This window comes from Neorhizobium sp. T6_25 (assembly GCF_002968555.1).
In the GTDB taxonomy this organism is placed as follows: Bacteria; Pseudomonadota; Alphaproteobacteria; order Rhizobiales; family Rhizobiaceae; genus Neorhizobium.
The window spans coordinates 1-224613 of record NZ_PVBL01000007.1 but is presented as its reverse complement, the minus strand read 5'-3'; the positions used below and the strand labels follow the sequence as shown (position 1 = coordinate 224613).

Annotated in this window: 218 protein-coding genes, 8 tRNA genes and 2 pseudogenes (1 of these 228 only partly in view); 74 read left to right on the top strand and 154 right to left on the bottom strand. The window is 62.0% G+C overall.

Features of this window, described 5'->3' with window-relative positions:
- Positions 1–360, top strand: partial view of a hypothetical protein gene (locus C5L10_RS12320; RefSeq protein WP_105429888.1) — the 3' portion only. Its footprint begins 81 nt before the window's first position; the window shows 360 of its 441 coding nt (coding positions 82–441); its start codon lies off the left edge, out of view; it ends in the stop codon at positions 358–360.
- A gap of 199 nt (positions 361–559) precedes the next feature.
- On the opposite strand, the gene C5L10_RS12315 is transcribed toward C5L10_RS12320, so the two are convergent.
- From C5L10_RS12315 to cysG, 5 genes are all read right to left on the bottom strand, one after another.
- On the bottom strand, positions 560–1387 hold the full coding sequence (locus C5L10_RS12315; RefSeq protein WP_105429951.1) for a ferredoxin--NADP reductase: 828 nt from the start codon (positions 1385–1387) through the stop codon (positions 560–562).
- 147 nt (positions 1388–1534) lie between these two features.
- Positions 1535–2044: a DUF934 domain-containing protein gene (locus tag C5L10_RS12310; protein ID WP_105429950.1), complete on the bottom strand. Its 510-nt coding sequence runs from the start codon at positions 2042–2044 to the stop codon at positions 1535–1537.
- Positions 2045–2052: 8 nt separating this feature from the next.
- Entirely contained in the window at positions 2053–3726 is a 1674-nt protein-coding gene (locus C5L10_RS12305) for a nitrite/sulfite reductase (protein ID WP_105429887.1), read from the bottom strand.
- 7 nt (positions 3727–3733) lie between these two features.
- Positions 3734–4048 carry a DUF2849 domain-containing protein gene (locus tag C5L10_RS12300; protein ID WP_105401274.1) on the bottom strand — a complete coding sequence of 105 codons (315 nt, stop codon included), beginning with the start codon at positions 4046–4048 and terminating at the stop codon, positions 3734–3736.
- Positions 4045–5499 (bottom strand): siroheme synthase CysG, encoded by a 1455-nt coding sequence (gene cysG / locus C5L10_RS12295; RefSeq protein ID WP_105429949.1) that lies wholly within the window; start codon positions 5497–5499, stop codon positions 4045–4047. Before cysG ends, C5L10_RS12300 begins: the two co-directional genes overlap by 4 nt.
- Positions 5500–5734: 235 nt before the next feature.
- On the opposite strand from cysG, the gene C5L10_RS12290 reads away from it, so the two are divergent.
- Both C5L10_RS12290 and mazG read left to right on the top strand, forming a co-directional pair.
- Positions 5735–6313 (top strand): nucleoside deaminase, encoded by a 579-nt coding sequence (locus C5L10_RS12290; protein ID WP_105429886.1) that lies wholly within the window; start codon positions 5735–5737, stop codon positions 6311–6313.
- Between the two features lie 24 nt (positions 6314–6337).
- Positions 6338–7171 (top strand): nucleoside triphosphate pyrophosphohydrolase, encoded by an 834-nt coding sequence (mazG, locus tag C5L10_RS12285; RefSeq protein ID WP_105429948.1) that lies wholly within the window; start codon positions 6338–6340, stop codon positions 7169–7171.
- Between the two features lie 84 nt (positions 7172–7255).
- Here the strand turns inward: mazG and C5L10_RS12280 are convergent, their stop codons facing one another.
- From C5L10_RS12280 to dusB, 10 genes are all read right to left on the bottom strand, one after another.
- On the bottom strand, positions 7256–8275 hold the full coding sequence (locus C5L10_RS12280) for an acyltransferase (RefSeq protein WP_105429885.1): 1020 nt from the start codon (positions 8273–8275) through the stop codon (positions 7256–7258).
- 139 nt (positions 8276–8414) lie between these two features.
- Positions 8415–9788 carry a GTPase HflX gene (gene hflX, locus C5L10_RS12275; protein ID WP_205837044.1) on the bottom strand — a complete coding sequence of 458 codons (1374 nt, stop codon included), beginning with the start codon at positions 9786–9788 and terminating at the stop codon, positions 8415–8417.
- A 43-nt stretch (positions 9789–9831) separates the two neighbouring features.
- Positions 9832–10074: an RNA chaperone Hfq gene (gene hfq, locus C5L10_RS12270; RefSeq protein WP_007757453.1), complete on the bottom strand. Its 243-nt coding sequence runs from the start codon at positions 10072–10074 to the stop codon at positions 9832–9834.
- Between the two features lie 106 nt (positions 10075–10180).
- Positions 10181–11044 carry a D-amino-acid transaminase gene (locus C5L10_RS12265; protein ID WP_105429884.1) on the bottom strand — a complete coding sequence of 288 codons (864 nt, stop codon included), beginning with the start codon at positions 11042–11044 and terminating at the stop codon, positions 10181–10183.
- Positions 11045–11075: 31 nt separating this feature from the next.
- Entirely contained in the window at positions 11076–12452 is a 1377-nt protein-coding gene (gene trkA / locus C5L10_RS12260; RefSeq protein WP_105429883.1) for a Trk system potassium transporter TrkA, read from the bottom strand.
- A gap of 3 nt (positions 12453–12455) precedes the next feature.
- Complete coding sequence (locus C5L10_RS12255) at positions 12456–13820, bottom strand: sigma-54 dependent transcriptional regulator (RefSeq protein ID WP_046630559.1); 1365 nt, start codon at positions 13818–13820, stop codon at positions 12456–12458.
- Entirely contained in the window at positions 13810–16083 is a 2274-nt protein-coding gene (locus C5L10_RS12250) for a PAS domain-containing sensor histidine kinase (protein ID WP_105429882.1), read from the bottom strand. The genes C5L10_RS12255 and C5L10_RS12250 overlap by 11 nt, the downstream gene beginning before the upstream one ends.
- A gap of 221 nt (positions 16084–16304) precedes the next feature.
- Positions 16305–17756 carry a nitrogen regulation protein NR(I) gene (gene ntrC / locus C5L10_RS12245; protein WP_037087225.1) on the bottom strand — a complete coding sequence of 484 codons (1452 nt, stop codon included), beginning with the start codon at positions 17754–17756 and terminating at the stop codon, positions 16305–16307.
- Positions 17753–18901 carry a nitrogen regulation protein NR(II) gene (locus C5L10_RS12240; RefSeq protein WP_046669310.1) on the bottom strand — a complete coding sequence of 383 codons (1149 nt, stop codon included), beginning with the start codon at positions 18899–18901 and terminating at the stop codon, positions 17753–17755. The genes ntrC and C5L10_RS12240 overlap by 4 nt, the downstream gene beginning before the upstream one ends.
- Complete coding sequence (dusB, locus tag C5L10_RS12235; protein ID WP_105429881.1) at positions 18898–19917, bottom strand: tRNA dihydrouridine synthase DusB; 1020 nt, start codon at positions 19915–19917, stop codon at positions 18898–18900. Before dusB ends, C5L10_RS12240 begins: the two co-directional genes overlap by 4 nt.
- 158 nt (positions 19918–20075) lie before the next feature.
- Here dusB and C5L10_RS12230 point away from each other — a divergent pair, with 158 nt between their 5' ends.
- Both C5L10_RS12230 and C5L10_RS12225 read left to right on the top strand, forming a co-directional pair.
- Positions 20076–21296 (top strand): bifunctional 2-C-methyl-D-erythritol 4-phosphate cytidylyltransferase/2-C-methyl-D-erythritol 2,4-cyclodiphosphate synthase, encoded by a 1221-nt coding sequence (locus C5L10_RS12230; protein WP_105429880.1) that lies wholly within the window; start codon positions 20076–20078, stop codon positions 21294–21296.
- Complete coding sequence (locus tag C5L10_RS12225; RefSeq protein WP_105429879.1) at positions 21293–21796, top strand: CinA family protein; 504 nt, start codon at positions 21293–21295, stop codon at positions 21794–21796. Before C5L10_RS12230 ends, C5L10_RS12225 begins: the two co-directional genes overlap by 4 nt.
- On the opposite strand, the gene C5L10_RS12220 is transcribed toward C5L10_RS12225, so the two are convergent.
- Complete coding sequence (locus C5L10_RS12220) at positions 21787–22254, bottom strand: type II toxin-antitoxin system RatA family toxin (protein WP_105429878.1); 468 nt, start codon at positions 22252–22254, stop codon at positions 21787–21789. The genes C5L10_RS12225 and C5L10_RS12220 overlap by 10 nt on opposite strands.
- 9 nt (positions 22255–22263) lie before the next feature.
- Entirely contained in the window at positions 22264–22857 is a 594-nt protein-coding gene (locus tag C5L10_RS12215) for an AAA family ATPase (RefSeq protein WP_245447983.1), read from the bottom strand.
- Between the two features lie 299 nt (positions 22858–23156).
- Between C5L10_RS12215 and C5L10_RS12210 the strand changes: the two genes are divergently transcribed.
- Positions 23157–23342, top strand: coding sequence for a hypothetical protein (locus C5L10_RS12210; RefSeq protein WP_037087239.1), 186 nt, complete (start codon positions 23157–23159; stop codon positions 23340–23342).
- Positions 23343–23364: 22 nt separating this feature from the next.
- On the opposite strand, the gene lipA is transcribed toward C5L10_RS12210, so the two are convergent.
- From lipA to C5L10_RS12150, 12 genes are all read right to left on the bottom strand, one after another.
- A complete protein-coding gene (gene lipA / locus C5L10_RS12205) occupies positions 23365–24339 on the bottom strand; it encodes a lipoyl synthase (RefSeq protein WP_037087242.1) in 975 nt (324 codons plus the stop codon).
- A gap of 37 nt (positions 24340–24376) precedes the next feature.
- On the bottom strand, positions 24377–24622 hold the full coding sequence (locus C5L10_RS12200) for a GlsB/YeaQ/YmgE family stress response membrane protein (protein WP_037087244.1): 246 nt from the start codon (positions 24620–24622) through the stop codon (positions 24377–24379).
- Positions 24623–24696: 74 nt separating this feature from the next.
- Complete coding sequence (gene lpdA / locus C5L10_RS12195; RefSeq protein WP_105429876.1) at positions 24697–26142, bottom strand: dihydrolipoyl dehydrogenase; 1446 nt, start codon at positions 26140–26142, stop codon at positions 24697–24699.
- Between the two features lie 61 nt (positions 26143–26203).
- Positions 26204–26842 (bottom strand): SGNH/GDSL hydrolase family protein, encoded by a 639-nt coding sequence (locus C5L10_RS12190; RefSeq protein WP_105429875.1) that lies wholly within the window; start codon positions 26840–26842, stop codon positions 26204–26206.
- A gap of 60 nt (positions 26843–26902) precedes the next feature.
- Positions 26903–28246 (bottom strand): pyruvate dehydrogenase complex dihydrolipoamide acetyltransferase, encoded by a 1344-nt coding sequence (locus C5L10_RS12185; RefSeq protein WP_105429874.1) that lies wholly within the window; start codon positions 28244–28246, stop codon positions 26903–26905.
- A gap of 1 nt (position 28247) precedes the next feature.
- Positions 28248–28541: a hypothetical protein gene (locus C5L10_RS12180; protein ID WP_046608908.1), complete on the bottom strand. Its 294-nt coding sequence runs from the start codon at positions 28539–28541 to the stop codon at positions 28248–28250.
- 12 nt (positions 28542–28553) lie between these two features.
- Positions 28554–29972 (bottom strand): pyruvate dehydrogenase complex E1 component subunit beta, encoded by a 1419-nt coding sequence (locus tag C5L10_RS12175; protein ID WP_105429873.1) that lies wholly within the window; start codon positions 29970–29972, stop codon positions 28554–28556.
- A gap of 18 nt (positions 29973–29990) precedes the next feature.
- Positions 29991–31061, bottom strand: a complete 1071-nt coding sequence (gene pdhA / locus C5L10_RS12170) for a pyruvate dehydrogenase (acetyl-transferring) E1 component subunit alpha (RefSeq protein ID WP_105429872.1) — start codon at positions 31059–31061, stop codon at positions 29991–29993.
- A gap of 194 nt (positions 31062–31255) precedes the next feature.
- Positions 31256–31573 carry a septum formation initiator family protein gene (locus C5L10_RS12165; RefSeq protein ID WP_046669298.1) on the bottom strand — a complete coding sequence of 106 codons (318 nt, stop codon included), beginning with the start codon at positions 31571–31573 and terminating at the stop codon, positions 31256–31258.
- Positions 31574–31735: 162 nt separating this feature from the next.
- The gene (gene eno / locus C5L10_RS12160; protein WP_105429871.1) at positions 31736–33010 is read right to left on the bottom strand and encodes a phosphopyruvate hydratase; all 1275 of its coding nucleotides are present in this window, start codon (positions 33008–33010) and stop codon (positions 31736–31738) included.
- 110 nt (positions 33011–33120) lie between these two features.
- Positions 33121–33969, bottom strand: a complete 849-nt coding sequence (kdsA, locus tag C5L10_RS12155; protein ID WP_105429870.1) for a 3-deoxy-8-phosphooctulonate synthase — start codon at positions 33967–33969, stop codon at positions 33121–33123.
- 4 nt (positions 33970–33973) lie between these two features.
- The gene (locus C5L10_RS12150) at positions 33974–34846 is read right to left on the bottom strand and encodes a VOC family protein (RefSeq protein WP_105429869.1); all 873 of its coding nucleotides are present in this window, start codon (positions 34844–34846) and stop codon (positions 33974–33976) included.
- A 200-nt stretch (positions 34847–35046) separates the two neighbouring features.
- Between C5L10_RS12150 and lexA the strand changes: the two genes are divergently transcribed.
- Positions 35047–35766 carry a transcriptional repressor LexA gene (gene lexA / locus C5L10_RS12145; RefSeq protein ID WP_105401256.1) on the top strand — a complete coding sequence of 240 codons (720 nt, stop codon included), beginning with the start codon at positions 35047–35049 and terminating at the stop codon, positions 35764–35766.
- Here the strand turns inward: lexA and C5L10_RS12140 are convergent.
- A complete protein-coding gene (locus tag C5L10_RS12140) occupies positions 35747–38050 on the bottom strand; it encodes a ComEC/Rec2 family competence protein (RefSeq protein WP_245447982.1) in 2304 nt (767 codons plus the stop codon). The two genes, lexA and C5L10_RS12140, sit on opposite strands and share 20 nt — an antisense overlap.
- Positions 38051–38541: 491 nt before the next feature.
- Between C5L10_RS12140 and gltA the strand changes: the two genes are divergently transcribed.
- Positions 38542–39831, top strand: coding sequence for a citrate synthase (gltA, locus tag C5L10_RS12135; protein WP_046637704.1), 1290 nt, complete (start codon positions 38542–38544; stop codon positions 39829–39831).
- Positions 39832–39861: 30 nt separating this feature from the next.
- Here gltA and lpxB read toward each other — a convergent pair whose 3' ends face one another.
- From lpxB to C5L10_RS12060, 14 genes are all read right to left on the bottom strand, one after another.
- Positions 39862–41040, bottom strand: coding sequence for a lipid-A-disaccharide synthase (gene lpxB, locus C5L10_RS12130; RefSeq protein WP_105429867.1), 1179 nt, complete (start codon positions 41038–41040; stop codon positions 39862–39864).
- Complete coding sequence (locus tag C5L10_RS12125) at positions 41040–41921, bottom strand: LpxI family protein (protein WP_105429866.1); 882 nt, start codon at positions 41919–41921, stop codon at positions 41040–41042. Before C5L10_RS12125 ends, lpxB begins: the two co-directional genes overlap by 1 nt.
- 6 nt (positions 41922–41927) lie before the next feature.
- Positions 41928–42743, bottom strand: a complete 816-nt coding sequence (lpxA, locus tag C5L10_RS12120) for an acyl-ACP--UDP-N-acetylglucosamine O-acyltransferase (RefSeq protein WP_105429865.1) — start codon at positions 42741–42743, stop codon at positions 41928–41930.
- A complete protein-coding gene (gene fabZ / locus C5L10_RS12115; RefSeq protein WP_046637708.1) occupies positions 42740–43207 on the bottom strand; it encodes a 3-hydroxyacyl-ACP dehydratase FabZ in 468 nt (155 codons plus the stop codon). The genes lpxA and fabZ overlap by 4 nt, the downstream gene beginning before the upstream one ends.
- Positions 43200–44267 carry a UDP-3-O-(3-hydroxymyristoyl)glucosamine N-acyltransferase gene (lpxD, locus tag C5L10_RS12110; RefSeq protein ID WP_105429864.1) on the bottom strand — a complete coding sequence of 356 codons (1068 nt, stop codon included), beginning with the start codon at positions 44265–44267 and terminating at the stop codon, positions 43200–43202. Before lpxD ends, fabZ begins: the two co-directional genes overlap by 8 nt.
- Positions 44268–44318: 51 nt before the next feature.
- The gene (gene bamA / locus C5L10_RS12105) at positions 44319–46682 is read right to left on the bottom strand and encodes an outer membrane protein assembly factor BamA (protein WP_105429863.1); all 2364 of its coding nucleotides are present in this window, start codon (positions 46680–46682) and stop codon (positions 44319–44321) included.
- 197 nt (positions 46683–46879) lie between these two features.
- On the bottom strand, positions 46880–48001 hold the full coding sequence (gene rseP / locus C5L10_RS12100) for an RIP metalloprotease RseP (RefSeq protein ID WP_105429862.1): 1122 nt from the start codon (positions 47999–48001) through the stop codon (positions 46880–46882).
- A 39-nt stretch (positions 48002–48040) separates the two neighbouring features.
- Complete coding sequence (locus C5L10_RS12095; RefSeq protein WP_105429861.1) at positions 48041–48874, bottom strand: phosphatidate cytidylyltransferase; 834 nt, start codon at positions 48872–48874, stop codon at positions 48041–48043.
- The gene (locus C5L10_RS12090) at positions 48874–49617 is read right to left on the bottom strand and encodes an isoprenyl transferase (protein ID WP_105429860.1); all 744 of its coding nucleotides are present in this window, start codon (positions 49615–49617) and stop codon (positions 48874–48876) included. The genes C5L10_RS12095 and C5L10_RS12090 overlap by 1 nt, the downstream gene beginning before the upstream one ends.
- Positions 49618–49669: 52 nt before the next feature.
- On the bottom strand, positions 49670–50227 hold the full coding sequence (frr, locus tag C5L10_RS12085; protein ID WP_046606279.1) for a ribosome recycling factor: 558 nt from the start codon (positions 50225–50227) through the stop codon (positions 49670–49672).
- A gap of 45 nt (positions 50228–50272) precedes the next feature.
- Complete coding sequence (gene pyrH / locus C5L10_RS12080; RefSeq protein WP_046669286.1) at positions 50273–50995, bottom strand: UMP kinase; 723 nt, start codon at positions 50993–50995, stop codon at positions 50273–50275.
- Between the two features lie 115 nt (positions 50996–51110).
- The gene (gene tsf, locus C5L10_RS12075; RefSeq protein WP_037087306.1) at positions 51111–52037 is read right to left on the bottom strand and encodes a translation elongation factor Ts; all 927 of its coding nucleotides are present in this window, start codon (positions 52035–52037) and stop codon (positions 51111–51113) included.
- Positions 52038–52268: 231 nt separating this feature from the next.
- Positions 52269–53048 (bottom strand): 30S ribosomal protein S2, encoded by a 780-nt coding sequence (gene rpsB, locus C5L10_RS12070; RefSeq protein ID WP_046669285.1) that lies wholly within the window; start codon positions 53046–53048, stop codon positions 52269–52271.
- 213 nt (positions 53049–53261) lie between these two features.
- Positions 53262–54110 (bottom strand): cell envelope integrity EipB family protein, encoded by an 849-nt coding sequence (locus tag C5L10_RS12060; RefSeq protein WP_105429859.1) that lies wholly within the window; start codon positions 54108–54110, stop codon positions 53262–53264.
- Between the two features lie 110 nt (positions 54111–54220).
- Here C5L10_RS12060 and C5L10_RS12055 point away from each other — a divergent pair, with 110 nt between their 5' ends.
- Genes C5L10_RS12055 through C5L10_RS12040 form a run of 4 tightly spaced genes read left to right on the top strand, consistent with a single transcriptional unit; the run spans position 54221 to position 57107 of the window.
- Positions 54221–54691 carry a RidA family protein gene (locus C5L10_RS12055; RefSeq protein WP_105429858.1) on the top strand — a complete coding sequence of 157 codons (471 nt, stop codon included), beginning with the start codon at positions 54221–54223 and terminating at the stop codon, positions 54689–54691.
- Entirely contained in the window at positions 54688–55425 is a 738-nt protein-coding gene (locus C5L10_RS12050) for a glycerophosphodiester phosphodiesterase (RefSeq protein ID WP_172717003.1), read from the top strand. Before C5L10_RS12055 ends, C5L10_RS12050 begins: the two co-directional genes overlap by 4 nt.
- Before the next feature lie 8 nt (positions 55426–55433).
- Entirely contained in the window at positions 55434–56630 is a 1197-nt protein-coding gene (locus tag C5L10_RS12045; RefSeq protein ID WP_105429857.1) for a GNAT family N-acetyltransferase, read from the top strand.
- Positions 56631–56675: 45 nt separating this feature from the next.
- Complete coding sequence (locus C5L10_RS12040) at positions 56676–57107, top strand: HIT family protein (protein ID WP_105429856.1); 432 nt, start codon at positions 56676–56678, stop codon at positions 57105–57107.
- Between the two features lie 3 nt (positions 57108–57110).
- Here C5L10_RS12040 and C5L10_RS12035 read toward each other — a convergent pair whose 3' ends face one another.
- From C5L10_RS12035 to C5L10_RS12000, 8 genes are all read right to left on the bottom strand, one after another.
- Positions 57111–57449: an AzlD domain-containing protein gene (locus tag C5L10_RS12035; RefSeq protein WP_105429855.1), complete on the bottom strand. Its 339-nt coding sequence runs from the start codon at positions 57447–57449 to the stop codon at positions 57111–57113.
- Positions 57446–58195: an AzlC family ABC transporter permease gene (locus tag C5L10_RS12030; RefSeq protein WP_105401443.1), complete on the bottom strand. Its 750-nt coding sequence runs from the start codon at positions 58193–58195 to the stop codon at positions 57446–57448. Before C5L10_RS12030 ends, C5L10_RS12035 begins: the two co-directional genes overlap by 4 nt.
- Before the next feature lie 89 nt (positions 58196–58284).
- A complete protein-coding gene (gene clpA, locus C5L10_RS12025; protein ID WP_046669275.1) occupies positions 58285–60816 on the bottom strand; it encodes an ATP-dependent Clp protease ATP-binding subunit ClpA in 2532 nt (843 codons plus the stop codon).
- A 10-nt stretch (positions 60817–60826) separates the two neighbouring features.
- On the bottom strand, positions 60827–61180 hold the full coding sequence (gene clpS, locus C5L10_RS12020; RefSeq protein WP_007758328.1) for an ATP-dependent Clp protease adapter ClpS: 354 nt from the start codon (positions 61178–61180) through the stop codon (positions 60827–60829).
- A gap of 255 nt (positions 61181–61435) precedes the next feature.
- On the bottom strand, positions 61436–61786 hold the full coding sequence (locus tag C5L10_RS12015) for a phasin family protein (protein WP_105416371.1): 351 nt from the start codon (positions 61784–61786) through the stop codon (positions 61436–61438).
- 272 nt (positions 61787–62058) lie between these two features.
- A complete protein-coding gene (locus tag C5L10_RS12010) occupies positions 62059–62262 on the bottom strand; it encodes a DUF3126 family protein (RefSeq protein ID WP_037088580.1) in 204 nt (67 codons plus the stop codon).
- 161 nt (positions 62263–62423) lie between these two features.
- The gene (cysE, locus tag C5L10_RS12005; protein WP_046637726.1) at positions 62424–63245 is read right to left on the bottom strand and encodes a serine O-acetyltransferase; all 822 of its coding nucleotides are present in this window, start codon (positions 63243–63245) and stop codon (positions 62424–62426) included.
- A gap of 116 nt (positions 63246–63361) precedes the next feature.
- Positions 63362–64150 (bottom strand): alpha/beta fold hydrolase, encoded by a 789-nt coding sequence (locus C5L10_RS12000; protein ID WP_105429854.1) that lies wholly within the window; start codon positions 64148–64150, stop codon positions 63362–63364.
- Positions 64151–64322: 172 nt separating this feature from the next.
- Here C5L10_RS12000 and C5L10_RS11995 point away from each other — a divergent pair, with 172 nt between their 5' ends.
- The gene (locus tag C5L10_RS11995; protein ID WP_007758304.1) at positions 64323–64568 is read left to right on the top strand and encodes a zinc-finger domain-containing protein; all 246 of its coding nucleotides are present in this window, start codon (positions 64323–64325) and stop codon (positions 64566–64568) included.
- Positions 64569–64580: 12 nt separating this feature from the next.
- Positions 64581–65744, top strand: coding sequence for an FAD-dependent monooxygenase (locus C5L10_RS11990; RefSeq protein ID WP_105429853.1), 1164 nt, complete (start codon positions 64581–64583; stop codon positions 65742–65744).
- Here the strand turns inward: C5L10_RS11990 and C5L10_RS11985 are convergent, their stop codons facing one another.
- Positions 65745–66935 (bottom strand): cystathionine beta-lyase, encoded by a 1191-nt coding sequence (locus C5L10_RS11985; protein ID WP_105429852.1) that lies wholly within the window; start codon positions 66933–66935, stop codon positions 65745–65747.
- Positions 66936–67299: 364 nt separating this feature from the next.
- Here C5L10_RS11985 and C5L10_RS11980 point away from each other — a divergent pair, with 364 nt between their 5' ends.
- The 4 genes from C5L10_RS11980 to C5L10_RS11965 all read left to right on the top strand — a co-directional run bounded on the left by C5L10_RS11980 (position 67300) and on the right by C5L10_RS11965 (position 71616).
- Complete coding sequence (locus C5L10_RS11980; RefSeq protein WP_105429851.1) at positions 67300–68325, top strand: amino acid ABC transporter substrate-binding protein; 1026 nt, start codon at positions 67300–67302, stop codon at positions 68323–68325.
- Between the two features lie 113 nt (positions 68326–68438).
- Complete coding sequence (locus C5L10_RS11975; protein ID WP_105429850.1) at positions 68439–69632, top strand: amino acid ABC transporter permease; 1194 nt, start codon at positions 68439–68441, stop codon at positions 69630–69632.
- A gap of 4 nt (positions 69633–69636) precedes the next feature.
- Positions 69637–70794 carry an amino acid ABC transporter permease gene (locus tag C5L10_RS11970; protein WP_105429849.1) on the top strand — a complete coding sequence of 386 codons (1158 nt, stop codon included), beginning with the start codon at positions 69637–69639 and terminating at the stop codon, positions 70792–70794.
- Positions 70795–70842: 48 nt separating this feature from the next.
- Positions 70843–71616, top strand: a complete 774-nt coding sequence (locus tag C5L10_RS11965; RefSeq protein ID WP_046637733.1) for an amino acid ABC transporter ATP-binding protein — start codon at positions 70843–70845, stop codon at positions 71614–71616.
- A gap of 67 nt (positions 71617–71683) precedes the next feature.
- On the opposite strand, the gene C5L10_RS11960 is transcribed toward C5L10_RS11965, so the two are convergent.
- Entirely contained in the window at positions 71684–72340 is a 657-nt protein-coding gene (locus C5L10_RS11960; protein WP_172717002.1) for a hypothetical protein, read from the bottom strand.
- A gap of 257 nt (positions 72341–72597) precedes the next feature.
- On the bottom strand, positions 72598–72915 hold the full coding sequence (locus C5L10_RS11955) for a putative quinol monooxygenase (protein ID WP_105429847.1): 318 nt from the start codon (positions 72913–72915) through the stop codon (positions 72598–72600).
- A 140-nt stretch (positions 72916–73055) separates the two neighbouring features.
- Between C5L10_RS11955 and C5L10_RS11950 the strand changes: the two genes are divergently transcribed.
- A complete protein-coding gene (locus C5L10_RS11950; RefSeq protein ID WP_105429846.1) occupies positions 73056–73358 on the top strand; it encodes a hypothetical protein in 303 nt (100 codons plus the stop codon).
- Between the two features lie 41 nt (positions 73359–73399).
- Here C5L10_RS11950 and C5L10_RS11945 read toward each other — a convergent pair.
- The 5 genes from C5L10_RS11945 to C5L10_RS11925 form a co-directional block, all read right to left on the bottom strand.
- Positions 73400–73476, bottom strand: a tRNA-Arg gene (locus C5L10_RS11945).
- 43 nt (positions 73477–73519) lie between these two features.
- On the bottom strand, positions 73520–73825 hold the full coding sequence (locus C5L10_RS11940) for an ETC complex I subunit (RefSeq protein ID WP_046669660.1): 306 nt from the start codon (positions 73823–73825) through the stop codon (positions 73520–73522).
- 51 nt (positions 73826–73876) lie between these two features.
- Positions 73877–73953 (bottom strand) — tRNA-Pro (locus C5L10_RS11935).
- Between the two features lie 116 nt (positions 73954–74069).
- Positions 74070–74549 (bottom strand): DUF192 domain-containing protein, encoded by a 480-nt coding sequence (locus tag C5L10_RS11930; RefSeq protein ID WP_105429845.1) that lies wholly within the window; start codon positions 74547–74549, stop codon positions 74070–74072.
- Complete coding sequence (locus C5L10_RS11925; RefSeq protein WP_037084473.1) at positions 74549–75127, bottom strand: cold-shock protein; 579 nt, start codon at positions 75125–75127, stop codon at positions 74549–74551. The genes C5L10_RS11930 and C5L10_RS11925 overlap by 1 nt, the downstream gene beginning before the upstream one ends.
- Positions 75128–75349: 222 nt before the next feature.
- Here C5L10_RS11925 and gloA point away from each other — a divergent pair, with 222 nt between their 5' ends.
- The 4 genes from gloA to C5L10_RS11905 all read left to right on the top strand — a co-directional run bounded on the left by gloA (position 75350) and on the right by C5L10_RS11905 (position 76954).
- On the top strand, positions 75350–75790 hold the full coding sequence (gloA, locus tag C5L10_RS11920) for a lactoylglutathione lyase (RefSeq protein ID WP_105429844.1): 441 nt from the start codon (positions 75350–75352) through the stop codon (positions 75788–75790).
- 221 nt (positions 75791–76011) lie between these two features.
- Positions 76012–76524 (top strand): hypothetical protein, encoded by a 513-nt coding sequence (locus C5L10_RS11915; protein ID WP_172717001.1) that lies wholly within the window; start codon positions 76012–76014, stop codon positions 76522–76524.
- 121 nt (positions 76525–76645) lie between these two features.
- Positions 76646–76720 (top strand) — tRNA-Glu (locus C5L10_RS11910).
- 159 nt (positions 76721–76879) lie between these two features.
- Positions 76880–76954: transfer RNA gene (locus tag C5L10_RS11905), tRNA-Glu, on the top strand.
- 50 nt (positions 76955–77004) lie between these two features.
- On the opposite strand, the gene recJ is transcribed toward C5L10_RS11905, so the two are convergent.
- The 5 genes from recJ to C5L10_RS11880 all read right to left on the bottom strand — a co-directional run bounded on the left by recJ (position 77005) and on the right by C5L10_RS11880 (position 82487).
- Positions 77005–78837, bottom strand: coding sequence for a single-stranded-DNA-specific exonuclease RecJ (recJ, locus tag C5L10_RS11900; RefSeq protein WP_105429842.1), 1833 nt, complete (start codon positions 78835–78837; stop codon positions 77005–77007).
- A gap of 88 nt (positions 78838–78925) precedes the next feature.
- Positions 78926–79162, bottom strand: a complete 237-nt coding sequence (locus C5L10_RS11895) for a hypothetical protein (RefSeq protein WP_105429841.1) — start codon at positions 79160–79162, stop codon at positions 78926–78928.
- Between the two features lie 174 nt (positions 79163–79336).
- The gene (locus C5L10_RS11890; protein WP_105429840.1) at positions 79337–80659 is read right to left on the bottom strand and encodes a homoserine dehydrogenase; all 1323 of its coding nucleotides are present in this window, start codon (positions 80657–80659) and stop codon (positions 79337–79339) included.
- Between the two features lie 63 nt (positions 80660–80722).
- Positions 80723–81940, bottom strand: a complete 1218-nt coding sequence (locus C5L10_RS11885; RefSeq protein ID WP_038542482.1) for an LL-diaminopimelate aminotransferase — start codon at positions 81938–81940, stop codon at positions 80723–80725.
- A gap of 145 nt (positions 81941–82085) precedes the next feature.
- A complete protein-coding gene (locus tag C5L10_RS11880) occupies positions 82086–82487 on the bottom strand; it encodes a hypothetical protein (RefSeq protein ID WP_105429839.1) in 402 nt (133 codons plus the stop codon).
- A gap of 123 nt (positions 82488–82610) precedes the next feature.
- On the opposite strand from C5L10_RS11880, the gene C5L10_RS11875 reads away from it, so the two are divergent.
- Positions 82611–84458: an alpha/beta hydrolase gene (locus C5L10_RS11875; protein ID WP_105429838.1), complete on the top strand. Its 1848-nt coding sequence runs from the start codon at positions 82611–82613 to the stop codon at positions 84456–84458.
- Between the two features lie 12 nt (positions 84459–84470).
- Positions 84471–85199, top strand: coding sequence for a DNA/RNA nuclease SfsA (gene sfsA, locus C5L10_RS11870; protein WP_105429837.1), 729 nt, complete (start codon positions 84471–84473; stop codon positions 85197–85199).
- Here sfsA and C5L10_RS11865 read toward each other — a convergent pair.
- Both C5L10_RS11865 and C5L10_RS11860 read right to left on the bottom strand, forming a co-directional pair.
- Positions 85175–85456 carry a type II toxin-antitoxin system RelE/ParE family toxin gene (locus C5L10_RS11865; RefSeq protein ID WP_105429836.1) on the bottom strand — a complete coding sequence of 94 codons (282 nt, stop codon included), beginning with the start codon at positions 85454–85456 and terminating at the stop codon, positions 85175–85177. The two genes, sfsA and C5L10_RS11865, sit on opposite strands and share 25 nt — an antisense overlap.
- Positions 85446–85694 carry a type II toxin-antitoxin system Phd/YefM family antitoxin gene (locus C5L10_RS11860; RefSeq protein WP_105429835.1) on the bottom strand — a complete coding sequence of 83 codons (249 nt, stop codon included), beginning with the start codon at positions 85692–85694 and terminating at the stop codon, positions 85446–85448. Before C5L10_RS11860 ends, C5L10_RS11865 begins: the two co-directional genes overlap by 11 nt.
- 176 nt (positions 85695–85870) lie before the next feature.
- On the opposite strand from C5L10_RS11860, the gene map reads away from it, so the two are divergent.
- Together map and radC are read left to right on the top strand one after the other, a co-directional pair.
- Complete coding sequence (gene map / locus C5L10_RS11855) at positions 85871–86707, top strand: type I methionyl aminopeptidase (RefSeq protein ID WP_046667929.1); 837 nt, start codon at positions 85871–85873, stop codon at positions 86705–86707.
- Between the two features lie 54 nt (positions 86708–86761).
- Positions 86762–87513: pseudogene (gene radC / locus C5L10_RS11850) on the top strand (DNA repair protein RadC); the annotation flags it as partial.
- 11 nt (positions 87514–87524) lie between these two features.
- Here radC and C5L10_RS11845 read toward each other — a convergent pair.
- Positions 87525–88412 (bottom strand): SDR family oxidoreductase, encoded by an 888-nt coding sequence (locus tag C5L10_RS11845; RefSeq protein WP_105429834.1) that lies wholly within the window; start codon positions 88410–88412, stop codon positions 87525–87527.
- A 98-nt stretch (positions 88413–88510) separates the two neighbouring features.
- Between C5L10_RS11845 and C5L10_RS11840 the strand changes: the two genes are divergently transcribed.
- Entirely contained in the window at positions 88511–89350 is an 840-nt protein-coding gene (locus C5L10_RS11840; RefSeq protein WP_105429833.1) for a helix-turn-helix transcriptional regulator, read from the top strand.
- Between the two features lie 10 nt (positions 89351–89360).
- Here C5L10_RS11840 and C5L10_RS11835 read toward each other — a convergent pair whose 3' ends face one another.
- The 7 genes from C5L10_RS11835 to C5L10_RS11805 form a co-directional block, all read right to left on the bottom strand.
- Entirely contained in the window at positions 89361–91172 is a 1812-nt protein-coding gene (locus tag C5L10_RS11835) for an ABC transporter ATP-binding protein (protein ID WP_105429946.1), read from the bottom strand.
- 26 nt (positions 91173–91198) lie between these two features.
- Positions 91199–91963: a DUF1028 domain-containing protein gene (locus C5L10_RS11830; RefSeq protein WP_105401205.1), complete on the bottom strand. Its 765-nt coding sequence runs from the start codon at positions 91961–91963 to the stop codon at positions 91199–91201.
- A 2-nt stretch (positions 91964–91965) separates the two neighbouring features.
- Complete coding sequence (locus tag C5L10_RS11825) at positions 91966–93750, bottom strand: gamma-glutamyltransferase family protein (RefSeq protein WP_105429832.1); 1785 nt, start codon at positions 93748–93750, stop codon at positions 91966–91968.
- A 36-nt stretch (positions 93751–93786) separates the two neighbouring features.
- Complete coding sequence (locus C5L10_RS11820) at positions 93787–94662, bottom strand: ABC transporter permease (RefSeq protein WP_046636852.1); 876 nt, start codon at positions 94660–94662, stop codon at positions 93787–93789.
- On the bottom strand, positions 94659–95606 hold the full coding sequence (locus tag C5L10_RS11815; RefSeq protein ID WP_105429831.1) for an ABC transporter permease: 948 nt from the start codon (positions 95604–95606) through the stop codon (positions 94659–94661). The genes C5L10_RS11820 and C5L10_RS11815 overlap by 4 nt, the downstream gene beginning before the upstream one ends.
- An 81-nt stretch (positions 95607–95687) precedes the next feature.
- The gene (locus C5L10_RS11810; protein ID WP_105429945.1) at positions 95688–97193 is read right to left on the bottom strand and encodes an ABC transporter substrate-binding protein; all 1506 of its coding nucleotides are present in this window, start codon (positions 97191–97193) and stop codon (positions 95688–95690) included.
- An 89-nt stretch (positions 97194–97282) separates the two neighbouring features.
- Positions 97283–98023, bottom strand: coding sequence for a FadR/GntR family transcriptional regulator (locus C5L10_RS11805; protein WP_105429830.1), 741 nt, complete (start codon positions 98021–98023; stop codon positions 97283–97285).
- Positions 98024–98240: 217 nt separating this feature from the next.
- Between C5L10_RS11805 and sthA the strand changes: the two genes are divergently transcribed.
- Positions 98241–99728 (top strand): Si-specific NAD(P)(+) transhydrogenase, encoded by a 1488-nt coding sequence (gene sthA / locus C5L10_RS11800; RefSeq protein WP_172717000.1) that lies wholly within the window; start codon positions 98241–98243, stop codon positions 99726–99728.
- A gap of 98 nt (positions 99729–99826) precedes the next feature.
- Here the strand turns inward: sthA and rpsD are convergent, their stop codons facing one another.
- Entirely contained in the window at positions 99827–100444 is a 618-nt protein-coding gene (gene rpsD, locus C5L10_RS11795) for a 30S ribosomal protein S4 (protein ID WP_046608973.1), read from the bottom strand.
- A gap of 297 nt (positions 100445–100741) precedes the next feature.
- On the opposite strand from rpsD, the gene C5L10_RS33615 reads away from it, so the two are divergent.
- Positions 100742–100987: a DUF982 domain-containing protein gene (locus C5L10_RS33615; RefSeq protein WP_046667938.1), complete on the top strand. Its 246-nt coding sequence runs from the start codon at positions 100742–100744 to the stop codon at positions 100985–100987.
- 22 nt (positions 100988–101009) lie between these two features.
- Here C5L10_RS33615 and C5L10_RS11785 read toward each other — a convergent pair whose 3' ends face one another.
- The 10 genes from C5L10_RS11785 to C5L10_RS11740 all read right to left on the bottom strand — a co-directional run bounded on the left by C5L10_RS11785 (position 101010) and on the right by C5L10_RS11740 (position 109885).
- Entirely contained in the window at positions 101010–102524 is a 1515-nt protein-coding gene (locus tag C5L10_RS11785; protein ID WP_105429829.1) for an ATP-binding protein, read from the bottom strand.
- 125 nt (positions 102525–102649) lie between these two features.
- Positions 102650–103282 carry a LysE family translocator gene (locus tag C5L10_RS11780; RefSeq protein WP_105429828.1) on the bottom strand — a complete coding sequence of 211 codons (633 nt, stop codon included), beginning with the start codon at positions 103280–103282 and terminating at the stop codon, positions 102650–102652.
- A gap of 10 nt (positions 103283–103292) precedes the next feature.
- Positions 103293–103664 (bottom strand): GFA family protein, encoded by a 372-nt coding sequence (locus C5L10_RS11775; RefSeq protein WP_105429827.1) that lies wholly within the window; start codon positions 103662–103664, stop codon positions 103293–103295.
- Positions 103665–103687: 23 nt separating this feature from the next.
- Positions 103688–104326: a LysE family translocator gene (locus C5L10_RS11770; protein WP_105429826.1), complete on the bottom strand. Its 639-nt coding sequence runs from the start codon at positions 104324–104326 to the stop codon at positions 103688–103690.
- Between the two features lie 63 nt (positions 104327–104389).
- Complete coding sequence (locus tag C5L10_RS11765) at positions 104390–104860, bottom strand: GNAT family N-acetyltransferase (protein ID WP_105429825.1); 471 nt, start codon at positions 104858–104860, stop codon at positions 104390–104392.
- Between the two features lie 56 nt (positions 104861–104916).
- Complete coding sequence (locus C5L10_RS11760) at positions 104917–105153, bottom strand: DUF1127 domain-containing protein (RefSeq protein WP_105429824.1); 237 nt, start codon at positions 105151–105153, stop codon at positions 104917–104919.
- 383 nt (positions 105154–105536) lie between these two features.
- Complete coding sequence (murI, locus tag C5L10_RS11755; RefSeq protein WP_105419254.1) at positions 105537–106334, bottom strand: glutamate racemase; 798 nt, start codon at positions 106332–106334, stop codon at positions 105537–105539.
- Entirely contained in the window at positions 106318–107169 is an 852-nt protein-coding gene (locus C5L10_RS11750; RefSeq protein ID WP_105429823.1) for an RNA methyltransferase, read from the bottom strand. The genes murI and C5L10_RS11750 overlap by 17 nt, the downstream gene beginning before the upstream one ends.
- Positions 107170–107230: 61 nt before the next feature.
- Positions 107231–109222, bottom strand: coding sequence for an FUSC family protein (locus C5L10_RS11745; RefSeq protein WP_105429822.1), 1992 nt, complete (start codon positions 109220–109222; stop codon positions 107231–107233).
- A 132-nt stretch (positions 109223–109354) separates the two neighbouring features.
- Complete coding sequence (locus C5L10_RS11740) at positions 109355–109885, bottom strand: hypothetical protein (protein WP_046667949.1); 531 nt, start codon at positions 109883–109885, stop codon at positions 109355–109357.
- Positions 109886–110112: 227 nt separating this feature from the next.
- On the opposite strand from C5L10_RS11740, the gene C5L10_RS11735 reads away from it, so the two are divergent.
- From C5L10_RS11735 to C5L10_RS11725, 3 genes are all read left to right on the top strand, one after another.
- Positions 110113–111327 carry an NADP-dependent isocitrate dehydrogenase gene (locus tag C5L10_RS11735; RefSeq protein ID WP_105419633.1) on the top strand — a complete coding sequence of 405 codons (1215 nt, stop codon included), beginning with the start codon at positions 110113–110115 and terminating at the stop codon, positions 111325–111327.
- A 73-nt stretch (positions 111328–111400) separates the two neighbouring features.
- Complete coding sequence (locus C5L10_RS11730; protein ID WP_105429821.1) at positions 111401–111862, top strand: GNAT family N-acetyltransferase; 462 nt, start codon at positions 111401–111403, stop codon at positions 111860–111862.
- A 68-nt stretch (positions 111863–111930) separates the two neighbouring features.
- Entirely contained in the window at positions 111931–112560 is a 630-nt protein-coding gene (locus C5L10_RS11725) for a glutathione S-transferase family protein (protein ID WP_105429820.1), read from the top strand.
- A gap of 10 nt (positions 112561–112570) precedes the next feature.
- Here the strand turns inward: C5L10_RS11725 and C5L10_RS11720 are convergent, their stop codons facing one another.
- The 4 genes from C5L10_RS11720 to C5L10_RS11705 form a co-directional block, all read right to left on the bottom strand.
- The gene (locus tag C5L10_RS11720; RefSeq protein ID WP_245447981.1) at positions 112571–113461 is read right to left on the bottom strand and encodes a cell wall hydrolase; all 891 of its coding nucleotides are present in this window, start codon (positions 113459–113461) and stop codon (positions 112571–112573) included.
- A gap of 326 nt (positions 113462–113787) precedes the next feature.
- A complete protein-coding gene (locus tag C5L10_RS11715) occupies positions 113788–115410 on the bottom strand; it encodes an ABC-F family ATP-binding cassette domain-containing protein (protein WP_105429819.1) in 1623 nt (540 codons plus the stop codon).
- A gap of 82 nt (positions 115411–115492) precedes the next feature.
- Positions 115493–116986, bottom strand: a complete 1494-nt coding sequence (gene tig, locus C5L10_RS11710; RefSeq protein ID WP_105429943.1) for a trigger factor — start codon at positions 116984–116986, stop codon at positions 115493–115495.
- A 162-nt stretch (positions 116987–117148) separates the two neighbouring features.
- Positions 117149–117233, bottom strand: a tRNA-Leu gene (locus tag C5L10_RS11705).
- 726 nt (positions 117234–117959) lie between these two features.
- On the opposite strand from C5L10_RS11705, the gene C5L10_RS11700 reads away from it, so the two are divergent.
- The 3 genes from C5L10_RS11700 to trmFO all read left to right on the top strand — a co-directional run bounded on the left by C5L10_RS11700 (position 117960) and on the right by trmFO (position 120075).
- On the top strand, positions 117960–118106 hold the full coding sequence (locus C5L10_RS11700) for a DUF1127 domain-containing protein (protein ID WP_080951229.1): 147 nt from the start codon (positions 117960–117962) through the stop codon (positions 118104–118106).
- 252 nt (positions 118107–118358) lie between these two features.
- Entirely contained in the window at positions 118359–118502 is a 144-nt protein-coding gene (locus C5L10_RS11695) for a DUF1127 domain-containing protein (RefSeq protein WP_007762204.1), read from the top strand.
- Positions 118503–118650: 148 nt separating this feature from the next.
- A complete protein-coding gene (gene trmFO / locus C5L10_RS11690; RefSeq protein WP_105429818.1) occupies positions 118651–120075 on the top strand; it encodes a methylenetetrahydrofolate--tRNA-(uracil(54)-C(5))-methyltransferase (FADH(2)-oxidizing) TrmFO in 1425 nt (474 codons plus the stop codon).
- Here trmFO and C5L10_RS11685 read toward each other — a convergent pair.
- The 4 genes from C5L10_RS11685 to yajC form a co-directional block, all read right to left on the bottom strand.
- On the bottom strand, positions 120053–120547 hold the full coding sequence (locus C5L10_RS11685) for a hypothetical protein (protein ID WP_311766185.1): 495 nt from the start codon (positions 120545–120547) through the stop codon (positions 120053–120055). The genes trmFO and C5L10_RS11685 overlap by 23 nt on opposite strands.
- Positions 120548–120622: 75 nt before the next feature.
- Complete coding sequence (locus C5L10_RS11680) at positions 120623–121477, bottom strand: phytoene/squalene synthase family protein (protein WP_105429817.1); 855 nt, start codon at positions 121475–121477, stop codon at positions 120623–120625.
- Between the two features lie 3 nt (positions 121478–121480).
- Positions 121481–121867 (bottom strand): Mth938-like domain-containing protein, encoded by a 387-nt coding sequence (locus C5L10_RS11675; protein ID WP_046636876.1) that lies wholly within the window; start codon positions 121865–121867, stop codon positions 121481–121483.
- 99 nt (positions 121868–121966) lie between these two features.
- Positions 121967–122335, bottom strand: a complete 369-nt coding sequence (yajC, locus tag C5L10_RS11670; RefSeq protein WP_105401185.1) for a preprotein translocase subunit YajC — start codon at positions 122333–122335, stop codon at positions 121967–121969.
- A gap of 196 nt (positions 122336–122531) precedes the next feature.
- On the opposite strand from yajC, the gene C5L10_RS11665 reads away from it, so the two are divergent.
- Entirely contained in the window at positions 122532–123404 is an 873-nt protein-coding gene (locus tag C5L10_RS11665; RefSeq protein ID WP_105429816.1) for an ATP-binding protein, read from the top strand.
- 73 nt (positions 123405–123477) lie between these two features.
- Here C5L10_RS11665 and C5L10_RS11660 read toward each other — a convergent pair whose 3' ends face one another.
- The 13 genes from C5L10_RS11660 to C5L10_RS11600 all read right to left on the bottom strand — a co-directional run bounded on the left by C5L10_RS11660 (position 123478) and on the right by C5L10_RS11600 (position 139221).
- Positions 123478–125097, bottom strand: coding sequence for a peptidoglycan DD-metalloendopeptidase family protein (locus C5L10_RS11660; RefSeq protein ID WP_105429815.1), 1620 nt, complete (start codon positions 125095–125097; stop codon positions 123478–123480).
- A gap of 147 nt (positions 125098–125244) precedes the next feature.
- Positions 125245–125883 carry a protein-L-isoaspartate(D-aspartate) O-methyltransferase gene (locus tag C5L10_RS11655; protein ID WP_371411935.1) on the bottom strand — a complete coding sequence of 213 codons (639 nt, stop codon included), beginning with the start codon at positions 125881–125883 and terminating at the stop codon, positions 125245–125247.
- 8 nt (positions 125884–125891) lie between these two features.
- Positions 125892–126662, bottom strand: coding sequence for a 5'/3'-nucleotidase SurE (gene surE / locus C5L10_RS11650; protein ID WP_105429813.1), 771 nt, complete (start codon positions 126660–126662; stop codon positions 125892–125894).
- On the bottom strand, positions 126662–127945 hold the full coding sequence (serS, locus tag C5L10_RS11645; protein ID WP_105429812.1) for a serine--tRNA ligase: 1284 nt from the start codon (positions 127943–127945) through the stop codon (positions 126662–126664). Before serS ends, surE begins: the two co-directional genes overlap by 1 nt.
- Before the next feature lie 55 nt (positions 127946–128000).
- Positions 128001–128825, bottom strand: coding sequence for a twin-arginine translocase subunit TatC (tatC, locus tag C5L10_RS11640; protein ID WP_046608994.1), 825 nt, complete (start codon positions 128823–128825; stop codon positions 128001–128003).
- Entirely contained in the window at positions 128822–129544 is a 723-nt protein-coding gene (gene tatB, locus C5L10_RS11635; RefSeq protein ID WP_105429811.1) for a Sec-independent protein translocase protein TatB, read from the bottom strand. Before tatB ends, tatC begins: the two co-directional genes overlap by 4 nt.
- Positions 129545–129577: 33 nt before the next feature.
- On the bottom strand, positions 129578–129802 hold the full coding sequence (locus C5L10_RS11630; protein WP_046630759.1) for a twin-arginine translocase TatA/TatE family subunit: 225 nt from the start codon (positions 129800–129802) through the stop codon (positions 129578–129580).
- A 455-nt stretch (positions 129803–130257) separates the two neighbouring features.
- A complete protein-coding gene (gene scpB / locus C5L10_RS11625; RefSeq protein ID WP_245447989.1) occupies positions 130258–130950 on the bottom strand; it encodes an SMC-Scp complex subunit ScpB in 693 nt (230 codons plus the stop codon).
- 20 nt (positions 130951–130970) lie between these two features.
- Positions 130971–131789, bottom strand: a complete 819-nt coding sequence (locus C5L10_RS11620; protein ID WP_205836954.1) for a ScpA family protein — start codon at positions 131787–131789, stop codon at positions 130971–130973.
- 60 nt (positions 131790–131849) lie between these two features.
- Entirely contained in the window at positions 131850–132866 is a 1017-nt protein-coding gene (gene nagZ, locus C5L10_RS11615) for a beta-N-acetylhexosaminidase (protein WP_105429809.1), read from the bottom strand.
- Positions 132867–132946: 80 nt separating this feature from the next.
- Entirely contained in the window at positions 132947–136117 is a 3171-nt protein-coding gene (locus C5L10_RS11610; protein ID WP_105429808.1) for an SPOR domain-containing protein, read from the bottom strand.
- 66 nt (positions 136118–136183) lie between these two features.
- Positions 136184–137941 (bottom strand): arginine--tRNA ligase, encoded by a 1758-nt coding sequence (gene argS, locus C5L10_RS11605; RefSeq protein ID WP_105429807.1) that lies wholly within the window; start codon positions 137939–137941, stop codon positions 136184–136186.
- 62 nt (positions 137942–138003) lie between these two features.
- Entirely contained in the window at positions 138004–139221 is a 1218-nt protein-coding gene (locus tag C5L10_RS11600) for a deoxyguanosinetriphosphate triphosphohydrolase (RefSeq protein WP_105429806.1), read from the bottom strand.
- Positions 139222–139357: 136 nt separating this feature from the next.
- On the opposite strand from C5L10_RS11600, the gene erpA reads away from it, so the two are divergent.
- Together erpA and xth are read left to right on the top strand one after the other, a co-directional pair.
- Positions 139358–139687: an iron-sulfur cluster insertion protein ErpA gene (erpA, locus tag C5L10_RS11595; RefSeq protein ID WP_046636887.1), complete on the top strand. Its 330-nt coding sequence runs from the start codon at positions 139358–139360 to the stop codon at positions 139685–139687.
- An 82-nt stretch (positions 139688–139769) separates the two neighbouring features.
- Complete coding sequence (gene xth, locus C5L10_RS11590; protein ID WP_105429805.1) at positions 139770–140573, top strand: exodeoxyribonuclease III; 804 nt, start codon at positions 139770–139772, stop codon at positions 140571–140573.
- A gap of 27 nt (positions 140574–140600) precedes the next feature.
- Here xth and exoR read toward each other — a convergent pair whose 3' ends face one another.
- The 7 genes from exoR to C5L10_RS11555 form a co-directional block, all read right to left on the bottom strand.
- The gene (gene exoR / locus C5L10_RS11585; protein WP_105429804.1) at positions 140601–141395 is read right to left on the bottom strand and encodes an exopolysaccharide production regulator ExoR; all 795 of its coding nucleotides are present in this window, start codon (positions 141393–141395) and stop codon (positions 140601–140603) included.
- 478 nt (positions 141396–141873) lie between these two features.
- A complete protein-coding gene (locus tag C5L10_RS11580; protein ID WP_105429803.1) occupies positions 141874–143121 on the bottom strand; it encodes an OmpP1/FadL family transporter in 1248 nt (415 codons plus the stop codon).
- 365 nt (positions 143122–143486) lie between these two features.
- Positions 143487–146318 (bottom strand): valine--tRNA ligase, encoded by a 2832-nt coding sequence (locus C5L10_RS11575; RefSeq protein ID WP_105429802.1) that lies wholly within the window; start codon positions 146316–146318, stop codon positions 143487–143489.
- 141 nt (positions 146319–146459) lie between these two features.
- Positions 146460–147374 (bottom strand): PopZ family protein, encoded by a 915-nt coding sequence (locus C5L10_RS11570; protein ID WP_105429801.1) that lies wholly within the window; start codon positions 147372–147374, stop codon positions 146460–146462.
- Positions 147375–147643: 269 nt separating this feature from the next.
- Positions 147644–148297 carry a protein-L-isoaspartate O-methyltransferase gene (locus tag C5L10_RS11565; protein ID WP_105429800.1) on the bottom strand — a complete coding sequence of 218 codons (654 nt, stop codon included), beginning with the start codon at positions 148295–148297 and terminating at the stop codon, positions 147644–147646.
- Between the two features lie 153 nt (positions 148298–148450).
- Complete coding sequence (locus C5L10_RS11560) at positions 148451–148648, bottom strand: hypothetical protein (protein ID WP_046630783.1); 198 nt, start codon at positions 148646–148648, stop codon at positions 148451–148453.
- A gap of 173 nt (positions 148649–148821) precedes the next feature.
- Positions 148822–148895, bottom strand: a tRNA-Cys gene (locus C5L10_RS11555).
- Between the two features lie 264 nt (positions 148896–149159).
- Between C5L10_RS11555 and C5L10_RS11550 the strand changes: the two genes are divergently transcribed.
- The gene (locus C5L10_RS11550; RefSeq protein WP_172716999.1) at positions 149160–149420 is read left to right on the top strand and encodes a DUF982 domain-containing protein; all 261 of its coding nucleotides are present in this window, start codon (positions 149160–149162) and stop codon (positions 149418–149420) included.
- A 309-nt stretch (positions 149421–149729) separates the two neighbouring features.
- On the opposite strand, the gene C5L10_RS11545 is transcribed toward C5L10_RS11550, so the two are convergent.
- Positions 149730–150014 carry a hypothetical protein gene (locus tag C5L10_RS11545; RefSeq protein WP_105429799.1) on the bottom strand — a complete coding sequence of 95 codons (285 nt, stop codon included), beginning with the start codon at positions 150012–150014 and terminating at the stop codon, positions 149730–149732.
- Positions 150015–150440: 426 nt separating this feature from the next.
- On the opposite strand from C5L10_RS11545, the gene C5L10_RS11540 reads away from it, so the two are divergent.
- Positions 150441–151082, top strand: a complete 642-nt coding sequence (locus C5L10_RS11540; RefSeq protein WP_245447980.1) for an exopolysaccharide biosynthesis protein — start codon at positions 150441–150443, stop codon at positions 151080–151082.
- A gap of 10 nt (positions 151083–151092) precedes the next feature.
- Here C5L10_RS11540 and C5L10_RS11535 read toward each other — a convergent pair whose 3' ends face one another.
- A complete protein-coding gene (locus tag C5L10_RS11535; protein ID WP_245447988.1) occupies positions 151093–151347 on the bottom strand; it encodes a hypothetical protein in 255 nt (84 codons plus the stop codon).
- 192 nt (positions 151348–151539) lie between these two features.
- Between C5L10_RS11535 and C5L10_RS11530 the strand changes: the two genes are divergently transcribed.
- The 3 genes from C5L10_RS11530 (at position 151540) to C5L10_RS34285 (ending at position 153466) form a co-directional block, all read left to right on the top strand.
- A tRNA-Asn gene (locus C5L10_RS11530) sits at positions 151540–151614 on the top strand.
- Between the two features lie 195 nt (positions 151615–151809).
- Complete coding sequence (locus C5L10_RS11525; RefSeq protein ID WP_105429797.1) at positions 151810–152958, top strand: hypothetical protein; 1149 nt, start codon at positions 151810–151812, stop codon at positions 152956–152958.
- Positions 152959–153238: 280 nt separating this feature from the next.
- Positions 153239–153466 carry a hypothetical protein gene (locus C5L10_RS34285; RefSeq protein WP_105401167.1) on the top strand — a complete coding sequence of 76 codons (228 nt, stop codon included), beginning with the start codon at positions 153239–153241 and terminating at the stop codon, positions 153464–153466.
- 470 nt (positions 153467–153936) lie between these two features.
- Here the strand turns inward: C5L10_RS34285 and C5L10_RS11505 are convergent, their stop codons facing one another.
- The 3 genes from C5L10_RS11505 to C5L10_RS11495 are packed head-to-tail and all read right to left on the bottom strand — an operon-like array spanning position 153937 to position 157800.
- Positions 153937–155040 (bottom strand): amidohydrolase family protein, encoded by a 1104-nt coding sequence (locus C5L10_RS11505; RefSeq protein ID WP_105429795.1) that lies wholly within the window; start codon positions 155038–155040, stop codon positions 153937–153939.
- 5 nt (positions 155041–155045) lie between these two features.
- The gene (locus C5L10_RS11500; RefSeq protein WP_105429941.1) at positions 155046–156119 is read right to left on the bottom strand and encodes an amidohydrolase family protein; all 1074 of its coding nucleotides are present in this window, start codon (positions 156117–156119) and stop codon (positions 155046–155048) included.
- Between the two features lie 34 nt (positions 156120–156153).
- Positions 156154–157800: a GMC family oxidoreductase gene (locus C5L10_RS11495; RefSeq protein WP_105429794.1), complete on the bottom strand. Its 1647-nt coding sequence runs from the start codon at positions 157798–157800 to the stop codon at positions 156154–156156.
- A 326-nt stretch (positions 157801–158126) separates the two neighbouring features.
- On the opposite strand from C5L10_RS11495, the gene C5L10_RS11490 reads away from it, so the two are divergent.
- Positions 158127–159716 (top strand): ABC transporter substrate-binding protein, encoded by a 1590-nt coding sequence (locus C5L10_RS11490; RefSeq protein WP_105429793.1) that lies wholly within the window; start codon positions 158127–158129, stop codon positions 159714–159716.
- 115 nt (positions 159717–159831) lie between these two features.
- Here the strand turns inward: C5L10_RS11490 and C5L10_RS11485 are convergent, their stop codons facing one another.
- On the bottom strand, positions 159832–160398 hold the full coding sequence (locus C5L10_RS11485; RefSeq protein WP_172716998.1) for a TetR/AcrR family transcriptional regulator: 567 nt from the start codon (positions 160396–160398) through the stop codon (positions 159832–159834).
- Between the two features lie 162 nt (positions 160399–160560).
- On the opposite strand from C5L10_RS11485, the gene C5L10_RS11480 reads away from it, so the two are divergent.
- Positions 160561–161079, top strand: coding sequence for a hypothetical protein (locus C5L10_RS11480; protein ID WP_105429791.1), 519 nt, complete (start codon positions 160561–160563; stop codon positions 161077–161079).
- Between the two features lie 74 nt (positions 161080–161153).
- Here the strand turns inward: C5L10_RS11480 and C5L10_RS11475 are convergent, their stop codons facing one another.
- The 11 genes and pseudogenes from C5L10_RS11475 to C5L10_RS11425 form a co-directional block, all read right to left on the bottom strand.
- Positions 161154–162065, bottom strand: a complete 912-nt coding sequence (locus C5L10_RS11475) for an ABC transporter permease (protein ID WP_105429790.1) — start codon at positions 162063–162065, stop codon at positions 161154–161156.
- Positions 162062–163021, bottom strand: coding sequence for an ABC transporter permease (locus tag C5L10_RS11470; protein WP_105429789.1), 960 nt, complete (start codon positions 163019–163021; stop codon positions 162062–162064). Before C5L10_RS11470 ends, C5L10_RS11475 begins: the two co-directional genes overlap by 4 nt.
- A gap of 175 nt (positions 163022–163196) precedes the next feature.
- Positions 163197–164762: an ABC transporter substrate-binding protein gene (locus C5L10_RS11465; protein WP_105429788.1), complete on the bottom strand. Its 1566-nt coding sequence runs from the start codon at positions 164760–164762 to the stop codon at positions 163197–163199.
- A 51-nt stretch (positions 164763–164813) separates the two neighbouring features.
- Positions 164814–165884 (bottom strand): ABC transporter ATP-binding protein, encoded by a 1071-nt coding sequence (locus C5L10_RS11460; protein ID WP_245447979.1) that lies wholly within the window; start codon positions 165882–165884, stop codon positions 164814–164816.
- Positions 165881–166912 (bottom strand): ABC transporter ATP-binding protein, encoded by a 1032-nt coding sequence (locus C5L10_RS11455; protein ID WP_105429787.1) that lies wholly within the window; start codon positions 166910–166912, stop codon positions 165881–165883. The genes C5L10_RS11460 and C5L10_RS11455 overlap by 4 nt, the downstream gene beginning before the upstream one ends.
- Before the next feature lie 210 nt (positions 166913–167122).
- Positions 167123–167947, bottom strand: coding sequence for an inositol monophosphatase (locus tag C5L10_RS11450; protein WP_105429786.1), 825 nt, complete (start codon positions 167945–167947; stop codon positions 167123–167125).
- Positions 167944–168771 (bottom strand): glycerophosphodiester phosphodiesterase family protein, encoded by an 828-nt coding sequence (locus tag C5L10_RS11445; RefSeq protein ID WP_105429940.1) that lies wholly within the window; start codon positions 168769–168771, stop codon positions 167944–167946. Before C5L10_RS11445 ends, C5L10_RS11450 begins: the two co-directional genes overlap by 4 nt.
- 38 nt (positions 168772–168809) lie before the next feature.
- Positions 168810–169916: an ABC transporter ATP-binding protein gene (locus tag C5L10_RS11440; RefSeq protein WP_105429785.1), complete on the bottom strand. Its 1107-nt coding sequence runs from the start codon at positions 169914–169916 to the stop codon at positions 168810–168812.
- Positions 169917–169918: 2 nt separating this feature from the next.
- The gene (locus C5L10_RS11435; RefSeq protein ID WP_105401153.1) at positions 169919–170836 is read right to left on the bottom strand and encodes an ABC transporter permease subunit; all 918 of its coding nucleotides are present in this window, start codon (positions 170834–170836) and stop codon (positions 169919–169921) included.
- A 3-nt stretch (positions 170837–170839) separates the two neighbouring features.
- Positions 170840–171730: a carbohydrate ABC transporter permease gene (locus C5L10_RS11430; RefSeq protein WP_105429784.1), complete on the bottom strand. Its 891-nt coding sequence runs from the start codon at positions 171728–171730 to the stop codon at positions 170840–170842.
- Between the two features lie 69 nt (positions 171731–171799).
- Positions 171800–173106: pseudogene (locus C5L10_RS11425) on the bottom strand (extracellular solute-binding protein).
- 211 nt (positions 173107–173317) lie between these two features.
- Here C5L10_RS11425 and C5L10_RS11420 point away from each other — a divergent pair.
- Positions 173318–174472, top strand: a complete 1155-nt coding sequence (locus C5L10_RS11420) for an ROK family transcriptional regulator (RefSeq protein WP_105429783.1) — start codon at positions 173318–173320, stop codon at positions 174470–174472.
- A gap of 14 nt (positions 174473–174486) precedes the next feature.
- Here C5L10_RS11420 and recQ read toward each other — a convergent pair whose 3' ends face one another.
- Positions 174487–176346, bottom strand: a complete 1860-nt coding sequence (gene recQ, locus C5L10_RS11415; RefSeq protein WP_105429782.1) for a DNA helicase RecQ — start codon at positions 176344–176346, stop codon at positions 174487–174489.
- A gap of 211 nt (positions 176347–176557) precedes the next feature.
- Between recQ and C5L10_RS11410 the strand changes: the two genes are divergently transcribed.
- Positions 176558–177703, top strand: a complete 1146-nt coding sequence (locus C5L10_RS11410; RefSeq protein WP_245447978.1) for an NAD(P)-binding domain-containing protein — start codon at positions 176558–176560, stop codon at positions 177701–177703.
- A 6-nt stretch (positions 177704–177709) separates the two neighbouring features.
- Here C5L10_RS11410 and C5L10_RS11405 read toward each other — a convergent pair whose 3' ends face one another.
- The 8 genes from C5L10_RS11405 to C5L10_RS11370 all read right to left on the bottom strand — a co-directional run bounded on the left by C5L10_RS11405 (position 177710) and on the right by C5L10_RS11370 (position 185812).
- Positions 177710–178093, bottom strand: a complete 384-nt coding sequence (locus C5L10_RS11405) for a DUF983 domain-containing protein (RefSeq protein ID WP_105429938.1) — start codon at positions 178091–178093, stop codon at positions 177710–177712.
- Positions 178094–178221: 128 nt separating this feature from the next.
- Entirely contained in the window at positions 178222–179625 is a 1404-nt protein-coding gene (locus tag C5L10_RS11400; protein ID WP_105429781.1) for a PLP-dependent aminotransferase family protein, read from the bottom strand.
- Positions 179626–179772: 147 nt separating this feature from the next.
- Positions 179773–180174: a monovalent cation/H(+) antiporter subunit G gene (gene mnhG / locus C5L10_RS11395; protein WP_205837042.1), complete on the bottom strand. Its 402-nt coding sequence runs from the start codon at positions 180172–180174 to the stop codon at positions 179773–179775.
- Positions 180171–180452, bottom strand: coding sequence for a K+/H+ antiporter subunit F (locus C5L10_RS11390; protein ID WP_105429780.1), 282 nt, complete (start codon positions 180450–180452; stop codon positions 180171–180173). The genes mnhG and C5L10_RS11390 overlap by 4 nt, the downstream gene beginning before the upstream one ends.
- A complete protein-coding gene (locus C5L10_RS11385; protein WP_105429779.1) occupies positions 180449–180925 on the bottom strand; it encodes a Na+/H+ antiporter subunit E in 477 nt (158 codons plus the stop codon). The genes C5L10_RS11390 and C5L10_RS11385 overlap by 4 nt, the downstream gene beginning before the upstream one ends.
- A complete protein-coding gene (locus C5L10_RS11380; protein WP_105429778.1) occupies positions 180925–182556 on the bottom strand; it encodes a monovalent cation/H+ antiporter subunit D in 1632 nt (543 codons plus the stop codon). Before C5L10_RS11380 ends, C5L10_RS11385 begins: the two co-directional genes overlap by 1 nt.
- Positions 182553–182891 (bottom strand): Na+/H+ antiporter subunit C, encoded by a 339-nt coding sequence (locus tag C5L10_RS11375; RefSeq protein WP_105429777.1) that lies wholly within the window; start codon positions 182889–182891, stop codon positions 182553–182555. Before C5L10_RS11375 ends, C5L10_RS11380 begins: the two co-directional genes overlap by 4 nt.
- A complete protein-coding gene (locus tag C5L10_RS11370) occupies positions 182891–185812 on the bottom strand; it encodes a monovalent cation/H+ antiporter subunit A (RefSeq protein ID WP_105429936.1) in 2922 nt (973 codons plus the stop codon). The genes C5L10_RS11375 and C5L10_RS11370 overlap by 1 nt, the downstream gene beginning before the upstream one ends.
- Before the next feature lie 91 nt (positions 185813–185903).
- Between C5L10_RS11370 and C5L10_RS11365 the strand changes: the two genes are divergently transcribed.
- Complete coding sequence (locus C5L10_RS11365) at positions 185904–186215, top strand: helix-turn-helix domain-containing protein (protein WP_105429776.1); 312 nt, start codon at positions 185904–185906, stop codon at positions 186213–186215.
- 62 nt (positions 186216–186277) lie between these two features.
- On the opposite strand, the gene C5L10_RS11360 is transcribed toward C5L10_RS11365, so the two are convergent.
- Complete coding sequence (locus C5L10_RS11360; RefSeq protein WP_105429775.1) at positions 186278–188173, bottom strand: bifunctional sugar phosphate isomerase/epimerase/4-hydroxyphenylpyruvate dioxygenase family protein; 1896 nt, start codon at positions 188171–188173, stop codon at positions 186278–186280.
- Positions 188174–188383: 210 nt separating this feature from the next.
- Positions 188384–189025, bottom strand: coding sequence for an alpha/beta fold hydrolase (locus C5L10_RS11355; RefSeq protein ID WP_105429774.1), 642 nt, complete (start codon positions 189023–189025; stop codon positions 188384–188386).
- 164 nt (positions 189026–189189) lie between these two features.
- On the opposite strand from C5L10_RS11355, the gene C5L10_RS11350 reads away from it, so the two are divergent.
- From C5L10_RS11350 to C5L10_RS11340, 3 genes are all read left to right on the top strand, one after another.
- Positions 189190–189891, top strand: a complete 702-nt coding sequence (locus C5L10_RS11350; protein ID WP_105429773.1) for a DUF899 family protein — start codon at positions 189190–189192, stop codon at positions 189889–189891.
- 85 nt (positions 189892–189976) lie between these two features.
- A complete protein-coding gene (locus C5L10_RS11345) occupies positions 189977–190366 on the top strand; it encodes a DUF1236 domain-containing protein (protein WP_046667998.1) in 390 nt (129 codons plus the stop codon).
- A gap of 153 nt (positions 190367–190519) precedes the next feature.
- The gene (locus C5L10_RS11340; RefSeq protein ID WP_007772754.1) at positions 190520–190762 is read left to right on the top strand and encodes a DUF982 domain-containing protein; all 243 of its coding nucleotides are present in this window, start codon (positions 190520–190522) and stop codon (positions 190760–190762) included.
- A 32-nt stretch (positions 190763–190794) separates the two neighbouring features.
- On the opposite strand, the gene C5L10_RS11335 is transcribed toward C5L10_RS11340, so the two are convergent.
- A complete protein-coding gene (locus C5L10_RS11335) occupies positions 190795–191436 on the bottom strand; it encodes a ChrR family anti-sigma-E factor (RefSeq protein WP_105429772.1) in 642 nt (213 codons plus the stop codon).
- Between the two features lie 342 nt (positions 191437–191778).
- Here C5L10_RS11335 and C5L10_RS11330 point away from each other — a divergent pair, with 342 nt between their 5' ends.
- From C5L10_RS11330 to C5L10_RS11300, 7 genes are all read left to right on the top strand, one after another.
- Positions 191779–192816 carry a cysteine synthase A gene (locus C5L10_RS11330; protein ID WP_105429935.1) on the top strand — a complete coding sequence of 346 codons (1038 nt, stop codon included), beginning with the start codon at positions 191779–191781 and terminating at the stop codon, positions 192814–192816.
- 25 nt (positions 192817–192841) lie between these two features.
- A complete protein-coding gene (locus C5L10_RS11325; protein WP_105429771.1) occupies positions 192842–193579 on the top strand; it encodes an alanyl-tRNA editing protein in 738 nt (245 codons plus the stop codon).
- Positions 193580–193604: 25 nt separating this feature from the next.
- Complete coding sequence (sseA, locus tag C5L10_RS11320) at positions 193605–194471, top strand: 3-mercaptopyruvate sulfurtransferase (protein ID WP_105429770.1); 867 nt, start codon at positions 193605–193607, stop codon at positions 194469–194471.
- Positions 194472–194476: 5 nt separating this feature from the next.
- On the top strand, positions 194477–195034 hold the full coding sequence (locus C5L10_RS11315; protein ID WP_105429934.1) for a GNAT family N-acetyltransferase: 558 nt from the start codon (positions 194477–194479) through the stop codon (positions 195032–195034).
- A gap of 23 nt (positions 195035–195057) precedes the next feature.
- Positions 195058–195501: a hypothetical protein gene (locus tag C5L10_RS11310; RefSeq protein ID WP_172716997.1), complete on the top strand. Its 444-nt coding sequence runs from the start codon at positions 195058–195060 to the stop codon at positions 195499–195501.
- Between the two features lie 111 nt (positions 195502–195612).
- A complete protein-coding gene (locus C5L10_RS11305) occupies positions 195613–196116 on the top strand; it encodes a DUF1203 domain-containing protein (protein ID WP_105429768.1) in 504 nt (167 codons plus the stop codon).
- A 12-nt stretch (positions 196117–196128) separates the two neighbouring features.
- Positions 196129–196548 carry a nuclear transport factor 2 family protein gene (locus C5L10_RS11300; RefSeq protein WP_105429767.1) on the top strand — a complete coding sequence of 140 codons (420 nt, stop codon included), beginning with the start codon at positions 196129–196131 and terminating at the stop codon, positions 196546–196548.
- Between the two features lie 104 nt (positions 196549–196652).
- Here the strand turns inward: C5L10_RS11300 and C5L10_RS11295 are convergent, their stop codons facing one another.
- Entirely contained in the window at positions 196653–197318 is a 666-nt protein-coding gene (locus C5L10_RS11295) for a PadR family transcriptional regulator (protein ID WP_105429766.1), read from the bottom strand.
- 180 nt (positions 197319–197498) lie between these two features.
- On the bottom strand, positions 197499–198617 hold the full coding sequence (gene ald / locus C5L10_RS11290; protein ID WP_105429765.1) for an alanine dehydrogenase: 1119 nt from the start codon (positions 198615–198617) through the stop codon (positions 197499–197501).
- Positions 198618–198770: 153 nt separating this feature from the next.
- Here ald and C5L10_RS11285 point away from each other — a divergent pair, with 153 nt between their 5' ends.
- The 6 genes from C5L10_RS11285 to C5L10_RS11260 all read left to right on the top strand — a co-directional run bounded on the left by C5L10_RS11285 (position 198771) and on the right by C5L10_RS11260 (position 205005).
- Positions 198771–199232 (top strand): Lrp/AsnC family transcriptional regulator, encoded by a 462-nt coding sequence (locus C5L10_RS11285; RefSeq protein WP_105429933.1) that lies wholly within the window; start codon positions 198771–198773, stop codon positions 199230–199232.
- A gap of 92 nt (positions 199233–199324) precedes the next feature.
- Positions 199325–199654: a PilZ domain-containing protein gene (locus C5L10_RS11280; protein WP_105429764.1), complete on the top strand. Its 330-nt coding sequence runs from the start codon at positions 199325–199327 to the stop codon at positions 199652–199654.
- Between the two features lie 302 nt (positions 199655–199956).
- A complete protein-coding gene (locus C5L10_RS11275) occupies positions 199957–201576 on the top strand; it encodes a sensor histidine kinase (RefSeq protein WP_105429763.1) in 1620 nt (539 codons plus the stop codon).
- The gene (locus C5L10_RS11270; protein ID WP_105429762.1) at positions 201573–201941 is read left to right on the top strand and encodes a response regulator; all 369 of its coding nucleotides are present in this window, start codon (positions 201573–201575) and stop codon (positions 201939–201941) included. Before C5L10_RS11275 ends, C5L10_RS11270 begins: the two co-directional genes overlap by 4 nt.
- A gap of 159 nt (positions 201942–202100) precedes the next feature.
- A complete protein-coding gene (locus tag C5L10_RS11265; protein WP_105429761.1) occupies positions 202101–204089 on the top strand; it encodes a bifunctional 2',3'-cyclic-nucleotide 2'-phosphodiesterase/3'-nucleotidase in 1989 nt (662 codons plus the stop codon).
- Positions 204090–204168: 79 nt separating this feature from the next.
- On the top strand, positions 204169–205005 hold the full coding sequence (locus C5L10_RS11260) for a PhzF family phenazine biosynthesis protein (protein WP_105429760.1): 837 nt from the start codon (positions 204169–204171) through the stop codon (positions 205003–205005).
- 88 nt (positions 205006–205093) lie between these two features.
- Here the strand turns inward: C5L10_RS11260 and C5L10_RS11250 are convergent, their stop codons facing one another.
- The gene (locus tag C5L10_RS11250) at positions 205094–205654 is read right to left on the bottom strand and encodes a DUF2087 domain-containing protein (RefSeq protein WP_105429759.1); all 561 of its coding nucleotides are present in this window, start codon (positions 205652–205654) and stop codon (positions 205094–205096) included.
- Between the two features lie 300 nt (positions 205655–205954).
- Here C5L10_RS11250 and C5L10_RS11245 point away from each other — a divergent pair, with 300 nt between their 5' ends.
- Positions 205955–206983 (top strand): CorA family divalent cation transporter, encoded by a 1029-nt coding sequence (locus C5L10_RS11245; protein WP_105429758.1) that lies wholly within the window; start codon positions 205955–205957, stop codon positions 206981–206983.
- A 36-nt stretch (positions 206984–207019) separates the two neighbouring features.
- Here C5L10_RS11245 and C5L10_RS11240 read toward each other — a convergent pair whose 3' ends face one another.
- Complete coding sequence (locus C5L10_RS11240; protein WP_105429757.1) at positions 207020–207988, bottom strand: LysR family transcriptional regulator; 969 nt, start codon at positions 207986–207988, stop codon at positions 207020–207022.
- Between the two features lie 160 nt (positions 207989–208148).
- On the opposite strand from C5L10_RS11240, the gene C5L10_RS11235 reads away from it, so the two are divergent.
- The gene (locus tag C5L10_RS11235) at positions 208149–208766 is read left to right on the top strand and encodes an FMN-dependent NADH-azoreductase (RefSeq protein WP_105429756.1); all 618 of its coding nucleotides are present in this window, start codon (positions 208149–208151) and stop codon (positions 208764–208766) included.
- On the opposite strand, the gene C5L10_RS11230 is transcribed toward C5L10_RS11235, so the two are convergent.
- From C5L10_RS11230 to C5L10_RS11220, 3 genes are all read right to left on the bottom strand, one after another.
- Positions 208763–210046, bottom strand: coding sequence for a diguanylate cyclase (locus C5L10_RS11230; RefSeq protein ID WP_105429755.1), 1284 nt, complete (start codon positions 210044–210046; stop codon positions 208763–208765). The genes C5L10_RS11235 and C5L10_RS11230 overlap by 4 nt on opposite strands.
- Before the next feature lie 84 nt (positions 210047–210130).
- Positions 210131–213319 carry an ammonium transporter gene (gene amt / locus C5L10_RS11225; protein WP_105429754.1) on the bottom strand — a complete coding sequence of 1063 codons (3189 nt, stop codon included), beginning with the start codon at positions 213317–213319 and terminating at the stop codon, positions 210131–210133.
- Positions 213320–213451: 132 nt separating this feature from the next.
- On the bottom strand, positions 213452–213775 hold the full coding sequence (locus tag C5L10_RS11220) for an HlyU family transcriptional regulator (RefSeq protein ID WP_037084625.1): 324 nt from the start codon (positions 213773–213775) through the stop codon (positions 213452–213454).
- A gap of 105 nt (positions 213776–213880) precedes the next feature.
- Between C5L10_RS11220 and C5L10_RS11215 the strand changes: the two genes are divergently transcribed.
- Both C5L10_RS11215 and C5L10_RS11210 read left to right on the top strand, forming a co-directional pair.
- Positions 213881–214897 (top strand): glycerophosphodiester phosphodiesterase family protein, encoded by a 1017-nt coding sequence (locus tag C5L10_RS11215; protein ID WP_105429753.1) that lies wholly within the window; start codon positions 213881–213883, stop codon positions 214895–214897.
- A gap of 72 nt (positions 214898–214969) precedes the next feature.
- Positions 214970–215947 carry a carboxylesterase gene (locus C5L10_RS11210; RefSeq protein ID WP_245447977.1) on the top strand — a complete coding sequence of 326 codons (978 nt, stop codon included), beginning with the start codon at positions 214970–214972 and terminating at the stop codon, positions 215945–215947.
- Here C5L10_RS11210 and ilvA read toward each other — a convergent pair.
- Entirely contained in the window at positions 215940–217154 is a 1215-nt protein-coding gene (ilvA, locus tag C5L10_RS11205) for a threonine ammonia-lyase (protein ID WP_371411936.1), read from the bottom strand. The genes C5L10_RS11210 and ilvA overlap by 8 nt on opposite strands.
- Before the next feature lie 183 nt (positions 217155–217337).
- On the opposite strand from ilvA, the gene C5L10_RS11200 reads away from it, so the two are divergent.
- Positions 217338–218792 (top strand): TrkH family potassium uptake protein, encoded by a 1455-nt coding sequence (locus C5L10_RS11200; protein ID WP_105429751.1) that lies wholly within the window; start codon positions 217338–217340, stop codon positions 218790–218792.
- On the opposite strand, the gene C5L10_RS11195 is transcribed toward C5L10_RS11200, so the two are convergent.
- Positions 218789–219436, bottom strand: coding sequence for a metallophosphoesterase family protein (locus C5L10_RS11195; RefSeq protein WP_105429750.1), 648 nt, complete (start codon positions 219434–219436; stop codon positions 218789–218791). The two genes, C5L10_RS11200 and C5L10_RS11195, sit on opposite strands and share 4 nt — an antisense overlap.
- A gap of 445 nt (positions 219437–219881) precedes the next feature.
- On the opposite strand from C5L10_RS11195, the gene C5L10_RS11190 reads away from it, so the two are divergent.
- Positions 219882–220835: a DUF4238 domain-containing protein gene (locus C5L10_RS11190; protein ID WP_172716996.1), complete on the top strand. Its 954-nt coding sequence runs from the start codon at positions 219882–219884 to the stop codon at positions 220833–220835.
- Positions 220836–221066: 231 nt separating this feature from the next.
- On the opposite strand, the gene C5L10_RS11185 is transcribed toward C5L10_RS11190, so the two are convergent.
- Together C5L10_RS11185 and wrbA are read right to left on the bottom strand one after the other, a co-directional pair.
- Positions 221067–221152: transfer RNA gene (locus C5L10_RS11185), tRNA-Leu, on the bottom strand.
- A 159-nt stretch (positions 221153–221311) separates the two neighbouring features.
- Positions 221312–221911 carry an NAD(P)H:quinone oxidoreductase type IV gene (gene wrbA / locus C5L10_RS11180; RefSeq protein WP_105429748.1) on the bottom strand — a complete coding sequence of 200 codons (600 nt, stop codon included), beginning with the start codon at positions 221909–221911 and terminating at the stop codon, positions 221312–221314.
- Positions 221912–222159: 248 nt separating this feature from the next.
- Here wrbA and C5L10_RS11175 point away from each other — a divergent pair, with 248 nt between their 5' ends.
- The 3 genes from C5L10_RS11175 (at position 222160) to gpt (ending at position 224485) form a co-directional block, all read left to right on the top strand.
- Positions 222160–222945: a competence/damage-inducible protein A gene (locus C5L10_RS11175; RefSeq protein WP_105429747.1), complete on the top strand. Its 786-nt coding sequence runs from the start codon at positions 222160–222162 to the stop codon at positions 222943–222945.
- 124 nt (positions 222946–223069) lie between these two features.
- Positions 223070–223909 carry a universal stress protein gene (locus tag C5L10_RS11170; RefSeq protein ID WP_105429746.1) on the top strand — a complete coding sequence of 280 codons (840 nt, stop codon included), beginning with the start codon at positions 223070–223072 and terminating at the stop codon, positions 223907–223909.
- A 78-nt stretch (positions 223910–223987) separates the two neighbouring features.
- Complete coding sequence (gene gpt, locus C5L10_RS11165; protein ID WP_046668073.1) at positions 223988–224485, top strand: xanthine phosphoribosyltransferase; 498 nt, start codon at positions 223988–223990, stop codon at positions 224483–224485.
- Positions 224486–224613: the final 128 nt, after the last annotated feature.

Here is a 224613-nt window from a genome sequence, read left to right as displayed (position 1 = left end):
CCGCAGGCGCTAATCAAATCGCTTTATGCCGACACGATCGACCCAGCCGAGGACGATGCGCCCTCGCCCTATTCCGCCTATTTTTCCGAAGCGCTCAACGAGAGCCTGACGGCGAATGGCGAGGCGGTGGATTTCGATCCGATCCTTGCCGGGCAGGATGGCGTCGCCAGCAATATCCAGCTTTCCCCGCCGATCGTCTTCGGCGACACGGCCGAGCTGGAAGTGTCCTTCCGCAACGGCAAGCGCTCGGCGACGCTCTTCTATACGCTGGTGCGCGAAAACGGCGGCTGGAAGGTGAACGACATCGCCGACCAGTCCGGCGACGAACCCTGGAGCCTTCGCGACCTGCTGGGGCAGTAGGGGCGCGGTTTTTACGCCGCGGCGGGGGCAGCCACACGTCCCCTCATTCCCGTCCTTGTGACAGGAATCCAGCAGCGCCGCGCCGGTGGTGCAGGGGCCGCGTATGCCGCACCGTATCCCGGCCCTTCGCTTTAGCTCAGGGCGTTCGAGGCTCAAAACGCTCCACTGGAGCGTTTTGCCGGCCGCAGGCCGTCGCCTCTCACCCCACAAATGCCCGTTCGATGACGAACTCGCCGGGCTTGTTGTTGGAGCCTTCGACCAGACCGGCCTTTTCGAGCAGGTCCTTGGTGTCCTTCAGCATCGCGGTCGAGCCGCAGATCATGCCGCGGTCGACGGCTGGGTCGAGCGCCGGGACGCCGAGATCGGTAAACAGCTTGCCGGACTCGATCAGGTCGGTGATGCGGCCGCGATATTGGAAATCCTCGCGGGTCACGGTCGGGTAGTGCTTGAGCTTGTCCCCGACGATCTCGTGCAGGAATTCGTGGTTGTTGATCTCGTGCACCAGGTCGAAACCGTATTTCAGCTCGGCGATGTCGCGGCAGGTATGGGTGAGGATGACCTCGTCGAATTTTTCGTAGGTTTCGGGGTCGCGGATGAGGCTCGCGAAGGGGGCGATGCCGGTGCCGGTCGAGAACATGTAGAGCCGCTTGCCGGGCGTCAGCGCATCGAGCACCAGCGTGCCGGTCGGCTTCTTGCGCATCAGCACCGTGTCGCCCGGCTTGATCGCCTGCAGGTGCGAGGTCAGCGGACCGTCCGGCACCTTGATCGAGAAAAATTCCAGCTCCTCGTCCCAGGCCGGGCTGGCGATCGAATAGGCGCGGTAGACCGGCTTGTCGCCGACCATCAGGCCGATCATCGCGAACTCGCCCGAACGGAAGCGGAAACCGGCCGGTCGGGTCATGCGGAAGCGGAACAGGCGGTCGGTGTAATGTTCGACGGCGAGCACCGTCTCGGCATAAACGCCATCCGGGATCTTTGCCTGAACCTGGGCCACTGCGAATTCTTCCGTCTTTGCTGGAGCGTTCATGCCTATCGGTCTCTTCGTCTCGTCGTTCTTCGCAAAAGCGAAATATACCATCTGGTCCCGCATTTGAAGGCATCCGCGTGCCTTTGTCGCGGGCCTTTCAGAAAATGTGTGCGGGAAATTCACCTTCCGGCCGGTCGTTCCCCGGCCTCAGGCCGTCACGGTGCGACGCCGCCAGCTGTAGCCCTCGCCCTTTTCGGCGTGACGGGCCGTCGGCTGGTAGTGCTCGGCGATGCCCGGCAGCCGGCCCTCCTCGAGCCGCTTCAGCGCCGTGGCATTCTTCACCGAAAAGCTGTCGATGCCACAGCGCAGCATCAGAGGCACCTGGTCGATCAGCACGTCGCCGACCGCGCGCAGCTCGTTCTTGTAGGCCAGCCGGTCGCGCAGCAGCGAGGCATGCGAAAAGGCGCGGCCGTCGTTGAAGGCCGGAAAATCCACCGCGACGATCTCGATGCGGTAGAGATAGGGTTCGAGCTTGCGCACGTCGTCCGCCGGGCGGATCAGCACGCCGAGGCCGACATCGTTGCTCTCCTCGGCCCGCGCGATCATCTCGTCGAGCGGCAGCAGCACCTTCTGGTCCTCGGTCGCCTTCACCTCCTCGGTCTCGATCACCCAGGGGTCGTTTTCGACGAAGCCGGTTTCTCTCCAGATTCTTGGCACTTGGGTCATCATGCCGCCTCCGCCTTGGTATCGCCATAGAGCGCTTCCTTGAAAGGCTGCGGCCCGACACGGCGATAGGCTTCGAGGAAGGTCTCCTCCTTTGCGAGGCGAAGGCCGAGATAGGTATCGACGATGGTTTCCACCGCATCGGTCACCTTGTTCGGCTCGAAGCCGCGGCCGATGATCTCGCCGATCGAGGTGTTCTCGTCGCCGGAACCGCCAAGCGTGATCTGGTAGAGCTCGGCGCCCTTCTTCTCGACGCCCAGGAGGCCGATATGCCCGACATGGTGATGGCCGCAGGCATTGATGCAGCCGGAAATTTTTATCTTGAGCTCGCCGATCTCGGCCTGGCGCTCCGGAGAACCGAAGCGGGTGGAGATTTCCTGCGACAGCGGGATCGAACGGGCGTTCGCCAGCGCGCAATAGTCCAAGCCAGGACAGGCGATGATGTCGGTGATCAGCCCGGCATTGGCGGTCGCGAGATTATGGGCGACCAGCGCGCGGTAGAGCGGCTCGAGATCGGCCAACGCCACATGCGGCAGGATGACGTTCTGCTCGTGGCTGATGCGGATCTCGTCGAAGGCGAACTCTTCCGCCAGATCGGCGATGGCATCCATCTGCACGTCGGAAGCGTCGCCCGGAATGCCGCCGATGGGTTTAAGCGATATCGTCACCATGCCGTAGTCGGGATGTTTGTGCGGCTTGACGTTCTGGTCGACCCAGCGGGCGAAATTCTCGTCGGTCTTTTTCCAGCCGGCAAGCTGCGGCCAGCCTTCGGCGCGGTCGACCAGGGCCGGCGGCGCGAAATAGGCGGCGATCGCCTGGATGTCCTTCTCCGGCAGCTTCAGCTCGGTGCCCTGCAGATGGGAGAACTCCTCCTCCACCTGGCGGGCCAGTTCCTCGGCACCGGTCTCGTGGACGAGGATCTTGATGCGCGCCTTGTACTTGTTGTCGCGGCGGCCGTGCAGATTGTACACGCGCATGATCGCGGTCGTGTAGGAGAGGAGGTCCTCCTCGGGGAGGAAATCCTTGATCTTCTTGGCGATCATCGGGGTACGGCCCTGCCCGCCGCCGACATAGACGGCAAAACCGATCTGGCCATCCTCGTTCTTTTTCAGGTGCAGGCCGATGTCGTGCACCTGGATCGCGGCGCGGTCGCGCTCGGCGCCGGTGACGCCGATCTTGAACTTGCGCGGCAGATACGAGAATTCCGGGTGGACCGACGACCACTGGCGCAGGATCTCGGCGTAAGGCCTGGGATCGGCGACTTCGTCGGCGGCAGCACCGGCGAAATGGTCGGCGGTGACGTTGCGAATGCAGTTGCCCGAGGTCTGCAGCGCATGCATCTCGACGCTTGCCAACTCAGCCAGGATATCCGGCGTGTCGGAGAGTTTCGGCCAGTTGTACTGGATGTTCTGGCGTGTGGTGAAATGCCCGTAGCCGCGGTCGTATTTGCGGGCGATATGGGCGAGCATCCGCATCTGCCTGGCATTCAGCGTCCCGTAGGGGATCGCGACGCGTAGCATGTAGGCGTGAAGCTGGAGGTAGACCCCGTTCATCAGGCGCAGGGGCTTGAACGCGTCCTCGGCCAGTTCACCGGCGAGGCGGCGGCCGACCTGATCGCGGAACTGCTCCACGCGGCTCGAAACAAAAGCGTGGTCGAATTCGTCGTAACGGTACATGACTTCCTCAAACTGCGATGAAGGCCGGATCGGCAGGGCGATATCCGGCAGCATATTCCATGGTCGGGCCCTGGGCACGAATACGTTCGCGAAGACGCAGCGGCCAGAGCTTGCCGTCCTGCTCCTGCACGTCGATGACAGCGACGTCAACAACCAGGTTCTGCGCAAAATCGCGCTTGCCGATCGCTTCCAACGAAGCCACGGCCTCGGGATGGCGGGCGACGATCGCGTCCTGCAGGTTTTCCACCCACTGGCCGTTCGCATCGAGCCAGACGGCGATGCCGTCGGAAAGGCGGTTGGCGGTCAAAACCTTGTCGGTCATCTTGTCTGTTCCATTTTCTCGCGAACCGGCATCTTACCATGGGAAAGCGGTTCGGACTTTTCGAAATTCGCACCGGCGACGGCTTCGCCGATGATCACCATGACCGGGCCGGAGAGATCCTCGCGCGCTTCCAGGTCCGGCAGCTCGCGAAGAACGCCGTGGAAGAGCCGGCGGTCGGCGCGGCTGGCATTTTCGATCACGGCGACGGTGGTTTCCGGGGCAAGGCCGGCGCCCATCAGGCGTTCGGCGACGGAGGCGGCAACCGTTCGGCCCATATAGACGGAAATCGTCGCGCCGGAAATCGCAAGACTTGCCCAGTCGGGCAGAACGTCGCCGGTCAGGTCGTGGCCGGTGGTGAAGATCAGCGACGAGGCGACGCCGCGCAGCGTCAGCGGCAGTTCGAAATCGGCGGCTGCCGCAAAGGCGGACGTGATGCCCGGTACGATCTCGTAAGTGACCCCGGCGTCGCGCAGTGCCGCCATTTCCTCGCCAGCGCGGCCATAGATCAGGGGATCGCCGGACTTGAGACGCACGACGCGCTTGCCTTCGCGGCCGAGCCTGACCAGCAGCCTGTTGATCTCGTCTTGGGATTTCGAATGGCAGTTCTTGCGCTTGCCGACCGACAGGCGCTCGGCATCACGGCGGCCCATGTCGACGATCGCCTGCGGCACCAGCGCGTCAAAGACGATCGCGTCGGCCTCCATCAGCACGCGCTGGGCACGCAGTGTTAAAAGGTCCTCGGCACCCGGGCCGGCCCCGACCAGCCAGACATGGCCCGCGGCGCGACCGGTGGTCGACAGCAGCGCATTGGCCGAGCGGCGGGCGGTGGCGATATCGTTGGCATCGACGGCGCTCGCGACGTCGCCCGAGAAAAACCGGCGCCAGAAGATCCGGCGTGATACGCCGCGCGGCACCAGCCGTTCGGCGGCATCGCGATATTCGGCGGCGAGACGGGCGAGAACGCCTAGTGACGGCGACAGCATCTGGTCGATGCGGGCGCGGATCATCTGGGCGAGCACCGGGCCGGCACCTTCCGTGCCGATGGCGATGGCGACCGGTGCGCGGTTGACGAGGGCCGGCGTGTAGAAATCGCAGAAATCCGGCTGATCGACCGCATTGGCGGGCACCTTTTCGGCGCGGGCGGCAGTGACGATCGCACGATCCAGGGCGGCGTCGCCGGTTGCGGCGAACACCAGCACCGCGCCCTTGACCTGATCTGCGAGCTGATCCGGCGAAAAATCCGAATGAACGGTGTCAATGCCCTGAGCGGCCAGCCAGCCGGAATAGTCCGCATCAGGTGCGGAGACGTAAGCAACGATCTCCGCATCGGTGTTGCGCAGCAGCCGGGCCTTGGCATAGGCTTCGTCGCCATTGCCGAACACGACAACGCTCCGTCCGCAGACGCGGAAGAAAGCCGGAAAGACCGACAGGCGTTGTTGGCTTGGAGACATGCGGGTATCCTGAATCATATGACAGCAATATCCACAATAAGACGGCGGAATTGAAGGAATGGATATGCGAAGTGGATTGTGAGCCGGTATTTCTGTTTTACGATCAACCGGTTCTTGAGCAAAAGCCACCGCAGACGATATTTCTCCAGTATTTCTGTAGACTATAGTGTTTCTTGCCCCGATCCTCTCGTTCCGCGCCATAAACTGCCTAGACACCTTGCGATAAAGAGTTCCCATGACAATCGCCGCCCGCCTTCTCGACGTCATCGAAAACGACATCCTGCCCCTGACGGAAAAGGGCGTCGCCACCGGCAACAAGGTTTTCGGCGCGGCGATCCTCAAGAAATCGGACCTGTCTCTGGTGATAGCAGAGACCAATAACGAGCTCGAAAATCCGCTCTGGCATGGCGAAGTGCACACGCTGAAGCGTTTCTATGAAACTACACGAGATCTTCCCACCAAGGACCTGATTTTCCTCTCGACTCACGAACCATGCACGATGTGCATGTCGGCAGTCACCTGGGCCGGTTTCGACAATTTCTATTATTTTTTCAGCCACGAGGATTCGCGCGACGCCTTCGCCATCCCGCATGACCTGAAGATCCTCAAGGAGGTTTTCGGCCTGGAGCCCGGCGGTTACCGGCACAACAACGCCTTCTGGCATTCCTACGCAATTGCCGACCTGGTCGAGAGCGAAGGCGAGCCGCTCCGTGCCGGCCTCAAGACCCAGACCAGCCGGATCAAAGCCCGATATGACGGGCTTTCCGGCATCTACCAGTCCGGCAAGGACAAAAACACCATTCCGCTCGCCTGACATCCGGCATTGAAGGACAAGATGATGGAAGCATCGAAGGATATTTCGCGGCTGATCGAGATCATGGCGGCGCTCAGGACGCCCGTCACCGGCTGCCCCTGGGACCTCGAACAGAATTTTTCGACCATCAAGCCCTATACGATCGAGGAGGCCTATGAGGTCGCCGATGCGATCGAGCGCAACGACATGGACGATCTCTGCGAGGAGCTGGGCGACTTGCTGCTGCAGGTGGTCTTCCACGCCCGCATGGCCGAGGAAGCCGGAGAATTTTCCTTCGGCGATGTCGTTGAGGCGATCACAAAAAAGATGATCCGCCGGCATCCGCATGTCTTCGCCGTCTCCGATGCGGCGACGCCGGACGCGGTGAAGCTGCAGTGGGACGACATCAAGACGGAAGAGAAGCGCAAGCGGGCCGAGCGGCGGGCGCGGCGCGGCATTACCGAGGATTTCAAGCTCGGATACCTCGGAAGCGTCCATCGAGCCCAGCCAGCGCTGACCGAGGCGCTGAAGCTGCAGCAGCGGGCGGCAAAGGTCGGCTTCGATTGGTCGGCGGCCGAACCGATCCTCGACAAGATCGAGGAGGAGATCGGGGAACTGCGCGAAGCTCTGCGCGACGGAAACCAGGACAAGGTTACCGACGAACTCGGCGATCTCATCTTCGCGCTGGTCAATATCGGCCGGCATGTGAAAGCCGATCCGGAAGAGGCGCTTCGCGGCATGAATACAAAATTCAGGCGACGGTTCAATTATATAGAAACATCTCTTCAACAATCGAATGAGACGCTGGAGGCTGCCACGCTGGAACGCATGGAAGAACTCTGGCAGGCCGCCAAGGCGATCGAACGGAAGCTCGGCTGACGGATACTTTGGCCAGCCAAGCCATCAAGACATGATCGCCTCCTGATCCGCAAAGCACTGCCGCGATGGAAGGCGATCGCAACTCTATGCTGTTCGGCCGGCGGTGACGACCTTCTCCATGCGGTTCTGGAAGAGGCGATTGAGCGCCGTTCGAGAGGGTTTTTCCACCAGGTAGAAGCTGGCGAGTGCGGCCAGCACGGCGGCGAGTATCAGCAACGGGGTCGGCGCCGCGCCCTCGCGGTAAAGCTTGTAGAAGGGCTGCTGCCACAGATAGAGCGAATAGGACCACAGTCCGGCATAGGTGAGCACCTTCGCCGACAGCACCTTGCGGAAGACCGGCGCCGCGCTGTCGATCGTGGTGATCGATAGTGCCAGCATAGCGGTCGACAGACCGAAGGAGAGGACGTGAAACGGCATCCCCTTCGCCACGACCGCAATCAGCAGCGCCAGCGGCGAGACCCACCAGGGGGCTTGGCGGTTGCGCAGGAACAGCCAAAGACCGCCGGCGATGAATATGCCGGCCACGGAGACGTCGCTGCGCCAGTGGGTATAGAGAACGCTCGCGCCGAGTTCCGTGCGGATGACGCCGTTCAGCATGGCCGCAGCGCCGAGTGCGACGATCAGAGCCCCGACAGGAAACAGTCTGCGGCGCGACAGGAATGCGACGCCCGCCAGAAGAATATAGGCATGTTCTTCGACGCATAGCGACCACAGGTGATCAAGCAACGCCACCGGATGGGTATAGACCATCGCGTAATTGATCGTGAACGTCAGCGCCAGCAGTGCCGCGACAGGGCCGTGCGAAATTTCGGTGCCCTGGAAGGCAAGGGTCGTGATGACGACGAACGCGAAGAGGGCCGGATAAATTCGTGAGAAACGCCTGAAAAAGAAGGTCGGCAGTTCCGCCCGCTTGACGAACAGAATTTCCGACATCAGCCGCCCGGACAGAACGAAAAACAGGTCCACCCCGAATGTACTGACGCCGGGCCAGAAATCATCGATCCAGAAATGGCCCACTATCACGAAGAGTACCGCAATACCTCTCCACCCATCCAGGTAGTCCAGGTGTGCTCCGGTCTCTTCCTTCGGTGGATTTTGTATCATCGCGAAACCCGTTTTTGCTGGCCCGCGGATGATAATACCGCAAGAATCGTGGCCGTCTTCGTCGGCTCATGTTGCACCGCAAAAAACCGGCAACATCATGACGCTGCCGGCGGTTGCCGAGATTGCGCGCAGCGCGCTCCTATCGTTCCCAGTCTTCCTTGTCCGGTTTCAGGCCATTGCCGAGCTTGCGCTCCAGTTCGGCGGCTTCGGCCTCGGACATGCGGACATCCAGGGTGACGGAACCGTCCTCGTTGTCCTCGCGGCCGTCGACGACGGAATTGCTGTAGACCCAGGAGACGAGGCCGAGCTTTTCCGGCGGGATGGTGATCGAGGTTTCGGTCAGCACGCCGGAGAGACGTTTCGAGATCTCGTCCATCAGGGGCTCGACGCCCTCGCCCGTGATCGCCGAGACCGCCATGACGTTCTCGCGGCCGACGGCGCGTTCGGCGATCGCCTCGTGGGCTTCCGGGTCGAGCCGGTCGATCTTGTTCCAGACCTCGATGATGCGGGCTGCCGCTTCCTTCTCGTCGATGCCGAGATCAGCAAGGATGCGCATCACGTCGCCGGCCTGGGCGGCATTGTCCGGGTCGGACATGTCGCGCACATGTAGGACGAGATCGGCTTCCAGAACCTCTTCCAGCGTGGCGCGGAAGGCCGCGACCAGATGGGTCGGCAGGTCGGAGATGAAGCCGACGGTGTCGGAGAGGATCACCGTGCGGCCATGCGGCAGCTTCATGCGTCGCAGCGTCGGATCGAGCGTCGCAAACAGCATGTCCTCGGCAAGCACTCCGGCGCCGGTGATGCGGTTGAACAGCGTCGATTTGCCCGCATTGGTATAACCGACCAGCGCCACGATCGGGTGCGGCACCTTGCGGCGCTTGGCGCGGTGAAGCTGGCGGGTACGGACCACCTGTTCGAGCTCGCGCTCCAGCTTGACGATGCGTTCCTGAAGCAGCCGGCGGTCGGCCTCGATCTGAGTTTCGCCGGGGCCACCCATGAAGCCGGCGCCACCGCGCTGGCGTTCAAGGTGGGTCCAGCTGCGGACCAGGCGGCCCTTCTGGTAATTGAGATGCGCCAGATCGACCTGCAGCGTGCCTTCCTTGGTGGAAGCGCGGCGGCCGAAGATCTCGAGGATCAGGCCGGTCCGGTCGATGACCTTGGCCTGCCATTCCTTTTCGAGATTGCGCTGCTGTACCGGGGTCAGCGGATGATCCACGATGACGAGGCCGGCGTCGTGCTCGTCGAGCAGCGCCTTGATTTCCTCTATCTTGCCGCTGCCCATCAGCGTTCCCGGGCGCGGCTGGCTGATCGGTACGATCAGCCCCTGCACGATCTCCAGGTCGATCGCTCGTGCAAGGCCGATCGCCTCTTCGAGGCGGGCTTCGTTGGAGCGCTGCGGTGCGGGTGCTTGGCTAGAGTCGCCCTGCCCCGCCTTCGACCGTGCCTGCTTGAGGACCGGCACGATGACGAGCGCGCGCATATCGTCCCGGCGCTTTTCAGCCTCCGGGACCATGGATTCTTTAGACGTATCGCGATTTGAAATCTGCTCTGTCCTGTTAGGCCGCATTCTCTTCGGTTTCGAACATCTGCATGGGCTGGCCCGGCATGATGGTCGAGATCGCGTGCTTATACACGAGCTGAGAGTGGCCGTCACGGCGAAGCAGGACGCAGAAATTGTCGAAAGAGGTCACGACACCTGTCAGCTTGACCCCGTTGATCAGGAAAATCGTCAGGGAAATCTTCTGCTTGCGAACGGTATTAAGAAATAAATCCTGCAGGTTCTGAGAACGTTCCGCCATAGCGCCGCTTCTTTCTTTTTTGCCGGCCCGGAGCCGGATCATGATCAAGCTTGATAAAAGACGACCGGAAAGCGCCCCGTGCTTTCCTTTCCCCGATGTTTGACTATCAAATCGCCGTCTTTTCCGCAACGTCGAAAAAGGTGTCGCGAATACTTGACGATACCGTGCCCGGATGGCCGTTGGCCACCGGCTTGTTGTCGATTTCGACGATCGGGACGCAGATCCCGGTGGCGGAGGTGAAAAACACCTCGCGCGCCGCCAGCATCTCTTCCGCCTTGAACTCGCGCTCGACCACCTTGAGCCCGAGCTTTTTCGCGACATCGATGAGGGTCGTGCGGGTGATTCCCTTGAGGATGCCGTGTTCAGCCGGCCGGGTGACCAGCTCGCCATCCCGCGTAACGATCCAGACGTTCGAAGAGGCACCTTCCATGACGATGCCGGACCGGTCGATGAAGATGGCGTCCTGAGCACCGGCCTCCTTCGCCTGCTGCTTGGCAAGCACGTTGGGCAGCAGGCCCACCGTCTTGATGTCGACGCGGTCCCAGCGGTTCTCAGGCAGGGTGATGACCTTGATGCCGCTCGCATATTTCCTGGCGGCGGCCGAGGGATCGGTGCTCTTGGCGGTAATCGTGATGGTCGGCGGCGTGCCCTCGGCCGGGAAGTAGTGGTCGCGGCGGGCGGCGCCGCGGGTTACCTGCAGATAGAAGATGCCGTTCTTCACCCGGTTGCGGCGGAGAACTTCGCGGATGACGAACGTGAGCGCCGCGCGGCCCATCGGCGCGGCCATCCTCAGTTCGCTCAGCGACCGGTCGAGGCGGTTGAGGTGGCGGGTCAGATCGACGATCATGCCGTGACGCACTTCGCAGACCTCGTAGACGCCGTCTGCGAACTGGAAGCCGCGATCCTCCACATGCACCGCGGCGTCGGAATGGCGAACATATTGTCCGTTCACATAGGCAATTCTCGACATCGATGTCCCCGGCTCTTTTCGGAAATGCTGGTCAGAAATACTGGATGGAAACGCGGAAAAGCTGCTCCACATGGCGCACGGCTTCGGCGGTGGCGAAGAGCACGACCCGGTCGCGCGCCTTGATCTTGGTATCGCCGTTGGGGCGGATGACGGCCTCGCCGCGGTAGATCGCGCCGACACGGATGCCGTCCGGAAGGTCGAGCTCGCGGAACGGCCGGCCGACCAGCGGCGAGGTTTCGAGCGCCTCGGCCTCGATAATCTCGGCAGCGCCGTTCTGCACCGCATAGACGGAACGGATGCGGCCCTTGCGGACATGCTGGAGCACGCGCGAGATCGTCACCGCACGCGGGTTGATCTGCGCGTCGATGCCGAGCGCGTCGGTGACCTGATGGAACGAGGTGGAGTTGATCAGCACCAGGTTCGACTTGCAGCCGAGCGATTTCGCCAGGACCGCGCCGAGGATGTTGATCTGGTCGCTGTTGGTGAGGGTTATCATCAGGTCGGTATCCTGGATATCGGCCTGGGTGAGGATGTTCTGGTCGAGCGCCGAACCGTGCAGCACGATTGTATTGCGCAGCTGCTCGGAGACGATCAGCGCCCGCTCGCGGTCGCTTTCGATGATCTTCAACCGCGTCCTCGGCTGGTGTTCCTCAATAGTGCGGGCGACGTAATATCCGATATTGCCGCCGCCGGCGATGACGATGCGGCGAGCCTCCTGCTCCTCGTGGCCGAACAGGCCGAGCGTGCGGCGGATGTGTTCGCGCTGGCAGATGACATAGGCGAGATCGCCGACTTCGAGCTCATCGGCGGAGCGGGCGACGGTCAGGACGCCGCCCCGGACGATGCCGACCACGGTTGCCATCAGGTCCGGAAAGAGATCGGAGAGCTGGTGCAGGGGCGTGGCGACGACCGGGCAGTCCTCCATGCACTCGATCGCCACCATGGTGATGTGATCGTCGGCGAACTTTACGACATCGGTGGCGCCGGGAAAGGAAATCCGCCGCAGCACCATCTTGCCGACCTCGATTTCCGGCGAGATCGTCACGTCGATCGACATGTTTTGGCGGCTGAAGAGGTCGGCATATTCCGGCTTCAGATAGTTCTGGGCGCGGATGCGGGCGATTTTGGTGGGCACGGAAAACAGGGCATGCGCGACTTCGCAGGCAACGATGTTGACCTCGTCATAGAGCGTCACCGCGATAATCATGTCGGCGTCTTCGGCGCCCGCCTTTTCCAGCACGTCCGGATGAGCGCCGTGGCCGACATAACCCTTGACGTCGAGCGTCTCGGTGATCGCAGCAATCAGCGTCGCCGAGGTATCGATGACGGAGACGTCATTGTCCTCCTGAGCGAGCCGCTCGGCAATGCCGTAGCCCACCTGTCCCGCGCCGCAGATGATCACCTTCATATGTCAAACACCAAGCGATTTGAGCTTGCGGTGGAGTGCCGAGCGCTCCATGCCGACGAATTCCGCGGTGCGGGAAATGTTGCCTCCGAAACGGTTGATCTGGGCGATCAGGTAGTCGCGCTCGAACATTTCGCGGGCCTCGCGCAGCGGCAGCGTCATGATGTGGTAGTCGCCTTTGGCCGAAACCTTAGGCAGCATGTCGCCGAGATCTGTCGGCAGCATGTCGGCGGAAATCGGCGAATCCGGACCGTCGGAACGGGCGAGGATCATCAACCGTTCGATATTGTTGCGCAGCTGACGGATATTGCCCGGCCAGTCGTGGGCCTGGAGGACGGCCATGGCGTCCTCGCCGATCTTGCGGGGGCGGATGCCGGCCTGTTCGGAGATCTGGCGCATGAACATGTCGACCAGGAAAGGAATGTCCTCGCGACGCTCGGCCAGCGCCGGCACCTTGACCGGCACGACGGCGAGACGATGGTACAGATCCTCGCGGAACGAACCGTCGGCGATCAGGCTTTCGAGATTGTAGGCGGTCGACGAGATGATGCGAACATCGACCTTGACGCGCTTCGAACCGCCGACGCGCTCGAACTGTTGATCCACAAGCACGCGAAGGATCTTGTTCTGCGTCTCGCGCGGCATTTCGCCGACTTCGTCGAGATAGAGGATGCCGCGATGGGCCTCTTCCAGTGCGCCGATCTTGCGCGCCTGGCCCGGAGCCCCTTCCGTGCCGAACAGTGCCATCTCCATGCGATCGGGCGTGATCGTCGCGGCGTTCAGCGCCACGAACGGACCGGTCACGCGAGACGACCGCTTGTGGATCATCCGTGCCACCAGTTCCTTGCCGGAACCGGAGGGGCCGAGGATCATCACGCGGCTGTTGGTGGGAGCGACCTTCTCGATCGTCTGGCGAAGCTGCGAGACGGCAACCGACGTGCCGACCAGTTCGGCGGCGTCGCCGGTGCGCTTCTTAAGCTCGGTCACCTCGCGCTTCAGCTTGGAGTTTTCGAGCGCCCGCTCGGCGATCAGGATCAGCCGATCGGCCTTGAACGGTTTTTCGATGAAGTCGAAGGCGCCGCGCTTGATCGCCGAAACAGCGGTCTCGACATTGCCGTGACCGGAGATCATCACGACGGGCAAATCGGGATGCCGGCTCTTGACCTCGTCGAGCAGCGCCAGGCCGTCGAGCTTGGAGCCCTGCATCCAGATATCCAGGAAAACCAGCCGCGGCACGCGATCGGATATCGCTGCCAGCGCGCTGTCGCTGTCGTGGGCCGTGCGGGTTTCATGGCCCTCATCGGACAAAATACCTGAAACGATATCGCGGATATCCGCCTCGTCATCTACGACCAGAATATCAGACGCCATAAGCCAATTCCTTGTTATTATCCGTTCCCGGCACCGCCACCTGTTCCAGATGCGGCAGCAGCACCCTGATCATGGCGCCCTTGCCATGATCGAAATCGGCGGGGGCATCGTGCAGTTCGAGCTGCCCGCCGTGTTCTTCAATGATCTTCTTGACGATGGCGAGCCCCAGACCCGTGCCCTTGTCGCGCATGGTCATGTAAGGCTCGAGGATGCGGTGCCGGTTTTCGGTCGGCAGGCCGCTGCCGTTGTCGATGATATCGACGACATATGTGTCGCGCTCCGCGTCGTAGACCGAGCGGACCTTGACCTTGCGGCCGTCGCGCTCCTGATCGCTCGAGACCGCCTCGATCGCCTCGACGGCGTTCTTGATGAGGTTGCCGAAGGCCTGGCCGAGCATGCGCGCATCGAACATGCCCTTCAGCGGCTCGTCGCCAAGTTCGCGGATGAAATCCACATGGGTCGTGCCCATCTCGCGCAAAAAGATCGCGTCGCGCAGGATATCGCGCAGATCGGCCTCTTCCTTGGCGGGTTTCGGCATGCGGGCAAAGGAAGAGAATTCATCGACCATGCGGCCGATATCGCCGACCTGGCGCACGATCGTATCGGTGCACTGGTCGAAGACGGCGCGGTCGTCCTCGGCGATCTGCTTGCCGTAGCGACGCTTGAGGCGTTCGGCCGAAAGCTGAATCGGGGTGAGCGGGTTCTTGATCTCGTGGGCGATGCGGCGGGCAACGTCCGCCCAAGCGGTCGAACGCTGGGCGATGACGAGATCAGTGATATCGTCGAGCGTCACCACATAGCTGTCGTGTGCGGCGCGCTGCTCCTCGCGGGTGACCTGAACCGACAGCGTCCGCTCCTTGCCGCCGCGGATCAGGTTCACCTGCTTGCGGAATTCGCCGCGCGCTCTGGTGCGCGCCTCGGTCAGGACGTGGTCGATCTCGGGCGCGACATCCTCAAGCTTCTCGCCCATCAGCTGTTCGGCGGGAACGCCGAGGAAATGCTCCGCCGACGGATTGACGATGGTAATGCGGCGGTCTTCCTCGACGCCGATGACGGCGGCGGTGACGCCGGACAGCACCGCCTCGATGAACCGGCGACGGTCGTCGACTTCATCCTTGGCCTCGAGGATCTCGTCGCGCTGGCTGCGGATCTCCGAAATCATCTTGTTGAACGTGCGCGACAGGCTGCCGACGTCGCCGTCGGCGGCGCGCACCGGCACGACGACGTTGAGATTGCCGGTCGCCACGCTGTCGGCGGCACTGATCAGCAGACGGATCGGCCGAACGATGCGGTCGGCGACCGCGATCGCCGTCCAGATCGCCGCGAGCAGCACGATCAGCGCGAAGCCGAGATAGAGCACCGCAAAGGCGATCTGCAGCGACGTGCGGCCGGCTTCCATCGCCTGGTATTCGGCGGTGTTCTCCTCCATCAGCCGCATCGCCGAGATGACCTTCGGATCGACGGCGCGGATCGTATAGAGATAGGAGCCCGGAATGGCGTCGAGCTTGATGACGGCGCCGACGAGGTTGGTGACGCCTGGCGGGATCAGCGTCGGCTGGCCGGCCGCCGCCGTCTTCAGCGCATCCTCCGGGATCGCCGGCAGCGGCTTTTCCGTCTTGATGTCGGCCTGGACGATCGCCTGCCCGTCTTCGCGCACCAGGAAGGCTCCGAGCATTCCGCGACCCCGCGCCTGGCGGGTCATCAGGTCCACGAACCCCGTACGGTCGAGATAGAACATCGGCCGGTTGCGCTCGAGGTCGTTCGACATCGATACGGTCTGGCCCTGAAGATAGCTGGCATTCTCGAGCATATAGGCCCGTGCTACGTCCTGGGACGACTGCACGATCGACTGCGTCCGCAGCGAGAACCAGCGGTCAAGGCCGACATTGAGCGTGAGGCTCGCGAAGATCGCCACCAGGACCGCCGGCGTAATCGCCACGATCGAGAACAGTACGACGATGCGGACATGCAGGCGGGCGGCGGCACGGCCGCGGTTACGGGCCTTCACCAGTCGGACGATCTCGCGGCCGATCAGATACATCAGGCCGAGGATGAAAAGCGAATTCAGTGCAGCCGAGGCGATCACGACATTGGTGGTCGGGGCGATCGGCGTCAGGCCGAGCAGGATGAAAAGCGTCACCGACGCGCAGATCAAGGCTCCGCCGGCGAGCAGAAGGCCGGGGAGCGCAAACGACGCGCGCCGATCCTGCACTGACACCGCTGGCTCGTCTTCGGCCATCGGCGCTGTTACGCCTTCCGTCATCGAATCCACTCCGATCCCCAAAACCCTCGCGGGAGATCGATCCGACCCGGTCAGACCGGGCGAAGCGACAGCCACTTTCCAGAAAAGGGCTGGCCTACCCCCATCGACGTCCGCCACTCCGTCGAGCCTTCACCAAACCCTGCGTGACCTTTAAGCAACGCAATGTGGCGAAAATGCAACGATGAGCGGAAGCTGTCAAGCAGTCGGGAACAAACTAACCATCAAGCGCCGCGAGAGCTGCGATAGACCGAGACGCCCAGTTCCCGGATCTTCTTGCGAAGCGTGTTGCGGTTGAGGCCGAGCAGATCGGCCGCCTTGATCTGGTTGCCGCGGGTGGCCGTCAGCGCCGCCAGGATGAGCGGATATTCCAGCTCCGTCAGGACGCGATCGTAGAGACCCGGCGGCGGCAGGTTTTCCCCGAAGCTCGCGAAATAGCTGCGCATGTTTTCTTCCACGGCCTGGGCGATGGTGAGCGAACCGCTGCGGGTGCCCATCTTGTCGATCGGGCTGTCGGGAACATCCGAGCGCAGCTCCGATTCGATGATCTCGCGGCTGATGACCTCCTGCGGATAAAGCGCCATCAGGCGGCGAACGAGGTTTTCCAGCTCGCGCACGTTGCCCGGCCAGGCATAGGCCTTCATCAGATCCAGCGCCTCGCTGTCGAAACGCTTGGCATCAAGTCCTTCCTTCTCGGCCATCTGCATGAAGTGGCGAACGAGGTCCGGAATGTCCTCGGCACGATCACGCAAGGGTGGCAGGCGCAACGGCACGACGTTGAGGCGGTAATAGAGGTCCTCGCGGAAGAGGCCCTGGTTGATCAGGTGCTTCAAATCCTTGTTGGTGGCCGCGACGATTCGGACGTCGGTGCGGATGGGCGTACGGCCGCCGACGGTCGTGTATTCGCCCTGCTGCAGAACGCGCAGAAGCCGCGTCTGGGCGTCCATCGGCATATCGCCGATCTCGTCGAGGAAAAGGGTTCCGCCCTCGGCCTGCTCGAAACGGCCGGTGGAGCGGTTCTGGGCGCCGGTGAACGCGCCCTTCTCATGGCCGAAAAGTTCCGATTCGATCAGGTCACGCGGGATGGCGGCCATGTTGATCGCCACAAACGGACCGTTGCGCCGCTTGCCATAGTCATGGAGCGCGCGGGCGACGAGTTCCTTGCCGGTGCCGGACTCACCGGTGATCATCAGCGTCAGGTCGGTCTGCATCAGACGGGCAAGGACCCGGTAGATTTCCTGCATGGCGGCGGAACGGCCGACGAGCGGCATGCCATCCTGCATGTCGTCGTCGAGGCGGGCGGGCTTGCGCTTCGGTTCGGCCAGCGCCCGGCCGATGATGGCGATCAGCTCGGTCAGGTCGAACGGTTTCGGCAGGTAGTCGTAGGCCCCCTTTTCCGAGGCCTTGATGGCCGTCATGAAGGTATTCTGGGCGCTCATGACGAGCACCGGCAACTCGGGCCGCGCCTTCTTGATGCGCGGCAGAAGGTCGAAGGCGTTCTCGTCCGGCATGATCACGTCGGTGACGACGAGATCCCCCTCGCCAGCCGAAATCCAGCGCCACAGGGTGGCGGCATTGGAGGTGATGCGCACTTCGTAGCCCGCCCTGGTCAAGGCCTGGTTCAGAACGGTGCGGATGGCCGCGTCGTCGTCGGCGACAAGGATCGTGGCAGTCATTTTACGTTTCCTGTGGAGTTCAAGGCGCGGCCGTCCATGGCCTCTTCCTTGTGCATGGGCATCAGAACACGGAATATCGTCCGGCGCGCCTGGCTGTCGCATTCGACGATGCCGCCATGGCCGCCGATGATCTTGGCGACCAGCGCCAAGCCCAGGCCGGAGCCGTTCGTCTTCGTGGTGATGAAGGGATCGAAAAGATGCGGCACGAGGTCGGTCGGAACGCCCGGTCCGTTGTCGATGACGCAGAATTCGAGCGGCAGGGAGATCTTGTCCCGGGTGCCGGCGACCGAAAGCTTGATGCCGGGGCGATAGGCGGTGGTCAGCATGATTTCGCCGTCCGGCTGGTCGCCGACGGCTTCGGCCGCATTCTTGATGAGGTTGAGGAAGACCTGCACCAGCTGGTCGCGGTTGGCAAAGACCGGCGGCAGCGACGGGTCGTACATTTCGGAAATCTTGATCTTGCGGGCAAAGCCGGCCTTGGCGACCGCCTTCACGTGATCGAGCACCGAATGGATGTTGAGGGCTATGCGATCGACCGGCCGTTCGTCGGAAAAGACTTCCATGCGATCGACCAGCGAGACGATGCGGTCGGTCTCGTCGCAGATCAGCTGGGTCAGCGCCCGGTCGTCGTCGGGAACGACGCTTTCCAGAAGCTGGGCGGCGCCACGGATGCCCGAGAGCGGGTTCTTGATCTCGTGGGCGAGCATGGAGGCCAGACCCGTCACTGAACGCGCGGCGGCGCGATGGGTGAGCTGGCGGTCGATCTTGTCCGCCATGGACCGCTCCTGGAAGACGACGACCACCGAGCCCGGTTCGCTGACCACGGGCGCGACATAGAGATCGACCAGCTTGTCCTGGCCCAGGCGCGGCGAAGACAGATCGACGCGGTATTCGTTGACGGGCGCCTTACGCTCGCGCACCTGGTCGATCAGGGCGAGAAGCGGGCTGCCGAACGGGATGAAGGTGGAGATCTTGTTCTTGGCGAGATGGGGAGCGCTGGCGCCGAAGAAGGCCTCCGCCTCCCAGTTCGCGAACGCGACCTTGCCTCCCGCATCGACCAATATCACCGGGTTCTGCACCGAGTTGAGGACAGCCATGGCGAGCGCGTTGCCAATCGTGGCATCCTGCGCCGGGGACTTGCTCATGCGGCCTCCTTCTGAGCGTCGACGGGTTGGCCGCCGAGCGCTGCAATCATCCGGCGCGAAACATCGGCCGGGTCTTTCGAAATCATGATGGCGGCCTTTTCTTGGGCGGGCAGGTCGCCCGCGAAGCGGTCGAGATACCAGCCGAGCTGTTTTCGCGCGTGGCGGAGGCCGGCCTCGCGGCCGTAGAGTTCCAGCATCGCCTCGTAATGTTCGATGACCAGATCGGCAATCTCGGCCTGCGACGGCGCGGCGTGGCCGGCAAGCCAGCCGACATGCCAGGGCCGTCCCTGGGCGCCGCGGCCGACCATGACCGCATCGGCACCGGAGCGCGCCAGGATATCCTGGGCATCCTCGGGCGATTCGACGTCACCATTGGCGATCAGCGGGATGGAGATCGCGTCGCGCACCTGGCGGATCGCATCCCAGTCCGCCCTGCCCTCGTAGAACTGCATGCGGGTGCGGCCGTGGATGGTCACCAATTGGATGCCCGCCTGTTCCGCACGGCGGGCGATCTCGGGCGCATTGATGGAATTTTCGTCCCAGCCGAGCCGCATCTTCAGCGTCACCGGCACGCTGACGGCGTTGACCGTCGCTTCGATCATAGAAAGCGCGTGATCCGGATCGCGCATCAGGGCCGAGCCCGAATAACCGCCCGTCACCTTCTTGGCGGGACACCCCATGTTGATGTCGATGATATCGGCGCCGTTATCGGCAGCGATTTTCGCGGCGACCGCCATCGGCTGCGCCTCGCGGCCGGCGAGCTGTACCATGTGCGGCGAAATCCCGGCGCCCTTGAGCCGCGCCCATGATTCGCCGCGGTTGAGAATGAGTTCACCGCTGGCGACCATTTCCGTCACGACGAGCCCGGCGCCATAGCGCCAGGCAAGCCGCCGGAACGGCAGATCGGTGACGCCGGACATCGGCGCCAGGACGACGCGATTGCGAATGGCGACAGGCCCGATCTGAAAAGGCTTGGCAAGATCTTGGAAACTCAAATGATGATCTTTCGGGCACATGAGATTGTTGCACTATTTTTATTCAGGTCTCGGGCGTTTGCCAAGAGCAATTCCGGAACTGCGTTATTTTTGAGCGCCATGCTGGAATTCAGGCTTTTGGTCCTATAGTTCTGCGCCTGTCAATCCAAAACGAATTACGGGTCGGGGACGACAAAGCCATGACAATCGGTCCCAAGACAATCGGTATCGTCATCGTCGCCGCGGGCCGCGGGGAACGTGCCGGTTCCCCTGAGGACGGCCCCAAACAGTATCGGCGGATCGGAAGCAAGCCGGTCATCGCCCATACGCTGGAGCGGTTTCTGACCTGGCCCCGCAGCGGCCCGATCGTCGTCGTCATCCATCCGGACGACGAGGCGCTGTTCGCTGCGGCAACCGTCGGCGTCAAGGGAGCGGCCGGGCTGATCACCACGTTCGGCGGGGAAACACGGCAACGCTCGGTCTATGAAGGCCTGCGCGCCCTTTCCGGCACCGCGGCGACCCACGTGATGATCCACGATGCGGCGCGGCCCTTTATCGACCACGGCGTGCTCGAGCGGGTGGCGCGGGCGCTCGACGAGGGGCAGGACGGCGTGCTGCCGGCCGTTCCGGTCAGCGACACGCTGAAGCGCGGCGGTTCCGACGGACTGGTGCACGAAACCGTACCGCGCGCCGGGCTTTATGCCGCGCAGACGCCGCAGAGCTTTGTTCTCTCTGAAATCCGCACGGCGCATGAAAAGGCGGCGGCACTGCGCCGCGAGGATTTCACCGACGACGCCTCGATCGCCGAATGGGCCGGCCTGCCGGTGACGCTGGTGGAAGGATCGATCGACAATATCAAACTCACCGTGAAGCGGGATATCGCCATGGCCGACGAAAAGCTCTCGCAGACCCGGTCTTCGACCACCCTCCCCGATGTTCGCACCGGCAACGGTTACGACGTGCACCAGCTGGAGCCCGGCGACGGCGTGACGCTCTGCGGCGTGTTCATTCCACACGACCAGAAGCTCAGCGGCCATTCGGATGCGGATGTCGCGCTGCATGCCTTGACCGATGCGCTGCTCGCGACCTGCGGCGCCGGCGATATCGGCGACCATTTTCCGCCGTCCGACATGCAGTGGCGCGGTGCGCCGTCAAAGATCTTCCTCGACCATGCGGCGAAGATCGTCCGCGAGCATGGCGGCACGATCATGAACGCCGACATCTCGTTGATCGCAGAAGCGCCGAAGATCGCCCCGCACCGCCAGGCGATGCGCAAAACCCTCTCCGCGATTCTCGGCATTTCGATCGACCGCTGCTCTGTCAAGGCGACCACCAACGAGAAGATCGGCTTCATCGGCCGCCGCGAAGGCATCGCCGCGATCGCCACGGCGACCGTCGTTTACCGCGGAGACGCCGCGTGAGCCTGTTTCCCGCCGATATCGAGGACCAGGCCAGGCGGATCATTTTAGACTTCACCGCACGCGGAAAAATGGTCGCGACCGCCGAATCCTGCACGGGCGGGCTGATCGCCGGGGCGCTGACGGAGATTTCCGGCTCGTCCGCCGTCGTCGACCGCGGTTTCGTCACCTATACGAACCAGGCGAAGGTGGACATGCTCGGCGTGGCGGACGCGACGCTCACGACGCATGGCGCGGTGTCGAAGGAAACCGCGCTACAGATGGTGCATGGGGCGCTCTACCGCTCGCAGGCGAGCGTCGCGGTGGCGGTGACCGGCATCGCCGGTCCCGGCGGCGGATCAGCGGAAAAGCCGGTCGGCCTGGTGCATCTCGCTGCGAAAAGCCGCTCGGGAAAAATCCTGCACCGGGAAATGCGGTACGGCGATATCGGCCGCACGGAGGTCAGGCTTGCGACGGTGCGCACTGCGCTCGCGATGCTGGCCGAGGTGGCCGCTCAGGCGTAGATCTTGTCGGCCCGGGTCTCGAAGGCTTCGGCGAACATGCGGAAGGCGCGATCGAACATCGAGCCCATCAGGGCGCCGAGGATCATGCTCTTGAACTCGTAATCGATGTAGAAATGCACGACGCACCCCTCTGGGCCGGCATTCGGGGAACCGCCCGCTACCGGCTCGAAGCTCCAGCGGTTGTCGAGGTATTTAAACGGCCCCTCGATATATTTCACGTCGATGATCCGCTCCGCCGGGTTGAGCAGCACCTGGGTGGTGAAGGTTTCCCGGATCGCCTTGTAGCCGACCGTCATGTCGGCCACGAGAAGCGTCTTGCCGTCGCGCTCCTTGGAGGAACGTACGGTCAGCGCTTCGCAGAGCGGCAGGAATTGCGGATATTTTTCGACATCGGCAACGAGCGCGTACATCTTTTCGGCGCTGTGCTTGACGGGACGGCGGATTTCGAACTTTGGCATGATCCCGAGTTAAGCGTCCGCTCCGATAAGATCAAGAAGCTCGCGCATCTCGGACCTCGATTTCAACATCAGAACCGGCTTTCCGGCCGCGTGCGCTGCCAACCCCGCAAGCACGCGCGGGCCATAGACCTTCTCCCAGGTCCACACGAAGCGGAGGAAATTGAGATCGATCTTTTCTGGGCAGCCGGGCGCCATTTTCGGACGAGTGCCTCCCCTGTTCGTGATCCAGCGGCTCAAAATTCCCCAGACGCACAGCCAGCGCGGCATGCGCACCCAGATGACAAGGTCACTGCGCGGCACCCGAATTTCGAAAGTGGATGTATTGGTGCCGTCCATGATCCAGCGTTCACCGGCAGTCAACTCGGCGATTATGCGGTGCTGTGCGGGCTTGTCCCGCTGCACCCAGCCCGGCAGCCAGAGCACGTCCCGGTCGATCGAGATATAGGCAAGTCCGAAGCGGCGGGCGATCTTCTGCGACAGCGTCGATTTACCGCCGCCGGAACAGCCGATGACCAGAATTCGATCGGCCCCGAGGATCTTGTCTGCCGCCTCGGCAATTCCCACGTAACGGATCGCATTCACGCCAGATTCCATATCCATCATGCTCTCCCGTGAGTGAGTCTCTCGGTATCGTGACTGGCCGTAAACGCCGATGACGACAGGAGGATTTCAATGTCAAACAGACGGCGCTATAGAGATCGCCGAATGCGATTGTGACAGAGCTTTGACAGGGACGTCGGAGGGACCGGCACAACCGCCGTCCATTTGTCGATGTCAGATGGCATTCGGATTAATAAGATTAATGTAGCATCCATCCGGTTGCAGTGATCCAGAGTCGCAAGCGTGCGTACATTTGGTATAGTCAATCGACAGCAGACCGGGCGCAGCCGAAAGAGGCATCCATGGACGATTTCTCGCAGATGATAAAGCTGCTCGAATCCGCAAAGCAGCTTGCAGACATGAACCAGCTCCCCATGCTCGTCTATCTCATTGAAATGGCTAAGGCCGAAGCGCGCGGCCACAGGTTCACGCTGCGAGAAAGAAGACGCGGCCAGGACAAGAGCGAAAAGATCCAGGCAGCCGAATAAGAGCCTGGAACCGGCTGCCGCCCTACTCGGCGGCGGCCAGGACTTTCCTCTCGCGCGCAGCCTTGAGGCGAGCGAAATCGTCGCCGGCATGATGCGAAGACCGGGTCAGCGGGCTGGACGACACCATCAGGAAACCCTTGGAATAGGCCACGGTCTCGTAGGACTTGAACTCCTCCGGCGTGACGAAGCTTTCTACCTTGTGGTGCTTTCGGGTCGGCTGCAGATACTGGCCGATCGTCAGGAAATCGACGTCGGCAGTGCGCAGATCGTCCATCAGCTGCAGCACTTCGTTGCGCTCCTCGCCGAGCCCCACCATGATGCCCGACTTGGTGAACATGGTCGGATCCAGCTCCTTCACCCGCTGCAGCAGCCGGACGGAGTGGAAATAGCGGGCGCCGGGGCGCACCGTCAGATAGTTGCCCGGCACGGTTTCCATATTGTGGTTGAACACATCCGGCTTGGCGGCGACGACGCGCTCCAGCGCACCGGGCTTTTTCAGAAAGTCGGGCGTCAGGATCTCGATCGTCGTTGCCGGCGACGCGGCGCGGATCGCCCAGATCACCTTCTCGAAATGCTCGGCGCCGCCGTCTGCGAGGTCATCGCGGTCGACGGAGGTGATGACCACATGGGACAGGCCCATCTGCTTGACGGCCTTGGCGACGTTTTCGGGCTCTTCCATATCGAGGGCGTTCGGCTTGCCGGTCGCCACGTTGCAGAAGGCGCAGGCGCGGGTGCAGATCTCGCCCATGATCATGAAGGTGGCGTGCTTCTTGTCCCAGCACTCGCCGATATTGGGGCAGCCCGCTTCCTCGCAGACCGTCACCAGCTTGTTTTCCTTCACGATCGCGCGGGTTTCCTGATAACCCTTGGAAACCGGGGCACGAACGCGGATCCATTCCGGCTTGCGCATGATCTCGGTATCGGGACGATGCGCCTTTTCCGGATGACGGACGCGCTTTTCATCGCCGGATGCGATCGTGTCGAGAATGGTGACCATAGATACCTGCTTTCAACCGCTTGGAGCGCGGCTACCGTCAGCGCCTGACGAGTTTGGCGATAAATAGCAAAATGCAGGAGCCGATGAAACCCGCAACCAGGTAACCCAGCCATCCGTCTGCAACATGGATGTTGAACCTGTTGAAGATGCCGTTGGCGAGCACCGCGCCGACAATGCCGATGACGATGTTCATGAAAATGCCAAAGCGGACATCCATCAGCTTGCCGGCGAGCCAACCCGCCAGGCCGCCGATGATGATCGCCGCAATCCAACCTACCTGCATGTTACGCTCCCGTTCCAGACACACTCATATGGGCGATGCCCTGCCATGGAACAATCCCCGGCAGAGCGATCTCGTCAGGCATTCAGCGCCCGGCCATAGGCGTCAAGAACACTTTCCTTCATCGTTTCGGAAATGGTCGGATGCGGGAAGATCGTGTGCATCAGCTCCTCTTCCGTCGTCTCCAGGTTCATGGCGACGACGAAGCCCTGGATCAGTTCGGTGACTTCGGCACCGACCATGTGGGCGCCGATCAGTTCGCCGGTTTGTCTGTCGAAGATGGTCTTGACGAGGCCCTGGTCCTCGCCGAGCGCGATCGCCTTGCCGTTGGCGACGAACGGGAAACGGCCAACGCGGATGTCGCGGCCCTGCTCTTTCGCCTTGGCTTCAGTGAGGCCGACAGAGGCGACCTGCGGATGGCAATAGGTGCAGCCCGGGATTTTCAGCTTGTCCATCGGGTGAACGTTGGGCAGGCCGGCGATCTTCTCGACGCAGATGACCGCTTCGTGTTCGGCCTTGTGGGCGAGCAGCGGCGGGCCGGCGACGTCGCCAATCGCATAGAGGCCGGGCACGTTGGTCTTGCCGTAACCGTCGATGACAATGAAGCCGCGGTCGGTCTTCACGCCCAAGATTTCGAGGCCGATGCCTTCGATATTGGCCTGGACACCGACAGCCGAGATCATCCGGTCGGCGGTGATCTCCTGCGTCTTGCCGTCCTTGAGCTCGATCGTCGCGGTCACCGAGTTGGCACCCTTCACGACCTTGGCGACCTTGGCTTCGAGCAGGATCTTCATGCCCTGGCGCTCGAACTGCTTCTTGGCAAGCGCGGAGATCTCCGCGTCCTCCACCGGCATGACCTGGCTCATGATCTCGACGACGGTGACCTCGACGCCCATGGTGCGGTAGAAGCTGGCGAACTCGATGCCGATCGCGCCTGACCCCATGACCAGCAGAGACTTCGGCATCTCTTCCGGCTTCATCGCCTCGAAATAGGTCCAGATCAGCTTGCCGTCCGGCTCGATGCCCGGAAGCGCGCGCGGGCGGGCACCTGTCGCAATGATGATGTGCTTGGCGTTATAGGTGCCCTCGCCCAGCGTATTCTTCGGGATTGGGCCCTGCGGCTGGACAACCGGTTTGGTCGACTTACCGACAACGATTTCACCGGGCTTGGTGATCCTCGCCTCGCCCCAGATGATATCGACCTTGTTCTTCTTGAACAGGAAACCGACGCCGTTGTTCATGCGGTGCGCGATGCCGCGCGAACGGTCGACGATCGCCTTGACGTCCGGCTTGATCGTGCCTTCCAGCGTCAGGCCGTAGTCCTTCGCATGGCTCGCGGTGTGCATGACGTCGGCCGAGCGAAGCAGCGCCTTGGTCGGAATGCAGCCCCAGTTGGAGCAGATGCCGGCGAGGTGCTCGCGCTCGACGACGGCGACCTTCAACCCGAGCTGGGATGCCCGGATGGCGGCGATATAACCGCCGGGACCGGAACCGATAACGATGACGTCGTAGGATTGAGCCATTGCTTTCCTGCCTTCTCATTGGGGGGCCAGCTCCAAGCGGCCCGCCTCGGGAAATCTTGTTCTACAGCCCCAGCATCATCCGGACGACGGGCTCGAGACCGCGTCCGATGGCTCGGGTATTTTCTGCGTCGAGATGCACGCCGTCGATCGGCGTCGTTCTGGCGACCGAACCCGCATCGAAGAAACCGCAGCCGAGGTCGTCGGCGAGGTCGCGGTAAAGCGAGGCGAGCATGGAAGACTGCTCGACGCCACCCTTGAAGATCGCCGAAAAAATCGGATCGGCGGTCTCGCAGAGCGGCGGCGGCGAAACGATCAGGATATCCGGCGCATCGTAGTCGAACGAATATTCGTGGTGGCGGATCAGCCCCACGAGACGCTGAATGCCGGCACGCGCCGCATGGGCGGCGCCGGCGATCATCGGCTTCATGTCGTTGGTTCCGAGCATGATGATCACCAGATCGAGCGGCATGTGAGTATGCAGCACGGTCGGGAGGTTCTTGACGCCGTTGCGGTCGCAGTCGGCAAGATGATCGTCATAACCCGTCGTGCGGCCGTTCAGGCCCTCGGCGATGACCGTCACGCCGGGACCGAGCGCAGCAGCGAGGACGCTCGACCACCGGTCCTCGAACGCATGCCGGCCGGGTCCTTCCGGGTCGAAACCCCAGGTGAGCGAGTCGCCGAAGCACAGAACGGTTTTCATGGATATGTCTCCGCTTCCCCTCCCTTGCGGATACCTCTCCGCAAGGGCGAGAGAAAACCGTTACACCAGCATCGCCATCGGGTTTTCGATGTAGCGCTTGAAGGCGGACGCGAGTTCCGCACCGAGCGCGCCGTCGATGACGCGGTGGTCGAAGGCGAAGGTTGCCGTCATCACCGTGCCGACCTTGATCTCACCGTTCTTGACGATCGGCTTCTCGACGCCTGCGCCGATCGAGACGATCGAAGCCTGCGGCAGGTTGACGATCGAGGTGAAGTTGGAGACGCCGAACATGCCGAGGTTGGACACGGATGTCGTGCCGCCCTGGTATTCCTCCGGCTTCAGCTTCTTGTCGCGGGCGCGCCTGGCGAGATCCTTCACCTCGTTGGAGATGGAGGACAGCGTCTTCGTTTCAGCCTTGCGGACGATCGGGGTGATCAGCCCGTCCGGGATGGATACGGCCACGCCGACGTCTGCATGCTTGTGCAGCACGCGGGCCGTCGAGGTCCAGGAAGCATTCGCCATCGGGACATCGCGCAGCGCGAGCGCCATCGCCTTGATGATGAAGTCGTTGACCGACAGCTTGAAGGCCGGAACCTCGCCCTTGTCGGTCTTCTTCATCGGCGAAGACTTGTTGATCTCGGCGCGCAGCTTCATCAGCGCGTCGAGCTCGCAATCCATCGAGACGAAATAGGACGGAACCGTCTGGCTCGACTCGGTGAGGCGCGAGGCGATCGTCTTGCGCATGCCATCATGCGGCAGAAGCTCGTACGAACCCTCGGGGAAAAGCTTGAGGACGGTATCGTCTGCCGGCCCCTTGGCGATCGCCGGTGCGGCAGCAGCCTGTGCAGCGGCGGCCGGTGCAGGCTTGGCACCACCGGAAGCGACAGCTTTTTCGATATCGGCCTTGACGACGCGTCCATGCGGGCCGGAACCCGACACGGCCGAAAGATCGAGGCCGGCTTCCTTGGCAAGGCGACGAGCGAGCGGCGAAGAAAAGGGCCTTGCACCACCCGAAGACGCCGGAGCCGGCGCTGCGGCTGCAGGAGCCGGTTCGGACGCCTTTTGAGCCGGAGCGGCTTCCGCCTTCGGGGCGGGAGCAGCCTCGGCCTTCGGAGCCGGAGAAGCGCCACCACCCGAAGAGGCGGCAGCCGAGACATCCTCGCCGTCGGCGGCAAGAATGGCGATCACGGCATTGACCTTGACGCCTTCGGTACCGGCCGCAACGACGAGCCTGGCAACGGTGCCCTCATCGACGGATTCGACTTCCATGGTCGCCTTGTCGGTCTCGATCTCGGCGAGCACGTCGCCAGATTTGACCTTGTCGCCTTCCTTGACCAGCCACTTGGAAAGATTACCCTCTTCCATGGTCGGAGACAGGGCAGGCATGGTGATGTTGATCGGCATTTTAATCCTCCGCCCACACAAGTTCATACTGCGCAAGTTCTTCAGGATGTTCCATTATTCGGGTGACGTCCTCGGACGTCACCTCGATGTATCCAGCAACGTCTTCGAGCCAACCGTCTACCGCACCGATCACACCGATCTCTTCTCGCGGAACGCCGACGATCACTTCGGTGTCCTCAGTCTTGAGCAAGGCCCAAAACACGACTTTTTCCATAACCGGATTGTCTCGCGTTCCAATCACTCGGAACCACGAACCCGAAACAGGCATGATCTGCTTCACAGAAGCTTTCGGCATCAGCCGGACCCCTTATCTGTAGCAGACGGTTTTCACCGCCTGGACGACTTCGCCGACATTCGGCAGCGCCAGCTTTTCGAGATTGGCCGCATAAGGCATCGGAACGTCCTTGCCGGCGATCGTCAGGATCGGCGCATCGAGATAATCGAAGGCCTGCTGCATGACGCGGGTGGCGATTTCGGTGCCGATCGAGTTCTGCGGATAACCTTCCTCGACGGTGACGAGGCGGCCGGTCTTCTTGACCGACTCGATGACGGTCGGCAGGTCCATCGGGCGCAGCGTGCGAAGATCGATCAGCTCGACGTCGATGCCTTCCTTTTCCAGTTCGGCGACCGCCTTCACGGCATAGGTCATGCCGATGCCGAAGGAAACGATGGTGACGTCGTTACCCTTGCGGTGGATGCGCGCCTTGCCGATCGGCAGGACGAAATCGTCGAGCTTCGGCACTTCGAACTGGTGACCGTAGAGGATTTCGTTTTCCAGGAAGACGACCGGGTTCGGATCGCGGATGGCGGCCTTCAGCAGGCCCTTGGCGTCGGCAGCCGTGTAGGGCATGACGACCTTGAGGCCCGGGATCTGGCTGTACCAGGTGGCATAGTCCTGGCTGTGCTGCGCGCCGACGCGGGCGGCGGCACCGTTCGGGCCACGGAACACGATCGGCGCACCCATCTGACCGCCGGACATGTAAAGCGTCTTGGCCGCCGAATTGATGATCTGGTCGATCGCCTGCATGGCGAAGTTGAAGGTCATGAATTCGACGATCGGCTTCAGGCCCGCCATGGCGGCACCGACGCCGACGCCGGCAAAGCCGTGTTCGGTGATCGGGGTATCGACCACGCGGCGGGGTCCGAATTCCTGCAGCAACCCTTGCGTGATCTTGTAGGCGCCCTGGTATTCCGCGACTTCCTCACCCATGACGAAGACGTTCTCGTCGCGGCGCATTTCTTCGGCCATCGCGTCGCGAAGCGCTTCGCGAACGGTGGTCATGACCATTTCGGTGCCGGCCGGGATATCCGGATCGGCGGCCGCCTCGGCCCTGGGCTGGGCCGGGACCTTGGCCGCGGCAGGCGTCTCCTCACTTGCTTCGCGGGCCTTGCCGCCTGCGGCGTCGGACGTTGCAGCCGGCGTATCCGCGTCAGCCTTGGCAGGTGCCGCCGGCTTTTCCGCGCTCATCGCATCGGCGCTTTCGCCATCTTGCAGGAGCACGGCGATCTTGGTGTTGACCTTGACGTTTTCGGTGCCGGCGGCGATCAGCAGCTTGCCGATCACGCCTTCATCGACGGCTTCCACTTCCATGGTCGCCTTGTCGGTCTCAATTTCAGCGATGACATCGCCGGACGTGACCTTGTCGCCTTCTTGCTTCAGCCATTTCGAAAGCGTGCCTTCCTCCATGGTCGGAGAAAGCGCGGGCATCAGGATATCGATTGGCATTGGGTTCCCTCCCCGCGATCAGAGCAGAATGTCGGTGTAGAGCTCGGACGGATCCGGCTCCGGATCGGCCTGGGCGAAATCGGCGCTATCCGAAACGACGTCGCGGATATCCTTGTCGATCGCCTTCAGCTCGTCCTCGGTGGCCCAGCCCTTTTCGATGAGGCGCAGGCGCACCTGCTCGATCGGGTCGTGCTCAGAGCGCATCTTCTGCACTTCGTCCTTGGAGCGATATTTCGCCGGGTCGGACATGGAGTGGCCGCGATAACGGTAGGTGAGCATTTCGAGAATGATCGGGCCCTTGCCGGAGCGGCAGTGCTCGAGCGCCTCGTCGCCGGCGGCCTTCACGGCACGAACGTCCATGCCGTCGACCTGGATGCCGGGGATGCCGAAGCCGGAACCACGCAGCGAGTAGTTCGACTGCGCCGTCGCACGGGCCGTCGAAGTGCCCATCGCATAACGGTTGTTCTCGACGATATAGACGATCGGCAGCTTCCAGAGGGCCGCCATGTTGAAGCTCTCGTAGACCTGGCCCTGGTTGGCCGCGCCATCGCCGAAATAGGCGACCGAGACGCTGTCATTACCACGATACCTGTTGGCGAAGGCGAGACCGGTTCCGAGCGAAACCTGGGCGCCGACGATGCCGTGGCCGCCGTAGAAATGCTTCTCCTTGGAGAACATGTGCATCGAGCCGCCCTTCCCTCGGGAATAGCCGCCCTTGCGCCCGGTGAGTTCGGCCATGACGCCACGCGCGCTCATGCCGGTTGCCAGCATATGTCCATGGTCGCGATAGGCGGTGATAACCTGGTCACCCTCCTGCTGCGCCATCTGCATGCCGACGACGACAGCTTCCTGACCGATATAGAGGTGACAGAAACCACCGATGAAACCCATGCCGTAGAGCTGGCCGGCCTTTTCCTCGAAACGGCGGATCAACAGCATTTCACGATAGGCGTGAAGATCCTGATCCTTGCCGAAATCCGGGGTGTTCTTGCCCGTAAACTCCTTGGCGGAGGCTTTCGAGGCCGATTTGATTGCAGACTTTGCCGCTGGTTTGCGGCCGGATACAGACGCGGTCTTGGTCGGCGCCATTCATCCCTCCCTTTGAGTTCTGCGTTGAGAGCGAGATTACGCCCTGACGGGTATCGCCAGATTCCCACTCTGGTGTCGGGGCGTACCATAGGCAAGAAAAGCTGCCCCAGCAATGCCATAAATGCATGGCTCACATTCCGCGCAACCTATTGAATAGGTTACAGAAATGTAAAATTAACCGAAATCGGGTTAATTTAGAAGTAGTTGTTGAAGATGACGATTTCGTCGCCGCGGGAAATATTCAGCTGATAGCGGGCGATCTCGTCCAGCATGTCCTTGTCGAGCGAACCATCGCTCATCAGCTGAACCTGCCGCTCCAGCGTTTCGCGCCGGGCGGTCAGCTTGGCCAGTTCGCCTGCACGCGCCTGCCGCTGACGCTCGAATTCCTCCGTGGCGATCAGACCGAGATCGCCGTGGATGGAATGATAGCCGAAATAGGACAAAAACGCGACTGTGATGGCGGGAAGGACAAAACGGCCGAATTTTCTTTTCTTATGATGCTTTGTCCACATGCCGCTCTAACGCCTTGCCACGCCTACGGGATCTCAAATCAGATCCGAAACAGAGCTTCAAATTCGCAGAACTTGCTTAAGCAATCGTTGACCAGAATCATGACGCGAAAAAGCCCGCGCTTTTGGCGCGGGCTTTCACGGCAAATTTCGGATCGAAAAGCCTTAGGCTTTCAGGATGCCGCGGCCGGCATAAACGGCCTGCGGACCCAGCATTTCCTCGATGCGGATGAGCTGATTGTATTTGGCAAGCCGGTCGGAACGCGACAGCGAGCCGGTCTTGATCTGTCCGCAATTGGTGGCGACGGCAAGATCGGCGATGGTCGAATCTTCCGTTTCGCCCGAGCGGTGCGACATCACGGCGGTATAGCTCGCCTTGTGTGCCGTCTCGACCGCATCGAGCGTTTCCGACAGCGAGCCGATCTGGTTGACCTTGACGAGGATGGAGTTGGCAACGCCTTGTCTGATGCCGTCGCGCAGGCGGGCCGAATTGGTGACGAACAGGTCGTCGCCGACCAGCTGGCACTTGGCGCCGATCTTGTCGGTCAGGTACTTCCAGCCGGCCCAATCGTCTTCAGCCATGCCGTCTTCGATCGAAATGATCGGGTACTTGGCTGCAAGCTCGGCGAGGTAATCGGCCATGGCTTCCGGCTCGAGCGTGCGGCCCTCGCCTTCCATTTCGTACTTGCCGTTCTTGAAGAATTCGGTCGAGGCGCAATCGAGCGCCAGGCAGACGTCGTCACCAGGCGTGTAACCGGCCTTCTCGACCGATTTCATGATGAAGTCGAGGGCTTCCGACGCGCTCTTGAGGCCCGGTGCGAAACCGCCTTCGTCGCCGACATTGGTGTTATGGCCCTGGGCCGCAAGTTCCTTCTTGAGCACATGGAAGATCTCCGAGCCCATGCGCACGGCGTCCTTCAGCGTATCGGCGCCGACCGGCATGACCATGAATTCCTGGAAGTCGATCGGGTTGTCGGCATGGGCGCCGCCGTTGATGATGTTCATCATCGGCACCGGCAGGACATGGGCGTTAGGGCCGCCGACATAACGGTAGAGCGGCAGGCCGGACGTTTCGGCAGCAGCCTTGGCGACGGCGAGCGAGACGCCGAGGATTGCATTGGCGCCGAGGCGCGACTTGTTCGGCGTGCCGTCGAGCGCGATCATCGTCTTGTCGATATGGATCTGGCTTTCGGCATCGAAACCGCCGATCGCATCGAAGATCTCGGTGTTGACGGCCTCGACCGCCTTTTCGACGCCCTTGCCGTGATAACGCTTGCCGCCGTCACGCAGCTCGACGGCTTCATGCGCGCCGGTGGAGGCGCCCGACGGAACGGCCGCACGGCCCATCGAACCGTCTTCCAGATAGACATCTACCTCGACGGTCGGATTGCCGCGGCTGTCGAGAATTTCGCGGGCGATGATATCGGTGATGGCGGTCAAGGGTCTCTCCCTGGGTTTGGACTTGACGTCACGAGGTCATTGAAAATGTCTCATAATCAATGACACGAAAATTACAATCGAAGCAGTTTGCGCGCTTTTTGTGGGCCGGCTCAAGCCGCCTTGGCGATGGCATCGAGCGCGAGCAGCTTTTCGAGCAGCCGCGGCATGTCCTTCAGATGTACCATGTTGGGGCCGTCCGAGGGCGCGTTGTCCGGGTCCTCGTGGGTTTCCAGAAAGACGCCGGCGACACCGACCGCGACGGCTGCGCGCGCCAGCACCGGCACCATCGTGCGGTCGCCGCCGGTCGAAGCGCCCTGCCCGCCCGGCTGCTGCACCGAATGCGTCGCGTCAAAGATGACCGGAGCGCCGAGCGACGCCATGATCGGCAGCGAGCGCATGTCGGAGACCAGCGTGTTGTAGCCGAAGGAAGCACCGCGCTCGCAGAGCAGCACGTTCGGATTGCCGCTCTGGGTGAACTTGGCAAGCACGTTCTTCATGTCCCAGGGCGCCAGGAACTGGCCCTTCTTGACGTTGATGACGCGGCCGGTCTTGGCGGCTGCGACAAGCAGGTCCGTCTGGCGGGAGAGGAAAGCCGGGATCTGCAGGATGTCGACCGTTTCCGCCACGACGGCGCATTGCTCTTCCGTGTGAATGTCGGTCAGGACCGGAAAGCCGAATTCCTTCTTGAGGTCGGCGAAGATTTCCATGGCGGTTTCGAGCCCGATGCCGCGCTTGCCGGAAATCGACGTGCGGTTGGCCTTGTCGTAGGAGGATTTGTAGACGAGACCTATGCCGAGCTTGCCGCAGAGTTCCTTCAGCACGCCTGCCATCATGAAGGCGTGGTCGCGGCTCTCCATCTGGCAGGGGCCGGCGATCAGCGACAGTTTTGCGTCCTGCGCGAAAACCACCTTGCCGTCTCCCTCGCCGACGGAGACGCTGGAATTTGCGGTAACTTCCATGAACCTATTCCTCGAAGCCGAACAAAACACCCTGGCCGGGCGCCGCCGAGACGAGAACACGGCCCTCCCGGCGGACGAATGCGACGTCATTAGCAGCAAGGGTGATCTCTGTCACGGCAAGATCGGCCGTCTTGAAGATGATCACCCGGCCGTGCAGCCCCTCGGCATCCGGGGTCGACGGCAGGGCGAATTCCGCTTCGAGTTCGTGATCCTGCAGGATGCGAATGCGGGCATTGGCCGCGGCAAGCTCGAGCGATGCAGCCTCCGGCTTGGCCTTTGTCATCAGCACCTGCTCGGCCAGGGGCGCGAAATCGGAGGGCGCCGATGCCGACAGGATGATCTCGCTCAGCCCCATGACCGCATTGGAATGATGCTCCAGTTCGCCGCGATCGGCCGGCAGGGGATTGATCCGCTGGCAGGAAAACATCAGGAAGTCGGGCGCCCGGTCATCACCCGCAAAAGCCAGCCGGAAGCTCGCCTGGGTTTCGGAACCGTCGGCCAAGGTCATCGCGCGGGAGAATTCCAGCACGTCGCCTGCCGAGACGCCACGCATCTTGAAACGCGCGTGATCGGCCATCGCGTCGCGCGTGGCGGCAACGAGCGCAGAGAAGCCCTGCCTGTCGCGTCCCTTGCGGAAAGCCAGATCGCGTGCGGTAAAAACGTTGCCGCGTTTGGCGGCTGCGCTCGCATGACGGCGATTGGCAAGAGCCAGCGGCTCCAGATAGCTGCCATCCGAGAAGAACACACAAGCATTAGCCGTGCCGAAAGGATGAAAAGCATCGGGCGCAACTGTAAAACCAAGCTTCGTGAGCCGGGAACGCGCAGCGGTAAGTCCCGCCACCGGCAGCACGAGATGATCGATTGGTCTTGCGTTCACGCGAGGGCCCCCGGAATTGGAATCGCAAAGCTACTTTGGCAGCGGGCTCGCGCCGCGCAAGTGGTGTGGCTCGAGATATCTGGCACGCATCTATGAAGAAAAAATCATCATACTTCACAGAAATTTAGGGACTTGCAGAACACATATGGAACATATAGTGTCCGTTCTGGATTTGTTTCCGACTCTGAGGATGCCAAAAGATGCTCACGCGCAAACAACAGGAATTGCTTCTGTTCATTCACGAACGCATGAAGGAATCCGGCATCCCGCCGTCATTCGATGAAATGAAGGACGCTCTCGACCTCGCGTCCAAGTCCGGCATTCACCGCCTGATCACCGCGCTCGAGGAGCGCGGCTTCATCCGCCGCTTGCCGAACCGGGCCCGGGCGCTCGAAGTCATCAAGCTGCCGGAAGCCTACTCGCCGAGCATGCAGCCACGGCGCGGTTTTTCGCCGAGCGTCATCGAGGGAAGCCTCGGCAAGCCGCAGCCGGTAGCAGCCCCTCAGAAACCCGCCGCCAACGACGATTCACCGAACGCCACGACCGTTCCGGTCATGGGCCGCATCGCTGCCGGCGTGCCGATCTCGGCGATCCAGAACAACACGCATGACATCGCCGTGCCGGCCGAGATGCTCGGTTCCGGCGAGCACTATGCGCTCGAGGTCAAGGGCGATTCGATGATCGAGGCCGGCATTCTCGACGGCGATACCGTGATCATCCGCAACAGCAATACGGCCAATCCGGGCGATATCGTCGTGGCGCTGGTGGACGATGAGGAAGCGACGCTGAAGCGTTTCCGCCGCCGCGGCGCCTCCATCGCCCTCGAAGCCGCCAACCCAGCCTATGAAACCCGCATCTTTGGGCCGGACCGGGTGAAGATCCAGGGCAAGCTCGTCGGCCTCATCCGCCGGTATCACTGATCATCTGCCGGAGCGGTTCCGGCAATGAGCTATCGAAACCTTGGCTTCGCCAATCATAGTGGCGGTGCCGGCTCCAGGGCCGATCTCCGCCCGCCATGGCGGCACGGATCTGCCAGCGCCGAATGTCGGTCGCGCCGTTGATGGAAATCTCCAGGGCGCCGGTCTTGCGAAGCGTGGCACTATTGATCATCAGGGCGCCGGACCGGCATTGGTCGAAGCGGGCACGCGGCGCAATGACAAGACTGGCGGCGTCGCAGGCGGCACCCGCATAACGGCCGTCCTCGACTGCGATAACGATGCCCTTGCCCGTGCTTGCCGCACACCAGGCCGTCGGCTCGCAGGTGAAGCGGCCGGCAGGCGCCTGTTTTATCTTCGACTTTGCCGTTTCGAATTGCTGCGGGGTCAGTTCAGGGCGCTCGTTGATTTTCTCGCCGGGCCGCTTGTCGTCGGGTGGCTTGTCCCTGAATGGCGACATTTCAGGCTTGGTCGGATCGCCGAGCAGAAGCGCCCTCTTCCATTGTCCGTAGACGAAGTCGGGCGGGCGGGCGCGATTGGTGACGACCCCTTCCCCGTCTACAAGTGCGACCATCGTCCCGTCTTCCGAGATCAGGATATCCGGCAGCGGCATCGACCGCTCATGCCAGGAAAGCAGCAGAGCGGTCACCATCAACGGCAAGCCTATCAATCTCAGTCTCGTCCTCATGAGCGTCAGCAGCAGAAAACCTGCCGTCGACACGGTCAGGAACCAGGGATGCTGTCGCCCTATGCCGACATCGCCGCCCCAGGCGGCGACGTGTTTGGCGATGGCGATCACCCACCCCAGGCCGATGCCCATGAGCTTCATGAAGGGCGCATCGAGGCCGAACGGCATCAGCAACATGCCGACCAGCCCTGCCGGCATGACCACGAAGGAGATGATCGGCATGGCGGCGAGGTTGGCGGCAAGGCCGTAGGTGGCGATGCGGTGGAAATGCTCGACTGAGAACATGGCGGTCGAGATGCCGCCGATCAGCGAGGTCACGAAGATGCCGGCCGCGAAATTCCAGGATGCCAGCACCGGCGTCACCACAGGGTGACGGAACGGCAGAGGTTCGGGGTCGCGGCGTTGCGCCCTGTGTTTCCAGAGTGCGTAGCCGGCGACCAGGGCTGCGGTGGCGGCAAACGACATCTGGAAGCTCGGCCCCAGTATTTCCGAGGGCGACATGGCGATGATGACCAGGGCGGACAGCGCGACATTGCGCAGGCTGATCGATGGCCGATCGAAAAGCACCGCGACCAGCATGATCGCCATCATGATATAGGCTCGCTCGGCGGAAACGCCGAAACCGGAGATCAGGTAATAGGCCGTCGCCATCATCAGCGCCCCGAGTGCGGCGATCTTCTTGACCGGATAGGCCTGGGCGAAGCCCGTGAAGACGGAAAGCACGGTGCGCACGCCGACAAAGAAGATGCCGGCGGCGAGCGCCATGTTCAGCCCGGAAATGGCGACGATATGGGCGAGGCCCGACAGTCGCAGCGCCTCGGTGGTGTCTTCGGAAATTGCCCGGCGCTCGTCCGTGACGATCGCCGCGGCAAAGGCGCCGGGATCTCCGGGCACGGTCTCCCGGATACGGGTCGCGATGGCGCTGCGCAGATCGAAAAGTTGGATTTCGACGTCCTTTATCCAGCTCCGGGTTGAAGGGGGAGCAGCCTGCTTTTTCGGCGCTCCATAGAAAAATCCGACTGCGCCGATGCCGTCGAAATAGGAAGAAAAGGCGAAGTCGTTGAGGCCCGGCAAGGCGGGTCCCGACGGGGGCGAAATGCGGGCGCGGCCGCTAATCGTCTCGCCGGTTTGGGCAGGCTCATGGCGGGACCTTGCCAGCAGAGATACACGCTGCGGTGGGCGCCTGACTTTCGGATGGGAGGTCCGCTCGATGCGGACGATATAACGCCAACGGCCCTGAGCGTCGCTCTCCCTGCGCTCGACCACACCAGTGAGCTCGGTCGTCACCGGCGTATCGAGAATGACGGTGGCCCGCCTCCAGGTCTCCAACTGCGCCAGCATCATGCCTGCGAGGAAGAGTGCGAGAGCGAGCGGCAACAGGTGCGTGGCACCGGACCGGTAGCGCGAGACGATTACAAAGATCGCGCAGACGCAAAAAAGGAGGAAATACGGCCAGAAAGCCGGGGTCTGCGGCAGCGCAAACCAGCAGGCGGCCCCTGCCCCGACGACAACAGGCAGAAAAAGGAAACCATGGCCATAGATCGCCTCCTCCTCCAGCATGACCGGGAGACGGCGCCGCAACCGGTCAAGACGTCGGATTGTCGAGCGGCGAACTGACCCTCCTGACGTATGAACGGGCGGGCGGCGTTCGATCGCGGGAAAAAGCTCGGCCAGGTCCCGGACCTTGACCGAGTCGGATGCTCCTCCGTTTATGCGGAGATCCGGCGGCCGGGATATCAGCTTCCCTGCCTCGACATGCGTCGGAAATGCATCTTCCTCCGGCATGAAACGCTCTGTTCGCCCAACCGCCAGACATGCGGCAATGCAACCTGCGCGCTTCCTCCCCGGTCGTCAACCGACGGTTAAATATCGGGAATTCCGAGGCGCGAAAAAGGCTTGCAACAGGAAGTTGGACATCCAAGCAAACGCCGCTGCCCAATAATTTTTCGCGCTGCACAAAATGCCGTCACGACAGCTTGGCATCAGCTTTCGGATCATATAGCTAAACTGTGGACGCTTAATTCTTGTGGCGCTTTTTGGGCGCCATGCCGCCAAAAGGTTGGAGGATCAGCATGACGGATACAAGCGCAAATCTGGTAATCGGTGACAGAAAAGTCGATCTGCCGGTCAAGTCGGGCACCATCGGTCCGGACGTGGTCGATATCGGCGCTCTTTACAAACACACCGGCACCTTCACCTACGACCCGGGCTTCACCTCGACCGCGTCTTGCGAATCCAAGATCACCTATATCGATGGCGACGCGGGCATCCTGCTGCATCGCGGTTATCCGATCGAACAGCTGGCCGAGCATGGCGACTTCTTGGAAACCTGCTATCTGCTGCTTTACGGGGAACTGCCGACCGCCGCGCAGAAGAAGGACTTCGACTATCGCGTGACCCATCACACGATGGTGCACGAGCAGATGAGCCGCTTCTTCACCGGCTTCCGCCGCGACGCCCATCCGATGGCCGTCATGTGCGGCTGCGTCGGGGCCCTGTCCGCCTTCTATCACGACTCGACCGACATCACCGATCCGCACCAGCGCATGGTCGCTTCGCTGCGCATGATCGCCAAGATGCCGACGCTTGCCGCGATGGCCTATAAGTATCACATCGGCCAGCCTTTCGTTTATCCGCAGAACAATTTGGACTATGCGTCGAACTTCCTGCGCATGTGCTTTGCCGTTCCGTGCGAAGAGTATGTGGTCAACCCGGTGCTCTCGCGCGCCATGGATCGCATCTTCATCCTGCATGCCGACCACGAGCAGAACGCTTCGACCTCGACGGTCCGGCTTGCCGGTTCCTCGGGCGCCAACCCGTTCGCCTGCATCGCGGCCGGCATTGCCTGCCTCTGGGGCCCGGCCCACGGCGGCGCCAACGAAGCAGCTCTCAACATGCTGACGGAAATCGGTTCGGTCGACAAAATCCCGGAATACATCGCCCGCGCCAAGGACAAGAACGATCCGTTCCGCCTGATGGGCTTCGGTCACCGCGTCTACAAGAACTACGATCCGCGCGCCAAGATCATGCAGAAGACCACGCATGAAGTGCTCGGCGAGCTCGGCCACAAGGACGATCCGCTCCTGCAGGTAGCGATGGAACTCGAGCGCATCGCGCTCACCGACGAGTATTTCATCGAGAAGAAGCTCTACCCGAATATCGACTTTTATTCGGGCATCACGCTGAAGGCGATGGGCTTCCCCACCACCATGTTCACCGTGCTCTTCGCTCTCGCCCGCACCGTCGGCTGGATCGCCCAGTGGGCCGAAATGATCGAAGATCCGCAGCAGCGCATCGGCCGCCCGCGTCAGCTCTATACCGGCGAAGCGCAGCGGGACTACATCCCGGTTTCCAAGCGTTAACCGACAAGCGACACCCAACAAAAAACCCGGTCAGAGACGACCGGGTTTTTTTGTGTCCAGAACCTGGAGAACGATGCCGGCGGCCGCTTCGCCCGGCGGCACGGGCACTTGCAGGCGCTCCCAGGTAAGATCGAAACCTTCGAGCATGGCGCGACGCTGCATCGTGTCGGAGGACAAGCGCTCGGCCCAGCGGCACAGGCTTGCCGGCCGCACCACCTCGTTGACGTATTCCGGCACCACCGCATAATCGGCGATCAGGTTCGGCAGGGCGCCGGACCAGGTCTTGATGCGTTTTGCGAGCATGGTGATCAGCCAGTCGGTCTTGTAGGCCGAGACCACCGGGATCCCGGCCAAGCCGAGTTCGAGGATCACTGTCCCGGAGGCCGCAAGCGATGCATCAGCATCAGCAAAGGCCGCCCATTTCCCGTCCGCATCGGCGGTGATCTCCGGCTTAACCTCGAAACCGGCGGCGATCTCGCGCACCAGCTTTTCCCGGCGTGGAACCGTCGGCAGCACAAAGCGGGCCGGCCCGTTGCGCGCAACGAACTCGCGGGCCGCCTCGCCGAAGATCGGCAGCAGCGCCTTGATCTCAGCCGAACGGGACCCCGGCAGAAGCATGATCGTCTTTTCCTCCCCCGGCTCCTTCACCGGGCGCCCGGCCCGGATACCGCGGACCTTGAGGAGCGACGGATCGGCTGTCAGACGATGGCCGACGAAGGTGGTTTCCGGCCCGCCGAGACGCTTCATGGCCTCAGGCTCGAACGGCAGCACAGCCAAGACATGATCGACATAACCGAGCATCGCCTTGGCGCGATATTCCTTCCAGGCCCAGACGCTCGGGCAGACATAATCGACGATCGGCAGGTCCGGCAAAGCGGCGCGCACTTTCCTGGCGACGCGATGGGTGAAATCGGGGCTGTCTATGATGATCAGCACGTCAGGCTTGGCGGCAACGATCGCGGCCGCCGTCTGGTTGATCCGCTTGATCAGGTTCGGCAGGCGGGCGATCACCTGGGTCAGCCCCATGATCGACAGTTCGGAAAATTCGAAGAGCGAATTGAGGCCTTGTGCCTCCAACGCTTCGCCACCGACGCCGACGAGTTCGACCGGGCCGTCATGGGCTGCCTTCAAGGCCACGATCAGATCGCCGCCGAGCAGATCGCCGGATACTTCGCCGGCTATGACGCCGACCTTCAAGGTCTTGACCATCACAATCCTCCTTGCGGCAGGCCGGGATCGATGCCGCAGACGAAAATACCGGCAGCATCGGCCGCGGCAATCATCTTCGCTTCTTCCAGTACCAAAGCGCGTCCCGCCTCCACGGCGATGCCGGCGAGACCGGCCTTGATGGCGTTTTCGATGGTCGACGGGCCGATCGTCGGCAGATCGGCGCGCATATCCTGCTGCGGTTTGCAGAGCTTGACGAGTACGCCCTTGCGGCGGGCGGAGATGCGGCCCTCGGCGCGCAATGCCGTCACCCGCTCCAGCATCCGGTCCGTGCCCTCGACGCCTTCCAAGGCCACGACACGTCCGCCGACGCTGACCGCGCCCTGGCCTATATCAAGCTCGCCGAGACGCTTGGCGGCTTCGGACGCCCGATCGATATCGCGGCGATCGTCCTCGGACGGCGCATGGGCGCCGAGCGGTCCGATCTTCGCAAGCAGGCCGGGAACGATGTCGTGGGCGCCCAGCACTTCGCAGCCCATCGCCTCAATGAGCTTGATGACCATCTGCAGCACCGAATCGTCGCCGCCGGAAAGAAGCGTGCGGACAACCGAGGGGACTTTCAGGATCGTACGGAAGGTCGGATGGATGTCGCGCCAATCGGGCCTTCGGGCAACGCCGCCCGACAGGATGACACGGGTGATGCCCTTTTCGCGAAACAGGCGTTCGATCGCCGAAAGATCGCCGACGCCGACGGAGACCGCCTCGAAACCATCGAAGCCCTTATCGGATTCGTTTGCGAGCGCTACGATCAGAGGCGTTTCACCGGCCGCCTGTGCGGCTTTTGCCACATAGAGAGGCAAGAAGCCCTTCCCGGCGATGATTGCCAGCCGGCCCTTCGGCGCAAGGCTCGGTAGGCCGGCCATATGGGATCAGCCCTTGCCGCGGAAGGTCGAGGAAATGGCACGATCGCTCTCGACCGCGATGAAATCGAGGATTTCCATCGCTTCCTTGCAATCGGCGTAGTCGTTGCGGATCGCCGCTGCGTTGGTGCGGATGTTGCTCTCGCCCTCGAAGATCTGCTTGAAGGCGCGGCGGACGGTATGGATCGTCGCACGCTCGATGCCGGCCCGGGTCATGCCGACCACGTTCAGGCCGCCGAGGACGCCCGGATTGCCGTTCAGCATGCCATAGGGGATGACGTCGTAATTGACGGCCGAAAGTCCGCCGATAAAAGCCTGGCGGCCGATGCGGGTAAACTGATGCACAGCGCAGCCGCCGCCCAAGATCGCCCGGTCCGCCACGTGGACGTGGCCGGCCAGCATGACGTTGTTCGACATGATGATGTCGTTGCCGAGCTGACAGTCATGCGCAACGTGCGAATTGGCGAGGAACAGGCAGTTGTTGCCGACCACCGTCTTGCCGCCGCCGCCGACCGTGCCGCAGTTCATCGTCACGCCTTCGCGCATGACGCAATTGTCGCCGACCGTCAGCGTCGAATCCTCGCCCGCCTCATGAAGGCTCTGAGAAACGCCACCGATGATCGCCATCGGAAAGATACGGCAGTTGCGGCCGATCTCGGTGCGACCGCTCACCACGGCATGCGACAGCAGCTCGACGCCATCCTTCAGCACAACGCGCGGGCCGACATGCGAAAACGGGCCGACGACGACGTTCTCGCCGATGACGGCGCCGTCCTCGACCAATGCTAACGGATGGATACGCGCGCTGGCTGCAATGCTGCTCATTCTTCTTCCTTGCGCCGGATCATTGCGCCGATATCGGCTTCGGCAACAAGTACGCCGTCCACCTTCGCGTCACAATGGAATTTCCAGATATTTCCGCGCTGCTTCTGCTTGGTGACGTGGAATTCGACCCGGTCGCCCGGCACAACCGGCTTGCGGAAGCGGGCATTGTCGATGGTCATGAAGTAGACGAGATTGCCGCCCTCGCCTTCTTTCCTGGCGCAGATGGCGCCGGCAGTCTGCGCCATGCCCTCGACCAGAAGCACGCCCGGCATGATCGGCTTCTCCGGGAAATGCCCGGTGAAATGCGGTTCATTGGCGGTGACGTTCTTGATGCCGATCGCGGAATTGTCGCCGTCGATCTCGACGATCTTATCGACCAAGAGAAAAGGATAGCGGTGCGGCAGCAGCTTCATGATTTCCTGAATATCGGCCGCGCCGAGCACCGGCTTGGTCTCATCAGTCATTCTTCTTCTCTCCTCTGCGTTTCGCCCGCTCATCCGAACGCATCAAGACTTCCGCGGTATCGCGGAGGAAATCCGGCATCGGGCGGGCGGGAATACCGCCATAACGCGCCCCGGCGGGAATATCTCCCACCACACCGCTCATCGCGGCGATCTGCACGCCGTCTCCAATCGAGATGTGTCCATTAATACCGGATGCGCCGCCGATCAATACACCGTCGCCGATCCGCGTCGAACCGGCTATGCCAGCGCCGCTCGCGATGCCGCAATGGCGGCCGATGCGCACGTTGTGGGCAACCTGGACCTGGTTGTCGATCTTGGTGCCTTCACCGATGACCGTGTCGTCCATGGCGCCGCGATCGACCGTCGTGTTGGCGCCGATCTCGACATTGTCCTGGATGATGACGCGGCCGATCTGGACGATCTTCAGCATGCCGCGCGGACCCGGCGCAAACCCGAAGCCGTCCTGGCCGATACGGACGCCATTGTGAATGATTACGCCGTTGCCGATGAGAGCCGCGATCACGCTCGCCCCTGCGGCGATCGTGCAATCCCGGCCGATCTTGACGTCGGCGCCGATGATGGTTCCGGCGCCGATGCGGGTGCCGGTGCCGATCTCCGCCCGCGCGCCGATCACGGCCATGGGCTCGATCTCGACGCCGGGTTCGATCCTGGCGGTCGGATCAACGAACGCGGCGGGCGAAATGCCCGGGGGAAACGAAGTGATCGGAGACGGCCGCATCGCGACCGGATGCAGGATGGCACCGGCCTGGGCAAACGCCGTGTGTGGAGTCTTGGTCAGCAGAACCGGGATATAGGCCGGAATGATCGAACGGATCGCGGTATCACAGATAATCGCGGAAGCCTTGCAGCTTTCCAGTTCGTGACGGCTTTTCCGGGACAGGATATAACAGATCTCGCCCTCGCCTGCCCGCGCAACGGGTGCAACGGAACGGATCAACCGATCGCCGGCGCTGCCATCAAGCAGTTCAGCCCCAAGAAGGGCGGCCAACTCGCGCAGGCTCACGCCATCATGCGGCGGAAAGAATTCATTGTGGTCCATAAAGCTAAAGCTCCAGAACAGATTTCCGCCCGCAACCGCGAGCGGAAATGATCAGAACTGGTTCGCCATGCTGAACCGGAATTCCTGGGTTTCGTCGAAGTCTTCCTTCATGACCGGATGCGCATAGTCGAAGCGGATGTTGCCGAACGGCGACGCCCACATGATACCCGCACCGACCGACGCGCGCCAGTTCATGCTGGTGCCCTGCGCAGCGCTGGTGCCGAGCGGGACATCATTGCCGTAAAGGGTACCGGCATCGGCGAAGACGGCAGCACGCAGGCCGAAGTCTTCCGGAACAGCCGGCATCGGCATTGTCATTTCGGCGGAGGCCGTAAAGTAGGTCGTGCCGCCGAGCGCATCGCCGTGATCGGTCGTACGCGGACCGATACCGTCGTTCTCGAAGCCGCGGATCTGACGACCGCCGATCGTGAACTGGTCGAAGACATGCAGATTGTCGCCAGTGGAGACCACATGGCCGGCCCCGACTGCGATGGAGCCGATCAGGTCAGCTTCGGTCGACAGAAGCTGGAAATAACGGGCGCGACCGGAGATCTTGTAGAAGTCGGAGTCGCCGCCAAGACCGGCATATTCATGCGTGATCGTCGCGTAGATACCTTCGCGCGGCAACGTCTGGCTGTCGAGCGTGTTGTAGGTCAGCGTCTGCGAAATCGACGACTGAACGAACTTGCCCTGGTCGATCATCGAGATGTAGGGCGACGAAAGGTTATCGTCCGCGGTGCCAGGGACGCCGTCGGTACCGAAGGCACCGTCGTTGTCGTACTGGATTTCCTTGTAGGTGTAGCGGAATGTGGTCGCCAGATCTTCGGTGATCGGCGCCGTTACGCGCAGGGTGACGCCCTGCTCATCGTAGTCGTAATACTCGTTCGAAGAGGTCTTGCTCTTGAACAGGTCGAAACCGGCCGCCAGACGATAACCGAGGAAATAGGGCTCGGTGAACGAAAGGTTGTAGCTGCGGGCTTCGTCGAGACCACCGCCGACTGCGACGCGGATGAACTGGCCGCGGCCGAGGAAGTTCTTTTCTTCGATCGAAGCTTCGAGCAGGAAGCCGTCGCCGCCTGCGGAGTAACCGGCGCCGATACCGAACGAACCGGTCGGCTGGTCCTCGACATCGACAACGATGACGACGCGGTCAGGCGAAGTGCCCTGCGAGGTCGAGATATTGACGGTCGTGAAATAACCGAGCGCCTCAAGGCGACGCTTGGCGCGCGAGATCATTTCCTGGTTGAAGGCATCGCCTTCGCTGAAATCGAACTCGCGGCGGATGACATAGTCACGCGTACGGGTATTGCCGCGGATCTCGATGCGCTCGACATAGGCGCGCTCGCCCTGGTCGACGAGGTAGGAAACACCGATCGTGTGGTTTTCCATGTTGCGGTCGCCGCGCGGCGTGACGCGAGCGAACGGATAACCGGCCGCGGCGACGCGCTTGGAGATCGCTTCCATCGACTTCTGGATTTCGCGGGCATTATAGACGTTGCCGGAGCGGGTCTCGACCAGACCTTCGAGGTCCTGGCCGCTGATGCCCTCGACCGTGGATTCCACCGAGACGTTACCGTACTGGTAACGCTGGCCTTCCTCGACCGTGAAGTTGATATTGTACTTGTTGCTCGATTCATCGAGCACTGCTTCCGACGAGATGACGCGGAAGTCAGGATAACCGTGGTTATAATAGAACTGGCGCAGCGCTTCCTCGTCGGCGCGCAGCTTGTCCTCGCTGTAGACGTCCTTGCGGGTCAGGAAGGACAGCGGACCAGATTCCTTGGTGATCAGCACCGACTTCAGGCGGCCATCGCCATAAGCCTGGTTGCCGGCGAAGCTGATGTCGGCGATCTTGGTGCGGTCACCTTCGTTGATGACGAAGGCAAGGTTCACACGTCCCTGGCCGACATCGGCGGTCTGGGTGGTGATCTGAACGTCGCTACGGCCGATCGCGCGATAGGCTTCGCTCAGACGCTGGATATCGGCGTCGATCAATGCCTGATTGTACGGGCCAAGCGGCTGGGTCTGAACGACTGCCTGAAGCTTGTCGTCCGTGATCTTGCGGTTGCCGTTGAACACGACCTGGTTGATGAGCTGATTCTCGCTCACCGACACGACCAGCGTGCTGCCGGAAACACTGATTTTGACATCCGAGAAATAGCCGGTCGAATAAAGCTTGCGGACCGATTCATCGATGTCGTTGTTGGAGAAGTTGACACCCGGGCGGATGGTCAGGTTGGAACGGACAGCCTCCTCGCCGGCGCGCTGTGCGCCGCGGACCTGAACGCTCCGGATAACCGCCGCTTCGGCAGAAAGTGCGGAAGCAAGTACCAGTACACCTGCGCCCGATGCAACAACACTAGCAGACAGCGCAAACGCCGACACTGCGTTCAAAAACTTTGAACCAGCCTTCATTTCAATTCTTACCTTTTCCCGTTGTCCCTCGGCGGGTGGTGCCCGACTCCGGCCACGTGTGTCGTTTTACCTTCTTTTGACCTACAAGCAAGGCATCGCGTTAATTTCTGTTTACTTACTTCCCTTGCGTGACCCAATGGCCACGCAACTGTTGTAAACATGGTGAATAAACGGTTTCTTTTACGATTTGAAGGACATCAACCGATCAGATTGCTGATGTCGTTGAAGGTCGCGAAGACCATGAGGCTCAAAACCATCGCAAGCCCGATGCGGAAGGCGATCTCCTGAGCACCCGCGCCCAGCGGTCGGCCACGGATGGCCTCGATCGCGTAGAAGACGAGATGACCGCCGTCCAGAATTGGCACAGGCATGAGGTTCAAGAGCCCGATCGAGACGGAAAGAACAGCTGCGAGCTGAACCACCGCCGCAAAGCCGAGCGTCGCCATCTGGCCCGATGCCTGAGCGACCCTGACCGGCCCGCCGAGCTGGTCAGCCTTCATCCGCCCGGTCACCAGGTTTCCGATATAGCGGAAGGTGCCGGTGACGATATGGCCGGTCTCGGTGACACCTTCGGCGACAGCCTGCAGCGGCGTGAACCTCTCGACGCGGAAATTGCCGCGCTGTTCGTTGGTGACGATGCCAATCAGGCCGAGCTCGACCTTGTTGCCGAACTGGTCTGTGACCTCGGAGCGCTTCGGCACCATCGGCAGATCGAGGTCCTTGCCGTTCCGCTCGACCGTCACGATGATCGGGGTGTCCGGCCTGATGCTGACATAACGCCGTACGTCGTCGAAAGTCCGGATGCGCGAGCCGTCGAGCGCCACCAGCCGATCGCCGGGCTCAACGCCGGCCGCAAGGGCGGCACTTCCCGGCTGGACCTCGGCGACCACGGGATCGGCGACGACCTTGCCGTAGACGCTGAAGAGCACGGCGAAAATGGCAATCGCCAGGATGAAATTGGCGATCGGACCGGCCGCGACGGTGGCGGCCCTCTTCCAGAGCTTGGCACCGGCCAGCGTCTGAGCCTTTTCTTCCTCGCTCATGCCCGCAAGGCCGCTCGCATCCGGCAGGCTCGCGGCGTCGTCGTCGCCGAAGAACTTGACGTAGCCGCCAAGCGGGATCGCCGAGAGCTTCCAGCGGGTGCCATGACTGTCGGTGAAGCCGAGAAGTTCCGGTCCGAAGCCGACCGAGAAGGCGGTGACCCGGATGCCGCACCAGCGTCCGATAAGATAGTGGCCCATCTCATGCACGAAGACGAGCAGGGACAGGACCAGCACGAAGGGGATGATATAGCCGGTAAGGAAGCTGAGGATGGCCATCAAAATTTCCGTTTCAACATTGTACCGGCCGCCCAGACCTCAAAACCCGAAGAGGAAGCCTGCAACCGACACATCAAGATGGCCCGTCATGGCCGTATAAACAAGCGTCAGCAGAAACGCCGCGAAACAGGCGAAAACGAGGCCGTCGACGCGATCCATGACGCCGCCATGCCCCGGAATGAGGTGGCTGGAATCCTTCACGCCGAACCGACGCTTGATGAAGGATTCGAACAGGTCGCCGATCTGGCTGGCAACGGAAAGCAGAAATGCGATCGCCACCGTCCAGATCGACAGCCGGGAAAAGACGCCGAGTGTCAGGGCGGAGCTTGCGATCACGCCAGAAACCGTGCCGCCGATCGCACCGGACCAGGTCTTGCCGGGCGAAATGCGCGGTGCAAGTTTCGGCCCCTTGAGCGCGCGGCCGACGAAATAGGCGAGGATATCGGTCGCCCAGACGACCGCGAAGATGAAGAGTGTCGCCACGAACCCCGCCTGGTCTTCGGCACGGATCGCCGCCAGCGAGATCCCGCTCAAGCCCGCGTAGAAGATGCCGCCCGGCAGCCACCAGCTGCCCTTGCGCAGCAGCACGAGAAGAAGGGCGGTGACTACAGCGCCGCCGAGAATCGGCACGGAAAGCTCACCTTCGTCGACCACCAGGTCGATGGCGATCAGAAAAATCGCAACCCAGCCGAAGGCGTTCGCACGAAAATCGCGCTCGGCGGCCCGCGTGATCGTCGACCATTCGTAATAGATCAGGACCGCCATGGCGGCAGCCAGTATGCGGAACGCCAGGCCGCCATACCAAGTGGCCGTCAGGACAACGGCCGCCAGAACCACCGCGGATGCGATGCGGCGCTTCAGTTCAGTGCTCATCAACCGCCCACCGCTATCGTCTTGTTCGACAGTCCGCCGAAGCGCCGGTCGCGGGAGGCATAGATCTTCAGGGCGTCGAAGAAGAGTTTCCGATCGAAGTCGGGCCAGTAGTCCGGCAGGAAGACAAGTTCGGAATAGGCCGCCTGCCAGAGCAGAAAATTCGAAAGCCGCTCCTCGCCGCTGGTGCGGATGATGAGGTCCGGATCGGGAATGCCGGCGGTATCCAGCTTTGCGCTGATCTTGTCCGCGTCGATCTCGGAAGCCTTGAGGACACCGGCTTCGACGTCCCGGGCGAGCATGGCGACCGCACGGGCGATCTCGTCGCGCGCACCGTAGTTGAAGGCAATGACCAGCGTCAGTGCCGTGTTGAACCTCGTCGTTTCCTCGGCTTCGAGAAGAAGCGGAAGAATGTCGCTGCGCAGCTTCTCGCGTTCACCGATCACCCGAATGCGGACATTCTCGCGGTGCAATTCGGCCAGATCCTGGCGGATGAAGCGCCGGAGGAGACCGAGGAGATCCCTCACCTCGGTTTCGGGCCTGCTCCAGTTCTCCGAAGAAAACGCAAAGAGCGTCAGATATTTGACGCCCGCATCGCCGGCAGCCCGCACCGTCTCGCGAACCGCTTCGACGCCCTTGCTGTGTCCGACCGTACGAGGAAGCCCGCGCTTGTTGGCCCAGCGTCCATTGCCATCCATGATAATGGCAACGTGTTGAGGGATGATCTCAAGCTCGGGATTCACCATATTCTAAACGGCTCCTTTGGCCGCCGGAATATGGCGGCAAACCAGGCCTAAGTTAGACCTGCATGATTTCCTTTTCCTTATCCGCAAGCAAGCGGTCGACTTCGGAAATCGTATCATCCGTCATCTTCTGCACTTTTTCCGACTGCGAGCGGCTCTCGTCCTGGCCGATGTCGCCGTCCTTTTCGGCCTTTTTCAGGCCGTCCATGCCATCGCGGCGGACGTGACGGACAGCAACCTTCGCCTTTTCCGCATAATCATGCGCAACCTTGACCAACGACTTGCGGCGCTCCTCGTTGAGCTCGGGAAGCGGGATGCGCAGGTTCTGGCCATCGACGATCGGATTGAGGCCGAGATGTGATTCGCGGATCGCCCGGTCGACGGCGTTGACCATCGACTTGTCCCAGATGGATACGCCCAGCATACGCGCTTCCGGCACGGTGATGTTGGCCACCTGGTTGAGCGGCACGCGCGAACCATAGGCTTCGACCATCACCGGATCGAGAATATTGGCCGAGGCGCGGCCGGTGCGCAGCGACGCGATATCGCTTTTGAACGCGTTGATCGCGCCTTCCATGCGGCGCTTGATGTCGTTGAGGTCGATTCCACTCATCCGTCTACTCCCGTATGTTATCTGGGCGGCCCGCGATGCCGCGCCTCAATTGTCCGCTACGATGGTCTTGCGGCCGCCGCCGGTCAAGATTTGGGCGAAGCCGCCCTTCTCATGGATCGAAAAAACAATGATCGGGATGGAGTTTTCGCGAGCGAGCGCCACCGCCGCCACGTCCATCACCGCCAGACCCTTTTCGAGCACTTCGCCGTGCGTCAGCGTCTCGAACCGGGTCGCCGTCGGGTCCTTCTTGGGGTCGGCCGAATAGATGCCGTCCACCTGGGTGCCCTTGAAGATCGCTTCCGCACCGATTTCAGCCGCGCGTAGCGCTGCCGCCGAATCGGTCGTGAAGAACGGATTGCCGGTGCCGCCGGCGAAGATCACCACCCTGCCCTGTGCCATGTGGTGCACCGCCTGGCGCTGCGAGAAGCTCTCGCAGATCTCCGGCATCGAGATCGCCGACAGAACCACCGTGTCGACGTTCAGCTTGCGCAGCGAAGTGGCAAGCGCCAGCGCGTTGATCACGGTGCCGAGCATCCCCATGTGGTCGCCGGTCACCCGGTCGCCGCCCTTGGAAGCCACGGCAACGCCGCGAAAGATGTTGCCGCCGCCGACGACCACGCCGACATCGACGCCCATGGCGCGCGCTTCGGCGATATCGGAGGCGACCCGATCGGCAACCGCAACATCGATGCCGAAACCCTGGCTGCCCATCAGAGCTTCACCGGAGGCCTTGAGCAAGACACGCTTGTAGAGGGGCTGAGGCGACATGGAGGCTCCTTGAAATCGAAATGCAATGCGGAGGGTCAAACGGGTTGCGGATACACGAAGGGCACCGGTTTGTCACCGGTGCCCTTGCGCTTTCGACAGCTTTAGCTAACGAATATCAGCCTTTGGCGACCGCTGCTACTTCAGCGGCAAAATCCGATTCTTCCTTTTCGACGCCTTCGCCGAGCAGAAGACGGGCCATGCCGGTGACTTCGATCGAAGCGCCAGCGAGCTTTTCAGCATCCTTGACGGCTTGGCCGACGGTCACGTCCGGGTTGATGACGAAGGCCTGCGACAGAAGGGCAACTTCCTCGAAGAACTTGCGCATGCGGCCGTCGACCATCTTTTCGATGATCGCTTCCGGCTTACCGGAAGCGCGCGACTGCTCGATGAACACGTTGCGCTCGCGCTCGGCCACAGTCGCGTCGACTTCTTCGGCGCGGATGGCGAGCGGGTTGGTGGCAGCGATGTGCATGGCAACCTGACGGCCGAGCGAGGTCAGGACTTCCTTGTCGCCGACCGACTTCAGGGCGACCAGGACGCCGAGCTTGCCGATGCCGTCGCCGGCAGCGTTATGGACGTAGGTCGCGACGACGCCGTGCTCGACCTGCAGCAGGGCGGAGCGACGCAGCGTCATGTTCTCGCCGATCGTGGCGATAGCGTCCTTGATCGTGTCGGCAACCGGCTTGCCGGAAGCGGGATAGGTGGCAGCCGAGATCGCCTCGACGGAGCCGTCGGTCGCCAGCGCGACGCTGGCGATGCCGCGGACGAGGTCCTGGAAGGCATCGTTGCGGGCAACGAAGTCGGTTTCCGAGTTGAGTTCGATGACGACGGCCCTGTGGCCGGCGCTGGCGATGCCGATCAGGCCTTCGGCTGCGGTGCGGCCGGACTTCTTGTCGGCCTTGGAGATGCCCTTGGCGCGCAGCCAGTCGATCGCCGCTTCGATGTCGCCGTTCGTTTCAGTCAGCGCCTTCTTGCAGTCCATCATGCCTGCGCCGGACTTTTCGCGCAGTTCCTTTACCAGTGCAGCGGTGATTTCAGCCATTGTTTTGCCTCTTGTCGGTTCAAGTGCTTCTCGCCGGAAAAACGTCGGCGGACTCAAAAGTTTTGGGACGAATGTACCCGGAAGTGTGACAGCGTGATGAAGACATCACGAAAGCGATCGCCTCGACGACCAAGCGGTGGCGGCTCGCCTTGAAACGACCAAGGCCAGGGATCGCTATCTCTGGCCTCGATCGAATTTCACAAAGGAGGAGCGGCAGGCCGCTCCGTCCCCTTAAGCCTGAGCTTCTGCTTCAGCTTCGCCTTCGAGCGCCGGCTCGATCGGAGCTTCGGCAGAACCGCCGATGTCGCGACCCGAAGCGCCCTGCTGGCGCGCGATGCCGTCGATGGCAGCGCGGGCGATCAGGTCGGTGTAGAGAGCGATGGCGCGCGAGGCGTCGTCATTGCCCGGGATCGGATAGTCGATGAGGTCCGGATCGCAGTTCGAATCGATGATGGCGACGACCGGGATGCCCAGGCGCTTGGCTTCGTCGATAGCGATCTTTTCCTTGTTCGTGTCGATGATGAACATCAGGTCCGGAGTGCCGCCCATGTCGCGGATACCGCCGAGAGCCTTGTCCAGCTTTTCGCGTTCGCGCTCGAGGTTCAGGCGTTCCTTCTTGGAGTAGCCGGAAGCTTCCGAATTCAGGATTTCGTCGAGCTTGCGCAGGCGCTGGATCGAGTTCGAAATGGTCTTCCAGTTGGTCATCATGCCGCCGAGCCAGCGGGAGTTGACGTAATACTGGGCCGAACGCTTGGCCGAGTCGGCGATCAGTTCAGACGCCTGGCGCTTGGTGCCGACGAACAGAACGCGGCCGCCACGGGCGACGGTGTCGGACACGACCTGAAGGGCGCGCGACAGCATCGGAACGGTCTGGGCCAGATCAATGATGTGGATGTTGTTACGGTCGCCGAAGATATACGGCTTCATCTTCGGGTTCCAGCGGTGAGTCTGGTGGCCGAAGTGGACGCCTGCTTCGAGAAGCTGGCGCATAGAGAAATCGGGCAATGCCATGCCTTGTTATCCTTTTCCGGTTGAACCTCCGCAAGGCGAACAGCACCCTCTTCGAGAATGCCACCGGGCGGAACGGTCCGGATTTCTCCCGGACAATCCCATGCCTTACGTGTGGAATGCGGCTGGCCATACATTCGATTTGCCGCAAAAGCAAGAGCTTTGCCGAAATCACCTCGGCGTGCCGGCATGTGAGCGGCAGTCAGCGACGGACGGCTATTTCGCCGGCGCCGGGCATGGGTCCTGCTGCGGCTTCAGGAGCTCCAGCTTGGCGAGGCTGCCCGACAGCACGAAGTCACCGTAGTCCATGGTGAGATCGCGGGTGATGCCGTTTTCGTAGAGCTTGAACGACATGTTGTAGACCGGGGTCGGGTCGCCGACCGCATTCTCGTTGAAATAGGCGATCGTCACCGGCCAGAAGGAAGACTTTGCAAACTCGCCGGCCTTGTCGGCATCGACATCGTCCTTCTGCGCGGTCTGCGACTTGCCGATCACCGTCGTGGTCAGCAGCGCCTGGTCGCCGTTTTCCGAGCCGTCGAAGACCCGCGCCTCGAAGAAACTCTTGCCCTGCTTGGCATTCGCGATGACGTCGAGCATATGGCTGGTCGGAAAATCGCTCGACGGCAACTCGATCTCACGGCCGTCGGGCTGGGTGATTTCCACCTTGATGCCCTTGTCGACGATCGACGCGTCGCCGCTCAGCTGCTTGTCGAGCTGCTCGTCGGTGAAGGACTTGGTCTCGAAATGGAACTGGTTTGCGGCCATGTCCTCGAAGGTGGTGGTCTGCTGATCGCTGAGGCGCGTCTCCTCGCCCGTGCTGATCTTGGTGACCAGTCGGAAATTGGTGGAAAAACCGGTGCAGGCCGAGCCGGTGAATTCATAGACCATGCGGCCGAACATGCCTTCGATGCCGGAACGTTCGGAGGCATTCTTGAGCTTCAGGTCGTAAATGGCGCGATGCGGGACGAGCAGCCGGGCAGCAGCGTCGGTATTCGCGTCCGCGGAGGTGGCAGCCACAAGGCTCAGACCGCCGGCAAGGATCACCCCGAGGCTCATTCGCAACATTCACATTCTCCTGTTGGACTCAGTTGGTGATGTTATAAGAACGCCATCTGACCAAGCTAAGGCCTTGATGCAGGATTTTTGAAGAATTTACAACAAAACGGGAGTCGAAAATGACCGAAGCCATCGAAGGCCGCCTGCAAGAATTGGGGATCGAACTCCCCGTCGCGGCAGCACCCGCCGCCAATTACGTGCCATATACGATCAGCGGCAATACCCTTTATCTTTCCGGCCAATTGCCGATCGAAGGGGGCAAGGTCGCGGTAACCGGTCTTGTCGGACGCGATGTGGATTTGCCGGCAGCGCAACGGGCAGCGGAACTCTGCGCCATCAACATCCTCGCCCAGGCGAAGGCTGCACTCGGGGGCGATCTCGGCAGGATCCGACGCATCTTGAAGCTCAACGGCTTCGTCGCTTCGACACCTGATTTCGTCGAGCAGCACCTCGTCATCAACGGCGCCTCCAACCTGATCGCCAACGTGCTCGGCGACGCCGGCAAACATGCCCGCGCCGCCGTCGGCATGGCCTGCCTGCCCCTCAACGCCTCCGTCGAAATCGACGCCATCATCGAGATCGAAGCATGACCTCCGCATCCTGGATCAAGGACCTCCCGGTCGCCCATCGCGGCTTTCACGACATGAACCACCAGGTCTGGGAAAACACGCTGTCTGCCTTTTCCCGCGCGGTGGAAGCCGGCTTTGCGATCGAATGCGACGTGCAGCTTGCCGCCGACAGCGTTCCGGTGGTCTTTCACGATCACGACCTCGAGCGGCTCTGCGGCATCAAGGGCGATATCCGCGAAAAGACCTCGGCCGAACTCGGCATGCTCGCGGTCGGGGCTACCCAGGACAAGGTCCCGACCCTGAAGCAGATGCTCGCGCTCGTCGCCGGCAAGGTGCCTCTGGTCATCGAGATCAAGGGGCGCGAAGGCGACGGCGAGGACGACGGGTTCGCCGAGGCGGTGCTCGAAGTTCTCGAAGGTTATCAGGGCAAGGTGGCGCTGATGAGCTTCGACTATCACATTCTGCGCGATCTCAAGACGGCCGGTTCGCCCTACCCGCTCGGCCTGACGGCGATGGGCGACAAGCCGGAGGAATTTTTCGAACACGACGAGGCCATGCAACTGGGCCTCGACTTCATTTCCTACCACTACCCCCACCTGCCGAACACGTTCGTCACAGCCCAGAGAGCGACTGGAATTCCGGTCATTACCTGGACCGTGAGGGATGCAAACGGCCGCGAACATACCTATAAATATGCGGACCAGATGACCTTCGAAGGTTTTGATCCGCGGGAGGCAACCTCCCCCTCCCTGTAAAGCAGAGTATGACCGGTAATCTTACCATCCGCATCGAAAAGTCCTTCTGCGCGATCAGGCCGGCAAGCTGGTCGCGCCTTTCGGGCACCTCCAAGTCGTCCTCTTCGGACGTGCCCTACAATCCGTTCCTGTCGCACGCCTTTCTCTCGGCGCTGGAGGAATCGGGCTCGGCCACCGCCAAGACCGGCTGGCTCGGCCACCATCTGCTTCTCGAAGACGACAAGGGCACGCTGATCGGCGCGGTCCCCGGTTATCTGAAAAGCCACAGCCAGGGCGAATATGTCTTCGACCACGGCTGGGCCGACGCTTTCGAGCGCGCCGGCGGGCGTTATTATCCGAAGCTGCAATGCACCGTGCCGTTCACGCCGGCGAGCGGACCGCGGCTGCTGGTTTCCGAAGGTTACGACCGGGTTTCGACGGAGCTGACGCTCGCCGCAGGTCTCCAGGAGGTGACACGCCAGCTCGGCATCTCGTCCGCGCACGTGACCTTCGTGGCGGAAGACCAGGTCGCAGCCTTCGAGGAGGCCGATTACCTGCACCGCACCGACAAGCAGTTCCATTTCATCAACGAGGGTTATGCGAACCACGACGCGTTCCTCGAAACGCTCGCGTCCCGTAAGCGCAAGGCGCTGAAGAAGGAACGGCGTTCAGCCCTGGAAAACGGCATTACGATCGACTGGCTGACCGGCAAGGACCTTACAGAGGACATCTGGGACCAGTTCTTCACCTTCTACATGGATACCGGCGGCCGCAAATGGGGCCGTCCCTATCTCACCCGGGCGTTCTATTCGCTGATCGGCGAGCGCATGCCCGAGGACATCCTGCTGGTGATGGCCAAACGCGAGGGAAAATACGTCGCCGGCGCGATCAACTTCATCGGCGGGGACGCGCTTTATGGCCGCCACTGGGGCTGTATCGAGGACCACCCCTTCCTGCATTTCGAGGTCTGCTACCACCAGGCGATCGATTTCGCGCTCGCCAAGGGCTTGAAGCGGGTCGAAGCGGGCGCGCAAGGGGAACACAAGCTGGCGCGCGGTTACCTGCCTGTCACCACCCATTCGATGCACTATATCGCCCATGCGGGACTGAGGCGCGCGATCGCCGACTATCTGGAGCACGAGCGCGAAGACGTGGAGCAGATGACGGAATATCTCGCCGAGCACAGCCCTTTCCGCAAGGGCGAGCGCCAGCAGGAACAGGACTAGAGCTCGGAAAGATCGGGCCGGCAAAACTAAGGAGAGGACATCACGATGAGCGGACAGGCTTACGACAGCAACAACATCTTCGGAAAAATCCTGCGCGGCGAGATCCCGTGCCACCGGGTCTACGAGGACGACGATACCCTTGCCTTCATGGATGTCATGCCGCAATCGCACGGTCACCTTCTGGTGGTCCCGAAAGCCCCATCGCGCAACATCCTCGATGCCGATCCTGCTGTGCTTTCGAAGGTGATCCCGGTGGTGCAGAAGCTCGCCAGGGCCGCTAAAGAGGCTTTCGAAGCGGACGGAATCACGGTCATCCAATTCAACGAACCCGCCGCCGGACAGACGGTTTACCATCTGCATTTCCACGTCGTCCCGCGTTACGAGGGACAGCCGTTGAAACCCCATTCGGGCCAGATGGAGAATAACGACGTGCTGGCGGCAAATGCCGAAAAGATCATCGGCGAATTGGGCAACTGACCATTAGAACCCGATCCACCAGAGACCGGCGACCAAAAGCACCATGGGCACCGCCACACCGATGCCGACCTTGCGGCCGGTCGCCAGGAACACGGCAAAGCCGATGCCGGCGGCCCCGACCCTCAGCCAGAGCGGCGTGCCGGCGAGCGTGCCGTTCGGGAAGACGATCAGCTTCGCGGTGACGGCCATGACGAGCGAGGTCGCCACCGCCCTCACCCAATACAGCGCCTCGGAATCCTCGTTCAGCCGGTTGCCGGTGAAAACCCCGAGCCAGCGCCAGATATCGGTCGCCAGGAAACCGGCGACCGCGATGACGATGAAGGTCCAGTATTCGGCAATCATCGCCTGGCCTCCTGCCCGACGCGCTTTCTCTTCCGGCGCGCCCTGTCGATCAGATAGGCCACAGTTCCGCCACCGACGCCGGCGCAAAGCACGTCGAATTGCGGGGTCACCAGCGCCAGCGTCGGGCCGAGGATCATCCCCATCACGAAGGCGATCTTGACCACCGGCTGGTGCGCACTCACCCAGATGGAAGCGTTGAAATAGACCGGCGTCAGGAAGAACAGTATGCCCGCGACGACCGGCGGAAAGCCCGAAACGATGTCGTAGAAGACCCCGACGACAAGGGTGCCCGTCAAGGTCAAAGTCACCCCAAAGCCGGCGAAATAGATCGCCCGGTATTCGCGCGGCACGTTGCGCAGCGTGGTGATCGCGAACACCCAGGACGTGATGGCGATGAAATGCGAGAGGATCAGCAGCAGCCAGATCGGCGTGCGCCTCGTGCGCATTTCCGGGACGACCGAGGCGACCATCGGCATCATGCGGATCGAGGAAAGCGTGACTGCGAGGAAACAGGCTGCGATGTTGGCGCCGCCCGCCATGCTGCCGACCAGAATGACCTGCGCCGGAAGCGCCCAGATCGCCAGCGACATGAAGACCGCCTCGGCGCGCGTCAGCCCCGATTCGAGCGCAAAGGCGCTGAAACCGACGATCGAGGTCAGGAGAATGAGGGCCGGAAGCGAGAGCAGACCCCGCATGCCGGTAAAGAACCAGGATAGGGCGTTGCGGTCGTCACTGTCTGGAGACATCGGCATTCCGGCGGATATGGGAAAAGGCTCGTCATCAAAACGACGATGCCGGGACAAGCCCGGCATCGCAGGAGTTCCATGCGAAACTGTTATTTGCTCTTCGGCACGCGCGGCACCGTGGTGCTCTTGCGCGGCGGCGTCTTCGGCGCATCTTCCGAAGCGATCACATCCGCGTCGACCATGGCGCGAGCCCGGGCCGAGCCGCCGTCCTTGTCCTTCGACGCCGACTTCTTCGGCGCCTTGGGCTTGGTGACCTTGGCCTCGGCTTCCTCGGCGGCCTCTTTCACCTCGGCCTCCGGCTTCGGCTTCACGGGCGTCGCTTCGGAAATCGAGTCGAGGATGAGCTTGTCCTTGCCATCCTCGCCCTTGCCGACGGTAACGCGAACCACGCCACCCTTACGCAGCTTGCCGAACAGGATCTCGTTGGCGAGCGGCTTCTTGATGTATTCCTGGATGACGCGCGAGAGCGGGCGGGCACCCATCTTCTCGTCATAACCCTTTTCCGCCAGCCAGGCGATCGCGTCCTGATGCAGGTCGAATGTGACGTTGCGTTCCGAGAGCTGCGTCTCGAGCTGCATGACGAACTTCTGCACGACCTGATGGATGACCTCCGTCGGCAGCGGTGCGAACGGGATGATCGCATCGAGACGGTTGCGGAATTCCGGCGTGAACAGACGGTTGATCGCCTCTTCGTCCTCGCCGGTGCGCTTGGACGAACCGAAGCCGATGGCGGCCTTGGCCATTTCCGACGCGCCCGCATTGGTCGTCATGATCAGGATCACGTTGCGGAAGTCGATCTTCTTGCCGTTGTGGTCGGTCAGCGAACCGTGGTCCATGACCTGCAGCAGGATATTGTAGATATCCGGATGCGCCTTCTCGATTTCGTCGAGCAGGACCACCGAGTGCGGATGCTGATCGACGCCATCGGTCAGGAGACCGCCCTGGTCGAAGCCGACATAACCGGGAGGTGCGCCGAGCAGCCGCGAGACCGTGTGGCGTTCCATGTATTCCGACATGTCGAAGCGCAGTATCTCGACACCGAGCGAGGCGGCCAGCTGTTTGGCGACTTCCGTCTTGCCGACGCCTGTCGGGCCGGAGAAGACGTAGGAGCCGATCGGCTTGTTCGGCTCGCGAAGGCCGGCACGGGCGAGCTTGATCGCCGTCGACAGCGCTTCGATCGCCGCATCCTGGCCGTAGACGACCGAACGCAGTTCCTTTTCCAGGTTGGCGAGAACCATCTCGTCATCCTTGGAGACGGTCTTTGCCGGAATCCGCGCCATGGTGGCGATCGTTGCTTCGATCTCCTTCTCGGTGATCAGCTTGCGGCGCTTGGAGGCCGGCAGCAGCATCTGGGCCGCACCGGTCTCGTCGATCACGTCGATCGCCTTGTCCGGAAGCTTGCGGTCGGAGATGTAGCGGGCCGACAGTTCGACGGCCGACTTGATCGCTTCGTTGGTGTAACGCAGCTTGTGATAGTCCTCGAAATAAGGCTTCAGGCCCTTCATAATCTCGATCGCATCCTCGATCGACGGCTCGTTGACGTCGATCTTCTGGAAGCGGCGAACCAGAGCCCGGTCCTTTTCAAAGAACTGGCGGTATTCCTTGTAGGTGGTCGAACCGATGCAGCGGATCGAGCCCGAAGACAGAGCCGGCTTCAACAGGTTCGAGGCATCCATCGCGCCGCCGGAGGTGGCCCCGGCGCCGATGACGGTGTGGATCTCGTCGATGAACAGAACCGCACCCGGATACTCTTCGAGTTCCTTGACGACCTGCTTCAGGCGTTCCTCGAAATCGCCGCGATAACGGGTGCCAGCCAAGAGCGTGCCCATGTCGAGCGAGAAGATGGTGGCGTCGGCGAGCGCCTCCGGCACCTTGCCTTCGATGATCCGCTTGGCGAGGCCTTCGGCGATCGCCGTCTTGCCGACGCCCGGATCACCCACGTAGAGCGGGTTGTTCTTGGAACGGCGGCACAGGATCTGGATCGTGCGGTTGACTTCGGCATGGCGGCCGATCAGCGGGTCGATCCGGCCATCGCGGGCCTTTTCGTTCAGGTTGACGCAATAGGCCTTGAGGGCATCCTGCGGTTTCTTGGCGGAACCTTCCTCCTGGTCGCGGGCGGAGGGCTTGGCTTCCGGCTCGCTGTCCTCGGCGCCGCGCGGCGTGCGGGTCTGGGAGGTGCCCGCGCGCTTGCCGATGCCGTGAGAAATGTAGTTGACCGCGTCGTAGCGGGTCATTTCCTGCTCCTGCAGGAAAAACGCCGCATGGCTTTCCCGTTCCGCGAAGATCGCGACGAGAACGTTGGCGCCAGTCACTTCCTCGCGGCCCGAGGACTGGACGTGGATGACGGCGCGCTGGATGACGCGCTGGAAGCCGGAGGTCGGCTTGGAATCCTCGTCGTAACCGGTGATCAGGTTGGCAAGTTCATTATCGACATAGTCGGTGACGGTCTTGCGCAGCGTTTCCAAATTGACGTTACAAGCGCCCATGACCGCGGCTGCGTCGGCATCGTCGATCAACGCCAAAAGCAGGTGCTCGAGCGTGGCATATTCGTGATGCCGCTCGTTGGCAAAGGTCAGTGCCTGATGCAGCGCCTTTTCTAGACTAGGCGAAAATGTTGGCACGTCGGGTTCCTCACTTCTTTTCCATGACACATTGCAGCGGATGCTGGTGTTGCCGGGCGAAGTCCATGACCTGGGACACTTTGGTTTCCGCTACTTCGTATGTAAATATTCCGCATTCCCCCACGCCGTGATTGTGGACGTGGAGCATGATACGCGTCGCTGCCTCCCTGTCCTTCTGAAAGAAACGTTCCAGAATGTGGATGACGAACTCCATCGGCGTATAATCGTCATTCAGCAGCAGTACGCGGTAGAGGTTGGGCTTCTTTGTTTTCGGCTTCGTGCGCGTGATGACCGAGGTACCGCGATTTGCGTTGTCTCCGTCGCCACCCTTTTCAGCTTGCATCAAGATCGGCAGTGCGATCATCTTCATTCATTCCCCAGTCATCCGGCGGGTTCGTCCGAATGGCCGAACGGCCGGACTTTAGTCTTCCTAACTTAGTTCATTGAACGCGGATTTTAAGCCCCCTTTGCGGCCACGCAATCACTATTCCGCTAAAGAGACGATGGAACATGCCGAAAGTCGCGTATTTCCGCATTGGCATGAATCAAAAAGGCCGGCAGCGCTGAACGCCGCCGGCCTTCTATGGTGAAGGCGTCGCTTTGGGGGCCGCTATGCGCGTTACGCGGCGTTTGCGGTCACCACGGCGGTCGACTTGGCGACCGGCGCTTCGTAGGGCTTGTAGGCCGTCTTGGCGAGATCGGCATACATGTCGGTAATCTTGGTCGACTCGGCAATGAAGCTCTCGTAAGCCGACTTTACATAATTGGTCTGGAGTTCGAACGCCGCTTCGACGCTGCGGGTGGAAGCGAGCGCCTCCACGAAACCCGTCATGTCCTGGAAGGACTTCTTGGAATAGTCGGTCGCTTCGGTGGCAATCGCCTGATAACCCTTGGCGATCTCGGAATAGCTCTTCAGCATTCCGTCCATCGCTTCCTTGCTCTTCTTGTTGGCCTCATCGAAATTGAACATCGCCGGTCCCTTTGTTCTATTCGGATGCGCTGATAGAAAGCGGCGAGCCGATAAAAGTCAAGGCTGATTTGTGCGCCGCAAAATCACCTTTGGTTGCAGCCGCATCCATGCGATTGCATAGACCGATTCACCTTCCTGATTTTGTGAAGATATATCAGCGGATCGCAACTAGCCGTGCAAAAACGCCGCAGCCATTTTCTTTCCCGGCGGTCGCTCCGCACGAATCAAAAAAGCGGGCCTGTCAGCCCGCCTTGAAGTCGCGGCCGGTTCGATCAGAGATCGACTTCCAGGATCGCCATGGAAAAATTGTAGGAGCGGTCGCCATCCTCGTCATCGATATAGACGACGCCAAGAAACTCGTCTCCGAGGTAGACTTCGGCCGAGTCGTCCTTGCGCGGACGCGCCTTGACGATCGCCTGCGGATTGATCACGCGCTTGAAATAGGCGTCGAGTTTTTTGATTTCGTCCGGTTTCACGTTTCTCTCCGTCAGCGGTTCTCGGTTGCGGCGCTTTTGGCATGGGACAAAGGCGAAAGTAAAGCCGCCAGAAGTAGCCTTTGCCGCTCTTTTGCGATGTTCCATGGGGCCGATGTTCAGCGAACCCAAAACATCGGCAGCGGCGGGCAAACGCAGACGAATCAGTCGTCGGCACCGAGAAGCTGGTCCATCAGGCGCGACGGTTCCGAACACCCAGCGCTCCCGACCACCTTTGCCGGCACGCCGGCGACGGTCGACTTCGGCGGTACGGCCTTCAGGACCACCGAGCCCGCGGCGACGCGCGAGCATGACCCGACCTCGATATTGCCGAGGATCTTGGCGCCGGCACCAATGAGGACGCCGTTGGCGATCTTCGGATGGCGGTCGGCGCCTTCCTTGCCGGTGCCGCCGAGCGTCACCCCATGCAGGATCGAGACATTGTCGCCGATGACGGCAGTCTCGCCGACCACGAGGCCGGTGGCGTGGTCGAGGAAGATGCCCTTGCCGATGCGGGCTGCCGGGTTGATGTCCGTCTGGAAGACGCTGGAGGAGCGACTCTGCAGATAGAGCGCAAAATCGCGGCGGCCGCGGTTGAACAGCCAATGCGCCAGCCGGTGCGCCTGGATCGCGTGGAACCCCTTGAAATAGAGGACCGGCTCCATGAAACGCAGGCAGGCAGGATCGCGGTCGTAGACGGCCTGGATGTCGACGCGCATGATCGCGCCCCATTCCGGCCAGTCGGCCAGCATTTCCATGAAGGTCTGGCGCAGAAGGACGTCCGGAATATCCGCATGAGCGAGGCGCTCGCAGATGCGGTGCACGACGCATTCCTCGAGCGAGCGATGGTTGAGCACGGCAGAATACAGAAATGCAGCGAGCAGCGGGTCCTGCTCGGTTGCCGCGCGCGCCTCCTGGCGCAACGTATCCCAGATGGGATCCATCGTTGCGACCTGCTCCTGGCGGATTTCAGTTCTTGCGGCCATCGCCGTCTCCTCGTTTGCCGTATGGCAGAGCTTTCCAAGGCCAGTATATAGAATAAGTTTACGCCGAGACCAATGGGCGCAAAATCGCATTCCGTTGATCGTTAGAATGAAGAAACCTACGGCCTTGCGGAGAGTTCCGCGTAGAAGTCGACAACCGCCTTCTTGAACACCCGGTCGCCGACTGCGAGCATGTGGTCGCGTCCGGGAATATCGAGGGCAATCGCGTGCGGCATCAAGGCGGCAAGCTCCTGCGCGGAACCGGCGATGTCGTCGGTGGTTCCGACCCCGATCAAGGTCGGCGCGTCGATCCTCCCCATGTCTGCGCGGGTCACCAGATCCCTCGAACCGCGAATACAGGCGGCCAGAGCCTCCCTGTCGCTCTTCGTCTGGTCGGCAAAGGCGCGGAACATGCGGCCGCGGGCATGGCTGACGTCGTCGAGCGAAGGGGCGAGCAAGGCGTCTGCGATCGGGTCCCAATCCCCTACCCCGTCGGTCATGCCGATGCCGAGACCTCCCAGAACCAGGGAACGTACCCGATGCGGATGGGCGAGTGCGGAAAAGACCGAAATGCGTGCGCCCATCGAATAACCGAAGACATGCGCTTCCGGGATCCTCAAGTGATCGAGGAGCGCCATCGAATCCTCGGCCATCACCCATGGCCGATAGGCTTCCGGATCGCGCGGCTTGTCGCTTGCCCCATGCCCGCGATTGTCCATGGCAATCACCCTGTAACCCGCGTCGCCGAGCGTCTTCAGCCAACCCGGATGCACCCAGTTGACCAGCGCGCTCGAGGCAAACCCGTGGATGAGCAGCACCGGATCGCCCGACGGATCGCCTTCGTCGAAATAGGCAAGATCGAGACCCTCGTGGGAAAACTTGGAGAAGGCAGGCGCGTTGAGATTCATCGGGGCAGTCCTCATTGACGCCGGGAACATAAGGGATGAACAGCGACGTTTGAACCCGTGCCCGACACGAAATCGACGCGCCTGCGGCGGTTTTCCCACTACACAATCGCCAAGCGGGCGGCTAATGTCCGGCGCAAATCAGACACGCCGCATTCAAGTATCGGAGACCATCATGGCCGGGCACAGCATTCCCCACTTCCAGAACGACGGCGGGCATCGCTTGATCCAGATCGGCGTCAAGGAATTCATGTGCACCGGCGCTTCGGTTCCCTTCGACCATCCGCATATCTTCATCGACATGGGCGACGACAACGAGAAGGTCTGCTCCTACTGCTCTACCCTCTACCGCTACAATCCGTCGCTGAAGGCCGAACAGACCGACCCGCCGGGCTGCGTCTTCCACGTCAAGGCCGCCTGATCGGCATCTGATATGTCCATCGAAAGAGTAGCGATCATTGGTGCCGGCATGGCCGGGCTGACGGCCGCACTCGCCTTCGCCCGCCACGGCATAGCCTGCGACATTTTCGAGGAGGCGGCTGCCCTGATCGAGGTCGGCGCCGGTCTGCAGATATCGCCGAACGCTTCGCGCGTACTCTCCGAACTCGGCGTCCTACCCGCGCTCGAAGCCGTCTGGACCGAGCCGGAGCGGATTGCGCTCGTCTCGGGGACGTCGCTCAGACCGCTTGCGCACGTGCCGGCCGGGCATTTTGCCCGCGAGCGCTGGGGTGCGCCTTACGGCGTCCTGCACCGCGCCACGCTTCAACAGGCATTGCTTGCCGCGGTCGAACAGAACCCGCTCTGTGGCATCCACCTAGATACGCCTGTCCGCAAGAATCCGCACGGGACGCTGGCGGGAATCACCGGCAGAACCTATCCCCTGATCGCCGGCGCCGACGGCGTCTGGTCCAATCTGCGCGCCGGAATACCGGACAGCCCGGAGCCGGACTTTTCGCGCAATGTCGCCTGGCGCTTCACGATTCCCGGCAGCGCCAGACCCGATTGGCTGGAGGCGGGCCAGGTCACCGCCTTTCTCGGGCCCTCGACCCATGCGGTTGCCTACCCGCTCAAAGAGATCGACGGGTTCAATATCGTCGCAATCGCCTCCGGCATCAGCCCCGGCAAGACGTGGGATGCGCAAGCCGGCGATGCGCAGCGGCGCATGCTGCTCGGCCAGTTCCATCGCTGGGACCGGCGCATCGTTCAACTGATCGAAAGGGCCGAACAGCCAACCTTCTGGCCTCTTTACCAGGTGAGTGCCGGGCGCTGGCACAACGGTCGCGACATGGTGCTGATCGGCGATGCGGCGCATGCGATGATGCCGTTCGCGGCCCAGGGCGCATCGATGGCGATCGAGGACGCGTTCGTGCTCGCAAACCGGGTAGCCGGTCCCCTGCCCCTTGCGCAGGCGCTGGCAGATTTCGAGAGCGAACGTATGGGGCGGATCGCCAAGGTTCGCGCCCGCGGCCTGTTCAACCGCTTCGCCTATCACGCGCGCGGTCCGATCCGGCTCGGCCGCGATATCGTCCTGTCGCTGCGTCCGCCGCAATCGCTCGCGGCGGATTTCGACTGGCTTTACGGCTTCAAGGCGCGGTGATCAGATCTCGGCCGCGGCCGCGAAGCCGATTGCCAGGTCCTTCTTGAGGTCGGCCACGTCTTCGAGGCCGATCTGCAGGCGAATGACCGGACCTTCCAGCGGCGCCTTGGCGATGGTACGGTCCGACAGGTTGACCGGCACCGCGAGGCTTTCGTAACCGCCCCAGGAGTAACCGAGGCCGAAGAAGGTCAGCGCATCCAGGAAAGCGTGCGCCTTGGCTTTCGCCCTGTCGCCCTGCGCCTTCAGCACGAAAGAGAAGACGCCGCTGGCGCCCTTGAAATCGCGCTTCCAGATCGCGTGGCCGGGGAAGCTCGGCAGCGCCGGGTGCAGGACGCGTGCGACATCGTCGCGGCTCTCCAGCCATGTGGCGATATCGAGCGCGCTCTTCTGATGATGTTCGAGACGCACGCCCATGGTGCGCAGGCCGCGCAGGATCTGGTAGGAATCATCCGGTGAGCCGCAGATCCCGAGCGCAAGGCGGGCGTCCTCGAGCTTCGGCCAGTGCTTGGCGTTGGCCGATACCGAACCCATGATGATGTCCGAGTGGCCCGACGGATATTTCGTCGTCGCATGGATCGACACGTCGACGCCGAAATCGAGCGGCCGGAAATAAAGCGGCGTCGCCCAGGTATTGTCCATCGTGACGACGCAATCATGCCGGTGGGCCACCTCGGCGATCGCCCTGATATCCTGCATTTCCATGGTATTGGAGCCCGGCGCTTCCGTATGGATCAGCCTGGTGTTCGGCTTGATCAGTGCTTCGATGCCGGCGCCGATTTCCGGATCGTAATACTCGACCGTGACGCCGAGGCGCGTCAGCATCGTGTTGCAGAAATGGCGGCATGGCGCGTAGACGGAATCGACGATCAGCGCATGGTCGCCGGCCGAGAGATAGGCGAGAAACGGCACCGAAATCGCCGCCAGTCCCGAAGGAACGAGGATGGTGCCGGCCGAGCCTTCCAATTCGTCGAGTGCCGCGCAGAGCGCATCGGTCGTCGGCGTGCTGCGGGTCCCGTAGGTGTATTTCTGGGCCCGCTTCTCCATCGTCGCCGCGTCGGGAAACAACACGGTCGAAGCATGAACGACCGGCGGATTGACGAAACCGTGGTAGTCGGACGGGTCGTTGCCCATGTGGGCGAGACGCGTGTTGGGGCCAGCGCCGGTGAACAGGGACTCGTTCGTCTTTTTCATGTTGGGGAGAGCTTTCGTTGGCATTGAGGCGCAAAGTTTTGCCGCCGGAGCAAGGCCCGGTCAACCCCGTGAAAAGAGCCTGAAGCAGAGACATCAGGCTGCCTGCCACATCACGGAAAACGCACCTCTTTTGATCATCCGCTGCCCAAACTTTAGGTAAGTGAGCGTTTTCTGAGCCGGGTTAACGAATTTACCTCATTTCAGACGCAATTCGAAAAGGCGACACTTGACCCTGCGTTGTTTTGCGAATGAGATAGCGGCGCCTGCACCGGGAGGGTTCGCGGGCGGCCGGCCGTATTCGATAAGACAGGGGAGCGGCCCGGTTCCATCAAGTCACAGAAAACCACAGATAAAGGTTGGGAAAATGAAAAAGACGCTTCTGTCAGCCGCGATTGGCGCAGCGGTCCTTGGCTTCGCATCGGCGGCATCGGCCGCCACGCTTGATACCGTCAAGTCCAAGGGTTTCGTTCAGTGCGTCGTCAACACCGGTCTCGCCGGCTTTGCCGCACCGGACGCATCGGGCAACTGGTCCGGTTTCGACGTTGACTACTGCAAGGCCGTTGCTGCTGCCATTTTTAATGACGCAACGAAGACGAAATATACCCCGACCACCTCGCAGACCCGCTTCACGGCGCTGCAGTCGGGCGAAGGCGATGTCCTGTTCCGCAACACGACCTGGACGATCAACCGCGATACCGCGCTCGGCTTCAACTTCCGCACCGTCAACTATTACGACGGTCAGGGCTTCATGGTACCGAAGAGCCTCAACGTGAAGTCGGCTCTGGAACTCTCCGGCGCTGCCGTCTGCGTTCAGTCCGGCACCACCACCGAGCTCAACCTCGCCGACTTTTTCAAGGCCAACAAGCTCGAATACAAGCCGGTCGTCTACGAAAAGCTGCCGGAAGTGAACCAGGCCTACCAGGAAGGCCGTTGCGACGTTTACACGACCGACCAGTCCGGCCTCTATTCGCTGCGCCTGTCGCTTTCCAACCCGGATGAACACATCATTCTGCCGGAAATCATCTCCAAGGAGCCGCTCGGCCCGGCCGTTCGCCAGGGCGACGATCAGTGGTTCGATATCGTTTCGTGGACGCATTACGCGCTGGTGCAGGCTGAAGAATTCGGCATCACCAAGGCCAATGTCGACGACATCCGCAAGTCCTCCACCAACCCGGACGTCCGCCGCTTCCTCGGCATCGAGAAGGATACCAAGATCGGTACCGACCTCGGCCTGACCAACGACTGGGCCTACAACATCATCAAGGCCGTCGGCAATTACGGCGAAGTGTTCGAGCGCAACATCGGCCAGAACACCCCCCTCAAGATCCAGCGTGGCCTGAACGCGCTCTGGACCAAGGGCGGCCTGCAATACGCTCCGCCGGTTCGTTAATCGGCCAGACCACGACGGGATAAGGCGGCCGATGCCGCCTTATCCCCACTTAAAAACAAAACGCATAAAAAGAAAAAGGCCTCAAAAATGAGGTCACAGGGGAAAAGGCCAGCATGACAGATCACGCTGCAATTGCGCCTTCCGAAGCGCGAACTCTCAGATCCTACGTTTACGATCCCAAGATCCGGGGTATTTTTTTCCAGGTCCTCACGCTCGTCATCGTCGTCGGCATCGGCTGGTCGATTTTCGACAACACCGTCGCCAACCTTGCGCGTTCCGGTACCGCTTCCGGATATCAGTTCCTGAAAGGCCGCGCCGGTTTCGACATCGGCGCCTCGCTGATCGACTATTCAAGCGATTCGACCTACGGGCGCGCCATCCTCGTCGGCTTCCTCAATACGATCCTGGTGGCGTTCTTCGGCATCATCACCGCCACGACCATCGGCTTCATCATCGGCATCGGCCGTCTTTCCAAGAACTGGCTGATCGCGAAGCTCTGCACCGTCTATGTGGAAGTCTTCCGCAACATTCCGGTGCTGCTGATCATCTTCTTCTGGTACAAGGGCGTGCTTTCGTCACTGCCGCAGGTTCGGGACTCGCTCAAACTGCCGCTCGGCATGGTGCTCAACAACCGGGGCCTCGCCTTCCCGAGACCCGTGTGGGGCGATACCGCATGGGTAATCCCCATTGCATTGCTGATTGCCATCGTCGCGACTTTCATCGTCGCGCGCTGGGCAAAACAGCGGCAGATGCGCACCGGCCAGCAGTTCCACACGATCTGGATGGCCATCGGGCTGATTGTCGGCCTGCCGGTCCTCGCCTTCCTTGCCGTCGGCGCTCCGCTGACGTTCGATTTCCCGATCGCCGGCCGCTTCAATCTGTCGGGCGGATCCGTGATCGCGCCGGAATTCGTGGCCCTCTACCTGGCTCTGTCCTTCTATACGGCCTCGTTCATCGCCGAGACGATCCGCGCCGGCATCCGGGCCGTCGCCAAGGGGCAAAGCGAAGCGGCGGCAGCACTCGGATTGCAGCCCGCCACCACGACCCGCCTCGTCGTCGTGCCGCAGGCGATGCGTGTCATCATCCCGCCGCTGACCAGCCAATATCTCAACCTCACGAAAAACTCGTCGCTCGGCATTGCCGTGGGCTTTCCGGAACTGGTCGCCACCGGCGGCACGACGATGAACCAGACCGGACAGGCAATCGAAGTGGTGTCGATCTGGCTCGTCGTTTATCTCAGCATCAGTATCACGACCTCGCTGTTCATGAACTGGTTCAACTCCAAAATGGCCCTGGTGGAGAGGTAAGATCATGAACACGAAAAACCTTGCCTATGTCCGCCCGGAAATGCTCGCCCCCGCACCCGCTCCGCTCAGCACCAGGAGCGCCTCGGGCTGGATCCGCATCAACCTTCTGGCCACACCGAAAGACGCCGCGCTGACGATCCTCGCGGTTGCCCTCCTGGTCTGGATCCTGCCGGGCATGATCAACTGGCTGTTCGTCCAGGCGGCGTGGTTCGGGACCGACCGTTCGTTCTGCACCACCGCGGTGCAGGGCGGCATCAAGCCGAACGGCTGGAGCGGCGCCTGCTGGGCCTTTGTCGGCGACCGCTTCCAGCAATTCATGTTCGGGCGTTATCCGATCGACGAGCGCTGGCGGCCGATGCTGGTGGCGATCCTGTTCATCGCCCTTCTCGTGCCGGTCCTGATGCCGAAGCTGCCTCGCAAGGGCCTGAACGCGCTGCTGCTCTTCGTCGGCCTGCCGATCGTCTCATTCTTCCTGCTGCACGGCGGCGTGTTCGGGCTCCAGAAGGTCGAGACACCGCTCTGGGGCGGCCTGATGGTGACGCTGATCCTGTCCTTCGTCGGCATCGCCGTCTCCCTCCCCGTCGGCATTCTGCTGGCGCTCGGACGACGCTCGACGATGCCGGTGATCCGGGTCATCTGCGTCACCTTCATCGAGGTCATCCGCGGCGTGCCGCTGATCACGGTGCTGTTCATGGCGAACGTGATGCTGCCGCTCTTCCTGCCGACCGGCTGGACGATCGACAACTTCCTGCGCGCGCTGGTGGGCGTGGCGATCTTCGCCTCCGCCTACATGGCAGAAGTCGTTCGCGGCGGCCTGCAGGCAATTCCGAAAGGACAGTTCGAAGGCGCCGATTCGCTCGGTCTCAGCTATTGGCAGAAGATCCGGCTGATCATCATGCCTCAGGCGCTGAAACTGGTCATCCCGGGCATCGTCAACACCTTCATCGGTCTTTTCAAGGACACGTCGCTGGTGTCGATCATCGGCATGTTCGACCTTCTCGGGATCGTACAGCTGAACTTCACCGACACGACCTGGATCAGCCCCGTCACACCGATCACGGGCCTCATCTTCGCAGGCTTCATCTTCTGGCTGTTCTGCTTCGGCATGTCGCGCTACTCCGCCTTCATGGAGCGGCACCTCGACACCAACCTGAAGCGATAACCGACCTGACGCTGTGCCTAGCCACAAACGATAACTAAGGGGATATAAATGGCAGACGCCCAACCCAAAAAAATGACCGTCTCGGCTACCGACGTTGCCGTCGAAATCATCGGCATGAACAAGTGGTACGGCGATTTCCACGTGCTGCGCGACATCAACCTGAAGGTGATGAAGGGCGAACGCATCGTCATCGCCGGCCCGTCCGGCTCCGGCAAATCGACGATGATCCGCTGCATCAATCGTCTTGAGGAACACCAGGCCGGCAACATCATCGTCGACGGCATCGAGCTTACCAACGACCTGAAGAAGATCGACGAAGTGCGCCGAGAAGTCGGCATGGTGTTCCAGCACTTCAACCTCTTCCCGCACCTGACGATCCTGGAGAACTGCACGCTCGCGCCGATCTGGGTCCGCAAGATGCCGAAGAAGCAGGCGGAAGAGATCGCCATGCATTATCTCGCCCGCGTCAAGATCCCGGAACAGGCCCATAAATATCCGGGCCAGCTCTCCGGCGGCCAGCAGCAGCGCGTGGCGATCGCCCGCTCGCTCTGCATGAAACCGAAGATCATGCTGTTCGACGAGCCGACCTCGGCGCTCGACCCGGAAATGGTCAAGGAAGTGCTGGATACGATGGTGAGCCTTGCGGAAGAAGGCATGACCATGCTGTGCGTCACCCATGAAATGGGCTTTGCCCGCCAGGTCGCCCACCGGGTGATTTTCATGGACCAGGGCCAGATCGTCGAACAGAACTCGCCGGCGGAATTCTTCGACAACCCGCAGCACGAGCGCACGAGGCTCTTCCTGAGCCAGATCCTGCACTGACAGCTTTACGGGCACACGATCATGGGGCGCTTCGGCGCCCCATTTTTCGTTTCACCGGCGGTTCGTTTCACCAGCGGAAGGAATAACGAGCATTCACGCTCGTGACCGGTTCGGGCGCATCCGAGGTGCGGTCGAGCGCGCCGCTGACCGTCATGTACCTGCCGAGCCGCTTCTCCACGGCGACGCCTGCTCCGAGAGTGCGAAACCAGTCGCTGCCGCTTGCCCGCCCGACCAGCGCCGTGCTGCTTGGGCTATGCGACAGGCGAACCGACTGGCTCGCATCAAGGCCGAGCCATTCTCCCGAGGCGCCGTCATACCGCAAGCCGTAGCTGCTGCGCCTCTCGATATCGATCGTCGGCGTGGCGATTTCCTTTTCATAATAATTCATGGCGATCTCGGCGCTGCCGGTATTGCCGTCGAGATCGACACCGACGTCGCGGTTCAGCTGATAGGCGGGCGTCTGGATTTTTTCCGCCGTGAAATTGCTCCAGAACTTGATGGGCGTATCCAGCGGAGTTCCGCTCATCGACGTATCGACGCCCATCGACACGCCGGCTTCGGTTTCGAGCCGGGTCGGCAGCTTGAGGCCGAGCTTGACGGAGTAGCTGGTGTCGGAACTGCGGATCGGGTTCCAGATCAATGGGGTGTCTTCCGCAAACCCCGGACCGGCCGTCAAAAAACACGCAAGCGCCAAAACCGCGCCAGTGGACAATATTCTTCTCATGTGAATCCCCACTCGAAGCTCAAAACAAGCAAAGGGTCCGGGCAATTCGAACTGCCCGAATGAAAACCATTTCAATTTGTTGGAGGCGTTTTCCGAGGGCCGTGGCCGCTCAATCGCCGATCTGTCTTCCGCTCGTGTGACGCTACGGAACCGACAAGACGCATCATATGAAACAATGCGGCAATTCCGAATCCTCAATGCGGCAAGAATGGGGTTTCGTGGTCCCAGCCACTTCGGGCGGCTGCGGCGGGCTGCCTTCAGGTGTTATCCAAACGCTCGTCTATGTGTTGCACCGACGCCGATATGACATTGTCGATGACGACGTGGGACAGAAGTATCGGCCCCACCGCCCAAAGCGCTCGCATATGATCGGTATCCTCATGTCGGCGATGCGCTTCCTCGCTGGTGAAGGCCTCCGCGAGCAGGATCTTATCGGGATGATCCGGCATCGGGACCAGTTCGATATAAAGACAATCGGGGTCGAGCCGGCTTTTCTCCAGATGATCACGTGCCGCCTGGAGATATTCCTCACGCTTGCCGGGCTTGGTTGTAAAAAAACCGATGATGCATTTCATCTTCCCCTCCCAAGGCAGAGCCGCCTCGACCGGCCGCGGATCGGAGATACGACGGCTCGGAGTATAGGCACACACAGCTCAGGAACAAATCGCCTGACATCGCGTTCAACGCGGCATCCTATCAAGCGGAGAGTGGACAGATGAACCTCAAGCTCGCATTGGGCGTGGCACTTGGCCTGGCCTGCACATCGATGGTGGCTGAAGCCCGGTCGGATTTGCGGCTGTACGGAGCAGTGCCTGTGGAAAGCGGCCCTCAGCTCATGCAGGCCTACAACAGGGCGCTGGAGCGATGCCTTCCCGAAGCCGGTCTGGCAGAGGCCGGAGCGATCGCCGAGGCCAGCCTGCCTGCGGTGCGGCTGCGGGGTTGTCTGTATCGCAACGGGTTCTTCTACCGGGGCGTCTATGCATACCCGGTGGCCATGTCCGTCTACCGCATCCGGTAGTCTCGCGGGGATCAGTTGGGACGGTCCGGGCTGATCAAGGTTGGCGACCCCTGCAGGACTCGAACCTGCGACCTGCTGCTTAGAAGGCAGCTGCTCTATCCAGTTGAGCTAAGGGGCCGATCTCGGCAGCGGCGCCCGGGAAAGCCCGAGCGGCTCAAAAATCAATGCGTCCAGGGCTGGGTGCGGCTGAAGCGGAAATTGTCGGTGTAGGAAACGATCTGGCGATTCGGATCCTTCGGCTGGATTACCCGGTATTCGATGCCTTCGCGCCTGGCATAGGCTTCCGCCTGTTCCTGGCTTTCGAACGTCAGCCGAACCTGCTGCTTCATGTCGCCGGAGGATGTGTAGCCAAGGATCGGATCGATGCGGCGCGGCTGTTCCTGGTCGAATTCCAGCACCCAGAGATGGGTCTTGGCCTTGCCGGACTGCATGGCGGTCTTTGCGGGACGATAGATCTTGGCGGCCATTCCTGTAACGCTCCATGGAATGGAACGGATAAGGAGCCTCACCTAAAAGCGTGGTCGGAGTGGAGAGATTCGAACTCCCGACCCTCTGGTCCCAAACCAGATGCGCTACCAGGCTGCGCTACACTCCGTTCCTACGGTGGTTGCGAGATACACGGTTCCCCACTGTGCCGCAACAGCAAAATGGAGCCGCGGTTACGCTAAAGCAAACAAGCCGAGGATAACCCCACAGGATCACCACTGGGGATCACCACTGATTGCCGATGCGTTTGCTGATCACCTTGTCGCCCACCTTGAGCCCAAGCGACTTCGAGCGGCCGGCATTGAGCTCCAGCACGAATTTCACAGGTCCGCGCGAATCGATGATGTCGCGCGAATAGGGCACCGCGTTCTCGCGGATGTGGGAGATCGTGCCGTCGCCCTGGATGAACAGCATGTCGAGGGAAAGGATGGTGTTCTCCATCCACATCGAGACCGGCCGCGGTGTGCCGAAATCGAAGAGCATGCCGGCATCCGGCGCCATCACCTTGCGGTACATCAGCCCCCGCTCGCGCTGGGCATCGGTAAAAGCGAGCTCGACGGAAAACTTGTGGGTCTGGCCGGCTGCAGTCCTGATCGAAAGCTCGTCGCGCGGAAAGGTCACGTCCTGCGCGACCGCGCTGCCCGCCAAGATGAGAAAAAGCGCCGCAAGGGCGCTTTTCAGAAACGATGGAAACGAGAAACGCATCAGTGCGACCGGCTTACGGGATTGGGATTGTCGGGGTGGATTTCCGCCGCCATCAGGCCCTTGTCACCCGGTCCGAAGCGCACCAGCACGACTTGGCCCGGGCGCAGCTCGGTGAGGCCGAAGCGGCGCAGCGTTTCCATGTGCACGAAGATATCTTCCGTCCCCTCGCCGCGCGTCAGGAAGCCGAAACCCTTGGTGCGGTTGAACCACTTCACCAGAGCCCGTTCCAAGCCGCTGGTCGCAGTCACCTGTACGTGGGTGCGCACCGGTGGAAGATCCGAGGGGTGGACGGCGGTGGACTGGTCCATGGACAGGATGCGGAACGCCTGGTAGCCGCGATCCCGCTTCTGGATCATCGCGACGATGCGTGTGCCTTCCAGAATGGTCTGGTATCCGTCCCGGCGAAGGCAGGTCACGTGCAGAAGCACATCCTGCATGCCGTTGTCGGGAACGATGAAGCCGAACCCCTTGGCCACATCGAACCATTTGACGACGCCGGTGATTTCGATCAGCTCGACCGGCTCGCCCGGAAGCTCTTCGAAACTGCCAACGTCTTTCGATGACATTCTGTCTGCCATATCCTGTCGGCCCCTCGATTACGCGTTACGACGTGACGATCAACTGATTCTTAGAGGATAGATTAACATCCTGCTAACCATCTAGCGCAAGTCCCTGACTTGGCTTTATCCACCTTCATCTCTATCTAGAGTGGCTTGCTCCAGGCTGGCGTCTGCGCCATATCCAGCACGGACCCGAACAAGGTCTATCGGCGACTGGATTTATCGGAGGGAGACACCATAATGCGTTATCTTCATACCATGGTCCGGGTGAAAGACCTGGACGCCTCACTTCATTTCTACACGACCGTTTTCGGCCTCAAGGAAGTTCGTCGCATCGACAACGAGAAGGGCCGCTTCACGCTGGTCTTCCTCGCGGCCCCCGACGATCTCAGCGAGGCCAAGGACGTTCTCGCCCCCTGCGTCGAGCTGACCTACAATTGGGACACGGAAGATTATACCGGCGGACGCAATTTTGGTCACCTCGCCTATGAGGTCGATAACATCTACGATTTCTGCCAGCATCTCTCGGACAACGGCATCATCATTAACCGTCCGCCGCGCGAAGGCCGGATGGCCTTTGTCCGTTCGCCAGACGGTATTTCGATCGAGCTCCTCCAGAAAGGCGACAACCTGCCCGTCGCCGAACCCTGGGCTTCAGCACCGAATATTGGCAGCTGGTAAGATTTTTCAACGCGGCGGTTTCTTTTTTACTCAACCGCCGCGTTCTTTCCCCAACCTTGGCCCAACCTTGCCCCAGGCTGACCTCGCCTGCCCCGACCGGCTTGTCCATGGCGCTCTTCCGCGAGATGCTCGGGCACGATGATTCGCGGCATGACGCCCGCGATACGAGCCGACGGGGCATGCCTTTGCCAAAAACGCCTTTCCTTTGTTCGAACGTCCGCATGACGCTGGCGATCGTCTGCCTTTCCGCGCTGACGCTCAGTGGCTGCACCACCACAAAAAAGACGGCTGACGCCACGACGCCGGCACCGCGCACCACGGTGGCGGCAAGCGCCAAGGGCATGCTTGCCAAGGGCGGCATCACAGCCTCGAACCGCCGTGCCGATCCGGCCGTCCCCAAGGCAGAGGCGCAGTCAGCGCAGGCACCGGCAGCAACCGCGCCGGCCGCCGTTCCCACTGCAGAAAATACGTTCCCGCCGGCACCTGCACAGCCGCAGCAGGCCTCGATCGCCGGCCTTGCGACGCAATCGACCGGCGTTCGCGCCGACAGCGGTACGATCTTTTCGGCGAACCCGCCGATGGCTGCGGCCGCCCCATCCGGCAACGGCCCGGTTCCGGCCAATCTGCCGCGGCGGAATTTCAATGCCACCACCGCCAGCGTCTACAGCATGCCGCCAACCACGCCCGCCGCAGCCTGCGGGGCCGATGCTCAGGGCACTCCTTTAAGCTGCTGATTTGACGCCATTTTCATTCGAGGAGCCGGCGCTGGAAAAGCCGTCATTTTTTTGTAAAAAAGATGGCTTTGGCGCTTGCAGGAAAGAAATCCCCTCTCTATAAGAGCGCCACGAAGCGCAGGCGCCCTTCGTCTATCGGTTAGGACACCAGATTTTCATTCTGGGAAGAGGGGTTCGACTCCCCTAGGGCGTGCCACTTCCACCTCCCCAAGCTTTTGTTTTCATTTCCGTATCCAGCTCCCGCACGCCATCTTGCGGCCGCGCGATTTTTTGCGTCCGCAAGCGCTGGAAAATGCAATTTTGCGCTTGCGAGATAGAAACACCCTGACTATAAGGGCGCCACCACGAAGCGCACGCGCCCTTCGTCTATCGGTTAGGACACCAGATTTTCATTCTGGGAAGAGGGGTTCGACTCCCCTAGGGCGTGCCACTTCCTCTCTCCGCAAAAGCGGATTCCATCCCGAAAATTGACCCGTTTCCTTACGGCGCCCTCACCGCGTCGAGCAGGCGGAGCTGCATCCGACGGGTGCCTTGCCATTGGTCGGCGCTGAGGCAGCCGGCGGCGTGGATTTGCGCGCCCCGGGAATTGAGCAGCATGTTGCCGAGCGGCGTTTCGGCGGCGCGGAAGGCGATCCCCTCGAGCCGCGAGCCGTCGGCCGCCTCCAGCGTCACCTTGATATGCGCGGTACCAACGAGGCGGGCATCCTTCAGCCGGTGGGCAGGGATCGCAAACACCGGCTGCGAATGACCGGAACCATAGGGGCCGGCCTGTTCGAGCTGGTCGAAAAGTTCAAGCGTCGCGCCGGAAGCGGAAAGCGCGCCGTCGATCTTCAGCACGTGATTGGCGACCAGCGCCGGCACGCCCTCGCCCGCCATCTCCTCGAAGAAGGCCCGCAGGCGGCCGAGATTGCTGCGCTCGACCGTCAACCCCGCCGCCATGGCGTGGCCGCCGCCCTTGACGAGCAGGCCGGTATCCACGGCGGCGCGGACCATGCGGCCCATGTCAAAACCGTTGATCGAGCGGCCGGAACCGGTTCCCCTGCCGGACGGATCAAAGGCGATCGCGAAAGCCGGCCGTTTGAATTTCTCCTTCAGCCGCGCTGCGATCAGCCCGACAATGCCGGGATGCCACTTGTCGCGTGCCGTGACGATGACGTTGGCCCCCTCGCCGTTCCCGTACTCGGCCAGCACTTCGGCTTCCGCCTCTGCAAGCATGGCGGCTTCCATGGCCTGCCGCTCGCGGTTGAGTTCGTCCAGTCGAGTGGCGATCACCTCGGCTTCGATCGGATCCTCGAGCGTGAGCAGACGGCTGCCGAGCGCCGCATCGCCGATCCGCCCGCCGGCATTGATGCGCGGGCCGATCAGGAAGCCGAAATGATAGGGCGTCACTGGGCCGCCGAGGCCTGCCTTGCGGAACAGCGCCGAAAGCCCGGCATTGCCCATATGACGGGCCGCAAGCAGGCCCTTGACCACATAGGCGCGGTTGAGCCCCTTCAGCGGCACCACGTCGCAGACCGTCGCCAGCGCGACGATATCGAGCCAGGCGAGCAGGTCGAGCGATCCGGCGCGCGGATCGCCGATCTGCCGCATGTGGCGCGCGGCGGCGACCAGAACCAGGAAGACCACGCCGGCGGCGCAGAGATGGCCTTGGCCCGAAAGATCGTCCTCGCGATTCGGATTGACGAGCGCCAGGCACGGCGGCAGTTCGTGGCCGAGCTGGTGGTGGTCGATGACCACGACGTCACAACCCTCGTCGCGCGCCGCGGCAAGCGCATCATGGCTGGTGGAGCCGCAGTCGACGGTGACGATGAGGCTGGCGCCGTTGGCGATCAACTGGCGGATCGCCGTTGGGTTGGGGCCGTATCCCTCGAAGATGCGGTCCGGAATATAGATTTCCGCCTCGACGCCGAAATGGCGGAGGAACCGATAGAGCAATGCCGAGGAGGATGCGCCGTCGACGTCGTAGTCGCCGAAGATCGCCACCTTCTCCTGCCTGGCGATCGCGTCAGCGAGCCGCAGCACCGCCTTTTCGCAATCGGTGAGCGTGTAAGGATCCGGCATCAGCGAGCGGATAGTCGGATCGAGGAAGGCGGGAGCATCGTCCAGCGTAACACCGCGGCCGGCAAGCACGCGGGCAACGAGATCGGGAATCCCGTGAATCTGGGCAATCGCCAGCGCCCGGTTCTGGGCCGCCTGATCGAGACGCGACACCCATCGCTGATCGCCCGCGGAGCGTTCGACGCCGAGGAATGCGCGCGGGACGGGATCAACCGTTTCCACTGTCGACGAAAGCGCGGAGAAAATTCTGGTCATGGAGCGCTTTTAGCGTATCGCGAGAGCAAGAGGAATCGCTTTGACGGGATTGCCGGTCGGATCTCACGATCTTTCGGTAACCGGCCGATCACAGCATCGACCACACGAATGCCGAGCCGCTGATGCCGGCCGCGATTGCGAAGAACACAAGCAGGAAAACAAAACCCCGCCGCCCTTCAAGACCATCACCACGCGGCTGATCATTGGCATGGGCGAAACGCATGGACGGAGAGCCATGTGGCTCGGAGCGGACGCCGCTGAGTTGCAGCCGGTATCCCTTGTTCCGCGTGCTCATTTTCCGCGTATTCATGGCCCGCATCTTCATGGCGATCGCGCAAGCCTCCTCGGCAGTGATTGCCGGCGACAATCTACGTCCGGAGGCCCCGGAGCGGCCAGCCAGTGAGCCTTCGCGGCCTTGCTTTTCACAGACGTTCTGGAAAGGTTCCGGCGTTACCCACAGGAAACGGCAGCGCCGGCTTCTCGAAGCGACGTGGTTTTTTTAAAAAGCCTTGGGCCGTTCGATGCGAATCACCTGGGGCTCGCCGACGAGATAGCTTTCCGCCTTGATCGCATCGACTGCCTTGCGGATCGAATCCTCCATCGTCGCGTGGGTGACGAGAATGATCGTCTTCGGCGTGTCCGTCGCGGCGTCCGGCTTGGCCCGCTGCATGATCGATTCCAGCGAGATGCCGTTCTCGGCCATACGGGCGGCGATGCTGGCAAACACGCCGGTGCGGTCGGCGACCGTCAGGCGGATGAAGTAACCGCCCTCATGGCTCTGCATGCGGGCGCGCTTGTAGGGCGCCAGCGACGCTGCCGGAGTGCCGAGGACCGGGACGCGCTGAGCGCCCGGGCTGCTCTTGGCAATGTCGGCGATATCGCCGAGAACGGCGGACGCGGTCGCGTTGCCGCCGGCGCCGGGACCGACCATCAGCAGTTCACCGAGGATATCGGATTCGATCGCCACCGCATTGGTGACGCCATCGACCTGGGCGATGACGGAGTCATGCGGCACCATGGTCGGATGGACGCGCTGCTCGATACCGCTGTCAGTCAACTGGGCAACGCCGAGCAGCTTGATCCGATAGCCGAGATCGGCGGCGGCGTGGATATCCTCGATCGAGATGTTGCTGATGCCCTCGAGATAGATTTCGTCGGCGGCGATCTGCGTTCCGAAGGCGAGCGTCGTCAGGATTGCAAGCTTGTGGGCCGTGTCGTTGCCCTCGATGTCGAAGGTCGGATCGGCCTCCGCATAACCAAGCCGCTGGGCTTCCTTGAGGCAATCGGCAAACGACAAGCCTTCCTTCTCCATCCGGGTCAGGATGTAGTTGCAGGTGCCGTTCATGATGCCGTAGACGCGCGAGACCGTGTTGCCGGTCAGGGATTCACGAAGCGCCTTGATGACCGGGATGCCGCCGGCAACGGCCGCTTCGAAATTGAGAAGAACGCTCTTTTCTTCGGCGATCTTGGCAAGCTCGACACCGGAGGCAGCAAGCAGCGCCTTGTTGGCCGTCACCACATGGAGACCACGGGTCAGTGCCGCCCGCACGGAATCGGCGGCGGCACCCGAGGCGCCGCCGATCAGTTCCACGAAGACGTCGATATCGGCCTCGTTGGCCATTTTTTCCGGCGTGTCGAACCAGTTGATGCCGGAAATATCGATGCCGCGGTCGCGCGACCTGTCGCGTGCCGTGACCGCCGTGATCTCGATCGCACGGCCGCACGTCGTTGCCAATTCATTCGCGCGGGTCTGGATGATCCGGACGAGCGAGGCACCCACAGTGCCGAGACCCGCAATGCCGACTTTGAGGGCGTCTGCCATGCTATTCTTCCTGATTGCCTTGGAGGTGGCGGCCCGTCGAGGCCGCCGGAAATGCTGTTCAGATCAGCGGCGCGTGTTGAGCGAGATGACGTTGTGCATCGTCTCGTCGGCCGTCGACAGGAACTTCTTGATGTTGCGGGCCGCCTGACGGATGCGGTGCTCGTTCTCGACCAGCGCCAGACGAACATAGTCGTCGCCCATCTCGCCGAAACCGATGCCCGGCGCGACCGCGACATCCGCCTTTTCGACCAGGAGCTTCGAGAATTCGAGGCTGCCGAGGTGGCGGAACTTTTCCGGGATCTTTGCCCATGCGAACATGGTGGCTGCCGGCGGCGGCACTTCGAAACCGGCCTTGCCGAAGGAGTCGACCATCACGTCGCGGCGGCGCTTGTAGACGTTGCGGACTTCCGCGATGTCGGAACCGTCGCCGTTGAGGGCATGGGTCGCGGCGACCTGGATCGGCGTGAAGGCGCCGTAGTCGAGATACGACTTGACGCGGGTCAGCGCCGAAATCAGCCGCTCGTTGCCGACCGCAAAGCCGATGCGCCAGCCGGGCATGGAGAAGGTCTTCGACATCGAGGTGAACTCGACGGCGATATCCATCGCGCCGGGTACCTGCAAGACGGACGGTGGCGGCTCGCCGTCGAAATAGATTTCCGAATAGGCAAGGTCCGACAGCACGATGATGTCGTGCTTTTTGGCGAAGCTCACGACTTCCTTGTAGAAATCCAGCGAGGCGACATGCGCCGTCGGGTTGGACGGATAGTTGAGGATCAGCGCCAAGGGTTTTGGGATCGAATGCTTCACCGCCCGCTCCAGCGGCGGGAAGAAGCTGTCGTCCGGCTCGACCGACATGGAGCGGATCACGCCGCCGGCCATCAGGAAGCCGAAGGCATGGATCGGATAGGTCGGGTTCGGGCAGAGGATAACGTCGCCGGGCGCGGTGATCGCCTGCGCCATGTTGGCGAAGCCTTCCTTGGAGCCGAGCGTCGCGACGACCTGAGTATCCGGATTGAGCTTCACGCCGAAACGGCGGGCGTAATAGGCAGCCTGGGCGCGGCGAAGGCCGGGAATGCCCTTGGACGACGAATAACGATGGGTGCGCGGGTCCTGGACCACTTCGCACAGCTTGTCGACGATCGCCTTCGGGGTCGGAAGGTCGGGATTGCCCATGCCGAGATCGATAATGTCCGCGCCACCCGCTCGCGCGCTGGCCTTCAAACGGTTGACCTGTTCGAAGACGTATGGCGGCAGGCGTCGGACTTTATGAAACTCTTCCATCTTTCTCCCCGTGGAGGGCGCGCAGCGTCAGACGCGACGCGCCGGTGTCGCATGATTGGCGATTTTTTGCTTTGCGACCAAAAGCGCCGAAAGGCAAGTGCTATTTGCCGATATCGAGTTGCCCGGATGACTTGGTTTGCCGGGACTACCTGGAGATATTGGCCAACGCGTCCTTGCCGTGCTCGGCGGCAAGCTTGCGGTATTCGGCGACCCGGCGCTGATATTCGGCTTCCGAGATCGAGCCCGACCTGCGCAGGCGGGCGAGCGACGCAAGGCGCGGCTCGGACTGGTTGTAATCCTCGTCCTCGATCTGCTCGGCCGCAGCGCGCAGCGTCGGATCGAAGCTCGGATAGACGCCGGTGTTCTGCCTGGTGACAGGGCCTGGCGGCGGCGCGGTCTTGGTCTGGACGACCACGGCCGGCGGTGCGGTGTTCGGAATACCGTCATCCAGAGCAAAGGTATTGCTGTTGCAGCCGGCCAGCAGAGAGAGCGCGCCAAGAGCGATGAAAAGCGGTAAGCTGCCGAACCGATGCCTCAGTTTTTCCATTTCCGTAACCCAGTTTCCGTCATCGGCCAAATGCACCTGAAGGCGCCGATCGCTGGCACTTGTATTCGCTTTCAGGCACAATGTACAAACGAAAACAACTAACAAACTGTGGGGAGGCCGCACGTGGCGGAAAAGACCGACGACAAAGGGCAGACCGGACAGGAATTTCCGGGATTCGACCCCAAATCGGTCGAGGCCTATGTGGTCAAGGACCCGCAGGCGCTCGCCATGAACTTCGCGCGGGCGCTCGAAAATCTCGGCAAGGCGGCATCGGAATGGCTCGGTCCGCGCGAACGCGGCGAGATCGGCGATTCGGTTGCAGACCCTATGACCGACCTCGTGAAGACCCTTTCCAAGGTCACCGAATACTGGATTTCGGATCCGAAGCGGACGCTCGAAGCCCAGACCTTGCTGTTTTCCAGCTATATCGGCATCTGGACGCGCACGCTCGGGCAATTCACCGGCCAGCCGGTCGAGCCCGCGGCGGACACCTTGCCGAAGGACAAGCGTTTTGCGGACGACGACTGGGCAAAGAACCCGTTCTTCGCCCTCCTCCGGCAGCTCTATCTCGTCACCGCCTCCTGGGCGGACAAGCTGGTCAACGAAGCCGAAGGGCTCGACGAGCACACCCGCCACAAGGCCGCCTTCTACGTGAAGCAGGTGACGGCCGCCCTTTCGCCGGCCAATTTCGCTCTCACCAATCCAGAGGTGTATCGCGAGACGGTCGCCAGCAATGGCGCCAACCTGGTGGCCGGCATGAAGATGTTCGCCGAGGATATTGCCGCCGGGCGCGGTGACCTGAGGCTGCGCCACACCGACGCGACCAAGTTCGCAATCGGCCGCAACATGGCGCTGACGCCGGGCAAGGTGATCGCCCAGAGCGAGGTCTGCGAAGTCATCCAGTACGAGCCGTCGACGGAAACGGTGCTGAAGCGCCCTCTCCTCATCTGCCCGCCGTGGATCAACAAGTTCTACATTCTCGACCTCAACCCGCAGAAGAGCTTCATCAAATGGTGCGTCGACCAGGGCCATACGGTCTTCGTGATCTCCTGGGTCAATCCGGATGAACGCCATGCGAAGAAAGACTGGGAATCCTACATGCGCGAGGGGATCGACTTCGCGCTGACCACGGTCGAGAAGGCTACCGGCGAAAAACAGGTCAACGCGATCGGTTATTGCGTCGGCGGAACACTGCTTGCCGCGACGCTTGCCTATCACGCGCAGAAGAAGAACAGCCGCATCGCATCGGCGACCTTCCTCACCACCCAGGTGGATTTCACCCATGCGGGCGATCTCAAGGTCTTCGTCGACGAGGAACAGATTTCGGCGATGGAAAAGCAGATGAATGCGGTCGGCTATCTTGACGGTTCTAAAATGGCCACCGCCTTCAACATGCTGCGCGCCTCGGAACTGATCTGGCCCTATGTGGTGAGCAATTATCTGAAGGGCCAGGAACCGATGCCATTCGACCTGCTCTACTGGAATTCCGACAGTACGCGCATGGCGGCCGCCAACCATGCCTATTACCTGCGCAACTGCTATCTCGACAACAATCTGAGTAAGGGCGAAATGAAGCTCGCGGGAAAGACGATCTCGCTGAAGGACATCAAGATCCCCGTCTACAATCTCGCCACCCGAGAGGACCATATCGCGCCGCCGAAATCGGTCTTTCTCGGCTCCTCGCTGTTCGGCGGTCCTGTGGATTTCGTGCTGACCGGTTCGGGCCACATCGCCGGCGTCGTCAACCCGCCCGACAAGCAGAAGTACCAGTACTGGACAGGCGGCGAGGCCGAAGGCCAGTACGAAGACTGGCTGACGGATGCCGAGGAAAACAAGGGATCCTGGTGGCCGCACTGGCATGCGTGGGCCGAGGCAAAGGACGACGAGCGCGTGCCGGCCCGCAAGCCCGGCGGCAAGGCGCTCAACGCAATCGCCGATGCGCCCGGCACCTACGTGCTCGAGCGCGTCTGATCCATATCACAGATGCGTTTCGATCCACCGTTGCTGCCCGCGACCCTCCTGCAACGCTACAAGCGTTTCCTGTTCGACGCCGTGCTGGAGGACGGCACGCCGTTTACCGGCTCCTGCCCCAATACCGGTTCGATGCGAGGGCTGACGACGCCGGGCTCGAAGATCTGGGTATCGCGGCACGACAGCCCCACCCGCAAATACCGGCACATGTTCGAAATGGTCGAGGTGGATGGCGAGCACGTCGGCATCAATACCGGCCTGCCAAACCGGCTCACGGAAGAGGCGATCCGCGCCGGGCTGATCCCGAACCTTGCCGGCTATGAGACGATCCTGCGCGAACAGCGCTACGGCCGCAATTCGCGCATCGACTTCCTGCTTCTGGATGGCGATCTGCCGAATGCTTACGTGGAGGTCAAGAACGTTCATTTCTGCCGCGAACCGGGACTGGCGGAATTTCCCGATACCGTCACCAAACGCGGCGCCAAACATCTGGAAGAGCTGGGCGACATGGCGGAGGCCGGTCACCGGGCGGTGATGATCTACCTCATCCAGCGTCACGACTGCTCGCGTTTCCGTATCTGCGGAGACCTCGATCCATTCTATGCGCTCGCCTTCGAGCGCGCCAAGTCCCGCGGCGTCGAGGCCTATGCAGTGCATTGCCGCGTTTCACCGGAGGAAATAACGCCTGAGGGGCTGATCCCGGTCGAAGATCTCGGCTATCGCTTTTCGGCCGCCTTATAAACCGCGTCTCGATCTCGCCGGCCGACGGCGACGACCAATACGACCAGTTGCGTATCTCGGACCTCATAGACGAGGCGATAGCCGATGGACCGCAGCTTAATCTTGTAACGGTTCTTGGATCCATGAAGCTGGGCGGCAGCGACGCGCGGATTTTCGAGACGTTCGGCCAACTTCTTCTTGAACTGCTCCCGGATGTTAGAGTCGAGCTTGCGCCATTCCTTCAGCGCAACATCCAGAAACGCGAGTTCATAGCTCATCCAGCGTTACCTTGATGACAGTTTCGCCTGCGCGGCTGTCTGCCAGTAGGTTGAGCTCAAGGTCTTCCAACCGGTCCATCATCGCTTCGTAAGCCTTTGCAGGCACGCAATAGAAGGCGGGCTCGTTGCGATTGAGGATCGCGACGGGGGCTCCGTCTCCTGCTGCGACGGTACCCATGGGGTTGCGCTTCAGCTCGGAAACGCTGGCGGTGACTTCGGCGAGGACGATACTGACCATGGCGGCTCCAGGTGCTCCGATTCGCACTTTATATAGACCCATTAGAAGCACTTTAAAAGGCTCTCTTCAAATCATCCCGTTCGGATTGTCGAGAAGAAAAGCGCTGAAATCTCCGATCGCCATGGACGAACCGGGCCCGGCTGCTTTATGAACGGAGAGATTGCGAGAGAAGAACCATGGTCAACTATATCGAGGCGGTTTCCGCCCCCCTGAAGAATACGGGTGCGATCCGCCTCTATGGTGCGGAAGACTTTGCCGGCATGCGCAAGGCCTGCCTGCTGACCGCGCGCTGCCTCGACGAGCTTGCCTCGATCGTCCAGCCCGGCGTCACCACCAACGCGATAGACCGCTTCGTCTTCGAGTTCGGCATGGACCACGGCGCGCTGCCGGCGACGCTGAACTATCGCGGATACACCAAATCCTCCTGCACCTCGATCAATCACGTCGTCTGCCACGGCATTCCGGACGACAAGCCTTTACGGGAAGGTGATATCGTCAATATCGACGTCACCTATATCCTCGACGGCTGGCACGGGGATTCGAGCCGCATGTATCCGGTGGGCGGGATCAAGCGCGCCTCCGAGCGCCTGCTCGAAGTCACCTACGAATGCCTGATGCGCGGCATTGAGGCGGTGCGTCCGGGCGCCCGCACCGGCGCGATCGGCGAGGCAATCCAGACCTATGCGGAAGCGGAACGCTGCTCCGTGGTGCGCGATTTCTGCGGCCATGGCGTCGGCCGGCTTTTTCACGACTCGCCGAACATCCTCCATTACGGCCGCGCCGACGAGGGTCCGGAGATGAAGGAAGGTATGATCTTTACAATCGAGCCGATGATCAATCTCGGCAAGCCGCATGTGAAGGTGCTTTCCGATGGCTGGACGGCGGTGACCCGCGACCGGTCGCTGTCAGCGCAATACGAACATGCGATCGGCGTCACTGCCACCGGCTGCGAGATATTCACCTTGTCGCCTGGAGGTTTCGACCGACCCGGCCTGCCACCGCTTTCGAGGTAACGGATGGCCAGCCGCTCCGCTCCTCCACCGGACGAACAGACGTCCTTCATCGAGGACGAGCGCGGCTTTTTCGCCGAACAGTTGACCAAACCGAAAGCCATCAAGAAACCGGCCTCGATGGATGACGAAGAGCCGGGGGCGCATTACCACGGCCACCGCGAGCGCCTCAAAACCAAGTATCGCGAACATGGCGATACCGGACTTGCCGATTATGAAATCCTCGAACTCCTGCTGTTCCGGTCGATCCCGCGCCGCGATACGAAACCGCTTGCCAAGGCGCTGATCGCCCGGTTCGGAACGCTTGCCGGCGTTATGGGCGCGCCGCTCGGATTGCTGCAGGAGGTCAAGGGCGTCGGCGAGGCGGTGGCGCTCGACCTGAAGCTCGTCGCGACCGTCGGTCACCGGATGCTGAAAAGCGAGCTGCGCGGCAAGCAGGTACTGTCCTCCTGGTCTTCGGTCATCGATTATTGCCATGCGATCATGGCCTACGAGCCACGCGAACAGTTCCGCATCCTTTTCCTCGACAAGCGGAATGCGCTGATCGCCGACGAGTGCAGGGCCACGGTACCGTCGACCATACGCCTGTCTATCCGCGCGAAGTCGTGCGCCGGGCGCTCGAACTGTCGGCGACCGCGATCATCCTCGTCCACAACCATCCGAGCGGCGATCCGACGCCATCGCGCGCCGATATCGACATGACGAAGACGATCGTCGACACCGCAAAACCTCTCGGCATCACGGTGCACGACCACATCATCATCGGCAAGGACGGGCATGTCAGCCTGAAGGGGTTAAGGCTGATCTGAGTTTCGCTGCCTCAGGCAGCGAAATAGGCTTCCCGGTCCAGATCCGCGATCAGTCCCGGTCGGGTAGGTTGCCAGCCCAGCTGTTCCCGAGTCCAGGCGCTCGAAGCCCGGTTGTCGATTTGCGCAAAATGCGCGAACCAGCCGAAATGTTCGGCCGCCTCGTCATGCGATTTTGCGACCACCGGCAGGTTCAGCCGTTTTCCGATCACGCCGGCGATTTCGCGGAAGGGAATACCTTCCTCCGCAACTGCGTGATATCTCGCGCCAGCGACGCCCTTTTCCAGCACGAGCCTATAGAGGCGAGCAGCGTCGAACCGGTGCACTGCGGGCCACTGGTTGGCTCCATCGCCGACATAGGCCGAGACGCCTTTCCGGCGGGCCGTGTCAATGAGGATCGGGACGAAGCCGTGGTCACCGTCGCCATGCACCGAAGGCGGAAGCCGGACGACAGACACGCGCGGGCCCGAGGTCACCGAGAATGCCGTCTGTTCCGAGACGCGCGGAACCGGGGAGCCGTAGGCGGGCGGCGTCTCTTCGGTTGCCAACTGGCCCGGCGACAGGAGACCGGTGCCGGAGGTGACGATCAGGGGGCGGTCGGTGCCAGCCAGAGCCCCGCCGAGTGCTTCGATGGCGCGCCGGTCGATCTCGCAACTCTCCCTGAATTTCGAGAAGTCGTGGATGAAGCCGGTGTGGATGACGGCATCGCAGGCGCCGGCTCCGGCCCTCAGGTTTTCCGGATCCTCCAGGGTGCCGCGATGCACCTCGGCGCCGGCGATCACAAGCGCCTCGGCGGAAGCATCCGAGCGTGCAAGGCCCAGGACCTGATGGCCTGCCTCGATCAGTTCCTTGACGACGGCGGAGCCGACGAACCCGGTCGCGCCCGTTACAAAAACACGCATGATAGTCCTCTTCAGTTGTCTGACGAGGCTGTGATAGGGTTTTACGGATGGCAAAAAAGCCGTGACGACTTACCGGTATAGGTACTAACAGGCTGAGCATGCAGACGATTGAGGACGAAAACCTTCTCGGAAACTATCTGAAGGACCGCCGGGCCAAATTGAGCCCGGCCGCCTTCGGAATATCCTCGACACGCCGGCGCACGCCCGGCCTCAGGCGCGAGGAAGTGGCACAGCGCGCCAATGTCAGCGCCACCTGGTACACCTGGCTCGAACAGGGCCGCGGCGGCGCTCCCTCCGCGGATGTGCTCGACCGGCTCGCCAAGGCCCTGTCGCTGAACGACGCCGAGCGGGAGCATCTGTTCCTGCTGGCGCAGCACCGGCCGCCCGAAATGCATTTCCGATCTTTCGAGCCTGTCACTCCGCAGCTTCAGCGCGTGCTCGATTCGCTGGTCTACAGCCCAGCCGTCGTGCGCACGCCGCTCTGGGACGTCGTCGCCTGGAACGACGCGGCAGCGGTGGTGATGACCGACTATGCCACCCTGCCGCCGGAAGAACGCAACATTCTGAAGCTGATCTTCCTCAACGACCGCGTCCGGGGGCATATGGTCAACTGGGAGCGTGACGCGCGTTCTGCCGTCGCCGCCTTCCGTGCCGAAGCGGCCCGCATCGGCGCGTCGGAGGCGGTGCAGGCACTGGTCGGCGAACTGGGCAACGCAAGCGCCGAGTTCCAAGCCATCTGGCGGGACTACGATATCCAGAGCTACGGAGAGGGCCTCAAGCACTTCCGCCACGAGACGGCTGGCGATCTCATGCTCGAATATTCGTCCTTCGCCGTCGACGGTCGACCGGACCTCGGCCTCGTCATCTTCAATCCGGTCACCGCGGACGATGCCGAACGGATCAGGGCGCTCGTCGAGAGCCGCAGGGCAGCCGCCTGAGCGTCGGCCCTCACGCCACCTGCACCAGATGGCCTTCGGAAACCTCGCGATACTGGCGTGCCGGCGGCTGGAAACCCATCGGACGAACCGGGCTCTTCAGCTCGTCGTTGGAAATGCCCCGGCGGATGCCGCGGCGGGCCGGGTCCGGCACCGGAACGGCTGCCATCAGCTTTTTCGTATAAGGATGCTGCGGATTGTCGAAGACCGCGGCGCGCGGGCCGATCTCGACGATCTCGCCGAGATACATGACCGCCACCCGGTGGCTGACCCGCTCGACGACCGCCATGTCGTGGCTGATGAACAGGAAGGCGAGGTTGAGGCTCTGCTGCAGGTCGAGGAGCAGGTTGCAGACCTGAGCCTTGATCGACACGTCAAGCGCCGAGACGCTTTCGTCGGCGACGATCACCTTCGGATCGAGCGACAGGGCGCGGGCAATGGCGATGCGCTGGCGCTGGCCCCCGGAAAATTCGTGCGGATAACGGCCAGCCATATCGGGTGAGAGACCGACCTTGCGGAGCAGGTCGGCGGTCTTTTCCCTGGCGTCCTTGGCGTTGCCGAGCTTGTGCTTGACGAAGGGCTCGGAGATTGCGGCGCCGACCGTCATGCGCGGGTTGAGCGACGAGAACGGATCCTGGAAGATCATCTGAATGGTCTTGCGCATGTCGCGCAGCCCCGTCTGGTCGAGGCGCAGGACATCATAGCCGTCGAGCGCCACGTCGCCGCTGGTGGGCTCGATCAGCCGCATGATCGAGCGGCCGGTCGTCGACTTGCCGCAGCCGGATTCACCGACCAGTGACAAGGTCTCGCCCTGGAAGAGATCGAAGGAAATGTTCTCGACCGCGTGGACGGAACCCGTCTGCGTCGCAAAGAGGCCGGAACGGACGGCGAAGCGGGTAACGAGGTTCTTCACCGCCAGAACCGGGGTTTTTCGGGTATCGACGGTGCCGGCGACTTCTTTGGGCTCGGCGGTCTCGCCGGTAGCGATGTCGACGACCGGGAAACGGGTCGGCCATTTGCGGTCCTGCATCGAGCCGAGCCGCGGCACGGCGGAGAGAAGCGCCCGCGTATACGGGTGCTTGCCGCGATGGAAGATCTCCTCGGTCGGACCGCTTTCGACCGCCTCGCCGCGATACATGACGATGGTGCGGTCAGCGATCTCGGCGACGACACCCATGTCATGGGTGATGAAGAGCACCGACATGCCCTCCTCTTCCTGCAATACCTTGATCAGGTCGAGGATCTGGCCCTGGATCGTCACGTCGAGCGCGGTTGTCGGTTCGTCGGCGATCAGCAGCCTCGGCTTCGACGCCAAGGCCATCGCGATCATCACGCGCTGGCGCATGCCGCCGGAGAACTGGTGCGGGTAATCGTCGAACCGGGCACCGGCGTTCGGGATGCGGACCTTTTCGAGTAGCCGCACGGTTTCGGCGCGCGCCTGCGATTTCGACAGTCCCTTGTGGCGCGTCAGCACTTCCGAGATCTGCCGCCCGATCGTGAAAATCGGGTTGAGCGAGGTCATCGGCTCCTGGAAAATCATCGAGGCGTCGTTGCCGCGCACGCCCCGCATCTCCTTTTCGGAGATCGACAGGAGATCCCGCCCGGAGAGCAGGATGCTGCCCTCGATCTTGCTCGTGTTGGCCGCGAGCAGCCGCATGATCGACAGCGAGGTGACGCTCTTGCCGGAGCCGCTTTCGCCGACGATCGCGACCGTCTCGCCCGGATGGACATCGAAGGAGACGTCGCGGACGACGCTTTTCCATTCGCCGTCGACGAGGAAGGATGTCGTCAGGTTCCTGACGGAAAGAACAGGTGTCTCGGTCATTGGGGCTTCCGTCTTGGGGGCTTCCGTCATTGGGGCTTCCAGGGGGTGGCAAAGGAGGCCGAGGCGCGGCCTTCCGCCTCGCGGGCGGCTTCCAGTTCGGCGATCTTCTGGTCGATGACCCGTCGGTCGATCATGCCGTGCGGGTTTTCGCGGGTCGGCATGGTTTCGGCGACATGCAGGAACCGTTCCTGCGCCACCGCGTAGAGCCGGCGCAGTTCGCCGAGCGGATCGGCGTGATCGTCGGCATTGATGCGCAGCCAGGGGTAATCCTGGTCGCGATAGAGAACCATGGCGGCAGACTGCTTGCCGCGCTTGTCACCGCCGGCGGCCTCGCCTGCATCCATGGCCGCAAGCAGGCGCTCGGCGAGCGGCGCGCCTTCGTCCGCCTTTTGCTTATAGACCCGCAGCGTCTCGGCGATCACCTGCGGCCCGGCCAGCATGTTGCCGGCAACGGAGACGTTGTCATCGACCAGATGGCCGGCCCAGTCGACGCAGATTTCGCCGGTATAGGCGGCGTTGCGGCCGTTGGCGTCGATCAGGTGGAACTGGCGCTGGCGGCGGCCGTCGTCGCGCGCCGTCAGCACCTCGATGATCTCCTGCGGGCTCTTGCCCTCCTCCAGCAGTTTCAATCCGTCCGTGCCGTAGAGCGGGCTGACGAAGGCCTGGGTGGCGACGGCGCCTACCCTGCCCTTGATGTGCGGCACTGCGGCGCCGACCGCGAAGAAGCGGCTGGCAACCGAAATTCCGAAGTGACCCGTTTCTGGATCGCGTGCGACGATGGACCAGGTCATGGCTATCTCCCAACCGCATAGGCCTGCATCAGGCGCGGCGTCGCCGCCGCCCGCAGCAATCCGTCGGCGTCGCGGCGGGCCGCGGTCAGGCGGCCGACGCTCCAGGGATCCGCCACGGTGATCTGGTGGCCGCGGCGGCGCAGCTCGGCGAGCACGTCGGCACCGATATTGCTTTCGACCATGATGTTCCCCGGCTGGCTGGTGCGCGGATAGAAGGAGCCGGGGAAATGGGTGGTGTGGAACAGCGGCATGTCGATCGCCGCCTGCAGGTTCGGCTTGTGGTGGACGTAACGCAGGAAGAAGGGCAGCTGCCATTGATCCTGCTGGTCGCCGCCGGGCGTGCCGAACACCAAGGTCGGGCGGCCTTCATGCAGGGCCAGCGACGGGGTGAGCGTCGTGCGCGGACGTTTTCCCGGTTCCAGCGAGGTCGGCAAGCCGGGCTTCAGCCAGAACATCTGGGCGCGGGAGTTCAGGGCGAAACCGAGGCCGGGCACGATCGGCGAGGATTGCAGCCAGCCGCCCGAGGGCGTGGTCGAGACCATGTTGCCCCAGCGGTCGATGACGTCGATATGGACCGTATCGCCGCGCTTTTCGGTCAAGTGCGACATGGTCGGCTCGTAGACCGCGCCCTTGCCGCTCACTTCCGCCAGCATGCCCATGGTGAGGTCGAACTGGTGGTCGTAACCGGGCACGCGGCCTGGCCGCAGTTCGAGCGAGGCTTGGCTGCCGATCAGCTTGCGGCGCTCGGCATTGTAGCCTTCCGAAAGCAGGTATTCGGTCGGGATCTGCGCGAAATCCGGGTCGCCGTAATAGACCTCGCGGTCGGCGAAGGCGAGCTTCATGGCCTCGACGACAATATGCACGAAATCCGGTCCGGCCGGATCCATCGCCGAGAGGTCAAAGCCCTTCAGCAGCGCCAGCGACTGCAGGAGCACTGGCCCCTGCCCCCAGGCCGGGGTCTTGGCAACGGTCCAGTCGTGATAGTCATAGGTCTGCGGCGCCTCGACGGTCGCCTGCCAGTTGGCCATGTCGTCTGCCGTCAGCACGCCCTTGTGGCGGGAGCCGCTCGCGTCCATGACTTCCGCCGTCGAGACATAGCGGTCGATCGCCTCGGCCACGAAGCCGCGGTAAAAGGCGTCGCGGGCCGCCTCGATCTGGTTCTCGCGGCCGGTCTTGGCTTCGGCCTCGGCGATGAGGCGCTTCCAGGTTTCGGCAAGCACCGGGTTCTTGAAATTGCTCTGCGCTTCGGGAGCCACGCCGCCCGGAAGCCAGGTCGCGTAGGACGTCGCCCACTCGGTCTCGAAGAAGTTCGCCAGCCCCTTGATGGTGGCGGAAACGCGGGCAAGCATCGGATGGCCCTGTTCAGCGTAGTAGATTGCCGGCTCGAGCACGTCGCGCACGCTCATCGTGCCGTAGTCGCGCAGCATCAGCATCCAGCCGTCGAAGGCGCCGGGGATGACGGTCGCGAGCAAGCCGTCGCCGGGGATCAGGTTCAGGCCTTCCGACGTGTAGTGCTCGATCGTCGCGCCGGCCGGCGCAGGTCCCTGTGCGCAGATGACTTCGACCTTGTCCTTCTTCTTCGAGTAGAAGATGGCCGGCATGTCGCCGCCCGGACCGCAGAGATGCGGCTCGACGATCTGCAGCACGAAGCCGGTCGCGACCGCCGCATCGAAGGCATTGCCGCCCTTTTCGAGGATCGCCATGCCGACGGCCGAAGCGATCCAGTGGGTCGAGGTGACGACCCCGAACGTGCCGAGGATTTCCGGCCGTGTGGTGAACTCAGTCATTGTGTTGGTCCTTTCAAATCATGCTTGGCGCGGCCATCATGCCTCGCGGGGATCCAGCGCATCGCGCAGGCCATCGCCGAGGAGATTGAAGCCGATAACGACGAGGAAGATCGCCGCGCCAGGCCACATCGCCATCCAGGGCGCCTGGCTCAGGAAGTTCTTGGCGACGTTCAGCATCGAGCCCCAGGACGGGGCCGGCGGCTGCTGGCCGAGGCCGAGGAAGGAAAGGCTCGCCTCGGCGATGATCGCGGTTGCGATCGTCAGCGTCGCCTGGACGATGATTGGTGCGAAAACGTTGGGCAGGATGTAGCGGGTCATGATTTCGAAGTGGTTCAGGCCAACGGCGCGTGCGCCTTCGACATAGTCCTCGGTCTTGACCGCCAGGACCTGACCGCGGGTCAGCCGCACGAAGATCGGCATGGCGGACAGGCCGATGGCGATCATCGCATTCATCAGGCTCGGGCCCAAAAATGCCGCAAGCGCGATCGCCATGATCAGGAAAGGCATGGCGAGCAGAGCCTCCGTGATACGCGAGATCACCATATCCACCCAGCCGCCGAAATAACCCGAGATCAGGCCGAAGGGCACGCCGATGCCGACCGCAATGGCGACCGAGAACACCCCGGCCATCAGCGATGCCCGGGCGCCCCAGATCATCCGTGAAAGAATGTCGCGGCCAAGATCGTCGGTGCCGAGCCAGTACATCGCCGAAGGTGCCTTACGGATCGCCGTCCAGCTCGTTGCGACGGGATCGATGATCGGCAGGATCGGCGCGCTGGCTGCCAGGATTGCGAAGAACAGGACGATGACGGCGCCGACGAGCGCGCTCCTGTTCTTCTTCATCTTGCGCCAGGCGCGGCTCCTGTCGCGCTTGGCTGCCGCAACCGGCGGCGCTTGGTCGATCGTGGTCATAGGGTGGCCCTCAGACGCGGATTGAGCAGGACGTAAAGAACGTCGGCGATGAGGTTCATCAGGATGAAGCCGACTGCCGTGCACAGCACGACGCCCTGCACCACCGCATAGTCGCGATTGAAGACGGCGTCGACGATGAGCTTGCCGAAGCCCGGGATGGTAAAGATCTGCTCGGTCAGCACCGCACCGGCGAGCAGCTCCCCGAACAGCAGCGCCGACAGCGTCACGACCGGCAGAAGCGCATTGCGGAAACTGTGGCTGAGCACCACTTCGCGCGGCGACAGGCCCTTGGCGCGGGCGGTGCGGATATAGTCGGCGCTGAGCACGCCGATCATCGCCGAACGGGTATGGCGCATCAGCGTCGCCGCCAGCGCATTGCCAAGCACGAAGGCCGGCATGATCATCGTCTGCAGCGACCGGACGGGATCGACGAAAATCGACTCGAAGCCCGAGGCCGGCAGCCAGCCAAGCTGCACCGAGATCAGCAGGATCAGCATGATGCCGAGCCAGAAATTCGGGATCGACAGGCCTGTCAGCGCCAACACATTGGCGATATAATCGATGAACGTATTCTTCTTGACCGCGGCCAGGATGCCGATCGGTATGCCGATCAGCATGGCGAAGAACATCGCCATCACGGCAAGCTGGATCGTCACCGGCAGCTTCTGGAGGATCAGTTCCAGGACGGGCTGGTTGGTGCGCAGCGAGATGCCGAAGTCGCCGGTCAGCACGCCGCCGAGCCAATAGAAATATTGCACCACGACCGGATCGTTCAGCCGGTATTTGTCGCGCAGGAATTCGATGACCGCAGGGTCACGCTCCTCGCCGGCCATCGCCAGAATGGGATCGCCGGGCAGCAGTTTCTGCAATGAAAAGACAAAAATGGAGATGATCAGCAAGGTCGGTATGGCGACCAGCAGACGCTTTCCGATGTAGACAGGCATGACGCCGTCCCCCGTTGAGCAACATTGTTACGAAGCGATGCGGAAAAGTGCCGCATGGGTCTCCCATGCGGCACGGGAGGCTTAGCCCTTCTTGACGCCCTGCAGGCGGATCATGCCGTCCGGACTGGCCACGAAACCGGTAATGTTCTTCTTGTAGGCCCAGATCCACGACTGATGGCCGAGATAGATGACCGGCATGTCTTCGTTGAGGATCACGGAAGCTGCGTCGTACTTCTGTTTGCGGACCGCATCGTCGGTCGAGGCGCGTGCTTCGTTGAGCAGCTTGTCGACGTCCGGGTTGCAGTATTTCACGTCGTTGATGCCGCCCTTGCAGCTGATGAACTGATGGATATTGCCATCAGGATCAACACGGCCGGACCAGTCGGAGCGGCTGAGCTGAAAATTGCCGCGGGTCTGCTCTTCGAGCAGCGTCGCGAACTCCGTCGACTTCAGGCTGACGTCGAAGCCGGCTTCGGCGACCATCGACTGCAGGATCTGCATCATCTGCTGGGCAACGGGGTTGTTCGGGATTTGAAGCTCCACCGGGACACGGTCGAAACCGGCAGCCTTGATCAGAGCCTTGGCCTTGGCAACATCGCGGGCCGGAACCGGGATTGCCTTGTTGAACCACGGGCTATTCGGCGGGAACGGCTGATTGCCGCCAACGGCGGTGCCTTCGTAGACGATCTGGTTCATGGCGTCGCGGTCGATCGCCAGCGAGAAGGCCTGGCGCAGGCGCTTGTCCTTGCCAAACGGGTTGTCGGCGCGCGGACCATTGGCGATATTGGCGTAAAGAGCCATGTAACCGATGTTGACGGTCGCGTCGAACTTCAGGCCCGAATTGCCCTTGACGGCAGCAACGTCGGTCGGAGCCAGGCGTTCGATGAAGTCGAGGTCGCCCGATTGCAGGTTGGCGAGGCGCACGGTCGTATCCGGGATCGGCAGGTAGGTGACCTTGTCGACGAAGATCTTGTCCTTGGCCCAGTAATCCTTGAATTTTTCGAGTACGATGCGGTCCTGCTGGACGCGCTCGACAAACTTGAACGGGCCGGCGCAGACCGGCTTGGAGCCGAAATTGGCGCCGAGCGCCTTGGCGGCAGTCGGCGACACGATCATGCCGGCGCGGTCGGAGAGCTGGGCGAGCAGCGTCACGTCCGGTGCCTTCAGCGTGAACTTGACTTCCAGCGGCCCGGTCGCCTCGACCTTGGCGACGGAGGTCAGCTCGCTCTTGCGGCGCGATTCCGGCAGGGTCATGTTACGTTCGATCGTGGCAACCACGGCGGCGGCATCAAGCGGGGTGTCGTCATGGAACTTGACGCCCTCGCGGATCTTCATCGTCAGTTCCTTGCCGTCGGCGGACCATTTCCACTCGGTGGCGAGCTGCGGGACGATCTTCAGGTCGGGCGAAACGTCGACCAGCTTGTCGCACAACGCGGTATAGACGATACGGCCGACGAAGGTGCGGGACTGGGCCGGATCAAGAACGTCGGCATCGTCCTGCAGGCCGATGCGCAAATCGACCGCAAGCGCCGGAAAGGCGAAAAGCGCGCCGGCCAGCAGCGCGGTCGTAAGCTTGGTAAGTCGCATCATGATGAACATTCCTCTCTTGTTTTTAGGTTCCTGTTTTTAGTCTTGGCCGGTTTCCGGCTTCTGGTGATTGGCCGCGTGGCGGCCATTCAGCTTGCTTCGCTGAGCGACCCCTGTTCCACGGAGCCAAGGGACGTCGCGCGGATTAGCCGCTCCTGAAGCATCAGCAGGTGTTCGCGCATCGCCTCCCCCGCCTGCACCGGATCACGGGCGGCGATCGCCTCAATGATGGTCTTGTGCTGGGCAAACGAGATGTTGACCGCATTGCCACTGGAGCGGGCGCGCTCGCGGATCGCCCGCCATGCCTCGTCCTGGCGGACGCGATTGATGACGTCGAAGATCGACAGGAAAAGCTGGTTGCCGGCGCTCTGGGCAATCAGCCGGTGCAGCGTTCCATCCCACAGTTCGCGGGCGTCGGCATCGCTGCTCTCGATGATCTTCGAGGCGATCTCGTACATCTTGGCCATATCCGCCGGCTTGGCGCGCATGGCCGCGAGCTGGGCGAGCTGCGGTTCGATCCTCAAACGGACTTCCATGATCTCCATGAAATCCGTGCCGGCGACGATCGCGCCCACATGGTTGCTCCACTCGCTCGGCCTTTCGCCGATAAAGGTGCCTGAGCCCTGGCGGCGCCAGATGAGGCCTTCGGATTCAAGCACTTCGAGTGCGCGTCGCACCGCGCGACGGCTGATGCCGAGCAGGTCGGTCAAAGCGCGTTCGGTCGGCAGGCGGCCCTCGGAACCGAATTCTCCCGCCCTTAAAAGCCCCCTCAGGCGATCCAGCGCATAGCTCGAGTTGTCATGAGCCTCGCCGGCTTTATCCTGTACCATTTATTGTACCAATTTTCGATTGGTCCGAATGGACGGCATTTCCGGACCTCCGTCAAGTTGATTTTTTGGCAATTCTTGCGGTGCACAAAATTGATGCATACAGATTGAAATCAAGGCTTGGACGAGCCGCAATCAAAACTTTAGAATAGGTGGCTACAAAGGGATTCGTGAGTGCTGCCGCATCGCGGCGGCCGTCAGATTCGGAGCGGAGCATCCCATGAACCAATACGACCTCATCGTCGTCGGCAGCGGGCCGGCCGGTCGCCGTGCGGCCATCCAGGCAGCCAAGCTCGACAAGAAGGTTCTGGTCGTCGAACAGGGCAAGAGGGTCGGAGGCGTTTCCGTCCACACGGGCACGATCCCGTCGAAGACATTGCGCGAAACGGCGCTCAATCTGTCCGGCTGGCGCGAACGCGGCTTCTACGGCAAGGCCTACCGCGTCAAGCAGGAGATCAGCGCCGAGGACCTGCGCCGCCGCCTGCTGATCACGCTCGACCATGAAGTCGAAGTACTGGAGCACCAGTTCGCCCGCAACCGCGTCCAGAGCATCCGTGGCAAGGCGAGCTTCGTCACGCCCGACACGATGGCGATCGCCAAGGACGACGGCGACGTCATGCACGTCATGGGCAAGTCGATCCTGCTCGCGGTCGGCACCAAGCCTTTCCGCCCCGATTACATGCCGTTCGACGGCAAGACGGTTCTCGACAGCGACGAGCTGCTCGAAATCGACCAGCTCCCCCGTTCGATGGTGGTCATCGGCGCCGGCGTTATCGGCATCGAATATGCGACGATCTTCAGTGCACTGGATGCGGCCGTGACCGTTATCGACCCGAAGCCGACCATGCTCGACTTCATCGACAAGGAAATCGTCGAAGACTTCACCTACCAGCTGCGCGACCGCAACATGAAACTGCTGCTCGGCCAGAAGGCGGACAAGGTGGAGCGCCTGCCGGACGGCAAGGTTCTGGTGCACGTGGACAGCGGCCGCCAGATCATTACCGACATGGTGCTGTTCGCCGCCGGCCGCATGGGCGCCACCGATACGCTGAACCTCGCCGCGGCCGGCCTCGAGGCCGACAGCCGCGGCCGCCTCAAGGTCAACCCGGAAACCTTCGAGACCTCCGTTCCCAACATCTACGCCGCCGGCGATGTCGTCGGGTTTCCGAGCCTCGCCTCAACCTCGATGGAACAGGGGCGCGTCGCGGCGCGCGTCGCCGTCGGCGCGATCGCCAAGGAACCGCAGAAATATTTCCCCTACGGCATCTATGCCGTGCCGGAAATTTCCACCTGCGGCCTCACCGAAGAGGAAATGAAGGAACGCGGCATTCTCTATGAATGCGGCATCGCCCGCTTCCGCGAGACCTCGCGCGGCCACATCATGGGCCTCGATACCGGCCTCCTGAAGCTGATCTTCTCGCTGAAGACCCGCCGCCTGCTCGGCGTCCATATCGTCGGCGAAGGGGCAACCGAACTTGTTCACATCGGCCAGGCGGTGCTGAACCTTAAGGGCACCGTCGAATATTTCGTCGAGAACACGTTCAACTACCCGACGCTCGCCGAAGCCTACAAGATCGCCGGCCTCGACGCCTGGAACCGCATGGGCGAAGGCCCGAAGGAAGCGCCTGTCGCAACCTCCCAGTCCACGGACACGACCGCGACCACCACGGAACCTGCCAGCGAGAAGAAAAAAGCCACCTCCAAGTGAGGCGGTAGTTCTCGCCAAGCTGTCCGGTCAAACGAAAAAAGCCGCCTCGAAAGGCGGCTTTTCTTTGGTGTCGCAGAACCGCCCCGAAGGGCAATTCATCAACGCGAGTAGAATTCGACGACCAGCTGCGGTTCCATGATGACGGCGTAAGGAACGTCGCTCAGGCCAGGAACGCGGGCGAAGGTGGCAACCATCTTGTTGTGGTCGGCTTCGATATAGTCCGGAACGTCGCGTTCAGCCAGCGAAACGGCTTCGAGAACCGTGACGAGCTGCTTCGACTTCTGACGGACTTCGATGACGTCGCCGGCCTTGCAGCGGTAGGAACCGATGTTGACGCGAACGCCGTTGACGGTGACGTGGCCATGGTTGACGAACTGGCGGGCAGCAAAGACCGTCGGAACAAACTTGGCGCGGTAGACGATCGCATCGAGGCGCGATTCGAGCAGACCGATCAGGTTTTCCGAAGTGTCGCCCTTGCGGCGGTTGGCTTCGTCATAGATGGAGCGGAACTGCTTTTCGCGCAGGTCGCCGTAATAACCCTTGAGCTTCTGCTTGGCGCGCAGCTGCACGCCGAAGTCGGAAAGCTTGCCCTTGCGGCGCTGGCCGTGCTGGCCCGGGCCGTATTCGCGGCGGTTCACCGGGGACTTAGGACGCCCCCAGATGTTTTCGCCCATACGGCGGTCGATCTTGTATTTGGACGATTCGCGCTTGCTCATCGTATTTCCTTTCAAATGGTTACACCGACTTGTTGCCAAGCCGGATCAAGGAAACACGCCCTCCTCTGAGCCCTGATTTAAGAGCTCTGACAGGTCTCTCACGAAAGCGTCCGGAGAAAACCACGGGACATGTCAGTGAAACACCGGGTCTTTCGGCCCGGCGTTGGCGCGGTGTTTAGGCGGATGTCACAGGAATGTCAACTGCACCGGTCTCTTAACCTTTCGGCAAGGCTGTCTGCAGGCTTTTTTGACGGAGCAAGGGCTTCGTACCATCTTAAGGGAAGGAGGTGTCGTGTCATGAAATCGAAACTCTGGAGCAGCCCGATCAGGATCGAAAATCCCGAAACCGGCATGGTCCGCACCGTCAAGACGGTACGCGAGGCAAAAACAGTCCTCGACCGCTTCTGGCCGGCCTATCACGGCAGTCAGCATCATCTGGCGGAACAGGTTTGCGACGAAGCGTTGAAGGGGAAGTCGAGGCCTTCGGAAGCCCGGCGCGCCTTTATCGCCGCGGCGGTGGAAGCGCATTTTCACATCCACTGACCGCCTATTTGCCACTGACCGCCTATTCGGCAGCGGCCCTCGCCTCGCCCTCATCCGGCGCGTCGGCGTTGCCGGGCGCGGTCTCCGCCTGCAGATCCGGGAAGGCGACGATGCGTTTGCCCGAAAAGTCCGCATGCACGACGATCAGGCCCTGTTCCTCGAAATAACCGAGAAGGCGACGGGCGCGACGCGCCGAGTGGGTGCCGTAGGCCCGGGCGATTCGCGCATCCGACGGGCATGGTTCGCCTGAAATCGCCGCCTTCGCCATCAGCAGGAAAACGCCCTGCAGGTCATCCGAAACGCCGGATGACAGCGACAGCGCCGTCCCCCAGGCCTCGCCGGAAGCGGTTTCCTCGTCGACACCCGAGCGGGCGATCGCCGTGCGGCGGCGGAATTCACCGAGCGAGAGCGGCGGACCCTGCAGGCGCCGCATCCGGGCGCGCACCAGAAAATCCTGATATAGGACGGAATCCGTCCGGTAGGCGGATTGCGGATCGTCGAGAATTTCCGACAGGACGGCGGACAGCCGTTCTTCGCGCTCTTCGGCGGACAATTCCGGCTGGGCGACGCGCGGCTCCTGCGGCGCCGAGATAGCGGCGGGTGTCGTGCGCGACAGTTCGGCCAGGATATCCGTCGTCGGCCTCGGCGCCGGCGGGGCACGGCGGACCATCGGCCGGGTGAATTCTTCCGGGTCCGGTGTGAAGATCAGGTCCTCGACGTCCTGCGGTGCATCCGGCAGCGGCATCAGCTTCGGGCTGGAAGAGCGCGCCGACGTCTCGACCGTACCGATGACGATCGGCAACGGCCGGCGCGACAGTGCCGGGCCGAGGGCGACGAAATTGCCGCGCTTCAGATCACGGAACATTTCCGCCTGGCGGCGATCCATGCCGAGCAGATCGGCGGCACGCGCCATGTCGATATCAAGGAAGGTGCGGCCCATCAGGAAGTTCGAGGCTTCGGCCGCGACGTTCTTGGCGAGCTTTGCGAGGCGCTGGGTGGCGATGACGCCGGCAAGCCCGCGCTTCCGGCCGCGGCACATCAGGTTGGTCATGGCGCCGAGCGAGAGTTTTCGTGCATCTTCCGAGACGTCGCCGCCGACCGACGGCGCGAACATCTGCGCCTCGTCGACCACGACCAGGACCGGATACCAATATTCGCGATCGGCATCGAACATGCCGTTCAGGAAGGCGGCGGCGGCCCGCATCTGTTCTTCGAGATCGAGGCCTTCGAGCGTCAGGACGCAGGAGACTCGATTCTTGCGGATACGGTTGGCGATGCCGGCAAGCTCGGCCTCGCTGCGCTCGCCATCGACCACCACATGGCCGAATTTTTCAGACAAAGTGACGAAATCGCCTTCCGGATCGATCACCACCTGCTGCACCCAGGGCGCGGACTGTTCCAGCAGGCGGCGCAGGAGATGCGACTTGCCGGAGCCGGAATTTCCCTGGACGAGCAGACGGGTCGCCAGAAGCTCCTCGATATCGAGCTTGGCCGGATCGCCCCCGGACACAATTCCCATATCGATGCCGACCTGCAATGCACTTACCTCGTATGCTGTCTCTTCGCGGTGACCGTTAGAAGCCGCGACTCCAGAACTCTAACAGAGATCGGGATTCGTTTCGCCGGGCAAGATCGAAAATGCACAGGCCTTTGTGAAACCGCTCAGGATGCTGCGCGACGATAGAATGCCAGCGAGCCGGCAAGCGCCAGAAGCGCGCCGCCGCAGAGCCGATCGAGCCAGAGCGCACCCTTCTTCTTGAGCAGATGCACGGCGCGCGAGCCGAGCAGCGCATAACCGAACATGACGGCAAAATCCATCAGCGCGAAGACCATCGCCAGGATCGCATATTGCTGAAACTGCGGCGCATCCGGGACGATAAACTGCGGCAGGAAAGCCGAGAAGAACAGGTATCCCTTGGGATTGGTCACCGCGACGAGGAAGCTCTTCAGGAAGATTGACGTCGCGGCACCCGAACCGGCGGCAGCAGCGCTTGCCGTTACGTCAAGCGAGCCTTTCGAGCGCAGAAGCATCAGGCCGAGAAATGCAAGATAACCGGCACCTAGCCACTTGACGACCGAGAACCAGAATTCGGAGGCCGCTAGCAAAGCGCCGAGGCCGAGCGCCACTGCGCCGATCAATACGAAATCGGAGATCATCGCGCCTGCCATGCCCGGAAGAGCACGGCGAAGGCCGTAACGCGAGCCATTGGTGAGCGCCAGCAGGACGGTCGGCCCGGGTGTGGCGATGCCGATGAACGCGACGATCGCGAAAGCAAGCAGGGTAACGTCACTCATCGCTCTTCTCCTACCAGAGGTGCCGGCCGTCGATGACCGTGTGAGGCCATTCCTCGGCATCGAAATCGTCGAACAGCCGTGCATTCACGGCGACACGCCGGGTCTTGCCGTCCCAGGTGCCGTCCATCTGGAAATCCGGGCTGTCGCTATAGGTGGTGCAGCCGCATGTGCCGCAGAAATGATGCGCCACCATCTTCGAATTCCAGCGATAGACCTTGTCGGTCGCAGCATTGGCCGTGACCTTCACCTGCGCCGGCTCGTAATAGGCATGGAGCGCGCCGCGCCTTGAGCAGTAAGTGCAGGTGCAGCGGGTGAGTGCCTGCGGCAGTTCACCCTTGATCTCGAAAACGGTCTCGCCGCAATGGCAACGCCCGGTGATCATCAGCTGTTCCTCCTTGACAAAGCTCAGACGGCTGCGCGCTTGAAGCCGACCGACAACAGGCCGGCACCGATCATCAACGAACCGCCGGTGCGGTTGACGATCTGCTGGACTTTCGGCTTGCGGATCGTGTTGCGCGCCATCGAGGCAAGCAGGCCGTAGAGCGTGGCGTTCAGGGTCGCGAGCACCAGGAAGGTCACTTCGAAGACCACCATCTGGAAGAACAGCGGCTGGCTGAGGTCCAGGAACTGCGGCAGGAAGGCCACGAAGAAGACGATGCTCTTCGGGTTAAGCGCGGTAACCACATAGGTGTGCAGGAAAATCTTGAACGGTTTAACGGACGTTACCTCGGCCTCGCCGAGATCGGCGGCCCGTTCGGAAACCGGCGCGCGCCAGAGCTTGATACCGAGATAGATGAGATAGGCGGCGCCCACCCATTTCAGCACCGTGAAGAGTGCCGCAGAGGTCGCAAGCAGAGCGCCCAGCCCGAGCATGGATGCGGTCATCGCCGTGAAGTCACCCAGCGCCGTGCCGGCAACCGTGGCGGAGGCCACCTTGCGGCCATGGCTCAGCGCATAGGAAATGACAAGCAGGATCGTCGGCCCGGGAATGGCCAGGAGAACCGACGAAGCAGCGACGAAAGCGAGCCAGTGTTCAAGCGACATGCGGATTCTCCTCCATGGAACAGAGGGAGCAAGCCACCGAATTTTTCAGTTTGCAAGCGGTGTTTATTCAGTCGTCATGCGCCAGCGATAGAGGACGTCTGGCTCATTCTCCTCATTGCCTGAACCATCAGTCTCCTCGGTCGCGACGAAACCACGCGTCTCATAGAAACGGCGGGCTGCCGCATTGCGCTGGAAGGTCCAGAGAAAAAGCTGCGGATGGGCTCCCTTCGCAATGTCCAGAAGCCGGGAACCGATCCCCTGCCCCTGCACGTTCGGCAGGATATAGAGCTGGTCGACCCAATCCTTGCGAAAGGCGATAACGCCGAGCAGGGTGCCGTCCCTTTCGGCGCCCCAGATGTCGCAGGTCGCGAAGAGATGCCCTCTCCAGTATCCGCGATCCTCCTCCGGCGTGTGAAGCTGAGCGAGCCACGGCAGCCGCTCGTCGAAGGAAGCACGGTGAACGCTCGCAGCCTCCGCCATATCGTCACGGCACAGTTTGCGGAAGACGGTCGTCATTGTTTCAGTTCCAGACATAGGACCTCCACGTGAGGCCCCGGCGGCAAGCCCGCCGGGGACCCATCTCGGTCCTTTCACAGCCGGAGGTCCCAAAGGATGAACCGGACATTTCCGCGGTCGTCCTCGAGTTCGGGGAAACCGACATCGCGGCGCATCCGATTGGAAAGATCGGAGATCTGGTTCTCTTCTTGACGACGTCTCCAGGCTGCCAGGAGCAGTGCACCAGCAGTCCTCCAGACGCCATGTTCGCGGCAGAGTTCATGAACCGCAGCCGAAAGGGTATCAGCAACCATAAATTGTGATTCACGCATGATTTTTCGTCCCGGCGCATGTCGCGACCAGGTCCTCTGAGATGAAGAAAGACGTGCGGATGCGGACGAGGAAACGCGGTAAATCGCGTCGTCAGCCGGTCACGTCAGATCAATGGGAAAAGTGCCAAAACGGCGGAAATCCAGCCTTATACAGCCTGGAAGCACATGCCGGCCGGCATCGATGTGCGAGACACCGAGGCCACAATAGCCGTTCCGCCAGAAAGGCGCATATACATGGTAATGGACTTCATTTCACGCCTCCTGTGTTCGATTTGCGGAATGGGTAAATAATACACGAGATCACCCGATGAGCAAGCGCACAATCGCGAATTGCAGTCCTCGCGAAAAAACCGTGGCAAATAAGCCACATTGCTCGGTGGCGCTTAGGCCCTCAGCCCAAAACCTTGCATCAGGCGGCGGGTGGCGAAGTCGGGATTGCCGGAGGTGAAGACGGCGAAATCGTAGTTATCGGGGTGTTCGGCGCCCTCGACCAGCGGCACTTTTCGGCGCGCCTGCCTGGCGATCGCCTCGGCAGGGTCGAGCCAATCCACCGGCCAGGGGGCAAGCCTGCGGAAGACATTGGCCATGAAGGGGTAATGGGTGCAGGCGAGCACGACGATATCGGTTTTCCGGTCGTCCTTCTCGACGAAACACGGCGCGATCTCGGCGAGCACCGCCTCGTCGGAAATCGTTTCACCACGGATATAGGCTTCCGCCATGCGGGCGAGGTTCTGCGAACCGACGAGACGCACATGACACTGGGTGGCAAAAGACTGGATAAGGTCGCGGGTATAGGCGCGCTTGACCGTGCCGGGGGTCGCGAGAACGGAGACCAGACCGGAGCGGGTGCGTTCCGCCGCCGGCTTGATCGCCGGGACGGTGCCGACGAAGGTCATCTTCGGAAAGGTTTCGCGCAGATCCGCGCCGACCAGGGTGAAAGCGGTATTGCAGGAAATGACGCAGACCTCCGGATCGTATTCATCGAGGAGTTTTGCAAAGAGCGCGATCACCCTCTCGCGCAGGGCCGGCTCCTCCCAGTCGCCATAGGGAAAGCCGGCATCGTCGGCGACGTAGATGAAGCCGCGTTCCGGGATCAGCACACGCGCCTCGCGCAGCACCGTCAGCCCGCCGATGCCCGAATCGAACATCAGCACGGGTTTCGATTCATTCGTCTGCGTCATTCCCCGTCTTCTCCCCAGATGCCCCTTGGGGCAAATCAGCCTTTTCAGGCTTCGGCCCGTCCTTTTTCGACCATCCGCGGGGAAAACGGTCGAGCGAGTTGATGACGCCCCGGAACACGCTGATCTCCTGCTCCGTAAAACCCCGCCGCGAGATGACAGCGCGGAGGTTGTCGATCATTCTTGGCTTTTTCGCGGGCGGATGGAAATAATTGCGGGCGTCCAACGCCTCTTCCAGGTGCTCGAACAGGCCGATCACCTGTTCCTTGGTGGAAGGACGCTGCTCGATCGGCAGAAAGACCGTCTCGGTTAGATCGTCCATGCCCGACTTCATCCATTCATAGGACATCAGAAGCACGGCCTGGGCGATGTTCAGCGAAGCAAAGGCGGGGTTGACGGGGAAAGTGACGATCTCGTCGGCGAGCGCCACTTCCTCGTTGGTGAGGCCCCAGCGTTCGCGGCCGAAGAGAATGCCGGTCTTCTCGCCCGCCTTGAACCTGCTCAGCAGGGTTTCGGCAGCGGTCACCGGAGAGCGCACCGGCTTGAAGCCGTAACGTTCGCGCGCGGTCGTGGCATAAACGAAATTGAGGTCGGCGATCGCCTCCTCGAGCGTTTCGAACACCTTGGTGCCGTCGATGACGTGGTCGGCCTTGGAGGCGGCGGAGCGGGCCTTTTCGCTCGGCCAGCCATCGCGCGGCTTGACCAGGCGCAGCTCCGCGAGGCCGAAATTGGCCATGGCGCGCGCCACCATGCCGATATTCTCGCCGAGCTGCGGCTCGACCAGGATGACCGCCGGTCCTTCGGCTATGAGTTCGCGCTCGCTGTTCGTGCCTGACATTTCTGTTTCCGTATCCAAATCCGACGGCCGGAATACCGGTGCCCGAGGAAATCGGCAAGCCTCATGCTGTTGCGGGATAAAGCCTGCCCAGCATCGTGCCGATCATTTCGACGCCAACGCGACTGCCGTGCTTGAAGATCGGGAGATGGCGGCCGGCGCCTCGGCTCAGTTTGCGCTTTACCACGAAACACTCCGAACCGCGGGCCGAAAGCGCTCCGATAGTGTTCAATACGTCCTCCAGCGCCGCCAGTACCTCACCTTCCGGCTTCTCCCCCGCCCGGACCACATTGCGGGCAAAGATCCGCGCCCAATAGGTAGCGCCGAGGAAGATGCCGAGCGTCTGGCGAACCTGGCCCGGACGGCTCACGACCGACCAGGTGGTGCCAAGCGGGCGCGCGGCGAGCGTGACTTCGCGATAGGCGGCGTCGAGCTTATGAGAGAGACCGATGATCTCAAAGCCGCTCCGGCCCTCCCTGACCGCGGAAAGAAGTTCGCGCAGGCCATCAAACCAGCGCCCCAGCGCAAGATCGAGGGTCGAGCGTGTCGATGCCGGGAAAACAAGGAAGGCGACGATGGTTCCTGCAAGCGCGCCGATCAGCGTTTCCTCGATCCTGAGCTGCAGGAGGTCGAGGGTCAGCACCCCGGTCAGGCCGTAGACCAGGCAGAGCACGATCGAGATGAAGAAGGTCATCGCCGCATAGGAAATCTGTAGGCAGTAGAAGCCGAGGAAGATGCAGAGCACCGCGATCGGCACGGAGACAAGCGGATAACCGCCGATCACCGTTGCCAGCACGAGCCCGGATGCAATCCCGAGCAGCGTGCCGATCGAACGCTGAAGGGCCCTGATCGCCGCATCGCCGCGCGACTTGGTGTTCGTGAAGATCAGGAAGGCGGTCAGCACAGCCCAGAACCAGCGGTCGCGCGACAACATCAGGCCAAAAACCATCGCCAGGCTCGATGCGATCGTGATCTGCACCGCGGATCGCATCACCGGGTTCCTGAGCGAGAAATCGATTTTTGCCGAAGTCGGCGCGGCAGCGGCATCCTCGATGACCGGGAAACGGTCCCGCCGCCCGTCCTCGATGGCTTCCGCCAAGGCCATCCTGACCTTCTGCAGCCAGATCAGGGCGGCTGCGCTTTCCGCCACCCGGTCGTCGTCGGCGACCGCCGGGCTGGCTACGATTTTCGCGGCCATGTCCTGGTCGCCCTCGATCAGCGCATGGACGAGCATGAAGGGCGGCAGCGCCTCGAAGGAGAGCACGATCACGCTTTCCGCAGCGAGATGCACGTCGAAGATCTTCATCGTGAGAGACGTGAGCGGTTCGTCCTCCGGATCGATCGTGCCGTCTGCCGTGCGGGGAAGGAAACCTTCGGCCATCAGCACGACGTCCTTGAGCCGCTCCTCGAGCTGCCGCAGTTCGCGCCGATCGCTATCCGAGACGATCCCGCCGCTCGACAGAACCGCGAGCTTCATCAGGATATCGCCCACCCTGCCCTGGATCGCCACCAGCGACCGCAGAAGATCGCGCCGCCAGTCGTCCGGCAGGAGATAGCTGCGGACCAGATGGCCGGTAACGACCGCGATCGCCGGACCGATGGCCCCAAGCGGAAGGTCGGAAAGGCTGGGCTTGAGGTAGGCGCCCGTGAAATAGGACGTGAATGCGAACATGCCGACGGCAAATCCGCGCGGTCCGTAGACGCGCCCGACGGTAGCGCCAGCAATGACGACCAGGAACATCGGATCGGAAATGTAGCGATAGTCTTCGAGCACTGCAGCCAGCCCGACGCAGACGAGGCTGACCACGCCGCCGATCAGCCGCGTCTTCAGTTGGTCGGACGGCAGCCGGTCGCGGACAGCAACGCCGCCTTCGATCGAAAGGATGATCGCAAGTCCGTAGGCGATCGTCGGCAACGCCAGACCGGCGATGTGGATGAGCGCAAGGCAGGCCACCGCGGCGATGACGGTCAGGGTCACGCGTCCGGCCATGCGCAGGCGCGACAGCGCCGGGTCGTTGGCGAGCAGCCAGTCTCGGATCTTCGCGGCAAACCTCATCCACTACCTCAGGCGGGTGCCGATACCCGCTCCTGGCCGCCGACTATATCGCCTGGGCAAGGTTTGGCGAGACCAAGCATGGGTCTCAAGGCCACGATCGAGAGAGCGACATGCCGCCCGATCATCGCCGAGTTACTCGCCCTTGGCGATCGACTGCATCTCTTCGATCACCGAATCCCGCTCGCCGTCGGCGACGCGGTGGATGTCGTCGATAACGGGCTTGCCGGCTTCCTGGATGATGTCGAAATGCAGTTCGTTGACGCTGTCCTTCACCGCCGCCTCATCGACGCAGGTCCACATCTTGAAGGTTACGGTAACATCGGTCATGCCGTTGGCGCCCGGTGCCGAGGTCGTCTTGATGTCCTTCAACGGACAGCCGTCCTGCGACGAGGTTATCACGTCGTAGCCGAACGGATCGCCCGGCTGGTTGTTCTCCGTGTCGTAGGCCGGGTGCTTGGCGGCTTCCGCATAGGCGCCCTGGAATTTCTTGCTGAACAGGCGAGACAACGGACCGGCATCGAAGATGTATTTCCATTCGCTGTCGACGGTATTCCAGTTGTCCTCGGTGATCTTCATCACCTCTTTCACGGGATCGGTCACATCAGCCGCCGCAGTGAGGGTCGAGATCAATGAAAAGGCAAGGGCAAGCGGCAAGGTCCGCATAAGATCAAATCCGGCAGTTGGAGAGCGATTTGGCCGGACATTAATCAGGCATTATGGTTTGGCAAGGGCAATCATCCGCAGGTCCGGACGCACCGCGATTTCTCGCATGAAAAGCCGCATATGATGGCCTCAATGCCTTTGCGTTCCAGCCCGGCGATGTTATAGCGCACCCACTGGTGTCCACCCGTCGGGACCTTGAGGTCCCTTCTACGTCCAAGAGGAATTCCATGCAAAAGATCAAGGTAGCCAACCCGGTCGTCGATCTCGACGGCGACGAGATGACCCGCATCATCTGGCAGCTCATCAAGGACAAGCTGGTCCTTCCCTATCTCGATCTCGACATCGAATATTACGACCTCTCGGTCGAGAACCGCGACGCCACCAACGACCAGGTGACCATCGACGCCGCCAACGCCATCAAGAAGCACGGCGTCGGCATCAAGTGCGCGACGATCACGCCGGATGAAGCCCGCGTCAAGGAATTCAACCTCAAGGAAATGTGGAAGAGCCCGAACGGCACGATCCGCAACATTCTCGGCGGCGTCATCTTCCGCGAGCCGATCATCTGCAAGAACGTGCCGCGCCTGGTTCCGGGCTGGACCAAGCCGATCGTCGTCGGCCGTCACGCCTTCGGCGACCAGTACAAGGCAACCGACTTCAAGTTCCCGGGCAAGGGCACGCTGTCGATCAAGTTCGTGGGCGAAGACGGCCAGGTGATCGAGAAGGAAGTGTTCAAGGCGCCGGACGCAGGCGTGGCGATGGCCATGTACAACCTCGACGAATCGATCCGCGACTTCGCTCGTGCTTCCTTGAACTACGGCCTGATGCGCAAGTGGCCCGTCTACCTGTCGACCAAGAACACCATCCTCAAGGCCTATGACGGCCGATTCAAGGATATCTTCGAGGAAATCTTCAACGCCGAATTCAAGGAACAGTTCGACGCGCTGAAGATCACCTACGAACATCGCCTGATCGACGACATGGTCGCAGCAGCCCTGAAATGGTCCGGCGGCTACGTCTGGGCCTGCAAGAACTATGACGGCGACGTCCAGTCCGACATCGTCGCCCAGGGTTTCGGCTCGCTCGGCCTGATGACCTCGGTCCTGCTTTCTCCCGATGGCCGCACCGTCGAAGCGGAAGCCGCCCACGGCACCGTCACCCGTCATTACCGCCAGCACCAGAAGGGCCAGGAGACCTCTACGAACTCGATCGCCTCGATCTTCGCCTGGACCCGTGGCCTCGCACATCGCGCCAAGCTCGACGACAATGCCGACCTCGCCAAGTTCGCTTCGACGCTCGAAAAGGTCTGCGTCGACACCGTCGAAGCCGGCTACATGACCAAGGACCTGGCGCTGCTCATCGGTCCGGATCAGCCGTGGCTCTCCACCACCGCCTTCCTCGACAAGGTGGACGAAAATCTCAAGGTCGCCATGGCTGCCTAAGTCCGAAAAATCGGCTAATCATTCGACGGCGGGGAGCAATCTCCGCCGTTTTCTTTTGTGAGGGAGTTTCGCCATGACCGCCACGACGACACCTGCGATCATCCGTCCGCTCGAGCCAGCCGACCGCACCGCCTGGGAACCGCTCTGGGAAGCCTATCTGCGCTTCTACGAGACCGTGTTGCCGAAGGAGATGTACGATCTCACCTGGAGCCGGTTTCACGATCCTGCCGAGCCGATGCATGCCCTCGGCGCATTCGACGAGACCGGCAAGATGATCGCCATCGCGCATGTCATCTTCCATCGGTCCTGCTGGCTGCCTGAATCGACCTGCTATCTGCAGGACCTCTATGTCAAGAATACTCTGCGCGGCCGCGGAACCGGCGCAGCCCTGATCGAAGCGGTGGCAGATCTGGCGCGCGCAAACGGCGCCGGGCGGCTCTATTGGCTGACGCACGAAAGCAATTCCGCAGCGCGGCGGCTCTACGACCGCATCGCCCAAAACTCCGGCTTCATCCAGTACCGGAAGGCGCTCTAATTCGCCCCAGCGCCTTGATTGAAAAGCAAGCTGCACCAAAACATAGAGATCACTGCCGGGAGGACCACATGTCAGATGAACTTGTGCTTTACACGAACCCGATGTCACGCGGCCGGATTGCCCGCTGGATGCTGGAGGAGGTCGGCTTCCCCTATCGTACCGAAATCCTGCATTTCGGCACGACGATGAAGGGCGATACCTATAAAAGCGTCAACCCGATGGGCAAGGTGCCGAGCATCGCGCACGGCAAGACCGTCGTCACCGAATGCGCGGCGATCTGCGCCTATCTGGCGGATGTCTTTCCACAGGCGGGTCTTGCCCCCGCCCCCGCCAAGCGAGCCGACTATTACCGCTGGATGTTCTTTGCGGCCGGTCCGCTGGAGGCAGCCATCAGCAACCGCGTGCTCGGCTTCGAAGTGCCGAAGGAACGCGAGCGGATGGTCGGTTACGGCACCTATCAGGACGTCATGGATACGCTGGAAGCGGCCGTTCGGGCGAACGCCTATATCGCCGGCGACACGTTCAGCGCCGCGGATGTCTATGTCGGCTCACAGCTCGGTTACGGCCTGCAGTTCGGCACGATCGAAAAACGCGCCGCATTCGAACAGTATTTCGGACGGCTCGCGCTACGCGAGGCTTATCAGCGGGCCAACGACAAGGACAATGCCGCGGCTGCCGAGCTGCAGAAGGCAGGGTAAGCTTCAGGAATCAGCGGTCGACCCCGGCCGGCGATCGTTTTGGCGACGGTGTCGGTATCGGCTTCGCGTTGCCGGTGTCGAAACGCAGCATCCACTCATTGCTCATGGAGCTGGCAAGGATCACCGGCGCGGCAGCAGGTTTTACAGGTTGGGTGCCGGCTGGCTGGATGCTGGCAGAACGGGCCGCGAAGGGATCCGGCCGCTCGATCGGAACCGGGACATTCGTCGCCACCATCGGATCCGTGCCGGTCGCCGGGATCGACGCGACGTCGAATTCTTTCGCCTGGATCAGGCTGAACGGGTCGGGATTGCTCTGCACCAGGGCGAGCACGTATTCATCGACGGGCTTCGGCGGTGGCGTCTGCAGATCCCCGTCCCTGCCGCGCTTCTCGTAGAACGCATTGCCGCCGGCAACCGTGACATAATGCATGTTCTGGTAGGGGAAACGTAAGCCCGCCGTGTGAAAGAACATGGCGTCCTTGACTTCCGGGTTCCGCTCGCCGCGAATGATCGCATCGACGGCGGCATCGAGTTCCGGAACCGTTGCCTCGTTGATCGGTCGCGTCATCACGCCCGGTGCGAATTGCCGCTCCTGGGCAACGATGCCGCAAATCGTGGATGGATAGGCGTCGGAGGTCAGCCTGTTCATGATCACGGTGCCGACCGCCATCAGCCCTTCGCGGCTCGAGCGCTGCGACTCGAAATACATTGCCCGCTTCATACAGTCGCGATCAGCCGGCGTGTAGTGGTAGACCTGTTTCTTCGAGACCGGCGCCGGCTTCACCGTCGTGGTGGAAGGAGAGATCGACGCCGTCGTCTGCGCCGACGTGCATGCCGACAGGAACATCATTCCAACCAGACCGATTGCCGGTCGGAGAAAGGCCTTATCGCTCGCCGTCATGAATATCCCCCCTGCGGTATAATTCCAGAAATCGCTACGGCGCGAAAAGGGATACCTTAAAAACTGATTCAGATCAAACGGCATATGAGACAATCAAAACTGTGCAGAAAATCGTTCCGGCTGCAGGTTGGCCCGACGGTAAGCCCCCTCGAACCGAGGTCTTTCCGCGCGTGCCGGAACGACGTCTTACGACGGTCTTCCTAATGGAAAGTTGACTTCCCGCCCTGCAGTTCACGGATATCCGGCGCACAGCTGTCAAAGACAGCCACAGCGTCTGCCGGCCGGAAACGATGGAGGCCGACGCCACTCCGCCTCTGTCTTGATCCTTAGCTTCGCAGCCCCGGCGCCTCGTAACCGGTGCGTTCTACATATTCCGTATAACCGCCGTCATAACGGTGGATGCCATCAGGCGTCAGTTCGAGCACGCGATTCGACAGTTCGGCGAGGAAATGCCGGTCGTGGCTGACGAACAGCATCGTGCCTTCGTATTCCGACAGCGCCTTGATCAGCATTTCCTTGGTGTCGAGATCCAGGTGGTTGGTCGGCTCGTCGAGGACGAGGAAATTCGGCGGGTCGAACAGCATGGCCGCCATCACCAGGCGAGCCTTCTCGCCGCCGGACAGCACCCGGCATTTCTTCTCGACATCGTCTCCTGAAAAGCCGAAGCAGCCGGAAAGTGCCCGCAGCGACCCCTGCCCGGCGCGCGGAAATTGTTCCTCCAGCCATTCGAAGACGGTCAGGTCGCCGTCCAGCAGATCCATGGCGTGCTGGGCGAAATAGCCCATCTTAACGCTGGCGCCGACCGAGACGCTGCCTTCATCCGGCTCGGTCGAGCCCGTTACCAGCTTCAGCAGCGTCGATTTGCCAGCGCCGTTGATCCCCATGATGCACCAGCGCTCGCGCCGCTTCACCATGAAGTCGAGACCTTCGTAGATCGAGCGGCTGCCGTATCGCTTGGCGACATTCCTGATGTTGACCACGTCTTCGCCGGAACGCGGTGTGGGCTGGAATTCGAAGGCGACCGCCTGGCGGCGTTTTGGCGGCTCGACGCGCTCGATCTTGTCGAGCTTCTTCACCCGGCTCTGCACCTGGGCCGCGTGGGATGCACGGGCCTTGAAGCGCTCGATGAACTTGATCTCCTTGGCGAGCATCGCCTGCTGGCGCTCAAACTGGGCCTGCTGCTGCTTTTCGTTCTGGGCCCGCTGCTGCTCGTAGAAACCGTAATCGCCGGAATAGGTGGTGAGCGACCCGCCGTCGATCTCGATGATCTTGGTGACGATGCGGTTCATGAACTCGCGGTCGTGCGAGGTCATCAGCAGTGCGCCGTCATACCCCTTGAGAAACTGTTCCAGCCAGATCAGGCTTTCGAGGTCCAGATGGTTGCTCGGTTCGTCGAGCAGCATGACGTCCGGACGCATCAGCAGGATGCGGGCGAGCGCCACGCGCATCTTCCAACCGCCGGACAGCTTGCCGACATCGCCGTCCATCATCTCCTGGGTGAAGCTCAGGCCGGCGAGAACTTCGCGGGCGCGGCCTTCGAGACCGTAGCCGTCGAGCTCCTCGTAACGCGCCTGTACCTCCCCGTAGCGTTCGATGATCTGGTCCATTTCGTCGAGCCGGTCAGGATCGACCATCGCCGATTCGAGTTCGTGCAGTTCGGCGGCGACGGTGCTCACCGGACCTGCACCATCCATCACCTCGGTGACGGCGCTGCGGCCGGCCATTTCGCCGACATCCTGGTTGAAATAACCGATCGTGACGTTCTTTTCGACGGAAACCTGCCCCTCGTCCGGCATTTCCGAGCCGGTGATCATCCGGAAGAGCGTCGTCTTGCCGGCGCCGTTCGGGCCGACGAGGCCGATCTTCTCGCCACGGTTCAGCGCCGCGGAGGCCTCGATGAAGAGGATGCGATGGCTGTTCGATTTGCTGATGTTTTCAATACGGATCATGGGCGGCGGACTCGGGAGGTTTCATCACAACAAAAAGCCGGGTCGTCGCCGACCCGGCTTTTCTATCCAATCAATGCGAAGGTTATTCGGCGCTGTCTTCGGCGGCCTTCTTCTTCGGAGCAGCCTTCTTCTTCGGAGCAGCTTCTTCGCCTTCGGCGGCTTCATCAGCAGCCTCAGCCTTTGCAGCCTTCTTCGGAGCAGCCTTCTTCTTGGCCGGCTTTTCAGCCTTCTCCGAGCCTTCCTCGTCTTCAGCCATCAGCTCTTCCTTGGTCACGACCTTGTCGGTGACCTTGATCTCGGTGAGCAGCTTGTCGATGACCTTCTCTTCGAAGATCGGCGCGCGGAGCGAAGCGGAAGCGCCGGGGGTGTTGCGGAAGAAATCGAGGATTTCCTTCTGCTGGCCCGGGAACTGCTGGAGCTGCGCATAAAGGGCGCGCTGCATTTCTTCCTCGGTCACCTCGACGCCGGCCTGTTCGCCGATTTCGGAGAGAACGAGGCCGAGACGAACGCGGCGCTCAGCCAGCTTGCGGTATTCGACGCGTGCATCTTCCTCGGTCGTCTCTTCGTCTGCGAAGGTCTTGCCGGACTGCTGCAGGTCGGTGTTGATCTGGCGCCAGATGTTGTCGAACTCGGCGTCGACCAGGCCCTGCGGGGTGTCGAACTGGTACATGCCGTCGAGCTGGTCGAGGATCTGACGCTTGACCTTCTGGCGGGTAACGTTGCCGTACTGGCTTTCGATCTGGCCGCGGACGATCTCCTTCAGGCGATCGACGGATTCGATGCCGAGTTTGGAGGCGAGTTCGTCGTTGATCTCGAGTGCGGCCGGAGCTGCGACTTCCTTGACGGTGACGTCGAAGGTGGCTTCCTTGCCGGCAAGGTTCGCGGCCGGATATTCAACCGGGAAGGTCACGGTGATGGTCTTGTCTTCACCGGCCTTGACGCCGACGAGCTGGTCTTCGAAGCCCGGGATGAAGCGGCCGGAGCCGAGAACCAGTTCGGCATCTTCGGCGGTGCCGCCGTCGAAGGCAACGCCGTCGACCTTGCCGAGATAGTTCATGGTGACGCGGTCGCCATCGGCAGCCTTGCCCTTCTTGGTCTCGAAGGTGCGGGCGCTCTCGGCGATCTTCTCGATCTGCTCGTTGACTTCGTCTTCGGTGACTTCGACGACTTCACGAATGACGGAAAGGCCGTCGGTCGGCTGCAGTTCGATCTCCGGGATGACTTCATAGGAGAGCGTGAATTCAAAATCGGCCTCGGCGTTGAGGATCTTTTCCGCTTCCTTCTCATCCTCGGTCATGGCCACCGACGGCTGGGTCGCCGACTTCTCGCCACGATCGGTGAGGATCTCGGTCGGACGTTCGCGGACGATCTCGTTGACGAGATCCGCCATGATCGACTTGCCGTACATCTTCTTCAGATGGGCGATCGGCACCTTGCCCGGACGGAAACCGTTGATGCGGACCTTGTCCTTGGCGTCGGCGAGGCGCACGTTCAGCTGCGCTTCCATATCCCGCTTGGGGATAACGACCTTGATTTCGCGCTTCAGCCCTTCAGCGAGCGTTTCGGTAACCTGCATTTTCATACCTTCATATCGTGGCGGCGGTGCTCAGACAGCCGTTGGTTTCAATGAGCACATCGCCGGAACTTTGAGAGACCGGCCGCGGCTTCAAGGAGCGCCGATCCTTTAGCCAGAACCGGCTCGGACCGCACTCCTGGCGGTTTTGATGCGGGGCGGTTCTGGTGCGGGTAGAGAGACTTGAACTCCCACGCCTTGCGGCACCAGAACCTAAATCTGGCGTGTCTACCAATTTCACCATACCCGCGCCCCAGCCGCGTCGAAAATCCTCGTCGCACAAGGCCTTCCGGAGCGCGCGTCTCTATATCACCCGTTTCGGCGCACGCAAAGGGAAAATGACGCTTTTTTGGCAGCTCCGAGAAACCGCGGTGGATAGGCGAATTCGCTCCCGCCGCGCCCGGTCGAACCGGCGATTATCGGGATATTTAACTTTTTATTAAATTCTAATGTGTACATTGGAATCAACGGCGATGTGAGCCATGCAATAACCGCATGCCATCCATACGGATATTGCACTGCACAATTTCGCTGCAATCTCATAATATGCAAATACAGGGATGGATTGAAGGTTTCGGTCTCTCTGGTTTGGACGGTTTGGCGCCCGCCTGAACGATGCAGATGCCCTCGGGAGTTTCCCGTGACAGGAATTCGAGCCGCGCACTCCTCCTCCCAGCGCGGGCTTGATGGGACTGGCGATCCTCCTCCTCCCAAATCGCCAGTCGTTACAAATGACGCCCACCGGACCTCCTCCCCCGGTGGGCGTTATTTTTTGTCCCGCAGCATGCCATCTGCCCAAAATCAGCGCAAAATTTCAGCACTCCTGCATGGTAAACGATCTCGCAATGCGCCAGATGCATAGGTGGCATTCCGAATAGGCGCTGTTACTTTTTGCAGCGCAGCATATATTACCGGTCATGAGATTGAAGTCAGCGCCGAACGGGCCGCTGGCAAGGGCCTAGAAAGGGACAAGATCATGAACATCGCACAGAAGCTCACCACCTGGCGCAAGTACCGCGAAACCGTCAACGAGCTCGGCCGCATGAGCGACCGCGAACTCAACGACCTCGGCATCGGCCGCGCCGATATCCGCCGCGTTGCCCGGTCTGCCGTCGGCTTCTAAGCCTCGCACAGACATTGCTGCACCATCCAAAAGCGCCTCCTTCGGGAGGCGCTTTTTCTTTTTTGCTCATGGAAATTCAAGGCCTAAAATTCCTGCCTGATTTTCGACCTGCGCCACAAATTTCAGCGATCTCTTGCACATTTGCATGGCAGTCGCACATTTTTTGCACTGCACATTCTTATTATGCGGATGTATAAGACCCTCATCGCTGATGACGACAGAGCATCAGGAAAAGATCTTGAGGAAACAACCATGAACCCGATCCGTATCGCCAAGAACTGGATCAGCTACCGCCGCACGATGAACGAGCTTGGAAATCTTTCGAGCCAGGCCCTCAGCGACATCGGTCTGACCCGCTACGACATCCGCCACATCGCGGCTCGCTCTTTCCGCTAATCCGCTGCTCGCAGGCGGACCCGCACGGCACGAGGCCGTTGCGGCGAGGATAAAGCGGTCCGAGAGGACATCCAAGGACGTATCAAAGGCACCTTCTCGGGTGCCTTTTTGATTCCGGTCCGGCAAATGGCGTGATAATGAGCCGGCCATGAGCAATATTTCCACTTCCCCCACCTCTCCTGCTGCCATCCATGTCGTCGGCGGCGGCCTCGCAGGTTCCGAAGCAGCCTGGCAGATCGCCTCGGCCGGCGTGCCGGTGATTCTCCATGAAATGCGCGGCGTGCGCGGCACCGATGCCCACAAGACGGACGGACTTGCCGAACTCGTCTGCTCGAACTCCTTCCGTTCCGACGATGCGACGGCGAATGCCGTCGGCGTCATCCATGCGGAGATGCGGCTTGCCGGCTCGCTGATCATGACATGTGCCGACAGGCACCAGGTACCGGCCGGCGGAGCGCTTGCCGTCGACCGCGACGGATTTTCGAACGCGGTCACCGAAGCGATCGGAAGCCACCCGCTCATCACCGTCGTGCGCGAGGAGGTCCAGGGCCTGCCGCCGAAGGAATGGGATCTGGCGATCATCGCCACCGGGCCCCTCACCTCGCCGGCGCTTGCAGCCGCGATCCAGGCGGAAACGGGCAAGGACCAGCTCGCCTTCTTCGACGCCATCGCGCCGATCGTGCACCGTGATTCGATCGACATGGATATCTGCTGGTACCAGTCGCGCTACGACAAGGTCGGTCCCGGCGGTACCGGCAAGGACTATATCAACTGCCCGATGGACGAGGCGCAATACAACGCCTTCGTCGATGCGCTGATCGCCGGCGACTCGGTCGGTTTCAAGGAATGGGAAGGCACGCCCTATTTCGACGGTTGCCTGCCGATCGAAGTGATGGCCGAACGCGGCCGCGAAACGCTGCGTCATGGGCCGATGAAGCCGATGGGTCTCACCAATGCTCATAATCCGACGGTGAAGGCCTATGCGGTCGTGCAGCTCCGGCAGGACAATGCGCTCGGCACGCTCTACAACATGGTCGGCTTCCAGACGAAGCTGAAATACGGTGCCCAGGCGGACATTTTCCGGATGATTCCCGGCTTGCAGAATGCCGAATTTGCAAGGCTCGGCGGCCTGCACCGCAATACCTACATCCACTCGCCCGTGCTGCTCGACAAGAGCCTGACGCTGAAAAGCCGGCCGGGCCTGCGATTCGCCGGCCAGATCACCGGCTGCGAAGGGTATGTGGAAAGTGCGGCCATCGGGCTTCTCGCCGGCCGTTTCGCGTCGGCCGAACGCAAGGGCGAAACGCTCCCCGCACCGCCTGCAACGACCGCTCTAGGCTCGCTGCTCGGCCACATCACGGGCGGGCACCTGGTTTCGGAGGACGAGCCGGGCAAGCGCTCTTTCCAGCCGATGAACGTCAACTTCGGGCTGTTTCCCGAGCTGGAGCCGGGATCGATCGTCAAGCCGGAGGGCGTCAAGCGTTTCCGCGGCAAGGACAAGACGGTGATGAAGCGGCAGCTGCTCTCCGCCCGCGCGCTTCAGGATTGCGCTACTTGGCTCGGTCGGGGCTGACATCCCCGGAAGGCGTTCCCGGCTTTTCTTCCAGATCGCGATCGGCAACGCTGACATAGTTGTCGAGCAGCCAGAGGGCGACTTCGGCTGCCTCCCTTTCCGTCGAGAAGAGATAGGTGCCGTTCTGTGTCGATGCGTCCAGAAATTCGACGGTGAACCCCCTGGCATTTGGCAAAGGGGTCACGCGTACCCGGCCAGGCTCGATCAGAAAGCAGGCGTAGTGATTGCGGTGGCTGCGCATGAAGCCGGCCTTGTTGTCGTGCAGGCGCACGAAGATGGCGTCGCCCTTGGCCGTCACGTGCAGGCTGCGGATGGCCTCATTGGGAAAGGCCCGGCCGAATTCGAGGATGGCCATCCCCGTGTCATGCAGGTTGCCGTCCTTGTCCCTGTCCTTGCCGGACATTCGCGTGACGTAATAGGCAAGCGCCATGAGGAGTACGAAGATGATCGACCAGACGACAACGGGGCTCACACCGCTTCTCCTTATGATGGCGCCGGATTTGTGCTTCGTTCCTTAGCCGGCGAGCCTTGCGCGAATTTGGCGTCCTCAAAAGCGCCTGGTAACGGAGGCCTTCATGAGCCGCAATTGGCGCCGCCACTGCGGCAGTTGCAGGGCCGAGTCGAGCACCGAGGCACCTGCACGCACTGCCCGGCGCAGCACCGGTTCGGCAAGCGCCACAGGCAGATAGGCCGGAAAGACCGTTGCCGGGATAGTTCCCGACTTTCTCGCCTTGGCCAGATGCTCCAATCCAAGCCCGGCAAAGGCCTCGATCGCGGCGGAAATGCGCGGTCTGTCCTCGCCGCGCAGAAATGTATCACGGTCGAGCCCGGTCGCCGAGAGAATATCGAGCGGCAGATAGAGCTGATGACGACGGCGATGGATCGGCATCAGGAGCAGGAAACCGGCGATCGCCTGCGCGACGCCCGCGTGGCCTGCCGCCTCCGCAGATTTTGCCGCATCGGCGGGAGAGAGCACCAGGCTCGCGAGCTGGATGAGTGCCGAAGCGGTCTCGCCGGCATAACCCTCGAGCGCGTTGCGATCGGTCAGCGGATCGTCGTAGAGGTCGAAAATACGCGCCTCGATCATGTCCACGAGCGTCTGGCGCGGCAGGCGATAGGTGTCGACTGCCTCAAGCAGCCCGGCGACGATCGGGTTGCCGGTACTGTCGCCCGCAGCATTGCCTTCGAGGAGGTCGCGCCACCATTGCAGGCGGATTTCGCCCGGAAGCGGCTCGCGCACCACGTCGCGGACACGGGCGATCTCGGCGTTGAAGGCATAAAGGGCCGCAAGTGCGCCGCGCTTGTCCTCCGGCGACAGAAGACAGGCGAGATAACGGTCGCGGTCGGTATCCCTGAGGGTTGCGAGGCAGATATCGCCGTTCTGTCTGGCTGAATCGGCCATCTGTCAGACGGCAATCAAAGCTGCGGCGACGGCGCGCGATTCGGCGAGCATGATGTTGAACGTGCGCACGGCGGCACCGGTGCTCATCGGATCGGAGGCGATGCCCTTGGCTTTCAACGCCGCCTTCACATCCGCCGGGATGGGCTTGAGGTTGGCGCCCGTGCCTACAAGCAGCACTTCGATCTCACTGGCTTCGGCGAGCACCCTCATCAGGGAAGCGACCGTCAGCGGCTCGCCTTCCTGCAGCTCCCAGCCATGGATACCGGACGGAAGGCAGAGCAGCGAGCCGCGATGCGACATGTCGGCAAAACGGAAACCGCCATTGCCGTAGGCATCGATCGGAGCGCGACCGGGGAAATGGGCGTCGCGGATTTCGATGCCTTTCGCCATGGGTCACATGCCTTCTCGAAGAGGTTGCGAGCCGGAGACGATCCGGCTCTTTTGAGTTCAAGGCCCTGTAGCAAACAGGGCCGCTGTATCGGCGAAGCTTTAGGAAGCGGTTCCGGTCTTTGCAGGTTCGGTCTTGACCGGCTCGCCCTTGACGCGGACTTCGGCGATATAGGCGCGCATGGCGCGGATCTTTACGCCTTCGGCGATTTCGACTTCCACTTCGGTGTCGTCGACAACCTTGGTCACCTTGCCGGTTATGCCGCCGCCAAGAACGACCTGGTCGCCGCGGCGGATGTTGGACAGCGTCTCCTGGCGCTTCTTGGCATTGGCGCGCTGCGGACGGATCAGGAAGAAATACCAGACCACCATCAGCGGCGCGAACAGGAAGAGCATCTCAAGGCCGGAGCCGAACGCGGAGGCTCCCGGTGCTGCGGCTGGGGCCTGGGCGAATGCTTCGGTAATGAACATCGAAAACTCCTAAGATTACCGGAGACGCCGGGCCCCCGTTTCAAGCCGCCGGAATATAGTTGCGATAGGCCGGAATGCAACAGAAACACGCCAGCCGGCGTACCGAATCCACGGCTCTCAGGCTTTTGATGCACTAACGAGCATGTTACCGCAGCCAAAAGGCTCAAAAACCCGCCGATGCGACCGGAGAAACACCATGAGCAACGACATCAATACCCTGATCCTGACCGAGATCCGCAGGCTTGCGGATGCGCTGGAGCGGCTGGCCGGCCCTCCACCCGCCATCAACGACTGGAACGCGGCCGACTGCTTCGTCTGGGTACCGGCAAACCAGCGCCTGCAGCCGGTGCCGCGTCCGAACCGCGTCGCCCTGACGCTGATCCGGGGCGTCGACCATGTGCGCGACATCCTGCACGAAAACACCCTGCGGTTTGCGGAAGGCTTTGCAGCCAACAACGTGCTGCTGTGGGGCGCCCGCGGCATGGGCAAGTCGTCGCTGGTCAAGGCCGTGCACGAGGACGTGCGCGCGGCGACTGCGATCTCGCTGAAACTCGTCGAAGTGCACCGCGAGGATATCGCCTCCCTCCCTGCCCTGCTGGATATCCTCAAGACTTCCGGCCAACGCGTCATCGTGTTCTGCGATGACCTTTCCTTCGATCATGACGATACCGCCTACAAGTCGCTGAAGGCGGCGCTCGACGGCGGCATCGAAGGCCGGCCCGACAACGTTCTGTTCTACGCGACATCCAACCGCCGCCATCTCCTGCCGCGCCACATGATGGAAAACGAGCAGTCGACGGCGATCAACCCGTCCGAGGCGGTCGAGGAAAAGGTGTCGCTGTCGGATCGGTTCGGCCTGTGGCTCGGTTTCCACAAATGCAGCCAGGACGACTACCTGACGATGATCGACGGATACGCCGAATATTTCGAGCTTGGCCTCGACCAGCAGACGCTGCACCACGAGGCACTCGAATGGGCGACCACCCGCGGCGGACGGTCGGGCCGCGTGGCCTGGCAATATATCCAGGATCTTGCCGGGCGGCTGAGAAAGCCGCTTTCCCGAGATTGAAACCTGGAAAAGCACTGAGAACGCAAAAAGCCCGGCACTGCCGGGCTTTTCTCCGTCCCCTGAAACGCACTACTTATTCAAGGAAGGTAATCGGGTTGACCGGGGTCGCGTCCTTGCGGACTTCGAAATGGACCTGCGGGCGTTTCGCGTCGCCGCTCATGCCGGAGGCGGCAACCGTCTGGCCGCGGGTGATCTTCTGCCCGCGCGTGACGTTGATGCTGCCGGCATGGCCGTAGACGGTGACCTTGCCGTCGTCGTGACGGACGAGAACCGTGTTGCCGAGCTGCTTCAGGCCGTTGCCCGCATAGATGACCACACCGTTTTCGGCCGCCTTGATCGGCGTGCCTTCCGGAACCGAGATGTCGATGCCGTCATTGCGGTTGCCGTCGACGTTCTGGCCGTAGCCGGCGATGACCGCGCCATTGACCGGCCAGCGATACTTGCCGATGCCGGTAGACTGGGGCGCCACGGAAGCGACGTCCGACTTCTTCTCGACGTCGGCGACGGAAGCGCTGTCGACAGCGGCCTTGGCTGCGGCCGGCGCAGGAGCCACCTGGGCAACCTGAACAGGCGCGGCAGGAGCGGCCGGCTTCGGAGCGACGGCCGCCACCTTTTCGACCGGCTTCTGCGGAATGGATGCGGTCTTGACCGGATCGGCTGCCGGAGCGGCCGCGCCGTTTGCCACCTTCAGCGTCTGGCCGATGCGGACGCCGCCCGATGTCAGGTTGTTGGCGGCCTTCAGCTGATCCACCGGCGTGCCGGTTTCGCGGGCGATCTTGGTGATCGTGTCGCCCGGCTTGACCACATAGGTGCCGCCGACCGGCTTGCCGCCCGGAGGCGTCAGCTTGGCGGGTTCGGCAATCGCCTTGTCACGCGCCGGGGTCGGCAGGACGGCGAGTTTCTGCTCGGGTTCCCGGGCAGGCGCCGGAGCCTTGTTCTGAAGGTCGATCGTGCCGGCGGCGTTCTTTGCCGAATTCTGCGCCGTACCGAAGGTCGGGATAAGGACGGACTGGCCGGCAGCAACGGCGCCGCCGTTTGCCTTCAGGATTTCCTTTTCCGGAACGCCGTAACGCTTGGAAAGCGTCGAAACCGTTTCGCCGGGCTTCAGGGTCACCTTGGGAGCGTTGACCGTGGACCAGCCGGACATCGGCTTCGGGGTCGTGCCGGTGACGACATTGTCGGCCTTCAGCGTCGAAGCGGAGGGGGCGACAAGCGTATTGGCGGCCGGCTGACGACCCGGGAACGGCTGGGCGAGCGCCTCCTGGCGAGCCGTGTCGCGGCCCATCGGGGCGGCGCTACGCTGCGCCGTGGCGCCAGTCGGAGCTGCGAGTTCGGTTCGCTGCACAGCAACGGGAGCGGATGCGGTGCGCGCCGGAGAGGTGTAGCCGCCGGAATTGCCCGGATAGGGCTGAGCCATGGCTGCGTTTCGCGAGCCGTAGTCGTTCTGCGGGATCGGTGGCAGCGCCTGAGCCTGGCCGGAGCCGAGATCGGCCTGCGGGGTCGGTGCGCGGCCATAAGCCCCACCACCCTGCCGCTGCGGAATGGACGCCGTCGTTATGTTGTCGGATTTCGAAAAGAGCCCCGAGAAACGGGTCGCGTCCGAACTGCACCCTGTCGCAGCGCTGGCAAGCAGTGCCGCGACAGCAAATTTGATTACGGATTTTCCGAATTTCGGAGAACTCTTCATACGCATGACTCGCTTACAGATACGCCACCATCGTGAGAGTCATTAAAGCGCGTTAGTCTTACTGCACCGTTAAAGGGCAGGCATTGTCCTAAAATTTTAGGGAAATTGATAACCATGACGGCTGAAATGCCGTCTGCGCATGGAACAAACGGCCTAGAGCGCCGCCGCGATATGCGGAACGATCGGCAAAAAAGGCACCGGGAACAGATCCTCCCGCTCGAATCGGCTACCCGTCTTGGTAAGGCGCACCATCATGCAGGACTCGCCGTCGGTGAGCGGCGCGACCATCGAACCGCCATGCGTGAGCTGCTCGGCATAGAATCGCGGCAGCGAAGAAAAGGCGGCAGTGACGAAAATGCGGTCGAAAGTGCCCTCGCCCGGCATGCCGTTGCCGCCGTCCGCCTGACGCACGACGACATTGCGCAGCCCCAGTGCATCCATGCGGGCGTTGGCGGCGGTGCCCAGGGTGCGATATCGCTCGACGGTCAGCACCCGCTCGGCGATGCGGGCGATGACGGCGGCAGTGAAGCCGCTGCCCGTGCCGATTTCGAGCACCCTATGCCCGGGCTTGACCTGGAGGCGATGCAGCAAGCGCACGGCGAGATCTGCGCCTTCCATGAAGGAGCCGCAGTCGATCGGCACGGTACGGCTGGAATAGGCGTCCTCGGCAAGCGATAGCGGCACGAACTGCGAGCGCGGCGTCTGTTCAACGGCGGTCAGCAGATCGAGGTCGGAAATGCCTTCCGACCTGAGGCGCAGCACCAGCGCCGCAAAACCCTCTTTTTCGACCATGCCCGATTTCAATCGGCAGCTCCAAATCCCAGTGCCTTCGCCACACGATCCTGAACCGAATGATCGGTCAGGTCCAGTTTCAGCGGCGTTACGGAGATCTTGTTTTCCTTGAGCGCCTGAATATCGGTGCCCTCGCGGAAATGACCTTTCCGTTCGCCGAATCGCAGCCAGTAATAAGGCAGACCGCGGCCGTCGTTGCGGGCGTCGATCGTCAGGCCGAAATCGAGCTTTCCCTGTGACGTCACTTCGACGCCCTGCACGTCGCCGGGTTCGCAGTTCGGGAAGTTCAGATTGAGGAACGTGCCGTCCGGCAGGTCCACGTCGATCAGCTTGCGAATGAGATCCGGGGCATAGGATTCGGCCACTTCCCAGGGGGCGTAACGGCCGTCTTCCCGACGCACCGCCTGGCTCAGCGCGAAAGAGCGCACCCCCTGCAGCGTCCCCTCGATCGCGCCGGCGATCGTGCCGGAATAGGTGACGTCATCGGCCATGTTGGCGCCGTCGTTGACGCCGGAAAGCACCAGGTCCGGCTTTTCGGGCAGGATTTCGCGGATACCCATGATGACGCAGTCGGTCGGCGTACCGCGCAGGGCGAAATGTTTCTCGCCAACCTTGCGGAGCCTCAGTGGCTCGGAGAGCGTCAGCGAATGGGCAAGGCCGCTCTGGTCGGTTTCCGGCGCGACTATCCAGACGTCGTCCGACAGTTTCCGGGCGATTCGTTCGAGAACAGCGAGGCCCTCGGCGTGAATGCCGTCGTCATTGGTCAGGAGTATCCGCATCAGGCCGCCCGCTCGATCTTAGTCAGACCACCCATATACGGCAGAAGCGCGTCCGGAATTGTGACCGAACCGTCCTCGTTCAGGTAATTTTCCATGATCGCGATCAGGCAGCGGCCGACCGCCACGCCAGAGCCGTTCAGCGTGTGAACGAACTTCAGCGCCTTGTCGTCCTTGGCGCGATAACGCGCATTCATGCGGCGTGCCTGAAAATCACCGCAGACCGAGCAGGACGAGATTTCACGGTAGGTATCCTGGCCCGGCAGCCAGACCTCGATGTCATAAGTCTTGCGTGCGCCAAAACCCATATCGCCGGTGCAGAGTGTCATGGTGCGGAAATGCAGGCCGAGGCGCTTCAGCATGTTTTCGGCGCATTCGGTCATCCGTTCGTGTTCGGCGACCGAGCTTTCCTGATCGGTGATCGACACGAGTTCGCACTTCCAGAACTGGTGCTGACGCAGCATACCGCGGGTATCGCGGCCGGCGGAACCGGCTTCCGAACGGAAAGACGGCGTCAGCGCCGTGAAGCGCAGCGGCAGCTTTTCCTGTTCCAGCATTTCCCCGGCAACGAGGTTGGTGAGCGTCACTTCCGCCGTCGGGATCAGGTAGCGGCCATCCGTCGTCTTGAACAGGTCTTCCTCGAACTTCGGCAACTGGCCCGTGCCGTACATGGCGTCGCCCTTCACCATCAGGGGCGAAGAGACTTCCGTATAGCCGTGCTCCGTCGTGTGCATGTCGATCATGAACTGGCCGAGGGCCCGCTCAAGCCTGGCGAGCTGGCCGGTGAGGACAGTGAAACGCGAGCCGGAGAGTTTCGTGGCGCGTTCGAAATCCATCATTCCGAGCGCTTCGCCGATCTCGTAGTGCTCACTGGCAGCGTGGTTCCAGCGCGGCTTTTCGCCGACGACGTGCTTGACCACATTGTCGTGTTCGTCCTTGCCGACCGGTACGTCGTCGAAGGGCACGTTCGGGATGCGCGACAGGGCGTCTTCGAGGGCAGCAACGGCCTCGCGCTCTTCCTGCTCGGCAAGCGGCATCGTGTCCTTGATCGACCCGACTTCGGCCTTCAGCCTTTCGGCGAGCTCGGAATTCTTCTGTCCGAGTGCAATGCCGATCTCCTTGGAGGCGGCGTTGCGGCGGGACTGCATGTCCTGAAGCTTCTGGATGACGGAACGGCGCTTGTCGTCCAGCGCCAGCAGGGTTGCCGCCATGGGCTCTGCGCCGCGCTTGTTGAGCGCCGCATCCAAAGCCCCTTCGTTTTCACGGATCCACTTGATATCGAGCATCTTGCCTTGCCTTTAGAGCGGAACGTCGCGGACTCGCAAGGCAGGCCGGAAGGCTTCAGGCCTTGTCCGTCTCCGCAACATCCGAAGGTTCCTGCTCAGAAAGCTTGTCCTCGGCACGTTTGCGCTCGACGAGTCGTGCGGCGTAGATGGAAATCTCGTAGAGAAGGATGGTCGGCAGTGCAAGACCGATCTGGGACATTGGATCGGGCGGGGTCAGCACGGCTGCGACCACGAAGGCCAGCACGATCGCGTATTTGCGCTTCTCCCGCAGCCAGTCGCTGGAAAGGATACCGACGCGGGCAAGCAGCGTGGTGACGACCGGAAGCTGGAATACCAGCCCGAAAGACAGGACCAACGTCATGATCAGGCTCAGATATTCCGAGACCCGCGGCAGAAGCGAAATGCCGACTTCGCCTTCGGTCGGCGCCTGCTGCATGGCGAGGAAGAACCACATGACCATGGGAGTGAAGAAGAAATAGACCAGCGCGCCGCCCATCAGGAAGAGGACCGGCGAAGCGACCAGGAACGGCAGGAAGGCAGCCCGCTCGTTCTTGTAGAGGCCAGGCGCCACGAACTTGTAGATCTGCGAAGCGATCACCGGGAAGGCGATCACCAGCGCGCCGAACATCGCCACCTTCACCTGGGTGAAGAAGAATTCTTGCGGCGCGGTGTAAATCAGCTCGGACTTGGCAAGATCGAGGCCGGCCCAGAGGACAGCCCATTTGTAAGGAACGACAAGCAGGTTGAAGAGCTGCTTGGCGAAGAAGAAGCAGACGACGAACGCGACGAAAAAGGCGCCGATCGACCACATCAGCCGGGTGCGCAGTTCCATCAGATGCTCGATGAGCGGCTGCGGCTTGTCTTCGATATCACCGCTCATGCGTCGTCCTTCGGAGTATCGGCCTTTTTCGGCATGCGCTTGCGGGCCGGAGCCTTGACGATCGCCTCATCCACAGCCTGGGCAACAGGCGCCGGTTTTGCCGCCGCGCGAGGGCGTTTCGGTTTTTCGACAATGGCGGCCGCGGCAACCGGAGCCGCGGCGGTCTCGACGACGGGTTTTGGCCTGGCGGCGGTCTTGCGGACCGGCTTCGGCTTTTCCACGACGGTTGCCGCAGCCGCTGCCTCAGGTGAGGCAGGCGCGGACTGGGCCGGAGCCGGGACTGGTGCAGGTGTCGAGGATGCAGACGCTGCCGACGGGAAGTTTGCGGGAACCTCCGGAGCGGCCTCGATGCTCGACGTGCTCTCGACAGCCTGCTGGGCCTCGATATCGGTCTCGCTCACGGCCGGCGTCGGCATCTGCGTCGCCTTCTGCAGGTCGGCGCGAATTTCCTGACCCATCTGCCGGAGCGGGTTGATCGCATCCCTCAGCGCGTTCGTCGGGTTCAGCCGCTGTGCATCCGAAATCGTCTTGCGCACGTCGTCGAGTTCCGACTCCTTGAGCGCCTCGTCGAATTGCGAGCGGAAATCCCCGGCCATCTTGCGCAGATTGGTCGTCATCTTGCCAAAGGCCCTGAGCATGGGCGGCAAATCCTTCGGACCAACCACGACGATCAACACGATCGCAATGACGAGAAGCTCGGTCCAGCCGATATCTAACATTCAACGAGGCTCCTGGAACCCGCCACTCGGCCATTACGACCGGGTGGTTTCCTTGGCCTCTTCAGCCTTGAGATCAACGGTCTTCGTCGTGGTCGTCGCGCCGTTCGCCTCCGTGGCGTCCTCGTCGCTCATGCCCTTCTTGAAGCTCTTGATGCCCTTGGCGAAATCGCCCATCAATTCCGGAATCTTGCCGCGTCCGAAGAGAACGAGCACGATGACCAGAACGATCAGCCAATGCCACACACTGAAAGAACCCATAAGTCCAACTCCATTAGTACCGTTTCATCGATGTAAGCTCTTTATGATGCTTTTTCAAACACCAAAATGTCGTCAGTGGACACCTTATCGAGACGTCCTTAACCCTGCGCGACAACTCGTCGGCGCGGATCCGGCCACGGCCCGGCTGAGAGGCCCTTCGAACCGCGAATATCAGGAATTCCGGGCCGCTGAGGCCCCTCTCGACAGCCTTCCCGCCACAAGCTGGCTGCCTGGGAGCGCGGCCCCATCGCCTTCTCGGCATCGTGGCCGACTGCGATCACCGTCGCGACACTCTCTCATCAGAGGCGCCGGCGTTTCGACTCGGATAATCGACTATAGCCGAGAAACGAGGCCGGAAAACGGCTCTTCGGTCAAAAACGACCTGCCAACAAGTAGACGTGAACGTAGGGTGCGACAGACCGACGCGTCCCGAGGGTGCGACCATCCCCGCGAAATCACTCTTCCGCTTCGCCGCCCGGCGTCAGGAGGCCAAGTTCCTCGAGGTCGAGTTGGGTGATCGGGTCCTCGTCCTCGGAAAGATCGTCGATATTGAGCGGGACGGGTATCGCAAAGCCCGGCGGGATGCGGCCGGAAAGCAGACCGGCGCCCTTCAATTCTTCGAGACCGGGAAGATCGCGCAGTTCCTCCAGGCCGAAATGGTCGAGGAAATCAGGTGTCGTGGCGAGCGTCACCGGCCGTCCCGGAGTGCGGCGGCGGCCGCGGAAGCGGACCCAGCCCGCTTCCATCAGCACGTCCAGCGTGCCTCTGGACGTCTGTACCCCGCGAATCTCCTCGATTTCGGCGCGGGTGACGGGTTGGTGATAGGCGATGATGGCCAGCACTTCGAGTGCGGCGCGCGACAGCTTCTTCGTCTCGTTGTCTTCGTTACGGATGACGAAGGAGAGATCGGCGGCGGTGCGGAAGGCCCAGCGGTCGCCGGTCCGGATCAGATTGACGCCGCGCGGCGCATAGACCTCCGCCAGCTGCTGCATGACCGCATTTACATTGGTGCCGCGCGGCAGGCGTTCGGCCAGAAACGCCTCAGAGACCGGCTCGGCCGAGGCGAAGACCAGCGCTTCCGCGATCCGCTCGACTTCCGCCGACGAGAAGGATGGGAGTTCCGGCTCTTCTTCCGCAGCGATCGGCAGATCGTCGTCCTCTTGCGGCGTCAATCCACGCCTCCCTTGGCGGGCTGTGGTGGGGCGGGCTGCTGTGGCCCGGTCCCCTTGCGCAGAAAGATCGGCTGGAAGGCGCCGTCCTGGCGGATTTCGAGCTTGCCTTCGCGCACCAGTTCGAGCGACGCCGCAAAGGCACTGGCGGTTGCCGTGACGCGATCCTCCGGCGGCAGATAGGGCAAGAGATAGTGCTGCAGCGCCGTCCAGTCGACGATCTCGCCGAGCATGCGGGTCAGCAGTTCGCGGGCATCGACCAGCGACCAGACCTTGCGCCTCTCAATCGTCACGTGGGTGACGGCGGTGCGCTGGCGCAGGTTGGCATAGGCCGCAAGCAGGTCATAAAGCGTCGCGTCATAGGCGGATTCGACGCGATGCGGGATATGTTCCGGCGCCCCGCGGGCAAAGACGTCGCGGCCGAGGCGATTGCGGTTGACCAGCCGCGTCGCCGACTCGCGCATCGCCTCAAGGCGCTTCAGGCGAAAAGCGAGTGTCGCTGCCAGTTCTTCGCCGCTCGGGCCGTCGTCGCCCTTGGCCTGCTGCGGAATAAGCAGCTTCGACTTGAGATAGGCGAGCCAGGCGGCCATGACGAGATAATCGGCGGCAAGCTCGATGCGGACCCGCCGGGCGCTGTCGATGAACAACAGATATTGCTCGACCAGTGCCAGAACGGAGATGCGGGCGAGATCGACCTTCTGGGTGCGGGCCAGATGAAGCAGCAGGTCGAGCGGACCTTCGAAACCGCTGACATCGATGACAAGTGCTGGATCGTCCGTCGCACGTTCGGCGCCGGCATCCTGCCACAACTTGTCCATCGGAATGGCGTTCTGCGATGTCGTCGTTGCCATTCCCCAACCTCTTGCTGTCGACAGCCGTCAGGAGACGGCGAGAAGACCTTGGAACTCCGCGCGGACCGCCTCCTCGCTCAAGCCGTCGCCCCGGCCGAAGGCCGCTTCCACCGCCTTCGCACGCAGCAACGCTTTCCCGCCAAGCGGTATCGCTTCCTTCACGACGGCCTTCATTTCGTCCATCACGCCGTTGCAATGCAAGACAATATCGCAGCCGCCCCCAACGATTCTCGCCGCACGCTCGCCGATCGTGCCCTTGAGCGCGTTCATGGAGGTGTCGTCGGACATCAGCAGCCCGTCGAAGCCGATATGGCCGCGGATGATTTCGTCGATCACCTTGCGCGAAATGGTCGCCGGCTCGTCCGGGTCGATGGCGGTGAAGACGATGTGGGCGCTCATTGCCATCAGTTCGTCCTTCATGGCAACGAAGGGCAGGAAGTCGTGCGCTTCCAGATCCGTGCGCGAGACGGTGACCACCGGCAGTTCGTGATGGCTGTCGGCCATGCCCCGGCCATGACCCGGAATATGCTTCATCACCGGCAGCATGCCGCCCGCCTTGAGGCCGTCGGCAGCGGCCTGGCCCATTTCGGCAACCGTCTTCGGATCGAACCCATAGGCGCGATCGCCGATGACGTTGCTCGCCCCTTCGATCGGCACGTCGAGCACCGGCAGGCAATCGACATTGATGCCGAATTTCATCAGGTCGAAGGCATGCAGGCGCGACATCAGCCATGCCGCCCGCAGGCCCTTTTCGCAATCCCGGCGGTAAAGTTCGCCAAGCACGGCGGCCGAGGGATAACGCTCGATCATCGGCGGGCGGATGCGCTGGACGCGGCCGCCCTCCTGGTCGATCAGCACCGGCGCATCCGGCCGGCCGACGGCATCGCGCATGGACGCGACGAGATCGGTGATCTGCGCCGGCTCGACGCAATTGCGGGCAAACAGGATAAAGCCCCAGGGTCGTTCATCCCGGTAAAGCGCCACTTCGTCCGAGGTGAGGGTCGGGCCGCTGGAGCCCAGGATCATTGCTTTTGATTCGCTCATGGTCCGATCTTAGATCATTGGAGGGCCAACGAAAAACGGGGCGCCCAGGCGCCCCGTCCGATTTCTTCGCTTTTTGGTCTTTACCGGCCGACCAGGCAGGTGCCTCCGGCGGCGCGATAACGTTCGCAGAGCGCCACGGCGTCGTTCTTGCTGCCGGCCGGAATGCGGACGCGGTAGAACATGCCCTTGCCGGCGATCTCGGCAGATTTGATATCGACGCCGCGGCCGCCAATGACGCTGCCGAACTTGGCCGACAGGCTCTGGTAGGATTTCTGGGCTTCCGCCTGGGACGGCAGCGATGCGATCTGGATCACATAGTCACCGGACCCCAGCGAAGCGACCTGGTTCGAGGCGGAACCCGGAGCGGCTGCCGCTGCCGGCTGGGCCGGTGCACGGACGTTGCCCTGGTCGGTAACGGCAGCGACCACGTTGACCGGCTGCTCGGCCGGACGTGCGATCGGAACCGGAGCCCTCGCCGCAGGTGCAGAGGCCTGAACCGGAGCGACGGGCGCCGGAGCCTGTGCGGCCGCAGGAGCAGGCGCCGCGACAGCCGGGGCCGGCTGGGCGGGAGCGGCTGCGACTGGCGGCGTGGCCGGGTTCGTTCTCACCACGTTGACGTGTTCGGCCGGAGCGGCCGGATTGGCAGGTGCCGAGACCGGAAGGATACCGCCAGCGCCAGCATTCGAGTTAGCCGGTTGGGGTTGCGTACGGGTAGGTGTCGCCGGCACGGAAGCCGGGACTTTCTCAGGGAAAGCAGCGGCCGTTTCAACCGGCTTTGCGCCGGCGGCGGGCAGCTTGGCAGTTTCCGGCGCGGCAAGCGCTGGGGCTGCAACTTCCTGCTCGACCAGCTTGCCGTCGGGGCGGACGATCATCGTCTTCACCTTGCGCGGCATCACGGTCACGGGCTGCTGCTCAGCAGCGGTATTGTTTTGCGCGGTCCGATCCTGCGGCAGGAGGCGTGGATCCTCCGTCTCGCCGACATCGGTCGGCTCGATATCGTTCTCGCCTTCGAGCGGCAGCGTATCGGGCATCAGGGTCTTCTGCACGACGTCGATAGGCTCCTCGTTGGAGGAGATCAGGGTGCGCTGCTTCGGATCTTTCGGCGAAACGCCGGCGACACGGTCGTAAACCGCCTTGTCCTGGTTGGGGACGGTCTTGCCGCCCGGATTTTCCGGCGCAATCTTGATCGGTTCGTTGTCGGCGGCAATGATGACCGGTTCGCCGCCCGACACGACACCCGACACGCTGCTGCCGAAGAACGCGTAGGCGCCGGCACCTCCGAGGATCACAACCCCGGCAAGGACCAGCGGCACCGCCCAGCTGCGGACGGAACGGCGGGCGTTCTCGACGGTCGCGACGTAGTCGGCGTCGGAATAATGCAGTTCTTCGTGCTCGGCGGCAGGCAGGGGCGTCGTCAGGCTGCGGCGGAAATCCTCTTCCAAAGCCCGCTCGAAGTCGTCCAGATCGGTATAGTTCGGCGAACGGGCGGCTTCGGCGGCGGCCTGCCGGCCCCTCGGCGCGATATCGATTTCCGGCTTGCGTGCCGGCGCCGAGGCCGGCTTGCCGGGCGCGGCCAGAAGCGTCGCAAGCTCGGCATCGATGTCGAGTTCGTAATCGGGACGATAGGCCGGCGGCTGTTCCGGCTCTTCTGCCGGTAGCGACGGTACGTCGAGTTCGGCGATCGCCTCGACCTGGTCTTCCGAATCGGCAATCTGGGCCGGATCGAACGGCAGGTCGGCAATCGATTCCGGCTCTTCTCCAACTTGCGTCTCCACGACCGGTGCCGCCGCAGCGGTGACGGGCGCAACGCGCGCGACCGGTGCTGCGATGGAAGGAGCGGCAGCAGGTGCAGGCTCGGCTTTCACAGGGGCTGGCGCGGGAGACGGATGTACCTGCGCTTCTTCGACGACGATCTCGGCAAGGTCGAGTTCGAGACCATCGAGCGCCAACTCGAACTCCTCGTCGGAGAACGGATCCGTATCGTCCAGAGGACTCGGTTCGGCAACCGGGGATTTGGCAACCGGCGTATCGATAGAGGTGGCTGCCGGCGCGACAGATGCGGCGGCCTGGGTCACGGCCGGCTCGGGCTTCGCCACAGGCGTCGCGAGCGGCTGGCCGTTCGATGTCGGCAGCGTATAGCGCTGGACGTCGTAGATCAGTTCGTCAAGCGCGGAGAACCGATCCTTTTGCGATGCGGCGGCGATCGGCGCAGCGGCAACGGGCGCCGGCTGCGGTTCCTGGGCCTGCGGCTCCGGGGCCTTTGGGGAAGCCAGCGGCGCGGCAGCCGGTGCCGGCTCGATCTTCGGGCTCGGGATATCGTTCAGGACCGGAGGCTCGGAGGCATATTCGTTCGATGCTGGTGCGGTCGCTTGAGAAGCGGTTACCGCCGCCTGGGCGGAGGCCGCAGAGACGTCTCGTGCCACGCTGAAATTGCTGAGCGGCATCCGGAACCCGGGAACGTAGGCGCCCTTGCCCCTCTCCGCCTTCGGCTCCAGCTCAAACTTCGCTTCGGGTTCCAATTTCTCTTCAGGCTCGAACGCCGCCTGGGGCTCGGGGGCCGTCTCGGTTTCGAATGCCGCCTGAGGTACGAACCGGACTTCCGGCTCGAATCTCGCTTCGGGCTCTAACGTACCTTCCGGCTCGAACGCCGCCTCGGACTCGGCCGCGATCGAGTTTTCCAGCTCGGCAGCGAGATCGAATTCCTCCGGGTCTTCTACCGACGCGGCGGGCGACATCGAGCCGGCAGCGGGGAAGTCGGGCAGATCGAAAACGGGTTCCATGCGCGCGGCTTCGACAGCCGGCTCGAATACCGGTTCCGCATCAACACTCTCGCCAACGGCATCAACCGCCAACGGAGGCTCCTCGTCGCCGAAAATGTCAGCGCGCTCACTGATGGCGCTATCGGCCTGCGGCACTTCTACCGCGGCAGCTTCGGCCGGAACGAACTCCAGCTCCTCAGGCTCTACCGGCGGTGCGGCGAAATGCTGAGGGACATCGTCAAGCGCGATATCGTGAATGGGGTCGAGATGCGGCGTGTCATAACGTTCGAACTCCTGAAGAAGCTCGTCTTCGAGATTGAACGCCGGCTCCCGCCGCGCAGTCGATGAAGTATCGGCGGAAGATGATCCGGGCCTGGCAGCGACGGGGAGATCGTCGTAGCCTACGATGCGGGCGAGTTCAGCCAGCGGGTCATCATCGGCAAAGAAGTCCGGCAAATCATTCCGGCTACGCGCAAGGTTGTTATCGGCCATTACCTCGTCCACTCACCTACATTACAACGCATATGCCAGTGCAATGTGGGGAAATGGTGGCGATATCTACCGCATTTCTTCCGGTGCCGCAGTGCCCGTGATCCCAAGTCCTGACTTCAAAACAGAGGCGACAGCATGCACCAGCCCAAGCCTGGCAATACTCAATTCTCGGTTTTTATCGTTAACAAAGCGTAATTCCGGTTGTTCTTTACCCTTATTCCAATGCGCATGGAAGAAACTTGCCAGATCATAGAGGTAAAAAGCAAGCCGATGAGGCTCCTGCGCCTGGGCCGCAGCCTCAACAATCCTGGGGTATTCCGCAAGTTTGGCGACCAGCTGCATCTCGTTCGGATCGTTGATCAGGCTGGTCGAACCTTTGAGGTCGAGCGAATCGAAATCGAGACCCGGAAACGCTTCCTTTGCCTGCCGGAACACCGAAGAGCAGCGCGCATGGGCGTACTGCACGTAGAAGACCGGATTGTCCTTCGACTGTTCCGTCACCTTGGCGAAGTCGAAATCGAGCGGCTCAGAACTCTTCCTGTAGAGCATCATGAAACGCACCGCGTCGCGGCCGACCTCGTCGACCACTTCGCGAAGCGTCACGAAGTTGCCGGAACGCTTCGACATCTTCACCGGCTCGCCGTTACGGTACAGCTTGACGAGCTGGCAAAGGAGCACGGTGAGCTTCGCCTTGCCGCCGGAGACGGCACGCGCGACGGCTTCCAGGCGTTTGACGTAGCCGCCATGATCGGCGCCGAGCACATAGATCATCTCGTCGTAACCACGATCGAACTTGTCCTTGAAGTAGGCAACGTCCGCTGCAAAGTAAGTATAGCTGCCGTCCGACTTGATCAGCGGACGATCCATATCGTCGCCCACTTCGGTGGAGCGGAACAGCGTCTGCTCGCGGTCCTCCCAGTCTTCCGGCAACTGGCCCTTCGGCGGCGGCAGCGTGCCCTTGTAGACGTGCCCCTTGAAGGTGAGGTCGTTGATGGCCTGGCGGATGCCCTGCGCGCCATTGGCGTGCAATGCGCGCTCCGAATAAAATACGTCGTGATGGACGTTGAGCGCTTCGAGATCGTCGCGGATCAGCGCCATCATCGCGTCGATCGCCGTGTCCTTGACGATCGGCATCCAGGCGTCTTCCGGCATGTTGTGCAGCCGCGGACCGTATTCCGCCGCCAGGGCCTGCCCGACCGGCACAAGATAATCGCCCGGATAAAGACCCGAGGGGATTTCGCCGATCGTCTCGCCCAATGCCTCGCGGTAACGCAGGAAGACCGAGCGGGCCAGAACGTCGATCTGGCTGCCTGCATCGTTGATGTAGTATTCCTTGGTCACGTCGTAGCCGGCAAACTCCATCAGGTTCGCCAGCGCATCCCCCACCACCGCACCACGGCAATGGCCCACATGCATCGGGCCGGTCGGGTTGGCCGAGACGTATTCGACATTCGCCTTCTTCTCCGCACCAACCTTGGAGCGGCCGTAATCCGTGCCCTCGGCAATGATCGATGCGAGCAGGCGCTGCCAGTAAGGCGCACCAAGCCGGATGTTGATGAACCCGGGGCCGGCCACCGAAACCTCGCTGACATCGGCATCCGAACGCAGCGCTTCGGCGATGATATCGGCAAGCGCACGCGGATTGGTGCCAAGCGGCTTTGCCAGAACCATGGCGGCATTGGTCGCCACATCGCCGTGGCTCTGGTCCCGCGGCGGTTCGACTGCGATACGGCCAAAATCAATCTCGCTTCGCTTTTCCTTGATGATATCAAGGCCTTCCAAAGCGTTCTTAGTTCTTGTTTCGAAGTCGGCAAAAAGATTCATGTTCAATCATCCCCGAGACTTGCCCGAGGACCCTTGCTGGCCAGTGTCATTGGTGGCGGTGCCTAGCGCAAATCCGGAGTCTGGTCAAACAGCTCGCCATGCGCCTTGACTGCGAACGTGTCGGTCATCCCGGCGAGATAATCGCCCACGTGACGCGCCCTCGCCGTCTCGCCGAGCCCGGCAATGTGATTGACCCAATAGTGGCTGCGCATCAGCGACGGGTCATTCATGTAAGCGCCGAACAGGTCGGAGACGATCTGGGAGGCGCCGGCGCGGATGCGCATGATGTCGGGATGCCGGTAGATGCGCGAGAAAAGGAGCTTCTTGATGCAGCGATCGGTTTCGGCCATCTCTTCAGAAAAGGTGGCGATGACATGCCCCGCGGCACGGACGTCGTCGGCGCTCTGCGGATTCACCTTGTCGAGGTTGTGCTGCGCCACGCCGATAACGTCCTCGACCATATGAGTGATCTGCCGGCGCATGATCTCATGGGCGAAACGGCTCGGCTCGATATGCGGATAACGTTCCCTCACCTCCGCCATCAGCTTGGCGAGGAAAGGCACGTCATCGAGCATCTCGAAGGTCAACAGACCGGAGCGCAGCCCGTCGTCGATGTCATGAGTGTTGTAGGCGATATCGTCGGCGATCGCGGCGACCTGGGCTTCCAGGCTGGCATAGCTGGCGAGCTCCAGGTCGTGCAGTTCGCTATAGTCGCGGATCGGCTGCGGCACTGGACCGCGCGTCCCCTCGCCGGTGGCGGTCAGGAGCGGACCATTGTGCTTGACGAGGCCTTCGAGGCTTTCCCAGGTCAGATTGAGCCCGTCGAAATCCGCATATCGGCGTTCGAGCTTGGTGACGATGCGGAGAGATTGGGCGTTGTGATCGAAACCGCCATAAGGCTTCAGCATCTCGTCAAGCGCGTCTTCTCCCGTATGGCCGAACGGCGTGTGGCCGAAGTCGTGGACCAGCGCCACGCCCTCGGCGAGATCCTCGTCGAGCTTCAGGGCGCGGGCAAGCGCGCGGGCGATCTGCGCCACCTCGATCGTGTGGGTCAGCCGGGTGCGGTAGTGGTCGCCGTCGGGGCTGATGAACACCTGCGTCTTGTGCTTCAGCCGCCGGAATGCGGTGGTGTGGACGATTCGGTCGCGGTCGCGCTGGAATTCCGAGCGCGTCAGGCTGCCGTCCTCGGGAAACAGACGTCCGCGCGACGCCCAGGGGTTGGCGGCATAGACCGCCCGTTCGCCACTGCCGAAACCCAGCGCCCTGGTATCGATCGTCATGCCGTCACCTGTTTGTTCATCCGCCGCCTGCCGCCCATTGACGTGCCGTTCACGTCTTCATACCTATAGTGAAGCTGTGCGCAATGCCGGTGACAGGAATCTCTCCGGGCCTTGAACCCGGCAGGAGGCGGATAATATGGAAACCAATGTAACTCTTTCAAATGCGGCGGCCAAGCGCATCGCCGAAATCGTCGGCAACGAGACAGGCAAGCAGGCGCTGCGTGTCTCGGTCGAAGGCGGGGGCTGTTCGGGCTTCTCCTACAAGTTCGATCTCGCCGAAGCGCCTGCGGACGACGACGTGGTGATCGCCAATGGCGATGCCAAGGTGCTGATCGACAGCCTCTCGCTCGTCTACATGGCGGGCTCGGAGATCGACTTCGTCGACAACCTGCTCGGCCAGTCCTTCCAGATCAAGAACCCCAACGCGGTCGCCAGCTGCGGCTGCGGCACCAGCTTCTCGATCTGATAACCTTTCCTTACGCGCAGTTCGCCCTTCCCAACGCTTCCTCTTTCGCTAAAAGAGGAAGCGAACATGGAGGCAAGGGCCGATGAAGATCGCCACCTGGAACATCAACGGCGTCAAGGCGCGTATCGACAGCCTGCGCCAGTGGCTGACCGATTCCTCCCCGGACATCGTCTGCCTGCAGGAAATCAAATCCGTCGACGAGACCTTCCCGCGGCTGGAGATCGAGGCGCTCGGCTATCACGTCGAGACCCACGGCCAGAAGGGGTTCAATGGCGTCGCGCTGCTGTCGAAGACAAGGCCTGACGAGGTGATGCGCGGCCTGCCGGGCGGCGAAGGCCCGGACGGACTGATGGACGAGCAGTCGCGTTACATCGAGGGCGTATTTTCGGTGCCGGGCGGCGCAATCCGCGTTGCTTCGATCTATCTGCCGAACGGCAATCCGGCCGACGATCCGGTCAAGTACCCCTACAAGCTGGCTTGGATGGAGCGGCTGCGCCAGCATGCGCAGAACTGCCTTCTCCTTGAAGAGCCGCTGATCCTCGCCGGCGACTACAACGTCATTCCCGAGCCGCATGATTGTTTCGATCCGGCTGCCTGGGCGACGGACGCGCTGTTCCTGCCGCAGACCCGCGCCGCCTTCCGGCGCCTGGAAAACCTCGGCCTTATCGACGCGGTGCGCGCCACGACCGACGCGACCAAGCTTTATTCCTTCTGGGATTACCAGGCCGGCGCCTGGCAGAAGAACAACGGCATCCGCATCGACCATCTCCTGCTCTCGGCGGAAGCCGCCGACAGGCTGAAATCCACGGCGATCGAGAAACATGTCCGGGCCTGGGAAAAGCCGTCGGACCACGTGCCCGTCATCGGCATGTTCGATTTCGGCTGATCGCCCGAAAGATCGGCGAGGCGTCGGTTATTCGACGCCGCGGGCGAACTCCTGAGACAGGGCAACCGCGCCGCGGCGATCCTCTTCGCCGACGACGGAGAATGCCTGTTCCTGCAATTGCTGCATCCAGATACATTCCTTGGCGGTGCACTTGTCGAGCGCTGCCGTCATGAAGGCGAGCCCCCGCACCGTCTGGCCTTCCTGGAAGAGGACGTTGCCGAAAACCGACATGGCGCCCGGATGGCCGCTCTTGCGGGCCTGGTTCAGCCATTTCTTCGCCTGCTGGATGTTGGCGGTACCGCCCTCGCCGGCCAGAATCATCCGGGCCAGCTGAAACTGGGCTTCTGCCACGCCGAACGTGGATGCCGCCTGGAAATAGAGCTGGCGGGCCTGCGAAAGATCGGGTCTGACCGGGCTGCCGGGAATGCCGCGGCGATAATAGTTGGCCAGCGACAGAAGTGCGTTGATGAAGAAACCGGTGTCTTCAGAACCGGGTTCGACGCCCTGTGCCGCGATCTCGTTATAGATCTTGAAGGCCTCGAAATCGTCCTTCGCGACGCCGTCGCCATAGGCGTACATATTGGCAAGCGCCCAGCGCGAACCGGTATGGCCCTTTTCGGCGGCATAACGATAAGCTTCGACCGCGTCTTCCTTCTGGCCGTTCTTATAGGCCTTGAAGCCGAACTTGAAGAGGTCGAACGGCCCAGACTCCTTCGTCACGCCCGATTTGATGTCGAAGGCCGCCGCCGATCCCGCCAAAATCGAGGCGAGCGACGCTCCAAGAAGCAATACTCTCATGGATCCAAAATCAGACTTCGCCATGGTTCAGTTTCTTTCACTCCGCGCGCGACGACCCGCCGCAGCCCGAGCATCGCTCGCTGCCGGAACAAGATTTGTCCGGGAATATCCCGTGCCTGCTCCTCCCGAGAGACGAATGAAACTGTAGCCGCCGTTTCCGGCAAGACTAGGACCCATAACCGCAGCAATTGCGGCAGGACAGGACGGCATCAGAATCCGCCTGCCTGAGCGCAAAAAGCCCGGCTTTTCATAAAGAAACCCGCCCATGATACTCCAATTACGCGCCCCGCCCCCGCGTTCCGCGCCTGTTCTTCCTCTATCGCTGCTCCCCGTTTGTGGCGGGAAGTGGACAGAAACGCCCCTCTCAAGGCACCCGACAATAGTCTCGAAAAAGTGTTGCTAAATCGTCACAAGAGAAACGACGAAACTGTTCTCATCTGAATAAAATTCGCCACAAAAAAGCCCGGTCGCAACCGGGCTTTCAAGCTTCAATCAAGTGAAGTCAGAACTTGACCTTCAAAGAGGTCGAGAGAGCAGCGACCAGATCGTCACCAAACCGGTATGTTGCTTCGTCACCAGCGGTAATGCCGTCGATGCTCATGACACCTGAACTGCCGCTGGTCAGGATGCCAAGCACGCCGGCCAGACGAATCTCGACGTTCTTGTTCGGCGAGTAGGCGACACCTGCGCCGACGGTCCAGGTATCCGTGAGGGTGCCAAAGCCCTGCGAAGTCCCACGATCCCAGGTGAGGCTGACTGCGCCGCTCCACTGCTCGTTGAACTTGTGGCCTACGCCACCGGTAACCGTCCAACCGTCCCGGTATCCGAGTTCAAGCGCGGTAACTTCCACGCCGCCGGCACTGTAGAACGGGATCCGCTGCAACACGCTCCAATTGGTCCATTTGACCGATCCGAACGCGAGCCAATCGGGAGCGATGCCAGACTGCAGCTTGAGCTCGATAGCCTCCGGCATAGCGGTTGAGCCGTGGACCGGAATGACCGTGCCGGCGCCGGGGACGCCAAAACCGGCGAGAATTGGCGAAAGCGCAGTCAGATCGACCTCGCCGGTGACATCATTCAGCTTGACTTGGCTGTAGTACATGAGGCTTGCGCGGAGAGCGTATTCCGGGATTTCATAGGCAAGCCCCGCACGCCAGCCCCAGCCGTCGCCTTCAAGATCAAGCCGTCCAACACCAGTTCCGGCCAGTCCTCCAATCAGGGGAGTACCCGGAGCCAGCACCAGCCGCTCCTTGAATCCGTCCATCTGCAAATAGCTGCCGCCGCCGATGACCCGCAAATCGCCTAGCCCGGCATCGAATTTGTAGGAGCAGGTCAGCGCGTAGTTGTCGCTGTTGATCTTTGTTTCGATGTTCTGGTTGGCCCCGGCCCAACCGGCGCCTGGATTGGTATGAGCGCCATAGGGCTGCGAGTAGTCGGCCAAGCAGTCGAAGCCCTCGAAGCCGGCCTTGGCACCTATACGCGGAGACCAGTAGCCTTCTGTTTCCTCCACCGAGTTGGAATAACCCAGGGCGTTGAGTGGACCATCCCCCGCGAAGGTATCGGTGACGTTCTTGAGTTTTCTCTGGGGCATCACGTAGGTAGCCGTGGACTCGATCGCGACCGAAGACGGATCAAAAAGCAGATCGATATTGTATCCGCCCCGCTCGATGCCGCCTGCGAGCGCAGGCGACTGAAGGGTGCATCCAGCTACGAGAGCAAAGACGCCCCTTGAGATTAGTTTGCTTACCATAAATTCTCCCACTCCCTGGTAAGTGACCGAAATCACTCTAGATGGTTCGCTCCAATTGACAACTTTCGGCTGTCCGGCGCTTCGCGGCGCAAACGCTCTATAGATTTACGTAAGCAAACCAGGAACCGGGGCTTTGATGCCGATTTCGGCACAAAATTGCTCTTTCTCCCTTAACCGGATCGTTAAAATTAGAATTTTATTATTTTAAGCCGGCTATCTGTGTTATTGTGGCAACAATACGGCTTTCTGCTTGTGAGCAGTTGCACATAAGGAGCCGAAGACCAACAAACGGTTGCGAAAAAGGAAATGCCGCGCCCGTTTCCGGCGCGGCATCCCTTATTTCCACTGATTCCCGATGAAGACGGTCAGCCGGCTTCGCTGATGCGCAGAAGAGCGGTCTTCAGGTTCGCCATCTGAACTTCCAGTTCGGCAAAACGTTCGCGCTCGGCAGCAACCACTTCGGGATCGGCATTGGCGACGAACCTTTCGTTCGCCAGCTTCTTGCCGATGCGGTCCATCTCGGCCTCGGTCTTGCCGACTGCCTTCTCGATGCGCGCCTTTTCGGCCACGAGGTCGATCAGGTTGCCGAGCGGCAGGCAGGCGGTCGCCTCGCCGACGACGATCTGGGCGGAACCCTTCGGTGCTGCGTCGGCAAGTTCGATGGTTTCCACGCGCGCAAGGCGGCGGACAGCCGCCTCGTGACGGCGCAGACGCGCCTGGGTCAGCTCGTTGGCGCCGACGACGACCAGCGGTGCAACGGCCGATGGCGGCACGTTCATTTCTGCCCGGGCGGAGCGCAGACCGGTGACGAGGTCGACCAGCCAGTTGATCTCTTCCGCAGCCGCCTGATCGGCGAATTCCGGCGCCGGCCAGTCGGCGTGGCAAAGCAGGCCGTCGCGCGTTTCGGTGTGGGCCCACAGTTCTTCCGTCATGAACGGCATGAACGGATGCAGGAGCTTGTAGGTCTCTTCCAGCACATAGGCCGCACAGGCCTGGGCCTCCGCCTTGGCAGCCTCGTCATCGCTTGCGAAGATCGGCTTCAGGAGTTCCAGATACCAGTCGCAGACCTGGTTCCAGACGAAGCGGTAGAGAGAAGCCGAAGCCTCGTTGAAGCGCTGGGTTTCGATCGCCTCGGTGACGTCGCGGATCGTGGCGGAAAGTTCCGTAAGGATCCAGCGGTTGACGGTGAGCTTCGCAGCGGCCGGCGAGAAGGCCGGATCGCGCTTGACGCCGTTCATCTCCGCAAACCGGGTAGCGTTCCAGAGCTTGGTGCCGAAATTGCGGTAACCGGCGATGCGGGCCGGATCGAGCTTCACGTCACGTCCCTGCGCCGCCATGATCGCCAGCGTGAAGCGCAAGGCGTCGGCGCCGTATTCGTCGATCAGGTCGAGCGGATCGATGACGTTGCCCTTCGACTTCGACATCTTCTGACCGTTCTTGTCGCGAACGAGCGCATGGACATAGACGGTGTGGAAGGGCTCGACCGGATTGCCATCCTCGTCCTTCATGAAATGAAGGCCCATCATCATCATGCGGGCAACCCAGAAGAAGATGATGTCGAAACCGGTGACCAATGCGCTGGTCGGATAATATTTCTCAAGCTCCCTGGTCTGGTCCGGCCAGCCGAGCGTCGAGAACGGCCAGAGTGCCGAAGAGAACCAGGTGTCGAGCACGTCCTCGTCGCGGGTCAGGATCTCGCCCGGTTTGAAATTCTCCAGGAGATCCTCGACAAGGGCCTTCATCGGGCCTTCGTGCGAAAGGTAATGCTGGATGGCGGCCTGCAGCGCCTCTTCCTCGGTTTTCTCGACAAAGACCTGGCCGTCCGGGCCGTACCACGCCGGAATCTGATGCCCCCACCAGAGCTGACGGGATATGCACCAAGGCTGGATGTTTTCCATCCACTCGAAATAGGTCTTGTCCCAGTTCTTGGGTACGAACTTGGTGCGTCCTTCCTTGACGGAAGCGATTGCCGGCTGCGCCATGGTGTGGGCGTCGACATACCATTGTTCGGTCAACCTCGGCTCGATCGGCACGCCGCCACGGTCGCCATGCGGCACCATGTGCTTATGCGGCTCGACCTTGTCGAGCAGGCCTGCTTCCTCGAAAATCTCGACGACGATCTTGCGGGCGATGAAACGGTCCTGGCCTTCGAGACGATCCCAGGCGCCGTGAAGCGCTGCCGGATGGTCGAGGCCTTCGAGGAAATCCTCGTTGTCCTTGATGGTGATCGTACCGTCGATGTTCATGACGTTGATGGCACGCAGCCGTGCCCGCTTGCCGACTTCGAAGTCGTTGAAGTCGTGCGCGGGGGTGATCTTGACCGCACCGGTGCCGGCCGTCGGATCGGCATAGTCATCCGCAACGATCGGGACCCTGCGGCCGACGATCGGCAGGATGACGTGTTTGCCGACGATGGCCTTGTAGCGCTCATCCTCGGGGTTCACGGCAATGCCGGTATCGCCGAGCATCGTTTCGGGACGCGTCGTCGCGACGACGATATAGTCGCGAGTCTCGAATTCGATCGCATTGCCATCTTCGTCGAACGTAACCGGATACTGGTAGGTAACGCCTTCCTCAAGCGGATAGCGGAAGTGCCAGAGATTGCCGTTGACCTCGTGCTGCTCGACTTCGAGATCAGAGATCGCGGTCAGCAGTTTCGGGTCCCAGTTGACGAGGCGCTTGTCCTTGTAGATCAGGCCCTGCTTGTAGAGCGTGACGAAGACCTCCAGGACCGCGGCCGACAGGCCCTCGTCCATGGTGAAACGCTCGCGCGACCAGTCACAGGAAGCACCGAGACGCTTCAGCTGGTTGAAGATCAGGCCGCCCGACTCCTCCTTCCACTCCCAGATCTTGTCGACGAAGGCCTCGCGGCCCATTTCGCGGCGGCCCGGAAGCTGGCGCTCCATCAACTGGCGCTCGACCACCATCTGGGTGGCGATGCCCGCATGGTCCATGCCCGGCTGCCACAGCACGTCCTTGCCGCGCATCCGCTCGAAGCGGATCATGATGTCCTGCAGCGTGTTGTTGAGCGCATGGCCCATATGCAGCGAACCGGTCACGTTCGGCGGCGGGATCACGATCGTGAAGGTTTCCGCGCCCGGCTTGGCGTTGGCGCCGGCGCGGAAAGCGTCGGCCTCGTCCCAAGCCTTGGCGATCCTCGGTTCTACTTCTGCGGAATCATAGGTCTTTTCGAGCATTTCCTGACCCGTTTTTGTTCTTTGAGAGCTATCGGGGTGTAAATAGGATGGGGTGTTCCAAGTCAATAAAAAAGCCGCCCCGTCACCGGAGCGGCCGTATCGATCAGCCTTGCGGGCGGATGGGCCAAGCCAGCCGCTGGCTTAGCGGCGCGTGCCGCGGGATACGCGTTCGATTTCCTCGCGCACCAGGCGCTCGACCAGCGTCGGCAGGTTGTCGTCCAGCCATTCCTGCAGCATCGGGCGCAGCATGTCGCCGGCCATGTCCTCGAGCGAGCGGCGCTCCATGCCATTGAACACCGAGGCTAGCTCGCTGAAGGATTTTGCGACCTGAGCGCCGGCTTCGGCGGACAGAAGGTTCGCGGTCTCCTCGATCTTCGCCGGAAGGCTGCGCGGGGCAGGTTCCTCGGCGAGTTTCGGCTCTGTTTTCGGCTCGATTCTCGGTTCGGACCGCACCGGTGCTTCGGCCCGGTGCGGAGCCGACAGCGGCGGGTCGAAGACCGGCATCATGACACGCTGGACCGGCTCCGGCTGCGAAGCGACCGGGGCAGCCTGCGTGACGGGGGCTGGTTGAGTGGCCGGTTCGCGGAATTCGGGCATGCGCGGCATCGGGCGAAGCTGAGCCGGCTCCTCCTGGCGTGCCGCCGATGCGGGCGAGGATGGCGTTTGCGCGGAAGAGGCAGCCGCCGATGGGACCGGCGCAGTCGAAGCGGCCGAAAGGCGCACCGTACCGGTCTCCTGCTGGCGGGTGGAGGCGGCCCGGACCCTTGCGGCGACATCTGCGAGCGACAGGGTACGATCCTGCTGCGCCGCCTGGCCCGACGATCCCGACGGGTAATTCATCGGCTCGTTGCGCGATGGCGCGCCGCGATCATTGGCGGCCATGTCGGGAACAAAGCTCGTCTCTTCGCCGTCTTCGATCTCGTCGTCGCCATAGACCGGGGGAAGCTGGCCGCTGAGCGCGTTCTCGGCATTCGGTTCATTGCTTTCAATGATCCGGCGAATGGACGCCAAGATTTCTTCCATGGAGGGTTCACGCGCTACATTTGGCTGAGCCATTTTCATCCCCGCTGTTACCGGCACTCGAGTCGGCCCCGTGGAGGGTGAACCGAATCGACGTTACTCTAAGGTGTTGGGGGGGCTGGAAACAATGACAAGTGCCCCAGGCCTCCTACCGATACACAGTTTTGTTGGGGTTGTGAATCCCGTAAGTCACAGTTGCAGGAAACAAGTGACACTGGCGTGAAACAGACGGATGGCACCGCCGGAAACGACAAAGGGGCCGCAAGGCCCCTTCCCGTTCATGGCGTTCGAACCGCGCCGATCGATCAGAACACGAATTCCTTGGCCTTGCGGAAGCCCGGCAGTGGCTTCACCGACGCGTTGAAATAGGCACTTTCGGAGATGGAGCCCTGCTCCCTCACCAGCACCCTCGCCTGGGCGGCATTGCCATAACCAACGACAGCGACCAGCCGTCCGCCATCGCGCAGCTGTTCCAGAAGCGCGGCAGGCACTTCCTCGACGGCACCGTTGACGAAGATAAGGTCATAGGGCGCCTCGGCGGCATAACCATTCTCGAGCTCGCCGGTAACAACCGCGACATTGTCGTAGCCGAGCGAGGAGAGCGTCCCGGTTGCCTGAGAGGCCAGCGTCTCATCCGCCTCCAGCGAGACGACGGAGCCGGCGATCAGCGACAGGACGGCGGTCGCATAACCGCTGCCGGTGCCGATTTCGAGCACGACGTCGTCCTTGGTGATGGCGGCAAGCTGCAGAAGCTTGGCAAGCGGCGAAGCCTCCATCAGGTACCGGCCAGGGGCAACCTCGATGTCCGCATCGATATAGGCGAGCGATTTTGCCTTGGCTGGCACGAAAGCTTCGCGCGGAACATTGTAGAAGGCCCGCAGAACCGAATGCGACGTGACATCGGTGGTGCGGATCTGATTTTCGACCATCTTCGTCCGTGCTGCTTCGAAATCCATCATCTCAGTCGTCCCAAATCACCCGGCGATGCGCCGGTCTACGCATGACCGTCTTACTGACGGCAGGACATGCTTTCAAGACACTGGCCGCTTTCGAAGCAAAAAAGCGCAGGAGAACGCCTCGCTCTCCTCAGGCTCAACCGTTGGGGCCGAGGCTCAAGCGTAGGCCGGCGGCGCTTCTTCCAGCTTGCGGATGGTCACATAGTCCCGCCCATAGGAAGAGCGCAGGCTGTGGTCCTTGTCGAAGGCGGACTGCTCGGCGGAGGTCAGCGGGAACATGCCGTCGGCGAATGTGCCGGTGCCTTCGACCTCGTTGGCTGCCTGACGGTGTACGTTGATTATCCTGGTGATCATGGCGCCTTCCCTCCGTTCCACCCCATAAATGCTGAGCGGGCCTTTCTGTTCCGAGACTAGGAGGAGAAGGTTAAAAAATTAACCATGTTGCAGCGCACACAAATATGCGTGGTAAATGCTTGGTATCAAAGCATGTTTGGATTTGAGGAACAGGTCTGACAAGAAGGGGGAATTGGAGGCCTCGCCGAGAATCGAACTCGGGTGCAAGGATTTGCAGTCCTCTGCGTCACCACTCCGCCACGAGGCCGTCCGAACGCATAAAGAGCGAGTGGTGTCGGGCGTTTAGAACGAATCGAATAACGGCGCAAGCGGGTTTGGCCCGTTTGTCATCTTTTTCCTGCATGAGGCGAGGAACGCCACAGCCGGCAGGCCAATAATTGCATTCCAGCCCTGCGCCTGGGTTCGCAGCGCCTCGGGATGAGCCGCCAAACTGGTTCATAAAAAGTTCACCAAACCCCCGGAACCAAATCCTCTCGGATGAGTTTCCTACGCCGCAATGCAAGGTGTAGACATGACGAGTAACGTAACTGAAGCAGATGACGCCGTGTGGAGTTCCCCGGTCAGAGTACGCATTGGATACGGTTTCCCAGAAACGATCCGCGGGCCGAAAGAAGCCCTGGAGTACCTCAATTGGCGCTGGCCGGTGCGCGAAGGTACCTATTACCTCAAAGCCCTGAAGGAATGCGCCGCCTGCCTGCAGCGCAAGCTCCCCCTGGAAAAGGTGCGGGAAACCTTCATTCTCGCCAGTATCGAAGCGAAGATGCTGAACTGACCTCGATCCTGTTCGAGGTCGAGCGGGTTCCGCCATAAGGCGAAGCCTTGAAGCGCCCTCCGGAAAGGATCTGTTAAGCTTTCTTACCAGGACGTTCGTTAAAGGATTTCCCTTAAAACGGCAGGCGACGGCGATGTTGTCGTCTTATCCTTGTGAGAAGGATCGCCATGACGGCGATGATCCAGTATGAAACTCAGTGTTTCTGACGCCTTGGCGGCGTGCGCGACCGTTGGTTCGCTTTCCAGCATTCTATATGTGGGGCATCTTTTCGTGACCCTGTTCTAACGCCTGCCGATCACATGGCGGCGCTTACGCTGGCCAGTAGAAGTCGGAACGATAATCAGCGGGGATGTCGGCCAATCTGGCAATGGCTTCGGCCACGAAACCGATCTGCATGGCCAGATAACGGATTTCGCGCGGCACCGGTATGCCGGTCATGGTTTCGCGATTGCGCCAGGTCTCGTACCCCGTCGACCTGATCCTGCGCTCCGCCTCGCGAAGCACGTCGTCGCGGCTCGGCACCTCGCCCTCGGCCAGATCGGCAGGCTTCGCCACGCAGGCCGCAAGCCCGCCTTCGATCACTCTCAGACCCATGTTCACCCTCGTCTTCAATCCCGGCAGCAATCCTAGTGATTCGGGGAGAGATGCGCCAGAGTCCCTGCGGCAACACTCAAGTAGCGATGGCCCAGCGGCTGTGCTAAAATGATGTCGTTGCCGGGTGGGGGAGCACCAGGCGGCGAACATGCGGTAGGAGGAGACCGTAATGCAGTATCTGGAATTCATCACCACGCTCAATCCGGTTGTCCTGGCGATCCTTGCGATCGTGCTGGCCTGCGGGGCGTACGATTATTGGGCACAGTCTCGATAACGGCCCAATAGCGCCTGCCGGACTGGTAGCTTTGGGTTTTCCGTGAGACCCCGGACGTTCACGTTTCCGGCAGGTGATGGCTCGCGCCTTTGCGAGGACACGGTTTGTTGATATCCATGCCGCTCATTTGAAGCAGAATGGAGAAACGAAGAGTGAGCGCAAGCATCGAGTTCGACGATACCTCAACCTCGCTGAGCGGCACGCTGCGGCAGCTTATCGACGGCATCACGGGTCAGTCGGTGACGTTGCGCCAACTGATGGACGCGGTCGGCGAACAGGGCCTGCTGCTCATCTGCGCCGTCGCCTCCCTGCCCTTCCTCCTCCCCGTGTCGATCCCCGGCGTCAGCACCGTGTTCGGGGCGGCGATCATCCTGATCAGCCTGGCGATCACCGCCAACCGGCTGCCGTGGCTGCCGAAGAAAATCCTCGACCGCGAGCTCGATACGAAGAAACTGCTGCCGGCGCTGGAAAAAGGCGTCAGCATCGTCTCGCGCCTCGACCGGTTCCTGAAGCCGCGCATCTCAGGTTTGACGACCGGGCGGCTCGTCAACCGGGTGAACGGCCTGGCGATCGCGGCCGGCGGCGTGCTCCTGATGTTTCCGCTGGGTCTGGTGCCGTTCTCTAATACGCTGCCGGCGATCGCGATCCTGCTTCTGTCGACCGGCATGATCCAGCGCGACGGGCTGATCGTGCTCGGCGGTTACCTCTTCAACGTCGTGACGGTGATCTATTTCGCCGTGCTTGCCTACCTGGCGTTCAGCGCCGGCCAGGGTATCGCGTCGATGTTCGCCTGATCGGGCAGCCTTATCGCTGCTCGGCCTTGCGGCCCCGCCGCCTTGCCCACCAGAGCGCGATACGGCGGCGCTGGCGCCGCACCAAGGGCAGATCGTGCGAAAGCACCAGGAAGCCCAGCGGCAGCATCCAGAAGCCAAGGATCGGCAGGAAGCCGAGCATGCCGCAGAAAATCAGGACGAGACCGACGAAGACCCGGCCGATCCGCGAGCGCGGCATGGGAATCTGTACGCTTCCGAGCGCCAGCTTGCCGCTTTGCGGGTCCATTCCAAATCGCGTCGGCTTCCGTTCGTCTGCCACTCTCAATTATCCTCACCGGTTAAAGGCCTAACTTTGCCCGGGAAATGGGGCTTTACCGGGGATAAAACAACCAAGTTCGTTTTTTTTGCAAAAACCGCTTGGCAAAACGACAAAGCATTTGTATTACCCGCCGCACACGCCGCGACCCTTCGCGGATGATCCCTGGTAGCTCAGCGGTAGAGCATTCGACTGTTAATCGACAGGTCGCCGGTTCGAATCCGGCCCGGGGAGCCATTTTCAGAATTAAGTGCCTGTTATCGTTATATTTTTCGATAATGGGCACTTTCTTCCCCACTTCCCCTCCCCACTTTTGAAGTCCGCAAACCTGGTTCGACTCCTGTGGATAAGTCTGCCAGATCAAGCCCTGCTGGAATTTCGTGCGCCCCACCGATATGATTCCCTGGCGGACCTATGATTGCGGGGAGCTAAATGAAGGCGACCAAACTCTTCAACCTGCTCACCGAGATTGATAGAAGGCTCAATCGACTCGAGAAGAGCGCACTCTCCTACCGAGAGCCACTAGTTCGCACCAACATCAAAGCCCAGCCATTCTTCGCCCTGCGGGATGAGGTTCGAAGACAACTCGCGAAGGTCGATGCACTTCGCGAGGCAGACGTGGCTGGTCTTGAACGGCTCATCCGAGATCTCCAAGACTTCACAATCGCCAGTCCACCTTTGACCATGTCTCCTCAGCGATTCGATGTGAGTGGCTTCTCTAACCTCGTGAATGGGCTGAGAATTGGGTTGAGCCAACTTTCCCCTGTTGAGATGCTCGAGGCTATTCCAGGGCAAAAAACGGCGTCATTCGCATTCGGCTTCAGAAATGACATGCTGACCGTAATAGACCAGCCGCTGCTTCTACATCCCGGGGAGGAGGATTTAGCGCGTGCCGCCCTAGAGAATGCTATTGAACAAAGCGCCTACCTCAACGAAGATGTTGGCAACTCAAATGCATCGCCACGGCTCAAGGATGGCTTTATCCGACTTCAGTCAGCCTTAGAGTCACGCGCGAACATTGTCCAGATCGGCTCTCGCGCCCAGATTTGTAATAGGCTGGTCAACGCCGAGTTAGACGAACTCTCCGGCGGTCAAGCAGGCCTAATGCTCGGCCATATCGAGACCGTTTTCCGGGCACTGGCGCAGTTTCCACAGTGGCGGTCCTTTTGTGAGAATGCGCTGTCCGTAGATCTCGATTTTCCTTCGGTGGCCACTGTCGCTGAGAGCGCTAAGGCTCTCGCGAGAGAGGTGGCGAAATCCGGAGCTGTTGATCCTTCCGTCGCGGATGCCCTCGAAACCGTGAGCCAATGGGCAACCGATAAGCCAAATCCAGATAAACGGGATGTGCTTTCACTTGTCCGCACTCTTGAAAACGTTTGGTCGGCGATCTCAAAACCACTCCTATCCCTCGGGAAGGAGATGGTATCACAAGCTCGAAAAACGGTTGCCGTCGCCGTCCTTGGCGCATTGATCTACACCGCTAGTCAGGCGATACCGATTATGGGAAAGGTGCCGGGCGCGGAGTGGGTTCAAACGGCCTACAGCTATTTCAAGAATATGCTGCCACCAGCAAATCCTTAGCCCCAGATGAGGCCCCTCCCCGCGATCGAACGGTTTACCGGTCGCCGCGCTACCGCAGGCGCTAGGCCGGATCACGCAGCCTTACGCCAGGACCATTGCCGTTCGAATCGATGAAGATAATTCCGGCAGCCTCTAGGGCGGACCGGCGCGACGCCCTCTCCCTTGCCCGGGAGAGGGCTTTTTAATGAGATAGGCGAACCGGCCCGAAGTGAGTTTTGACAAAGAGGAACGATCAAGTTTGGTTCTGGTTTAATCCACATTGACGCTAGCGGAGACTACCATGTGGGCAATCCTGATCGGTGCCGCCCTAATAATCGGCGGACTTCTTCTTCTCTTTTCGTCTGCACTTGGTCGAAGACCGAGTGATCCGCATCGAATGCCGCAAGGCGGCGGAACGCTTGAGCCACGGCGCCAGGGCCTCAGGTACCTGGGAATATCGAAAAACTGGCCAGGCCTAGCCATAATCGCGGCAGGCGCACTTCTGTTGGCTCTGGGTGGTTATTCGTGACGCTCGACACGCTTGAACGCGCCAAAACGCTGAAATAGTTTTCCAATAACGCCTCACCAGCGCCACCACCACAGAGGAGACATCGACAACGTTGTCGGCAACCTTGCCGACGGCATATCTGTGTTTTCGTTGGAAAAAGGTGTTGCATGGCAGAAGACCAAACTCCCGGCCTACTCGACGGGCTGATGTCGCCCCAGGAGAAGGCTCGCCGCATAGGCGTTGCGAAGAAGATCGGCAGACCCATGTCGACGATATCCCGAAGCTGCTGGAGCCGGAGACCAAGCCCGATTGGTGCCCGCGGCCCGGGGAGAGCCATTTTCAACAAAAGCGCGCTTTTTGGCGCGCTTTTGTCGTTTCAGGCGCATTGAACCAGACTTTAACCCTGCCGCCGCCGCGAGCCTTGTTGAGCCCAGGCGCGACCACGTGGCGAATTGCCGGGCGCCGTTCCGGGATCGGGTTCTCTGCCGAGCTTATTTCAGGCCGAACAATTCCACCGCGTTGTCGCGGAAGATCGCGGAGCGCTCGGCTGGCGTCAGCGGCACCTTGAAGGCGAAGCGCGGATCGTCGAAATCCCAGTGGGGATAGTCGGTCGAGAACATCAGCCGGTCAGTGCCGATCCAGCGCAGGATATCGAGGAGATGCCGGCTGTTCTCCGGCTCCTCGATCGGCTGGGTCGTATACCAGAAATTCTCGCGCACATATTCGGACGGCTTGCGCTTCACATGCGGAACCTCGTCGCGCATGCGCTTCCATTCCCGGTCGAGCCGCCAGACGAGCGACGGCAGCCAGGAGAACCCGCCTTCGACGAGCACGATCTTCAGCTTCGGGAATTGTTCGAACACGCCTTCGAGGATCATGCTGGAGAGCACGGTCTGGAGGCTGTTGGAGGCGGCGTAGTGCTCCTCCAGGTAAAACGAGCTCCAGCCGGACGGCGTATTCGGCTGGTAGCCGAAGGCGCTGGTGTGCAGCCCGATCGGCAGGCCGTAATGCTCGGCCGCCTCGTAGATAGGCCAGTAGCGGCGGCGGCCGCAGGGCTCCAGCGTGCGCGGCGGCATGGCGATCTGCACGAAGCGACGGTCGGTGACGCGCCGGTCGATCTCGGCAACCGATTCCCTCGCGTCCTCCTGGGGCACGCAGATGGAAGCCTTCAGGCGCGGTTCCGGCCCGGCGAACTTGTCGATCTGCCAGTCGTTGAGGGCGGCGCAGAGCGCGGCGCCGAGCTCCTGGTTGAAGGCGACGCTGCCGGCTGCGAGCGGCTGCAGGATGCCGTAGTCGATGTTGCACTCTTCGAGCAGCTGTTGCCGCAGGAATGCCAGATCGGAGGCCGGCGGGCCGCCGTTCGGAGGCCAGGAATCGCGGCGCATGCCGTTGCCCGGCGTCATGCGCGGATAGGGCAGCGTGCCGAGCAAGGGGTTTGCCGTGCGCACCGCGAAATCCCGCACATGCGTTTTCCAGCGTTCGGGCAGGTAGTCGAGCAACTGGTCCGGCCGGGAGAAAGCCGGATGCACGTCGCAATCCACCACGCCCTGCATCTGGGATTTTTCGGAGCTACGTTCGAGTACCGGGGTTTCCATGGGGATCAGCCTCCAAATCTCGGATAGGTGGCGAGAACGTTGTCGCGAAGGATCTTGTTCACCTTGGCTTCCGGCAGGCCCTCGGGCAGCACGTCCAGCCCCTCGAAATGCCAATGGGGATAGTCCGAGGAAAACAGCAGCATATCATCGCTGAGCAAATGGTCGAGCGTCCTGGCGACGTCCTCGACATCGTCGGGGCCATCGAAGGGCTGCGACGTCATGCGGATATGCCGGCGGATGATGTCGGCCGGCGCGTCCTTGACCCACGGAACCTCGATGCGGGTGCCGCGCCAGTCCTTGCTCATGCGCCACATCAGCGCCGGCATCCAGGTAACGCCGGACTCGATCATCACGGCCTTCAGCTTCGGATATTTGACGAAGACGCCCTCGGAAATCAGGCTCGCGACCTGGGTGGAGAAACCCTGCGGCTGAACTACATGGTCCTCGATCAGGAAGGAATGGAAGCCGCTATGGCTCGGCGCATGGCGGAAATTCGATCCCGCATGGATGCCGATCGGCAGGCCGTGTTTCTCCGCCGCCTCGTAGATCGGCCAATAAGTGCGGCGGCCGAGCGGCAGCTCGGTCATCGCAAGCGTCAGGACCTGCACGAAACGCTTGTCGTCGGCCCTGCGCTCGATCTCCTCGACCGCGGCCTCGACATTCTGGAACGGCACCAGCATCGATGCCCGGAGGCGGCTATCGCGGCTCAGCCACTTGTCGGCGAGCCAGTCGTTGGTGGCGCGGCATATGGCGGCTGCCAGATAGGGATCGAACAGGGCGTGGGCTCCGGAAACCACATTGAGGATGGCGCCTCCGAGAGCCAGCGGGTCGAGCAGGTTCTTCTGCATCTGCGCGAGCGGATCGCCGCTCCATGTCCAGTCCGGCCGCATATAAGGACGCGTGCGCTCCGGATATCCCATCAGTTCCAGCACGTCGACTTCGCGTGACGTCACCATCTCCTGCCAGTAGTCGTCGAGATAGGGGAGCAGGTCGGCGCGACGCGGTGTCGGCGGGTGGATGTCGCAATCGATCGCCCCGGCGGTGTCGAATCTGGCCATCTTCGTATGCGTCTCGCTCATCGTTGACATCTGTGCTGCTTTCGTATGTGCGGCCTCATGCCGCCTGCGTCCCCATCTTTTCCTCGAGCCCCAGCCTTTCCTCGCGGATGAAATCCGCCGCCTTTTCCGCGATCATCACGGTCGGGGCCTGGGTATTGCCGGAGACGATGGTCGGCATGATCGAGGCGTCGACCACGCGCAGCCCTGTGATACCGTGGACCCGCAGCCGATCGTCGACCACCGCCATGCGGTCGCGGCCCATCTTGCAGGTGCCGACCGGGTGGAAGGTGGTGTTGAGGGTCCGGCGCGCGTAGTCGAGCATCTCATCGTGCGACTGCACGGCTGCGGTCGGCGCGATTTCCTCCGGCTCGAAAGGGGCCATGGCGGGGCTAGCAGCGATCCTCCGGACAGCCTCGATCGACCGGATCAGGATTTCGCGATCGGCCTCCTCTTTCAGGAAATTGTGCAGGATGCGCGGCTGGGCCGAAGGGTCGCCCACCGCAACATGGCAATAGCCACGGCTTTCCGGCCGCAGGATGCAGGCAGACGAGGTGATGCCGGGGAACGGATGCATGGCGCCCCCGAAACTCGGCGAGGTAGCGCCGGAGACGTGGATCTGGATTTCCGGCGCCGGCGCATCCGGCGTGGTCTTGAGGAAGGCGCCCAATAGGGTCGGCGAACCGCCGAGCGGCCCGCGTTTGGTCGCAAGATACTGCATGCCGAGCAGCATCCGGCCGAACCGCGTGCCGGCGCGAGTATTCAGCGTGTGGGTATTGCGAAGACGGTGCTGTACCCTGACGTGCCAGTGGTCCTGCAGGTTCTCGCCGACGCCCGGCAGGGCGTGCAGAACCTCTATTCCGGCTGATGCAAGCACGTCCGGAGCACCAATGCCGGAGCGTTCGAGGATGGCCGGCGAGCTATAGGCACCGGCCGACAGGATGACTTCCCTCCCCGCCTTCGCCTCGTGATTCCGGCCATCTAGGCTGAACACGACGCCGCTCGCTTGGCTGCCCTCCAGGGTGATCCTGTCGACAAGAGCGCCGGTGACGACTGTCAGGTTGCGGCGGTTGCGGACAGGTTCCAGAAATGCGCGGGCGGTGGAATGGCGCACGCCGTTCTTGATGGTGGCGACGAAGAAGGCCACGCCTTCATTGTCGCCGGAATTGTAGTCGTCGGCAGCGGGAATACCCTGCTCGATCGCCGCCCGGCGATAGGCCTCCAGGGCCTCCCAGCGCACATTGGGATCGGAAACCGCCCATTCGCCCTCCGTGCCGTGAGCCTCCTCACCGGGGCGATGGAAGGTTTCGGAGCGCTTGAAATAGGGCAGCACGCTTTCCCACGACCAGCCGCGATTGCCGAGCTGCGCCCACTGGTCATAGTCGTAAGCATGGCCACGCACATAGATGAGGCCATTGATGGCGGAACTGCCCCCGAGCATTTTTCCGCGGGGCAAGGCAAGCTGGCGTCCGTTAAGATAGGGCTCTGGCTCGCCCTTGTAGAGCCAGTCGTATTGCGGCCTGCCGATGAGATAGGCAAGGCCGAGCGGCATATCGACATAGAAGCCGCGCCCCTCGCCGCCGCCCTCGATCATCAGCACCTCGACCGTCGGGTCCGCCGACAGCCGGTTGGCCAGAACGCAGCCTGCGGTGCCACCACCCACGATGACGTAGTCGTAGGTACGGGAATGCTCGAACGCACCCATGGTCTCTCCTCCACTGTCCGCAACAAGCAACCGCGCGCCTCGCGTTCACGGCGCCGAACGGGCACCGGAAGAGTGAAGGACACAACGGCCGCACAATCACAGCCTCCCGTATAATCATGGCATATACGCCGGTTGGAAGGAAGTCGTGTTGCGGCAAAACCGAATGCAAAAGTATACATCGGCATCCTCCTGCTGTAGGTTTCCCCTACGGCAGGTTGCCGCAATTCGGGAGGAGGAAGCCGAATCGCGGGCGTGATGTATGCATGACCAGCCTTGTCGGCATGAGTTTGTTTCATGAGTTTGTTTCATTGGGGAGGAGCCCAGAGATGAGCAAGACGAAGGACGGCGTGCCGTCGATCATCCATGACAGCAGGATCAACCGGAGAACGCTTCTGGCGTCAGTTGCTGCGCTCGGAGGCGCGATGCTGCTGCCCGGGCAGATATTCGCCCAGACGCCGCAGGCCAAACCGGGCGGCACCTTGCGCATCGCCATGCCGTTCAACCCGGCCGCACTCGACCCGATGACCGGGCGCAACGTGCCGGACTTCAACGCGCTTTATGCGCTGTTCGATGCGCTGATCGCCTTCGATCCGGCGACGCTCGAGCTCAAGCCGATGCTCGCCAAGGACTGGACCTTCACCGATCCGACGACGCTGGTGCTCAATCTCGTCGGTGGCGTGAAATTCCATGACGGCACGGCTTTCGACGCCGAGGCCGTGAAATTCAATCTCGATCGCTTCATCAACGATCCGCGCTCCAACGTGAAATCGGACCTGGTTTCGGTCGCGTCGGTGGCGGTCACCGGCCCGAGCCAGGTGACGCTCAAACTGAAGCAGCCGAACTATTCGCTGCCGACCATCCTGACCGGCCGCGTCGGCTGCATCGTCTCGCCCGCCTCCATCAAGGCGGCCGCCGATGGCAATGTCGATCGCAATCCCGTCGGCACCGGACCGTTCAAGTTCGCCGAGTGGCGCGACAACGACCTGATCCGTGTCGAGAAAAACCCCAACTACTGGCAGCCGGGCCTGCCCTATCTCGACGGCATCAACTTCCGCATCATCAACGAGTTGAACACCGCCGCCCGCACGGTGACGGCCGGTGAAACCGATCTTGCGCTCAACATGGCCGCGCAGCAGATCGCCACCGCCCGCCGGGTGCAGGACCTGACCGCCGAAGCCAATCCTTCGATGATCTTCTTCACCCTGATGATGAATTTCGCCAAGCCGCCGCTCAACGACCTCCGGGTTCGGCAGGCAATGAACTACGCCATCAATCGCGACGAACTGAACCAGGTCCTGATGCTCGGCCTCGGCGAGCCGACCTCGACCATGTTTCCCAAGGATTTTTGGGCGGTGGACGCCGACACGGCGCATTTCTACAAGCATGATCCGAACAAGGCGCGCAGCCTGCTGGCGGAGGCCGGGTATCCGAAGGGTCTGGAAGTCGAAACCTGGAGCTGGCCGGACCAGACGTCGATGCAGCGCATGGAACTGGTCGGCAACCAGCTCGAACAGGTCGGCATTCGCCTCAAGGTCACCCCCTCGCCCCCTCAGGTGGTCAACCAGCGCTTCTACATCGAGGGCCAGGGCGCGATGATCCTCAATCCGCAGGGCGGTTGGCTCGACCCGAGCCAGACCTACGAGCGGCTGTTCGGAGCGACCGGCCAGTTCAACGCAGGCAAGGTGGAGGATCCGCAGTTCCGCAAGCTGCTCACCGCGACGGGCACCTCGGCCGATGCCGGCGAACGCAAGAAGGCATTTGCTGCGCTCCAGCGTTTCGTCGTGGAGCAGGCCCTGCACCTGCCGCTGGTCACCTCGTCCGCCATGTCGATCCGCAACAAGAAGGTCAAGGACTTCCGATACGACCGGCTGCACTCGCCGCGCTTCCACCGCGTCTGGCTCGACCAGACCGCGTGATCCGCAGCCAAGATGCGATAGACGCGACGAAACAACCCGACCGCGAGGCCAGGCTGTTTCGCATCTAGATTGCTCCGTTGTCACTCACCTTTCCCAAGCTTTACAGATTTGTAAGCTACTTAAGCTGTGGGAGTTCGGCACAGGCGAGACGGCGATACATTGACGCCATTTGCTCTGGCGCTATTCGTGCTCCGGAATCTAGCCACCAGATAAGCAGGGCCATAAAGCTTCCGGTGTAGAACGCGACGATCATCGGCTGAGGAATAAAGCTCTCCTCTGCAGAGACATCCGAGGTATGAACCTGCTCTCGAAGGAGGTCTCCAAATATTTGATCTATTCGGGCCAGAGCAATTGTTCTTCCTCGTCCGCGCCGGAGGGCTTTGTAAGAGCCGTAGTGATTGCGGGCATGCTGGAAAATCGGTTCGACAAAGTCGAAGGGGATGTTTGAGCCACTTGGACGTTGCCTTTCGATTTCGTTGAGCAGGTGCTCGAACACGCTTCGTTTGAGATCATCTTTGCCGGTGAAATGCAGGTAAAAGGTCGAGCGCGCGACGTTCGCCTCTGTGCAGATGTCATTGACTGTCACATTTTCGTAGCCCCTGGAGTGAATGAGGCTTTTCAGCGCGTGTTGAAGGGTGGTGCGGGTACGGTTGATCCGCCGGTCCCGAATTGGAGCCTGCATGCGTCCTCCACTGGTCATTCGCAGCCAAGTGTCCAAAAAACTTCATTCTGCGCATTCTGTTCGTTGATCCCATCCTGGACAACGTGTCACCGAATATTACGCCCGCTCCCGATAGCCAGCAAGCAGGAGGGGTTATCGCTCACGCCCACTCAAAGGATTCAGATGCTCTTCAGTCCGCATGTTCGAAAGGCAGCCCTGGTTCTTCACGTCGCTACCTCGGTAGGTTCAATAGGCTCCGTCGCCACCTTTTTGGCTTTGGCGGGAACAGGGCTGGTGACGTCAGAAACGGAGTTGTTCTCAGGTGTTTATCCATCGATGGACTTGATCACCTTGGTCGTTATCGTCCCCCTTCTTGGCTCGGCGCTGCTGCTTGGCATCATTCAAGCACTCTTCACCCCGTGGCGACTACTCGATCATTGGTGGGTGCTCGCCAAGCTGGTAGTCTCCATAGCTATTCTAGCGGTTCTCCTTGCACAGCTGCCAGGGATTGGCAGACTGGCCGATGCCAGTGTTGCGAGACTCCCTTTCCCCCCAGAACTGGGGCGAATTCAGCTTTCGGTCGTAGTCCATTCTGCGGCAGGGTTGATCGTGCTTCTCATTCCTCTCCTGCTTTCCATTTACAAGCCGTGGGGACTGACGGCTTTTGGAAGGCGCAAAGCCGAACGAAGACATCGTCGATGACGTCGACAAGACAAGATCGCAAGGACCTGCCGGATATGACCCGGATTGAACAGGATCTGCTGTAAAATCGGGAATTATCGGCGCTTGATGGTCGGATCGAGGAGCACGCGGATCGACTCGCCGAGCGTGTTGAAGGCGAGCGCGGTGAACAGGATGGCGAAACCCGGCGCATACATCTGCTCGGGCGCCACCTCGACATAGTGGTAGGCGCGCGCCAGCATGCCGCCCCAGCTCGACTCCGGGGGCTGGACACCGAGCGACAGGAAGCTCAATCCGGCCTCCGCCAGAAGCGCCACGGCCAGCATCAGGGTCACCTCGACGATGACAGGCTGGATCGCATTGGGCAGGATATGGCGCAGGATCAGGTGCAGGCGCGATGCGCCGAAACCGGTCGCGGCCTCGACATAAAGCGCGTTCTTCACCACCAGCGTCTGCGCCCGCATCGTCCGGGCAAGCACCGGCGCGAAGGCGAAACCGACGGCGATCATGGCATTGGTGAGGCCGATGCCGAGCGCGCCTGTCACGGCGACGGCCAGCACGAGCGGCGGAAAGGCAAGGACGCCGTCGATGATGCGGCTGCCGACCTGATCGACCCAGCCGCCGACAAAACCGATGAACACGCCAAGCGGCACGCCGATCGCCACGCCGATGCCGACGGCGAGGCTCGCGGCGTAAAGCGCGTTGTAGGAACCGTATATCAGCCGGCTCAGCGTATCGCGGCCAAGGTCGTCAGTGCCGAGCCAGTGCGCGCCGCTCGGCGGCGCCAGAAGGTCCATCAGGTTCTGCTTGTTGGGCGCATAGGGCGCGATCACCGGCGCGAAGATCGCCGCCAGGACCAGAACGGAGAGATAGGCGAGGCTGATCAGCGCACGCTTGTCGCCCCACAGCCAGGCCCAGAAGCGGAAGCGGACCGGGGGCGGGAGTGTCGCCCTGGCCGCCGGCGCGGCAGCGGTTTGGGTCATCGCGGTCATGTTCGTATCGGTCATGTGGAGGCCGCCACTCTGGGATCGAAAGTCGCGTTGAGCACGTCGACCAGAAGATTGGTGAGGATCACCACCAGTACCAGCACGAGCGCTACACCCTGCACCACCGGGAAATCCTTGTTGAGCGCCGAATAGCTGATGAGGTTGCCGACGCCGGGGATGGCGAAGACCGCCTCGATGATGACGGCGCTGGAAAACAGCCGGTTCACCTGCAGGCCGGCAATGGTCAGCATCGTCGCCGCCACGTTGCGCAGCCCGTGCTTCCACAGAATGGCGCCGGAACCGAGCCCCTTGGCGCGCAGCGTGCGGATATATTGCGAGCCCAGCACTTCGAGCAGTGCGCTGCGCACCTGCCTCGCCAGAACCGCAACCACGCCGGTCGAGAGTGCTACCGCCGGAAGGGTTGCGTAATAGAGCGATTCCAGCGGTTTCTCGAAGACGGACACCGCGCCGGTCGCCGGGAACCAGCGGTAGCCGAGCGAGAAGAGCGTCACCAGAATGATGCCGAGCCAGAAATTGGGCACCGCGACGCCGAGCGAGGCGATGCTGGTGATGATCTTGTCGAGCGTGGTGCCCTGGCGCGTCGCGGCAAGAATACCGAGCGGAATGCCCAGAGCGGCGCCGAGAACCAGCGCATAGAGCACCAGCAGGACCGTGTGCGGCAGGCGCGAAAGGATCAGCCGCAGAACGGATTCGTTCGAGAACAGCGAATGGCCGAGATCGCCCTGCACGGCATTTCCCAGCCAGAAGAAATATTGCACCAGCATCGGGCGGTCGAAACCGTAGATCTGGCGGATTTCCGCAATCCGTTCCGCCGTCGCATAGTCGCCCGCGATCATCATGGCCGGATCGCCTGGCATCATGTAGACGAGGGAAAACACCACGAAGGTGGCCACAATCATCACGGGCACCAGCTGCATGAGCCTTTGCGCAACCATCCCGGGGACGCCGTACATCATCGATACTCCGTCAATCCGCAATTGACGCCGGCCAATTCAGGGGCCGGCGCGGGAACACCGGACGCGCAGAAACGCTGCCTTCCGATGCGGGGGGCGGCACGGGCGAAACCGCAGCGCTCCGGTTCCGGGCGATCCCCGGCGCGATGGTCGCATCGGGGATCGCATTGCTTGGGGCTCAGGCCTCCATCCACACCTTGTGGAAGCGCGGGCGCTGCAGCAGGCTGAAGTTGAAGCCGTGCACCTTCGGCGTACGAATGATGATGCCGGCAGACGAGAACTGCGGCAGGTGCAGCGCGTTTTCCAACACGAAACGCTGCATCTTGTGGAGCACGTCCTTGCGCTTGGCATTGTCGAACGTGTTCATCGACGCATCCATCAGCTCACGATAACCTGGCAGCTCGATCTTGGCCGCGTTGCGGTAGGCCGTCGCGGAGAATTGGCGATCGTAGGCGGTTGCCGGATCCGGAAGACCGCCGGTCGGGGTCATCAGCATCTGACCCTTCTTCTCGGTGAGGAAGTATTGCATCGTCTGCGCCGGCTGCGCCGGAGTGACCTTCAGCCGGATGCCCGCCTCGGCAAGCTGGGCGCCAAGGACTTCCTGACGCTGTACCGCCGCCTGGTCGGCCCAGGTGAAGGTGGCGATCTCGATGCCGTTTGCAAAACCTGCCGCCTTCAGCAGCGACTTGGCGCGGTCGAGGTCGAGCTTGTAATAGTTTTCGGTCGAGGGATCGTTGGCCCAGAAACCCGACGGGAACATGCTGCAATGTCCGCCGCCGAGACCACCCCACAGGACCTGATTGAGCACCGGCCGGTCGAGCGCCCAGTTCATGGCCTGCCGAACGCGAACGTCCTTCAGTGGCCCTTCACCGTAATTCAGGAAGGCCGTGTAGTAGATCATCGACGGCGTCGCTTCGGCGATCAGTTTCGGATCACGCTTGGCCACGGCCATCTGCTGCGCGCTCATGTTGAGAACGATATCGGATTCGCCTGCCGTCACCGTGCGCACAGCCGTATTGAACTCGTTGACGATGCGCATATCGACGCCATCGAGATAGGGCTTTTCACCCCAGTAATTGGCGTTTTTCACGACCTTGATCAGGGTGTTGTCCTGCCATTCGACGAACTTGAACGGCCCGGTACCGACAGGCGCGCGATCGACATTGCCGCCCGCGGCAGCCTTGACCGAAGCGGGCGACACGATGAGGCCGGCGCGATCGGTCAGGATCGCAGGCAGGGTGGCGTCCGGATATTTCAGCTTCAGCGAAACCTGATACGCGCCTGTCGCCTCGACCTTGTCGACGACAGCAAGATCCGACTTCACGTTCGAGCGATCGTAGGTGCTGCAGCGCTGCAGGTGGAAGACCACCGCCTCGGCATTGAACGGCATGCCGTCATGGAACTCGACGCCCTGGCGCAGTTCGAGAACCAGCGTCGTCGGGTCGGTGAACTTCCACGAGGTGGCCAGCATCGGCTGCAGTTCGAGCGTCTGCGGATCAAAGCCGATCAGCGCGTCGAACATCAGCAGAAGGGCGTTGAAATCGGGATTGTTGCGGCCCGTCAGCGGGTCGAGCGCGGCGGGGTTGAACGGCATCACGGCCCTCAGAGTGCCGCCGGATCTCGGTTGCGGAGCCTGAGCCCGCGCCGTTGCCGGCAGCAGGGCCAGGCCGCCGGCGGCGACCGTTCCAGCCAACAGCGAACGACGGCTAATATCCGGTATCTTTCCAAATAAATTTGTGGTCACGTCTTCTCCTCCATCATCCATGACCGGCCGTGTTCGGCCGCAATATCAGCGTCACATCATGTCAGCGCCCTGCGCGGCAGCGCCTTGGTGGGCAGCGTTCCTTTCCGCAAGACCAAGACTTCTCCTCTCCTTTTCGCCCAGCATCTCCTCGGCGAAATGGCACGCGACATGCCGCCCGGGCAGCATTTCGCGCTGCCGGGGTTCCTGCGTGCGACAGATGTCGCGCACCCGCGGACAGCGCGTGTGGAAACGGCAGCCACCCGGCGGGGCGATCGCGCTCGGTATCTCGCCCTGCAGGATGATCCTCTGCCGGGCATCGGCGGCCGTCGGGTCGATCTCCGGTTCGGCCGAGCGCAGCGCCTCCGTATAGGGATGCAGCGGCGTCTCGATCACGGCGTGGGCGGGGCCGACCTCGACGATCTTGCCGAAATACATGACGGCCACGCGGTCGCTGATATGGCTGACCACCCGCAGATCATGGCTGATGAAGACGTAGGTGAGGCCGAACTGCTCCTGCAGGCGGGCGAAAAGATTGAGCATGTCGGCCTGGATCGACACGTCGAGCGCCGCCACCACCTCGTCGCAGACGATCACGTTCGGATCCAGCATCAGCGCACGGGCGATATTGGCGCGCTGCTTCTGGCCGCCGGAAATCTCGTGCGGATAGCGGTTGGCCATTTCGGCCGACAGCGACACCCGGTCGAGCATCGCAAACGCCTTTTCGCGCCGCTCGGCCTTCGTCCCCTCGCCGGCTATGTTCAAGGGTTCGCAGATGCTCTGAAGGATGGTCATGCGCGGATCGAAGGCCGCATTCGGATCCTGCGAGACGATCTGATACTTGCGCCGGTGGCGGTTGAGTTCGCGGCGGGAAAACTTGAACGGATCGATGCCGTCATGCAGAACGCCGCCGCCGCTTGGGCTGAGCAGGCCGACGAGACAACGTCCGAGCGTCGATTTTCCGGAACCGGATTCGCCGATCACGCCGAAGATCTCGCCCCTGCGGACGCTGAAGCTGACCCCATCGACGGCGCGGATCAGCGAGCCGCGCCGCGGATTGCCGAAGGTGACATGCAGGTCATCGACATCAAGCGCCGACTGCCCGGAAGGAGCGCTCAAACTCATGCTCCGACCCCTCTCAATTCGAGCTCTTCCCAGCGATTGCAGCGCACTTCCCGACGATCGATATTCTCCATGCCCTCGTTCTCGATGTTCTGGGGCAGTTCGCAGGGCTGGGTGGAATAGGAGCAGCGCGGCCCGAAGCGACAGCCCTTCGGCATGTGACGCAGCGACGGAACGCGGCCGGCGATCGAGGGCAGCGTGCCGCGCGCGCGGTTGCTATCGGGTATCGAGTGCAGAAGGCCGGCCGTGTAAGGATGGCGGGGGCCAGCGATGACGTCCCTCACCGGACCACCCTCGACGACCTGCCCTGCATACATGGTGACCATCCGATGACAGCTCTGAGCGACCAGTCCGAGATTGTGGGTGATGAACATGATGGCCGTGCCGGTGCGGTCGGCCAGGCCTAGAAGCAGGTCCATGATCTGCGCCTGGATGGTCACGTCGAGAGCCGTGGTCGGCTCGTCGGCAATGAGCAGGCGCGGTTCGCAGACCAACGCCATGGCGATCATCACCCGCTGGCGCATGCCGCCCGAAAGGTTCATCGGATAGAGCGTGGCGACGTGGCGCGGCGATGCTATGCCGACCGAATCCAGCGCCGCAATGGAGCGCTCCGAAGCCTCCCGACGGCTGAGCTTGAAATGCCGTTGAAGGGTTTCCTCGATCTGGTAACCCACGGTGAACACGGGGTCGAGGGCGCTCATCGGCTCCTGGAAAATCATGCTGATGTGCCGGCCGCGAATGCGATTCATCTGCGTTTCGGAATAGGCGGCGAGGTTCTGGCCGCCGAACAGAATCTTGCCGCCAAGGCGAGAATCGCGCGGCGGCAGGAGCCGGAGAATGGAGAGCGCGGTCATCGACTTGCCGCAACCACTTTCGCCGACGACGCCGAGAATTTCCTTCGGCTTCACCGAAAGCGAAACATTGTTAAGAACTTCGACCCAACCCAATTGGTCACGCAGTGACAATGTCAGGTTCTGGATATCCAGAAGCGTGTCCTGGCCGGCCATCGTGGTCTCGGCAAGCTGCTGCATCCGGCCCTGATCCTCCTATCAGTCCGCTGCCCGCTCGATCAATATGTGACATGCGGGCGGCTGCTACGCATTCTCCTCACCGCGCCTAAGCCCCGTCAGGGATCCTGATACGCGATATAGACTCCTCCCGAGAGCCTGATCATGTATACATTGCACGTCACGATGATGAAAGCCAGAATGAAAATTGCCGTCTTCCGGAAGCCTGGGCTGTCAGCCCAGGCTTCCGCGGATGGCCTCCCAGCTCGCTGCATCGGGTGCAAGCAGCAACCGTCCTTTCGCCATCGCGGGGCGATAGGGTTCGCCGCTCAGAAGCCCGCTATAGCCGCCGGCTTCGCGGTGGATCAGTTCGCCGGCCGCATGGTCCCAGGGGCTCATGTCGGCATTCAGCGAGAAGCTCATCGCTCCGGTCGCCACCATCCGGTATTCGAAGGCGGAGCATCGCCAGGTGGTGGTGCGGCCGAAACGCAGAACCCGCGGAGCGAACGCCGCCTGCTCCTCGGCCGAGAACATGTGCAGCGGCACGAAGCCGCTCATCTCGCCGACCGGAACCGCGGCGGCAACGCCGAGGCGGGTGCGCGCGCCGTCACGAGCGACATGCCAGGCTCCCTCGCCCGGCCGGGCCACGAGGAAATCACCGGTCAACGGATAGTGGATCAGCCCCGCGACGGTCTTTCCACCGGAAACGATCGCCACGATCATGCCGAACAGCGGCACGCCATGGGCGAAATTCCAGGTGCCGTCGACGGGATCGATGATTGCCGCCAGTTCGGCATCCGCCAGCCGGTCGAGCAGCGTCGGATCGGCAGAGACCGCTTCCTCGCCGACGATCAGCGCATCGGGGAAATGACCGGCGAGTGCTGCGGAAAGCCGACGTTCCGCACCCAGGTCGGCATCGGTGACGATGTCGTCCGGGGCGGTCTTGGCGCGGATGCCATCCGCCGTCACGCCGAGGAAACGAGGCAGAACCTCCGCCTCCCCCGCCTGGCGCATATCCCCCATCAGGGACTGGAGCACGGCCTCGGAAATGATCGTCATGCTCGGCGAGCCTTTATGTAGGATTTCAATGCGGCGGGCTGATCGGTCTGAATGACGCTGATACCGGCATCGATCAACCGGCCCCAGATCCGGTCGGGATTGGCAAGAGCCGCACTGTCCGTCCATTCGCCGCTGCCGGGCTGGTCAAGCGTGTTGACCCAGAGTGCCATGCCGGCCTTGGCGAAAGCCTGACGGTGATGGGCGATCGTTTCGAGGCTATCGAAGCGGATTTCGCACATGAAGGGCGAGAGTTCGGAGAGCACGGCCAGCGCGTCGCCGGTGTTTTCGGCGGTGAAACGGGCCATGCCCATGAACGGCACACCGTCGATCCGTTGGGCACGCACCCATTCCACATCGGCCATGCTGTAGACCTTCGTCTTGAGGTCGACATCGGCGGCCGCGCCCATCTCGCGGGCGCAGGCGGCGACCTCGGAGAACAGCCCGCGATCCTTGAGATCAAGATCGGCGAAGATGCGGCCGCGGATGATCTCCAGTGCCTGTCTGAGGGTCGGGATGCACTGATCGGTCACCGTACGGCCCTCGCCGCCGTCGTCCTCGCGCAGCATGATCGCCTGCAGCTCCGCCATGGTGAAAGTCTCGGCATCGCGGTCGAGGCCGGCCATACGTTCCAGCGTATCGTCATGCATCAGGAAAAGCTCGCCGTCGGCACTCTTGCGCACGTCGAGTTCGACGATATCGCAGCCGAGCGCGATGGCGTTCTCGATGGCCGCCAGGCTGTTTTCCGGGGCACCGTGCCAAGCGCCGCGATGGGCAACGATGGCGCAGCTGCGCGCCGGATCGGCGATGAAGTCTTTGTAGTTCATGAGGGCTTCTTTCATATGGCGCCTTTGACGCCGGGCTTTCATTGGGCGCTTAAGGCACCGGGTATGGCCCGACCCGTGGCCGCATCGAAAAGATGCAGCCGCGAGGTCGGGAAGTTCAGGTCGAGTTCGAGCCGGTCGGCGATATCGGCGCCGAAGGGCGTCGCGATGCGGACGATCGAGCCGCCGAGATCGGCGGCCAGCACCGAATGGGAGCCGAGATCCTCGCGGAACCGGAGCGCCGCCTTGACCACATGGCCGGTCGCCTTGCCGTCGACGACGATATCCTCAGGCCGGATGCCGAGCTGATAGGCGCCGGTCAGCGGGGCGTTCGCCACCACCTGCCCGTCGCCAAGCCTCAGCGCCGATCCGTCTCCGGTCACGGGCAAAATGTTCATCGGCGGGGCACCAATGAATTTCGCGACGAAGACCGAGGCCGGATGGTGGTAGATGGCCTTCGGCGTATCGAACTGTTCGATCCGGCCCTTGTTGAGGATCAGGATACGGTCGGCGAGTGTCATCGCCTCCACCTGGTCGTGGGTGACGAAGACGGTGGTGGCGCCGATGCGGCGGTGCAGGTCGGCAAGCTCGACGCGCATGTCGTGGCGAAGCTGCGCATCGAGGTTGGACAGCGGCTCATCGAACAGCAGCACGCCGGGCTCGCGCACGATGGCGCGGCCGATCGCGACGCGCTGGCGCTGGCCGCCGGAAAGCTGTCCCGGCTTGCGATGCAGATAGTCCGCAAGGCCGAGCATCTTGGCGACCGCCGCGACCCGCTCGGTGCGTTCCGCCTTTGCCATACCGGCAACCTTGAGGCTGTAGGCCATGTTCTCGAACACGCTCATATGCGGATAGAGCGCATAGTTCTGGAACACCATGGCGCAGCCGCGATGTTTCGGTTCGAGGTCTTGAACCTCGCGGGCACCGATGAGGATCTTGCCGCCGCTCACCCGCTCGAGCCCGGCGATCATCTGCAACAGGGTGGACTTGCCGCAGCCCGAAGGACCGAGCACAACCGTGAACTCGCCGGCCTTCAGCTCGACATCCATCGGCGGGATGACCGTGGTCTGGGGATCGTAGGCCTTGGTCAGGCCCTTGACCGTGATGCTCGCCGCGGCGGCGCGGATGGCTGTGTCGATGGCATTCATCGCTATTTCTCCGAAAGCACGAGGCCCTGCACCAGATACCGCTGTAAGAGCGCGATCATCAGGAGGGGCACGAGGGAAACGATCACGGCGCCCGCCATGATCATCGGAAAGTCGGGCACGGTGCCGTCGGAATCCGGCAGCAGCCGCGCCAGGCCGACGACTGCGGTCTGCATGTCGGGCGTCGAGGAGGCCACAAGCGGCCAGAGATACTGCGTCCAGCCGCTCAGGAAGGTCAGCACGAACAGCGCCGCGAAGCTGGTGCGCGACAGGGGCAGCAGGATATCGAACATGAAGCGGACCGGCCCCGCCCCGTCCATGCGGGCAGCCTTGAACAGATCACCCGGCAGGGTGCGGAAGAACTGACGGAACAGGAAGGTGCCGGTGCCATGCGCGGCAAGCGGCGCGATGAGACCGAAATGGGTGTTCAGAACGCTCAACTCGAGCTGGACGGGCGCTCCGAAGAGTTCCGCGATCACACCATTCAGGCCCGTCACGTCGAGCAGTGCATTGATCGGTGAGAATATGTTCGACGCCACCTGATAGGTGGTGATGACGCGGATATCGACCGGCAGCATGATGGTGGCGAGGATCAATGCGAAGGCGACGCCCGCCCAGCGAATGCGGAAATAGACGATCGCATAGGCAGACAGGAAGGACAGGATGCAGGTCACGATCGCCAGGCTGAACGCCACGGCGAGGCTGTTGAACATCTGGATCGGGATGCGCGTCTCGGTGAAGATGCGCGCCGCATTGTTCAGGAACTGGTCGCCGGGATACCAGGCAAGCCCATTGCGCAGCAGGAATTCATAGGATTGCGAAGCCGTCGCCAGCGTCAGGTAGAGCGGGCCTAGAATGTAGAGCATGCCGACCAAAAGGACCAGGCTTGCGGCGACGTTGAGGGAGCGTGCGTTCTCGATCATCTGTCAGCGCTCGTAGTTGATGCGCCGGCCGAGAAAGACGAACTGGGCGGCGGTGAGAAGGATGACGAAGACCATCAGGATCGCGGTCTGGGTAGAGGCGCCGGAGAGGTCGTAACCGCTGAAACCGTCCTTGTAGATCTTGTAGACGAGCAGCGTGGTGGCGCCGCCCGGACCGCCATGGGTGATCGTGTCGATCAGCGCGAAGGCCGAGGTGACGCTTTCGGTGAATTCCAGCACCAGCGTCAGGAAGAGCTGCGGCATGATCAGCGGCAATTGCACGTCAAAAATCCTCCGCCAGGGCCCTGCCCCGTCCATCGCCGCCGCCTGGTGCATGGTGCGCGGGATCGATTGCAGCCCGGCCAGAAAGATGACGAAATTGAACGGGATACCGCTCCAGACATGCGCGGCGATCAGGGTGATAAAGGCATCCGTGCCGTCGATGCCAGGCGCCCAGATGCCCGGAAAGGCCTGGTTGAGCGGTGCCAGGATGCCAACGAACGGATTGAAGACGAAAGCGAACACGACGCCGATCGAAGCGCCCGCGACGCCCTTCGGCCAGACCAGCACATTGCGGGCCGGCAGCGACAGGCGAATCTTCCGGTCGGCGGCGACCGCGAGGATCAGCGGGATCAGCACGGCGAGCGACGACCCGGTCACCATGAACAGGATGGTGCGCCAGCCTGCCTGCCAGAACTCCCGGTCGGAAAGGACGCGGGCGAAATTGTCGAGGCCGACGAACATCGAACCGCCGCCGAACGGCTGCTCGAGAAAGAAGGACCAGTAGAAGGCCTGAAAGATCGGCACGTAGAAGAAAAGGATGATCAGCAGCATGAACGGCGCGACCAAGAGGATCGGCAGCCAGCGATTGCTGAAGAGTGTGGATTCGGAGGTCATGGGAAAAGCCCGCAGTGAGGGATCGGCACGGACGGGACTGGTGTCCCGCCCGCGCCGATCACGCTTGGATCAAGGCAGCTTGACGCCCTTGTAGGTCTGCTCAAAGCGGCGCAGCAGCTCGTCGCCGCGCTTCTTGGCGTTGTCGAGCGAGACCTGCATGGTCTGCTGGCCGCCGTAAGCCTTCTGGGTCTCTTCCATGAAGATTTCGCGGAACTGCACGTAAAAGCCGAGGCGAATACCGCGGCTGTCGGCGGTCGGCGGCTGGTTCATCGACTCGATGCCGATGGCGGCGGTTGCGTATTTCGCAGCCTTCGCGTCGCCGCTCTTGTTGATCGCCTCGAGCACGTCGTTGGTGACCGGAACATAACCGGTCGCGGCGGTGAACGACATCTGCTGTTCCGGCTTGCGCAGGAAGTCGAGGAAGGCCTTGGCGCCGTCGACCTGCGCCTGGTCATGGCCCTTCATGACGTAAATCGAAGCACCGCCGACCAGCGTGTTGTGGCGCTCGTAACCCTTGTACATCGGCGCCATGTTGACGGTGAGCTGGTACTTGCCGTCGAAGGCCTTGGTGGAGGCGGCGTAGGAGCCGGAGGAGCCTTCCATCATCGCGCATTCGCCGGCGTTGAAGGCGGCGGTGTAATTGCCGGCCTTGGTATCGGCGTTGAGCTTAACCAGGCCCTCCTTGCGCCAGTCCACCAGGTTCTGGAGGTGCTTGGCGGCGAAGGTGGTGTTGAAGACGTATTCGGCGTCGAGGCCGTCATAACCATTGTGCCTGGACGCGATCGGCAGGCCGTGGCGGGCGGAGAACTGCTCCAGCACGCGCCAGGTATCGCCATCGGTGACGAACGGGCATGCATGGCCGGCGGCCTTCAGCTTGCGGGCGGCGTCGATCACTCCTCCCAGGTGATCGGGGTCTGTGTGATGCCGGCCTTCTCGAGTTCGGTCCTGTTCGTATAGAACAGCAGCGTCGAGGCATTGTAGGGCTGCGCGAACAGCTTGCCGCCGGACGTTTCGTAATAGGCGCGGGCGCCGGCGATGTAATTGTCCCATTTGACGTCGGGCAGGATTTCCTGGATCGGCACGACCGCGTTCGACAGCATCAGGTCGAGCGTGCCGGCGTCGAAGAACTGGATCAGCACCGGATGGTTCTTGGCGCGAAAGGCGGCGATCGCCTTCTGCATCGACACTTCGTAGCTGCCCTGGCCGACGCAGGTGACCTTGTGCTGGGTCTGTGCGGCATTGAAAGCATCACACTGGGTCTTGATCGCGGTTTCGACAGGGCCCGTATTGCCGTACCAGAACTCGATATTGGCGGCCTGCGCGGAACACGCGCCCGCCATCAGGGCGGCAGCCGCCGCCAAAATGGAAATCTTCATCATTGCCCTCGCCTGTTTTGGGGATCGGCCGAGTGGGATCGGCATCGGAACGACGGAATTACTACACTTTATGTGTAACAATTGGATGACGGAGCTACACCCTTGTCGCGAGAGGAATTTCCATCTAAGCAAAGGGAAACGCGAGGTAGACGGCGGTGTGCAACCGCAATTATTACACCTCCATGGTAATTGTGGCGACGGAGGTGGATCAGTGGCCTATTTTCCCGAAGCTCTGATCCCGCCCCAGTTCCTGCGCACGGGTGAAAACGGCGTCGTTTCGCCGAACGAGCGCAGCCTGCTCAAACTCATCTGGCGTTATCCCGGCCTTTCACGATCCGAAGTCACCGATCATACCGACCTCACCCAGCAATCGGTCTATCGGATCATCGACCAGTTGGCGGAACGCGGCGTCGTCTTGCTCGGCTCTCCAAAACCTGGCGTCGGCCGCGGGCAACCGAGCCCGACGATCCGCCTCAACGCCCGCTACGCCTATTCCTGCGGCATCTCGGTCAATACCGACGTTATCGGCATCTGCCTGATGGACCTTGCCGGCAATATCCTCTCCGAAAGCAGCGTGACGCTGCGCGAACACACGATGGCGCAGTCTCTCGATCTGGTCAGGACACGGCTCGTGGAGGCACAGAAACTCAACGACCTGTCCCCGGAGGCTCTTTTCGGCATCGGCTTTGCGATAGCGGGCTATCATGTCGGAGGAACCCGCTACAACGCGCCCCTGCCGCTGCATGAATGGTCGCTGATCGAACTCGGTCCGCTGCTGGCGGAGTTTTTCGGCAAGCCGGTTTGGGTGCACAACGGCGCCAATACCGGTGCCATCGCCGAGTCGATGTTCGGTGCCGGCCGCTACGTCAAGCATTTCGCTTATCTCAGCTTCAACTACGGTTTCGGCGGCGGGCTGGTCAGCGATGGTGAATTGCTGCTGGGCGGCAATGGCAATGCCGGCGAGTTTTCAGGCATCTACAACCAAGAGGAAAACCAGCGGCGACCAGCGCTACAGCTGCTCATCGAGCGGCTTGTTCGCAATGGCGTCGATGTGCCCTCCATCACTTACATGCGCCGGAATTTTGATCCGCAATGGCCCGGTGTCGCCGAATGGGTGAATGAAATCACGCCGGCCTACAACCGCCTTGTCAATGCCATCTCGGCGATCTTCGATCCCCAGGCGATCGTCTTTGGCGGGCAGGTGCCGCCGGACCTGGCGCAGATGATGATCGACCGGACGGAGATTTTCGGACGCCCTCGTTATGGCGTACCGCGCCCCAGTCCAAAGCTGATCATTTCGGAAATCGCCAGCGACGCATCAGCGATGGGAGCTGCGGTCACGCCTTTCCACTCGACGTTCTACTGATACGCGGTTGGGGCCTATCTCTCGTGCGCCCGGATCACCGCCAGGAAGGTGTCGCCATACCGCTCAAGCTTCGATTGTCCGACGCCGGAAATGCCGAGCAGCGCGTCGCGGCTCGTCGGACGGGCGGTCGCAAAGGCGACCAGCGTCGTATCCGGAAAAACGACATAGGGCGGCACCGAAAGCTCCTTGGCGATCGCGAGCCGCGCGACCCGTAGCGCCTCGAAGAGTTCGGCATCGGACCCTTCCAGCGCGGATCTTGCATTTGCCGCGCTCGGCGATGCGCTTCGCGATGCCTTGCCCGTCGTCGGGCGGTCCTTGCGGAAGCGGACCTCGCGTTCGCGCTTGAAGACGGCGCGCGCGCCCTCTTCAAGCTTCAGCGCGCCGAACGCCTCATGATCGACACTGACGAAGCCCGCCGCGAGGAGCTGGCGATAGACCGATTGCCAGGTCTTCGACGGAATATCCTTGCCGGCCCCGAAAACCGGCATGTCCGCATGGCCGAAGCGCGTGGTCTTCTCGTTCCGGTTCCCGAGCAGCACGTCGATCAGGTGGCCTGTGCCGAAACGTTCGCCAGTCCGGTAGATCGCCGCCAGCGCTTTGATGGCGGCGTCGGTTCCATCCCAGGTTTCGACCGGCTTGAGGCAGGTGTCGCAGTTGCCGCACTCACCACCATGCACCTCGCCGAAATGAGCGAGGATCGCCTGCCGGCGGCAGCCCGGCGTTTCGCAGATGCCGAGCAGCGCATTGAGCTTGGCGCGCTCGACGCGCTTGATATCGTCGCCCGACGTGCCGCCGTCGATCATCCGGCCCCTCTGGATGACATCGGCCATGCCATAGGCCATCCAGACATCGGACGGTAGCCCGTCACGACCGGCGCGGCCGGTCTCCTGATAATAGGCCTCGACCGAACCGGGCAGATCGAGATGGGCGACATAACGCACGTTCGGCTTGTCGATGCCCATGCCGAAGGCGACGGTGGCGACCAGGCAGAGGTCCTCTTCCTTCAGGAACGCGTCCTGATTGGCATCGCGCATGCTGCGATCCATGCCGGCGTGGTAGGCGAGCGCGCGAATTCCCTGCCCGTTCAGCCACTCTGCCGTATCCTCGACCTTGGCGCGCGACAGGCAATAGACGATGCCGCTCGAGCCCTTGTAGCGGGAGAGAAAACGCAGCAGCTGCTGGCGCGGCTGGTCCCGCTCGACAATCTCATACGCGATGTTCGGTCGATCGAAGGAGGTGGTGAACACTTCGGCCGAGCGGAGCGCGAGCTTGTCGATGATATCTTCGCGGGTGTGGGGATCGGCGGTCGCCGTCAGCGCCATGCGCGGCACGCCCGGATAATATTCCGCGAGATGGCCGAGCTCGCGATATTCCGGGCGGAAATCATGGCCCCATTGCGAGACGCAGTGCGCTTCGTCGATCGCGAACAATGCAATCTTCGCATTGCCGATCATTTCCTTGAAGGCCGGCGTGACGATGCGCTCGGGGGTCACGTAGAGGAGATCGAGATCACCGTTGGCGATCCCCCGGCGGACGTCGACGAATTCTTCGCGCGTCAGCGAGGAATTGAGGGCGGCGGCGCGCACGCCGAGCTGCTTCAGCGCCTCCACCTGGTCGCGCATCAGCGCGATCAGCGGCGAAACCACGATGCCGACGCCGTCGCGGCAGAGGGCGGGGATCTGGAAGCAGAGCGATTTGCCCGCACCGGTCGGAAACAGCACCACGGCATCGCCGCCCGATACGACCTGTTCGACGACAGCCGCTTGTTTGCCCCGGAACGATGAATAGCCGTAAACGCGCTTCAGCACGTCGAGCGGGTTTCTCGTGCCTTGTCTGTCAAACAGGGGATCGATGCGGTCTGGGGTCGGTGGCATGGAATCGCTTTCGTCGGAAGGACCGCACTATGGCACAGGTCCGGCGGCCAGAGCGAGCACCTGCGGCGCTCGACCATGGGTGTCCCTATATGAGTTGAGGCCCGGCAATTCTCCCGGCGCCCCCGCGGCCCGTTTTGCTTGAAGCATCTTTCACGGGCGTATAAGCCTCGTCTACCCGCCCCTCGCCCCGTCAATGGCATGGATATTCCGCATGGCTGCAGACACCGAACCGGATCACCTCGCTGACAAAGGACCCGAGCACGCCCGGGTGACAGTCAAGGTCGATATCGTCGTGATCGGAGCCGGCCAGGCTGGCCTGTCCTCGGCCTATCACCTGGGCAAGCTCGGCCTTGCGCCGGACAGGGATTTCGTGGTCTTCGACCAGTCTCCGGAGCCTGGCGGTGCCTGGCAGTTTCGCTGGCCTTCTTTGACGCTGGCCACCGCCAACCGCGTGCATGACCTCCCCGGAATGCGGTTCGAGGAGGTGGTCGATACGTCAGCCAATCTGGTTAAGGCGTCGGTCGCCGTGCCGCAATATTTTGCGGCCTACGAAGCCGCATTCGATCTGCGCGTCCATCGTCCCGTCAAGGTAACGGTCGCCTGCCCCAGGGGCGATCGGTTGAGGGTCGAAACCGACCGCGGTGCCTTTTCGGCACGAGGCTTGATCAATGCCACCGGCACATGGGAATCGCCCTACATTCCCGACTATCCCGGAGCTGACCGTTTCCATGGGCGGCAACTCCATACGCGGGATTATCGCGCTGCCGAGGAATTTGCCGGCCAGCATGTCGTCGTAGTCGGCGGCGGGATTTCGGCGATCCAGTTGCTCGACGAGATCTCCCGCGTCACCTCGACCACTTGGGTGACGCGAAGCGAGCCGCAATTCCGCGACGAGCCCTTCACCCCGGAGGTCGGACGTGCCGCCGTAGCGCTCGTGGAAGATCGTGTCCGCCAAGGCCTTCCGCCGGGTTCCGTGGTTTCGGTGACCGGCTTGCCTGTTACGCCGGCGATCCAGGCGGCGCGCGAACGGGGCGCACTGAAAAGGCTGCCGATGTTTTCCGAAATCACCGACCACGGGATACGCTGGGCTGACGGCTCCGAACAGCGGACCGACGTGATCCTCTGGTGTACGGGTTTTCGCAGCTCGCTCGATCACCTCGCCCCGCTGCAACTGCGCGAGCCGAGCGGCGGTATCCTGATGACCGGTCGGCTGGCGACGCAGGTCGCCAAGGAATCGCGCATCCACCTGGTCGGCTACGGCCCATCCGCTTCGACGATCGGGGCGAACCGGGCGGGTGGCGCGGCCGCGAGAGAATTGAAAGCTTTCCTCGACGCTCCAGTCAATCTCGGCAAATGATGCCAGCTAGCTGGCGCGTCTCACCAGCTTTCCTTCTTCCGCCTTGTAGAAATACTGGCTCGCCACCAGCCAACCCTTCAGCGGTCGAAGCGGCGGGATGCAGGTGAGAAGCATGAAGGGCAACGTCACCAGCAGGTGCACCCACCAGGCCGGCTGATACTGCACTTCCAGCCAGACGCCGAGAAGCACGCTCGGCACGCAGGCAAAACACATCACGAAGAAGGCCGGGCCGTCGGCGGGATCGGCGAAGGAATAATCCAGTCCGCAGGCTTCGCACTTCCGGCTGAGCGTCAGGAAGCCGTTGAACAGATGCCCCTGACCACAACGCGGGCAGCGCCCGCGGATACCGGTCTGCATGGGAGGGAGAGGAGGCCATTCGTGATCCATGATCATCGTCCTTGGGAGCAAAGCGATCAAATCGTCTATTGATTGCAGTCATTATATAGATTGATGCATTCAATGAGTCGATTAGCCAGAATGCCGCAGGCATTCCGGCCACGGATCGCAGAGAGGAGAGATCAGAAGAAGGAGCCGGCCATTTCGGGCGAGCTTTGCAGCGCATGTCCCATGAATTCCAGGGCGGCCTCGAGCGCAGGCCGCTGGATGGGGCCGCCGAGGCATACGCGCACCGCTTCCGGAGCCGGGCCGTCGACGCAGAAGGCGTCGCTCGCCACAACGCCGATGCCGGCGGAACGCATGTGGCTGCCGAACGTCGAGCGGGTCCAGCCCTGTGCCAACGGCAGCCAGATGTTGAAGCTGAGCGGGTCGCCGCGATAGCTGCCCTCCGGCAGTATGTTTGCGACCAGCGCCTGGCGGGCCATCGCTTCGGCCCTGACGAAGTGCAGGATGTTGTCGGCCGTGCCATCCTCGATCCAACGGGTGGCGAGCGCTGCCGACAGCGGCGACGCCATGACGTTGTTGGCGCGCATGGCGCTGACGAAGGGCCACGCGGCCCTGGTATCCGGGGCGACGACATAGGCGAGCCTGAGGCCGGCGCCGAGAGATTTGGAAAGCCCGCCGACATGCCAGGTCAGGTCCGGAGCTATCGCCGCCAGCGGTGCCGGGGCGCGCAGGGGAATGAAGCCGTAGGCATCGTCCTCGACGATCGGCACGCTATATTTTCGCGCCACGGCGCAGATCTCCTCGCGACGCCGTTCCGGAACGGTCAGCGTCATTGGGTTCTGCAGGATCGGATTGAGATAGAGTGCCTTCGGCTTCTTCTTCTCGCAGGCCTCGGCAAAGGCTGCCGGCAGAATGCCCTCCTCATCCATCGGCAGGCCGACAAGGGTCAACCGCAGTTGCGCGGCGATCGAGCGCATACCGGGATAGGTGATGTTCTCCGACAGCACCGTCTCGCCCGGCTTTGCCAGCATGCCGAAGATCGCCAGCAGCGCCGGATGCGCGCCGGGGGTGAGGAAGATACGCTCCTGCGACGGAACCAGGCCGCGCCTGCCGAGCCAAACCGCCGCCGCCTCCTTGTCGACGCCGGCACCGCCGAAACTCTGATAACGCAGCAAAGGCACCAGGTTGGTGGCGACGGTGGTCAACCCGCCTTGCATCCGGGCAATCAGTTCCGGATCGTCCGGCTCCGGCGGCATGTTCATGGAAAAATCAACGATCGAGGCCCGGCGCGGATCCGGCGCGGCGTCGGAGACGAAACCACGGCGCTCCTTGTCGGCACCGCCGGTCACGAAAGTGCCGCGCCCCACATGCGAACTGACCAGACCACGCTTCTGGGCTTCCAGATAGCCGCGCGCCACGGTGGTGAAGTCGACGTTGAGCACCTTGGCCAGCTCGCGCTGCGGCGGCAACCGATCACCGATCACGAGGTTGCCGCTCCGCAAATCCATCTCGATGACATCGGCGATGGCCATGTAGCGCGGGGAGCGGCTGCGGGTGAGGTCAGGCTTCCAAGTCTTCATCCGTGACGTCCGATAGTTAGTCCTGGATTGACTGTGTATTGTTGCTCAGTGAGTCTGTCATTAGAAAAAAAGCGGACATCGCACTGCTGCCCGCAGACAGGAGATGTCGACGATTGCCGCCCACCTTCGTCGACCAGTTGGAGCGCCCTACCCCCTCCGGGGATCGCTCTCGCCAAAAGCCTCGCCGGCGGGCTGGCTCCTGCTCGGCTTGTCCGGAACATTGCCATTGCCTTCCGCACGGTCGCGGTGGAGAGCGGCGCGAGCCAGAAGCATGAAGGTGATCGGCGTCGTCACCGTGACGAAGATGCCGATCAGGAGTTCGTGGAAGACCGGGCGCCCCGAGGATACCGTGAAGAAGATCATCGAGGCCAGCATGACGCCGCCGATCCCCCAGCTGGTGCCGAGCGTCGGTGCGTGGATGCGCTCGTAGAAGGTCGGCAGGCGCAGGAAGCCGATCGCACCGATCAGCGCCAGGCCGGAGCCGATCAGCAGGAAAAACGCGACTGCAATCGCTGCCCAGACGGGCATGTCGGCGGCAGACTGCATCATTCGATCACCTCCCCGCGCATCAGGAATTTCGCGAGCGCCACAGTCGCCACGAAGCCCAGCATGCCCATGACCAACGCCGCCTCGAAATAGATTACCCTGCCGGTGCCGATGCCGAAGGTCACCAGGAGCAGCATCGCGTTGATGTAGAGGGTGTCGAGGCCGATGATGCGGTCCTGCGCCCTCGGGCCCCGGAACATGCGCAGCGAGGCGATCGCCATCGCCGCCGCCAGCATCAGCTGGGCGAGCGAGACCGCACTGAAGAGAATGATGGCGCTCATGCGAATATCTCCATCAGCAGCTTCTCATACCTGTTCTTGATCGTGTCCCGCCACTCCGCCTCGTTGTCGATATCGAGCACATGCAGCAGCACTGTCCGGTCGTTGGAATCGTATTCCAGCCAGGCGGAGCCCGGCGTGCTGGTCAGCACCACGGCGAGTACCGCAATCGCTGTGTGGTTCTCGATGTCCAGCGGGACGGTCAGGAAGCCCGGATTGTGGCTGCGCCGGCCGCTCCTGAGAATAATCCGCGTCACCGCGATATTCGATTTGACGATATCGTAGAGCACGATCCCGAACAGCTTCGGCAGCAGGTACCATTTGACGAGCCTCGGCTTGTCCGGGCGCAGCGAGGCCATCGCCCAGGAGGCGAAGACGGCGACCAGGACGCCAAGCACGAGATGGCCGGGCGTGAAGCCGTTGAGCAGCAGCCACATCAGGATCAGCGACAAGGTGAGCAGCGGATAGGGCAGCATCATTTGCTCCCTGCGTTGGTCGAGGAGACACCGTCATAATCGGCAACGGGCGCTGCGTTGCGCACTGCGTCGATATAGATCCTCGGGTCGCTGAGGCTGCGGATCGTGGTGTCCATGTACTGCATCGCCGGTCCGGCCTGGACAGTCAGAGCCAGCGTCAGGAAAAGCAGGAACATCACCGGCACGATCTCGATGACGAGGACGCGCGGCACGGTTCCCTCGAGCGAACTCCAGAAGGTGCGGATGCCGGCGCGGGTCATCGAAATCAGTGCTGCGATGCCGGAGAGGATGACGAGGAAGACCAGAACCCAGACGGCCGCCGTCGGCGGCACGCCGATTGCCCCCGTCCCCATCATCGCCGACAGCATCGCGAACTTGGCGATAAAGCCGGAAAGCGGCGGCAGGCCGGAGAGCAGGATACCGCAGGCGGCAAAGCAGATGCCGAGGATTGCCATCGTGCCCGGCATGGTGACGCCGTCGCCCTCCTCCGGCTCGTCGTCGTCCGCGTCGCCATAGGCCTCCATGGTGACAGCAAGCACGATCGCACCGGCATCCTGGCCGCGTTCCACCAGTTCGATCAGCATGAAGAAGGCGCTGATCGTCAGCGTCGAGCTGACGAGGTAGAGCAGCGCGCCGGACGAGATCGCCCCGTCATTGATACCGAGCACCATCAGCAGCGTGCCCGACGAGACCAGAACCGAGAAACCGGCAAGCCTTCCCAGCGCCTGCGACGCCAGCACGCCGACCGTGCCGAAGATCAGGGTCGCGATGCCGCCGTAGAGAAGCACGTCCGCACCGAAACCGGCGGAAGGTCCTTCGCCGAAGAGCAGCATGGTCAGCCGCAGGATGATGTAGATGCCGAGCTTGCTCATGATCGCGAATATGCCGGCGACCGGGGCCGAGGCGGCGCTATAGGCGGTCGGCAGCCAGAAGCAGAGCGGCCACATGCCCGCCTTGATGAGGAAGGCGATGCCGAGCACACCCGCTCCCGCTTCCATCAGCATCCGCCGGTCCGGCTCGATATCGGGAATGCGGGCTGCAAGATCGGCCATGTTGAGCGTGCCGGCGGTGCCGTAGATCAGGCTCACGCCGATCAGGAACAGAAGTGCGGCGGCGAGGTTGACGGCGATATAATGCATGCCCGCCTTGACGCGCAGCGGGCCGGAACCGTGCAGCAGCAATCCATAGGACGCCGCCAGCATCACCTCAAAGAAGACGAAGAGGTTGAACAGGTCGCCGGTCAGGAAGGCACCGTTCAGCCCCACCAGCAGAAGCTGGAACATGGTGTGGAAGTGCGCGCCGACCGCATGCCAGCGGGCCAGCGAGAAGACCAGCGCCGCGACCGAGAGCAGCGCCGTCAGCAGCAGCATCAGCGCCGACAGCGCATCGAGAACCAGCACGATGCCGAACGGCGCCGCCCAGTTTCCAAGAAGGTAGACGCCGTCAAAATCGTTCGGGCCGCTTTCGATCCGCAGAAGCGAGAGCGAGACCGCAACCAGGATCAGCGTCGAGGCGAGGCTGATCATCGCCTTTACGACGCGCCGGCGCTCGTCGAAGAACAGCAGGAGTGCGGCGGCGACCAGCGGCACAAGGATCGGCGCGATGATGAGGTGGTGGGTCCAGCCGCTCATCTCGGATCGTTCCTACCGTCGACATGGTCGGTGCCTGTCAGACCCCGGGAGGCCAGCAGTACGACGAGGAACAGCGCGGTCGTCGCAAACCCGATGACGATGGCCGTCAGCACCAGCGCCTGCGGCACCGGATCGGCGAGCGTCGAATTGGGAACGCCGTCGACGAGGATCGGCGGAACGTTGGTCTTCACGCCGCCGACGCCGAAGATGAACAGGTTGACGGCATAGGAGAGAAGCGAGAGGCCGACGATGACCTGATAGGTGCGCGGGCGCAGGATCAGCCAGACGCCGCAGCCCGCCATCACGCCGATTGCGGTGGCAAGAACGAGTTCCATCAGCCCTCCTCCGACCTGGCCGCATCGATCGCCCGCAGGCGGTTGATGCGGATCGACTGGTGCGCCAGCGCCACGAGAATGAGGACCGTCGAACCGACCACAAGCGAGAACACGCCGAGATCGAAGAGCAGCGCCGTGGCGGCCGGCATCTTGCCGATCAGCGGCAGCTCGACATACTGGAAATGCGAGGTCAGGAACGGGTAACCGAAGAACCAGGCGCCGATGCCCGTCGCCGAGGCGGTGAGTATGCCCGCCCCCATCCAGCGCAGCGGCAGAATGCGCAGCCGATCTTCCGCCCAGCGCGTGCCGCCGGCCAGATATTGCAGCAGGAATGCGATCGACAGCGTCAGCCCCGCCGAGAAACCGCCGCCCGGCATATCGTGGCCGCGCATGAAGATATAGACGGCGAAGGTGATGATCACCGGGAACAGCCAGGTCATGATGACCGAGGGGACGAGCAGATAGTCACGCACCGTATCGCCGGCCGAGCGCTCCGGACGATCCTCATCGAAACTGTTCTGGATCCGCTGCTGCTCCGGCAAGTCCATGCTGTCGTCGGCAGGCCGGAAACGGCGAAGCAGCGCGAACACCGTCAGCGCCACGACGCCGAGCACGGCGATCTCGCCGAGCGTATCGAAGCCGCGGAAATCCACCAGGATGACGTTGACGACATTGCGCCCGCCGCCCTGCGAATAGGCGTTTTCGAGGAAGTAGTTGGCGATCGCATCCGGCACGGGCATGGTCATGACGGCATAGGCGATGAAGGTCATGCCGATGCCGCAGACGACGGCGAGCGCCAGGTCCCGGAAGCGGCGGAAACGGGCGCGCAGCGTGATGGACTCGGCCAGTCCTTCCGTCCGCTTCGGCAGCCAGCGCAGGCCGAGAAGGATGAGGACGGTGGTGACGATCTCGACGAGGAGCTGGGTGATCGCCAGATCCGGCGCCGAGAGCCAGACGAAGGTGATGCAGACGATCAGCCCGACGCCGCCGAGCATGACGAGGGCTGCAAGGCGATGGTATTTGGCGAGATATGCGGTGCCGAAGGCGAGGCAGATGCCAAGCAGCCAGATCGCGGCGAAGGCTGGGTCGATGCCGGAAAAGGTGATGTCGCGGGTTTCGAAACCGGAGAGATAGAGCGGCAGGAGCCCGGCGAGGAAACCGGTCGCCACCACCCAGCGGAGCTGGGGCTGCAGATTGCGGGTGCCGAAGCGCCGTTCGAGCGTGCGGGCCCAGCGCCAGGACACCTCCACGAGGACCCGCTCGAAGATGCGCTGGCCCCTGAGGTTGCGCAGGATCGGCGGGCCGTCCTCGCAGGTCGCGAGATATTTGCGGAGCGAGAGATAGAGCAGCGTGCCGCCGATCAGCGCAATCGCGCTCATGATCAGCGGCAGGTTGACGCCGTGCCAGATGGAAAGGCTGTATTCCGGGGTCTCCGGACCCAGCACGCTGACGACGGCAGTATGCAGGAAAGGTCCGATCGAAATCGCCGGAATGATCCCGACGATCAGGCAGGCGACGACGAGAAGGTCGATGGGAAAGCGCATCCAGCGCGGTGGCTCATGAGGCTTCGGTTTCGGCAGATCCGTCGGCGGCGGTCCGAAGAACACCGTGTGGATGAAGCGCAGCGAATAGGCGACGCTGAAGGCACTGGCGAGCGTCGCCACATAGGGCAGGATGCGGTCGAGAATGGAATCCGCATGGGTTTCGACCGCTTCCGCAAAGAACATTTCCTTCGACAGGAAGCCGTTCAGCAGAGGAACGCCAGCCATCGCGGCACTCGCCACCATGGCAAGCGTGCCGGTGATCGGCAGATAGCGGAAAAGCCCGCTCAATCGTCGCATGTCGCGCGTGCCGGTCTCGTGGTCGATGATGCCGGCGGCCATGAACAGCGACGCCTTGAAGGTCGCGTGGTTGACCATGTGGAAGATCGCCGCGACGGTCGCGAGCGGACTGCCGAGGCTCAGGAGCGTGGTGATGAGGCCGAGATGGCTGATCGTCGAATAGGCGAGCAGGCCCTTCAGGTCCTGCTGGAACATCGCGAAATAGGCGCCGAGCACCAGCGTGATGATGCCGGCCAGACCGACCAGGTAGAACCATTCATAGGTACCGGAGAGCACCGGCCAGAAGCGCACCAGCAGGAAGACGCCCGCTTTCACCATGGTCGCCGAATGCAGGAAGGCCGAGACCGGGGTCGGCGCCGACATGGCGTGGGGCAGCCAGAAATGGAAGGGGAACTGGGCGCTCTTGGTCAATGCGCCGAGCAGGATGAAGACCAGGGCCGGCACATAGAGGGAATGGCCGCGGATGACATCGCCGGCGACCAATATCTTGTCGAGGTCGTAGCTGCCGACGATGTTGCCGAGTAGCAGCAGCCCGATCAGCAGGCAGAAACCGCCGATCCCGGTGATCGTCAGCGCCATGCGGGCGCCGTCCCGGGCCGCGGCATTGTTGTGCCAGTAGCTGATCAGCAGGAAGGAGAAGATGCTGGTCAGTTCCCAGAACACCGACAGCAGAATGACATTGCCTGAGATGACGATGCCGAGCATCGCGCCCATGAAGGCGAGAAGGAAGGAGAAGAAGCGCGGGACCGGATCGTCTTCCGACATGTAGTAGCGGGCGTAGACGACCACGAGAAAGCCGATGCCGGCAATCAGCATGGAAAAGAGCCAGGCGAAACCGTCCATCCGAAGAGTGAAGTTGAGGCCGAGTTGCGGCAGCCAAGTGCCCTCGAAGCGCAGCACGCCGCCATTGGTGACGCTCGGATAGAAGGACGCGACGATCAACAGGGAGAGGAGCGCGGTGGCGCCGGCCACCCAGGACGGCAGGACGCGCGAACGGGTTCGCAGCAGAGATACGGAGACCAGGCTTCCGAGAAAAGGCAGGACCAGCAGGAAAAGAAGAAGATATGGTCCTGACGTTATCCCAATGCTCCGGCCTTTCCATGTGCTGCGCTTCGCCCAGCGCCTGATGCGAAGATGCCTGCGAATGCTCCATCTAGCAATCGAATCCAAATTGCCATATATGGGAGATGTTGACCAATATGGGCAGTTTGGTGAGATGGGTCAAGCCGCAAAGAACGCAATTTTGACGCCGGCTTTGTGTCGCGCCGCCCGTGGGTTTCTGGATTGGACGCAGACCGATCTCGCCGACCGGTCGGGCGTGTCGCGCAGCACCATCCGTGATTACGAGGGTAGCCGGCACGACCTGCACCGCGCGACGGAGGCGCAGCTGCGCCTCGCCTTCGAAGAGGGCGGCGTCGCCTTCGTCCACATGGAAGGCGGCCATTTCGGCGTCTGCCCGAGAGCCGTCCAGACACGGCAATAGGTCGAGCGGAACGCGGCCCAACCCGGCATCACCAGCTGGTGACAGAACTGTCCCGCACCGTTTTAAATCCTCGGCATGCCTTCAGGGCGAAGCGCCCTCTTCAGCGCCGCGATCCGGAAGATGGCATTTGGGGCGCCGTAGCCGCGATAACCGCGCCGTTCGACGATCTCGAAGAAGAAACCCTCGCCATAGGTCATGCTGTAGAGCTGGAGATATTCGCCGTGCTCGTCGCGGTCGTAGAGGATGTTCTCTTCCTTCAGCCGCTCCGAAAGCTCCGCATCGAGGCCGAAGCGGGCTTCGACGTCGCCATAGTAGTTGGGCGAGATGGCAAGCGGCTTGAAACCGTTCTTGCGCAGCGCCGCGGCCGTCGCAAAGATGTCGTCGGTCTGGAAGGCGAGATGCTGGACGCCGGATCCGAATTTTTCGGCGATGAAATGACCCGCCAGCGTGCGGCGGTTCTCGGCGCCGTTCAAGGTGATCCGCAGCGTGCCGGAGGCGTTTTCGACCACCTGGCTGCGTATTACGCCGGCCGGATCGATAATGTCGACCATCGGCGTCTTCTGCGTCTCGAAGATCGAGGTGTAGAAGAGCAGCCAGGTCAGCATTTCCTCGTAGGCGACGGTCTGGGCGATATGATCGACATGCCTGAGATGCGCCGGCGCCACCTCGGCTTCGCCCTCTTCGTTGACGGGCTGGAAATCGATCTCGGAAAAGCGGCCGAGATTGCTCTTGTCGTCGATCAGGTAGACAAGCCCGCCGCCGACGCCGCGGATCGCCGGTATATCCACCTCACCCTCCGCCACCTGCTGCCGGAACGGTTCAGCCCCGAGCGCCACCGCCCTTTCGAACGCCTGCCCGGCATCCTCGACGACGAGGGCCATCGCATAGGCCGAGGTGCCGTGGACGGCAAACGAGGCGTTGGCAAACCCCTTTTCATCGGTATTGACAAGGAGACGGATATCGCCCTGGCTGTAGAGGCTGACCTTCTTCGACTTGTGCACGGCCGTCTTGCGGAAACCCAGCGTTCGAAGGATCGCGGCAAGATCGGCCGCATCCTTTTCGTCGGAGGAGAATTCCACGAAACCGACACCCTTGACCGCCGCGCGGTCCGGCATGTCGCGAACCGTCAGGCCCGACGCGTTCGGGTTGCGCCGCACCTGGTCGCCGAGATAGATCAGCGAGCGGTAGCCGTCATCGGCAATCGCCCGGCTCGAGCCGCCGCGGAACTGGTCGTTGAAGATTTCCAGCGAGAAATAACCGTCGTAGCCGGTCTCGGCGATCGCGGTGGTAAAGGCCGTCACCGGCAGATCGCCCTCGCCCGGCATGTTGCGGAAATGTCGTGACCAGTAGAGCAGGTCCATGTCGATCAGCGGCGCATCGGCAAGCTGGACGATGAAGATCTTGTCCTTGGGGATGGAGCGGATCGAATTGATGTCGATCTTGCGCGACAGGGTGTGAAAGCTGTCGAGGATCAGCCCGATATTCGGGTGATCGGCACGCCGCACGATTTCCCAGGCATCGCGGTGGTCGTTGATATGCCGGCCCCAGGCGAGCGCCTCATAGCCCACCCTCAACCCGCGCCTGGCGGCCCGTTCGCCGAGTTCGTGGAAATCGGCCGCCGCCCGGTCAATGCCGCCGAGGGAGACCGGCGAGACGTTGGAGCAGACGAGGACAAGGTCGGTGCCGAGTTCCTGCATGACGTCGAACTTGCGTTCGGCACGATCGAAGGTGCGGCTCCGATGCGAGGGGGGCATGCCCTCGAAGTCACGGAACGGCTGGAACAGCGTGATCTCCAGGCCATGATCGCGGACCATTTTCCCGACATCCGAGGGGCTGCCGTCGAAGGCGAGGAAATCGTTCTCGAAGATCTCCACTCCATCGAAACCGGCCTTGGCAATCGCTTCCAGCTTCTCGGGCAGCTCTCCGCTGATCGAAACCGTGGCTATCGACGTTTTCATGCGCTCCCTCCCATTTCCTCGGAACGTGACCGAAGAGGCTCCTCAGATGCACCGGCGAGCGACCTCCCGCTTCGAGCCGGCATCAGCGACACTATTTTGTACTAAATAGTTCGTAACATCAAATAGGAAGTTTGTGGCCTGGCGATGACCAGCTCCGGCGACAGCATTCGAACGCCCCCTGGCCTGCGGATGTCGGGGCTTGGGGCCTGTTCAGGGCTCCAACCGTGCAGTCCAGGCCAGCACGGTTTCCGCCATCGTCGCGAGATGGTCGGCGGCTGAAAATCCGGAGATCGTCTTGCGCGGCTTCAGGTCGTGGTCGCCATCCTCCAGCCAGAGAATTTCGATGGCTCTGGAGAGTTCGTAGCCGGGTACTTCCTCGCGGGTGCCAAATTCGTCGCGGGTTCCCTGGCAGATCAGCGCCGGGGTTCTGAGCCCCTTGAGATGTTGGGTGCGGAGCTGCTCCGGTTTTCCCGGAGGATGGAACGGATAACCAAGGCACAACAGGCCGGCGATCATGCCCTCCGTGTAAAGCTCGTCGGCGATCATGCTCGCCACCCGGCCGCCCATCGACTTGCCGCCGATGATCAGGGGTCCCTTCGCGTCGAGTTCGGCGATCGCCGCCTTGTATTCGGGATTAAGCGTCTCGGCCCGCGGCGGCGGTTTGCGATCGCCGGAGGTACGGCGCGCCGCCATGTAGCCGAACTCGAAACGCACGACGCGAAAACCCTTGGCCGACAGGGCTTTCGCCGCAGCCGTCATCGATGCCGAATCCATCGGCGCGCCTGCGCCGTGCGCAAGCAGGATCGTGAGACATGCGTCTTCCGGTCCCTCGATCAGAAATCGCCCTGACATCTTGCTCCCCCAGTTCCGGTTCACTTTTCCCACGCGGCTGTCGGAATAGACCGCCGGCGCACGTCCTTTGTGTGGGCGAGCCCGTGTTCGCCCACAATTTGGCGACTATATCAGTGGGGGCAAGATCAAGTCTCCTGCCCGACCATTACAGACGGAGGAATGTCATGGATATGCAGAGCCTCACACCAGCAGTCGAACTTGCGAGAAAGAACGGCGTGCACTTCCCGAACGAAAGCGCCGCATATAGGGAGGCGCGGGATGCACTTCTTGCCGAGGAAATCGAGCTCCGCCGCCATATCGAGCGCGTGGCCGAGCAGCGACGCCACCTGCCGCCGGGCGGGCATGTGCCGAAGAACTACACGTTCGAGGGCATGAACGGCACGATCTCGTTCGAGGAGCTGTTCGCGGACAAGGAAACGCTGGTCATCTACAGCTATATGTTCGGCCCGGAGCGGGAGCGGCCGTGTCCGATGTGCACCTCGCTGCTCTCTTCCTGGGATGGAGAAGTTCCCGACATCCGGCAGCGCGTCGCGTTCGCGGTCGTCGCACGCTCGCCGCTGCAGCGCCTCACCGATTTCAAACGCGAGCGCGGCTGGCATCATCTGCCGCTCTATTCGGATACGAGCGGCGAGTTCAGCCGGGATTACCATGCGCTCGGCAAGGACGGCAGCGATGACGCGGCCTTCAACGTATTCACCCGCCGGGATGGAACCATACGGCATTTCTGGAGCGGTGAGATGGGCGGAGCCACCGCCGACCCCGGCCAGGACCCGCGCGGCGCACCCGATCTGATGCCGATCTGGACGATTCTCGACTCTACCCCGGAAGGCCGGGCGCCGCACTGGTATCCCAAGCTGTCCTACTAGGACTTAAGTCCGGCGCGCCCATCGCGGCGGAACGAAAGATGATGCCGCCACGTTCTCCGGCCACTTCAACCGAAAGGAAGTGACCATGAAAAAGCTCATCATTCTCTCCACCGCGATCGGCCTCCTCGCGACCGGCGCCATGGCCCAGCAGAGCACGGTCAACGGTGCCGTGGGCGGTGCGGTTACCGGTGCAATCGTCGGTGGTCCGGTCGGCGCTGCCGTGGGCGGCGTGGTCGGCGCGGTGGCCGGCACGGCGATCGATCCGCCGCCGGAACGCGTCGTCACCTATGTGCGCCAGCAACCTGTCCAGCAGTCCGTGGTGGTTCGGGAGCGCGTCGTCGTGGGCCAGCCTATCCCGCAGCAGGTCATGCTGACGCCTATCCCGGAATCGCCGACCTACGCTTATGCGGTCGTCAACCAGCAGCGCGTCATCGTCGATCCGCGCACCCACACTGTGGTTCAGGTCGTCGAATAATTGCCTCCGTATTGCTGACCGAAAGCCGTCGTATCGAAAGGTACGGCGGCTTGTTTTTTGGCTATCGCCTGCCGATGATTTTTTTGGAATCCGACGGAACCAATTGCTCGCTTCGTCGTTTTTCAAGGTTGGTATCCAGGGAGGAAACAAAAGATGCCGCAGGCAAGTTGGCAAAAACCGGTGCGCGTCGCCTTCGGGCAACTCGGTACTGAGGTCATCAACGGACCGTTCGAGGCGCTCGCGCTCCTGACGGATCGGTGGCCGGATATGCGCGGACCACACTTTGTCAAGGCGCGCAGCGTCTGCCGGGCAGCGCTCGATGGGCGCAGGTCGCCGGAGGAAGCGCGCCAGCAATTCGAAGAAGCGGTCAGCGAAGCGCAACTGCACCTGAACTGAACGAATGGCTGGCGGTCGCCGGCCTTGATGGTTCAGAGACCGATGAGATCGCCGAAAAGCCGGAGGGTGGAGCCGGAAAGGGCGATCGGCGCGAACAGCACGGAAAAACAGAGACACGGCCCGCGCTTGCCCGCGATCGGCCGGTGGTTCAGCATTTCGTCCGCGATCGAGACATCACCCTTGCCGAAATTGCCGCGATGGTCGTGAAATTCGCCGTCGAGCACCAGGGTCAGTTCAAGCCCCTGATGGCCGTGCTGGGGCAGCGCCCTCCCCGACCGGACCCATAAAAGGCTCGCCTCGACATCCTTCGACCTTTCGATGACGTGATGGCGCAGTCCCGGGAGTTTCGTTTTCCATCTGATATCGGCAAGGTCCGTGCCCGCATAGGCACGCAGCGGCGCGGGAAATTCCGATTTTTCGAAAATCCTGGCAGGAGGCTCCGCTGGCGCGGCAGAGGCGAAGATCTCAGCCAACCGTCGCTCGCGGGCCGACAATGCCATTGGCGGGGTCATATGAAGGATCTCGCCCGCAAAGCCCTCCATCAGACCGGCCAGTTTCGCGGCCGACGCCTGCATTTCCAGATGCGAACCGACGAGAACGTGAGCCGGCTCCGGAAGTGAGCCGGACACGTAATGCGCGATCAGGAGATCCAGCCGTTCAAGGTTCCGCAGCATGTCCAAAATGCCAGTTTTATGCAAAAATCCGGTCAAAGCGGGGTCAATTCGTCGCCTAAAGCGGTTTCGTCTCTGCTTTAACTGTACGTCTATACGCATGGAGAGAAATTTGGATTACTACTTCCAATATAATAGGGCCGATTTTTTTAAGGGCTTATCGATACATTAGAGGACGGCACTTCGAACCCTCCTTCACCCGCCCCCTCGCAACCGCAGATCCGTCCTCGGAAAGACGGATTTTACGGGGGCAAACCCTTTCCGGAAACAGAATTTCTTGCCTCCGGGTCCTTGTCCGCCGAAAAGACCCTGTTTACATGTGCGATGAACAAGAAGGCACCCCCGATGACCTCCCATTCCTCCGTCCTCGACGTGATCGGCAACACGCCCCTCATCCGGCTGAACGGCGCTTCCGAAGCGACCGGCTGCGACATCCTCGGCAAGGCGGAGTTCCTGAACCCCGGCCAATCGGTCAAGGATCGGGCAGCGCTCTACATCATCCGCGACGCTGAAAAGAAGGGGCTCCTGCGCCCCGGCGGCGTCATCGTCGAAGGCACGGCCGGCAATACCGGCATCGGCCTGACCGTGGTCGCCAAGGCGCTCGGCTATCGCACCGTCATCGTCATCCCGGAAACCCAGAGCCAGGAAAAGAAGGACGCGCTGAAACTGCTCGGTGCCGAACTGGTCGAGGTTCCCGCCGTCCCTTACAAGAACCCGAACAACTACGTGAAAATCTCAGGCCGCCTTGCCGAGGAGCTTGCAAGGACCGAACCCGCCGGCGCGATCTGGGCCAACCAGTTCGACAACGTCGCCAACCGCGAAGCCCATGTCCAGACCACGGCGCCCGAGATCTTCGAGCAGACCGGCGGCAAGGTCGACGGCTTCATCTGTGCGGTCGGCTCAGGCGGTACGCTTGCCGGCGTCGCCCTCGGCCTCAAGGCCCGCAACCCGGACATCAAGATCGGCATTGCCGATCCGGAAGGTGCCGCCCTTTATGAATTCTACGCCCATGGCGAGTTCAAGTCGGAAGGCAATTCGATCACCGAGGGCATCGGCCAGGGCCGCATCACCGCCAATCTCGAAGGTTTCAAGCCGGACTTCGCTTACCAGATCCCGGATGCGGAAGCGCTGCCCTATATCTTCGACCTAGTCGAGCACGAAGGCCTCTGCCTCGGCGGCTCGACCGGCATCAACATCGCCGGCGCCGTTCGCCTCGCCAGGGATCTTGGCCCCGGCCACACGATTGTGACGGTGCTTTGCGACTACGGCAACCGCTATCAGTCCAAGCTTTTCAACCCTGATTTCCTGAAATCCAAGGGCTTGCCGGTACCGGCATGGCTGACGCAGAAGCGGCAGATCGACATTCCCTTCCAGACGGTCTGATACCCTTCAAAGAACCGAGTGATCCATGCCCGTTGAAGCTCTCTACCGCGACGACTTCTATCTATCGACAGCAGAAGCGGTGGTGACGGCCATCCACGAGGACGGCGGCATCGAGCTGGATCGCACCTGTTTTTATGCCGCGTCCGGCGGTCAGCCCGGCGATACAGGCTTTCTCGAACGCGCCGACGGCACGAAAATCCAGCTTGGGCAGACCAGACACGGCGCCACCAAGGATATCGTCCTCCACGTGCCCCTGGAAGGTGAAGCCCAGCCGCTGGTTGGCGAAAATCTGGTCATGCATATCGACTGGCAGCGCCGCTACAAGCTGATGCGCATGCACACCGCCTGCCATCTTCTCTCCGTCGTCTGCCAGTATCCGATCACCGGGGCCGCCGTCGGCGAAGAGGAGTCGCGCGTCGATTTCGACATGACCGACACGATCGACAGGCAGGAGGTAACCGCCAAGCTGATGGAGCTCGTCGGCCAGAACCACCCCGTCTACGTGCAGTGGATCACCGACGAGGAGCTTGCCGCCAATCCGGGCATCGTCAAGTCGAAGAACGTGCGCCCGCCGATGGGTCTCGGGCGGGTCAGCCTCGTCTGCATAGGCGAAAATTCCAGCGTTGACAGCCAGCCCTGCGGTGGAACACATGTCTCCGAAACGCAGGAGGTCGGGGCGATTCATATCGCCAAGATCGAGAAGAAGGGCAAGGAAAACCGCCGGTTCCGCATCCGGTTCGGCGAGCCCGGCGCAGAGGCCTGATATATCGGCCCAAAGGAGATATGACATGAGTGAAACCAGCCGTTTCGTCGTTTCGTCCGAGTGGCTTCACAACGAGCTCGGCAGCCCCGACCTCAAGATCCTCGACGCCTCCTTCTATCTTCCCGCGCAGAACCGCGACGCGGATGCCGAATACGCAGCCGGGCACATTCCCGGCGCCATCCGCTTCGACCACGACAAGGTTGCCGATCACTCGACCGGCCTGCCGCATATGGTGCCGGCGCCGGACGTGTTTGCCGAGACCGTCGGCCGCATGGGCATCCGTGAAAACGATCGGATCGTCATCTATGATGGTCCCGGCATCTTCTCCTCTCCGCGCGGCTGGTGGCTGTTCCGGATCATGGGTGCAAGGCAGGTCTTCGTGCTTGACGGCGGCATCGACGGCTGGAAGGCCGAGGGTCGGCCCCTCGAAACGACCGTCCCCTCGCCCGAGCCCGTCACCTTCACCCCGAATTTCCGGGTCGACAAGGTGATCGACTTCCAGACCATGCTGTCGATCGTCAGCGACGGCACGCGCCAGATCGCCGATGCGCGGCCGGCCGGCCGTTTCGCCGGCACCGATCCGGAGCCACGCGCCGGCATGCGTTCCGGTCATATGCCGGGCGCGCTCAGTCTTCCGTCCGGCACGTTCTCGGTCAAAGGCAAGCTGCGTTCGCTGCCCGAGCTGCAAAAGGCGATCGAGGATGCCGGCATCGATTTCGGCCGGCCGGTGGTGACCAGTTGCGGCTCCGGCATCACCGCCGCGATCATCACGCTGGCGCTCGAATCCCTCGGCCATGAGGACAACGCGCTCTATGACGGTTCATGGACCGAATGGGGCAGCCGGCAGGATACGCCTGTGGTGACCGGCCCGCCCTCGCCGAAAGCGGCGTGAGCACCATGGCGAGGAAACCCGCTCCGCTGAAAGCCCATGTCACCAGCCTGGAAATGACCGCACCGCCGAAAACAAGCCTGGCCGTGCCGGTCAATATCCAGACGGCGATCATCCGCGCCCCCGAAATCCCGCTTCACTACTATCGCTATCTCTATCGGCAGGTGGGCAAGCGCTGGCACTGGTACAAGCGCCTGCGCATGGGTGACGACGAACTTGCCGCCGCCGTCCACAATCCCCGAACCTCCGTGACGGTGCTCTACGTCAACGGCGCGCCAGCCGGCTTTTTCGAGCTGTTCAAGGAAAGCGACGACGTCATCGAGCTCTCCTACTTCGGCCTGTTCGAGCGGGCGATCGGGCTCGGCATCGGCAAGTGGTTCCTGCTCCAGGCGCTCTATGCCGCCTGGCAGGACAATCCGCTGAAAGTGACTGTCACCACCAATACGCTCGACCATCCGCGCGCCCTGCAGCTCTACCAGATGATGGGTTTTTCGCCGGTTTCGACCTATGAAGCACTGGTTCCGCCGATGACGGATGCCGAGCTCCTGAAAGCGCTCGACGGCTGATGTCGCGATTCTCACCCAAGGCGATGCTGATCGCTTTGGTGGTGATGATGCTCGTCGTCCTCCTGTTATTTATCTCCTGGTGGGTGGTCAGGATCACCCTCTACATTCCGCAAACGGTCGGCATCGACGGGGTCGAAGTCCTTTGTTCGAAGTGGCCGCCGCGTCGGCAGATGCCCTTTTTCGAACCACCGCGCAAATGGAGCTCGGATTGCGGCGCGGTGCGGCGGCAGTTCGGGTCGCACGTATCCGAAGAAACGTTCATCTCCTTCACGTACATCTCCCCCTTCGACAACAGGAGCTATCGCGGTACCCTGCAGCGGAGTTGGAACGACCAGAACCAGCCCACGCGGACAGGCGACCGAATCGAGATCGAAGCATCGCGGCTGATGGCTGAAACCTTCACCGACTGGTCGAGCTCCAGCATCGCCGCGGAAAACATCATACGCTCGCCGCCCAAAGGCAACTGATACAGCCCGCTGGCGCCACGGATTTCATATTCTTGACCGGAGGCAAGTATCGGGTGGCGAGACGGGTCCTGCAGGCGCATCTCTTGTGCAACACGCACACAGGAGAGCCCGATGACCATTTCCTTCAAAGCCATGCCCGCCGCCGATGCCGAGCATCTCTGGCAGGGCGGCGCAGACGCCTACGGACGCCAGCCCGAAACGATGACGTCCGACGGACCCGGTTATCCCTGCCGCCATTGCCTCAAGAATATCGATGCCGGCGAGGAATTGCTGGTTCTCGCCTACCGGCCCTTCCCCGAACTGCAGCCCTATGCGGAAACCGGCCCGATCTTCCTGCACAAGCAGTCGTGCCGGCGTTACGCGGCTGAAGAGGTCCTGCCGCCGATGCTGGCGAGCACGGATTATATCGTCCGCGGCTACGGACGGGACGACCGGATCGTCTATGGCAGCGGCGCGGTGACGCCGACCGAGAGGATCGCCTCGCGCGCCGAGGAACTGCTCGCCCGCGACGACATCGCCTATGTGCATGTCCGCTCGGCCCGCAACAATTGCTACCAGTGCCGGATCGACAAGGTCGAGGTGCCAGCGTTCGCTGACGCGACTCTGGCGATCTGAAAGAAGGCGTGAATGACTGAGATGACACCCAGGACCATTGTCGAGCGCATGTTCTCCGTGGAGATGGCCTTCCTGAATTCCGACAGGAAGGACCTCCGGCCATTGACGCGCGCATTTGCGGTGGACGTGCTCGTCCGCGAGCCACAATCCCTGCCCTATCGGGGTGACTGGGCGGGCATAGAGGGAATTGCCGAGCTGATGGCGAGAATGAATGACGTATGGAGCGACATGAGCATCGACGAACTCGATGTTGCAGGGTCGCAGGGGCGGATCTACCTGTCTTGCAAGCTGACGGTGGTATCACGCGGCAGCGGAAAGACCGTAACACAGCCGTTTTGCGAGCGGCTGCATTTTCGGGACGGGCTTCTCGTCGAGGGCATTCCGTTCTACTACGACACACAGGCACTGCTCGACGTGATCGCCGAAAACTGATCCTTCCATGCAAAAGATTCGGGGGTCGTAGCGGAGCGGCCGCTACATAAGAACGATGGCGCGCCGATCGTCGGACCGGCGCGCCATGAGGGAATGGAGCGGGCTCAGCTCTCGCGCCGCTCCAGGTCTTCGGCGATCTGCAGCAGAAGCTTGACGATCTCGCTGCCCTTCTTTTCGTCACCTTCGAGCTTGCGGCCAATCACCTCGCGAAGGTTGAGCATGGCGGAATCGACGCTGCGCGGCAATGACGGGCCGGTTTCGCGGCCGCGCTCGTGGCGCTCCTGCCGCTGCTTGATGCGCTCGGCGAGCTGCGACAGCCGATCGAGGATCGTCGCGGCAAAGCTGCGGTTCTCGTCGAGATACTTGCGGCCTTCGTCGGTGATCGCATAGCGCTTCTTGTTGCCGTCCGCCTCGGCGACGACATAGCCGGCCTCTTCGAGATAGGTCAGCGTCGGGTAGATGACGCCGGGGCTCGGCGCGTAGAAGCCGTAGGTGAGATCCTCGATATGCTTGATGATCTCGTATCCATGGCGCGGCTCCTTCTCGATCAGCGCCAATACGACGAGGCGCAGGTCGCCCTGCATCAGGAAGCGGCCAATCCGGCCATCGCCGTCATCGCCGAAACCGCGGCCGCCGCCGGGACCACCCCGACCGCCGCGTCCAAATCCTCCACCAAACGGGCCGCCGCGGGCGGCGAACACTTCCTCCAACCCTTTGCGGCCGCCGCGTTCGCTGCAGCCATTACGTCCATCGAACCTGTGCTTGAACATTTTAATCTCCTTAGACTGTCTTTCGATATATCTAAAGATAGGCACGCCACATACTCCGTCAATGACTTAGATATATCTAAATCATATCGTATTGATTTTGAACACAGAAAAACGCCGGACGCGAAGCGCCCGGCGTCTCTCAGCCCCTAAAGTGTCTCAGCCGGTCCGCGGCACTTCCGGTTACGCGACGCTGAGCAGGCTTTCCGGAGCGAAGGCCTCGTAGCCGAGCGCTTCCGCGACCGGCTTGTTGGTTACCCGGCCCCGATGAACGTTGAGGCCGTTGCGCAGGTGCCTGTCTTCGGCGATCGCCCGCAGGCCGCGGTCGGCCAGCGCCAGCCCGTGCTGCAGCGTCGCATTGTTCAGCGCATGCGCAGAGGTCACCGGCACCGCGCCCGGCATGTTGGCCACGCAATAATGGATGATGCCGTCGACCTCGTAGGTCGGCTCGGAATGGGTCGTTGCATGCGAGGTCTCGAAGCAGCCGCCCTGATCGATCGCGACGTCGACCATGACCGCGCCCTGCTTCATGCCCGAAAGCATTTCGCGGCTGACCAGTTTTGGAGCGGCGGCACCGGGTATCAGCACGGCGCCGATGATCAGGTCGGCTGAGAAGACTTCCTCTTCCACCGCGTCGATCGTCGAATAACGGGTGTGAACGCGGCCGTTGAAGATGTCGTCGAGCTGGCGCAGGCGCGGCAGTGACCGATCGATGATCGAGACGTCGGCGCCAAGGCCGGCAGCCATCCGGGCCGCATGCAGGCCGACGACGCCGCCGCCGATGACGGCGACCTTGGCCGGCAGCACGCCGGGCACGCCGCCGAGCAGGATGCCGCGGCCGCCATGGGCCTTCTGCAGCGCGGTGGCGCCCGCCTGGATCGCCAGACGGCCGGCGACTTCCGACATCGGCGCCAAAAGCGGCAGCCCGCCGCGATCGTCGGTGACGGTCTCGTAGGCGATGGCGGTGACGCCGGACGCGAGCAGACCCTTGGTCTGTTCCGGATCGGGCGCAAGATGGAGATAGGTATAGAGAAGCTGGCCGTCGCGGAGCTGCACCCATTCGGAGGGCTGCGGTTCCTTGACCTTGACGACCATATCGGATCTTTCGAAGATTTCCTTGGCCGAACCGACGATCCTGGCCCCGGCTGCCGCATAGGCGCCGTCATCCGCGCCGATGCCAGCGCCTGCCTTGGTCTCGATCAGCACTTCGTGGCCGTGGGCCACATATTCCCGTACCGCGCCGGGCGTCAGCCCCACGCGGTATTCATGGTTTTTGATTTCCTTCGGGCATCCGACACGCATTCAGCGTTCCTCTCAGTTTTGGCTTTCGCCGTTGATGTTCCCGTGAGGAAGCAAACCAGAAAATCGTATGAATGTCCTTGCGAAGACGAATTGCGGAATGCCGGATTTTCGCAGATAATTGCTTGATTGGTCGATTTTTCGAAGGATCTTCGAATGAGTGCATTGGATGCCATTGATGTTGCGATCATGCGAACCTTGCAGCAGGAAGGCCGCATCTCCAATGCGGAGCTTGCCGAGCGTGTCGGGCTGTCGGCGTCGGCCTGTTCGCGGCGGCTCGACATCCTTGAAAAGAACGGCACGATCAGCGGTTATCACGCTCGGCTTTCCAACAAGGCGCTCGACTACAAGATGATGGTGATAGTCCACATCTCGCTGTCCGGCCAGTTCGCCAGGACGCTCACGGAATTCGAAGCGGCGGTCAAACTCTGCCCCAACGTCCTGGTCTGTTACCTGATGTCGGGCGAATACGACTACATCCTGCGGGTCGCTGCCAAGGATCTGGAGGATTACGAGCGGATCCATCGAGACTGGCTGTCGGCGCTGCCCCATGTGGTGAAGATCAATTCGAGCTTTGCGCTGCGCGAAATCATCGACAAGCCGAATGTGGGACTATGATCGGGATCGCTCGACTTTTACGGATCGTCCTAAAGGGATTTCAAGGCGCGGCGTGTATCTTCCGCGTCTGAGAAAACAACGAGGGGTGGACCATGATCAACGGACGAATGAAGACCCGCGGTGCCGAGCGCAAGAAGACCCGCATCCTGGGCACGGTCAAATATTTCAATCAAGCCGTTGAAGGCCGCGTTACCGACCTTTCGCCAACCGGCATGGCGCTCGACCTCGGCGGACGCACGTTGCATGCCGCCGACGGCAGCCCGGTCCGGATCGAAAGCGAAGAGCTCGGCATCCTGGAAGGCACCGTCAAATGGCGCCGCAGCGGCCGGCTCGGCGTGCAGTTCAGCATCAACAGCAATGCGGTGGCGCAGGTATCTTCCTATTTCCGCTTCTTCCACAGAGAAGTTCCAGCCTCGCGCTGAAGCGGGCTAGATCAACTTCGCTTCCACCGGGCTTCAACTATTCGCGCGTCGCGAATCAGCGCCATGCGTAAATGCTGTTGATGCAAAGCCAGCGCCCGTCGGAAATATCAAACGCTGATTGGCGTTTACTGACTATTTACTACTTGCCGTTGAATCCATAAGTGATAGAATCCTAATCTAAACCGGAGTCGGCGAAACTAAAACCGCCCTCGTCAAGAGTAGCGGCTGTTCAAGTGTCCACGTTTTTCCCGCCTGTATTGAGCCGACAGCCACGGCCCACAGGCAAAACAAAGGATGCTTAGATGGTTGCTGTTCCCCTTAACTTGCCCTCTCCAACATCGCGGGCGCCGCGCCTGCTGGTTACCCTTGTCACATGCTTCGCAGTCGTGCTGCTCGCACTGGGCGCATTTCTGGCGCAGTCCGACGAGCCGAGCCGGGCGGCCGTCACTGCGGCCGAGGCGGTTGTCCTCCTCGCGCTTGCGACCGCCTTGTTGGCAGCATCCATCTGGGCAAAACGAAGGATACGGCGCGATATCGATGCGAAGTTCTACCGGCTCGAACGGTTCATGCAGGCATTCGGGCAGACGCAGGGCATGTTGCGCAGCCTCGACGGCAGGATCGTATCCTGGGGGATCGGCGCGGAGCGCCTTTACGGCTATTCCGAGAAGGAAGCCCTTGGAATGGACGGTGTCGAGCTCCTTCACACCCGCTGCCCGACCTCTCTCGAAGAAATCAATTCGGCCCTCGTTCGCGACGGCGAATGGCAGGGTGAGCTCACGCGTCGCCACAAGGACGGCAGGGAGATCCACATCGTCAGCAAATGGTCGCTGAGCCGCGGCGAGGCCGGGGAGCCGGAAGTCGCGATCGAAGTCAGCCATGATATCACCTCCATCAGGCTCGCCGAACGGCAGCTCCATCAGACCAACACCCTGCTGCGCACCATCCTGGAGACCGCGCCGGGGCTGATCTACGCCAAGGACCTGGAGGGCCGCATCATCCTGGCGAATGTCACGACGCTCGACCTGATCGGCAGGCCATGGTTCGAAGTCGAGGGCCGCACGGACATGGAATTGCTGGACAGCAAAAGCCAGGCCGGAGCCGTCATGGCCAACGATCGCCGGATCATGGATCAGGCGAGAACCGAGGAATTCGAAGAGGTCATCAGCCACGCAGGCCACCATCCGCGGATATGGTCGTCGACCAAAGCCCCCTTGCGCGACGCCGATGGCAAAGTCATCGGCCTGGTCGGCGTCTCGGTCGAGATCACCGAGAGAAAACGGATCGAAGAGCGGCTGCAGCTCATGGTCAACGAGTTGAACCACCGCGTCAAAAACACGCTTGCGACCATCCAGGCCATCGCCTCCCAGACCCTGCGGGGCGGCGATCCGATCGTGCGCCAGAACCTGGAGCGGCGGCTCATGGCGCTGGCCGCCGCCCATGACGTGCTCACCCGCGAAAACTGGGAGGGGGCCAATATCGACGACGTGGTGACCGGCGCGCTGGCACCATTCGGCGAAGGCGGGGACTATCGGTTCGCGGTCTCCGGGCCGCCCCTCCGGCTGCTGCCGCGGGCGGCGCTCGCGCTTGCCATGGGTCTGCACGAATTGACGACCAATGCCCTGAAATACGGCGCGCTCTCGACGCTTAACGGCCAGGTCGCGATCAACTGGCAGATTGTTGAGGGTGCCAAACCTCTGCTGCGATTGACATGGGCGGAAAGCGGCGGCCCGCCGGTGGTTGCGCCGTCTAAACGAGGGTTCGGCGTCAGGCTGATCGAGCGCAGCCTTGCCCAGGATCTCGGCGGCAAGGCATCGGTGATATTCGACCAGTCTGCTGGTGTCATCGGCACGATGGAAGCCCCGCTCGCCGATATCGCCGTCCCGGCTGAGGCGACGCCATTCATGCAAATGGGGGCAAGGTGAAAGACACCCATATCTTCGCCGGAATTCGCGTCCTCATCATCGAAGACGAGGCGCTTGTCTCGATGATGCTCGAAGAGTTTCTGGAGCAGATCGGATGCAGGATGGTGGGGACGGCCTCGCGGCTCGACGAGGCAATTCTCAAGGCTCGATCGCTTCCGCTGGACATGGCCCTGCTGGACGTGAACCTTGCCGGCGAAGCCAGCTTTCCAGTCGCCGAGATCCTGACCGCGCGGGACATCCCCTTCATTTTCGTGACCGGATACGGACCGCTCGGCCTGCCTGCCGACATGCGCCACATCCCCGTCCTTGCCAAACCCTTCCAGATGGCCCAACTCGTCGACGCGATGCGGATGGCGGCCTATTGATAGGTGCGGTTGACACCTCCTTCCGACAGCTTTTGGGATAGAGCCGGCGATCCTCACGTCTATCTCCTCCACCGCTCAGAATCCGCTTGGCGATACAATCCACGCGGGTCAATATGGCGCCGAATTGTCGCTTATCGGTCCGTTCCAAGGAGGCTGCCCATGTCGTCGCTCAACGATCTTCATCCGATCACCCGCCGCTCGCTGCTCGGAGGTCTTGCCGCCTCGTCGGCGCTTGTCATGCTGCACCCGTTTGCCGCCCGTGCGGCCGGCAATCAGGCGCATCTGCGCATCATGGAAACGACCGATATCCACGTCCACGTCTTCCCCTACGACTATTACGCCGACAAGCCGAACGACACGCTCGGCCTTGCCCGCACCGCCTCGATCATCGACGCGATCCGCGCCGAAGCCGGCAATTCCATGCTGATCGACAATGGCGACTTCCTGCAGGGCAATCCCATGGGTGACTACATGGCCTATGAGCGCGGCATGAAGGACGGCGACAAGCACCCGGTAATCAAGGCGATGAATGTGCTCGGCTACGATGCCGGCACGCTTGGCAACCATGAATTCAACTACGGTCTCGATTTCCTGTTCAAGGTTCTGGCCGGTTCCGGCTTCCCTTATGTCTGCGCCAACCTCACCAAGGGCCAGCTCGCCTCCGACGCCAAGAAGGACGAGCTTTTCCTGAAACCCTACGTGATCGTCGAAAAACAGATCCGTGACGGTTCGGGCGCCACGAGCCCGATCAAGGTCGGCTTTATCGGCTTCGTGCCGCCGCAGATCATGACATGGGACGCAAAGAACCTCGAAGGCAAGGCGCAGACCCGAGACATCGTCGATGCGGCCAAAGCCTGGGTGCCGGTCATGAAGGAGGAAGGTGCCGACATCGTCATCGCCCTCTCCCATTCCGGCATCGACGGCGGCGGACAGAGCGACCGGATGGAAAACGCCTCGCTCTATCTCGCGGGCATCCAAGGCATCGATGCGATCTTCACCGGCCACCAGCATCTGGTCTTCCCGGGCACCAAAGATTTCGACGGCATTGTCGGCGCCGACACCAAGAAGGGCAAGCTGATGGGCAAGCCGGCCGTCATGGGCGGCTTCTGGGGCTCGCATATGGGGCTGATCGACCTGCTGCTCGAAAAGGACGGCAAGAGCTGGAAGATCGTCGATTCCACGTCCGAAGCCCGGCCGATCTACCATCGCGACGAGTCCCGCAAGATCGTCGCAGACGTCAAAGACAAGCCGGAAGTCATCGCCGCCGCCAAGGAAGAGCATGAGGCCACGCTTGCCTACGTGCGCCGCGCCGTCGGCAAGAGTTCGGCGCCGCTTTATTCCTACTTCGCGCTGGTCGCCGACGACCCCTCGGTGCAGATCGTCTCCAATGCCCAGACCTGGTACATCAAGGACATGCTGAAAGAGGGCCAGTACAAGGACATTCCCGTGCTCTCGGCCGCAGCGCCCTTCAAGGCAGGCGGCCGCGGCGGCGCCGAGTATTTCACGGATGTCCCGGCAGGCGACATCGCCATCAAGAACGTCGCCGACCTCTATCTCTATCCGAATACCGTACAGGCGGTGCTGATCACCGGAGCTCAGGTCAAGAACTGGCTCGAAATGTCGGCCGGCATGTTCAACCAGGTGCAGGCGGGCGCGAAAGACGCGCCTCTCCTCAACAATGACTTCCCGTCCTATAATTACGACGTCATCGACGGAGTGACCTACCAGATCGACCTGTCCCAGCCGACCCGCTTCGACAAGGACGGCAAGCTGATCAATGCCAACGCCAACCGCATCGTCGACCTCATGTACAACGGCAAGCCGATCGATCCGGCCCAGAAATTCGTGGTGGCAACCAACAACTACCGTGCCGGCGGCGGCGGCAAGTTCCCGGAGATCGCCGGCGACAAGGTCATCTTCGTGGCGCCCGACACCAACCGCGACGTGATCGTGCGCTATATCGTCGAACAGGGCACGATCAACCCGTCGGCCGATGCCAACTGGTCGTTCAAGCCGCTGCCCGGCACTAGCGCGATCTTCGAAACCGGCCCCAAGGCCCGCCAGTTCGCGACCGCGGTCAAGGGTGCCAAGATCGAGGACGCCGGCGACGGCGAAAACGGCTTCGCCAAGTTCCGGCTCGTGCTGTAACGGCCAACACCACCCTTCGGCGATATCTGGACGGCAGCCTTGGCTGCCGTCTTTCTTTTCAATTGCATGAGGCAAGGCAATGCCAAAATTCTCCTTCCAGCAGGTCAACGTCTTCTCCAGCCAGCCGATGCGCGGCAATCCGCTTGCCGTGGTGATCGGCGCAGACGGACTGAGCGACGCGCAGATGCAGTCCTTCGCCAACTGGACCAATCTCAGCGAAACGACATTCCTGCTCGAGCCGACCGATCCGAAGGCCAGCTACCGGGTCAGGATTTTCACACCGTCGCAGGAATTGCCTTTCGCCGGCCATCCGACGCTCGGCAGTGCGCATGTCTGGCTCTCGCAGCAACACGCGTCACCGATCGGCGACATCGTGCAGGAATGCGGCGCGGGCCTCGTCCGCATCCGCCGTGACGGCAATCGACTTGCGTTCGCGGCGCCGCCGCTGACCCGCAGCGGCCCGGTGGATCCGGCGCTGGTGGAGCGGATCGCCAAGGCGCTCAGCCTGCCCACCAACCTGATCGAGGATTCCAACTGGTGCGAGAACGGCCCGGACTGGATCGGCGTGCGCCTGCCCTCGCGCGCCGATGTGCTGGCGGTCAAGCCGGATTACTCCGCTCTCGCCCGCACCCGCGTCGGGCTCGTCGGGCGCTTCAATCCCGATCTTGACGGCAAGGACGCGCAATTCGAGGTGCGTGCCTTTACCCGCAACGGCTATGAGGATCCGGTCACCGGCAGTCTCAACGCCGGCCTTGCCCAATGGCTGATCGGATCCGGTGTCGCGCCGGAAAGCTACGTTGCGGCACAGGGCACCGTGCTTGGCCGCGCCGGCCGAGTGTATGTCGACAAAGTCGGCGACGATATCTGGATCGGTGGAGACGTAGTCACCTGTATTCAGGGGACGCTGCAACTCTGATCCTGTCGGAGAAGCCACCGGCAGGGAAAGTCCCGACCGATGGCTCACGATCACGATTTGGACCGATCCGGAATGGGCCGACCGGCGGTTATGCCGCCGTTGCCCCGGCGAGACCGATCCGCGACAGCAGCAGCTTCAATTCCGCCGGCGGCTTCTGCTCGATGCGCCGGTATTCCCGGCCGTCGCGGGTGCGCTGGACGAGACCGAAATCGAAGAGGTCGCGGCGCAACATCGCGGCGTCGCCGAACAGGTGCAGCGTGTTCAGCAGCTCACTAATCTGCCGTTCGGTGAACTCCCGGTCCGCCGGTATCTTCGACCAGAGGAACCACAGGCAGAGTTCCTGCAGCCCGCGCCTGGCGGGCCAGCGCACCAGCCTGCCCTCCTCATCGAAGTGGCGCGCTGTCTTGAGCACCCGCGCCTCATCGGGGGCCGGCATGTCGTCCAGCACCGGGCGCCATTCAGCGACGACGTCGGCCGTTTTGGCAGCAGCCCGAAAATGCTGATAGTTGCGGAAACCTGCGGCTCGCGTCAGGAGATTGAGCATCTCCAGATGGCTCGGCTTGTGATCGAACCTGAGGATTTCGCTGCGAAGGAATTTGGCGAAAGCCGACAGGTCGGCGATCTCCATGGGAAAGATGGATCTCGGCATGTCTTATCCTTAAACGCGCCATTCCCTCAAAATCAGGGTGTCGCTGGTCGCCGGCTTGTCGACTCTAGCACGGGATAAGTGCTGATCATCTTTGTCTGTGCAGGTTTAGCTTCCCTTTCGGGACGGCAACGCCTTGGTGAACTGCAGACCGTGGTGCCGTTATATCAGAGGTCGAAACGTCGTCAACTCGCGCCCGGCGCGCACCGGTCGTTCCGCCGTTGTTGAGGGAATGCTTACCCTTCGCGGGCATGGTGTTTGCTGGTAGAATCGATCCGAAATCGGCGGGGAGGACGCGCACGGATGCTCGAAAAGGCAAAGACCGCGGTAAGCTACGGAGACGAGCCCGGCCTGCGCTTCGCCCTTGTCCTCGACGGGCACGGCGGCTGCAGGACGATGAACATGGCCGAGGCCTGCAGTTGGAAGCCGGGAGACGGCCTCGTCTGGCTGCATTTCGAGCGCGATCACCCGGCAACGGCAGAATGGATAAACACCAATGGCGGCTTCGATCCGCTGGTGGCGGAGGCGCTTCTTGCAGAGGATTCCCGCCCGCGCGTCGAGCCCCTGGACGACGGGCTGCTGATCATCCTGCGCGGTGTCTGCGCCGCGCCGCCGGAAGAAGCAGAAAAAAGCTCCGACGAGATCGACCTCGTCCCCCTGCATATCTGGGTGGACGAACACCGACTGGTGACATTGCGCGACAGCGGCCACTATATCACGGCGCTACGCGATATCCGGCGGGCGCTCGACAACGGCAAGGGTCCCCGGCAGGCGGGAGAACTGCTGGCGCTCGTCAGCGACAAGCTCGTCCGCGATCTGGAGCCGGTGCTCGACGACATGGACGAAGAGGTCGACGAACTTGACGAGCTGATTTTCAAGGGGGAAGCGAGCGAGGTCCGCCAGAGGCTCAAGCTGCTGCGTCGCCGCTCCGTGCAGCTACGCCGCTATCTCGCGCCACAGCGCGACGCGCTCAACAGGATCGAGCATGACGACGCGCCATGGCTCAGAGAGCGGGACAAGCTCCGATTTCGCGAGGTCATCGACAAACTGATGCGGTTCATCGAATATCTCGACGCGATCCGCGACCGGACCGGCATCCTTCATGACGACCTTTCCACAGTCATCGGCGAGCGGATCGCGCGCAATTCCAACCGGCTTGCCGCGCTGGCGGCCCTTCTCCTGCCCCCGAGCGTCGTCGCCGGCCTCTTCGGCATGAATGTCGGCGGCATTCCCGGCGTCGACGAGACCTGGGCTTTCCTGATCATCGTTGCGCTGGTCATCGTCATTTCCGCTGGCACGCTGTGGATCCTCAAGCGCATCGAGTGGCTTTGAACCCCGCGTCGATGCGCCCGGCCGGAACCGCTTCGGTTATTCGGCGGCTTCAGGAATCCCTTCCCGAGGTTCCATACCGAGCATCTGCTTGAAGTCGTCATGGCTCGGGCAGGTCGAAAGGCGGCGCTCCATGGCCTCGACCAGCCACCGGCCCGCAGGTCCCAGCGGGTTTGCTGCCTTGCGCATGGCATAGAGAGGGTATTGGCTCTGCTCGTAGGCTTCGAGATCGAGCGCCACGAGGGTTCCGTCCATGATGTCCCGTCCGGCGACCGACGCCGGCAGGCCGCCCCAGCCAAGACCACCCTTGATCAGCTGGTGTTTCGTGGCGATGTCGCCGACGCGCCATGTCTTGTAGGACAGGACATTGAAATCGCGGCCCTTGGTCAGGCCGGACGTATCCGTGACGACCATCTGGACTTCCTCGCGCACGTCCGCGAGCGTCAGAGGCCGACCGAGCTTTGCAAGCGGATGTTCGGCAGCGGCGACCGGGATCATGAAGGAGTAGCCGATCTTCTCCATCACCACCGAATCCTCCTGCCGAAGGATCGATCCGCCGATGCCGATATCGGCCTTCCCGGAAATGACCATCTCCATCACCATGCCGAGCTCGCCGACATTGAGGTTGAGCGCCACGCTTGGGAACCTCTCCCGGAACTCGCGCAGCTCCTTCACGACGGCATCCGACGGAACCATGACGCTCAGCGCCACCGACAGTTCCGCCTCCAGCCCCTGCTTGATGCTCTTTGCCCGGGCGCGCATCACCTGGAGATCCGCGACGATGCGCCGGGCGTCGGTCAGCAGCGCCTTGCCCGCTTCGGTCAGCTTCGGCTGACGGGCACCGCTGCGCTCGAAAAGCGTCACTTCGAGCTGGGTCTCAAGATTGCCGATCGTATAGCTGACCACCGATTGCGCCCGGTTCAGCACCCGCGAAGCCGCGGAAAAACTGCCGGTTTCGGCAACCGCCAGAAACACCTGCAACTGATCGAGTGTGGGATTGGCATCCATGGTCGTCATCCAGATTATCGATAGATAGCTTCGATATTATCTCAGTTTTATCGATGGGCGTCCACGCCTATCTATTCTCTCGAACACAGCGGATCCACCCGCTCTCCAGTCCTTCTGCGGGCCCAAGACCGCAGATAGATCTCCAGATAAGGAAAGAAGCATGTCCTCCATTCTCCTCGTCACTTCCAGCCCGCGCGGCGACGACTCGCTTTCCAGCAAGGTCGCCCATGACCTCGCCAACGAACTGAGCGCCCGCGACAATGGTACGTCGGTCGTCCATCGCGATCTCGGCGTCAACCCGATCGCGCATCTCGACAGCGTCACCACGTCCGCCATCCGCAAGCCTGCAGCCGACCGTACCCCGGCAGAAGCCGCCGCCGCCGACTATTCCGACAAGCTGGTCGCCGAACTGATGGCTGCCGATACCGTGGTCATCGCGACCGGCCTCATCAACTTCAACATCTATTCGACGCTGAAGAGCTGGATCGACAACATCGCCCGCGCCGGCCAGACGTTCCGTTATACGGCCGAAGGCCCGGAAGGCCTCGCCAAGGGCAAGAAAATCTATATCGTGCTCGCCTCCGGCGGCGTCTATTCCGAAGGCCCGGCTACCGGCATGAACCATGCCGTCCCGTACCTCACGACCATCCTCGGCTTCCTGGGCATGACCGATGTGGAAGTCATCTATGTCGAAGGCGTCGCCTTCGGCCCCGAGGCTGCTGAAAAGGCGATCGCCAGCGCCCAGCAGCGCAACCGGCAGCTCGCTCTCGCCGCTTAAGCCGTCCCTGCGCCTGACGGGACGAGCCTGCCAAGACGGCCGTGGACATTGTTCCGGCCGTCATTTTTTGCGCGGTAGAGCCGCTCGTCGGCGCGCCCGAGCAGCGTATCGAGCGCATGTCCGTCCTCCGGAGCCGTCGCGACGCCGATCGAGACGGTTACGCATTGGCCGTCGGGACGAATGACCGAACGGCAGATGGCAGTACGTAGGCGTTCGGCGATCATCAGGGCGCTGTCGTGGTCGGTATCGGGCAGGATCAGCACGAATTCCTCACCGCCGAAGCGGGAGAGATGGTCGCTCGGGCGGGAACCGGCCTGCAGGCATACCGCAACCTCCTTCAGCACCTCGTCCCCCTTCAGATGGCCGAAGAGGTCGTTGACCTGCTTGAAATGATCCGCGTCGATGATGATCAGGCTGAGCCCGTTTCCACGATCGAGACAGCGGTGAATGAGGGTGGGAACGTCTGCCTCCAGCCGCCCCCGGTCCAAAAGGCCGGTCAGCCCGTCGACGCCGCTCTTGGCAAGCAGCGCCTGATAACGCTCGCGAAACGTCAGGTCGTTGAAGATATCGGTGATCTCGCGCGTCGATCTGGCCAGCCGCGGGATCTGCTCGATCTTGAGATAGGCGGCAAACAGCAGCGAATAGAGCACCACGGACAGCAGCTTGGCATACCACCCGCCGAAGAACACCGAAGGCGGCGCGCCGAAGAGGATGTTCAACCCCGAATAAAAGCCGATCTGGTCGAAGGTCAGGACAGCTGCACCGCTGATCGCGAAACGGAGCACGACATTGCCGCCCAGAACCCGGCCCAGCCGTTCATAGAGCAGGATGATGCCGATCGCGTCGACATAGAGCAGCGCCGTGCCCCACACCATCAGCCAGCCCATCTCGCTCAGGAACACCATGTCTGCGGCGCGGCCGCCAGGCAGTGGGACGACTTCATGCGCCTGGAGAATCTGGGCGATGCCGACTGTCAGGAGATTGCCGAGGAAAAGCCCGTAGATCGGCTGGCGAACGACTGCCGCATCCTCCTTCAGGTATAGGAGCAGGATCATCATCAGCTTGCCGGCAAAAAACACCGACGAGCCTGGCGAGACGGTGCCGAACGGAAGATCGATGTAGAAGACCGCGGCGAGGTAAGTCTCCATGAAATGCATGACACCGAGTGCGGCCAGGAACACCCCAAGGCCAAGCTGACGACGGAAATGCAGGAACGCCGTCATGACAGAAAAGTAGATCACCGCTTCCAGCAGGAAGAGGGCCAGATTGAACGCTTGCATTTCGATCCGCTTCCACCCCCTGCAGGTGCTATACCGCTGTAACGACTATCGTTTTACGTGTCCAACCCCATGGGATTATGGCCATTATGCATGACTATGCAATAACGGCTGGTTGGTTTCCCCTTCGAACGTCGGGTAATCCTGGATCTCCGGCAGCTTCTTCGGCACGTTGCGGAGCTGAGTGGCGATCGCCGGATCGATCTCGCGCGCAATCTCGCTGACTTTGCGGGGCTTGCCGAGAAGATACCCCTGCAGCTCGTCGCAGCCCGCATGCGCGAGGAACAGCGCCTGTTCGGTCGTCTCTACACCTTCCGCGACGATCTTCATGCCGAGACCGGTGCCGAGGTCTATGATCGTGCGTACGATGATCTGTGCATTGTCGACCAGGTTCAGGTTGTTGACGAAGCTGCGGTCGATCTTGATCGTGTCGAACGGATAGCGGCTGAGATAGCTCAGGGACGAATATCCCGTGCCGAAATCGTCGAGCGCGATGTGGAAGCCCATGCGCTTCAGATCGTTGAGGATCTGCACGGCGCGCTTGTCGTCCTCGATCAGCACGCTTTCGGTGATCTCGAGCTCGATCCGGTGCGGATCGGCGCCGGTGCGCTTCAGCAGGTCGGCAAGATCGGCGACGAAATCGGCGTGGCGAAACTGCAGCGGGCTGACGTTGACGCTGATATGGCCGTCGAGGTCGTCGAGTATTCTGCAGGCCTCGGCGAGCACCCAGGCGCCAAGCCGGATGATATTGCCGGAGGCTTCGGCAACCGGAATGAAATCGCCCGGGCTGATCATGCCGCGCTTCGGATGGAACCAGCGCAGCAGCGCCTCGTGGCCGATAATGAGGCCGCTTTCGGCCTCGACGCGCGGCTGCAGGTAGAGTTCGAACTCACCCCGCTGCAGAGCGATTTCCAGATCGACCTCCAGCGCCCGGCGCCTTTCGATCAGTTCGTTCATGCCGGGCCTGAACATGCGGCAGGCGTTCCGGCCGGCATTCTTGGCATGATAGAGCGCAACGTCGGCACAGCCGATCAGCGCATCCATGTCCCCCGCGTTTTCGGGGCAGAGCGCACCGCCGATGCTGACGCTGATATTGACCTGCTCGCCGTGGCCGATATCGATCGGGTAGGCCATCGCGGCAAGCAGCCGATCGCCGAACGTCTCCAGTTCGTCGGTATCGGACGTATGGGCGATGATGACGGCGAACTCGTCGCCACCGAGCCGGGCGACGATGTTGTCTGGACCGGCCTCGGCCGCAAGCCGGACGGCGGTTTCGCGGATCACCGCGTCGCCCGCCTGGTGGCCGTGGATATCGTTGATGTCCTTGAAACGGTCGAGATCGACCATCAGGACGCCGCATCCCTTGCCGTTTCCAGCCGCGTCCACCAGCTCGGTCAGCCGCTCGGAAAACAGCACACGGTTCGGCAGCCCGGTCAGCGGATCGTGGAGGGCGAGGTAGCGCATGCGGCTCTCCGCCAGCTTGCGCTCCCTGAGGTCGACGAGGCAGCCGATACGGGCCTTCTCGCCGCGGTAGAGGATGTCGCGACCGCGCGCCTCGACCGGAATTTCCTCGCCGTTCGCCAGCCTCACGCGGATCTCGTGGCTGTTGTCGTCGTTGAGTTTCATCATGTCGGCGACGCGGATCGTCTCGCCGTCATGCAGGAAATCGAACGCGGAACGGCCGATAATCTCGACGAGCGGCAGGCCGATCATCTTGGCGAGCTGTTCGTTGCCGTCGACGATGACCCCGCCCCGGTGGATCAGGATCGCCTCGAACGTGGCGTTCGCAAGCGCTGCGACGCGCTCGGATTCCTCGTTGTCGCGCCGGAGCTCGATCAGCTCCCCGCGGCTGCGCTCCTCCTGCTCGATATTGTCCATCAGCCGGTTGAAGAGGCCGGTCAGCTTTTCCGCCTCGTCGCCCTTGACCATGGGAAGGCGCTTGCGCAGGTCGGCCTTGCCGCCGAGAAGATCGGTCAGCGCATCCTCCACGTGGCCGACGCCGAGGCGTGTCGCGTGTTCGGCAAGGTTCAGCCCTTCCTCTTCGTCCTTCGCCGAAACGCGGATGCGCATCAGCCGGTCGGCCGCCCAGAAGAAGCCGTAGCCGAGACCGAAGGACCAGTAGAAATTGACGCCGACGCCGACCAGCTGCACATGCAGCTGCGCCAGCCTGCCGCCAGCCGGAAGCTGATCGACCGGCGCGAGAAGCGCCAGAAGCAGAGTTCCGGTGACGCCTGCAAAGGCATGCACGCCGATCGCGCCGACAGCGTCGTCGATCTTGAGCGTTCTCTCAATGAAGGCGTTGCCGAAGATCGCCACCGCGCCGCCGATCGCCCCGACCATCAGCGCGCTTGCCGGATCGAGGATGTGGCAGCCGGCGGTGACCGCAACCAGCCCGCCGAGCATGCCGGAATTCGATTTTTCCGGGAGGATGACGCCGTCCTGGTAGAAGCCGATGACATAACCGACGCAGGTGCCCATGCCGCCGGCCAGCACCGTGTTCATGATGATCGGCGCCACCTGGTCGGTAACGCCGAGCGTCGAACCGCCGTTGAAGCCGATCCAACCGATGAAGAGCAGCAGCGCGCCGGTGGTCGAGAGCACAGGGCTATGGCCGGCGATCCTGACCGGCGTGCCGTCGGCATCGAACTTGCCGATGCGCGGGCCGATGACCATGCAGGCTGCCAGCGCCACCCAGCCGCCCGTCGAATGAACGACCGTAGAGCCGGCGAAATCGACGAAACCGGTCTGGGACAGGAAGGCGGATGGGTTCGGGAACAGTGCCGAGCCCCAGGCCCAGTGCACGAAGACCGGATAGATCAGCCCCGACATGAACAGCGAGCCGAACACATAGGCCGCCAGCTTCATGCGCTCGGCAACGGCGCCCGACACGATCGTCGCGGCGGTGCCGCAGAACATGACCTGGAAGACGAAAAAGGCCGATTGCCAGCTGTCGAGACCACGCAGGAAATAGAACTCGCTCTGCGTTCCGAACAGGAAGCCGTTCGAACGGCCGAAGGCGATCATGAAGCCGACCGCGGCGAACGCGACGACGCCGAAGACGAAATCGAGAAGGTTCTTCTGCGCCACGTTGATCGAGTTCTTCGAGCGCACCATGCCGGCTTCGAGAAGAAGGAAGCCGACCTGCATCATCATCACCAGTCCGGCGGCGACGAGAACCCAGGTCATGTCCAGCCGCGAGGCGCCCGAAGGAAGGTCATCCGCGAAGGCATAACCTGGGATAAGGCCACCGGAGAGCCCGGAGCCGATAAAAAGCATAAAATATGACCAGCGAGATCGCATTAAAAGTCGACCGCAGAAAAGACATCGGAACAGATGCTTCAAGCTATCGCTAATGCTTTAATTTTGAGTGTGACTCACAATTTTTGCGATCACAATGCGGAACGCATGTCACGCGGAGCGCGACTTCTCCCCATCCGAAAATAGCGAGGGACCATTCTGGTCGATGATCTGCTGAGCCTTGCGGACGGTATATTCGACCGCGTCGTCCATGGAGGTAAAGACGTCGGCGCGGACGAAATTGCGCACCAGGGTCTCGCCGTCTACGTCCTTCTCGATACGTCCGGCCAGCCGGAACTGGGAGCCTTCGCGGATCGGCGCCGGGTGGATGATGCAGCCGCCATGCTCGACCGGCTTGGCGGAAGCAGCAGGTGCCTCGGCCGATTTGCCGCCACCGGAGAACATCGAGAAAATATTGGACAGAAACGAAGCCATGGCGGCTGCCTAGCATATTCCTGCGCGAGCCGGAAGCAGGGCACCCAAGGAAAAGTCACAATCCAACGTCTCATATCCATCCGCACGATTCAGGAGCCTGACCGCATGAAATGGAAGATCGCCGCCGCATTTCTCCTCGCCGTCATCGCCGCGCTTTGGATCGGCAATACCTCCCTGTTCTCCCGCTTCCCGGAAACTCCGCTCAGGATCATTGCCCATCGCGGGCAGCACCAGCTTTTCGATGCCACCGATATCAAGAACGACACCTGCACCGCGAGCCTGATGCTGCCGCCGACGCATGCCTATCTGGAAAACACCGTGGCAGGCATGAAGGCCGCCTTCGATGCCGGCGCCGACGTGGTCGAACTCGACGTGCATCTGACGCCGGACAAGCAGTTCGCCGTTTTCCACGACTGGACGCTCGATTGCCGCACCGAGGCCAAGGGCGTCACGGAACAGACGCCGATGCCGGTTTTGAAGACACTCGACATCGGCTACGGCTACACCGCCGACGGCGGCCGGACCTTTCCGTTCCGAGGCCAGGGCAAAGGCCTGATGCCGACCTTGCCGGAGGTTTTTGCCGCCCTGCCGGACGGCCGTTTCCTGATCAACTTCAAGAGCCGCCGCACGGAGGAAGGCGAAGCCCTGGCCACGCTTTTCAAGACCGACCCTGGCGCGCGGGCAGCGGCGTTCGGCGTTTATGGCGGAAACGAGCCGACCGAAAAAGCGGTGGCGCTCGTCCCTGGGCTTCCCGGCTATTCCAACCGCACGGCCAAATCCTGCCTCCTCAACTACCTGGCGCTCGGCTGGAGCGGCCATGTGCCGGAAGCGTGCCGCAATACCCTTGTCCCGGTCCCCGCCAATCTTGCCTTCCTGCTCTGGGGCTGGCCGGAGCGTTTCTACAACCGGATGCAGGCAGCCGGATCGGACGTGGTGCTGATCGGCCCGTTCGAGGCCGGCGACGCCGGATCTTCCGGCATAGACGACCGGGATGCGTGGGATCTGGTGCCTTCAGGCTTTCCGGGCCTCGTCTGGACCAACGTGATCGAGAAGACCCGGCCCGAGGTGGAGCGCCGCGGCTTCTGCGCCCTGCCCTCCCGACCTCAGATCTGCGGCAAATAGACTTCCCGCCGTCACCAAGCCCGCCTATCATCTCCCCTGGTTCGGAGGGAGCGCCGGATGCGGAGGAGATTGTTGTCATGGCGGACGATCATTTATGTCTGCGCGATCCTGATCGCCTCCTTCGGGGTGATGCTGATGTCCGGCCCGCGCATGCCCGCTGACGGTTTTCCGGCCTTCGACAAGACCAGCCTCGGCGTCGATATCGACGCTTATCTCAACGCGAGCGAAAGCCACTTCGCCGACATTCGTCCGGGTGCTGCCAAACGCGTCGTATGGGCCGATCCGGCGACGAAGGCGAAGACGGCTTTCGCGATCGTCTACCTGCACGGCTTCTCGGCCTCGGCCGAGGAGATACGCCCCCTGCCCGACCGCGTCGCGGCAGCGTTTGGCGCCAATCTCTATTTCACCCGCCTCGCCGGCCATGGCCGCAGCGGCGACGCCATGGGGGAGCCAAGCCTTGAAGACTGGCTGGCGGATTTTTCCGAAAGTCTCGCGATCGGTGAAGCGCTCGGCAATCGCGTCGTCGTCATCGGCACCTCGACCGGCGCCTCGCTCGCGACGCTCGCACTTGCCGATCCGAAGATCGCATCGCGCATCTCGGCTGCCGTGTTCGTATCGCCGAACTACGGCATCAACAGCTTTGCCGCATTTCTGCTGACGACACCGGTCGCGCCGCAGCTCTCACGACTGTTGCTTGGGGAAAACCGCGGCTTCACGCCCTATAACGACCGCCACGCCGCCCACTGGACGACCCGCTATCCGACAAAAGCGCTGCTGCCGATGGCAGCGCTCGTAAAACTCTCGGTCGAGAGCCCGGTGGAACGGATCACGACGCCGGCCCTGTTCCTCTATTCCTCGCTCGATCAGGTCATTCGACCCGACAAGGTGCGCGCGGTCGCCGGCCGCTGGGGCGGGCCTCAGGCGCTTTTCGATGTCGGCAAGACCGGCGATCCCGGCAATCACGTGATTGCCGGCGACATCGTTTCCCCGGCGACCACCGGACCGCTTGCTGACCGCGTCATCGCCTGGCTGGAAGCAACGCTCAGATGACGAGGTTCGCCAGGATTTCGTTTTCGGTAATGTCCTGATAGCCCATGCCGGCCGCTTCGAACCGTTCGAGCAGGCTGGCGAAATTCTCCGGCCTTGCCGTTTCGATACCGATCAGGATCGAGCCGAAGTTGCGCGCCGATTTCTTGAGATACTCGAACCGGGCGATATCGTCTTCCGGTCCCAGAAGGTTGAGGAAATCACGCAGCGCGCCGGGGCGCTGTGCGAGCCGCAGGACGAAATATTTCTTGAGACCGGAGTAGCGCATGGCGCGTTCCTTGACGTCCGGCAGGCGCTCGAAATCGAAATTGCCGCCCGAGACGACGCAGACCACCGTCTTGCCCGCGAGCTTTTCGCGCCCCAGCATCTCGAGCGCGGTGATCGACAGGGCCCCGGCCGGCTCCAGTACGACACCCTCGACGTTGAGCATTTCGGTAATCGTCACGCAGATGGCGTTTTCCGGCACCAGCAGAACCTGATCCGGCGAAAAGCCCTTCAAAGCTTCGAAATTCAGGTCGCCGATCCGCGCCACCGCGGCACCGTCGACGAAATTGTCGAGCTTGGCGAGCGTGATCGGCTCGCCGGCTTCGAGGCTCTTCTTGAGGCTCGGGGCGCCTTCCGGCTCGGTGAAGAGAAAGTCTTCCCGCTTGACGATGCCCTTCAGGTAGCCGGTGGTCCCGGAGGAAAGCCCGCCGCCGCCGACCGGCAGGATGACCAGGTCGGGCTTCACGCCTTCCGGCAGCTGTTCGAGCAGTTCGGCCGCGACGGTTGCCTGGCCTTCGATGATGTCGGCGTCGTCGAAGGGCGGCACCATGACGCCGCCGATCTCTTCCACATGGGCGCGGGCCGCCGCATAGCACTGGTCGAAGATGTCGCCGATCAACCGGATGGTGATGAAGGGGCCGCCGAACATGCGGGTCTTGTCGATCTTCTGCTGCGGCGTCGTCACCGGCATGAAGACCACGCCCGGCACCTCGAAATGGCGGCAGACGAAGGCGAAACCCTGCGCGTGATTGCCGGCCGAGGCGCAGACGAATGTCTTGCCCTTCGCGCCTGAGGCAATCGCCTTGCGCAGGAAGTTGAAGGCGCCGCGGATCTTGTAGGAGCGGACCGGTGACAGGTCTTCGCGCTTCAGCCAGATTTCGGCGCCGTAACGGCGGCTGAGGTGCTCGTTCATCTGCAGCGGCGTCTCGGGGAAGATTTCCCGCATCGCCACTCTGGCTTCGTCCACGCCCGCTTTCGTCACGCCCGCCTTGGTCACACCCGCCTTGGTCACGTCTGCCTCGGTCACATCGGCCATCCATTGAATTTCCAGAATGGTCCCGCTATGCCATAGGCTTACGGCTGAGACAAAGCTTCTTTCAGTTGCCACGAACTTCGGGACAACCATTTTTTGAACGCCAATCTTCTTCGGTCGGTCATCTACATGACGGCGCTCTGCGCGCTCTACCTGTCGCTCGCCATGTTCCTGCCGGCGATGGTGGACCTTTATTACGGGCATCGCGACTGGCAGGTTTTCGCCATGTCCGGCCTCATGGTCGGCGGACTTGCGGCGGCGGCAGCGCTCGCGACCCATGGCCCCCCGCCGGTCTTCAACAAGCGTCTCGGCTTCCTCCTCGTCAACGTACTCTGGGCGATGTTTTCGGTGGTCGGCGCCATACCGCTCTTCCTTGCCGAACACGAACTCTCGTTTGCACAGGCGCTGTTCGAATCGATTTCGGGCATCACCACGACGGGCTCGACCGTCATCGTCGGGCTGGACAACATGCCGCCCGGCATCCTGCTCTGGCGCTCGCTGCTCTGCTGGCTCGGCGGCATCGGAATCGTCGGCCTCGGCCTGTTCGTCCTGCCGTTCCTGAAGGTCGGCGGCGCCTCGATCTTCAAGCTCGAATCGTCGGAGACCAACGACAAGCCCTTCGCCCGGCTTGCGAGTTTCACCCGGGCCTTCCTGATCGTCTACGTCCTGCTGACGCTTGCCTGCGCCATAGCTTATGATCTTGGCGGCATGGACCATTTCGATGCGCTGAACCACGCGATGACGACGATCGCCACGGCGGGTTTCTCGACGCACGACATGTCGTTTGCCTATTTCGACAACAACGCGATCTTGCTGGTCGGCACGGTGTTCCTGGCGATCTGTAGCCTGCCGTTTTCGGTGCTGATCCTGTTTGCCGTACGCGGCCGGCTGGATACGCTGCGCGATCCGCAAATCCTGGTTTTCCTCGGTTATCTCTGCGCCATCTCGATCGTCGTTGCGGTCTACCATCACCTGAGGAACGGCATCGAACTCGATGACGCGCTGATCCATTCGTTCTTCAACATGACCTCGATCCTGTCGACAGGCGGCTTTGCGAGCGACGACTACACGCTCTGGGGACCGTTCGCGGTACTGGTCGCCTTCTTCGCCACCTTCATGGGCGGTTGCTCCGGCTCGACGGCCGGCGGTATCAAGGCCTATCGTTTCGTGGTGATCGTCAACGTCATCCGCGCCGGGCTGAACAAGCTCATTTATCCGAACGCAATCTATCCCGTACGGTACGGCAGCCTGACGGTGGACGCCGAAACGCAGCGTGCAGTCTTCCTGTTCGTCAGCCTCTACATTTTCCTCTGGGTCGTCGGCAGCGTCGGCATGGCGCTGTTCGGCTACGACGTCCTGACCGCCACCTCCTCGGTCATTACCGCGCTGTCGAATGTCGGTCCCGGCATCGGCCCGATCGTCGGCCCCGTCGGCAACTTTTCCACGATCAGCGATCCGGCGCTCTATCTGCTGTCGCTGATGATGCTGCTCGGGCGTCTCGAAATCCTGACCGTGCTGGTCCTGCTGACGCCGGTCTTCTGGTGGCGCTAAAAAGGCACTTTGAGAAATTCGATCGGCCCACCCGGCTCGTCATCGTCGAAGACGGCGCAGGTCAGCTCGCCGCCGAACACGCAGCCGCTGTCGATATTGGTGCGGTTGCCGACCGTCTGCGGATTGCCGGGAAGCGGCGTGTGGCCATGGCAGAGATGCCGGCCCCAGAATTCGCCGTCGTCGTCGCCCGCAAATCGCTTCCAGATCAGGTCGCGCTCCCGCTGCCCCTCGAGCGGCAGCGTCTCGTCGACGCCCGCATGCACGAAGATCCGGTGCTCGTCGACAAGGATCAAGGGTCGGTGCGCGCACCATGACAGCACCTGCGGCGGCACGTAGCCGTCGAAGGAAACCATCGTCTCGCGGCCGCCATTGTCGATCCAGAGGATTTCGTCGTGCCCGCTGTTCTGGTGGGCGCGGACCATCATGTCCTCATGATTGCCCTTGAGCGCCGTCCACCGCCACCCTTCCTTGCGCGGCCCCGCCATGACGAGGTCGAGCACGCCCCTGCTCTTCGGCCCGCGATCGATGTAGTCGCCGATGAAAACCACATGCCCGCTGGGTGCATGGTCCTCCACCTGCCCGAGCAGCTCCTTCAACTGCGCAAGACAGCCGTGGATATCGCCGATCGCAAAGGTAAAGCCCAAAGCACGCCTCCATCGAAGTGGATATCAAACGGTCTTCATCGCAAACGGTCTTCATCGCAAACGGTTGCAGGCAAAGTAGGTCAGGCTTGGTGCGGACGGCGGGGGGGGAACCGGGCACACAGGCTTTAGCTGTTGATTTTAATCGTCTTTTTCTTCGACCCAAATCGATCTTTGTAGTGTCTTTTGTAGCAGGCTGCCCGGGATTGAACAACGCCATCCACGGGGATTTCCAGCCCTTGCTTAAGGTCCACCTTGACTGCCTGAAAAGCGGCGATTCAAGCCTCAAACGACCGGCTGAACAGACTGAGACGCGGCGTTATAGTGGAAGGCTTGTTGTATGACATGGATGAGAACGAAATCCTGCAGAAGCTCGCGGACAGCGGACTTATAGATCCTGCCCTATTGGCACTGGCACCGCGTAGACAGGCAGATTATGTTGCTCGCTATGCAGGCAGCCAAGAAGCATCACTACCTCCCGGTCTTCTACTTGAAGCAGTGGGCACTTCAGCCCGGAGAGAAACTCGTTGAGTTCAGCCGGCCTTTCGGGCCGAAGGTGAAGGCGCGTCGTGTCCATCCAAGTGGCACGGGCTACGTCAACCGGCTGTACGCTTCTGAGTTGACTGAAGCTGGTGCATGGGAAATGGAGAGGGACTTCTTCTCTCCTGTTGATAGCCGAGCTGCTGATGCGATGCGCCGGCTGATCTCTGGGGCAGCTCTCTCCGACGCTGATCGGCAAGCATGGGCAACGTTTGTGGTATCGCTGATGTGCAGGATGCCCGAAGATGTGCCTGTGGTCAAAGAGATGCGGAAGCAAGTAATCCTGATGTTCGCGCCTGCTTTTCGCAGGCTCTTCGACGCGTCCAGACCCGCCGAGGAAACGCGAACGTTTGAGCAACTGACTTCAGAAGTGATGGAAACGGTTCCCGACAAAGCACTGGTCACGCTCAAGAAGATAATCACGAATGAGAAACTGATCGACATGCTGTGTGACATGCAGTGGACCGTTATGTCTTTGTCCGCTGACCACGAGCTACTGACCTCTGATCGCCCGGTCACCTACACCAAAGGCCTGAATGGCGATCACAGCCACATCGTTCTGCCGGTAGGACCACGTGATCTGTTCATCGCGGCCCGCAACCCAACGATGCTTAAGCGTTACGCCGCCCTGCCGAAGCTCGAAAGCATGGCCAATCAAAAAGCCGTAGAGCAGGCTAGCAAGCTGGTCTATGGCTCTTCTGAGCGGCAACTGCGGTTCGTGCAGAACCGAATGAGCAGAGACAAGGAACCGCAACTTATGCAGCGGCTCCTTGCGCTACAAGCTGCACAGGCCCCCTCATTTCTGGAGGTCATGAACAGCATTCCGCTGGATATCATACCAGAGGATCGCCTTGACGCTTAAGCGGTCTTGTCACGGAACGTAGCAACGAGCTTCCTCAGGAAAGCGTCACCCTTGCCTGATAGGCTTCACGGACATCAGCGGGAATCGCTTTTCTGGCGAACCAATCCCCGTTTGTGGCTTTGCTCAACGTCGTCATCTGAACCATGCTTTGTAGCGCCCTTTGTAGCGATGGGCGTCTGAGAAGCTCTGATATCAATCAACAATCTGAAACTACAAGGGTTTTCTTTGTAGTGGTGCGGACGGCGGGGATCGAACCCGCATGACCAAAGGCCGAGAGATTTTAAGTCTCTTGCGTCTACCAGTTTCGCCACGTCCGCATGGGCGTCCTGTTTCTTGAACTTGCGCGACGCCGTCAAGCACCGAAATTGCGGAAGCGGTTCGCCGGTTACGAAAAAAGCGAGACGGTCGGATGGAAGGAATGCAAAAAAGGGCGCGGCGATCTCTCGCCGCGCCCTTCAGAAATTATCGCAGTTCACTCAACCAGCGAGCTTGGCTGCCAGCTTGGCGACGTGGGCGCCCTGGAACTTGGCGCCTTCGAGTTCGATTTCCGAAGGCTGGCGCGAGCCGTCGCCGTTGGTGATCGTGCTGGCGCCATAGGGCGAGCCGCCCTTGACTTCTTCCGTGCCCATCTGGCCGGCAAAGGCATAGGGCAGGCCGGCAACGGCCATTCCCTGGTGCAGGAACGTGGGGATGAAGCCGAGGATGGTGGATTCCTGGCCGCCGTGCTGGGTGGCCGACGAGGTGAACATCGAGCCGAGCTTGCCGACAAGCTTGCCCTGTGCCCAGAGGCCGCCGGTCTGATCCCAGAAATTGCGCATCTGCGAGGCGACCGTGCCGAAGCGGGTGCCGGCGCCGACGATGATCGCATCGTATTCGGTGAGTTCCTCGACGGTTGCGATCGGAGCCTGCTGGTCCATCTTGTAATAGGAGGCCTTGGCGACCTCGTCCGGAACCAGTTCCGGAACGCGCTTGACCGTCACGTCGGCGCCTGCCGACTTTGCGCCTTCCGCAACGGCATAGGCCATCTTTTCGATGTGGCCGTAAGCGGAATAATAAAGCACGAGAACCTTCGCCATGATCTTCTCCATTGCATGTCTGGTGTGTGAACAAGGCCGCCTGCGGCCAGAACCAGACCCACATGTAGCGGCTTCACGGATCGGCGACAGCCCCTGCGAGGTCTACGCACTGTTCAACATCCGGAGACGATAATTCGCTTGCGGACCATAAATTCGTAACAGAGGCAATTTCTGTGTTCCTCACCACAAAATCGCTTCTGCGTTGAAAAAATTGGGCTTAGGAGTGTGGCACTTACGGAGGAATATCCATGTCTGAAGCGCCGCAACCATCCTCGATCGTCACCGCCGCCATGCTCGCGATTGGCGATGAACTTTTGTCCGGCCGGACCAAGGACAAGAATATCGGCCATCTCGCCGATCTGCTGACGCTTTCAGGCATCGACCTCAAGGAAGTGCGGATCGTTGCCGACGAGGAGGATGCGATCGTCGAGGCGCTGAATGCGTTGCGCGGCCGTTACGACTATGTGTTTACCTCCGGCGGCATCGGCCCGACCCATGACGACATCACGGCCGACGCGATCTCAAAAGCCTTCGGCGTGCCCTGCATCCATGACCCGGAGGCGATGAAGCTGCTTGCCGACATGTACAAGCGCCGCGAGATGGAATTCACCGAAGCCCGCCAGCGCATGGCCCGCATGCCCGAGGGCTCCAGGCATATCGCAAACCCGGTCTCGACCGCGCCTGGCTTCATCATCGGCAATGTCTATGTAATGGCCGGCGTGCCGCAGGTTTTCCAGGCGATGGTCGACAACGTGCTGCCGATGCTGCGCTCGGGCGCAAAAATGCTGTCGCGGGCGCTGCCCTGCCCCTATGGCGAAGGCGATATCGGCACGCTTCTGTCGGCCGTACAGAAGGCGCATCCGGAGACCAGCATCGGCTCCTATCCGAAGTATGACGGGCAGCGGTTCTCGACCGAGATCGTCGTGCGCGCCCGCGATCCGCAGGTTCTGGATGCGGCCGCGCAGGCCGTGGCGGAGATGATCGCCGGCATCGACCGGGCCAAGATCGCCACCAATCCGACAGCCGACGCCTGACCCGCGGCACTCTGCCTCTCCTGCTGTCGGCGGCCACTCCTTGACCGGGGTCAATGCGAGACACACGTAATTATCAGAGACTGGTTCCCAATCCCGCAGAGCCAGTTGATGAGGAGATGCAGCCATGGCCTACAAGACCATTCTAGCGGTTCTCGACACACCTCAAAACGCCAGGCCGATCACCGACTACGGGATCGCGCTCGCCGAACGCTTTTCCGGCCACCTGATCGGCGTCCACGCAGAAACGCTGGCCGCCGTGCCGCTGATCGCGCCGATGGAAATTCCGGATCCCTCCGCCGTGCAGATTCTGCAGGACGCGGCGCAGAAGGAGACGGCGGAGGTGGAGCGGATCTTCAGGCAACAGTCGTCCCGCGAGGGACTTTCCGTCGAGTGGCGCAGCTTCATGTCGTCGGCCGGCTACGGCTGCCATTCGGTCATGGATACCGCCCGCTCCGTCGATCTGATCGTTGCGAGCCAAAGCGATCCGGCGCATGCCGATCACCGCGCCGATCTCGAGACTTTCCTCTTCGACAGCGGCCGGCCGATGCTGCTCGTCCCCTATACGATGAAGGTGCCGCAGCCGGTCAAGCGGGTGATGATCGCCTGGAACGGGTCACGGGAGGCGGCGCGGGCAACCTTCGATTCGATGCCGTTTCTGAAAGCGGCCGAGAGCGTCGAGGTGTTCTGCGTCGATCCCGGCGACCGCAACAGCCAGACGTCGGAAACGGCCGGCGCCGAGATCGCTGCAACTCTTGCACGGCACGGCATCAACGTGACGCTGACGACCCGGGAGGCGCATGCCGTGACCATCGCAGCGGCGATCGAGAATCGCCTCTCCGAGGGCAGCGTCGACCTTCTGGTGATGGGCGGTTACGGCCATTCGCGCTGGTGGGAAATGCTGTTCGGCGGCGTGACGCGCAGCGTGCTCGATTCGATGACGGCGCTGACTTTGCTTTCCCGCTGACAAATCCTTGCGTCTACGGGCGAATTGCCGCTATTAGCGAGAGCCAGCAACATGGTTTCGCTAATGGTGGCCAGCCTCATGTCTCTTCCCGAAAAAGCCTTCCCCGTTTCCTGGGATCAATTCCATCGTGACGCCCGGGCGCTTGCCTGGCGTCTCGCAGGCCTCGGCCGCGATTTCCGCGCGATCGTCTGTATCACCCGCGGCGGCCTGGTGCCGGCGGCGATCATTTCGCGCGAACTCAATATCCGCCTCATCGAGACGGTCTGCATCGCCTCCTACCACGACTACGTCAACCAGGGCGAAATGAACCTGCTCAAGGGGATCACGCCCGAACTGACGGTCGACGAGGGCGCCGGCGTTCTGGTGATCGACGACCTGACCGATACCGGCAAGACGGCATCGGAGGTGCGCGCCATGCTGCCGAAGGCGCATTTCGCCTGCGTCTATGCCAAACCCTCCGGCGTGCCGACCATCGACACTTTCGTCACGGAAGTCAGCCAGGACACCTGGATCTATTTCCCCTGGGACATGGGCTTCACCTACCAGGAACCGATCGCCAAAGCGGACCGCAGCTAACCTAGAGCAGATCCTGTGATCGATGAATCGATTGTGAGGTGACGCGGCGAGCCGAAGCTGATTCAACATCTACAGCGATGAGGTGGGTGATGGCGCAAGCATTGAGCGATGATCTTCGACAACGCGTA

Excerpts from the sequence above, each read along its gene's own strand:
- C5L10_RS12215 (WP_245447983.1), bottom strand. The coding sequence starts at position 22,857 with ATGATGGATATGGAATCTGGCGTGAATGCGATCCGTTACGTGGGAATT.
- frr (WP_046606279.1), bottom strand. The coding sequence starts at position 50,227 with ATGAGTGGAATCGACCTCAACGACATCAAGCGCCGCATGGAAGGCGCG.
- C5L10_RS12230 (WP_105429880.1), top strand. The coding sequence starts at position 20,076 with ATGACAATCGGTCCCAAGACAATCGGTATCGTCATCGTCGCCGCGGGC.
- C5L10_RS12280 (WP_105429885.1), bottom strand. The coding sequence starts at position 8,275 with ATGATACAAAATCCACCGAAGGAAGAGACCGGAGCACACCTGGACTAC.
- C5L10_RS11170 (WP_105429746.1), top strand. The coding sequence starts at position 223,070 with ATGGCCTACAAGACCATTCTAGCGGTTCTCGACACACCTCAAAACGCC.
- C5L10_RS12015 (WP_105416371.1), bottom strand. The coding sequence starts at position 61,786 with ATGTTCAATTTCGATGAGGCCAACAAGAAGAGCAAGGAAGCGATGGAC.
- recJ (WP_105429842.1), bottom strand. The coding sequence starts at position 78,837 with ATGACCAGAATTTTCTCCGCGCTTTCGTCGACAGTGGAAACGGTTGAT.
- C5L10_RS11665 (WP_105429816.1), top strand. The coding sequence starts at position 122,532 with ATGAGCAACGACATCAATACCCTGATCCTGACCGAGATCCGCAGGCTT.
- C5L10_RS11230 (WP_105429755.1), bottom strand. The coding sequence starts at position 210,046 with ATGCAAGCGTTCAATCTGGCCCTCTTCCTGCTGGAAGCGGTGATCTAC.
- C5L10_RS11280 (WP_105429764.1), top strand. The coding sequence starts at position 199,325 with ATGATCAACGGACGAATGAAGACCCGCGGTGCCGAGCGCAAGAAGACC.
- C5L10_RS11245 (WP_105429758.1), top strand. The coding sequence starts at position 205,955 with ATGCTCGAAAAGGCAAAGACCGCGGTAAGCTACGGAGACGAGCCCGGC.
- surE (WP_105429813.1), bottom strand. The coding sequence starts at position 126,662 with ATGCGGATACTCCTGACCAATGACGACGGCATTCACGCCGAGGGCCTC.
- C5L10_RS11985 (WP_105429852.1), bottom strand. The coding sequence starts at position 66,935 with ATGAAAAAGACGAACGAGTCCCTGTTCACCGGCGCTGGCCCCAACACG.
- murI (WP_105419254.1), bottom strand. The coding sequence starts at position 106,334 with ATGACGCAGACGAATGAATCGAAACCCGTGCTGATGTTCGATTCGGGC.
- C5L10_RS11820 (WP_046636852.1), bottom strand. The coding sequence starts at position 94,662 with ATGACCACGATCGACCAAGCGCCGCCGGTTGCGGCAGCCAAGCGCGAC.
- C5L10_RS11885 (WP_038542482.1), bottom strand. The coding sequence starts at position 81,940 with ATGGAAGAGTTTCATAAAGTCCGACGCCTGCCGCCATACGTCTTCGAA.
- C5L10_RS11575 (WP_105429802.1), bottom strand. The coding sequence starts at position 146,318 with ATGCTCGAAAAGACCTATGATTCCGCAGAAGTAGAACCGAGGATCGCC.
- C5L10_RS11630 (WP_046630759.1), bottom strand. The coding sequence starts at position 129,802 with ATGGGTTCTTTCAGTGTGTGGCATTGGCTGATCGTTCTGGTCATCGTG.
- argS (WP_105429807.1), bottom strand. The coding sequence starts at position 137,941 with ATGAATCTTTTTGCCGACTTCGAAACAAGAACTAAGAACGCTTTGGAA.
- C5L10_RS11915 (WP_172717001.1), top strand. The coding sequence starts at position 76,012 with ATGACGCTGGCGATCGTCTGCCTTTCCGCGCTGACGCTCAGTGGCTGC.
- xth (WP_105429805.1), top strand. The coding sequence starts at position 139,770 with ATGAAGATCGCCACCTGGAACATCAACGGCGTCAAGGCGCGTATCGAC.
- C5L10_RS11895 (WP_105429841.1), bottom strand. The coding sequence starts at position 79,162 with ATGAAGATGCGGGCCATGAATACGCGGAAAATGAGCACGCGGAACAAG.
- tatB (WP_105429811.1), bottom strand. The coding sequence starts at position 129,544 with ATGTTAGATATCGGCTGGACCGAGCTTCTCGTCATTGCGATCGTGTTG.
- C5L10_RS11880 (WP_105429839.1), bottom strand. The coding sequence starts at position 82,487 with ATGGAAAAACTGAGGCATCGGTTCGGCAGCTTACCGCTTTTCATCGCT.
- C5L10_RS11385 (WP_105429779.1), bottom strand. The coding sequence starts at position 180,925 with ATGCTGCCCTATCCGCTGCTCACCTTGTCGCTGATCCTGATGTGGCTG.
- lexA (WP_105401256.1), top strand. The coding sequence starts at position 35,047 with ATGCTCACGCGCAAACAACAGGAATTGCTTCTGTTCATTCACGAACGC.
- C5L10_RS12000 (WP_105429854.1), bottom strand. The coding sequence starts at position 64,150 with ATGAATCTCAACGCGCCTGCCTTCTCCAAGTTTTCCCACGAGGGTCTC.
- sfsA (WP_105429837.1), top strand. The coding sequence starts at position 84,471 with ATGCGTTTCGATCCACCGTTGCTGCCCGCGACCCTCCTGCAACGCTAC.
- C5L10_RS12240 (WP_046669310.1), bottom strand. The coding sequence starts at position 18,901 with ATGAGCAAGTCCCCGGCGCAGGATGCCACGATTGGCAACGCGCTCGCC.
- C5L10_RS11675 (WP_046636876.1), bottom strand. The coding sequence starts at position 121,867 with ATGGCGAAAGGCATCGAAATCCGCGACGCCCATTTCCCCGGTCGCGCT.
- C5L10_RS12200 (WP_037087244.1), bottom strand. The coding sequence starts at position 24,622 with ATGCAGGTAGGTTGGATTGCGGCGATCATCATCGGCGGCCTGGCGGGT.
- C5L10_RS11770 (WP_105429826.1), bottom strand. The coding sequence starts at position 104,326 with ATGTCGCTTGAACACTGGCTCGCTTTCGTCGCTGCTTCGTCGGTTCTC.
- C5L10_RS11435 (WP_105401153.1), bottom strand. The coding sequence starts at position 170,836 with ATGATCGAGAACGCACGCTCCCTCAACGTCGCCGCAAGCCTGGTCCTT.
- C5L10_RS11835 (WP_105429946.1), bottom strand. The coding sequence starts at position 91,172 with ATGACCGAGACACCTGTTCTTTCCGTCAGGAACCTGACGACATCCTTC.
- C5L10_RS11655 (WP_371411935.1), bottom strand. The coding sequence starts at position 125,883 with ATGGTCGAAAAAGAGGGTTTTGCGGCGCTGGTGCTGCGCCTCAGGTCG.
- C5L10_RS11345 (WP_046667998.1), top strand. The coding sequence starts at position 189,977 with ATGAAAAAGCTCATCATTCTCTCCACCGCGATCGGCCTCCTCGCGACC.
- C5L10_RS11980 (WP_105429851.1), top strand. The coding sequence starts at position 67,300 with ATGAAAAAGACGCTTCTGTCAGCCGCGATTGGCGCAGCGGTCCTTGGC.
- C5L10_RS11805 (WP_105429830.1), bottom strand. The coding sequence starts at position 98,023 with ATGGTACAGGATAAAGCCGGCGAGGCTCATGACAACTCGAGCTATGCG.
- C5L10_RS11505 (WP_105429795.1), bottom strand. The coding sequence starts at position 155,040 with ATGGAAACCCCGGTACTCGAACGTAGCTCCGAAAAATCCCAGATGCAG.
- C5L10_RS12290 (WP_105429886.1), top strand. The coding sequence starts at position 5,735 with ATGACAATCGCCGCCCGCCTTCTCGACGTCATCGAAAACGACATCCTG.
- trkA (WP_105429883.1), bottom strand. The coding sequence starts at position 12,452 with ATGAAGGTGATCATCTGCGGCGCGGGACAGGTGGGCTACGGCATTGCC.
- tig (WP_105429943.1), bottom strand. The coding sequence starts at position 116,986 with ATGCAGGTTACCGAAACGCTCGCTGAAGGGCTGAAGCGCGAAATCAAG.
- C5L10_RS12125 (WP_105429866.1), bottom strand. The coding sequence starts at position 41,921 with ATGGCCGGCCTACCGAGCCTTGCGCCGAAGGGCCGGCTGGCAATCATC.
- C5L10_RS11500 (WP_105429941.1), bottom strand. The coding sequence starts at position 156,119 with ATGAGCGAGACGCATACGAAGATGGCCAGATTCGACACCGCCGGGGCG.
- C5L10_RS11680 (WP_105429817.1), bottom strand. The coding sequence starts at position 121,477 with ATGGCCGATTCAGCCAGACAGAACGGCGATATCTGCCTCGCAACCCTC.
- C5L10_RS12045 (WP_105429857.1), top strand. The coding sequence starts at position 55,434 with ATGACCGGTAATCTTACCATCCGCATCGAAAAGTCCTTCTGCGCGATC.
- mnhG (WP_205837042.1), bottom strand. The coding sequence starts at position 180,174 with ATGATGCAGTCTGCCGCCGACATGCCCGTCTGGGCAGCGATTGCAGTC.
- C5L10_RS11560 (WP_046630783.1), bottom strand. The coding sequence starts at position 148,648 with ATGATCACCAGGATAATCAACGTACACCGTCAGGCAGCCAACGAGGTC.
- C5L10_RS11810 (WP_105429945.1), bottom strand. The coding sequence starts at position 97,193 with ATGCGACTTACCAAGCTTACGACCGCGCTGCTGGCCGGCGCGCTTTTC.
- exoR (WP_105429804.1), bottom strand. The coding sequence starts at position 141,395 with ATGGCGAAGTCTGATTTTGGATCCATGAGAGTATTGCTTCTTGGAGCG.
- C5L10_RS12220 (WP_105429878.1), bottom strand. The coding sequence starts at position 22,254 with ATGCCAAAGTTCGAAATCCGCCGTCCCGTCAAGCACAGCGCCGAAAAG.
- lpxD (WP_105429864.1), bottom strand. The coding sequence starts at position 44,267 with ATGGACCACAATGAATTCTTTCCGCCGCATGATGGCGTGAGCCTGCGC.
- lipA (WP_037087242.1), bottom strand. The coding sequence starts at position 24,339 with ATGGTCACCATTCTCGACACGATCGCATCCGGCGATGAAAAGCGCGTC.
- C5L10_RS11355 (WP_105429774.1), bottom strand. The coding sequence starts at position 189,025 with ATGTCAGGGCGATTTCTGATCGAGGGACCGGAAGACGCATGTCTCACG.
- C5L10_RS11580 (WP_105429803.1), bottom strand. The coding sequence starts at position 143,121 with ATGGTAAGCAAACTAATCTCAAGGGGCGTCTTTGCTCTCGTAGCTGGA.
- C5L10_RS11925 (WP_037084473.1), bottom strand. The coding sequence starts at position 75,127 with ATGGCAGACAGAATGTCATCGAAAGACGTTGGCAGTTTCGAAGAGCTT.
- C5L10_RS11830 (WP_105401205.1), bottom strand. The coding sequence starts at position 91,963 with ATGACCTGGTCCATCGTCGCACGCGATCCAGAAACGGGTCACTTCGGA.
- gpt (WP_046668073.1), top strand. The coding sequence starts at position 223,988 with ATGTCTCTTCCCGAAAAAGCCTTCCCCGTTTCCTGGGATCAATTCCAT.
- tatC (WP_046608994.1), bottom strand. The coding sequence starts at position 128,825 with ATGAGCGGTGATATCGAAGACAAGCCGCAGCCGCTCATCGAGCATCTG.
- C5L10_RS12185 (WP_105429874.1), bottom strand. The coding sequence starts at position 28,246 with ATGCCGATCAACATCACCATGCCTGCCCTGTCTCCGACCATGGAAGAG.
- C5L10_RS11775 (WP_105429827.1), bottom strand. The coding sequence starts at position 103,664 with ATGATCACCGGGCGTTGCCATTGCGGCGAGACCGTTTTCGAGATCAAG.
- cysG (WP_105429949.1), bottom strand. The coding sequence starts at position 5,499 with ATGTCTCCAAGCCAACAACGCCTGTCGGTCTTTCCGGCTTTCTTCCGC.
- ntrC (WP_037087225.1), bottom strand. The coding sequence starts at position 17,756 with ATGACTGCCACGATCCTTGTCGCCGACGACGACGCGGCCATCCGCACC.
- C5L10_RS11350 (WP_105429773.1), top strand. The coding sequence starts at position 189,190 with ATGGATATGCAGAGCCTCACACCAGCAGTCGAACTTGCGAGAAAGAAC.
- erpA (WP_046636887.1), top strand. The coding sequence starts at position 139,358 with ATGGAAACCAATGTAACTCTTTCAAATGCGGCGGCCAAGCGCATCGCC.
- C5L10_RS12095 (WP_105429861.1), bottom strand. The coding sequence starts at position 48,874 with ATGAGCACTGAACTGAAGCGCCGCATCGCATCCGCGGTGGTTCTGGCG.
- C5L10_RS11825 (WP_105429832.1), bottom strand. The coding sequence starts at position 93,750 with ATGACTGAGTTCACCACACGGCCGGAAATCCTCGGCACGTTCGGGGTC.
- mazG (WP_105429948.1), top strand. The coding sequence starts at position 6,338 with ATGGAAGCATCGAAGGATATTTCGCGGCTGATCGAGATCATGGCGGCG.
- C5L10_RS11220 (WP_037084625.1), bottom strand. The coding sequence starts at position 213,775 with ATGGCTTCGTTTCTGTCCAATATTTTCTCGATGTTCTCCGGTGGCGGC.
- clpS (WP_007758328.1), bottom strand. The coding sequence starts at position 61,180 with ATGATCGCACTGCCGATCTTGATGCAAGCTGAAAAGGGTGGCGACGGA.
- C5L10_RS12300 (WP_105401274.1), bottom strand. The coding sequence starts at position 4,048 with ATGACCGACAAGGTTTTGACCGCCAACCGCCTTTCCGACGGCATCGCC.
- C5L10_RS11960 (WP_172717002.1), bottom strand. The coding sequence starts at position 72,340 with ATGAGAAGAATATTGTCCACTGGCGCGGTTTTGGCGCTTGCGTGTTTT.
- C5L10_RS11940 (WP_046669660.1), bottom strand. The coding sequence starts at position 73,825 with ATGGCCGCCAAGATCTATCGTCCCGCAAAGACCGCCATGCAGTCCGGC.
- C5L10_RS11815 (WP_105429831.1), bottom strand. The coding sequence starts at position 95,606 with ATGCCTGTCTACATCGGAAAGCGTCTGCTGGTCGCCATACCGACCTTG.
- C5L10_RS11485 (WP_172716998.1), bottom strand. The coding sequence starts at position 160,398 with ATGCAGGCTCCAATTCGGGACCGGCGGATCAACCGTACCCGCACCACC.
- C5L10_RS12050 (WP_172717003.1), top strand. The coding sequence starts at position 54,688 with ATGACCTCCGCATCCTGGATCAAGGACCTCCCGGTCGCCCATCGCGGC.
- ilvA (WP_371411936.1), bottom strand. The coding sequence starts at position 217,154 with ATGCGGGAAATCTTCCCCGAGACGCCGCTGCAGATGAACGAGCACCTC.
- serS (WP_105429812.1), bottom strand. The coding sequence starts at position 127,945 with ATGCTCGATATCAAGTGGATCCGTGAAAACGAAGGGGCTTTGGATGCG.
- C5L10_RS11610 (WP_105429808.1), bottom strand. The coding sequence starts at position 136,117 with ATGGCCGATAACAACCTTGCGCGTAGCCGGAATGATTTGCCGGACTTC.
- C5L10_RS11455 (WP_105429787.1), bottom strand. The coding sequence starts at position 166,912 with ATGCAGCAGCTTGCCGAGACCACGATGGCCGGCCAGGACACGCTTCTG.
- C5L10_RS11335 (WP_105429772.1), bottom strand. The coding sequence starts at position 191,436 with ATGCTGCGGAACCTTGAACGGCTGGATCTCCTGATCGCGCATTACGTG.
- C5L10_RS12165 (WP_046669298.1), bottom strand. The coding sequence starts at position 31,573 with ATGTGGACAAAGCATCATAAGAAAAGAAAATTCGGCCGTTTTGTCCTT.
- tsf (WP_037087306.1), bottom strand. The coding sequence starts at position 52,037 with ATGGCTGAAATCACCGCTGCACTGGTAAAGGAACTGCGCGAAAAGTCC.
- C5L10_RS11565 (WP_105429800.1), bottom strand. The coding sequence starts at position 148,297 with ATGATGGATTTCGAAGCAGCACGGACGAAGATGGTCGAAAATCAGATC.
- C5L10_RS12040 (WP_105429856.1), top strand. The coding sequence starts at position 56,676 with ATGAGCGGACAGGCTTACGACAGCAACAACATCTTCGGAAAAATCCTG.
- lpdA (WP_105429876.1), bottom strand. The coding sequence starts at position 26,142 with ATGGCTCAATCCTACGACGTCATCGTTATCGGTTCCGGTCCCGGCGGT.
- C5L10_RS11955 (WP_105429847.1), bottom strand. The coding sequence starts at position 72,915 with ATGAAATGCATCATCGGTTTTTTTACAACCAAGCCCGGCAAGCGTGAG.
- bamA (WP_105429863.1), bottom strand. The coding sequence starts at position 46,682 with ATGAAGGCTGGTTCAAAGTTTTTGAACGCAGTGTCGGCGTTTGCGCTG.
- C5L10_RS11750 (WP_105429823.1), bottom strand. The coding sequence starts at position 107,169 with ATGTCAGGCACGAACAGCGAGCGCGAACTCATAGCCGAAGGACCGGCG.
- C5L10_RS11745 (WP_105429822.1), bottom strand. The coding sequence starts at position 109,222 with ATGAGGTTTGCCGCGAAGATCCGAGACTGGCTGCTCGCCAACGACCCG.
- C5L10_RS11600 (WP_105429806.1), bottom strand. The coding sequence starts at position 139,221 with ATGACGATCGATACCAGGGCGCTGGGTTTCGGCAGTGGCGAACGGGCG.
- C5L10_RS11235 (WP_105429756.1), top strand. The coding sequence starts at position 208,149 with ATGTCCTCCATTCTCCTCGTCACTTCCAGCCCGCGCGGCGACGACTCG.
- C5L10_RS11490 (WP_105429793.1), top strand. The coding sequence starts at position 158,127 with ATGAGCAAGACGAAGGACGGCGTGCCGTCGATCATCCATGACAGCAGG.
- yajC (WP_105401185.1), bottom strand. The coding sequence starts at position 122,335 with ATGTTCATTACCGAAGCATTCGCCCAGGCCCCAGCCGCAGCACCGGGA.
- C5L10_RS11480 (WP_105429791.1), top strand. The coding sequence starts at position 160,561 with ATGCTCTTCAGTCCGCATGTTCGAAAGGCAGCCCTGGTTCTTCACGTC.
- C5L10_RS11440 (WP_105429785.1), bottom strand. The coding sequence starts at position 169,916 with ATGAATGCCATCGACACAGCCATCCGCGCCGCCGCGGCGAGCATCACG.
- C5L10_RS11845 (WP_105429834.1), bottom strand. The coding sequence starts at position 88,412 with ATGCGTGTTTTTGTAACGGGCGCGACCGGGTTCGTCGGCTCCGCCGTC.
- amt (WP_105429754.1), bottom strand. The coding sequence starts at position 213,319 with ATGCTTTTTATCGGCTCCGGGCTCTCCGGTGGCCTTATCCCAGGTTAT.
- hflX (WP_205837044.1), bottom strand. The coding sequence starts at position 9,788 with ATGGTCCCGGAGGCTGAAAAGCGCCGGGACGATATGCGCGCGCTCGTC.
- C5L10_RS12190 (WP_105429875.1), bottom strand. The coding sequence starts at position 26,842 with ATGAAAACCGTTCTGTGCTTCGGCGACTCGCTCACCTGGGGTTTCGAC.
- C5L10_RS11535 (WP_245447988.1), bottom strand. The coding sequence starts at position 151,347 with ATGGACCCGCAAAGCGGCAAGCTGGCGCTCGGAAGCGTACAGATTCCC.
- C5L10_RS11760 (WP_105429824.1), bottom strand. The coding sequence starts at position 105,153 with ATGCGTGAATCACAATTTATGGTTGCTGATACCCTTTCGGCTGCGGTT.
- C5L10_RS11730 (WP_105429821.1), top strand. The coding sequence starts at position 111,401 with ATGACCGCCACGACGACACCTGCGATCATCCGTCCGCTCGAGCCAGCC.
- C5L10_RS11995 (WP_007758304.1), top strand. The coding sequence starts at position 64,323 with ATGGCCGGGCACAGCATTCCCCACTTCCAGAACGACGGCGGGCATCGC.
- C5L10_RS11545 (WP_105429799.1), bottom strand. The coding sequence starts at position 150,014 with ATGGGTCTGAGAGTGATCGAAGGCGGGCTTGCGGCCTGCGTGGCGAAG.
- fabZ (WP_046637708.1), bottom strand. The coding sequence starts at position 43,207 with ATGACTGATGAGACCAAGCCGGTGCTCGGCGCGGCCGATATTCAGGAA.
- C5L10_RS11295 (WP_105429766.1), bottom strand. The coding sequence starts at position 197,318 with ATGTTCAAGCACAGGTTCGATGGACGTAATGGCTGCAGCGAACGCGGC.
- cysE (WP_046637726.1), bottom strand. The coding sequence starts at position 63,245 with ATGGCCGCAAGAACTGAAATCCGCCAGGAGCAGGTCGCAACGATGGAT.
- C5L10_RS11890 (WP_105429840.1), bottom strand. The coding sequence starts at position 80,659 with ATGGCAGACGCCCTCAAAGTCGGCATTGCGGGTCTCGGCACTGTGGGT.
- hfq (WP_007757453.1), bottom strand. The coding sequence starts at position 10,074 with ATGGCGGAACGTTCTCAGAACCTGCAGGATTTATTTCTTAATACCGTT.
- C5L10_RS12030 (WP_105401443.1), bottom strand. The coding sequence starts at position 58,195 with ATGTCTCCAGACAGTGACGACCGCAACGCCCTATCCTGGTTCTTTACC.
- C5L10_RS33615 (WP_046667938.1), top strand. The coding sequence starts at position 100,742 with ATGAAATCGAAACTCTGGAGCAGCCCGATCAGGATCGAAAATCCCGAA.
- C5L10_RS11410 (WP_245447978.1), top strand. The coding sequence starts at position 176,558 with ATGGCTGCAGACACCGAACCGGATCACCTCGCTGACAAAGGACCCGAG.
- pyrH (WP_046669286.1), bottom strand. The coding sequence starts at position 50,995 with ATGTCGCCTCAGCCCCTCTACAAGCGTGTCTTGCTCAAGGCCTCCGGT.
- dusB (WP_105429881.1), bottom strand. The coding sequence starts at position 19,917 with ATGTGCCCGAAAGATCATCATTTGAGTTTCCAAGATCTTGCCAAGCCT.
- C5L10_RS11215 (WP_105429753.1), top strand. The coding sequence starts at position 213,881 with ATGAAATGGAAGATCGCCGCCGCATTTCTCCTCGCCGTCATCGCCGCG.
- kdsA (WP_105429870.1), bottom strand. The coding sequence starts at position 33,969 with ATGGAAGTTACCGCAAATTCCAGCGTCTCCGTCGGCGAGGGAGACGGC.
- sseA (WP_105429770.1), top strand. The coding sequence starts at position 193,605 with ATGAGTGAAACCAGCCGTTTCGTCGTTTCGTCCGAGTGGCTTCACAAC.
- C5L10_RS11260 (WP_105429760.1), top strand. The coding sequence starts at position 204,169 with ATGCCAAAATTCTCCTTCCAGCAGGTCAACGTCTTCTCCAGCCAGCCG.
- C5L10_RS11375 (WP_105429777.1), bottom strand. The coding sequence starts at position 182,891 with ATGGAACTCGTTCTTGCCACCGCAATCGGCGTGATGGCGGGCTGCGGC.
- C5L10_RS11400 (WP_105429781.1), bottom strand. The coding sequence starts at position 179,625 with ATGAAGACTTGGAAGCCTGACCTCACCCGCAGCCGCTCCCCGCGCTAC.
- C5L10_RS34285 (WP_105401167.1), top strand. The coding sequence starts at position 153,239 with ATGTGGGCAATCCTGATCGGTGCCGCCCTAATAATCGGCGGACTTCTT.
- C5L10_RS11840 (WP_105429833.1), top strand. The coding sequence starts at position 88,511 with ATGCAGACGATTGAGGACGAAAACCTTCTCGGAAACTATCTGAAGGAC.
- map (WP_046667929.1), top strand. The coding sequence starts at position 85,871 with ATGGTCAACTATATCGAGGCGGTTTCCGCCCCCCTGAAGAATACGGGT.
- C5L10_RS11715 (WP_105429819.1), bottom strand. The coding sequence starts at position 115,410 with ATGATCCGTATTGAAAACATCAGCAAATCGAACAGCCATCGCATCCTC.
- C5L10_RS11660 (WP_105429815.1), bottom strand. The coding sequence starts at position 125,097 with ATGCGTATGAAGAGTTCTCCGAAATTCGGAAAATCCGTAATCAAATTT.
- C5L10_RS12250 (WP_105429882.1), bottom strand. The coding sequence starts at position 16,083 with ATGACGGAAGGCGTAACAGCGCCGATGGCCGAAGACGAGCCAGCGGTG.
- C5L10_RS11780 (WP_105429828.1), bottom strand. The coding sequence starts at position 103,282 with ATGAGTGACGTTACCCTGCTTGCTTTCGCGATCGTCGCGTTCATCGGC.
- trmFO (WP_105429818.1), top strand. The coding sequence starts at position 118,651 with ATGAGCAATATTTCCACTTCCCCCACCTCTCCTGCTGCCATCCATGTC.
- C5L10_RS11860 (WP_105429835.1), bottom strand. The coding sequence starts at position 85,694 with ATGGTCAGTATCGTCCTCGCCGAAGTCACCGCCAGCGTTTCCGAGCTG.
- C5L10_RS11445 (WP_105429940.1), bottom strand. The coding sequence starts at position 168,771 with ATGAACTACAAAGACTTCATCGCCGATCCGGCGCGCAGCTGCGCCATC.
- C5L10_RS11240 (WP_105429757.1), bottom strand. The coding sequence starts at position 207,988 with ATGGATGCCAATCCCACACTCGATCAGTTGCAGGTGTTTCTGGCGGTT.
- C5L10_RS11310 (WP_172716997.1), top strand. The coding sequence starts at position 195,058 with ATGCTGATCGCTTTGGTGGTGATGATGCTCGTCGTCCTCCTGTTATTT.
- C5L10_RS11990 (WP_105429853.1), top strand. The coding sequence starts at position 64,581 with ATGTCCATCGAAAGAGTAGCGATCATTGGTGCCGGCATGGCCGGGCTG.
- C5L10_RS11930 (WP_105429845.1), bottom strand. The coding sequence starts at position 74,549 with ATGCGTTTCTCGTTTCCATCGTTTCTGAAAAGCGCCCTTGCGGCGCTT.
- lpxB (WP_105429867.1), bottom strand. The coding sequence starts at position 41,040 with ATGGTCAAGACCTTGAAGGTCGGCGTCATAGCCGGCGAAGTATCCGGC.
- sthA (WP_172717000.1), top strand. The coding sequence starts at position 98,241 with ATGAACCAATACGACCTCATCGTCGTCGGCAGCGGGCCGGCCGGTCGC.
- wrbA (WP_105429748.1), bottom strand. The coding sequence starts at position 221,911 with ATGGCGAAGGTTCTCGTGCTTTATTATTCCGCTTACGGCCACATCGAA.
- C5L10_RS11285 (WP_105429933.1), top strand. The coding sequence starts at position 198,771 with ATGAGTGCATTGGATGCCATTGATGTTGCGATCATGCGAACCTTGCAG.
- C5L10_RS11380 (WP_105429778.1), bottom strand. The coding sequence starts at position 182,556 with ATGAGCGGCTGGACCCACCACCTCATCATCGCGCCGATCCTTGTGCCG.
- C5L10_RS12055 (WP_105429858.1), top strand. The coding sequence starts at position 54,221 with ATGACCGAAGCCATCGAAGGCCGCCTGCAAGAATTGGGGATCGAACTC.
- C5L10_RS11390 (WP_105429780.1), bottom strand. The coding sequence starts at position 180,452 with ATGAGCGCCATCATTCTCTTCAGTGCGGTCTCGCTCGCCCAGCTGATG.
- C5L10_RS12060 (WP_105429859.1), bottom strand. The coding sequence starts at position 54,110 with ATGTTGCGAATGAGCCTCGGGGTGATCCTTGCCGGCGGTCTGAGCCTT.
- C5L10_RS11175 (WP_105429747.1), top strand. The coding sequence starts at position 222,160 with ATGTCTGAAGCGCCGCAACCATCCTCGATCGTCACCGCCGCCATGCTC.
- C5L10_RS11475 (WP_105429790.1), bottom strand. The coding sequence starts at position 162,065 with ATGACCGATACGAACATGACCGCGATGACCCAAACCGCTGCCGCGCCG.
- C5L10_RS11340 (WP_007772754.1), top strand. The coding sequence starts at position 190,520 with ATGCCGCAGGCAAGTTGGCAAAAACCGGTGCGCGTCGCCTTCGGGCAA.
- C5L10_RS11740 (WP_046667949.1), bottom strand. The coding sequence starts at position 109,885 with ATGCGGACCTTGCCGCTTGCCCTTGCCTTTTCATTGATCTCGACCCTC.
- C5L10_RS11970 (WP_105429849.1), top strand. The coding sequence starts at position 69,637 with ATGAACACGAAAAACCTTGCCTATGTCCGCCCGGAAATGCTCGCCCCC.
- C5L10_RS12210 (WP_037087239.1), top strand. The coding sequence starts at position 23,157 with ATGGACGATTTCTCGCAGATGATAAAGCTGCTCGAATCCGCAAAGCAG.
- C5L10_RS11965 (WP_046637733.1), top strand. The coding sequence starts at position 70,843 with ATGGCAGACGCCCAACCCAAAAAAATGACCGTCTCGGCTACCGACGTT.
- C5L10_RS11190 (WP_172716996.1), top strand. The coding sequence starts at position 219,882 with ATGCAGGCAGCCAAGAAGCATCACTACCTCCCGGTCTTCTACTTGAAG.
- C5L10_RS11525 (WP_105429797.1), top strand. The coding sequence starts at position 151,810 with ATGAAGGCGACCAAACTCTTCAACCTGCTCACCGAGATTGATAGAAGG.
- C5L10_RS11950 (WP_105429846.1), top strand. The coding sequence starts at position 73,056 with ATGAACCTCAAGCTCGCATTGGGCGTGGCACTTGGCCTGGCCTGCACA.
- C5L10_RS11325 (WP_105429771.1), top strand. The coding sequence starts at position 192,842 with ATGCCCGTTGAAGCTCTCTACCGCGACGACTTCTATCTATCGACAGCA.
- C5L10_RS11275 (WP_105429763.1), top strand. The coding sequence starts at position 199,957 with ATGGTTGCTGTTCCCCTTAACTTGCCCTCTCCAACATCGCGGGCGCCG.
- C5L10_RS11700 (WP_080951229.1), top strand. The coding sequence starts at position 117,960 with ATGAACATCGCACAGAAGCTCACCACCTGGCGCAAGTACCGCGAAACC.
- C5L10_RS11430 (WP_105429784.1), bottom strand. The coding sequence starts at position 171,730 with ATGACCTCCGAATCCACACTCTTCAGCAATCGCTGGCTGCCGATCCTC.
- pdhA (WP_105429872.1), bottom strand. The coding sequence starts at position 31,061 with ATGGCGCCGACCAAGACCGCGTCTGTATCCGGCCGCAAACCAGCGGCA.
- C5L10_RS11460 (WP_245447979.1), bottom strand. The coding sequence starts at position 165,884 with ATGAGTTTGAGCGCTCCTTCCGGGCAGTCGGCGCTTGATGTCGATGAC.
- C5L10_RS12315 (WP_105429951.1), bottom strand. The coding sequence starts at position 1,387 with ATGAACGCTCCAGCAAAGACGGAAGAATTCGCAGTGGCCCAGGTTCAG.
- C5L10_RS12255 (WP_046630559.1), bottom strand. The coding sequence starts at position 13,820 with ATGGCGTCTGATATTCTGGTCGTAGATGACGAGGCGGATATCCGCGAT.
- C5L10_RS11250 (WP_105429759.1), bottom strand. The coding sequence starts at position 205,654 with ATGCCGAGATCCATCTTTCCCATGGAGATCGCCGACCTGTCGGCTTTC.
- C5L10_RS12090 (WP_105429860.1), bottom strand. The coding sequence starts at position 49,617 with ATGGTGAATCCCGAGCTTGAGATCATCCCTCAACACGTTGCCATTATC.
- C5L10_RS12305 (WP_105429887.1), bottom strand. The coding sequence starts at position 3,726 with ATGTACCGTTACGACGAATTCGACCACGCTTTTGTTTCGAGCCGCGTG.
- C5L10_RS11975 (WP_105429850.1), top strand. The coding sequence starts at position 68,439 with ATGACAGATCACGCTGCAATTGCGCCTTCCGAAGCGCGAACTCTCAGA.
- C5L10_RS11720 (WP_245447981.1), bottom strand. The coding sequence starts at position 113,461 with ATGACGGCGAGCGATAAGGCCTTTCTCCGACCGGCAATCGGTCTGGTT.
- lpxA (WP_105429865.1), bottom strand. The coding sequence starts at position 42,743 with ATGAGCAGCATTGCAGCCAGCGCGCGTATCCATCCGTTAGCATTGGTC.
- gloA (WP_105429844.1), top strand. The coding sequence starts at position 75,350 with ATGCGTTATCTTCATACCATGGTCCGGGTGAAAGACCTGGACGCCTCA.
- rpsB (WP_046669285.1), bottom strand. The coding sequence starts at position 53,048 with ATGGCATTGCCCGATTTCTCTATGCGCCAGCTTCTCGAAGCAGGCGTC.
- C5L10_RS11265 (WP_105429761.1), top strand. The coding sequence starts at position 202,101 with ATGTCGTCGCTCAACGATCTTCATCCGATCACCCGCCGCTCGCTGCTC.
- nagZ (WP_105429809.1), bottom strand. The coding sequence starts at position 132,866 with ATGAGCGAATCAAAAGCAATGATCCTGGGCTCCAGCGGCCCGACCCTC.
- C5L10_RS11495 (WP_105429794.1), bottom strand. The coding sequence starts at position 157,800 with ATGGGTGCGTTCGAGCATTCCCGTACCTACGACTACGTCATCGTGGGT.
- C5L10_RS11725 (WP_105429820.1), top strand. The coding sequence starts at position 111,931 with ATGTCAGATGAACTTGTGCTTTACACGAACCCGATGTCACGCGGCCGG.
- C5L10_RS11735 (WP_105419633.1), top strand. The coding sequence starts at position 110,113 with ATGCAAAAGATCAAGGTAGCCAACCCGGTCGTCGATCTCGACGGCGAC.
- C5L10_RS11765 (WP_105429825.1), bottom strand. The coding sequence starts at position 104,860 with ATGTCTGGAACTGAAACAATGACGACCGTCTTCCGCAAACTGTGCCGT.
- C5L10_RS11330 (WP_105429935.1), top strand. The coding sequence starts at position 191,779 with ATGACCTCCCATTCCTCCGTCCTCGACGTGATCGGCAACACGCCCCTC.
- rseP (WP_105429862.1), bottom strand. The coding sequence starts at position 48,001 with ATGGCCATCCTCAGCTTCCTTACCGGCTATATCATCCCCTTCGTGCTG.
- C5L10_RS11865 (WP_105429836.1), bottom strand. The coding sequence starts at position 85,456 with ATGAGCTATGAACTCGCGTTTCTGGATGTTGCGCTGAAGGAATGGCGC.
- C5L10_RS11305 (WP_105429768.1), top strand. The coding sequence starts at position 195,613 with ATGACCATTTCCTTCAAAGCCATGCCCGCCGCCGATGCCGAGCATCTC.
- rpsD (WP_046608973.1), bottom strand. The coding sequence starts at position 100,444 with ATGAGCAAGCGCGAATCGTCCAAATACAAGATCGACCGCCGTATGGGC.
- ald (WP_105429765.1), bottom strand. The coding sequence starts at position 198,617 with ATGCGTGTCGGATGCCCGAAGGAAATCAAAAACCATGAATACCGCGTG.
- C5L10_RS12175 (WP_105429873.1), bottom strand. The coding sequence starts at position 29,972 with ATGCCAATCGATATCCTGATGCCCGCGCTTTCTCCGACCATGGAGGAA.
- C5L10_RS11470 (WP_105429789.1), bottom strand. The coding sequence starts at position 163,021 with ATGATGTACGGCGTCCCCGGGATGGTTGCGCAAAGGCTCATGCAGCTG.
- recQ (WP_105429782.1), bottom strand. The coding sequence starts at position 176,346 with ATGCCACCGACCCCAGACCGCATCGATCCCCTGTTTGACAGACAAGGC.
- C5L10_RS12035 (WP_105429855.1), bottom strand. The coding sequence starts at position 57,449 with ATGATTGCCGAATACTGGACCTTCATCGTCATCGCGGTCGCCGGTTTC.
- C5L10_RS11300 (WP_105429767.1), top strand. The coding sequence starts at position 196,129 with ATGACTGAGATGACACCCAGGACCATTGTCGAGCGCATGTTCTCCGTG.
- C5L10_RS11695 (WP_007762204.1), top strand. The coding sequence starts at position 118,359 with ATGAACCCGATCCGTATCGCCAAGAACTGGATCAGCTACCGCCGCACG.
- C5L10_RS11450 (WP_105429786.1), bottom strand. The coding sequence starts at position 167,947 with ATGACGATCATTTCCGAGGCCGTGCTCCAGTCCCTGATGGGGGATATG.
- C5L10_RS11360 (WP_105429775.1), bottom strand. The coding sequence starts at position 188,173 with ATGAAAACGTCGATAGCCACGGTTTCGATCAGCGGAGAGCTGCCCGAG.
- gltA (WP_046637704.1), top strand. The coding sequence starts at position 38,542 with ATGACGGATACAAGCGCAAATCTGGTAATCGGTGACAGAAAAGTCGAT.
- C5L10_RS11620 (WP_205836954.1), bottom strand. The coding sequence starts at position 131,789 with ATGGACAAGTTGTGGCAGGATGCCGGCGCCGAACGTGCGACGGACGAT.
- C5L10_RS11550 (WP_172716999.1), top strand. The coding sequence starts at position 149,160 with ATGACGAGTAACGTAACTGAAGCAGATGACGCCGTGTGGAGTTCCCCG.
- C5L10_RS12265 (WP_105429884.1), bottom strand. The coding sequence starts at position 11,044 with ATGTCGAGAATTGCCTATGTGAACGGACAATATGTTCGCCATTCCGAC.
- C5L10_RS11570 (WP_105429801.1), bottom strand. The coding sequence starts at position 147,374 with ATGGCTCAGCCAAATGTAGCGCGTGAACCCTCCATGGAAGAAATCTTG.
- C5L10_RS11315 (WP_105429934.1), top strand. The coding sequence starts at position 194,477 with ATGGCGAGGAAACCCGCTCCGCTGAAAGCCCATGTCACCAGCCTGGAA.
- C5L10_RS12180 (WP_046608908.1), bottom strand. The coding sequence starts at position 28,541 with ATGCCGAAAGCTTCTGTGAAGCAGATCATGCCTGTTTCGGGTTCGTGG.